We start from the raw sequence: 230,686 nt of genomic DNA, 5'->3' as shown, positions 1-230,686 counted from the left end.
GAACGGCCAGCAGGGCTGCTACGATAACCACTGCGATCAGCATATTCTTTTGCTTCATCTTGGAAACGCTCTCCAGGAGCGCCATTTGCTGCTGCGTCAGTTGTTTGTCTTTCTCCGCCGCCTTGAATTGCTGTTCTAAAAGCGCTACCTTTTCCGAGTTCTCTTTGCCGATAAGACTATCTCTTACACTGGTGAGCAGGCTCTGGTAGGCGTAGGCTTTGTCATATTGTTTAAGACCGGCATAGGTGATCGCCAGTGCTTCGTAGGCATTGGTAATATTGTAAACCATATTGTTCTCCCTGGCCGTCGCAATAGCGTCCACCAACAGTTCCTCCGCCTTATGATACGCGCCGGTCTTTGCATAATTGAATCCCAGCAAATAAGCGGCCCCCAGCTTTACCGACGCAAAACCTGCCGTGCGGTAAGCCTCCTCGTTATAGGGCAATGCGGCGCCGGCAGCACCCTTGTTGATATATGCCAACCCGACACAGGATGCACAACTCGACAGGGTTTCCAGGTCGTCTTGTGTACGGGCGAGCGCTAAACCCTGGAGACAGACCGCGAGGGACCGGTCGTAATCTTTTTCATCACTGTACAAAGCGCCCATATACTGCAATGCAGTAGCTATTAATACGGTGTCTTTCTGTTCCCTGGCAAGCGATTGGGCCGCTGTATAATATTTTTCCGCATCGGCCTTTATTTTAAGCGTGAAATAAACGGAACCCAGGCCGACATTAAGATCAAAAAGCGTACGGTAATCCTGCAGCTTATTGTTGGTCCACAATTGAATGCCCTTACGATACAGGGTTATGGCGGAGTCCAGGTAGCCCGACTGGAAATAAACATTAGCAACTATATTACAGAGCAGGGCCTGCTTCCCGGGCATCGCCTTTGTAAAGTAAGATTCGCCCTGGTGATACTGTGTTATTGCGGCATCGTACCTGCCCGACCTGAGCAGGGAATAAGTAAGCGCCAGCAGATGATCCTGCACGAGCGAGTCCTGGCCCATTATTTTTTCCTGTTTCAGCGCCTGTTCCAGGTACATTTCATACAGATCTGTATGCTCCTGTTTCCGGTGTGCTGCCGCGAGATTTTTATAGGATTTTGCCAGGCCGGGCGTATAGTCAAACTGTTTGCTGAGCAAAGCTGCCCGCTCAAAATAATAAATGGCGGTATCCGTTTGCGTTGAGGCAGCGCCCAGCTTCAGGTATTGTTCGATCAGGAATATTTCTGAGGTAGGCCGCTTGGGTGGTTGTAGAAAATGCAGGCTTCTTACCTGGTCGGGCGCGCCAGGCTGAGCCCATGCCCGCAGGCTACACAAAGCAAAACAGAAAGCCAGGCAGACCGGTATAGTGATATTTAAAATAGATCGTGCATTCATGAATACGGGCTTTCCGGGATAAAAATAACAAATGTAATCCTGACCGGCCCCGGAAAAAATAGTATTTATACTATCACGGGTCTAAGAATACGGATGTAATCTTGTGATGTTGAATCAAAGCGCATTTCCGCTCCGCCATTTTGCCCCCGGCCGGGCAAGAATGGCCCCTGTAGCGCGGAAAGCAGTGATGAATTCAATCCAAAAAAGATATTAAAACTAAAATTTGAGTGTATGAACAAAAGATTATCCTTTAGTATTATTTGTTGCCTCGTTGCCTGTTGCCTTTTGTGGAGCAAGGGCGTATCCGGTAAAAATTTCGAGTGGGCTACGATGACGACCGACGATATGGCGGCCGCTGTTAAAGTATCGCAATCCGGTTTTGTCTATACTGCCGGTAAGCAATTGAAAAAATATGATAGCGCGGGAAATATAGTCTGGTCCAGGGATCTCGCCAATGCCCAAACCAATGCCAACGACATAACGATCAAAGACGGTTTTATTTACGTTACGGGTACCTTTACGGACACAGCGCATTTTAACCCGGGCAATGCCGCATTCACCGTGATACCCAAGGGCTCCCTCTCCATGCCGGATGTATTTGTGGCCAAGTTCGATACCCTTTCCAACCCGGTCTGGGTAAGATCTTTTGGCGGCAACAGGGGCGACTATGGCAACGGCGTGGAAGTAAACGCAGGCGGCGATGTATTCCTTACCGGCTCTGTTTTGAGCCGGACGGATTTCAGGATCGATTTCAATCCCTCAACTGCTGCGGCCGATACCTTTTTCTACAATACAACGGTGAACAATGCCATTGTGGGTTATGTGCTCAAACTAAACAGCAGCGGTGTTTTTCAATGGGTAAAAACCTTTGGCGGCAATATGAATGTGCTGTCCCAATCTGTGGCCCTGGAACAAAATACGGGCAATGTATTGCTGGCCGGGAGGTATACGGGCACAGCCGATTTTGACCCTTCGCCGACCGTGACCAACAATTTTACGTCCAACGGCAGTTTTGATATATTTATCGTAAAGCTGACCCCCGCCGGCGATTTGATGTGGGCCAAAACAATCGGTGGAGGCGTGGAAGAACGCGTGAACGACCTGGTATTGGATAGCCTGAACAACCTCTATATCACAGGCGCTTACAGGAACACGGTAGATTTCGATCCCGGCACCGGCCCGGCGGAAGTATTCCAGATGACTGCCGGCACCACCGGATCCTACGACATCTATATTCTAAAATTATCGGCCGCGGGTACATTTGTATATGCTAAAAGTATCGGGTCTGAATTTTATGACGACGAAGGTTTTAATATGGCCGTCGGCAAACAAGGCAGTATATATATCACGGGTACTTTCAGGGGCACAAATGTTGATTTTGACCCGGGGCCGGGTACCTTTTTATTGTCTACCAATGTAGGACAAGATCCGTTTATACTCGAGCTGACCCTGGGCGGCGCCTTCGTATGGGCGGGGGATCTCAGGGGCGGCGCCATATATAACTTTGGCAAAGCCATAGCTACAGATGGATACAGGAATATATACAACATCGGCAACTTCAATAATACGGTTGATTTTGACCCGAGCGATGCGATTTATAATATGACGGCTACCAACAGCAATCAGGGTTACCTGTTGAAGCTGACTTGTAATACCAGGGCCTACGATACCCTTGTTGCCTGCGACAGCATCAGCATTAACGGCGCTACGTTTACTACCTCAGGTAATTATGTACAGACCTTACCCGCCACTAATGGCTGCGATAGCCTGCTGCACCTGAACATTACCATTAACCACAGTGTGACGAACAACCTGAGTGTAACCTCCTGTGAAAGCTATACCGTAGACGGCACGGTTTATTACGAAACATCGGGTCATTATAACGTAGTACTAAGCGCCGCATCGGGTTGCGACAGTGTAGTATCGCTCGACCTGACCATCGGTAAGTCTACCGACACCCTTGTACTGGATCACTGCGGCCCGTATACCTATAACAATGAAAGCTATACCACATCCGGCGTTTATACCATCGACCTGGGCACTACCGTTCATGGCTGCGACAGTATCCGGGTATTGGATCTCACGGTCAACCCCACACCCGACGTTACGGTGACCAGGTCCGGCAATACGCTGATCGCCCAGGCGCCGGCCGCCACCTATCAATGGATTACCTGCCCCGGCAACGATGTGCTAACCGGCGCTACGGGACAATCCTACTCGCCCGCAGCAAATGGCAGTTATGCCGTAGTGGTTACCAAAGATGGCTGCTCCGATACCTCAGCCTGTTACGAGGTTTCCGGCCTGACGTCTATCGGCAACCTGAATATAAACAATAGCCTGAAACTGTACCCTAACCCCGCTACCCATAACCTGTCGATCCGTTCGACCTATAGTAAAACAATCGACCGGCTGACCGTATTCAACGCACTGGGTCAGCAAGTGGTGACTTATGCCGATGTTAAAAGCAACGAGTACCACATCAATACGGCCAACCTTGCCCCCGGCGTGTATTTTGTGGAGTTGAATTTTGCAGACGGCATACGGGCGAAACTGCCCTTTTCTAAAAAGTAAATTTTATTAGCCATTATGTGTTTAGTTAGCAATTGGTGTAAAAAAGTAATGGTATTACTGGCATGTTTCATGTCCGGTAATACCATTGTCTTTGCCCAACAGTACTACCAGATCACGGGTAATGCAGGCACCCAGAATATCGGCGGGAACAGCGTTACCATTAGTTCTTCTGGTTCTACCATGTGGGGCTCTTATGGTTGTACCGGGGTAGGCCCCTATACCATAGGCAGCAGTTGGCCTTTCCCGTCTACGGGCCAGTCCTCGTTCACATTCCAGTTTGCCGTACCGGTAACGCATGTTAAGGTGCAGGGTATTTATATTAACCCGGGAGAACTGCTCTTCCTGAAGATCAACGGCCAGCCTTACAGCATTACCAATAGCAACCTGTCTACCTCTTCTGTCTGTAATGGGCCGCAAGCCATTATTACACCGGGAGGCGCCCTGGCTACCGGTACCGGGGTATTGTCGGCAGAGGCCGAAATTATCGTAACGGGTTGCATCCAGACGCTCGAGGTGCTTACAGACGGCCTGCTTGATGGCATTATATTCGGTGCACATTTTGCCACACAGGTTATTGCGTCCAACAACGGGCCTGTGTGCGAGGGTGGTAACCTGCAACTGACCGGTACTGCTACCGGTAATAATGCACAATATAACTGGACCGGCCCCGGTGGTTTTAGCTCGGCACTGCAACACCCGGTACTGAACCAGGTAACGCTTGCCCGGGAAGGCATTTATACCCTGTCGGTGCATATGTGTGATGCCGATTATACGGATACAACCTATGTTGCTATCCGTCCTGCACCAAAAATCGAGGCTGCCTACGATAACCCTTTATGTACGGGCAGCAGCTTACAGCTAAGGTCAAACACGGCACAGGACAGCGTTACCTGCCAGTGGAACGGTCCCGGCCAATTCGCATCCACCGCTGCCGATGCACTTGTAACGGGCAGTGCTGCGGCCGTCCATGAAGGTTGGTACCGGCTACGGGCCACGCGGGGTAGCTGTACCGCCAGGGATTCCGTACTGGTCCGGGTAGCGAAACCCGTGCAACATTCCTTTACGGAGGTGGTCTGCGCCAATGAAGGCTACCGGTTTGACGGTCAGTCTCTCGTTCAGAGCGGGGTATACCGTGCTACTTATGCCGCAGCCAACGGATGCGACTCGGTAGCTACCCTATCCCTGGTCGTGGTACCATCGCCGGAACTACAGCTGGATTTTGCCCGGGAAAAAGAGTTCTGCATCGGCGACACCTTACTGGTAAAGGCTTCGGGCGCCGAAGCGTTCCACTGGGGCAATACGGCGGCCGAAGCGGGCGATGAATGGCGATGGCCTTTACTTGAGCGGGTCAATACCATTACCGTGACCGGCATATCGGGTAACAAATGTACCGATACCGCAACACTTGCCGTCACAGCGGCAGCCTGCTGCCACATCAATATGCCCAATGCCTTCAGCCCTAATGGCGATGGTATCAATGACAAGTTCGGACCCGTTACCAACGGGCATTTCAGGAATTACACCCTGTCGGTGTACGACCGTTGGGGCAGAAGGATATTTACCGGTCATACCGAAAGTAAACAATGGGACGGTATGTCGGGCGGAGCGCCCGCCGAGACCGGTACGTATCACTATATCGTAACCGGCAACTGTGCCGACGATACGCCGATCAGGCGTAAGGGAGACATCATGCTGATACGTTAATAGCGCCAGCCCGGTTTACAAAAAACATAAAAACCGGCATCACCATCAGGGCAAAATAGAGGCGGCTTAGTAAAGCCGCCTCTTCATTTTTTGTGTTTTTCTATAGAAAACTATTTCCTAATTTATGCTTTTAAAAAAGATAGGCTATGGGATAGCGCACCTTTAACGACCGGCGCTCAGGCCCGTAAGTACCCCTGTTATTGACACATTTTAGCTATCTTTAAATCTTATAAACAACATTAATGTGGACCTGCATCTCCGACCATCTACCGATACCGACTTAGCGCACTTTTTCCTGTTCCAACTCGACCCGGAAGGCAGGCATTTAGCCGCTTTTACGGCGCCGGATACGACCGATAAAACTGCCTACATGGCCAAGTACACCAAATTACTGCAAGACCCCTCCATAAACAATCAAACCATTCTTGTGGATGGCATGATCGTTGGGAGCATCGCAAAATTCATCATGGAGGGCGAAGCCGAAATTACGTATTGGTTGGCGAAAGATTGTTGGGGAAAAGGTAACGCAACAAAAGCCCTGCACAAGTTTCTCGAAGTGGAAGCTACCCGGCCAATTTATGGCCGTGTTGCCTTTGATAATTTCGGATCACAAAAAGTACTGGAAAAATGTGGCTTCGCCAGGATTGGCGCTGCAAAAGGTTTTGCCCATGCCAGACAAGCAGAAATAGAAGAGTTTATTTACAAACTTGAAAAGTAATACGAAGCTCTTAAGGTGAAAGGCTGTGGAAAGGATCGTTTCCCTTTCTGTAGGGATTGTATTAAATTTGCCCGATCACCATGACAATCAACCACAATACAGCACATGAAAAATAAACGTCTTATTTATATCCTGCTCCCGTTTTTATTGTTGTCCTTTTCCTTTTGCAGCCAGAGCCCGGGCAGTCGCCGGGCAGCCGGTAAAAACCAGGCCCAGGAGGCTTTATTGCGAACCACTAAAGACTTTAACAGCCAGGCTCAATTAAACAGCCAGGATGAGGAAAAAATCAAAGCACTCAAAACAGCATACGCGCAGCAGGTAAGATCGATCGATACGATTAAGCAATGGACCGGCACGCTTACGTTACTGGACTTGGATGAGGTCGAATCCTATTCCGCAGATACGGTTATGATGCGGATCGGTATCGACAATACTTTCGATACCGGGTACCAGGATTTCTTCTCTTTTGTAGACTGGAAGCCCATTCCAAAGAACAGTGCTATTTACAAAAAACTCAGTAGCCTGGAGAAAGGGTCGAAAGTAGTTTTCTCCGGTAAACCTATTTTGGTGGAACACAACAACGGCAGCCTGTTGGGTTATACATTCAACGCCTTCTTTATCCGGACAGAAATTTCTGAAATTGAAACCGATTAGCTCATTTTATCCCGGTACTTGTTCACCCCGCGGTATTCCCGGCAGGTTTTAAATCAGTCCGTAAAAGGTGAGAGATTATACCCATAACATCACAAAGCCACTCCAACAGGGTGGCTTTTCGCTTTAGGGATGGCACTTTAGATCAGCCCCTTCGCCATTGGATTGCTTCAACCTTGGGGATACCTATAAAACAGTGTGTGAAACCGACATCTATCGCCCCTTACAAATTATACCCCTGCTTTCCTCAACAGAAAACAGCACTTTATAAAAAGCAGTGTTGTTAACCTGGCAAAATAACTGATTTTTATATGCAAGGAAAAAACAGGATTAGGATCCGGGTTTTCCTTGAGAAGTACTTCGGGAATATAGTTTAAGCCCAAACGTCAGGGCGAGATGACGGACATTATCAACCCATTTAATTGCTAAACATGAAAAAATTGCAGGGAATGCAGCAGAACGTATCTGCTATGGAAAACCAGGAATTGGAAGCAACAGCATTGCAGATGATCCAGGGCGGCCGTCGCCCGGAATACTCTGCCGTGCGTTCCAACTTTACCGATGAATTCGGCCACCAGGACATCGACGTATATGACCAAAACGGTCAATGGCTCTGGAGAGATTATGTATAGTAGCGCAAGGCTCAAAATTTAAATGCATACGGCAAAGGTTACTTAAGCATGGTTTAAGTAACCTTTGTTATATAATTTCATACTGCAAATCGCATCGCTTAATATGATTTTAATCCTGTCATCCAATGCAGAGATTACCACAGATGCCGTGATCATGTGGTTAAACGACCTGAAGAAGGCGTATATAAGGGTACATGAGGACGAATTTTTCGAGATAAAAATCATCAATAAAAAATTCTTCCTGGAAAGTTACCGGAACCGTTTCTTTATTGACGACATATCCAGTGTCTGGTACCGGAGAGGCGGCGGATTGAAGTTTAAACGCGGGCAGTATCACCACGAAGCGGTTAACCAGAATATGAACGAAGCCCACTATTGGCTGGAAGACTATGTGATTAAAAAACTGGAAGCTAAAAAGCATATCAACAAACAAAGCAACAGCCGTTTAAACAAATTGTGGGTACTGGAAGAAGCGCAAAAGGCAGGGCTAAAGGTACCCCGGTATTTTTTAGCAGAGAACACCGACGATGTTATCCCGGGTAAAATGATCACGAAATCGTTTACGGAAAATGTAATCCTGAAATCGGCTTATGAACACCAGGACGGCATGTTGTATACCGCTGTGGTTACGCAACAGGAACAAGGATCTTTTTTTCCGACCTTCTTCCAGGATAAGATCGAAAAAGAATATGAAATAAGAAGCTTCTACCTCGATGGTAAAATATGGTCTACCGCTATCATGTCCCAGAAGGATAAACAAACGGAAACAGATCACAGGAAATACAACACAGCAGTGCCTAACCGCAATGTACCTTACGATTTACCCCTTGAGACCGGGCAAAAATTAAATGAGCTGTTCCTGGCGCTGGATATCAATTGCGGCTCCGCGGATTTCATCAAAGGAAAAGACGGCCAGTTCTATTTTCTCGAGATCAATCCCCTGGGCCAGTTCTTAGGCCTGTCGGCCGTTTGCAACTACGCACTGGACAAAGAAATCGCATTGTATTTATGAAAATAATTTTCAACGAAGAACAAAAACTGCCGTTAACGTATAAGTATATCGAGCCGCATGGCGCAGTAAAGTTAAAAAGCCTGAAACCGACAACAGACGTTATAAAAATCGAAAAAATCCAATCCGATATGCATACGCCATCCCTTCCTTTCAAAAAGCTGGTAAGAATGTTATGAGGTATTTCAATTTATACAGCAATATCTTAATTACGAAGGGAGCAAACAGGATACTGATCAGCGATCTGCAGCGCAATAATTCCGAGCTCCAGTCCCTAGAATTGTACGATATCATTGAAGCATTAAAGAGCCATGCTATCGAGACATTGATGGGATTTTATGATGAAGATTCCAAACCCATAGTCGGGCAATATCTCGACTTCCTGGTCGATAAAGAGTATGGTTTTATCAGCACCGGTGACCGGGATCACAGCTTCCCTCCCCTATCGCTTGAATATAAAGACGCCGGCCTGGTTTCCGATATATTTATAGCGTGCCGGGATTTGGCGCGGCCGCGGCAACTGGCGCCATCGATCGGCAACTTAGCCATTAAACACATGGTCATCTACTGCGAGCAAGAACTCGCAGTGGCCGATTTTTTAGATTTAGAAATTAGCTTCAGCGATTCCAGCGTGGAGAGTATCGAAATTTTTGCGCCCTGCCATGCGGGCATAAACGAAAATTATCTTCAGCAGCTGAGCGAGGGCGCCCGTAGAATTTATAGCCTGGTATTCTACAAATGCACTACAATACAGCCAGAGACCGGAGACCGCTATAAATTTAAAGTTGTTTTTACCAGCCGGCACCTGAAGATCAATGCCTGCGGGAAAGTGGATCTGAAATACTTCAATACCCACCTACCCAAAGTACTGGAAGCCATCAATCACAATTCCTGTCTGCACAAAAAGATAGGCATCGATATCAACGGCGATATCCGGAATTGCCCGGCAATGCCGCAGCGCTTCGGTAATATCAGGGATTGCTCTTTGGAAGAAGCATTGAACCATAAGGCATTCAAAAACTACTGGAATCTTACTAAAGACCACATAGCGGTATGCAAAGACTGTGAATTCAGAAATATCTGTACCGATTGCAGGGCTTATACAGAGCGGACACACATTAATGAAGCGGGGCTTGATAACTCCAAACCTTTAAAATGTGGCTACAGCCCTTATACGAACCAGTGGGAAAAATGGAGCGAAAATCCCCTCAAACAGAAGGCCATCCGGCATTACGGTTTACAGGAGCTGATCAAAAACGAAGAAGCATAATGCGCTCAAATCGCCGGGAACCCTTACCCGGCATAGCATAGGGCTTTAGTTCAATTCATCGACATGATACAGGTGCTCTTCGAGCAGGCCAACCAGCGCCGGGATGACAAGAGCAACCCAACCAGGCGGAAAATTACCTTTCCTGTAGGCAAATTCGTTGTCGAGTACCAATTCATACCCTTCTGTTTTTATGCTTGCGAACCGGCCGGTAATGGTATTGTAGCCTACCTCGAACGTGAAAGACCGCAGTTTTCCCGCGGCTATAACCAGGTAAACAGGTGCGAATATAACGGAATGGTTCATCAGCAAATCATTTTAGCAATTACCACCAAAAACGGCACTGCCCTAATCAGCAGCAACCTGCATCTAACAAGCGTATAGTTTCTTTTGTTTGCGTCAGGAGGCGTTTTTATTTTTATTGCTCACAATCTTCCTTACGCTCACCGTACCACTTGTTTTTAACACTCCCCAGGTAATGCCGGATCAGCTCGATCGTCTCCTGGGAGATATAGCCCAGGTAGTACTGCTGAAATCCCAGCTTTATAATATCCTGGAGATACCGGCCCGCGCCTGTAAGCCATATCATGCCTTTACGAACGAAGCCCCGCCCCACCCCTTCGGGCACTGCGGAAGCTGTATTACCGGTCCCGTTATGGTTGGGATACGGGTTACCGGGCGGTATCTTTTCCGGGTAGTTGGCCGTATGTATATTGTACATGATTTCTTGTATCCAGTCCTGTACCTGTATCGCCTCATTATAACTTTCCCTGTTGGCAACCGCTCTGAAGAAGGCCTCCCGCAGCAGGTTTTCTGCTTCTTCCCGGCTACCTGTAAAAGAAAGTGCCATAGGCTCCAGGCGCCTGGACGCGCTCAGGGCTTGCTCTTTAAAAATTTCTTCAGTCATAACCACGAACTTTAAAAGGGTCAACAAAATTGATAAACGACAGGTAAATCCCGGCGTTTCCGTTCCCGCCGGCATGCGGTATCGCTTATGTGAACGCCGAGTGAAACAGGATCATAAGCCCGCCGGCTATATAAGCCAGAATCAGGATAGCGGCTTTTGCCATATCCCATATGCGTTTATCTCCTGCCGGACGACCTTCCGCGTTTGCTCCTTTAATATCCCGTATTTCTTTCCGGTAATGGGTTAACGCGACATAAGCTGCGAAACGTGTAGTAAGCGACAGCTGGCTTATTCCTTTTTTTGCGTGGCTAAGCTTTTCCCATACCTGCTGCTGTATCGCCAGACGCGCTTCCGGTTTCAATACCCCTTGCTCAGACGGGGTAGCATCACCGGGCCCGCTTTGCAGCTCATCGGCATCTATCCGGCGCAGCAGGTCTATTTTATGAAACACAATACCCAAGCTTACCGCATAAGGTTTCAACCGGCCATAAAGCTCCTGGTCGCCATCGGTAAGCACCCGCAGGCACATTAGTGTAACGGTAGTGTACAATGCACTCCCAAGGCGGTAAGCCTGCAGTTCAGCGCCGCTACGGATTTCCTGCTCCAGTTCCATATTTTCGAAAAGAGCGTCTATCAGTTCCCTTTCAATCCCATACCTGTTCACCACTCCGCTAAGCTCCTGCAATACGGGATTCAGGCTTACGCCATGTTCCAGCGCCCAATAGGTATCTTCCCATAGTTGTGCGGAAAGGGTTGTGCCGATGTAGCCGTCACCGGGCTCCGTAGTCAACAGGGCCATCTTATAGAACTCCAGCAGGGTACGCAGGGGCGCCCGGAGCCTTGGCGGCAGCGCTTTAAGGCCTGCTGTAAGGGCCGGGCTGCCGGGAAGATTTGACTGCTCGGTTTGACCGCGGCCCGCAAGGTCAATAACAAACTTCATCATGATGCTATCCAGGTTTATTGTTATAATTCAGACCGGCAACAAAAATACTTTGTTTAACCTTTTCAGTAAAAAGTTAAACAAAACTAGTGTTTAACCTTCAATAAAAAAAATTAAACAAGAATAAATAATCTTAAATTTGCGGTTCAGGGGCCCTTCGAGGCAAAGGCGCCCGGAATTAAACAAGGGAATGGAAACAGAACATTCATCAGCCTATTCGATCAGCGACCTGGAAAGCCTTTCCGGGGTAAAGGCACATACGATAAGGATATGGGAGAAACGCTACAAGGTTTTCACACCACGCAGGACAGACACCAATATCCGCTACTACAGCAACGAAGACCTGAAGAAGCTGCTTAATATCAGCTTACTGATCAAAACCGGCCATAAGATCTCGGAATTAAGTGCCCTGCCCGCTACAGCACTTTCGGAAAAGGTAAGTTCGATACTGCTTCCCGAAACGGATAGCCGGAATGAACGGTTGCTGATGAGCCTGCTGGAGATGGATGAGATACTGTTTAATAAAGTATTCGAAAACCTGGTGAAGAAGGAAGGTTTCGAGCAGGCTATCATCGATACGGTATTCCCCTTCTTTCAACGCGTCGGCCTGATGTGGCAGTGCGGCACTATAAATCCTGCACAGGAACATTTTTTCTCCAACCTGGTAAAATCAAAGATCATTTACGCAACAGAAAAGATGCGTTACGATCCGCTGCCGGGTGTACAGACTATCGTGCTGTTCCTCCCGGAAGGCGAGCTTCATGAGATCGCCCTGCTTTTTTATAACTATGCCTTCCGCAAAAGAGGATACAGGACCATATACCTGGGACAATCGGTGCCCTTCGAAAGCCTGGAAAGAATCTTTTCGATAAGCAGTCCCGATGCCATTGTAACCGGTGTAACTACGGCTGCCCTGCAGGAAGGCTTTACAGGATTCTGCAAGATGACCTGCCGCCAGGCTGGTAAAGCCCTGGTTTATTTTACCGGCCCGGTGCCCGACATATCCCGTAAAGGCCTGCCCCGGAACGCACGCTTTACCGGCGACCTGATTGACACGCTGAACCTGACCCCGCCGGAAAGCCGGCTGGCGGCGCACTAGGTTCATAACCGAACGCTACGAACAGGGAAGTATCAGAATTTATACATAGCCGTCAGTTTCACAAAAAAAGGTGTTCCGGGGGTAAAATGAATTTCGGAAACCGGCATTACTTCATCGCGTAAACGTGATTGGGTATCAAACTGGGCTTCGTTCCATGCAGTGTTGAAAACATTCTGCGCCTGGAGGCCGAACTCAAACGACCGCAGGGAATAATTAAGGGCAGCATCAAATACGGTATAACCTTTAGCAACAACGCTATTATCTTCGTTTGCCGGGCGATTGCCCAAATGGCGATAACGCAGGCTCGCCCCCCATGCGCCTTTGCGGTATGTAAGGCCACCAATAGAGGTAAGCCTTGCCGCCAATGGGATATAATTGCTGCCTTCGGCTTCATCCCTGGCACGGGCATGCGCATAGTTAATATCTGCATCAAGAAAGAGATATTTCAAAAATTCATAACGCAGGGAAATATCCATACCCAACCGGCGCGTTCTGCCACTGGGCTCTACGATAGCTTCATCGCCGACATAAACAAACTCCTGCTGCAGATCGAGCATCCACAGGGCAGCAGAGAGCAATAGCCTCGGGTGAGGCTTGACTACCGTGCCAAGATCGAATGAATGCGCCATGGGCAGCACATCTTTACCCTGCTGTGCAACAACTACCCGGGTATCATTACTGTGAAAACCGGTACCGTAGTTGATATAGAGCCGGGCAGAATTACTGAAGTTATAATACAGGCCAGCCTTGGGACTAAGCCCCCGGGTCGTATAGCTGCTGCGCATGGCCTCCGATGGCAGCTTGTTGTTGTAAGCATTCACAAAATAGTCCATACGCAACCCGGCATTGAATACCAGCTGGGGCAGCAGGTATAGGGTCTGACCTGCATAACCATAAAAATTGGCTTCGCTGATATCGCCAAAGGCCAGTCGTTCGAGCACAATATCGCTGTTCAGGGTATGACTCAATTCTGAATTGCGGGTATTGTCCAGGCGGAAGCCCAAACCCGCTTCGGTAGTGGTTTTGAACGGTCCGAGATGATAATCGTTTACATACCGTGCATTGTATCCTGCCAGCAGGCGCTTTTCGCGCTGCCTGATCTGATCGCCGTTTAGCGGGTCCTTCAGAAAAAAAGTAAAATTGGAACTCAGGTCGAAATCATAGTAACACACATAGACATTGCTTTTAAACAGGCTATGCTCATTTATCGATTGCAGGTATTGCACATTCATGTTATAACGGCTCGTATTGCCTCCTTCGCGGTCCAATTCGCCAAACCGCCCGATGATCCCCTCCCTGACAGCCCGCTCCGGTATCTGGCCGGAAGCCTCCCAGCCACTGCGAAACGCAGACAGGGTAATACTCAGCTGTTTGCCGGCCGACAGCAAGGTTGTGAATTTACCGGTAAGATTAAGCCGGTTAAAATTTTGGGGAGCATCGAAATAGCCCCGGTTATAGCTGTATTCGCCGGCAAGGTAAGCGCTGGTTTTCCCATCCCCATGGCTGCTATTGAGCAGGTTAATGCCGGCTACCGTGCGGCAATAACCATACATACCCCCTTCCAGCTTTACAAAACTGTTATCAAGTTCATCGAAGGTTTTAAAAGCCGCAAACCCTGCGGTAGCAAAATTACCTTTATCCAATTGGTAAGGCCCTTTACCGAAGTCAATGCGTTTTACCAATTCCGGGATCAGGAAATGAAGATCGGCGTAGCCCTGGCCATGCGCATGCGAAACCATATTGACCGGCATATCGTCTACCGATACATTGATATCCGTACCATGGTCGATATCGAAACCTCTCAGGAACATCTGCTCCGCCTTGCCGCCGCCCTGGTGCTGGGCGGTAAATAAGCCGGGAATAAGCCGCATAAAGTCCTGCGACGTATTGAGCGGGCGCAGCTTCAGATCTACATCGCTTATACTGCTGAAAGGCTGGGCCTTTACCGAATTAATCGTAACCTCGTTCAACCTGATATCTGATGCGATCAATGTTATGGATATATCGACGGATATGCCGTCTTCTACGACTACGGATTGCGTGGCCGTTTCATAGCCGATATGCCCCACAGACACGGTATACGGTCCCGGCGATACATTACGCAGCAGGAACTGCCCGAAGGTATTGCTTACCGAGCTGCTTTGATCGGGTAACAGGTATATATTGGCGCCATCAAGAGGCTTACCGGTCTTGCCATCCAGGACAATACCCCTTACGCTACCGGTATGCGCCGCGAGGCTATAGGACACAAGAAAAGCTATAGCAAGGGCTGCGAGCCTTGCAGTGTAGTGTTGTATCATGATTGTTCAGATTTTCCGGGATCAGGTTATCCCATGTAAAAAATACGTTCGATCGTCCAGTAACCGGCTACCACTGCAATAAGCAGGGAAGCGGGGATGACAATGACTTTACGATACCAGTCTTTATGAGCAAAGCCGCGCGCTACCAGGAAATACATCAAAAGAATAATGGTTAATTGTCCCAGCTCCACACCGATATTAAAACTGATCAATGCCGTTAGAAAAGCGGAGGAAGGCATACCCAGCTCTGTAAGTGCACCGGCAAAACCCATACCATGTACCAGGCCGAACAGGAACACCAGGACCAGTCGCCAGGGTTTTACTTTACGGGACCAGATATTTTCAAGCGCCAGCAGTACAATGGATAAGGCAATCAGCGGTTCGACAAGGGAAGCCCTGGGTTGTATTACGCCGTACATAGCCAGGCCCAGCGTAATCGAGTGCGCCAGGGTAAACATGGAGGCCTGCAGCACGATTTGTTTCAGGTTGTTATTCAGGAAAAATACACAAAGGATAAACAGGATATGATCCAGGCCAAGAGGGATAATGTGCAGGTAGCCCAGTTTAAGATACTGGAGCAATACCTGGCCGCCCGGTATGGGGTCCAGCTCATACGAGATCACATGCGCCCGGGCGGCGAACGCTATGCTCAGGAGCAATGTAATACAACATAACCTTTTCATCTTACGGTATATTAGTTGAAGCCTATGAAGACAACATGTATTATAATTTAACCGGCGTAATAATCCGCGGATCGATATAAGCAGATATGGCAGCTGCTTCTTTATGATATTGGTCTGCCTTCTGCATGTCGCCGGCAGCAGCATATACCAGGCCTGCCTTATAACTCAGCGCCGCATTCTTCTCTTTGGTCCGGAATACTTTATCGGTATAAGCAACGGCCTGTTTGTAGGCTCCTTTTTTAAAGAGCACCCATGCCATCAGGTCGTTGGCATCTATATTGTCCGGGCGCATGGCATAATCGGCTTGCGCATGCTCCAGCGCCTTATCATAGTCACCCAGGTTAAGATAAGCCAGGGCCAGTTCGCGGTGGCCATTATGCTGCACTTTGTTTCGGGACTGCTCTTTTTCGCCCAGTTCCAGTTGTTGCACGAGGTCCTTATATACCTGCATGGCCTTTTCTTTATTGCCCTGCAACTGGTACATATCTCCCAGGTAAGACACAAAAGCGCCTTCGGCAAGCACTTTGATCGCATTGCGCGTATGTGTAATGGCTAAATCATATTGCTTGCGGGCTGCGGCTACATGGGCCAGTCCCATCTCGGCATAAGGATAACCCGGCCGGAAAGACAATGCCGTTTCATAAATCATTTGCGCGGTATCGGGTTGGCCGGTATTCAGATAAAGGTCGCCCCATTGCACCCTGGCCCACTCCGTGCTTTCCAAACCCGGCACCCCTGCCTCGACGGCCATACGCATGGCCGCTTTTGCACCGTTATTATCGCCATAGAGCTGACGCAGGTAAGCAGCCCTCGAATAAGAACGCAGATCCGGGCGGATACTCAGCATTTTGTCACACTTTGTCACCGCGGCATCATAGTTGCCCATTTCCACATTTGCGTCCACTAAAGCACCGTAGATACCCGCGTTGTAGCCATTGATCTGTTCGCCTTGTTCAGCCACCTGTAATGCCGCCTTGAACTGGTGCATGTTCAACAGCACGGCCGACTTAAGACTCAGGGCTTCGAAGCGTATATTTTCATCCGATGGGTTGCTTGTCGTTACTTTATCCAGCATACCTAAGGCCGCATTGCTGTAATACCCGCTGTTGCCGGTTACCCGGCCTTCGGTTATAAAAACAGTAGCCAGGTTCAAAAATTGCTTCGGGTCGCGGGGATTGTTTTTCAGCGCAGTAACCGCATCGGCATAGGTCTTTTTGATCTGGGCCAGCTCTTCGGGCGGGCCCACATTGGTTTTACGAGCCAGCAACTGTGGTACGGTTACCCCCTCACTTATGGTCACTTCTGCGGCCTCCGTATCCTGCCTGCAGGAGCCCAGGCTTATGATAACTATGGCTACCCATACACAGGCCAGCAGGCCGGCTTTAAGTTTTATAACAATTGAGGCGTTCATAAGATAATTTTTTGTGTGTGATGCAGAAGGATAAAATAGCAGGGCCGGGCAGGCGCCCGGCCCTGCCGGATATTATTTCACTTTAACGAGTTTTATGCTCTGGAAAGATTTACCATTCACACTAATCTGTGCATAATAAGTGCCGGCAGTAAATGCAGCGCTGTTCCAGCGGGTACTATATTCCCCGGCTTGTTTGTTGCCCTCTTCGATGGTAGCGCATATGCGGCCATTAAGATCAACGATACGGATACTTACGGCGCCTTTGGCGGCTAACCTGTATTTCAGGCCAACAGAACTGCTGAAGGGGTTAGGATAAGCTACCAGTATCGCTTCGGGACTTGCCATACCGATGCCGGGAATCCCAGTGCCGCCCCCGGTATAGCTATCGCCTACAAAACCGCGCCAGGGTTGCTGTACATAGGGAAAGCAGGCCTGGAAAGTGGTATCGTTATGAGTAACGCCGGCATTAAAGTTCAGTACATTGCCCAATTGCGTGGTTACCGGGCTACCGGATCCGGGGTAATCGTCATACCATAAACCGATGGCTGCGAGTGCAACACCCGACACAGCCTGCAGTTCGATAGTGGTTACATCGTCCTCCAGCCGGCGGCCGTTAGGAAAGCCATCCATATTCGGAATAAATTGCAGGCTGGCGTTAGCATTATAAGCGGGATCGGTTAACCCCAGCACTGCTGCTTTTACAATACCAAGCGAGCTAAAATTCGGATCGTTTCTCGGTGTGGCAGGTACCGCCATATTCAGGCGCAGCGCATCGCTCAGCGAAGGCAGAAAATTATTGATAAAAGGTTTACCGGCAGCCAGCGGATCGCCATTCTTCCCGGTAGCCAGCTGGTAGGGACGCATATTGGGTACACCGGTATAGAAGATAGGGAGTATGTCCACGGCACGCGGACTTGCATTGTTCGGCAACAGTATGGTACCAAAAGCAGCATCAGCAAGCGCAGTACCGGTTACAGCCGGTGTATTCTTCAGGGGAAATAAACCGGCATGGCCGTTGCGGAAATCGAATGCCCCCAGGGAGTTTGCCTGGATCCTTAAGGCAGCCAGCCCGGGAACAGCGCCGCCAAACTGCGAATCGTCCATGTATAAGGCCAGTTCGGGATTAGAGAAATTGCCAGCGAAGGCGAGGTCCCCGGTATAAGGATTGGCACTGTTCCATTGATCCTTACTGCCTATAGGGATTACGGCCTCATTGGTGAGCGGCATACCAAGACGGGATATCTGCACCCAGTTACCGCTTACACTTTCCGGATCGCCGTTATTGCTGAGCGTTGTGATCTGCCTGCGACTCGCGGAAGCCCATACCCCGATCACAAAATCAGGATCCAGGATATTACTGGCCTGGGCTACGGTCTTGCCATCTTTCTGCAGGGTAGCAACAGGCACCTCGATAACAATGGAATGGCAGTTAAACTTCGCAAGGCCGTCCCTGGCCTGCGCTGCAGGGCGGAAGCCGCCGGCGTCGAAAGCACCGCCAAGATCAACAAAGAAAGGATCGTCTACCGGTCCGCAGAAAATCTTTTCGCCTGTTGCGGGATTCTGTATCGCAGCATTCATAAGACTGCCATAATCGCTGCCCAGGCCCACGGTTGCATTATCGATAGAGCGCGGACCTATATTGGGCGGCGGCACAACACCGGCTGTAATAATCGTAGCGAAAGTGTTACCGCCATCTATACTGCGTTCGCAGGTATAGGTTGTTTTGATATTCTGCCGGCCCAGCCTGATATTGAAAAAAGTAGTACCGTCCTGGTTTTCCCGGTGAAAAGTAAACCGGTATATAATATCGTCGCCCGGTGTGGCAGCGTTATTATCGATATGGATCTCATACCGGATATTTTCGCCAAAGGTATACCAGTTGGGTCCTCCGGCCGGATGCTCAAAGGGAATGTAATTGGCGATCAGTACAATTTTATTGGGATCGCAGGGGCTTTTAAAAGCATACAAGTCTGTATTGTCCGCGAGGGGATCGTTGGCGATCAGCGGCGCCTCTCTATGCGAAGAAGCATGCAGCCCGGTATGCGACAGGAGGCCAATAGCAAGTCCTGCCACGATTTTATGGATATAGCTTTTCATTTTTTGCTTTTTTAATCAGGGAAGAGATGAATTAAAACCGGGCCTGCAGCGTATAGTCATAACCGCGCCAGGGTTCCTGCACATAAGGAAAAACGGTCTTGAAGGTGGTGTCGTTATGTGTAACACCGGCGGTAAAGCTCAGTACTTTCAGGAGTTGCGGGGTTACCGGGGAAGCTGAGGCGGAAGTATAATCATCGTACCAGAGCCCTATTGCGGCAAGGGCCACACCCGATACGGCCTGCAGTTCGATCGTGGTTACATCATCTTCCAGGCGGCGCCCGTTGGGAAAGCCATCCATATTGGGTATAAATTCCAGATTGGTAGTCGCACTGTATGCAGGATCGGTAAGCCCCAGTACAGCGGCTTTTACAATGCCTAAAGAACTGAAGTTCGGATCGTTTCTCGGAGTGACCGGTACAGCCATATTGAGGCGCAGCATATCGCCGAGCGTAGGCAGAAAATTGTTGATAAACGGCTTGCCGGCAGCCAGCGGGTTACCGGACTTGCCGGTAGCCAGTTGGTAAGGCGCCAGGTTGGGCACACCGGTATAAAAGATCGGCAGGATATCGACTGCACGCGGACTCATATTATCGGGCAGGAGTACCGGTCCGAAAAGCGTTTCGTCAAAAGCGGTGTTCTGTACTGCCGGCGTATTGCGCAGCGCGAACAAACCGGGTTTTCCGTTACGGAAATCAAAGGCCTGCAAAGCGCTTTTCTGGATACGCAGGGCATTAAGCGAAGGCACGGCGCCGCCAAATTGGGAGTCGTCCATATACAAAGCCAGTTCCGGGTTTTTGAAGAATGCTGCAAACTGCAGATCGTTATAGGGGGTAGTTGCATTCCATTTGTCTTTGCTTCCCACCGGTATAACGGCTTCGTTCGTGAGGGGCATGCCCAGCCGGGATACCTGTACCCAATCGCCGGAGCTGGCCGTAGTACCATCGGCATTGAGCGTTTTGATCTGCCTGCGGCTGGCAGATGCCCATACGCCGATAACAAAATCAGGATCGAGTATATTGGCTGCCTGGCCCACATCTTTGCCGTCTTTCTGCAGCATGCTTATGGGTACTTTAATGGCAATGGTGTTTACATTATAACGTGCCAGGCCGTCTTTGGGCGGGTTAACAGTATTGCCTTCCGGGCGAAAGTTGCCGGCATCGAAAGCGCCGGCAAGATCTACGAAGAACGGATCGTCGGCGGGACCACAGAATAAGGACTCCCCGGTACTGGCAGTGCCGATCGCATTCTGGATCAATGCTCCGTAAGCACTTGCGCCCAGGCCTACCGGGCTGCTTGTAATAGAGCGCGGACCGATATTGGGAGGCGGCACCACGCCATTGCTCAGGATGGTAGTAAATGTAACGCCGCCATCCATGCTTTTTTCACAGGTATAAGTCGTTTTCAGGTTTTGCTGCCCCAGCCTGATGTTAAAGAAAGTCGTGTTGTCCTGGTTGACCTGGCTGAAGGTAAATCGATAAGTAATATCGTCGCCCGCTGTTGTGGTTTTGTTTTTAATGTGAATCTCGTAACGCACGTTCGTACCGAAAGTGTAGTAATTGGGGCCGCCTTCCGGCAGCTGGAAAGGAATGTAATTGGCGATAATCGTAATACTACCCGGATCGTCGGGGCTTCTGAAGGCATACAAGTCGGTATTGTCGGCCTGTGGATCGCTGGCAATGAGCGGCGCCTCTCTATGACTGGATGCAAAAGCCGGCAGACTTGCTGTAGCCATGCATAGCAGCAGGGCAATTTTGCCCGCCTGCCTGAGGAGTAAGTGACTTTTTTTCATAAGAGATCGTTTTTTAAGCATAAGTGCTTTTGTTCATATACGAGGCTCTTCTGCATGCGGTTTTATTGTAAAAGAAGATAATTTATGTTGTAGCCGGATAGCCATAGCAAATCGGCTACAACCTTACCAAAAATCCAGACTGCGCTCCATGCCTGCATTTTAAGCCATTCGACCTGCACAGATAGCGCTACCAGGATCTAACCAGGCGCTTCCGGGCTTTAATGGGCACATCAAAGACGCGCAGACCAACATCATGAATATAAACATTAGCTATGCAGCACTTCCCGAAGTATAGAGCATTTCTATTGATTGTACACGAAACAAAATCCGGAAAGCGAACCGGCCGGATGTGTACCCACGTTTTTTCCAACCCGATATACCAGGCCCGCTGCTATACCCGCGACAGAAGCCTGCGTGCACTTAACCATCCACTATACCCGAATACCTATCGATATAACGCAATTACTGGTTAGCCGTTTTTAAGGCAAGCTACTTTACCGCCTGTTTACAGTAAAAAATGCGGATACCCGGACAGCGCTGCTATCCGGGTATCCGCGGGAAGTATTATACACTGTGGACCTAAAGGGCCGTTTAGAATTTAGGGCAGGAGAAATTGTATTTTTTGCGGGTTACTTTTTGCATCAGACCATTGTAGATCACGGAGAGTTCATAACCACCCTGTCCGCCAGTCATATGCTGCCCGGTAGACATCGTAACGTCGTAGCTGAAGCCGATCTTCATTTTCGACCATTCGAAACCGACATAAGGTGCAATGGCATCGCCATAACGGTACCAGCCGCCCAGGTAGAAGATGGTATTGCGCCTCAGTTCGTGATGACCGGGGTTCATTATAAAACCCACGGCGCCGCCTACGACCAGCTCAGAGGCAGGTCCCTGTTGCTGGTACATAGCGCTCAGGTACAGTACGGTGTGCTCGTTCATATCGATGGAGCCCCCCAGGTGGGCCGAATAACGTGCGTTGATCTTTAAAGAGGCGGAGCCATCCATGAATTTTTCTTCGGGACGGCTAAGGTGGTAATAAGCGAAGCCACCATACAGGGTTGCTCTTTCCGAAATACGGCCCGAGTACATAAGGCCTGCATTAAAATCGGGGTAAGTAAGGTCGGCACTACCCAGTCGCTCCGTAGTACCGGCTGTAATGCCTTGCAATACGGGGTTATATTGATCGCCAAAAACCAGCCTGTCGAACCGGATACTTTTCTGCACCATATAGCCCTGTACACCGAGCGAAAGCGTATGTTGCTTGTCCATGCCAAAAGCCTTGTGGTAGGCCAGGGACAGGCCTATGGTCGTATTCTGTAAGCCTCCGGGGCCAGAGCGGTCGTACAGCCCCAGCACCCCGATACCCAGTGCATCTCCCTCGGGTAGCCTGCCCCGCAGTAAAGGCATATCGAAAGCAACGGCGCTGCTGATATAAGGGGTTTTAGACACCGATTGCCATTGGGTCCGGAAATTAGCCGAGGCCCGCCAATCGTTTTGCGTGAGCCCCGTTTGGGCCGGGTTGAGGGTTAGCGGTGAACTGAAGTATTGTGTAAAATGTACATCCTGTGCTCCGGCGCTACCGAAAACACCGATGAATGCCATACTCAGTAATACTTTTTTCATAGTCGTAGGCTTTAAAGGGTAAAGAGTTTTGTTAGATTTGCAATAGGAAAAACATGCTTCTTTTTTATATAGACAGGTGAATTCTTTTTTGTGTTGGCTCTTTATCGGAAATTTCCTGCAGAAAATGAAGCTACTGATATCCTAATACATAATTTTCTTATACATACTTAATAATTCCGGCAATACATGCTGCTTCCCGGCCAGGAGGAGATATATGGAAAAGGCCATGTTGCCGCAAGAAGTATGCAACACCGCAACGATGATGATGATCATAAAAAAGCTATTGGTATTACCGTTCCTGCTCAGCCTGACGGTCGCATATGCTGCGCCCCAAAATGACGATCCGCAAACGCTAAATAAAGAACAGCCCGCCGCCGGTTTTCCCGACTCGGTAAAGGCAGCCGTACCCCAGCTCCGGTTTAAGGATGGGAAGGGCAAAAGCCTTACGCTGCCTGACCTTAAAGGCAAGGTTGTAGTATTAAACTATTGGGCGCCCTGGTGCCCTCCCTGTGTGAAGGAAATGCCCTCTTTCCATAAATTAAGAACACGGTTCCGGGACCGGGACGACCTGGTATTCGTGATGGTTGCCGTAGATCATGAGTACGCTAAAGCAAAGGCCTTTATGGACCGCCGCGGGTACAAACTACCGGTCTATACATCGGACGGACAGATCCTGAATGCGCTGTTCTCGGGCGCTATACCCACTACCGCAATATTCAACAGGGCAAACGAATTGATAGACATTTACATCGAGACGAACGACTTTTCGGTTCCCGACTTTGTAGAAAAGTTACAGCAACTGCTGGACCAGTAAGAAGAGTAAGTATTGATTCCATAAAATAGCCCGGACGTATACTCCGGGCTATTTTTACAGGATGCTTTTTATCGCCTGTATAAAAAGCGATGCGCTATTGCCTGTCTTTCCGATACGGGACCACCAGGTAGAGAAAAAGAACCCGGGATAACCGCATCAGCCAGGGTTGCAAAAAGATAACCATGAGCACGGACAAGGCTACATAGTAGTAAATGCTGTTGTCCTTAAAGGATAAGCCGATAAGAAGATGGTACCCGATAGCGGTTAAAATAAAAATGACAACGATAAACACAAAGTTCATTCCCTGTCCGTAATTATTTTCCACTTTTATTTTCTGACCGCAGACGGGGCAATGCTCCCGGGTTTTTAAACAATCCCTGAGCGGTAATATACCGCTGTTTATAAAAATGCTTCCGCGCCTGCATCCCGGGCATTTTTCCCGGAGCAGGGCCGGCAGTAACAGCGGTGTAGCGGTACGACGTGACATGCAATTTGACTTTCCGGCAAAAGTAACGGGAATGACCGTCGAAAAAATTGCATCTTATCAACTTTTGCTGTCCGGTTTATTGATAGTTGGAGATGGCGATCATTTTTCTAATATCGGTAATCCATATTTTGCGTCCTTTTGTTTCGATGATATGATCATCCTTGAATTCGCGCAAGAGCCTTACCACATTCTCGCGGGTTGTGCCCGTCATGTTGGCCACGTCTTCCCGGCTCATATTGATCACGATGGGAGCGCCTTCGGGCGTACTCTTTTTAAACTTTTCCCGTAAAACGATCAGCGATATGGCCAGGCGTTCGCGCACGGATCGCTGGGCAAAAATGGCGATGCTATTGGTAAAAACGGTAAACTCATGGCTCAGCATCCGGAGCAGCCGCGTCGACAGCAGCGAAGAGCGTTCCAGTGTAGCTAAAAAATCCTCCCTGGGAATGAATAACAAACGGCTCTCTTCCAGTACCGTGGCCGAATCCGGGTAGCGCTCGTCGGACAGTATCGCATGATACCCGATCAACTCGCCTTTGTTAGCCACATAGATAATCTGTTCCTTGCCACTGCCATCCATCTTGTATTTCTTCACCGTTCCTTCTATGATATAATAGAGACCGGTAGGCACACCGCCTTCGCGGAATATGGTCTGCCCCTTTTTATATTTCTCTTCCCGGGCATGGCGTACCATTTCCTCGTAATCTCCCGCCGGGAAATTCGTAAATATCGTATCTGATTTAAAATCCCACTTATCGATTGGGAAGATCCCCTTAAGACTCATCGTGAAATTTTTAATGATAAAAATTGATTGTTGTCACTTTTTATTGTGCGAAATTATAAATTATACCATCCATACCCCGCTTAATTTTGCTGCCGCAACTTACAATAAGTTTTTCAGCTATCATGCATTATACCGAAGATCATGAATGGATCGACTTCCTCGGCGTCTCGGCCCTGGTTGGCATTCACAAAAATAAACTATCCGGGATCAACACCATACTACAGGCTACTTTCTGCCAGGTTCCGGCTGCGCTGGGCAAAGGGGAAACCATCGCTGAGTTCCAATCAGGAAAGGGCCATTTTGCAGTCCGGATGCCGGTGGACGGAAGCGTGATCGCCATCAATCCCAAACTACTCAATAACCCCTCGCTGATCATCAATGGAGATCTTCACAGCATATGGATCGCCAAGATAAGCCCGGCAGCGCCTTACTCAAGAGCAGGGCTGCTGCGGGAATTTCAATACCAGGTATTTGCAGACAAAGCAGCAACACTCCTTTATGAATAGCCCCCTGCTCACCAGGGACGAAATCCTGAAGCAGGATCAGTCCTTTGATAAGCTCTACCCCAGAACCCTGGAGATGATGTCGGGCCAGCACTGGACGCCGCTCCGGGTGGCCCGGCTCGCCGCAGATTTTCTATCTTCAGGGCCTCCTTCCCGGATACTGGATATTGGCAGCGGAGCCGGGAAGTTTTGCCTGGCAGGCGCTTTGCGTGCACCGGGACACCATTTTTATGGCATCGAGCAAAGGGCTTACCTCACCGATGCCGCCCTTACACTGCAACGGAAGCTGGCGATTACCAATGTTCATTTCCTCCATGGAAATTTTACGAAACTGGACCTTCAGCAGTTCGACCACTTTTATTTTTTTAACTCCTTTTATGAGAACCTGAACGAAGAGGGGCGCATTGACGATACAATGGAGTATTCAGACTCGCTATACCGTTATTACGTACGGTTTCTGCACAAAGGGCTTAGCGCTATGCCAAAGGGTACGAGGATTGCTACCTACCATTCCCTGTACGAGGAAATCCCGCTCAGCTACCGGCTTGCAGACACGCTGGAAGGCGGGAATCTCAACTTCTGGATCAAAAGCGATAACGGCTAAGATAAGCCGGGAACGATGACTTCCCAATGCATCTGTAAAACATAAAAAAAATTCAATCCGGGTTATGGTGTTCCAACCAGAAGACTTGCTTTACTCACCGGAGCACGACTGGGTCTGCATCCGGGGCAATATGGCCTACTGCGGGGTAGCTCCGTTTAAACTGACCGGCATTCGCCGCATCGAACGTATCTGTATGCCTGCCATCAGGGTGGGCGACCTGGTAAGAAAAGGCGAAAAAATCCTTGATCTTTTTTACCGGGACTATCGCATACCTGTTTACGCATCGCTTACCGGCGTCCTAAAGGAGATCAACCCCGTGCTCGAAACCGGGCAATGGCAACAGATCATCAACTGCCCGATGGGCGCCGGGTGGATTATCCGTATAGCGCCTATCGGTATCAACACCAGGCATCTTTTACAGCATACCCTTTACAAAGGGCGGTTCCTGTAAGCACGGCATACAAACGTAACTATGTATATAATTCCATACAGGAGCCAATTCCAGCCTGCCGGAGATCATGCCTGCAGCATAACGAAATGACCGGTGACCATAAGAGCGTAAAACCCCGCTACCGGATCAAAAAATTGCAATACCGAACATGACCATAGGCAACAGGATAAAAGCGATCCGGATGGATCGTAATTTTACACAGAAATATATAGCTGCAGCGCTCGGGATGAGCCACGCCAACTATGGAAAATTCGAGAATGGTAAAATCAATATGAGTCGTGGCAGGATCGACCTGATCGCAGATCTGCTGGATGTTGACGTAGCCGAAATATTAGCGCCGGAACAGGAAACGTTGCAGGAATGTTGAGTTTTGAATTTTGAGTTGTAAGTATTGGGAAGTGCGTATTGGGTAGTGAGATATCAGGGATTAGATTTCAGACAGGAAGGATGTGAATAATTTTGAGTTTTGAATTTTGAGTTTTGAGTTATAAGTATTGAGTATTGGGTAAGGAGTTTTGAATTTTGAGTGTTGAACTGTTGAAGGGTTAGCTGTCATCCTGAGCACAGCGAAGGATCTCATCGGTTAGCTGGCTTTAACGAGGTGCTATATAGCACAACGAAGGATCTCATTTTTAGCAATATCAGGAGTCAAGTTGCAGGAGTTTTGAGTTTTGAATTTTGAGTTTTGAGTTGTAAGTATTGGGTATGGAGTATTGAGTATTGAGTGATGGGTGGTGGGTGAAGGTGGTGGATAAAAGAGAAAGTGTAAAAAATAAAAAACAAAAACTGGCTATAAAACAGTAGCATTGCACCGCCAAAAGCCTTGCCCCTGCTGCTTTAGCTATAAACAAGGTGCGAATGCCTTAACAACAACGGTGTTGACCGTTCCGTTTCAACAACAAAAAAAAGAATTTGAATATGAATGAACTTGCACCATGCCCGGCATGTAAATCAACCTTTACCTACGAATTAAACCAGCTTTTAGCCTGCCCGGAATGCGGTCATGAATGGGATCCTGCAGCCAGCCAGGAGATATCTGATACGCTGATCGTAAAAGACAGCAACGGCAACCTGCTTCAGAACGGGGACACAGTAGTAACGATAAAGAACTTACCTGTGCGGGGAATAGCACAAAGCATAAAGGCAGGCACGAAAGTAAAGAACATCCGCCTGGTAGACAGTGACCATAATATCGATTGTAAAATCGACGGCTTCGGCGCCATGGCTTTGAAATCGGAGTTCGTAAAAAAAGTATAAGCTCGCTATCCTCTTTTTCCATATTACTTAAAAGCAAAGATACCCTGCTCTTTATTCGCCTGACGGCCCGGGGTATCTTTGTCTGTAGCACAGGATACCTACCCCATCTATAAAGAAAAATAATTGTTCAGACACCAGGGAAAAACACGGACCTTAAGTCATAATTTAAAGATCGCATCTCTGCTATCCTTTGTGGCCGGAATCGTAAACGTAGCAGGCTTCCTAGCCGTTCAAAGGCTGACTACGAATATAACCGGGCATTTCACCCTATTTGTAGACGAAGTATTCAAGCTGCATTTCTGGCAAGGCTTTCTTTATTTCCTGTACATCCTGTCTTTCTTTCTCGGCGCTTTTGTATCGGGTGTGCTTACCGAACTGGTGGCCAGGAAAAACGAACGGCTTATCTATGTCGCACCGGTGGTTTTGGAAAGCCTGGTATTATTGCTGGTTGGCATTTTATTCCCCCGGCTGGTAACGGAGCATCCCGATGTTATTGCGTTTTCTTTACTGTTTGCGATGGGATTGCAGAACTCCCTGGTTACGGCCCTGTCGAATGCTGCGGTCAGGACGACGCACTTAACCGGCCTGTTTACAGACTTGGGCATCGAATTATCGCAATTGTTTTTTTACCGCTCTGCAGAACAGAAGCAAAAATTGGGTTCATCGATCCGGTTACGGCTCAGGGTCATCAGTTTCTTTTTTACCGGTGGTATTACCGGCGGCCTGCTCTACGCGAGGATCAACCTGCATGCCCTGCTTATCGGAAGCGCGCTGCTGGTGTTGGGGTTGGTATACGACCATGTTAAATTCAGGGTGATCCAGCTAAAACGTAAACGCAAAACAACAAGTAAAACCCGGACCGCCGATTAGCAGGTAAGACGGTAAGCAATAGAAAAGGAAGAAGGGCTGATTGCCTTCTTCCTTCCGGCACCGGAACGTATATTTACAAACAGGTGTAGCCTACTTTTATTTTTATCCACCTGCAAGTTTATCAGCGTTTTTTCGCAGGGACACATTGCGAACGGAACCCGGTTTAACGGACAAGCACCAGGTCGCCTTTACGGTTCACTTGTTTCCGGCCCCACGCACATACATAGGTAAGGTCATAGTAATAGGTACCTGTATCTACGATACTACCGTTCATCGTGCCATCCCACCCCTGTGTTGTTTTCGTGCTGTAAAACACACGCTGCCCCCAACGGTTAAAGACCGACAGCATGTAACCGGATACCGGGCTGCTAAACACCGGTACGAATTGATCGTTAGTACCATCGCCATTCGGGGAGAAAGCATTGGGAATACCGGCATAACAGCAGGGCTGCTCTGCTACGGTAGCGGAAATAGTACCGGCGCAACCATATTGATCCGTCACGGTAACGGTATAGGTACCCGCTGCCAGGTTGCGGATCTCCCGCTCCTTTACCGCGGGAAATTCCTTCCAGTCATAGTTAAAAGGCGCGGTACCGGTCCTCAGTTCCAGGGTTACCTGTCCCGCACGTCCGCCGGCATCACACCAGGCATCGCGGACCTCGGCTGCGATATGGGGAATATAATCGATTTTTTCCAGGGTTACCGTAGTATCAGCAGTGCAGCCATATTGATCTCTTACTGCAACCCGGTAGGTGCCGGGAGCAAGGCCGCCAAACCGGGTCACTGTATCATAAGGCGCGTTATCGATCCGGTATGTCCAGGGCGCGGAGCCACCTATACCTTTAGCTATGATCAGGCCGTTGCTGCTCGCGCAGATAGGATCGTCTATGGCGGCAATGCCCGCCCAAACCGGCGGATTGGCTTTAACAATAATCGTACTATCGAACGTACATCCATTACCATGGGTTACCCTTACCGTATAGGCGCCGGGAACAACACCGGCGAGGTTTTGCGTAAGCTGTGGCGGGTTACTGTTCCAGCTATAGCTTATGGGTGTTGCACCGCCCTGGGGATGAAGCGTCACCGTACCATCGCTTTGGCCATCACATACGGGATTGCCGGGTATACCATTCAGCACCAGGGGCGCAGTGCCGAAGGTAAAGTACAGCCCATTGGTAAAGGGGTAGCTGGCATAAAACACGGTACCGTTATCCTGCAGCGGGATAACCGTGACCCCGGAGACAAAAGCGGGGTCTGCGGATACCAGCAACGACCCTGCCTGTGCCGGGGCATTGGCTGCAGGCAAGGCAATAGTTGCAAGGCCCGCCGCGCCGCTAACCTGCACCTTCCAGGTGCGCGGCATCCGTGCCAGCCTGCCGTCGGGACTACACAGGCTGAACAAGGTATCGCCATTGTTATCGCCGATAGCCAGGAACGACCGGTTCGAGGAAAAGGCGGTCGTGTTGCCGGCATTCATACCGGGAAAAACGCCGCCATAGGCATTCCCGTTATATACCGTAACCATAGCGCCAGTATGTACCGACCGGGATTGTTTTTGGTAGAAGGCAGATGAATCGTCGCGACCGGTAACCGTTACGCGGTTCTGATAGGTATTGCTGGCATTCCAGAACAGGCTGCCATCGGTAGCCCTATAGTCGACAGGCATAGCAGTATTGCCCAGGGTTACGCCATATTTAGCTGCCAGGTAGCTTTCCAGCCTCGAGAACTCTTGCGGATTAAGCTGCCGGTTATAAGTCACTATTTCGGCAATCCGGCCTGTACCATAATAATATCCGGTAAAAGATCCGATAGCAAACCGGTAGGCGCCACTGCGGCGAACACCGCAACTGCCGGCATTTTTGAGTCCGTTAAACGTGTTCTCCTGCTGAACGGTGGCCGCAGTACTGGCCCTGAAACCCCATAGGTTCGCACGGCCCGCGTTGGCAACGCCCATAGCCCAGTTGGGACCGGTGTTCCCGAATTCGGACCCGCTATAGCCGGTACCCGCATTACACCTGTTTGCACCACAGGGCTGGTTGGTAAAGTTGGACGTTACCGTTGCCAGGCAACTGGCTCCCGTTCCCACCCCGGCTATGGTACCTGCATCTGCTTTAACAACGGCTTCGAAGTTGGCAAGCGCCTCCTTACTGAAGCAACCGTTATTAAATTGCAGGTAAGCGTTGAAATTGAAAGGTAACGGCGTATTATCGGCCAGGGTTGAGGGACCGCCGTTCTGCGTAACATTAACCAGGTCCGGGTTTACGGCCTGGTTGATCCAGGTGGTAACCGTTCCACCGGCAACGACAATGCCGGCGTCTGCTTTGAACCAGGCGGTTAGCCCGGCCTGGACGCCACCGGGGCTTTGTGCAAATAGGCTCAGCGCCGATGTTGTAAAAACAACGAGTACAATAAGGGTCCGGCGAAGTAAAAAACTGTTCATTGGATGTATCATTTAGTTATTGGTAGGAATAGTTCCGGCGTATATAATTTCCCGGGTATACGATCCGGCCGGAAGATCTTTAAAAGATTTCCCGGAAGTGTCCGCTGGCTTACATTGTGCTTGCTCCGGTAACCGGTCTTGCTTACGCATGTGGTATACTTCCCGGCCTGGGGGTGGCGGGTATTGATCGATGAATAACAGGCAGTCTTCGATAGCGCGATTCCAATCAGTACCCTGATCTGTTACCGGGAGTGTTTTATGCAGCGTTGCCAGGGAAGTGCAGAGTGTATGGCGAAGATCGGGCGCTGCCGGTATGAGCGCGCAGCAGGCAACAGGAACGGCGCAGGGGAGTTTGTGTTTAAAGGCAGGCGACACAGTTAAGGTCACAAGACTGATCAGCGTGAGGACTAAGCGGGAAAAGGAATAATTCATTGCAGGTTATTTAAAATAATGGGACAACTACGCCGGCCGGGGTTTCAACGTTGATAAAACCGGTAGCGCAGTTTGGTCCTTATCATTTCCCCACCAACAATAGTTCCTGCTAATTCGAGATTATATGCCACTTCCCCCGGTTCCTCTTCCGAAAAATGATAACGATAGAGCTGCAGCAAACAATAATCAACAGCCCGGGCAAATTGTGCCTCGCAGTTTGCCGACCCGGTTGCCTGGCAATGCTTTGCCAGGGTTGTGCCAATAATGTTCCGGTAGCCGATCGGTGCTGCCAGAGCGGACGAAAGACAAGCGATCACCATACGCTTGTTCCCGTCCGGGAGCAATGCCAATTGGCACAGCAACGGTTCTTTTTTGAGTAAGCTCCGTTGTAAAAAATGAGGTAAAGAGTGGATCATCGTCGTGTATGCAGGATAATTACTGTACTACAAAGAGAAGCAATAGCCCGCACTCTTATGCACCCTAATAAGGGTGTGGAGCTACCCCCTAAATATGGGGTGTTATGCAGAATAGTCCATGTTCAAGAGCGCAAAAGAACCGGAAATCAGCGTACCTTTCGGCCCCGTCCGGACCACGATACGCCCCCCCATTTGCCGGGCCCTTCGCTTTATATTGGCCAGGCCCATACCCGCTTTACCAGCTAAGGGGTCAAAGCCACTGCCATTGTCCGATACCGAGAACCGGCATTCGCCTGCAGTAAAACCTACCTGTATAAAGATCGTATCGGCATGTGCATGTTTTAATGCATTGGCGATCGTTTCCTTCAGGATAAAATAGAGCTCATTGTTTTGCACAACCGGTAATAATTCCAGTTTGCCGGCATCCACGTCTAATAACAGCTGAACGGCTTTCCGCTTGTTAAACTGTGCAGCGAGCAACTGCAGGCTCTGATCGATATCGTACCGGATATCCGGGCTGCTTTGATTAAGTGCATGAATATAGTTCCGCGCATGTTTATAGATGCCGTTAATTTCCTCTTCGACATTACAGAATACACGCTTTGATGCTTCGTCCGCCACAGATTGCTTCATGTCCGATACATAAAATTTCAGGGCCACTAATGCACTACCCAGTTCATTATGCATATCTTCTGAAATATGGGTACGTTGCGCCTGCAAAGCCTTCAGCTGATCATCCAGCAATTTCGTTTCCTGCAATAACATCACCTTAGCGATCTCGATATTCTCCAGCTCCAGCTGCCGCTGCCGTTCCCCTTGCTTTTTTTGCTTCAGCCTGTTTATAGCAACCAGGGCTATTATAGACAAGGTAAGGGTCAATATAATTACAACCGCCGTCAGCAATATGATCTTGTTTTGTTTGGAAGCGATCTTCTTGTCATTATGCAGCCTGTCGATCAACGCTTCTCTTTTGCCGTTTTCGTACCTGGCTTCCAGGTTATAATAAACTACGCGTTGCTTCAGCAACTCTACAGAATCCTTATGCCTCGAAGACTTTACCAGGTAGCCCAATGCCGCCTCCCATTCGCTCTTGTTATACGCTTCTTTAAACAGGTCTTCATAAATGTAATAGATATCGGGTACGCCGGCCTGTCTGATCACCGAGTCATTCAGGAAGTTTTCCCGGATACGTAGCCGCTTAAGCGGCGTTTTTTCAAGCCATAACTTAGCCAGGGCGTGGTAGACAACCATTACTTCGGCCTGGCTCATATCATCTTCTTCGATATTATTTTTATCGGTTGCAGTATCCAGGTAGTTCAGGGCAAGTTTAAAATCCCCGTTCCAAAACGCAATACGTCCCAGTATGCCATATACCGTAGTCCGCCACTGCGGCGCATTGCTGCAACGCTGTCTTACCTCCTGTACCAACCTGGTAGCGGAATCCTGGTACCGGGTATTGTGGGTTTTCCGGAACAACTGGCTATAAGCTTCAGCAGCTACAAGATTGGCTATAGCCAATATATGCGTGCTGCGGCGCGGATCTGCGTCACAATACAGCCTGGCTTTCCGGGTATACCCGATAACATCATTCTGGAGTTCCAATGCCGCATAGGCATTGGCCAGGGTCAGGTAGAGATAAGGCGTTGCGAAGTTGATCTTTTTATTTGTTTCTCCGGGTAAGAGTTCCAATGCATGGTTAATGATATCGATGGCCTCGGGCATTTCGTTTCTAACCAAATGCACATTCCCCTTCATTGCAAGTAGCGACAGTTTTATGGTCCAGGTGGCAGTATCGTACACCGTGTAATCGAGCGCTTTTTGCTGGGCCGCCAATACCCGGGGATAATCTTTAGAGTTATTATACCAATAAATAGCAACCGCATAGGCGCTTTTTGCCTGCTCCCGCTTATCCTTGAGGCTGTCCATGCTATGCTCCATCCTGCTGCAGATCCGGTCCAGTTCTTCCTCAAATCCATCCGCCTCGAATGTTACACCGACGTTTGCCAATAGCAGTCTCGTCTCGAGTGCCGTAGGCCGCTGCCTGTCGGCAGGTAAGTAATCTGGTGGCAGCGCTTTGCATAGCGCATCACTGAAAGGTAACAGCGCTGCACCTGCTGCAGGACCAATACACAGAGCTATAAACAGCAGGAAAATAGGAAGAGATCTCATGCCCCATTTATTATCGCAGCATACAAAGGCGGTTGTATAGCATGCCGGTTCTTATCTTAATGAACATTCTTTGAATAAATGCCGTGCTCCATAGCGAAGGTCACCAGGTCGACAGTGCGGTTCATCTTAAACTTGCGCATAATATTTTTCTGGTAGGAAAGCACCGTGTGCAAACTCAGTTTCAACTCGTAGGCAATTTCTTTAACGGTTTTCGCATTGCATAATTGCTGCAGCACTTCCTGCTCGCGGGGTGTCAGGTAGAAATTGATCTGTTCTTCTGCAATAAAACACCTGAGGAGCTGTTTGCTTATTGCCCGGCCTATATATTGCCGGCCATCTGCAACTTCGGACATAGCCAGCAGGAATTCATCTATATCCGCCTCTTTAGTCAGGTAACCATTGGCGCCCGTACTGAGGGCGTGCCGTACCATCTGGGGATTATTGATACTGGTCATAATAATGATGCTGATGCCGTTGCCCCCACCCGCTTTCTGCCTGCATGCCTGTATCACATCAAGCCCCTGCACCCCGGGCATGAGCAGGTCCAGGAAAAGCAGGTCAATCCTCTCTCCCCCTGTGTAAGCATCGAGAAAACGCCTCGGATCGTTAAAAACAAGCGTCTTTTCTACCTGTGTTGCATTGGCATGAATACAATTACTTAATGCTTCCGTCAACAATTTATGGTCATCTAATATAGCAACTATCATAAGGCCCTTTCTAAAGAAAACGAGAAAAAAAGATGCAAATTTTGCAAAGCAAGAACATATTTGCAATGCATTTGCTTTAATTAACACTAAATATCTGTTTAGCCAGGGTAATCATCATGCAACAACCGGCCGGCAGCAAGCACGCCATACGCGGGGCAATACCAGCATTTCTATAGCGTATTAAAAATGTAACCTTTTTTTTCGAAACATACGGCAATACGTCATACCAAAGGTTTTAATAGCAAAAGCCGGGTTATACAACCCGGCTCGCTTATACCTGTATCGTCCTTACCGCTAAGGTTGATACAAGACTTTGCATGTTTCTATGGTGTTACTTGCTATTCTTACTACATACAATCCGGATCCAGACATTGGCAGCGCTATATACAAGGCCCCCTGGTTATAGTTGGGTATAGCTGTTTGTTATTGGTAGCTCAAAGGTCGGTAAATCCCCCGGCAGCATTTGTACGCTTTCTTATGAAAATCCTGTACTATTTATTACTACATGCCAGCAGGATTATGAGTATGAGTTTATTGGCAGCATAAGCAGGGGCTCCAACCCGGCGACAGGTACACCGGAGCCCGCACACAACTGCGACTCAGCAGTGAAGCCCGGGTACCATCTCAAAACCGGCAGGGTTCCGCTAAAAACGAATGTTGCCGGAAAAGATTCCGGCAACATTCAGATTAATCAATAAAGTATGTTATTGCTGCTGCATTATTTTACAACAGAGACTTTCCGGATAATGGTTCCTTTGTCTGACTGCAGGTGCAGCAGGTACATGCCCTGGGCTACCTGGCTTACCGGCATTACTGCCTGTGCGCCTTTTACTTCCTGGCTCAGTACTTTCTGGCCCTGGATATTGTACAGCTGGATAGCGGTAACTTTACCTTCGAAACGGCTCAGATCGATGTTCAGTTTATCGGAAGCAGGCACAGGATAGGCATTGATCTTATCCGCACCTTCTACGTTTACGATTTTGGTAACGTTGTTTGGGAAGATTTTGGTAAGTGCCTGCTGGCCGCTGTTGAAGTTACCGGCGCCACCGCCTGTACCTAAAACGCTCGGAGAAAGATTGTTCACGATAAAGTAACCGTCTGAAGAACCACCCCAGCCCCAGTTGATGTGGAACCTGTTGATGCCGTCATAACCGTCGAATACGAATGCGTGACCACCACCGGAACCGCGACCGGTATACAGGATAGGCCTGCCAGCGTCAAGCTCTGTTTTCAGCAAGGCGATCCATTCTGCATCTTTATCGGCATACTGGCTACGGGCAAGTCCTTTGATGTCGGTGCTGTATTTAAAATAAGTTTTCAGCGCATATTCAGAACAGTGCTGTATAGGGCTGCCTGAAGAGATAACGAAAGAACCGCTACCGCCGGCACTTGCATAGTTATAACTCATATCCACACTTACACCACAATGGAACATAAGCGTAGCTATTGCGCCACGCTGGGCACTGTTTGAATTGGTGGTGAGCTCGTTCGGCATATTGGCCCACATATAAGTGGTATTGGCGAAATCGGCTGTTTGTACGGCATTGATCGGAGCCGGTGCGGTATAGCTGTGGTTACCCACACCAACCTCAGGATAATTCCAGAATTTCATAATCTGTGCCATAGCCGTAGCTACGCAACCGGTTGGTGTGTTGGACGGGCAAAGATCTTCGAAACCGTTTCCGTCCTGGTTCCATTTGGTACGCAGCAAGGGCGACACATCGGTACCTCTTGCCAGGTCGTCTTTACCGGTATTGGTGATCAGTTTGTTCCAGTCGGATGCAATCGCTGTTGTAGCAGCAACCTGGTGGTCGATCACGGCAGATATCTGTTCGTTGTAACCATCCATCCAGTAATTCACTTCGTTATTGGTAACTGCAACCGGGAATTTATTTTCTGCAGAATAACCCAGGACCGGGGTAACGGCATCATCTCCCGACACGATCACAAAGCCTGAACCGTTATTTACATCGAAAATATAAAGAGAAGCCTGGCCTGAAGTACCTAAAGCAGTGTAGGTTTTGGATAACTGGAGATTTAAACCCGCAGCCGCCGCTACTTTTTTAGACATGAAATTTTCTGCTACCTTCTGAGCCGTCTGAACACTAACAGGGTTTGCAAAAGCGCCAAGACCGCAAGACAGAAGTGCTGTAATACTGAGTAATTTCCTTTTCATTTTTATCTTTTTAATTATTAATTGTTCCCGGGCGCCTACAGCCCGGCATGGTTTTAAGGTAAGACAGGGTTTATCGGGGCGGTAACGGTCGCTTATTTGTTTATTGCGTCAGCCTGACCCGGGCATAATTTGCACCCTATCTCCCTATTGTTAAAAAAGACAATTAACAGAGCTAAGCATACCAGGGCATTTATGTTAATTAGTGTAAAAAAAACGGAATCTTACGGTATGTTCCTTTTTAATTACGTAAAGCACACCGTCGACCGGGTAGCCGGGTTCATGGCCGTATAATGCTGATGAACGGCTTGCGCCCCCACACCGCTTTTTTTATTAACAGGATGCAAAAGGCATTAAGGAACGCCGGAAGCTACCCGGTTTTACCTACTTTTATCCGGGAGGGTTACGGGTTACTTGCCACAGGGCAACCCTTCCTAAACCACCTGAAAAAATGACTAAAAACCTGCTTACACTTTGCTGCGTAGTCAATGCTTTATGCACCTTTGGACAAACATCCAAAGACCTGCTTGCCGATAAAAGAACGGGATGCACGATATGGGCGCCCGGATATACGCCGGACGATAGTATAAGCTGGACCGGCGGCTGCAAAAACGGGTTGGCAACCGGCAAAGGAACCCTGGCTTATTACACCGGCAAAGAAAAGGTATTGACTTACCTGGGCATGATGCAGGAAGGAAAGATAGAGGGGGAAGGCCAGGTCAGGCTGGCATCGGGTATTGTAAAAGAAGGTCATTTTTCAAATGGAACACTGAACGGCCATGGCCGTATTATCTACGACAACGGCCGCCGGAAGACCGAAGGCAATTTTGAAAACGGCCTGCTTACCCTCGACCCGCCCTATCTCAGGCGGCTTTCGAATAATGAGATCGCTATCGCGGATACGGCCAGGATGTATGTAGGCGACGGCGATGGTAAAACGCTATTCTATAAGGCGCTGGTACCCAAAAAAAATATTAAAGGCGTGCTGGTACTGATCCCGGGCACCTGGGAAACGGTACCCCATTTGATCGGGAGCAATAAGGCGCTGTGCCAGCTGGCTTTTGACCATAACATTGCCGTGATCGTGCCCTCGCTCAACCAGCGTTTTATTATGGACGACCAGGTAGTAACGCTACTCAACACTTTTATCGGTGAGGCGATCCGCAAATATGGCCTGCCGAAAGACCGTTTCATTTTAGGAGGCTGGTCTATGGGCGGATTGTTCAGTGTGCGATACGGTGAGCTTGCTGTCGCTGATCCCGGCAGGACCCTGATCGTTCCGAGGGCCATCATCAATGTAGACGGGCCCATGGACCTAGAAACCCTGTATCATAACTCCGAAAGAAGTTTCAAAAAGAACCCGGCGTTACCCGAACCGAAATACGCCATGAACGAGTTTAAAAAATACATAGGCGGAACGCCGGAATCGGTACCGGAAAAGTACCGCGCATATTCAGGATTTTCAAGATCGGCCGAGGATGGCGGTAATGCCCGCTACCTGGATAAAATGCCCATCAGGACCTATAACGACGTAGACGTAAACTGGTGGATAGATAACCGGGGCCGCGATCTTTACGATATGAATGCCTTAGACCAATCGGCGATGATCAACCTCTTGCGGCAGAACGGGAACGGCAATGCCGAGTTTATCAACGCTTATGGTAAAGGATTCCGTATGGAGGGCGACCGGCATCCGCATTCCTGGTCGATAGTAGATGCCGGGGAATGCATACCATGGATATTGAAATGGCTGCAATAACACGGCCGGGGCAATAACCCTGGCCACGAAACATTTTTACCGGAAGATCACTTCTTGTAAAACAGGGCCCCTTCAATACCCCTGGCCGTCTGCAACCACTGATCGTCGAGCAGCATGATATCCAGCGGCAGTTCCAGGGCTTCGTCGCTTAAGGCGTCGTTCAAGGCATGATGCAATGCGGCAGTTGCATCGGCGGATTGCACGGACATGCGTATCCCCAATACAATACTCATCTCTCCCTTCATCGATTGCGCATACTGGTACGCCTCGTCAATGGTATGCACCTGCCTGAAGTTGGCCGCCAGCCTGTCGATAACATGCGAAGGAAGCGGCCTGGCCGGCGTGCCCACCAGCACTTCGGTCTCCTCCCCGATAACGGTTGTGGTAATATTGCGCCGTTCCCGATCCAACACAAAACTATTTTTCCGGCCACTGTTAATCACGATGCGATCGATACCCTGCTCGCGGCAAAAGCCTACGAGGTCGCGCATGGCCATGGCCGTATATTCAGCAGGTTGTTTACACCATTCCCAAAGCGATGGTTCATCGCTAAAAGCGCCCAGCACCTTAAGTCCGTCGCTGTCGAACACACTCGACAAGACCAGCTTCGAACCGGTTTCGAGCGTATGCCATACATTAGATACCCTGCCATCATTAACAGAAGGCAGTAACAGGAAACAGTTACCGGCTACGATCTCGTTCATCACCGCGCGGTAATTATCTTCGGATGGATTGTCGCCCCAGGCATCGAGCAGGTAGATCAGCTTTGTATTTTCAGGATGCTTCGGCGCTGCAGTGGCCGGCATGTCACCCGCCTGTTTCTGTTTGCCAAACAATTTCTTGAGTAGATTCATAATTTTTCGGGGCAATAGATATCCTGGTAAAACTGCTAATTTACCATAAACCTGACGTACAACAAATATCCCAAACTCCAATCCTGGCGCAATCTTTGAAATTTCATCCGGCACAGATCGCCTGTAATTGCCCTTTGGCAGGCAGGCAAATTGCGAACCAGTACAGGAACGGCGATAAGCCGCCGGGTATTAAAAGAAGCGGTGATGCTGCCGTACCACGAGGTTATCCTTTACCCGGTAATAAACATAGTTATTGTCCTTCGGGTCAATAACCGGCTTTTGAGTTCCCGAAGGAATAATCTGGTCAAAGAGGATCAGCCCTTTTTTAAGATCGTAGCGGAGCAAATGATACTGGCGTTGCGCCGTAACATAATAAATAAGCGTTACCTGGTCGGCCCCGGTCCTGAACTCGGCAATATACTTATCGGGCGGCGCCGGAAGGTCCGGGCCGGCGTTGAAGGTCAAGCCCCTTATATCGACAGGCGCCTGCCCTTCCAGGCTATACATCTTACTGGCCAGTGGCAACATACAATAGGCCTTATCGAACAGGGGTAATGCATGATCATCATTCCTGTAAATATCGGGCATCGGGTAGTCAAATATCTCCAGGAACCGCAAGCGTCCCTGTTCCGGGCTGAGCTTCGCCAGGAAACGGTTACCATGCAGGCTTTTTACCGTATCAGCTTTCCTGATGCCTGCAAAACAGGCGCCTTTATAATAGTGAACAGCCGGCACACAGCGGATCTGTTCTCCCGGGTCCTGTAAAAACGTTTTATGCAGCAAAGGCATACCGGGGAAGACCATCGTACCCACGGCGCTGTCGCCGAAGGTATGCACTGCATAGAAGCGCGTCACGGCGGTATCGGCCCCACCGGCAGCCGCAAGGCAGGCATAGGCGGCAACCGCTACCAGCCCGTTGCCGGATAAAGAACAGTACTGCAACACCTCCTGGTCCGGGGTATTTAAACTGGCCAACGCTTTTTTATGCAACGCATAGGCGCCCTTACCCAGCGCCAGGTCAAAAGCTGCCTCCACATCCTGCCGGCCAACTGTAAACGTCTTTTGGTATTTGCCATCCGGCAGGCTGACCACGTCTATTTTCTTTTTTTGGGCATCGCAGAAATAAAGCCGGCTGCCGTCGGTCAGCATCGTTTCGTAAGCATTATGCGCTACCTGCTCCGGCAGCAATAAGGTATCGGATACCGGCGCCCGGTGGCGCTGCAGGTTTATGACATCTTCCTGTGTGAATAGCTTCAATTGCTTCCGGAACCGGGTATCACCATTGCTGCTCACCAGGTTCAGGGCAGAGTGTCCCTGCATACTGCGGAGATGGAATAAAGAATCGGACCAGGTATAGGTAGCATCGTAGTCGCGGAGCGACAGGGACCGGATGATCTCGGCAGAGTCCTTCCGGTATTGCGCCGCGAATACAAAGGTAATGGGCGGGATATTTGCGTTTGCATGCAGCAATTCCATGTTTTTAATACAGGATACGCCTTCTGCGGGATCAAGTGCAATGACTAGCCGGTCGGAGCCGGCCGGGGTACGGGAACAGGCAATCAGGGTAAACAGTAAAACGGCAAGAACAAGCCTTTGCATGGTTATGGATTTATAGCGGGCCGCTAAACTCCGGGGGTGGATGTATTACCGGATCGACCCCGGCAAAGCTAATAAAAAGGGGCAGATAACCGCAACCACAGGACGGGAATCCTTAAACTGACTTATAAACGGGGCATATCGGGACATGAACGGTACATATGGAAGCATAAGCGTACTATGCCCCACGCTAAACTACTCCAAATGAGCAATAAATATCCCGCTCAAAAAACAGGACGAAGGCCGGGTAAGCTCCCGGCAGAGGAACAATTTTACCGTCCCTTCCGGCCCTCTTTAAAACTGCTTCGGCTTTTGCTGCCGCCCGGCCAGGACCGCTATTTCATCGATCCGTTTTTGGCGGGTCTCCGATCTTTTGGCCAGTACGATCCATTGCAGCATCATTTTCTTTATCGTCCTGCTTAAACCGAGGAAATAATCTTTTGCACCAGGATGCTCAGCCAGCGCCGTTTCCAGGTCGGCAGGCAGGATCAGCGCCTCCACGGTATCCAGTATCGTCCAGGAACCATTTTGCTTTGCTTTTTCGATGCTATCAAGGCCCGGCTTTGCCATCAGCCCTTTTGCAGTAAGCTGCTGTACCTTTTCCTTATTGATCTTCGACCAGGTACTATTGGGTTTCCGCCTGCTGAAGAACTGGTGCGCCGTTTCTTCATCGATCTTAACTTTCTTGCTGTCTATCCAGCCAAAACACAAAGCCACATCGACGGCTTCGCTCCAGGTGATCGTCGGTTTGCCCGATGCTTTGGTATAAAAAACAAGCCATACAGCTTGTTTCGAATCATGGTTTTTGATCAACCACGTTCTCCACGCTGTAAGGCTTGCCGGGTAAAAGATTGTTGTTTCGTTCATGGCTATTTGACTACGGTAGCTTCCAGCTCTACGCTCAAAGTGGCAAAGAGGCCTTTTACTTCGAGCAGCGTCATCGCTTGCCGGATACCATATTTTTGAATAAAGGGTACATAAACATCCATACAGGTGGTGAAGAACGTTTGCGTGGATGTGGTGTACACATTCAACCTGACGATATTTTTACAGTCGTAGCCGGCTTCGCTGATCAGCTGTTCCAGGTTTTGAATGGTCTGGATAAGCTGTGTGCGCATATCTGCATCACTGGGCGCGCCATGAGCATCTACAGCCGCCTGGCCCGAACAATAAAGCGTACCCGTTACGTTTTTTACTTCAACGGCCTGAACCGAATTCGTGTGTTTGCCCCATTCCCAGGGATCGAAAGTCTGTTTTTCCATTTGTCTGACTATTAATTTTTAATTGATAGTGCAAAGCTAGAACGGGGTCGCGACAGCCTTATGTCAGGGGTAAAAAAACTCAGTGGTATTTATCAAAATACTCCTGCAGGGTCATGGTATGCGGTTCAAATTTGCCGGTAAGTATTTCCATTTGCCGGATCCTGTCGAGGCGAAAAAAACGGAATTCCATACGTAACCGGCACCAGGCGATCAGGAGCCAGTTTTCAGTGGTACTGACCAGGGCAAAGGGCTCGATAATCCTAACGGAAGTTTTGTGCTGCTCATTGGTATATTCTATTTTAACCGGGCGGAAATTGGTCAGGGCATTTTGTAGCTGCGATATATTATTGCTGTTTCTTTCCCGGTTCAGGTTTTGCTCGAAACGGGTACGGTCGGCCAGCAGGTTGGCCTTATCCTTTTCTGACTGTCTTAAAACAGCCTTTATTTTATCTACCGCTTCCGTATAGTCCCTGATAAAAGAAGTGTCTTTATTCTTCAACACCAATTGTTCGGCAAGGATAAGCGCATTGGCCTGGCTTTCGGAAAACATGACCGGCGGGATCCGGTATCCATCCATGAGGGTATACCCCCTGCCCTCTTCGGTAAGTATGGGTACGCCGGCCTGCTCCAGCGCCCTGATGTCGCGGTAGATGGTCCTTACGCTTACCCCGAATTTATCGGCAAGACCCGGGGCCGTCAGTAAACGCTTCGTCTGCAATTGCGTCAGGATCGCAACCAGCCGCGAAAGTCTTTTAGTATCGTTGTCATTCATAGGCGTTCCTTTTGTGGCCAAAAGCGACATCCGCACACCGGTCCCGGGGCGGATAGCAGTCTTTACGTTCAGGGTCAAATGTACAACATGTCTTATTGGTTTTGCAAATGGTTGCCCCTGCGGGATGAACGTCATGCTGCTGCTGCGGATCCGCAAAAGCTGCCCGGGTACTATCTTATTGCATAAATAGTTTATGATTGACAAAAAAAAACTATTTTTCCGCCAAACCAGTGGTTCATGCGCAACCTATTATTGACTGTTCTGTGGTATACACTTTTCTTATCCCCTGCCTTTACCCAGGAATTCAGTTATACCCGTTATGATACCAAAGACGGGCTTGCCAACTCGACGGTATACAATATGTGCCAGTCCAGGGACGGATTTATCTGGTTCGGTACCGAAACAGGGTTAAACCGCTTCGACGGTTGCCGGTTTAAAACGTTTACCACAGCCGACGGCCTGCCCAGCAACCAGGTGTTGAACATCTGGGAGGATAGCCGCGGCAGGTTATGGCTCATGACCTTCAAACCGGCAATATGTTATTATGCCGGTGGCAAAATCCATAACCGGGACAACGACAGTATTTTAAAAAAGATCGACATCCATAGCGGCTGGAATTCGATAGCAGAAAGCCCGGATGGCGATATCATCATACAGGAGCCCTATATCACTCATGTAATTCAACGGACAGGCAATGTGATTACCTATCCCTGGGGTGCGCTTAATTCACAAAAGTCCGTGCCTGTACTTTTTAACATTAAAAATTTTTCGGGTCAGCTCCCGCTTAATTTTGTGAACCTGCCCGGCAAAATCCGCAATGCAGTTCGACCTGACTGGATTCTCCTGTACCAATCCGCACCGGCAGACACCCCTTATTATGCCTTTGCCGGCTGGGATAGCGTTATCTTCATGTCAGCCTCCGGGACCCAAAATATACATGCTCCCTATGCGCAACAGAGACAGGTTTTTTTAAACCGCAACCAATACATCATTTACAACCGGCACAAGGGCCTACGCATCTTTGATCGGGATAAAAATACCGTCTCCGCCAGCTATCTTTCCGACTATATTATTAACGCGGTGATCAAAGACCGGGAACAAAATCTCTGGTTTTCCACCCAGGGTTCGGGCGTATTTAAAATCAGTCCCAACAGGTTCAAAAACCTGTTTATAAACAGGATAAAAGGAGACACCTATATTTGCGATATTCATAAAGTTGGCTCTTCCGTTTGCATAGGGACCAAGAATAACGAATACTGGAAGTTTGATCCGGTCAACGACCTGTTTTTTCAACAAGAGGCCAGTAATACAACCAGACCCGTTATTACAAACGATCAATTTTTAGAACAATTACCGGGGCGAACCCTATTCCAGCTCGCCAACTCCGACTTTCTGAACATCGCCCGCATGGATACCATCCCCTCCTTCTGGGGCAAAACCATACAAGTACTCCGGGACACCTTGCTTTCTGCCAATTGCTTTGGCGTATTCGAGATGAATGCCAGACATAAAAAACTGATCAGAACCCTATACCCGTATCGGGCAACCTGTGCCTATAAACAAGGGGCAATCTACTATATCGGTACCCTTCAAGGCCTGTATGCGACTACCGGCGGCAATACGATTACAGACATGGGGCGGCAGTTTCCTGCATTCAAAAATAATATCAGCACCTTCGCCGAAAGTGACGACGGCACGCTTTGGATCGGGACGAACGGCGGCGGTGTATACGGTTACAGGGCCGGCAAAATTATCGCCCGGCTCGACCATTCATCGGGGCTCAACAGCGATATGTGCAGCAGTCTTTTTGCATCCGGCAACAAACTCTGGGTAGGCTCGGAAAAAGGCCTCAACCAGGTTGATATTACACCCGGCGTTTATAAAGTGGTTTCGAATATAACAGCAAGCGATGGGCTAAATTCGAACATTGTAAATACGATTTACGTGGACGGGCATTTTGTCTATATAGGTACTCCGGTTGGCATCACCGTGTTTGACGAAAGAACGGTACGGACGCATGGCACCTGTTACCTGAACATGACGGGCATTATCGTTTCAGGACAGCCTGAAGATACCCGGCAACACCATCTCCTGTTGAAACACAAAGACAACAACATCTCCTTCGAATATTCGGGTATCTCTTTCCTCTCGGGCGGTGATATCACGTATAAATACCGGGTGCTGGGTCTGGACGACACCTGGAAGTACACCAGGGAGGCCGTACTCACCTACCCCGCCCTGCCATCGGGAAACTATACGCTCGAGCTGATCGCGATCAATAAATTCCGGGACGAGAGCAAGCCGCTGCGGTACCATTTTGAAATTGAACAATCCCTATGGGAAACCACATGGTTTAAAATCGTGCTGGCGCTGGCAGGCGTGCTTATCATCACCCTGGTGGTACGTTATATCATCCTGCTGTCGCACCGGAAAGAGAAGAAGCAACTCCTGATGGACCACAAAATAAAATCGCTCGAGCAAATGGCGCTGCGGGCCCAAATGAACCCGCACTTTATTTTTAATTGCCTTAACTCGATGCAGCGTTATATTATCGACGGAGATATTAAGCGCGCCAACTTTTACCTGTCCCGCTTTGCCGAGCTTGTCCGGGAAACGCTTGATAATGCCGCACGGATCTTTATCTCCGTAGAAGAGGAGGTCCGGTACCTGTCCCGTTACATAGAGCTGGAACGTTTACAGACCAGGGATGCATTTGACTATACGATCGATATTGATCCGCGTATCAACCCCGCACAGCTTATGATCCCGAATATGGTATTACAGCCCTTTGTTGAAAACGCGATAAAACATGGCCTGGACCATCCTGGCATAAAAGGCAAACTCACCGTTTCGTTTAAGCTCCTGGACGAGGAGGAGGTATTGCAATGCATCGTAGCCGACAACGGTCCCGGCATAAAAGCCGGCACAGCATTAAAACAACAGCATGGCCGGCAGTTCGCGGCGAAAGGCATATCGATAACCGACAAACGGATACGAACACTCAACCAGCTGGCGCCGGGTGCGCCGCCCATACAAATACAGGTAATCGATATCGGGCAGCAGGAAAGCAGTATAGGTACCGGTACCAGGATTATTATTAACCTTCCTATTAAATACTATGATCAAGAGCGTAATTATTGATGACAAATCGGCCAATACAGATACCCTGGAAAAGCTGCTGGCTCTGTACTGCCCGCAGGTTCAGATTTGCAGCACTGCCGGCAATATCGAAGAGGGTTATAGAGTCATCCGGGAATACAAACCATCCCTTATCTTCCTGGATATTGAAATGCCCAATGGCAACGGGTTTGACCTGCTGAAGAAATTCGATACCCTTACTTTCGAAGTCATCTTTACAACGGCTTACAACCAGTATGCCGTCCAGGCTTTCCGCGAAAACGTATTGGACTACCTCCTGAAGCCTATCGACATCGAAGCGCTGCAACAGGCTGTAACCAAGGCCGAGCAACGCATAAGCCAGAAGCAAACTAACGACTACCTGGTCAAATACCTGCAAAACCTGCAGCCGGCAAACAATACCAAGATCAGCATCCCGGTGCAGGATGGTTATCTTTTTCTCAACTACCAGGATATTATCCGTTGCGAGGCCTCCGACAGCTATTCTTTTTTCTACACCACCGATGGTAAAAAGATACTGACAAGCATGCGGCTCAAAGAATGTGAAATGCTGTTGCCGCCTGGCCAGTTTTTCAGGGTACACCACTCGCATATCATTAACCTGCAGTACCTGGTCCGGTATATCCGCGGCAGAGGGGGCAGCGTGGTGATGCAGGATAGGAGCACCGTAGAAGTGTCGGCCGGTAAAAAAGACGCTTTCCTGGAACGGCTGCGCAACGGCATCTGAACAAAACATACAAAAGAGGATATTCTGCAGGACTACGAACCCAGCTTACACAATGGCGTATTTCGTTTTTAAGGTTTTTTATTTAGCGCTATCATTGTACCGGTAAGCTTTTCAACGATCCGGCTACGGTAAGCATCCAAGCCGGGTTGGCCGGGTTTAGATCTAAGCTCAATGTAAAACCTTTCAAAAAAAATCTTATGAAAAAGAAAAAAATCGAATTAAATGCCAAGCTGTTTTTACGCAAAACGACGGTGAGTTTGCTGAATGACCTGGAAACCGTTACCGGTGGCGCTGGCAATTCCCTGCCGCCAACGAACTGTCCGTCTACGCCAACTTCTCCCTGTGCCATTTGCACCGTATCACAAAGACCGACCTGCACGCAGGCTTCGGCATGCGCCTCGGTAGTGGGACCCCTCGGTGTTTGTTGTGTAGTGACCCTGATGAATTGCGGTTAAGACAAATAATAAACCTGGTAAAAACAGGACATTCCTCCAGGACCACTGTTTTTACCAGGTTATACCAATACCGTTTTCCAGTACCCCGGATTGCCTGTCGCAGGCTGGTGGCCTCAAGTTGTTATACCACATGCCCCATGTTCTATTACCTATGAAATACGATGACAAACATCGGGGACAAACAATTCCCGGCCCCTTAGCCCTTCCGTAAAGACAACAGGAATGAACAACGGCGCAGCCCCGGGCCCTGCGCACAGCAACCGCATAATACCAAGCCAGGAACCAACTCCAAAGCCCTAAAAAACAACCAACTACCAGCTCCGCCCCTACCAGTCTCCATGAGCCAATAATAATAACCTAAACAACAAAACCATGATCCAATCAGTTACTACAGGATTAAGAAAGCGTGCTGCACTTGTTTTATTCGCAGCCTTAACTTCGGGCATTATCCATGCGCAGCAGTGCTTCACCAATTCGCTGGACATCTCGACGGGGTATAGCGGCACCACCACCACGTCGATTACCACTGCCGGCAACGCCGCTCCCGGCTGGACCGTTTCGGCTATGACGCCCGCAATGGCTGCCGCGGTTACACCGGTGTATTCGGCACCGGTACCGGCAATGGTCGTTAATAAATTTCCCGGCTGGGGCAACCTGCCCAACAGTGTGCAGTGGGTCAGCTATACACAGAATATGGCTTCCAATGGCTTTACGACTCCCGCAGCCAGCAACAATCCCAGCAATGCAAATAATTACATCATCGACTTTTCGCGTAGCTTCCGGACCTGTGGCGGAAAAATCAATTTCAGTATCGACATTCTTGCCGACAACTGGGTGTACCAGGTACTGGTAGATGGTTCGCCGGTAGCCTATCCCGCACAGGTAACCAATGGCGCCAATTATACCAACGCCCTCAGCATCACTCCATTTTCCCAAACGCTCAGCGCGGGTATCCATACCTTAACGATCCGGATCGGCGCTTACGTAGACCCGGTTATCACCACCAATAACTTCACCGGTATGAGCGCGCGCGTACAGCTTAGCGCAGCTACGCCAGTCCTGGTTTTCGGAGATGCCAGTTGTAAAGATGTTGCCTGTTCCGGCTGTTCGGATGAGTGTTACTGGAAAGTGCAGGGCAACAATATCATGAATGGCAATAACATTTTTGGCACGCTTACGCCCAATGCTATCAGGATCCAATCCAGCGCCACAGATCGCGGGATCATTACCAGTTCCGGTAACCTGGGCTGGAATACAACAACGCCCACGGCATTATTGCATGTAAATTGTTCCGGCTTCAACCCGGATGAGGGCTTCACCAGCTCCGATGTCCGGTTTGAGCGGCTTGAACCCGGCAAGGGCAATATCCTAGTGATCGACAAACAGGGTTATGTCTATGATAGCCGGATCGACCTGGATGCCCTGGCTAAGACCAACGGCCTTATTAACACATTACAGGAGGAAGTTGCCGCTTTGAAAAATGAAATGGCCGCTTTACGCAAAAAAATGGACATGCCTGCGCCGCCGGCAGGCAGTGACAACGAGTTGTACCAGAATACGCCTAATCCCTTTAACGGCGAAACCCGTATCGGGTACCGGATCACGGAGATGAACCAATCCGGTTTTATCCTGGTTTTCGATATGAACGGCAAAGAAGTCCTCCGCAGACAGCTCAACGAAAAAGGTACCGGCAGCATCCTGGTAAAAGGCAGCGACCTGGTTCCCGGCACCTATCTCTATACTTTGTATGTCGACGGACAGGAAATAGCAAGCCGGCGTATGGTAATAACCCGGTAGTACGGCGCTACTACTCTTGAAGCTGAAAATATCCTGCATACCTTCTACGATGCCCCTCCGGCCTGCAGCCGGGAAGCGTAACGAAGCAGGACAACAGCCCTTTGCACACGCCAACTATTACTGATAACATCTGTAGCAACCTCTCGCCAATCCTGGCAACTGGGGTTAAAAATGTCATCGGCCTGTTGCTGTAAGCGCTTCCTGCTGTATACCCGAAGCGCAGGGCAAATGCCCCGAAAGGCCACTCCCCGGAGTGGCCTTTTTTTGTTTGGTAATGCAGTCTGCCTTTATGAGCACCCAGTTGTCCTTACCTGCGTTCCTCTTTCAAAAGGGCTTTCGGCAGTCTCTTTTATCTTCCTGGCCGGGGCACAGTACTGCAGACAATACCACTGCAGATAAACAACAAAGCCACCTCAAGGGTGGCTTTGTCCGTCTGTTTGCTGCTGCTACTGCTTCATATCTCAATACATAATCACCGGGCAGCGCACAGTGCTTATACTTTACCTGGATATCGATACTTTACCCACGCTGCGTTGCTTATCCGTGATCAATTCTACATAATACATACCATTGGTCAGGCCGGAAACATCCAATGAAATCTCGCGCTCACCGGATTGTTTGCCGAAATCTTTATCTAGGACCACACGACCCGCAATATCGGTAACGCGAACGGTAGCGCCGGTATTCGCAAAGTTGTATTTGAAAGCAATCGTCCTGCTGGCAGGATTGGGGTATATCGCCAGGCCGGGCGCAGTACGGCCTGTAAACAGGTCGTCGATACCCGTCTTGCAGTCTATTTTAATGCCGGCGGCGGCAGCACGCGGCGCAATGTCCGCATCGAGCTGCAAATACCCGGCCGGGGGCGTTGCGGCGTTATAAAAGCTCACCCCAGCACAATATATCGCGTAGGTACCATCGGAGAAAGGCTTGAATACATCATTATAGTCATCACCAGGATCAGCCAGCCGTTCTATCTGCGAAAGCTTGGCTTTGTACTTGTAGTGTGCTATGGTATCGCCTGCGGGTACAGGCGCCGTAAAGTACTCCCCCATAATCCTACCGTCCGGAGTTAAAGGATCGAAGAAGAAGAAGGTATCCGTTACCCTTACGGTATCCGGCCCTGCATTGATAAACAAAAACTCCAGGTCGAAAGAGTCATTACAGGGCACAACGGTAAGCTCTGCGGTATCTGGTGTGATCCAGTATGCTCTTACTCCTGTTTTTCTTTGCTGGGCAAAGGCGCTGCAAATCATGGTTGTCAATAGTACTGCTGTTGTAATAAGTTGTTTCATCGTTCTACTTTGAGTTTAAAAAGTGATTCAAAAAGTAAAAATAGCCCTGATGAACAACGAACACTGAATACGCTAACACTATTTCGCCATTAATAACAGTCGTTCGCACTGACCCATACAATTTATACTATTTCACATTATTTAGCTTTTCATTCTCCGCTACAACATCCAATTTGGTAGTATAGTTATAATCCGTTTACTTAAATTGTTTTTTTGTTTTTACCCCGGCGGTTTCATCCTAAAGATGGACCGCTTTTTTTATAAAACCGGCGTAATAGGACCTGCTCTGCGTTGCCACCAAACAAAACAGCCTGCAGTAGCTGCAGGCTGTTTCACCGATCCCGGTTAGATATCCGTTTTTACTGCCTGGTAAATTTAGTATGGATTACGGCCCCATCCGCTCTTACCACAGATAGTATATATATACCAGGCAGCAGTTGCCTTACATCAAGCCTGTTACCTGCCGGCTTATGCAGCACACCGGACATCACCACATGCCCGCATATATCCCGCACCAGCAGCTTATCGTTTTCGGCCGCGCCGCCAACAACAAGTATATCGGTTACAGGGTTGGGACTAAGTATTATCCCATCGCCCGGCTTGCTGCCTGTCAACGACACGATCTTCGAGTATTTATAGGAGTTGTCCCGGTCCACCATCTTGATACGATAGTATACGCTTGCTCCATAGTTCACCCCGTCAATATCAGTAAACCCATATTGGTGGATACCGGTACGGTTATAGGCAGCAACGATACCGGCCTGTTCAAAATCGATACTATTAAAGCTCCGTTCAATTTCATAGTGGCGTACGCCCACCTCATCCGTTGTGGTCCAGGACACCAGGTTGCCCTGCTCTGTCCTGGCGGCATTAATGCGCAGCAGGTGCAGCGGTAAAGGCATGATGTCGCTATACTGCGCAAAATAGGCATGACGCGCTAACCCGTCGAGCGCAGGCAGATCCTGCGTACCACTACCCGGGTCAAAATCACAGCCGTTGCCACAGTAGTTATAGGAGCCGGTTACCAGGAAGCCGCCACCAGGAAGGATGCGCAACTGGGTGATATCGATCAAGCTCGTACCCTCGATAAAGCCGGCATTTAAAAACTGTCCGTCAGCATCTGCACTGATAAAATAAACATTACCGGCGCCGTTACAGGAGTGCGTAAAATTAGAATTGCCCGGATCAAAATTCACATTGGCACTCGAATACCGGCCGCTGATAATTAATCCGCCCCCCGGGGTTAGGTTCACCTGGTAACCCCAGTCATTACTTGAGCCACCAATCGACTTACCCCACAGCACATTGCCGGATGGATTTAACTTGAAGTAAAAGATATCATCCGATCCGTTCGAAGTAACGAGGTTTTGCCCGGCCGTAGGGTCCAGGTCGAGGTTTATGGTATAATAACCTACACCGTAGATGTTGTTACCGTTGTCTGTAGCCAGGCCATTGACTATGGAGTTGCCTGCACCTATAAAGCCATCCGCCCATTGAAAGTTGCCATTGGTATCCAGCTGTACCACGAATGCTTCATCCACATTTAAAGAAGTAAGATTATATACGCCGGGACCGGGGTCAAAATCAACAGTATTGCGGTAGGTGCCGCCCACCACTATTTTACCATCGCTCGTTGTTGTTAAACAAAATGCCCGGTCGTCGTCGACACCCCCGATCTGTTTCAGCCATTTGATCTGGCCGCTGGTGTCGGCCTTCATAATGAAGATATCGCGCTGCCCATTCGAGATGGCGGTCTGCGTGCCGTTTGCCGTAGTGTAGGTTAAAGTACCGGCGAGTCCGCCAACGAAATACAAATTGTTATCCAGGATTTTGATCGCCCTGGTTTCGGCGTTTCCGGGTATCGTCTTCGACCAGATCAGGGTACCATCTGCCGCATATTTTTTAGCGAGACCATTGGCGCCCGTTACGTATAAATGATCGGCAGCATCGATTTCCAGGCCACTTACTTCTATATCTGCCCAGCTTCTTACCCACAGGAAATTCCCGTTGGCATCCACCTTCAATAAATAAGCGCTGCTGAAGGGGTTGGCCGTAACTTCAAATACACCGGGACCGGGATCAAAATCTACGGTGCCCCGGAATGATCCCCCGATATAAATATTACCTGCAGGATCGCGGGTTATTTTCTGGGCATTTGCCTGTATGGTCGTATTCGGACCAAATGATTTTATCCATTGAAGGTTTTGAGCGGGCAAGGAACTGCAGCAACAGGCAAACAGCATTGCAAAAAGTAAAAGTTTCAGGTTCACGGTTTAAAGGGTTAAGGGTACAAGGTCAAAAAACCTGTAAAAATAAGCAAAGCCTTGCATGTAAAACCGCAGCTAACGATAAGGTAACAGGAGCCCGGTTACCCCGGGCCGGATCCGTTCTGTTTCAGCATTTATACGGGGTTTAATCATCAGCGCACACAAAGGCAGGGCCGGATACCCAGCCCTGCCTTTGTGTGGTTAGTCTCAAAGCTTTTTATCGCTGCAGGCTGAACTGCAACTTCAATATCTTAGTTTACAGGCTCTTTACCACCCGGATCACTTCGGCATTATGATCGACATCCGTTAGTTGTACAAAGTACATACCGGTTGCCAGCGCACGCAGATCCAGGCCCGCATTGGCCTGCGCCAGTCGTCCCTCCATCAGCAATGCCCCTACGGTGTTGTAGACGGCATAGCGATACCCGGCTGCAGGAAGCTCCAGGGTCAGCATACCGGTGGTCGGGTTGGGATAGTACCTGGCCACAGTTTGGCTGTTGCCGTTAATGCCTGTTGTACCCAGGTTTACCGTTTGACAGGTAACTGAAGTATCGCAGGCATTATACACCTTCAGGCATACCGTATAGGTTCCCTGCTGCGCGTAGGTATGGTTAACATCGGCGGTAGTACCTTTTGCGCCCGCATCTCCGAAGTCCCATTCGTATGTAACACCTGCTACGGTTGGTGCATGAAAGGCGACATCGTTGTTATGCTTCGTATACGAAAAGGCCGACAACGGTTCCGGGGAATGCCTTTTCCAATAGGCCAGGCTATCATATACGATCGCTTTGGCCGCCTGTTTGATGATATTGGCATCGGCTACCGGCAACCCGCCGGTAAAGGCATTCAGGCTGGGATCCTTGCCGAAAAACATCGTATAAAAACCGGAAGCGGCGATAAAGGATCCCGCCGGCGAAGGATGACTTCCATCGGGAATATAAAGCGTGATACCGGGATGATTCGTCCGGATGTTGCGCCATACGCGGCCTACCGGGCATAACTGTGCGGCGTTATCCTCCGCCATCTTACTGTAGCGAAGCTGCAGCAGATCGTCCATACCGGCATAAGTACAGACCTCGGGGTGGTTGGCACAATTCTGTGTATCCCCGATCTGCCTGCCCCAGGTCATATAAAAAACGGTCTTGGTGCATTTGTTGTATTTATGTACCAGGCTGTCCAGTTTTTTGGCATAGGGATATACATCGCGTATCACCTGGTATTCCTGGAAAGCAGGCGCCTGGCTTTGCTCCTGTAGTACGACGTAGTCCCAATTGCCCTCGGCAATTAAATTAAGCGTAGCCGGATCGGTGGCATGCTGCCGGAACCATCTCCCACCATCTATACTCTTTTTATACACGAGGCTGTCGCCACCGGCTGCAGCCATTTTAGCAATGATCAGCGGCAGGTCGTTGGTCGACGTATAACTATTGCCGATGAATAATACTTTTTTGATTTTGCCCTGAGCGTACAGGGAGCTGAAACTTAAAACGAGTACGGTCACGATGCCCTTCAATCTGTTCATAATAATGGTCTTTTTTTGACCATAGACGGCGCATAAAGGATGAAGGTTGGTTACGCAAACCGGGAGCAAAACAGCAATTACACCCGGAACAGAACCCTCCATCTGTACCAATCACGCGGCGTTTATGCCCACCTGTAATTACAATTTTAGCTATGCTGAAACCTTGTCCCGGAAGGCCTTTCAGCACAGAAACAAAACGACACAAATACTTTTTAAACAAAGTTTTACAGGACATTAAAAAACAAAATACCAGGAACCAAACCGGCTTTTCCTGGAGATCATTGTACCGCTTTTTACACCTGTATCCCCGGGGCTTCATCATTACGTTTACGCCTTGCAGATGGCAACTTTTAACGACGAAAACACGCCTGTTTAAAAACGTGCATAAATGATGTTTTTACATACAAATTGTAAGGTCAGAAAACTCAAAGTCCTTGCGCTATTGCTGTATCGCAGGCCAGGCGCAGGTTTCCAGCCCATCTATCACTAACGCGTATCATTATGAGACTTACAGTCTTTCTGTTTGTACTAAGGTCAAAAACTATTCGCGGCCGGCAAGACAAAGTATACCGGGTCCCGGCCGCGACGATCGCACCAGTGCCGACAACGGTAAGCTATAACGCTTTTCCCCCCGGCAACGGACCAGCAATACGAAGCAAAGGGCAATGTACCGATATGGCAAACACCTTCATCGTAACTATTACCGGTGTAACTTTGACCTTCATCATCCAATACCGAAAGCATGCACCCAGAAGATTTGCTGAAGCAGGTAGCCTTCATTAAAGAGATCGATAAACTAAAATACATCCGGCGCAGGACCAGGTTATTCAACAGCGACCGGCACGAAAATGACGCGGAACACAGCTGGCACCTCGCCATGATGACACTGGTACTGGTCCAACATGCCAACCAGCCGGTCGATGTGCTGCGGGTATTGAAAATGGTACTGATCCACGACCTGGTTGAAATCGATGCCGGCGACACGTTTATTTATGATACCACGAAAAACCATACCAATACCGATGAAGAGCGCCTGGCAGCAGCGCGCATTTTCGGCATGCTGCCCGAACCGCAGGCCCGGGAATTTATAGACATCTGGGAAGAATTTGAAGCCGGCATTACAGCCGATGCAAAGTTTGCCCGGGCTATGGACCGCTTCGAGCCGCTGTTGCAGAACACCAGCAATAAGGGGGGCACCTGGGCGGAGTACGACGTACCCTTCCAAACGGTTTATAATAAGAAAAAAGCGATCGGGGAAGGCTCGGCCGCGCTCTGGCAGTACGCAGAAAACCTGTTGCAGGAAAGCGTAGCAACGGGCATACTGAGAAAAGATCCGTCATCGCTAAACCCATAATAAGTTCCGGTTGCTTGCAACACGCACCTAGTCCTTCGTACCTGCTGTATGCATTTTGGTTATGGATATCCCTGATCCGGTTAGGTCCGGCAACGGGTTAATCTTGAATTTTGTATCCTTAAAAATTCAGGAATATTATCTTATGGAACATCAATCAGCATCCGCTCAACAACCCGTAGCCCTGGTAACAGGTGCCAACCAGGGCGTAGGCCTCCAGATCGCAAAAGAACTGGCCGCCCATGGCTACACCGTATACCTAGGGGCACGCAATATGGACCGCGGCCTTGCCGCTGCCGCACAGCTCGGCGACCATGCGCATGCCATCGAGCTCGACGTAACCCAAAAGACTACGATCGACGCCGCCATGGCACGCATCGAAGCCACAGCAGGCCGGCTGGACCTCCTGGTCAACAATGCAGGTATCTCTCATGCCGGCAAACCGGGCCGTGCACTGGAAGAAATTATGGAAGCGGGCCGGGCCGTTACCGCCGACCTGGACGAAGTCCGTACCGTTTGGGAAACCAATGTTTTCGGTGTTATTGCCGTTACACAGGCTGCCCTGCCCCTGTTACGTAAATCGAAAGCAGCAAGGATCGTCAACGTATCCAGCGGCCTGGGTTCGCTTACCTGGGTCGCCGATCCCGACTGTTGGGCAAGAGATCATTTCGGCGTGGTTTATGCCGCCTCTAAAACAGCACTGAATGCCGTTACGATGGCCTTTGCCCTGGAACTGGAAAAAGAAAACATCAAGGTCAACGCGACCAGTCCCGGTTATACCGCCACTGCCCTCAACAACTTCCAGGGCACCGACAGTATTGAAGTGGGTTCGCGCGAACCGGTACGTGTAGCGCTGGAGACCGATGGTCCCACTGCAGGCTTCACCGGGCCGGATGGCATCCTGCCCTGGTAACAGGCGCCGGGAACTCTTGTAAAACGTACCATCATTCTAACCAGGACCGGTAACCCGATTTTACCGGTCCTGGTTGTTATCCTCTAAAAATAAAGTGCCATGTCTAAAGTAACCAAGATGGAATCGATTGCCCAGATACACCGCACCCTGGGCCTTCCCGGTCCGCAGCATCCGCTGGTCACCATGATAGCCACGCAGACGATACAGGCCAGGCGATCCCGGCTACCGGAGAGCTACGTAACCAACCTGTATAAGGTCACCTTTATTACCAAACTATCCGGCAAATTCAGGTACGGCCAGGGATATTATGATTTCGACGAAGGCAGCATTTTATTTACGGCGCCAAACCAGGTCGTGGGCGGGGCAGCCAGCTACGAAGACAATGAAGGCTACTCGCTGATCTTCCACCCCGACCTGCTGCAGGGTTACCCCCTGGCCGCAAAAATTAATCAATACGGCTTCTTCTCTTACGCCTCTAACGAAGCACTGCACCTTTCGGAAGAGGAAAGAACCAGCATTCATGCGATCTATACCAATATCCGGCAGGAACTGAACAGCCGGATCGACGACTTCAGCCGCGAAGTATTGATTGCGCATATCGAACTGTTATTGAGTTATGCCAAACGTTTTTACAAACGGCAGTTCTGCACCCGCCAGGTCGCAACCAGCGAGTTGCTGCAACAGTTGGAATCTTTGCTGCATCAATATTTCGCCGGGGAGCAAGCCATTACCCATGGCATACCTACCGTACAATACCTGGCCGGGCACCTGCATTACTCCCCCAATTACCTAAGCGATATGCTGCGCTCCCTCACCGGTCTCAACGCCCAGCAGCATATTCACCAGAAGCTGATTGAACGGTCCAAGGAATTGCTCTCTGGCACCACCCTGTCGGTTAGCGAGGTGGCTTACCAGCTGGGCTTCGAACACCCGCAATCCTTCAGCAGGCTGTTCAAGATGAAGACCCTGTTATCCCCGGTTCAATTCAGGTCCGGATTTAATTGATAGCGGCGCTGCAGGATCAATAGTCGGTCGACTTCGCCAGGGCTTCGTATTGCCGGTAAGCAACGGCGAGCAGGTCCAGCTTCTGAAAAGCCCGGGCATACGCATCGCTTCCGAGGAGCAGGTATAAAGGCGGCTCAGGCATATCAGCCAGGCCGATCATTACCCGGGCGGCTTGCTGCGGATCTCCGGTCTGGGTGCCACTCGCAGCGGCAAAACGCTCCTGTGCAGTACGTATGCTATCGTATGCCGCTATTTTTCTTTCCGATAATACCAGGGAGTCCGGATTATTAAAATTGGTGCGGAAAGCGCCGGGAGCAATAAGCGTAACTTTTATACCGAAATCTTTTACATCATCGGCCAATACTTCGGTAAGGCCGACCACGGCATGTTTCGCGGCTCCGTATATGGCCCAGCCACGGGTTGGCGCTATGCCTGCAATCGACGATATATTGATGATATGCCCTGTACCCTGTTCCCGCATCAGGGGCAATACATGGCGGATCACATTGACCGTACCGAATACATTAATATCGAAACTATCGCGGGTTTCTTTATCACTCAACTCTTCGATACTACCGCCGATACCATAACCGGCGTTGTTCACTACCACATCGATCCTTCCGAAATATTGCTGTACCTGCTGTACTGCGGCGGCTACGCTTGCATCATCGCCCAAAGCGACCGCCAGCGGCAAAAAGCCGGCGCCCTTGTGATCAACGGCCTGCCTGAGCGTGTCCGTATCACGCGAGGTAGCCGCCACGCGGTGCCCTGCGGCTAATAATTGTTGTACCAGGGCCAGCCCCAGGCCTTTGGAAGCGCCGGTAACCAACCATACTTTACTGTTCTGCATATACTTTGTTTTAACCGAACAAAGGTAAAAGGCAGGAACAGCGCAGTGTTTACCTGGTTCCAACAGATGCTATCGATATTCAAACAAAACGGATGGCACTGGGGGTAAGCCCGGTTTGCTTCTTGAAGAAATAGGAAAAATGTGCCGGTTGTGCAAAACCCAGGCTGTCGCTTATTTCGGATATATTCCAGTCGGTATGCTTCAGCAAGGCAGTAGCTTCGGCGGCTATGCGTTCGGCAATATGCGCGGTGGTCGTCTTGCCGGTACTTAACCTTACAGCGCGGTTAAGATGATTGACGTGTACGGCCATTTTACCGGCAAAATCGCCGGCAGTGCGTAAGCCAGGGCTTTGTCCTATGGCCGTTACCGGGAACTGGCGTTCCAGCATATCGAGGAACAGGGCGGTGATGCGGGCATTGGCATCCGGGTGATCGTACAATTGTTCGTCCGGCTCCATCTTCAGGGCCAGGTGGATCAGCTCCGACACCAGGTTGCGCAACAGGTCGTAGCGAAACCGGTAACCGGATTGCACTTCCTCCAGCATTTTTTCGAACAAGGCAACCACCTCCTGTTCCTGCTTTTCGTTTAAAGCATATACCGGCTGCCCTGTCCTTTTGAACATGGGCAGGTCATGTATACCGTTACGCATGCTTTCGGTATAAAACGATTCGCGGAAAAGACAGAAAAAACCGGTCGTGTCTTCGTCCAGGCGCTCGAAGCGGTAAGGCACCACAGGGTTGAAGAAGAGCAGCGTATTGCCCCGGATGGCAATACTCTTATCGGCATAATGACAGCGATGTTCGCCCCGGATAAACATGATCTTGTAAAAGTCGTAGCGGGCATAAGGCGCGCCGCCATTACTTTCCGCCAGGTGGAACACATTAAAATCGCCGGCGCCGGCCGGTGGCAGCGGCGGTGTGGCCGCAAACTTATGCGCGTAAAATGTCTCGAGGCTCTTATTGTCCGGCATAATACAAAGAGAAGATTAAGGCAAAAGTATTAAATAGTACACATTTGGCTGCGCTAAAAAATCGCCGGCCCTAAGGAACACAAGTTGGCTGTATTTATTGAAATGTATAAATTTGAACCATGAAAGCAACGAAGGGAAAAACAAAACCGGGCCAGTTCCGGGTGGCAGCCATCGGTGAGAACAAATGCACGCTCGAATCGTATAACCGGCGCGACTTTTATAAGATCAGCCTGGTAACTGCCGGCGGACCGCCTTGCCAGCTGCGTTACGGCTCGCTGGAGCCGATCGTCGTCGACCGGCCTGCCCTGGTATTGCTCAACCCACTCGTACCGCACTCCTGGACCGTACCGGAACGTACAGAGCCTACAGAAGGTTATTTCTGTGTATTCGACGAAGCCTTTACCAATGCCGGCGCACCATTAAAGGCACTGACCAACCGCTTGTTTACCGCACAGCGATCGCCCGTCTATTTCCCGGACGAGGTACAACTGCATTTCCTCCATGCGCTGTTCGTGCGCATGCGCGCCCTGGCAGATACCGACTACACCGGCAAAGACGACCTCTTCCGCAGCCAGCTGAACCTGGTCTTCCACGAAACGATCGGCATGAGCCCGGCGGAAGAAACAAGCCAGGACCGGCCATCCGCTATCGCCGCTGCGTTTGCAGGCTTACTCCGCGGACAGTTTCCCGTAGACCTGCCCCTGCAGCCCATACAACTTAAAAAGGCTTCCGATTTTGCAGACCGTCTCGCCATCCATGTCAACCACCTCAATACAGCGGTACACAAGGCTACCGGCCAGTCCACGACCTGGCATATCAACGAACAATTAATTACCGAGGCAAAGTCGCTGTTGGGTTATACCGGTTACAATATTGCAGAGATCGCCTATGGACTGGGATTCGAATACCAGAGTTACTTTAACCGCTTTTTTAAAAAACATGCCGGCCTTACACCATCGGATTTCAGAAAAAACTTTGAAAAGTATAAATAGTGCTTTGAAAAGTCTTCAGATCATAAAGCCTTACCGCGCTAATTTTGTCTTTACAAAAGCAACTTATGAAGACATCGTCAGCCACTCCGTCTACTTTCCTCTTAGGAGGCGACCTGGAGCTTAACCGTATGGGCTATGGCGCTATGCGCATTGTCGGCCCGAAAATATTCGGCATGCCCGAAAACCCGCAAAACTCGCTCGACGTATTACGACGCGCGGTGGAGTTGGGTGTAAATTTCATAGATACCGCCGACCAGTACGGACCATTCACTTCGGAGCAACTGATCGCTGAGGCCCTGCATCCTTACCGGGACCAGCTGGTTATCGGCACCAAAGGCGGCCTCGTACGCTTTGGACCCTGGGCAGATATCAATAACGATGCCAGTCCGCAACACCTGCAGGAGGCCCTGGACGGGAGTTTGCGCCGCCTGAAGCTGGAACGTATCGACCTTTACCAGCTGCACCGCATCGACCCTAAAGTACCGGCTGACATCAGCTTTGCTTATTTAGCCCAGGCCCAGCAACAAGGCAAGATCAGGCACCTGGGCCTGTCGGAAGTTTCGGTGGATGAGATCAAAGAAGCCCAGCAGTTTTTCAAAGTCGTTTCGGTACAGAACCGCTACAGCGTGCTGGACCGCCAATGGGAGCCCGTACTCGAATACTGCCAATCGGAAGGGATCGCATTTATTCCCTGGTTCCCTATCGGCGGCGGCATGACCCCGATGACCGAAAAGCTGCAGACCCTGGCAGACCGTAAACAGGTGACCATGCATCAATTGGCGCTAAGCTGGTTATTGCACCGCAGCGACAATATCCTGCTGATACCCGGCACCTCCGATATCGGCCACCTGGAAGAAAATATGCGCGCCACGACTATCGAGCTTACCGCACAGGAGATGGCCGAACTGGACGGGATAGCCGGTAGTGTCTAAGTAAACTATAACAACACCATCCTAAAGCCTGTGGCCGCCCATCCGGGCAACCACAGGCTTTATCAATTACCGCCGTTTTATTGATCGTGCTGCTGCGACCGGTAACGCGTTGGCGTCATTTTATATTTTTCGTGAAAGCTTTTAGTAAAACCGGCGAGGTCGTTAAAACCGCAGTCGTAGGCAATATCGGTAATACGGCTGTCCGAAGACAGGAGCATGCCCGCAGCCCGCTCCAGGCGCTGGTTCCTGATATATGCGGCCGGCGTATCCTGGTATAACTTTTTGAACTCCCTTTTGAAGGAAGACAAACTAAGGTTCGTTTTACGCGCCAGCTCTTCGATGCTTACCGGTAAAAACAGATGCGCTTCAACTACCTGTTTGAAGGTATACGTGACGGGCGAAAAAAGCTGCGATAAAATAACCCGTATCGCTTCCGCGTCTTTTGTTTGCGCCAGCAACAGGACAATCTCCTTCAATTTCAGGATCAGGATATCCTCGTTGACCAGCGCCGGGTTTTCGAAATAAAACAGCAGCCCTTCTATATATTTCCGTATCAGGAAGTCGTTATTGATCTTTTCGCTGGAACGGTTATCCACAGCATGTTCCGGCCTTTGCAACAAAGCCGGCAGTTCCTTTTCATAAATCTTCTTTAAGATATCGGGATGAAAAGTAACGATCACCAGCTCGCCTTTGCGGTTGGTCTGGGTTTGTTGTATTTGCTTCCCGGAATGCATACAATTCAGGAACAGGGAATAATTGGCCGGGATAACAAGAGGATCGTTGCCGGAAGTATAGACCATCTCCCCTTCCAGCATATACAGGAAGCAAGCCTGTTCCGCAACCGGGAAGACAAATTCGAATGGCGTCTTCAACACCACCTTCTGGATAAAGGACTTCCCGTACAGGTCCATTTTCTTATAATCGATTACCATCCGCTATTCATTTTTACAAGGAGGATTACGGGAAACCGGCCCTGCGCCGGCATGGTTCCATTACGCCTGTTATTGCCCGCGTCTTCCCTGCCACCATCTGTACCGTAAAATAAAATCTTTTTTTGCTTTAAGCGCCGTACATTTTTCGCACGGTATATATATGCCTGTACCCGGCAAAATACAGGTAGCAACAATTTGGACCAAATTGACAAAAGACTGAGCCGATCGACCAAAGCCGCCGCTACAGGGCATCCTAATTTTGCCATGTCAATGATGACAATATAAAAGCTTTTCAACAATGGGACTATCTAACCTGGGTATCTTTCATACGGCCATCGGCCTTATTGCGATCGGGGCCGCGCTTACGGCATTCGTACGGTATGGTAAAATCGATGTGGGCCGCATTAGCGGCAAAGTATATTTTTACAGCACCCTGGTAACCTCGGTAACCGCACTGGGCATATCCAAACATGGCGGTTTTAATGCTGGGCATGTATTTTCGCTGCTGATCATGATCCTGGTGCTGGGCGCTTACCTGCTGCATACCCGCAAAGCGGGACTGAGCCGGGCACGTTATTTCGAGAATTTCCTGATGTCATTCAGCTTCTTTCTTTCCCTGCTGCCTACCATCAACGAGACGTTTACGCGCGTCCCGGTAGGCCATCCGCTCGCCAAGGATATAAACGCCCCCGTGATCGGCAGGACTTTGCTCTTTATTCTTATCCTGTTTGTTACAGGATCGGTGTACCAGTTCAGAAAGCAAAGAACGATAAACCGTACGGCCAGGGCGTAACAGCTGCAACAAGCACGGGTAAAGGATTGCAAGCCCCCTGTTTTCGCTACGCGATTACACCCTTAATTTCGGCCAGCATCTCCTGCTCCCATGCGTTCAATGCTTTATAGGTAGGAAAGCCTTTTCCATCGGTCCGGGCATATATACTTTGCAATACCTGTTCGGTATAGTGCAGGCCAAAATAATGCCCGATATAAATAATATCGGCATCCGGTATTTCATATTCCCACCAGCGTAAAATTTCGCTGACGAATACTCCGTCCCAGGTGAGGCACCCGGCAGCAACATCGGGCTCCGATTCGATATCATAGGTCACATAACCTTTCTTCAGGGTATCGTAGGCAAAAATAGTGGCATGCGCATAAGCCAGTATTGGCTTAAAGCGATCTATGGCATAGACCTCCTGCTCCCGCTTTGTAAGATCCGTAATTGCATAAGGGCAGGCATAGTCCTTATGCAGCCGGTGTTGCTGCAGTACAGGATCGTCGCAGCGTGCCCCGAGCAACCGGATAATACCATCGGGCAGACCGGCTGCAACAGCGCATTCCAGCACGTCCACTTCGGTCCATTTACCGGCATGCGCCTCGGGCGGAATAGGTGGCAGTTGTGGCCTGGTGCTCAAGCTCCCTTTTTTTTGCGCCGCTTTTTGCCTGCGTCTTCCAAACACGAGCAGGAAGAGGCAGGCCGTAATGAGTAAAAAGGCGAGCGGCAGGTAATCAGTCGTCTGTTTCATATAGCCTATTGGTTTAAACCAGCGTGTCTTTTCTTTTACGCCGTTAAAAATGTGCAGCAACGCCGGCTATTGCAGCGGATGCCGTAAATTCGAAAATAATTATAAATCCCTGTTACGCGTGAACCTTACCGCTCTGACTGCTCTTTTCCAACATTATTTAAACGAAGAAATGCAAATGCGTAGTGTACGCCTGCCCTACGCCTGTTGTCTTTCCACCATAGGCCTGGACGGGTTTCCCAACGCCCGCTTCGTATCGCTTAAAGAGATCCGGGACGACCGGTTCGTAATAGCCGGCTGTATGTCGTCGCGCAAAGGCGCAGAGATCAACGCAAGCAACAAAGTCGCAATAAGTTTCTGGTGGCCCGAAACGCAGCGCCAGGTAAGGATCCAGGGCATTGCCCACCTTATGCCCGGCGATATAGCCGACCGTTACTTTGACGAACGCAACCTAGACAGCCGCATTGTGTCTGCAGTAAGCAACCAGGGCGCAGCGCTCGATGACCCCCAAGCGCTGCACCAGGCCTATGATCAGCTGGTACAAAACATCGGAGAAACCGGCTATGTAGCCCGCCCGGAAAACTGGGGCGCCTTCGCGATCGAACCGGTCCGTATAGAGTTTCTCACCTTCAGCGACAGCCGGTTCCACGACAGGATCCTGTTCCGGAAAGAGGGTGATCAATGGACCGAAATAAAACTACAGCCTTAACCCTTGCTATTTCCTGCCCTACGACATCTTAGCCCCGTTTGTTATAAAACCGGGGCCTGAACTTTATGTACCCAGCCCTGGCATCCGCACCCCGGGACATAAAATATACTTGCCAACCGCAACATCTGTCATTAAAAAATAAAATAATTAATTGTTTATAAATAAAAAGTACCCTTTCCTGAAAAAGTGATCTCCCGAATCAACCCGAAACAGCATCTTTGACCTGCAAGCGCCGGCATAGCGGGTGCTGCAACAGCCCCTTTAGTAAAAAACGGCCATAAGCCGTACTCCCTTTCCCGCAGAGGAATACATGAAACGGATCCTAACCCTGTAGCCCAACAACAGGAAGACGCACCCACAACCTGGATAAAACCGGTGCACGCCGAATAATAAGCCCACAGCGACAAGAGAGGGCAGGTTAAATCTTTGACGATGAAAACGACAAACTTTAAAGTACTGTCTGAAAACGAACAACAACTGGTAACCGGCGGTTCTGAAGGAACCATAGTCGGCTGGCGCTACCACAACGGTATGTATTATGCCGATATCAGCTATGAAAGCGGCGAAACCTCCTGCGACGTACCCTGGGGCTCTTCTATGCCGCAAATGGGAAGCTCTGTAGGCTAAGCGGGATCACCCGCCTCATCGATTTCCTGTACCGCCTGTACCTCGTGTACGGGCGGTACCTCATTTGAACCGGGCGTAGCGGCATTATTGCAGCAACTGCCCGATCATCTTTGCCTGCAGCGCATCGATATCGGTTGTTTGCGCATTACTCAGGAGAATAATGGTAAGATCCTTATCGAAAATATGCAGCAGCCTTGTCCGCGTGCCCCATATGGCGCCTTGCCGTTCTGCCATCCGCAACTTCCCGTTCTTCACTTTCAGATCATAGACCCAAATACCCAGACCGTAATTTTCGAGATAGGGTTGCATGATCGCTTCCAGGCTTTGGGCATTTACCAGTTTCCCGCCATAAAGCGCGTTGGCAAACCGCAACAGGTCGTCGGCGGTTGCATACAAACCACCTGCGGCATAGTAATTTTCGGTATAAATAGGCGGCGTAACTTCGATCGTCCTGGCGCTGTCATTCACCTCGTAAACCGTAGCCAGGTTACGGATCAGTTTCGTTGTCCCGAACATACCGGTATGCGTCATTTGCAGAGGATTAAGTATACGCTCTTGCAGGACGGCTTCATAAGACCGGCCACACACGGCTTCTATTATTTTACCGAGGATCACATAATCCGCATTATTATAGTTCCATACCTTCCCGGGTTCCGTTTCCAGTTTGCCGCTGCAGAACAGGTCCAGCAGCTCATCCGTGGTATAGGGTTTCGCATACATGGCAGGGATTTCGTCGCCCTGCACATCCCGCTCGTTGCTCTCAATACCCGAAGTCGCGGTCAATAAATGAAACAGGCTGACTTTTGCGCCACCCGCTCCTTTATAGCCCGGCAGATAGGTCCTGATGGGTTGCTGCAGATCGACTTTGCCCTGCTCAACCAGTTGCATCACCAGGACTGCCGTAAACAATTTGGTGATAGAAGCAATCTTATACTTCGTATCGTTGGTATTCGGAACATCAAATTGAAAGTTGGCATAACCAAAGCTGCGGTTATAGATCTTCTTCCCGTTTTGCTGCACCAGTATCGTGCCGTTAAAAGGATGACTGCGGGTATAGTCACTTATGAAGCGATCAAAAGCCGGGGTTAGCGGATGTGTCTTATCGAGACCAGCCCGAGGGCTTGCCAGCCGGGTGTTCCGCTGTGCCTGGCAGCCAAGGGCCGCACCAACAAAACAGATCAGCAACAGGTGTTTCATGGAAAGGTGGGTTTATACTTACGCCCGGTCCGGACGGCATTTCGTGCTATGCAACCGGCAGGTAAAGCCACCCGAAGATATAAGAATTTCCAGATTACAAAAACCGCATTTACCGGGCTTACCGGGCCTTGTTACGGAAAGCCCCGGGCGTTAGCTGCGTACAACGTTTGAAGTAGCGGCAGAACAGCGAAACGTCTGCGAAATTCAATTCCTGGCAGATCTCCTTTACGGACAAAGTAGTGGATTTAAGCAACGATTTCGCATGCATAATAACGACATGCTCGATCCATAACGAAACAGGTTTCCCGGTTTGCTCTTTGACGAGACTGGTCAGGTATTGCTGCGACAAATTCAGTTGACGGGCATAATAAGCAACCGTCCGTTCGCGGTGGGCATGCTGGGAGATCAGCGAATAAAAGGCATCGATCACCTCGCTCTTCCGGCTGCCCTCCGCTACAGGTTGTCGCGGCAGTATAGCATAGGTATCGGCAATAGCGCTGATCAGTGCAAAGACCAGGTACTGCAATACCTTCTTTTTATTGCCGGTCTCCTTCATCCTGTCCCGGTAATGCTTTTGCAACAGCGATACCAGGGCTTCAAACAATCCGTGCTGCTGCTCTTCCGCGTTGATTACCGGCCGCCTGCGGAGTTCGTCGTTGGTGATAAAATCACGCAACACCGGGAAGCTGCTGATAAAGTCCAGGGACATGACTAAAGACACCAGGCGCAGGTCTTCGGAAACATGAACCGGGTCTATTATCAGCTGCGGCAATACCACGACCATAGCGCCGGAGCTGATCTCATAGTTATTGAAGTTGATCTTAAGCCCCATACTACCCGCGATACAAAAGGATAAGATGAGGCCGTCGAACTGGTGCTCAAAATCCGTATAACCGTCTTCTATTTTATGAACGTCCTCTACGATAGCGATATCGTACACCCGGAGATCTTCATCCATCCGGATCCGCTCCTGTATAGATTTTATGCTGAGAAACTGGACCATTTTTGGGAACTATAGCGTCAATAAAAAAACAAGCCCTGCCGGACCAGGCAACCGGGAACAAATTTGCACATTTTTCCGCATTTTGCCGGATAACAGACCGGCACACTATCCGGGCCACACCAGGCTTTGGCCAAAGCTATATCGCGGGCGGCACGATTACCTTAAAAAATAAAATGTACGCAAGCGCATACATTTTATTTTTGTTGCATAGTGAGGATATTGAAAGCCCATGGGCAGGTTAATGCAATACCTGTATTTTACGCGTGAGCACTTTACCGGCTTGTTCAATCCACAAAAAGTACAGCCCGTTTACGACAGGGCTAATGTCAATGCCCGCAGCAGTAAGGTTTTTGTATTGCGTCACACGCCGGCCGCTGATATCGAACAGGGAAACATCGGCGCCATAACAGGCCGCATTAAAGTATACACGGTCTTTGGCGGGAAAAGGAAAACAGACCAAGGCGGCCTGGCTGCCCAGGTCTTCGATGCCCGTACCACCGCCTGCTGTAATGTTGACATTGTAATCTTCCGTTTCTCCCCAGTCAAATTTACCGCCTGCATCATCGGTACAGGGCGTAGGGCTTGTATGAACCGTGTTTCCGTAAGTGTACCGGTCATCTTCAAACACCATGACCCGCATACGGGTAACACCCGCTACAGCCGTTGCCGGAACGATAACATTTGCCGTTGCAGGCGAGGTAATACCCTGCGTATATTGCTGCAGTACCAGTTCGCCTGCATCGGCAAAACTATTGTTCTTATTAAAGTCGATATACACTGCCACGAAATGCGTGGAAACAGCATTATCGTGGGTAATACTAAGCGGGTAGGTATTGCCTTTAACTAAAGCGGGCGCCTGTACATTGTTGTAGAACACATAATGCGGCGCGGCATATTGTGTTGTGCCCGAACTATTGTTCAGCGTACCGATTTTCACATTGGATATATAGTGCGCGACGGGCATAGCGCCCTCGTCGTAACCGGCTGCACAATAAGGCGCGGGATTGGTAATCTGGGCCGATACGGGTGTTACGGAAGCGGCGGTAAGTAGCAGGGCTAAAGTCGGGATCCTGGTCATTTTGTTTCGCATTTAATCTTCGTTTTTGTTATACCTTATAAGACCGGGCAGTGTTAAAGCAGGTTGGTAAATTTTATAGAATTTAATTAATTTTTTATTTTATTATTTATTGTAAATCAAATAATTAAATCACAAAAAACACCTCTACCGGCAGCTACTGCAATGCTGCCGGCAATTCATTGATGGCCCTGCCTGGTCATATCAGGCCTGTGCTTACAGATCATCCTGTACGTATGGAACGGGTATCATTTTTTGGCGGGAAATACCCGGAGGAAACGGGTAACGGAACCACACCTGTTGTATGTGGCGATTAACGAAGCTTATACCCAATTATATTATGTATAATACAATCCTGCTTTCCAACCTTGAATACCAACGCCTGCCGCTACGTCCTGCGGCCATTTTTTAATCCATAACCTTGCTGTAAACCTGGGTGCAAAATTACCAGCGCTTTGTCATGCAGCCGTTAACACCTACGCGGTTTCTAGGTGCATTTTGTAATATGGTGGTGCTGCCGCCATTGCCGGAGGAAGACCGGGGCAGTATATGCGCTACAGGACGTCGATACCTGTAGCGGAAAAACGTTAGGTTTGTGTTTTTAATCCACAAAGGGCTAGGAATATGCATTTGACCATAAGAGCCGCAGCGGTAGCAGATCATCCAATAGTACCCGCGATCCTGCTCGCAGCAATGGAAGACGTTATCTTTAAATTTATCGGGAAAGAAGACGAGGAGGAAGCAATCGCTTTCCTGGCACAGCTTTTCAAAGAAACAGGCAACCTCTATAGTTATGAAAACACCTTTGTGGCTGTCGATGAAACAGGAAATATTGCCGGCGCAATGACCGGCTACGATGGCGACCGGTTTACAGCACTGCGGCAACCGGTATTGGACCTGATGCGGCAACAATACGGGAACAACCTCGTGCCGGAACCCGAAACCGAAGGGAAAGAATTTTACCTGGATGCAATTGCCGTAACGCCCGCAGCAAGGGGTAAAGGAGCGGGCAGCCTGCTGCTGCAACATGCCATCAACTATGCGCAGGAAAAGGGGTTTAAACAGGCAGGCCTGTTGGTCGATCTCGAAAACCCCGGTGCACAAAAACTATACGAACGCATGGGGTTCCGGCTTGGAGCAGCAATAAATTTTGCCGGCGGCCGCTATTACCATATGTTTATAAGCCTCCCCTGATCTTGTTGAAAGAACAGGAGCAAGCCCCGCCCCACGTTTTCCGGAAACCGCTACAGCACTACATTTGAAGCAGAAGTATCAAGCCGTCCCATCCGGAACGGCTTGATACGGGAGCCTTACCAGGGACAAGCCGCCGGTTCGGGAAAATACTCCTCGCTGATAAACTTTGCCGTTGGCCCATCCTCTGCGATCAGGGCATATTTGGCAATACGTTGCCCGGCCTCCTCCGGGGTACTGGTACCCTGGTGACCGGTAAAGTCGGTTTGCGTATAACCCGGGCAAACGGCATTGACCTTAAAAGGCGTGCCGCGCAGCTCGTAAGCAAGGTTCAGGGTATACATATTCAAAGCGGCTTTGGACGACTGGTAGACCACGAACCTCCGGGGATATTGTTCGTTATGGATATCGCCCGCCAGGGTAAGCGAGGCCATAGCCGTGCTCACATTGACGATACGGGGTTGCGGCGCTTTACGGAGCAGGTCCATAAAGGCTTGTGTAACCCTTACCACGCCCAATACATTGGTATCATACACCTTGCTGTATTCATCAGCCCCGGTCGTTAATGCATCCTGCTCAAACACACCGGCGATACCGGCATTATTGATCAGCACATCCAGCACCCCGCTTTTTTCAGCGATCATGCGCCGGGCCGCATCGACCGATGCCTGGTCGGTAACATCCAGCGGGATAGCCGCCACCGAACCGATGTCTTCGGCTTGCAGCCTTGCAACTGCATCCTGGCCGTTTTCCGCGTTGCGGCAACCTAAATAGACAAAGAAACCCTGCCGGGCGAGTATTTTCGCCGTCTCGAAGCCAATCCCTTTATTGGCCCCGGTAATTAATGCTGTCTTCATTTGTTTTATTGATTTGACCCCGCGAAGGTAACAGGCCGCTTACGCCGCGGCAGGGACAAATCCTCTTAATTACGGGACAAATCCCTGAGATCGGATAAATAACGGCTTACACTCTTACCCGTGTTCTTTTTGAAGAGACGGGAAAAATACCCGGGATCGCTGAAACCCAGGTCGTAGGCCAGTTCCTTTACCGACATGTTGCCGTATTGCAGTTTACGCTGCGCCTCCAGCATAAGGCGGTTAGTGATCCACTCCTTGGGCGATACACCGGCATATTCTTTAACGATGCCATAGAGTGTGCCCGATGTAAGGGCCAGTTTGCCGGCGATGCTTTGTACATCGTGCTGTTCGGCAAGTTCCTCTTCTACCGCCAGTTTAAAGGCAATATATTTCGACAGCCTTGGATTTACCTGCGGTTCATGGCTATGGTACTGTTCAAAATAAGCGGTATTGAATTCGGTAAGCAAGGTATGTAAGTGTGCCAGGATCACTTCTGATTTTTTCTGCTTGCCTTTGCTGTGCAGGAGTTGAAACAGGCCTGCAAAGAGGTTTTTAACCCGCTGCCGTGCAGCCTCGTCAAAAGATATCGTGTGTGCGCCGAAGGGGTTGAGCAGGAAGGCATACGTGCCAGGCAAGAGCCGCAGTGTGTTGTCATCGAAGGAGAGTGCATATTGCTGCATGTCCTTATCGTAAGGCAATTTGGTAAATACCTGGTTGGGCAGGCCAAAGGCCAGTTCGCCGTCATGAATGGTAAAGTCTTCGAGGTCAGTTTTAAAAGTAGCATTACCCTTTTCCAGGTATTGGAAATAGTAAAACGAAAGCCGGTGCGGCTGGCGCAGGATCCGCATAACATCGTCGGGAAGCGGTATGGCACAATTCTCGTTCAGCGCAATCGCAACCTGGTCATGATGTCTTATTTTTTCCAGCAACCCCGTTGTTTCTTCCATGAGCACCTCCTGTTTTTTTTGCAAAATTACCATAATAAATAAACCCCGGCAGGGTCTATGCCATAGCCAGTTGCAATACAGCTATAGGCACCGCCAAAAAAGGCCATCTCCGGGGAGATGGCCTTCAATCGTACAAGCAAGGACGCTTAGTGCACCTTTACCATTTTTTCTTTGACCTGGATACCCGGCCCTTTTATTTCCAGGTAGTAAATACCGGCAGGATAAGCACTGGCATCCTGGTAAAGGGTATTACTACCGGGCTCCACCGTCTTTTGCATCTGGTCCATCACCCTTCCGGTAATGTCGTACACCCGGAACGCAACACTGCCTTTGGCCGGGGCATTGAGACCTATCTTCCAACCGGTGCTGGTAGGATTTGGCGTTATCGTGACATGGTTGATTAAACCCGGGTCGTCGCCTCGGAGTACCGTACCGGTACCTGCCACGCCGTCATCGCTTCCCGGTTCCTCTCCGCGCCCGGGTTTGGGATACGGGTTATTGGGTATACAAAAGACGATGCAGCGTGTACATTCCAGGTTGTTGTTCATACCCTTCAGGCAGAATTGCGGGTAATAACCGCTGGTGATGGGAAAGGTATAACTAATACTTGCGGTATTGCCGAGATAAACACCGTTAAAGTTCCAGTCGTATGACTGTTGCCCGGGCATGGCGTTAAAAGTATAAGCATAAGGGTTGTCGGTATTGGAACAGTAGGCAAAGTCGCCGGGACAAGGTGTAAGCCCGGTGGGATTATCGCCCGGGCATATAGTCAGGCATTTCGTACAGGACGCCGTACCGGTAGCGTTTACGGCATTCAGGCAAACCGTGCTGGTTGCAGCAATATTTACATTTACCGAAGGCGTATTGCCTGCAGGTACTCCGTTTACCGTCCAGTTATAGGCACTTTGCGGGTAATTTGCCCTTAAAGTATACATATAAGGATTAGCCGTGCTGGAGCAGAAGCGGAAACCGGCTTTGCATACATCGTAAGTCACGATAAGCTCGGGCCAGGACGCGGCATCAGCATGATCGCTGGAAGCAAAAATCTGCCCTCGGTAGTACGTCGATTCATCCTGCATGGAGATCTGGAAACCGTTATTGGCATAGGGATCGCTGGCCAGGCCGGTTACGATCTGCTGTACCATATTCGTCACGTTCATCGAAGCGGTATAACTCCAGCGGGAAGTCGTCAGCGGCAGGGTCACCCAGTTGGCGGTAACAGGATCCGTGGCCGGTTGCAGGTTCCAGGTAACACCCGATTCAGTCCAATTATTAGCGGCGCCGGGCTGCACCCGTTTTACCCAACCGAGATTGGACAAGGGATAGGGACTGCCGGTAAAGTAGCTATTGCCCCAGGATCCGGTCGTGCTTGGGGTACGCAGTACCAATGTGGCACTAATGATCTGCGCACCGGCCGGTAGCGTACTAAGACCCGCAAACCGGATCAAACCTCTTATGGTTCCCGGGTTACCATCCCAGGTCCAGCGCATGGCGTCCAATTCGGTACTGGTACCGAAATTGAGCGTAGCGGGTGTGCCGGGAAGCCCGGTAGGCACCGAACCATTATCCAGTTTCCATACGTGGGTATCCTGGCCGGCGGCTGCATTGGGCTTAAAGGATACCGTGGTTTGCGCCGTCGCCGCAAAAGCGAGCAGGCATACCGCGAGACTTGTCATTGTCTTTTTCATAAAAGAGGCGTTTTAATGATGAAAACAAATTGTAAGCAGATCCGGATTTCTCGTCATGCCAGGCAGCCGGAAGCGAACTGGCGGATGTGTGGATACGCATGTGCACCCGTTTTCGCTGCATAAGCAAGCATGCAACGGGAGCCGGTCCGGTATATTACCATCCCGGTCATGCCTATCCTTTCTTAATTGATTTCGAGGGTAATTTTTGAATGTACCGGCTGGTACCGGGATCTTAAACAGGTTAATTCCGTATCGGTGGAAATAAGCGCTGCTAAAACGCCCGATGAACCGGGTACAATAGTAAGCTGCTCCGGGGAAAAAAGCAGAAGGTCCGCCCGGTTCTTATCTTAAAAATTCATAAGTGTGCCGATTGGCGCATAGCTGCGTAAACGGCCATAACGATAGTCACCTGCAAGCTTCATACCTGCGGTAACGCACACTATTGTATAGACAAAGGATTCAGGCCGGCTATGCGGCTTGCAGACTAGCCCTTCCGGCCCAGCAGTCTCGATTTATTAAATGCCCAGTTCATACGTGCTATATGCAGCACTGATATCTGTTGGGGGCATTCTACTTCGCAGGCCTCGGTATTGGAACAAGGACCGAATTGTTCGGCGTTCATTTGTGCGATCATAGCGTTTACCCGCTGAGGCGCTTCCAGCTTGCCTTGTGGCAATAAGGACAGGTGCACGGTTTTCGCCGACACAAACAAGGCAGCGCTCGAATTTTTACAGGTAGCTACACAGGCGCCGCAACCGATACAGGCCGCGGCATCAAAAGCCGCCTCGGCAGTATCATGCGCAACCAGGATACTGTTTGCTTCCGGCGCCGAACCGGTGCCCGCGGCAATATACCCGCCGGACTGGATGATCCGGTCGAATGCCGACCGGTCTATTTTAAGATCGCGCAGCACCGGGAAAGCCGCGGCCCTGAAGGGTTCTATATAAATGGTATCGCCATCGCGGAAGGAACGCATATGCAGCTGGCAGGTGGTTACATGCGGTAAGGGGCCATGCGCCCTGCCATTGATCATCAACCCGCATTGCCCGCAAATGCCCTCCCGGCAATCATGATCAAACTCGATAACCCGTTCGCCTTTGCCGATCAGCACACCGTTTAAGGCATCGAGCATCTCCAGGAAAGACATATCTTCTGTCACATCATCCAACGTATAACTGACCATGCCGCCGGGACCGTCCCGTTCATCCTGTCTCCATATTTTCAGATGTATTTTCATAACCTTGTTTTTTTAAGAGATGATCGCTGTATCCTGTCCCGCAGAACAGTCTACTTATAACTCCTGGTGCTCAGCGCTACCTGTTCAAAAACGAGCGGTTCGGGATGTAAGACATGAGGCTGGTCTGCCCCCTGCCATTCCCAGGCCGATACATAACAAAAGTCCCGGTCGTTACGCATCGCTTCGCCATCCTCAGTCTGGTACTCTTCACGGAAATGCGCCCCGCAGGACTCTTCCCGCGCCAGGGCATCCCGGCACATCAGTGCGCCGAGTTCGAGATAATCGGCTACACGACCGGCTTTTTCCAGTTCGGTATTCACTTTATCATCGCCCGTAACTTTCAGGCGGCGGTAAAACTCCTGCCGCAATTCCCCAATCTCGCGTATGGCCCGCTCCAGGCCTTCTTTAGAACGGGAAAGGCCACAGGTATCGTAGAGCAAGCGCCCCAGGTTCTTGTGAAAATAGTCGGCAGGCAGATCGCCCTGTATAGACAGTAACTCGTCGATCTTTGTTTGCGCCAGTGCTTCGGCCAGGTCAAAAGCAGGATGAGCGGTCGTTACCTTTTCGGCCTTCAGTTCGCCGGCCAGGTAGTCGGGAATCGTATAGGGCGCCACGAAATAACCGTCCACACAGGCTTGCAACAGGGAGTTGGCGCCTAAGCGGTTAGCGCCATGATCCGAAAAATTGGCCTCGCCCAACACAAACAAACCGGCTATGGTGCTCATCAGCGTATAATCGACCCAGAGCCCGCCCATGGTAAAATGCGCGGCAGGCGATATCAGCATAGGTTGTGCATAGGCATTGATGCCGGTTATCTTCTGGTACATAGTAAACAGGTTGCCGTATTTTTCGGCGATCTTGTCTTTACCCTGTTCACCGATCGCTTTGGAAAAATCGAGGTAGACTGCGTTTTTCATAGCGCCTACGCCATGTCCTGCATCTATCCGTTCTTTTGCGGCCCTGGAAGAAATATCCCTGGGCGCCAGGTTACCGAAGGAAGGATATCGCCGTTCGAGGTAGTAATCCCTTTCCGGCTCGGGGATATCGTTGGGATGACGCGTATCTCCGGCCTTCAATGGCACCCATATCCTCCCGTCATTACGCAGCGATTCAGACATGAGGGTCAGCTTAGACTGGTGCTGCCCCGATTGCGGCAGCGAGGTCGGATGCACCTGCACCCAGCTTACGCCGGCCATATAGGCGCCTTTTTTATGAGCCCGCCATATTGCGGATGCATTGCAGCCCATCGCAAGCGTAGACAGGTAATAGATCTTACCATATCCGCCACTGGCCAGCACTACGGCATCTGCAGCATAACGCTCCAGCTTACCGGTTTCCAGGTCTCTAACAATAATGCCTTTGGCCTTTCCTTCCACGACCACGAGGTCTAGCATCTCGTGGCGGGTATGCAGCGCCACTTTACCGGTATGTACCTGCCGCATCAGGGCCTGGTAAGCGCCCAGCAGCAATTGTTGCCCGGTTTGTCCTCTTGCGTAAAAGGTACGGGATACCTGCACACCGCCGAAAGAACGGTTATCCAGGTAACCGCTGTATTCACGGGCAAATGGCACGCCCTGTGCTACAGCCTGGTCGATCAATGCGGCCGAACATTCTGCGAGCCGGTATACATTGGCCTCACGCGAACGGAAATCGCCGCCTTTAATCGTGTCGTAAAACATCCGGTATACACTATCGCCGTCATTCTTATAATTCTTGCAGGCATTTACCCCACCCTGCGCCGCCACAGAATGCGCCCTGCGCGACGAGTCCTGGAAACAAAAGCAATCGACGGCATAACCCTGTTCGGCCAGGGATGCGGCGCAGGAGGCGCCCGCAAGACCCGTCCCTACCACGATCACCTTCATTTTTTTCCGGTTGGCCGGGTTTACCAGCCGCGCATGCGCTTTATAATAGTTCCATTTATCTGCCAGGGGGCCCGGGGGAATTTTTGCATCCATAGGATCAGGCTTTATTGAAGTAAATATAAACAGGGATGATCATGAAGCCCGCAGTAATCGCCAGGGTGTACAGCTTACCCGCTACACGCACCACTTTGCTGTACAGGGGATGGTATAAACCCAGGGTACGGGCCGCACTGCTGAAGCCATGTAACAAATGAAAACCCAGCGCCGCAATACCCGCCAGGTAAAGCAATACATACCAGAACTCTTCGTAAGCCGCGACCACTATGGCATAGAGATCGGTATACCCTTGCTCGTCAAGTGGCAGGTTCCCGAACTTGTACCGGTACCAGAAGTCTTTGAGATGCAGCACCAGGAACAGCAGGATGATCATACCCAGGAAGCCCATATTCCGGCTGTTCCAGGTACTCGAGGCTTTTCGCTTATCATATACATAACCGCGGCCACTGGCCTTACGCGCGCGCAGGGTGAGCAATAAGGCATAGACGATATGTGCCAGGATGCTCACAAACAGGAGCCATTCTATAAGCTTGATGAGGACATTGCCCGACAGCAGATGGGAATACCAGTTAAAAGAAGCCCTGGCGCGGTCTGCAGGCAATAGAAGCTGCAGGTTGCCCAGCAAATGTATAACCAGGAACAGGCAAAGAAAAGTGCCGGTTAACGCCATCCAGATTTTGGATATCTGAGTTGATCGCATACGCTTGTGTTTTAAGTTACCAAAGTCCCAGCACCTTCCACCAGAGGCCGCCGGCCGCAAACCATACGGCCAGGAAGAGCACACTGATAAAGAAGCCGTGTTTCCACCAGTCACGCATATCCACATAAGTACTGCCGAAAAAGATAGGGGCAGGCCCGTGGCCATAATGGGTAAGCCCGCCCATAAGCGTTGCAGCAGCACCGAGGAAAATGGCCAGCATGGTGCCCGGTACGCCGACAGAGATACCAACGGTAAGAAATACGGAATACATGGCCGCCGCCTGTGCCGTAGCGCTGGCAAACAGGTAATGGCAATACGAATAGACCAGTACGATAAGCGGGAAAGCCCACTGCCAGCTCAGCATACTGAGCTTGCCCCCCACCAGGTTGCCGAACCAGCCGATAAAACCAAGCGAATTCAGGAAGGAGCCCATCATCACCAGGGAAGAAAACCATACGATCGTGTCCCAGGCGCCTTTTTCGGCCTTTACATCTTCCCAGGTAAGGACGCCTGTAAGCAGGAGGATACACAACCCGATCAATGCACCGGTAGTCGCGTCTATCGAGAACAGGTTGCCAAATATCCACAACACCAGCAGGATAATGAAAGTGGCTACCATCAGCCACTCCTGTTTACTCACCGGGCCCATCTCTTTCAGTTTGGCCGCAGCCATAGCCGGCGCCTCTTTGGTATTCTTCAGCTGCGGCGGAAAGAACCGGTACAGAAATAAAGGCAGCAGCAGGAAACAGATAATACCGGGAACAAAAGCCGCTACGGCCCAGCTGGTCCAGGTGATATGAATGCCCAGGTCTTTGGCGAACTTCTGCGCCATGGGATTGCTGGCCGTAGCCGTAAGAAACATGACCGAGGTGATCATGTTGGCGTTATAACTGCTCAGGGTCAGGAAGGCCCCGATCTTTTTATGCGTGTCTGCCTGTTCCGGCACGGATCCCATATTTACGGCGATCGATTTCATGATCGGGAAAATAACACCACCGGCCCTTGCCGTATTGCTGGGTATAGCCGGCGCCAGGATCAGGTCGGCGGTATTGAGGCCATAAGCCAGCCCCAGCGGCCCTTTACCAAACAGGCGGATAAAATAATAGGCCATACGGGTACCCAGGCCTGTTTTAATAAAACCGCGGGCAATGAAGAAAGCCAGGCCGATCAGCCAGATGGTGGCATTACCAAAACCACTGAGCGCATCGGTAACCGATTTGACCGGATTGCCGGGGGCCAGCACCTGGGTAACGGCGCACATGGTTATACCCAGCATCGCCATCGTACCCATCGATGCGGCTTTGAGAATAATACCGGCAATGGTACCGACAAAAATAGCCAGCAGGTGCCAGGCATTGGGCTTAAGTCCTTCAGGTACCGGTATAAACCAGATTACCACGGCAATGATTACAGTGACCAGCAGGGCTTTTAGATTTATTTCTTTCATAGTACCGGGATTTAGAAGCGACATTGTAATTGAACATACAACAGGCTATGGTTATAAGTGGCAGTGAGCGGTATTTCGGTTTTATACAGGTCTATGGCCGTACCGACCTGGAGCGTGGCAAAAAAATCGTCGGCAAAGATCAGGCTCAGGTTGGGAATAAGGGTCTGGCGCGGGTTGTCGGCCTTTTTAAACGATTCATTAAAATGTTCGTAGCGGGTCGAAAATTCGATAGCGCGTACTCTTGGCGCTTTGTATTCGAAGCGCAGGATGGGGAAAAAATAAAAACCGCGCATGCGGTAATCGCCCAATCTCGGGTCGGGCTCCTTGGCCGCATGGAAGGCCGTAAAGTTGGTACCGGACTTATATTCTGCCATCAGCAACAGCTTCCACTTCTTCGACAAATCGATACGGGCCGACACATCGCCGCCCCAGGCATTGCCCGTGGCGCTGGCGCTGCTGCCGGTACCCGCATTGAGCCCGACGGTAATGCTTTTCAAAAATTTCTTTTCCAGACGGGCATAAAAATTTTTGGTATCATCATTATCGGAAGCCTGGTTGCGGTTATTGCCGTTATAACCGCCAACATAGTAACGCATGGGGTTTTCGTCATCGGCGGTAATATCGCCGAATACGGTTACGCCGATCTGGAAGCTTTGCCAGCCATTGGCGCCAAACGTATAATACTGGTTGGAATAATCCATGGTCCGGATCAGGTCCACGGGCACGGCATCCTCGATACCGAAGAAGGGCCGGAACTGTCCCGCCTGTACATTCAAATGCCGGTTGAGCGTATACTTGATATACGCGTTCTCCAGCACCTTGTTTATAGGATTGGAACTGAACTCGGCAAAATTAACCATGAAGTTGGCGGAGAAGTGATCGTTGACATTAGCCTTGATCATAACCCGCGCCCGTTTTACGAAAAAGGCATTGGTTACAGGATCTTTGGTGTCCTGGTTGAAGTTAACCCCATTGACATCGACATTCCGGCTGAGCGAAGCTACATACCGCGTCTGCAACAGGCCGCTGAAAGAAACGGAACGTTTAAAGGCAGAAAAATTCCTGGGGGTATCGGCGGCAACAGTTGCTTCCTGCGCGTAAAGTTGGGGGCGGGCAATGCCCGCGGCTGCAAACAGGATGGCAATGAACAGACGGTAGTGTTTCCTCATAGCTTCTGGCTTTGGCCCGCATAAATATACAATCTTTTAATAAATATCAAAATGACATATATTATGCAAATAAAGGTAACAGTAAGCGCCAGGGCCCACCGGGCGCAGCTATTACAAAGCCGGTGTCAAAAAGCAGGAGGAATAACAACACTCGTAACGCCTCATTTTTTACAAAAGAATAATGATCGACCCGCTGACGATGAGCAAACCACCTATAATGGTTTTGACATCCAGCGGCTCTTTGAGGATCAGGAAGGCAAGCCCCATGGTTATGGCCACGCTCAGTTTATCGATAGGCGCCACTTTGGAGGCATTACCGGTTTCCAGGGCCTTGAAATAACAGATCCAGGAAAGACCGGTGCTCAGCCCCGACAAGACCAGGAACAAAAGATTGTTTTTGCTGAGTGTTTTAAGCTCGCGCAACTCGCCGCTGAACACGATAATGCCCCAGGCCACAAACAGGATAACCACCGTACGGATCGCAGTTGCCAGGTTACCACTGATCCCTTTGATCCCCATTTTGGCCAGTATGGCCGTAAGCGCGGCGAATACCGCCGAAAGGATTGCATAAAGTTTCCACATATTCCCTGGTTTTGAAAGAAGAGTTGGATGACGACTTGTTGGTATTAACAATAAACAAGCCATCGTCCCCTTGTCCGTTACGGCAAAGCTAAGACCCGATCCTGTAGTAATCCTGAACAGGACTTAGCGTAACATGCCTTAGACGAAGTTAACGTATTCTCTATAACCTCCGGGGTATAAAACCACAATCCTCAGCGTATCCAGCATACCGATGCAAGCGGCAGCTCATCCGGCACAACGGTATCCGGCTGCCGTACAAAGCCATGGCGCTCCAGCAGGCTGTTCAGCGGGCTGCCGGTATATTCCTGCAGCCAGGTATGATCATAAGGCTGGCAAACAGACAGGCATTTATCAAACAAGGCGGCAGCCACAGCAGGATCCGTGTATTGGCGCAGTATGCCAAAGTCCGCGATCCGTATGGCACGTTTACCTTCCAGTATACCGGGTCTTGCACCCTTGCCTGTAATGCGGGCATAACCCGCAGCATTATTATCTGCATATACCACCAGCCATTGGTTGGCCAGGCTATTGATTTCGGCGGTAAGTGTTTTTATATTAAAACGGCGGGAGATGTAATGATCCAGGTCGGCCGGGTCCAGCAATGCAGCATATTGCTCCCTGGCCAGTGCATGGGTAAGCGACAACAGGGTATCTATGCCCTGTTCGGTAGCCACGGTAAATTTTGTAATAATATTCATAAAGGTATCTGTCTATACCGGCAAAATTAGGTGGCTCGCGGGCCGCAAACCGGTACAGCTGCTAAAAACAGGACTGGTACAGTTATAATTTGCTGCCTGCCGCCTTAAGGGCACGGATCCTTTTGGGCGAAAATTTATCGGCAAAAACCAGGCGGAAATAATGGTCAAAAGCGTTGGAAAACGAAAACGTATACCCCGGTGTAAACCTTACCCCGGCCTTTTCACAATGGTTATAGAAATGTGCCATATCCGTATGCCCCGGCATCTTTACCCAGATGTTATACCCTCCCGCAGGCGTTAAGGCAAGGGTCTTTTCCGGGAAGTGCTCCGACAGCAGATTAAGCGCCAGGTAAGCATTCCGGGCCAGCTGGAGCCGGAAGGCGCGTACATGCCGCTCGTAGCTGCTGGCCGTCAGCAAACGGTTTACCATTTCCTGGTACAAAGGCGCCACCGTGCTGCCAAGTGCAAACCGTACCTGCTCTGCCCGTTGCATAAACTTACCGGCTGCCAGCCAGCCCAATCGTATACCCGGCGCCAGGGTCTTTGCATAGGAAGTATAAGACAATACCAGGCCGCTGTCGTCCAGGCCTTTTATAGTTGACGGACGCGGACCATGAAAGTTGAGATCGCCATAGATATCATTTTCGATCAGCGCTACATGATGCTGTAGGGCGATAGCCAGCAGCTCCTGCTTTTGCGCAGGACTTAATAGTATACCGGTAGGGTTATGAAAATTAGGCGTAACCACCACCGCCCTGACCGGGTTACGGGCGCAGGCTTTTTTAAAGAAACTAAGATCGAAGCCCGTTTGCGGGTCCACCGGCACCTCGATCACCTTAAGCTGTAATACCCGGATCACCTCCAGCACGGAAAAAACACAGGGGCTTTCTACCGCTACCACATCGCCGGTCTGGCATACCGCAGCCAGGGCAATGTATAAGGCCTGCAGCGCGCCGTCGGTAATAAGCAGTTCTTCCGGGTCGATAGCCGTTTGGTAAGCCGCAGCCCGTTTAACGATATTATTACGGAGCGCAGCCGAACCATTGGCCGGGTAATAACGCAACAAACCCGCGCCTTGTTCCCTGATCACCTGCTGCATGGTACGCAGCAATAACTTTTGCGGCATTAAAAGGTCGCCCGGCGCAGCGACATTGAACTCAGAAAAACTACGGCCCAATCCCTGCGAAGTCGTAAGACCGAGGTGCCGTTTAAAAACAGCATCGCGTACTACGGGTTCCCGCCGTACCCTGCCCTGCTTTTCCGGTTCCGGTATCCGGTTGCTTACATAATAACCCGACTTGGGTACACTTTCCACCAGTCCGCAGATGATCAGGTACTCGTAGCCGTTCTGGACCGTACTGGCACTGGTGCCATACTGTTCCTTCAGATCCCGCACCGAGGGCAGTTTGTGGCCGGGTTTAAAAATGCCCTCGCGGATATTCTTTTCTATAGCAGCCGTAAACAGTTCGAATTTGTATCGTTTCATCTGTACTGGTTATTTTTTCATTTTCTATACCTGTACTACAAAGCTAAGCCATTTAATTTTGAAGAAAAAAGCCGCATGACCGACCCCTGTTTTATGGATACGCCAGATGATCTACGCCGTTATACCCTCTCGGAGTTAACCGGGCTTTGCTCGGCGTTGAGAACCTACCTCATCGATCACGTATCGGCACATGGCGGGCATTTCAGCTCGAGCCTGGGCGTGGTCGAATTGACGGTGGCGCTCCACTATGTATTCGATACCCCGGAAGATAAAATCGTATGGGATGTGGGCCACCAGGCTTATGCACATAAGCTGCTTACCGGGCGCGGACCGCTTTTCCACACCAACAGGTTGCTGGATGGCATCAGCGGCTTTCCCTGCAGGAGCGAAAGCGATTTCGATGCCTTCGGTACCGGCCATTCTTCCACATCGCTGTCCGCCGTACTGGGTATGGCTTGTGCCGCACGCCTGCAGGGCAACAACACACGCAAGCACATTGCCGTGATCGGCGATGGCGCCATGACCGCAGGCCAGGCCTTCGAAGCCTTAAACAATGCAGGTTACGAAAATGCCGATATGCTGGTGATCCTCAACGATAACAACATGTCGATAGACGCCAATACCGGCGCGCTGCAACATTATCTTTCCGAACTCACTACGGGCAAACAGTATAACAACCTGAAATCGCGTATCAAAAAAATGCTGTCCCCGGACGATGCCACTGGCCCCGCAGTGATGTTATACAAACTGGAAAAGATCCTTAAAGGCGGTTTGCTCCGCTACAGTAACCTCTTCGAAGCCCTGAGCATCCGGTACTTCGGCCCCATAGACGGGCATGACCTGAAGAAACTTACCCGGATACTGGAAAAACTGAAACATATACCGGGTCCCAAACTGCTGCATTGCGTCACCGAAAAGGGAAGAGGTTTTGCACCGGCCATGGAGCACAAGGCGCAATGGCATGCCACAAGCGCATTCGATAAGCATACCGGCATCAGGACCGGCACAGGCAACGCCACCACCTTCCAGGAAGTATTCGGTAACACCTTAATAGAGCTGGCCGGCAACAACCCGCGTATCGTAGCGATATCGCCGGCTATGTTATCGGGAAGTGCATTGAGCCGCATGAAGCGGGAAATGCCTGACCGTGTTTTCGATACCGGCATTACCGAGCAGCATGCCGTAACCTTCGCCGCCGGGCTGGCCACCGACGGCCTCTTACCCTTCTGCACCATTTACTCCACCTTCCTGCAACGGGCTTATGACCAGGTGATCCATGATGTGGCCCTGCAACAACTCGATGTGGTGTTCTGCATCGACCGGGCAGGCGTTGTTGGTCCTGATGGTCCTACTCATCATGGGGCATTCGATATCGCCTACCTGCGCTGTATACCGGGCATTACCGGTGCGGCGCCTATGGACCTCGAAGACCTGCGTAACCTGCTGTTCACCGTACAGGCCGGGAAAAGCATGGGGCCTTTCGCCATCCGTTATCCCAAAGCTGCGGGCAATGGCAATACCCTGCCTCCCGGTTTCCGGGAACTGGAGTGCGGTAAAGGCCGCAGGATCAGGTCCGGCAAGGATATCGCCATCCTGTCGCTGGGCGCTGTGGGCCAGTATGTACAGGAAGCCTGTGCCGTATTGGAAAAAGAGCATTTGGATATAGCCCATTACGACCTGCGTTTTTTTAAACCGCTGGACGACGTCCTGCTGCACGGGGTAAGCCGGCAATTCAGTACCCTGGTTACGATAGAAGACGGCTGTATCAACGGTGGCGTGGGCAGCGCTGTGCTTGAATTTATCGCCGAACACGGTTATCAGGTCCGGGTAAAACGCCTGGGGCTGCCCGACACCTTTGCCACACAAGGCACGCAACAACAACTTCATGCCTTGTATGGTTATGATCAGCAGGCCATCATTACCCTGGTACGCAGCCTGGCAAACGACATACACCGGCATAAACCGGCTGATGAGCACCAGGCCCCCGGCTTCACCGGCAATATAACCCTGGTATAATCAACACCTGAACCCGGTATCGAAAAAGTCTATGAAAAAATTTGGTTCACTATTTGCTGAACTAACAAAACTTACTATCTTTGCATCCGTATCCACCAGGATCACGCATACCATATGGTCTTAACTGAAAAACAGAAAGAGCTTATCGAGCAATTTGGCGTACTGAATGAAAAGTACGGATTGCCGCCCGCAGAATGCCGGGTGTGGGGGCTTTTCCTGGTGGCCGATAAAGTAGAACTCACCTTCGACGAAATCAGGGAAACGCTGAACCTGAGTAAGAGCGGCACCAGTAATGCGCTCCATACCCTGCAGATGACCAACCATATCGAGTACATCACCAAACTCGGGGACCGCAAACGTTATTTCCGGTGCCGGATGAGTAACTGGACCCAAATGACCCAGGAGAATTTCGCAAAATTCGACGACCTGAATGTGATCCTGAAAGAGATTTTAAAAACCCGGAGCCCCAAAACAGAAGCCTTTAACAAGGACCTGAAAAAGGTGACCGAATTCCTGGACTTTATCTATAAGGAGATTACCGTTGCCATTCAAAAATGGGAAAAGAGAAAATAATTTTTTTTGCTTTAATTGGTTCAGTATTTACTGAACAAACTAATAAATACTGAATAAATAAAACAAATGAAAACGAAAGTCATCCGCTACGGGCTATTGTTCCTTTTACTGGTCCTGGAGTATTACTCCCGGGCGCAGGCGGCGACCTCCTTCAGCCTGGAGCAGGCGGTACAATACGGCGTACAGCATCACCCCAATATCCGCAAGTCGGATTATGAACTGGACAAGTACAACCAGAAATTCAGGGAAGCGTTATCCGGTTACCTGCCACAGGTCAAAGCCGATGCGGCTTATACCCGCAACCTGCAGCTGATCACACAGATCATACCAGGCGAGTTTATGGGTAAGCCCGGGCAGGACGCCGCCGTACAATTCGGCACGAAATATAACGGCTCCGCCAATATCGACGTATCGCAAACCCTGCTCGATTTCGAAAAGATCAGCGATCAGCAAATAGCGAAACAACAGGCGCGTATCGGCTTGCTCGATAAGCAAAAGACGACAGAGCAAATCATCTACGATATCGGCACGGCATACAATGTAAGCCAGGTGGCCTTCCTGCAGCAACAGGACATCAATGGCAACCTGTACAAAACAGATTCGCTCATAGCCGGCACGCAGTCGCGGCTCGACAACGGCTTTGCCCAGGTCCTGGACCTGAAACGCCTGCAACTGGAGCGCAGCAACCTGCAAACACAGCTACAGAACGCCCGCCTGGCCTATGAACAAGGCATCACATTGCTCAAATACACCATGGCCTTTCCCCTGGAACAGGCGCTTTACATCGATACCCTGGCCCGCCCCGCCCTTACACAGGAAAGGATCAGCGGGGAACTGCCGGCAAATCCGGTGGCACTGCAATTGCTCACCGCCCGGGACCAGGTAACGGAGCTGAGCAGGATACAAATGCAACGGGCCTACCTGCCCAAACTGTCGGTCAATTTCAAATATGGTTTACTGGCCCAGCAAAACGATCCGAACCTGTTCCGGGCTAATACGACCTGGTATCCCAATTCGCTGGTCAGCATTAAACTGTCCCTGCCCGTTTTCGATGGCAACTATACCGATGCCAGGATAAAACAATTGCGGCTGGAACACCGTCAAAACCAATTGGACATTGTGATACAGCAAAACACCGTTGCCAAAGAACTGCGGTTGGCCAAAGACAAACTGATCATCAATACGGCCAACAGGAGCAGTACCGCGGCAAGCAGGACGCTGGCAGAAGAAGTGTATGCCCTGTCCTATATCCAATACAAAAATGGCTATACGACCTTAAAGGAATTACTCGATAATCAAACGGCGGTACGCAATGCCCAGAAGGCTTACCTGGAGGCTATCCTGGAAGAGCAATCGGCCCGGCTGGAACTGCTGAAGGCTTCCGGCAACCTGCAGTCGCTTTTACCATAAAACGGAAAAGGCCCGTTGCACGGGCACTGGAGCGTATTACGCCCGATTGTCCCTTAAAACATAACAGATGAAAAAAATTAAAAAGAATTTCGCAGCCCTGCTCACCGGCGCTGTACTACTACTGGCGGTAGCTTTCACGCTGGGTAACAACAAAAAGAAACTGGATGCCAAAGCGGCGACAGGCAGTACCAAAACGATTGTATTTCCAGTAACCATAGCCACCCCGCAATACCGGGACCTGGGTAGCACTTATACGGCATCGGGCTTTTTTGTCCCGGTGAACTCGATGGCACTGACTTCCGACATCACCGGGCGTATTACCAGCACCTCTTTAAAAGACGGGGTAAGCATTACAAAAGGCCAGGTGCTGGTTTCGGTATACAACGAAGCAGCGCATATCGAAAAACGGCAAAACGAAATCGACCGGCAGCTGGCGGCACAAACGCTACAAAAAGCCAAAACCGACCTCGCAAAAATGGAAGATATGCTACAGGCAAATGCCATAACCGGCCGGGAGGTCGAAGAGCAACGTTTAAGCGTGGAATCGGCCCTGTCGAAGCTCCGGAACCTGAATACCCTCAACCGCGCTACCACCATTACGGCGCCGATGTCGGGCACCGTTCACAAAGCCTATGTACAGGCCGGCAGTTACCTCAGCCCGGGGACAGTGGTCGCCGACCTGGTCGACAACTCCTCGCTGAAACTACAGGTATTGCTGCTGGATAAAGAGGTGAGCGCGCTGGGCATCGGTAAAAAAATAGCGGTGAGCCCCGATCTCTACCCCGGCTACACCGTAACCGGTACAGTGGTCTATATCGCAGCCCAGGCCGATGCCAACCGGAATTTTCCCGTAGAGATACAAATACCCAACAGCAACACTTACCCCCTGAAAGCCGGTATGAGCGGCGTGGCGCAGATCAGCAACACCCATCCGCAACAGGCGCTGATGATACCGGTACAAAGCATAGTGGGCAGTTTCCAACAGCCGCAGGTTTATGTACTGCAAGGTAATACGGCCGTGCTCCGTAAAATCACGACCGGGGTGGTACAGGGCGAAAACATCGTGGTACTGGCGGGACTTACAACTACCGACCAGGTAATCCGTACCGGGCAGTTGAATATCAGTAACGGATCTGCGGTGCAGGTAATCCCATAACAAATTGTAACAGTCATGTCGATAACAACATTATCCATAAAACGGCCATCGTTTATCATGGTCATTTTCATAGCGCTTACCTTCCTGGGCATTATCAGTTATTCCTGGTTGAACTACGAGCTGACACCCGACATGTCGATGTCTTTGTTCAGCGTGACCACGGCCTATCCCGGCGCTTCGCCCGGCGAGGTGGAGACCGGTATTACCAAAAAGATCGAAGACGCGGTTTCCGGTATCGACAATATAGATGCGATTAAATCGACATCACTCGAAGGCCTGTCCCAGGTAACGATACAGCTCAAAACAGACGCAGATGTGGAACAGGCCATGCAGGATGCGCAGCGCAAACTGAACGCAGTAACCAAAGACCTGCCCGCGGCAGCGAAACCACCAGCCATCGGCAAGTTCTCCATGACCGATATGCCGATCATGCGTTTTGGCGTTACGGCCCGTATGAATCCTACCGAGCTGTATGCGCTGATCAAAGATGAGATCAAACCGGACCTGACGAAAGTAAAAGGTGTAGCCCGGGTCGACCTCGCCGGCGGCGAGGAACGGGTTATCAAAGTGAACATCAACCGGGCCAGGGCCGAACAGTACCAGGTATCGCTGCTCCAGGTAAACCAGGCCATCGGTAACGGCAACCTCGAATTCCCCGCAGGCAAACTGTCCAACGATCAATCCGAGACCAGTATCAAACTGAAGGGCAAGTATCAATCCATAGCAGACATCAGGAACCTTGTGATCCGTACCGATCCGGCCACGGGCTCCAGGATACGCCTGTCGGACATTGCATCCGTGGAAGACGGCGTTAAAGACATCAGTACCTATAACCGTATCGACGGTAAAAACTCGATCGGCCTGCAACTGATCAAACAAAGAGATGCCAATACCGTAGCCGTAGCGAAAGCTGTAAAAGAAATACTCCAAGCCGTCGAACAGCGATATGCCAACCGGCAACTGAAATTCGATATCGCCAACGACAGCTCTGAATTTACCATAGCAGCCGCCGACCTGGTGATGGTCGATTTCTTCCTGGCCATCGTGATCGTAGCAGCCGTGATGTTATTGTTCCTGCACAGCCTGCGCAATTCCCTGATCGTAATGATATCGATCCCCGCCTCGCTGTTATCGGTATTTATCGCCATGAACCTGTTGGGCTATACCATCAACCTGCTGACCCTGATGGCCATCTCGCTGGTGATCGGCATATTGGTAGACGATAGCATCGTGGTGCTGGAAAACATTTACCGGCATCTCGAAAAAGGCAAGGACAGGGTACAGGCCGCTATCGACGGCAGGCAGGAAATAGGGTTTACTGCGGTGGCCATTACCCTGGTGGATGTTATCGTGTTTTTGCCCCTTACCCTGGTGGGCGGAATCATCTCTAATATGCTGGGCCAGTATGCCATGGTGATCGTTATCGCCACGCTGATGAGCCTGTTCGTATCCTTTACCCTTACGCCTTTACTGGCTTCCCGCCTGGCCCGGATCAGTCATCCTGCGCCGGGTTCCCTGCCCGGCAGGATACGCAACGCGTTTGAAAGCCGGCTGGATAAGATCACCCATAGCTATGGCCGCATGCTGGCAAAGGCGTTGGTAAAAAAGAGATGGGTGCTGGGCAGCGCCCTGGTATTGATCTTCGCCTCCTTTCTATTGGTCGGCGGCGGGTTTATCGGAGGAGAATTTGCCGCCAACGGCGACAAAGGCGAAGTGCTGATCAACCTGGAACTACCGCAGAGCGCTACGCTCCAACAAACCAACGAGATGGTAAAAAAGGTAGAGACCATCCTGTTCCAAAAGCAGGAAGTACAAAAAGTATATGCCAGCGTGGGCACCAGTTCGGGTACGATGGGTGGCAGCCGGAACACCCAAAACAAAGCGGAGATCAATGTAAAGCTGGTGCCCAGGGAGCAACGCCGGGAATCCTCCGACCTGTTTGCCCATTATACCAAACTGCAACTGGAAAAGGTATTGCCCGGCGTAAAGGTAAATTCGGCCATTATGAATATGATGGGTACCTCCAACGAGGCGCCGGTATCGCTGGTGGTATCCGGTAACGATCCCGATAAGATTTATGCGGCAGCCCTGGCGATCGCCGGTAAACTGAAAACCATCAAAGGCACCTCAGATGTAAAGTTATCGGTAGAAAAAGGCAGCACAGAGTTACAGGTGCTGATCGACCGGGATAAAATGGCCGGCCTGGGATTGAGTATGGATGCGGTAGGCATGGCGATGAATATCGCGTTCAGCGGCAATACCGATGTCAAATACAGCGAACAGCAGAAAGAATATGATATCGATATTGCCTACGACAAATTCGACCGGGGCAATGAAGAAAGCCTGCGCAACCTGTCCTTTATCAATGCAGCCGGGCAATCGGTAAAACTGGCGCAGTTTGCGCAGTTCCAATACGGCATGGCCGCCAAACAGCTGGACCGGAAAGACAGGATGCCCTCCGTAACCATTACCGCCCAGGTACTGGGCGTAACACCGGGCGCGATCACCGGCGAGCTGGACCCGTTTATCCGGCAGGCCCGGTTCGACAAGGATGTCCATATCGATGCGGAAGGCGAGATGAAGTATATGAAAGAAACCTTCTCCAACCTGGGCATGGCGCTCATTGCCTCCATATTGCTGGTCTACCTGGTTATGGTCATGCTCTACAATTCCTTTGTATATCCTTTCGTCGTATTCTTTTCGATACCCGTAGCCATTATCGGCGCCTTGCTGGCATTGGCCCTGACGATGCAGACCCTCAACTTCTTTTCCCTGCTGGGTATGATCATGCTGATCGGCCTGGTGGCCAAAAACGGTATCCTGATCGTCGACTTTACCAACCAGTTGAAAGCAAAGGGTAAAAACACCGTAGAGGCCCTGATTATAAGCGGTAAGGCCAGGCTGCGCCCGATACTGATGACGACACTGGCCATGATATTCGGCATGTTGCCCATTGCCCTGGCATCGGGCGCGGGTTCGGAATGGAAGAACGGGCTCGCCTGGGTATTGATCGGCGGCTTGACCAGTTCGATGCTGCTCACGTTGTTTGTCGTACCCTCGATCTACCTGCTCGTCGACCTTATGAAAGGCGATATCAAAAGAAAAGAGATCAGGCCGTTCATCGACGCTACAGATCCGGACGCGCCCATCCTGGATACGTTGTAAATCACCTTGTTTTTTCAACGAAAAATCTTCATAAAATAAAAACTGAAATCATGTATCCCTTAACCACGGAAGATAAAAAGCCGGATATACAGGCCAACACGGCGACACCGGCTGCGCTCAAAAAAATACTGGCGGCCGTATGTATTGCGCTGATGGCCGTAATCGCTTCGGTAAGCGGCCTGAATGTGGCCCAGCCGATGCTTGCCATGACCTTCGATGTATCGCAGAATACGGTATTATGGATCATCAATATATACACCCTTACCCTTGCGGCCTTACTGTTGCCGCTCGGGGCGGCCGGCGACCGTATAGGCCGCAGGAAAACGTTAGTAGCAGGGCTTATCGTATTCGGCGTGGCCAATGTACTTTCGGCCCTGGCCACCAGTGCCGCCCTGATGCTGGCGGCACGCCTGCTGACCGGTATCGGCGCGGCCCTGATCATGCCCGTTACCCTGGCCGTTATTACCGCAACTTTTCCCAGGGAAGAACGCTCCAAAGCCATCGGCATCTGGACCGGGGTGGCCGGTGGCGGCGGCATACTGGGCATGTACCTGTCGGCGCTGCTGGTCGATGTGGCGAGCTGGCGCTGGTTATTCCTGTTGCCCGTTGTACTGGCCCTGATAGCGCTGGTCCTGGCCATCCGCTTTGTACCGGACTCGGCGGAGCGGCCCGTTCACAGCTTCGATCGCAGCGGGGCGCTACTGTCGGTACTTGCGGCCACCGGCATTATCTATGGCCTGCACGAAGCCCCGGGGCAAGGCTGGGGCTCGCCTATGGTCCTCTTCAGCCTGGCTGGCGGTATCATCAGCGCCGCTGCCTTTGTGTATTGGGAGCTGCGTCATAAAGCGCCCCTGCTGGATATACGCCTGTTCCGCGAACGGGGCCTGTCGGGTGGCTCCGTGGCGCTGCTTACCCTCTTCGGTGTGCAGGCTGGTATCCTTATCGTGCTGTTTCCATTCTTCCAGGGCGTGCTGGGCTGGTCGGGCCTGCAGGCTACCCTGGCCATGCTGCCCATGGCCCTGTTGATGATGGCCGGTTCGGGCATTGCCCCAAGACTTGCCAAACACCTGGGCAGCCGGTATACTATGGCCTCGGGTATTGCCCTGGTAACGCTGGGTGTATTGCTGATGGCCGGTTTCGTATCCCTTACAGGCGGCTACCTGTCTGTGCTGCCGGGCCTGATCCTGATGGGACTGGGTATGGGTTTTGCGATGACGCCATCAACGGAGGCCATTACCACATCCCTGCCCCCGGAACGCCAGGGCGTAGCCTCTGCGCTGAATGATATTACCCGTGAGCTGGGTACGGCCCTGGGAGTAGCATTGCTTGGCCCTTTGGTTACCGCCGGTTACCGGGATGCTATAGGATCTGGCCTGGCCGGGCTTCCGGGCAAGATCGTGGCCACCGCACAGGAGGGACTGGCCCATGCCCAGGCCATAGCGCCGGCCACAGGCAGCCAGGCGGACGCCCTGATGCGGGTTGCAAGGGCCGCCTTTGTAACCGGCTGGCAACAGGCCATGTGGGTAGGCGCCGCCATCCTGGTCCTGCTCTTGTGTTATATCCTGTTCAGAGGCCCCGTAAAAACGACGGTATTCGTCGGCCAAAGCGATCTGCCTGCCGATGACTCGGCGACCACAATTCTCTAAAAGCGCTGACAGGAGCGGGATACCGGCTACCTGCACCGAATCACAACTTAAACGAATGACCCTAAAACAGCCCTATAAGTTAACCGCAGCGGCAGGCACAGCCATCGTAATCGCCAATATGGTAGGCACCGGCGCCTTTACCAGCCTGGGATTCCAGTTGAAAGACCTGCAAAGCCCGCTGGCCATACTGAGCCTGTGGATACTGGGCGGCCTGCTGGCCCTGGCCGGTGCATTCAGTTATGCAGAGGTCGGCACTTCCATCAAAAAATCGGGTGGCGAATATGCTTTTCTTTCTGAAATCTACCATCCGTTAGTGGGTTACCTGTCGGGCTGGATCTCGCTCACGGTGGGCTTTGCAGCTCCCATAGCGCTTTCGGCCATTGCCTTTAGCCGGTATTTCCCCGTTACAGGCATCGACACAAAATGGATAGCCATCGTAATGATTGCCGGCATTACCTTCCTGCATACCCTTACCCTGCGCACGAGTTCGCGGCTCCAGGTGATCACAACTTTATTTAAGATTGCCGTGATGGCCGCACTGATCCTACCGGGATTGATCATGAAAGGACATGCTGCAGTTGAGTTCTCCCCGGACGCGGCGTATTACCGCGACCTGCAATCCGGGGCCTTCGCCATTGCCCTGGTTTATGTCAGTTATTCTTATTCGGGCTGGAATGCCGCTGCCTATATCTCCGAGGAGTTCCGCAACCCGCGCAAAGCGCTGCCCCTGGCACTTATTGGCGGCACGCTTATCGTGACGCTGCTGTATACCCTGCTACAGTTCGTTTTCCTGAAACATACGCCGGTAGCGGCACTCGCAGGACAATTGGAGGTTGGTGCAATCGCTACAAAGAATATGTTCGGCGCAACAGCAGCGCAATGCTTTGGCCTGGCGATATCGCTATTGCTGGTATCGGGCATCAGCGCCATGGTTTGGGTAGGCCCAAGGGTTACTTCGGGTATGGCCGCCCAACACCGCTTATGGCAATACTTCAGACCCGACGCCAGCGGTATTCCCCGCAGGGCATTATGGCTGCAATTTGCCATCAGCCTGCTGCTGATCCTTACCGGCACCTTCGAACAGATCATGGTCTACTGCGGCGTATTGCTTACCCTATCTACTATGATGGTGGTTGGCGCCGTATTTATATTACGTTTAAAGAAGCAGTCCGAAACGGCAGGTACCTATCGCAGCCCCTTATTCCCCTTATTCCAGGTGTTATACCTGCTGCTTTGCGCCTGGATGATTTGCTATACGATAAATAACCATCCCCTGGAAACCCTGACCGGGCTGGGCAGCCTGCTGGCCGGTATCATCACCTATGGGATCAGCAAAGCCCTGGAGCCTGCAAAGCATAACAAGCGCGCCCCGGAACTATAAACCCTACACCATTTTTTTACCGCCTAAAATAAGACACAATGAAAACTTCAAAAACAATCTTTCCCGCCGCAGCGATCAGCCTGCTGCTCTCCTTATCGCCGGCAGGAGTTAAGGCCCAGCACGCGGCACAGGCCTTTTCCGACAAAGAAGCAGTCGCCAAAATGGCAAAAAATTTCGAGTCCCCTGCGCGGGACTCCATGCAGCAACCGGGCAAAGTACTTCTATACCTGGGCGATATCCGGGATAAAACGATCATGGACCTGGGTGCGGCAACGGGTTACTTTTCCCTGAAGTTCGCCGCTGCGGGCGCCCGGGTTATCGCGGCAGATGTAAGCGATGCATTCCAGGAATACCTGCAGGAGCGCATTACAAAGGATAAGATCCGGAATATAACGACGCGTAAAATCCCCTATGATAACCCGCAGTTACAAGACCAGGAAGCGGACCTGGTATTCGTAGCCAATACCTATCACCATATTGAGGACAGGATTGTGTATTTTGCCAAAGTAAAGCGGGGGCTGAAAAATGGCGGTTGTCTTGTGATCCTGGATTTCTTCAAAGCCAGGTTTACGGAAACGGTACAAGCCCCGGCAATGGCCATGCGTGCTTCCGTAGACGAAGTCGTGCTGGAACTCAGGCAGGCAGGTTTTCAATCGTTCGATGTGGAAGTAAACCTCCTGCCCTATCAATACATCATCAAAGCCAGGTAAGCAAATGACAGAATTTTGGGAACAAAGTTTCCGGGACAAACAGGCCATGTGGGGCCAGGAGCCTACACAGGCCGCCCGTGTGGCTGCAGCAACCTTCGCCGCCAAAGGATTTAAAAATATACTGGTACCCGGTATCGGTTATGGCAGGAACGCGCAGGCTTTCCTGGCACTGGGCATGCAGGTAACCGGCATCGAAATTTCGGCTACAGCCCTCGGGTTGGCTACACAACAATACGGCACTGCCCTGCAGCTCTATCACGGTTCCGTAACGGATATGCCTTTCGACGATAAACAGTACGACGGTATTTTCTGTCATGCGTTAATCCACCTGTTGGATGCGCCGGAACGCGCAAAACTAATCGCCGCCTGTTATAACCAGCTTGTGCCCAGGGGGCTCATGATCTTTACAACCATTACCAAAGCCTCGCCGACCTATGGCCAGGGCACGCTGATCGGCAAGGACCGTTATGAACAATTTGGTGGCGTCCACATGTTCTTTTACGACCGGGAAACAATAGCGGAAGCCTTTGGCCCCTATGGCCTGACCGGCGTTGAAGAGATCACCGAAAACCTTCCTTTTTACCAGGTTACCTGTTGTAAAACATCCGCCTGAGGGAATCTCTCCTCAGCCAACGTAGCGTAACCCGGCCGGTCTCTGAACTGTGCCGGGTTACGGCAATCTGGCGCGTATTACCGGGAAGGTCAGGCCAGGCCATCGGCTCCGGGGTATTTTTACGAAACGAGTACAGCCGGCCGCCTGCAGTCCTGCACCTTTGATGAAAACAGGTTATAATACCGCTGCTTTCTTCTGGACCGGTTGTCCTGTTCCTTAACGGAAATGCTCCAGCAGTTCCCGCCTGTAGGTGTTGCCTACCGGCAGGCTCAGACCGCTGTCCAGTACCACCAGGCCGCCCGATATTTTACTGATCCTGTGCAATGCCACGATGTAAGACTTGTGTATACGTTTAAAATACTGTTTATCGAGTTTTTGCTCCAGCTCGGTAGTGGTAATCGGGCTCAGGTAAACCTGGTCACCGGCAAAAACTTTTACATAATTGCCCAGGCTCTGGATATGGCTGATGCTGCTGTAGGGCAGCCGGATAAAATCGCCTTCCACTTTAAGCACAATACCGTCAGGAGCAGACACTGTCTTTTCCGCTTCCGGCGCCGGCGCCCGGCGTAACCTGGAAAAAACATTATCGATCGCCGCCATAAACCGGGGCATATCAAAGGGCTTGACCAGGTAATCGACTACCCGGTATTCATAACTCTCCAGGGCATACTCGCGATAAGCGGTGGTCAGGATCACAAAAGGCGGATGCGCCAGGGCCTGTAACATTTGCAAACCCGAGAGGCCGGGCATATTGATATCCAGGAAAATAAGATCGACCGGGTTACGGTACATATAATCCATGGCCGCGACAGGATTATAAAACGAGGCTTTAAGTTCCAGCTGTTTCAGATCCTTGATATAATGACGCAACACCAGGTGTGCGCCTTCTTCATCATCTACGATGATACACCTAAGTATATTATGCATACTAAGCAATGTTTAAATGGAGTACGAGCCGGGTACGGTAGTCCCCATCTTTTTTTGTGATCAGTAACTGGTAACGGCCGGGATAAAGCAGTTCCAGGCGCTGCCGGGTATTGACCAGGCCTATCCCCGTAGAGCCGGGTTTAAATGTTTCGTCGGGCAAAGAATTATGCACATCCATCGTTAAAACATCATCCTCTACCGTTAAGATGATATGCACAAACCATGCGCGGGAAGTGGTGATGCTATGCTTAAAAGCGTTTTCAACGAAGGTGATCAATACCAACGGCGCTATACGATACGATGACAAAGATGGCCCGGCCGGAGGCTGTACATAACTAATAGCACAGCGGTTGCCGATACGCTCATTTTCCATAGCGATATAATTACCGATAAAATCCAATTCTTCTTTTAAACTAACAGTCGATTGGCTGGCTTGCTCCAGCTGGTAGCGCATCAGCGCCGACAATTTCAGGATCAGGTCCGGCGTGCGGGCGGGATCGGTAAGGCTTACCCCGTACAGGTTATGAAACATATTAAAGAAGAAGTGCGGGTTGAGCTGGGCATGCAGGTACCGGATATTCATCTCGCTCAACATCAGCTGCGCCTCGTTGCGCTGCTGCAACTCGCGGGAATAACGGCGCACCAGGAACAGCGACAATATCGTAAACGTACTGATCACGCACAACACAACCTGGTAGATAAAGTCGTACCACAACGGTATCTGCCCGCTCCTGTAAAAAGCCGGATCGATCCAGAAATAATTGAGCGTCTGTGAAAGCGTTGCACCGGCAAGGATTGCGGCGATAGCGGCCAGCGTATACAGCAGGTAACGCCGCGCAAGCAATAAGGGGAATATAAAAAAACGATGAAACTGGGCCTGGCCATAAAGCAGGACGAAGAAAACAAGCCCCTTGATAAAATCGATGACCGTATCGATTTTCATCCATTCGTGCAGCATCGTCAGCAGGAACATGGCAATGAAGAAAATCACTTCCTGTAAATACCGCTTCAGATACCATTTCCCTGTTTCCGCCATGCGTACAATCATTAGAACCTTACAAAAATCCGGCATTTGCCCGCAATACACAAAAAAACATGACGAATGCAATTCATCAGTTTCCCGGCCCTGTTCCTCATTTAGATTTTCCCGGGCAAGGACAACCGCTTTCTTTTGCATTTTTCCCTTCAATGGCTCCCCATGTTGCAACCCATAATCCTCAAACCGGCACTACTCCTTGGTTTCCTGCTTTTATTTACCAGACTGGCACAGGCACAGGCGCTCCAACCCGCGGACACGGGCAGGTATACGCTCAGCGGCCGGGTAGCTGATGCAGCAGACCATAGCCCCATAGAACTGGCTACGGTATCCCTGTTATCCGGCGGCAGGATCATCGGTGCGGCAACCACCGGCCTCGATGGTCGTTTTGTGCTGCACTTTCCGCGAACCGAAAACGCGGTACTGACCGTATCGTACCTCGGTTATGAACCCTATAGCGCTAGCCTGCCGGCGGGTAGCGACACGATCAGCATCCGGTTAAAAAGTAGTGCCCGCACGCTGAACCAGGTCGAGATCAGCGCCAGGAAGAAAACCGTACATTACAAAAGCGACCGGCTGGTCTACGATGCCACCGCCGATATCGGCAACAAGGCGGGTTCGGCAGCTGATGTGCTGCGTAAGGTACCGATGCTGACCGTAGGCAGCGACGGCGACCTGCGCATGCGCGGCAATACGAATATCAAGGTGTTGCTTAACGGCGCACCGTCGGGCATTATAGCCAAAAATATAAAAGACGCGCTTAAAATGATACCGGCCAGTTCGATCCGGTCGGTAGAGGTGATAACCAGCCCATCGGCAAAGTATGAGGCAGAAGGCGCGGCAGGCATTATCAATATCATTACCAAAAAGCCGGTAGCAGGCAGGAACGGCAGTATCGACCTGGGTGGAGGCAACCTGGAACAATCGGTCAACGCGATGTACAGCCAAAGCGGCGAGCACTTCGATTTCAGCCTGAATACCACGGCCAATGCAGCGCGGCAGCGACAGGTATCCTCCCTGCACAGGACCACCCTGCTGGAAGGCATACCGGTAGGCAAACTGGTACAGGATAATGAGACCACGGAAAAAGACCGCGGCCTGTATGCCAATATGGGTCTTACCTTCCGGCCGGACACCAGCCATAAGCTGAGCACGGAACTTAGCTATTGGTATGGCGATTGGCCTGCACAAAATGCACTATACAACGATTATACCGACAGGTACAGCCGCTCTGCTTACAGGCAGTCCGGCAAGCAAACTAACGCCGTGCACTATTACGAGCTATCGCTCCGTTATGAACAGCAATTTAAACGCAAAAAACAGGCGCTGCAAATGCTGGGCCAGGGCTCGTATACCGCAGAAAGATCCGGCTATAATACCGTACAGACTGACCTTTCCGGGGCCGGTCTGTTACAGGAACAAAGTCCGAACCAGGGCAAGACCCTGGAGTTTAACCTGCAGGCAGACTATACCCAGCCCCTGGATAAAAACGGCAAAAGCATACTCGAAACCGGGTTAAAGATCAAGACCACCGATGCGAACAGCCGTTATACCGTATTCAACAACCAGGGCGCACCGGGAAGCGACCAACTGGCAGAAGTGCCGTCGCGGGCAAATGAAATGCATTATTACAGTCATATCCTGGCGGGCTACCTGGGCCTGGGCTGGGAACCGGGCGCCAACTGGAGTTTCAGACCGGGCATACGGCTGGAACAAACCTTGCTGGGCGGCGATTTCAAAAGCACGACGCCTTCATTCCGCTCGCGGTTTACCGATTGGGTGCCGGGTATACTGATCGCAAAAAAAATCAACGATCACCACGATCTCAAACTGGGTTATACCGAACGGATAAGAAGGCCCTGGATCTGGGATCTCAACCCTTATACCAATGCAACGGACCCGCGCAACCTGTCGTCCGGCAACCCGCAGTTACAACCGGAGCGGATAAGGACCCTGGAGTTCGGTCATAATTACGCGGCGGAATCGGGCTTTAACCTGAACAGCAGTATTTACTTCAGCGCTACCGGCAATGCCATCGAGTCGCTGACCACTACCGACAGCTCGGGCGTATCGCGCACCAGGCCGGGCAATATCGCATCCAACAAGCGGCTGGGTGGCAATGTAAATACATCGCTGGACCTTACCCGCAACTGGACCGCCAACGGCGGGCTGGAGTTGTATTATGCCTGGTTTAAAAGCGAAGCCCTGAGGCTCGGCAACCGCAATGTGTTTTATGCCTTTAACCTCAATACCTCCTACAGCCTGCCTGCCCAGTATAGTATCCAGGTTTCCGGCGATTATGGGAACGGTTTCCTGACGCTGCAGGGCAGGTACACCGCAGCATGGTCGTACCGTTTTTCCATTCAAAAAGAATTCGCGGATCACAAGGCCAGCCTGGTGCTTACGGTCAGTAACCCTTTCCGGACAAGTATGCCGCAGCAGTACACCGCTGCCGATCCTTCTTTTAACAGCATTACCTATAATCATTACTATAACCGGTCCGTCCATCTTTCCTTTAGCTGGAAGTTCGGCGCAGGCAAACAAGCGGAAGAGCGGGAAGACAAGGCCGCTCCCGAAATGGAAAGCCGCTCCCACAAACGCAGGTAGCGCATAACGATCTGCATCCGTCTGCAGGTGTGCAGATGGCAAAAGCGGTTGGCTGTTTCCTCATGAGGGAGCAGCCAACCGCTTTTTATCGACAGGTATACCAAGTCCGGTGATCCGGATACGCAAAGCATCGTTGATTATGGTTTTCAGCCCGCCCGGCATCAGCGGCTCCTAACCGGCTTTATGGATTACCGGTTTAATCATTCCATACAAAACGAAAGGACTTAAGCCCGGAACCCGTACCACAAAAACCCACCCCATCATGTAGGTAAGTAGTTTATTAACAGCACGGTACAAGCCACACTCCATATGCAACATTTCCTGATAGCTAAAAAATATACATGAGTTTATAAAGAATTTATCTCCATTTACAAAAAGCGATCCGGGGCCATGCGGCTTCTTCACTACTTTCATCGCCTTATCTATAAAAGAAAAAAAGCAGTGTAATCATAATCTCAATTAAGCATTAAAACATTTCATTAAACAGCATACCGAAATACACTCCAAGTTCAAACCAATCTATATCTAAAAAAGAAAAATGAAAAAGTTCCTTTACCTGACATTTTTGTGCGGCCTGTCCTACGGGCCCGGCTTTGCCCAGCTGGCGCGTAATTCAGCCAGCCAGTTGCCGCCCAACTTCCAATCCGACAGGCAGGCGGCGTATAACAATATGCCCAACCCGGATGTCACCTTTCAACAGTATTACCAGAATGAACAGGCCAGGTTCTACCATGAAGATGCCCTGCGGCTCAACCCCGGCCTGCGTTACCGGCCGTGGCCCAGCAGGCCGTCGATGTGTGGCAACGGCGACTTCGAAGCAGGCCTGGATCCTAATGAATGGCAGGGCGGTTACGGTTATGTAGATGGCTCCGGCAATGTATTGTACGGCAGCTTCGCCAGTGGTATTTCCAGCGGTATGATCGGCGACTTCAATGCCCATCATACCCCTACCGATATCGGTACGGATCCTTATGTACCTATCAATACCACCGCGCCAACAGGCTCTAACCATGCAGTAAGGCTCGGCAATGCGGCCAGCCAGAACGGTTCAGAATTGATATCGAAGACCTTTATCGTACCGGCCGACAAATCCATCGTAAGTTTCTGGTATGCCCTGGTGCTGGAGAATCCTAACGATCACATCCCCATCGCACAACCGGCATTCCGGGTAAGGGTGCTGGATGCAGCAGGCAATGTGCTGCCCGGCCTGGTAGACCTGGGTAATGGCAGTGATATTGCTATCTCTGACGCCACTAACCCATTCTTCATGAGCGCCAACGGCCCCAGTGGTATCATTGCTTACCGCGACTGGTCCTGCGCTTCGATCAACCTGACCCGCTTTATCGGCCAGGAAGTAACCGTGCAGTTTGTAACCAACGACTGCGCTATGGGCGCACACTTTGGTTATGCCTATATCGACGACTTCTGCGGCAGCTGTTCCTCCAATCCTTACAATATGTCGCTGGCCAGTTCTATCTGCGGTAGCAGATCGCAGGTTTGTATCAACTACCAGCTACCGGCACAGGGCAGCCTGACCGGGTCGGTAAACATAGACCTGAACATTTACCAGAACGGCAACCTGCTTACTACGCTTAACAGCGGCACACTCAGCAACGGTACCAATTACTGCTTCGACTTCACGGCATCCGCTATCCCGGGCATGGACCCATCCCTGGGTGGATTTGATTATACGGCGGTTGGCAATTTCACTATAGGCTCCACCGCCCTTTCTCCCTTCTACCTGTTTGCACCACCCGATGGCGCTATACCCGGTCAGAACAACGACTGTTCTTTCTCCCAACAATGCTGCCCCGGTAAGAACCTGATCGAAAACGGCGACTTCGAAGCGGGCAATACCGGTTTTGATGCCGACTTCACCTACCAGTCCACTGTTGCGGCCAACTCGGTTTGGATAAGTGAGTATGCCGTGCTTACCGACCCTGAAGCACAGACCGTAGCCAGCACCTGGAGCCCGATATGCCCTGCTAACGGCCGTCACCTGGTGGTCAACGGCGCTACCGGGCAGATTAGCGGCGGCTACCGCAAAGCCTGGCAACAGAAGATCGAAGTAAAACCCGGCACCTATAAATTCTGTGGCGACTTCAAAGCGCTGCAAGCCTGTGCCTTTAATGTACGCGGTCCAAGGATCCTGTTCACCGCCGCCAGCGGCAGTATTACCGAGAGCACCCGTGTCACCATTCAACCAACTGCCGGCGCCTGCAACTGGAAACGCGTAGAACGCATCATTACCGTACCGGACGACGCCAACTCGCTTGTGATTACCATATCCCTGTCGGAAGCACTCGAAGGCGACGGCAACGACCTGGCCATGGATAACTTCAGCCTGGTTAAAATGGAGCCCGTTCCGGATACAGATGTAACCTTCGGAATTACGCCCTTTAATTTCAACGGAGGTTATTATAACCTGGCCGCAACACCGGACCAGGCACTTACTGGCGGTTGCAGTCACTACTGGGAAGTGCATGAAGTGGATCCGGCCAACAACTACGCCCTCATCCCGGGCACCGGGGCGATTAACCCCTTCTCCTGGATGTCGCAGAGCCCGAACAGCTTTACCGGTTATGTCGGCAGCTCCGTACTCTCCGGTACAGCCCCCGGCTTATTCGATATGCGCAAGACTTATATGATCGTTTATGGTCGCAGCTGCTCCTGCGCCTCCCGCACCCTGCGTTATGTGATCTACGGTCCTGTCAATAGCATCAATGCAGGCACGCGCGACGATACGCCACAGATTATCAGGAGCGGCGTACTGGATGCAACAGGGCAAAGACCCGCAGCAAGCACCGAACGTGCAGAACGTCCGGCAAGTCCGAACAGCGCACTGATCAGGATTTTCCCGAACCCGACCACCGGCAGGGTTACGATCCGGAAAACGGCCGCAGACGGCGATTACATGGTAAAAGTATCGAACAGCCTGGGACAGGTGGTAAAAACAGTATCCCTGAAAAAGGCCGATATGGAAGCCGAATTTTCCCTGGCCGGCGTTAGCCCGGGCAATTACATCGTGCACGTGGTATCGGCCGATGGTACGATTATCCAAAGCGAGAAGATCGCTAAGTTATAATAACGGCGCCGCTATCGACTTGTTTTTTACTAAAACGCCATCGATATCCGAAGCCAGGTAACAGGAAGCAGCAAACCCAGGTTTGCTGCTTTTTTTATGGGAGATATGAGATGTTAGATATGAGATGTTAGATATGAGATGTTAGATGTTAGATATGAGATGTTAGATGTGAGATGTTAGATATGAGATGTTAGATGTGAGATGTTAGATGTTAGATGTGAGATGTGAGATATTAGATGGGAGATGTTAGATATTGGGGGATAGATGTTTGGGGATAGAAGGTAGCGGTTGCGCAGGATCGGCACGGGATCCGGAGATAAGACATAGCGCATCATTGGGCTGTACAACCTTTGGGTAGCGGGCCTGAAATAGCGACACGGATAGAGTATAGCTCTTAACCGGAGTATTGCATCTATACAAACGATACGCATTGCTTATTTGCGTTCAAGCTTTATAGTCTTAATGGCGCCGGTACGGGCATCCTTCAGTTTCAGCTCCACGGCGTCGGGCCCGGTGTTGCGCTCGGAAGTAACGCGTTCGCAAAAGCTCATCCGGCTATAATCCATATCGCCGAAAGAAAGGATCTCATCGCCGGCATGTACCTCTTCGCTCAGCGCCTTATCCCATACAATACCAACCACGATCTTATCTTTTTCCATTACGGGCTGCACCGGCCAGAGCTTACGATACAGGTCGCGGCTATTGTTGTTGTCATACGGTTCGAAATAGAATAATTTGTCCTTATAGTTCAGTGTTACTTTGCCATAGTCGAAAAGTTCGCTGCCGATGCGCGATTCGTCGCTATAGGTCGTCGTAACCCGGGTGTTCAGGAAGGTCATCTTACCCAGTACCAGTTCGGGTATCCCCAGCGTAAAATTTTGTTGCGGTGCGGCAATACCATGCAAACCACCGGCATAAGTTCCGTAACCTTCGGCCTGCAGATCAATGATGGCGGCACGTCCCGAAAAATATTTATAAGCGCCGATCGACATTTCATAAAAGCCGTCTGCACCGGAATCAAGCAGGATGTTATCAGACACGGCTGTTTTGCCCTTCTTGAGCAGGATCTTTACAAAGGGATTGCTTTGTACCGGCGTAAGTTGCATTGGGAGCGCGTTTTTCTTACTTAAGGTAAGTTTCCGGGCATCGCTGGCCAGGATAATCTGTTTATTACGGCTATCAAACTGTACGACGGTATTCCGTAAGAGATTACTGCCGATCATCCCTTCTACGCCAAAACACCGGAAGATCATCTCCGTTTCCTTAGGCGCCAAAGCAGGCACACCGGCAAAGCTTACCCCACCGATACTGATCTCCGGTACTTTTACGATACGGATACTGTCTTTAGCACCCGACTGGTCGGCCACATTGATATTGGCGAACGTTGCCAGGCCCAGGGCATTGCTCAGGCTGTCGGAGAGGGACAACGGAGCGCCGGTATCCCAGATAAATTTACACTTGCGGCCCTGGAGCACTACGTCGACGATGATCTTGCCTTTGACCTGGCTATAGGGAATAACGGTATAATATTGATCCTGCACCGCCGCACCCTGGTTCAGGTCGGGCTGCTGGGCCGACAGCCGGGAAAGGGGCGCCAGGGTAATACCGGCAAACAGGCATAAAACAATGTAAAAACGCATAAGGTATTGGTTGAGGGTTTAATGGTTAAAGTCTTTATTATCCAGTTCATTGAAAGTCCTATTGCTGCTGTACCCGGCTTGGCGTATCCTTACCGGAGATGACAGAGCCGGCGCTGAGTGCAATGGCCCGGATTACCCCGGTCATATTGGCGATATCGAGCGTAGCGATTTCATCACCCGGTTTATGATAATACGGCTCATTATCCATTTTAGAAGTGGATATGGAATGTGCCGGAACACCCAGGCGGGCCAGGGTTGCATTATCGGAACGGTAAAACAACTGCTGCTCCGGATAAGGGTCAGGGTAAAACGAAAAACCGGTACCGGCCAGGTTTTGCTGTAGTATCTTACCCAGCGAAGATGCCTCGTAACCGGTAATATAAGCCGAGTTCCTGCCCCATTTACTTTCGGTGCCGATCATCTCTATGTTGAACATCGCGATGGCCCGGTCCGGATCGAGCTGCTTACTGAAGTACTGCGACCCATAACCACCCGATTCCTCAGCCGTAAAGGCAACAAACAGGATAGTACGTTCATTGTTCTTTAATCCCGCATAATAGTCTGCCAGCATCATGATCGCCGTGGTACCCGAGGCATCGTCGTTAGCGCCATTATAAATAGAGTCGCCGTTAACGGGCTTACCGATACCCAGGTGGTCATAGTGCGCGGAGAAGATTACGTATTCGTTTTTTTTCGACTTACCCGGCAACATCCCTACGACATTGGCCAATTGCTGTTCTTTGATCGTATGGGTTGCCTTTATATGATAGGAGGACAAACCGGGTTTACCCAGCAGGAATACCGTAGACCCGTTCCGTTCGAGAAACTCCCCGCCAAAGGCGGCGAGCCGTTTGAATTGTGCGGCATAGCTCTCATCGACCAGCACGATATTATTCTTACCGTTATGAATAATCTTGTACGCCTCGTGAAACAGGGACACGCCCGCATCGATGGTCGCAACGTTATAACCCGATTGTTCGGTAAGGTCGAGTTGTTGCAAACCCGTAATCACCACCACGCTTTCGGCCGGGAATACCTGCTGACCGATCGTGGCGGAAAGGTCTTTGAGCTCCGTATTGTATACCGCGAAGGACTGCAGCATACTGTTGCCCTTAAAGGGCCTCAAGCCGCTCTTTTTAAAAGCGGCAGCAATATACGCCGCAGACTGGTCCAGTCCGGGTGTGTAGAGCGCACGGCCTTCGCGTTCGTCGGCTGCCAGGAAACGAAGCCGCTCTTCCGCTAAGCGAACCGGGAAGGCCGCGGGGCTGGCGGTCTGGGCATGAAGGGCACTCGCCGTCATCAACGCCGCACATAAAATGGTAATAGTTTTGTACCGTATAGTCATAAGCATAATATTAAAAATGTTGTGCCCGTTTCCGGTAAAAATAACGGAGATACAGGAATACCAATACCGGCAATGCAAAAACCTGGAATAGGAAAATAAACAGGGATACACCGCCCGTTGGTTTCAGCGTGTTTGCCTTAACGAACAGTTGCCGCCCCAGCGGGCCATTGGAAAACACGACGATATTGACAAGGTTCCAGCCCGTATGTAAGGCCAGGGGCAGGTAAAGCGACCGGGTCCGCGCAAAGGCCGCAGCCAGCATCAGTCCAAAAATCGCAGTCATAAAAAAGACCAGGACCATATACAAGGGGTTACCCCAGGCCTGGTAGGCAAACCAATGATACACACCAAAGCATACCGCAGACAACAGGCAGGCCACTTTCGCTCCAAAGCGTTGTATAGCCAGGTACAGCAGGGCGCCCCGGAAAACCAGCTCTTCAAATACGACCGACTTAAAGGTCCACCAGGTAGCCGACAGGATCGTGCGGGTACCAGCTTCCGGGTTACGCAGCCAGCGATTACCAGCAGCGGCTGTCGTCATCAGTTGCCAGGCGCTGCAAACGGCCGCAGCAAGCAGCAGACCAACCGTCCATTCCTGCACTCTTCCTGCAACAGGCTTCCAGCCCAGGGCATCCGGGCTCCGGCCGGCAAACCACCAGAGTAAAAACCAGGAGCAAAGCAGGGCTACAATAATTCCAAGCATAGACAGGGGGCAGCATTTAAAGGGATGCTAAAATAAGATTTTTTGAATTTGGCCGCTAGAAAAATGACCAACATGCCCCGGTACTCTGCATGGCGAACCCACGGTTATGCCTCCTGGTTACCCGGCTGCGCCCCGGCATTGCACGGCTATGAATTACCGGCTGGCAGCCTTACGGGCCGGTTTCGATTTGTATTATATTTACATTATAAAACAACGGGAAGCCCAATTGTAAAGCCTTATCAGGCAGACGGCCTGCAGGAATAAACATTTCCACTATCATGATCACCGTCTAAAGAGAACTGCAAAGAAGGCCCATACAGGAAAGAGAGAGCGAGCTTCAACAAACCATACTATATACTAAAAAAGACCAGGGCGCTTCAAAAGCAACCTGGTCCAGGCAATATCGGTAGCGCACCCCTTATCGATGTAACAGCACTACCAATTTTCTATAACAACATTTTCAAGATCTCACCAAAACAACCACTTATGAAAAGCATCTTTTTATTTGCTGCCCTGCTCTTACTGGGACATGCACTTTATGCACAGAACTCGAGCCGGCTCACGGTACGTAACACAACACCCTGTACGATGTATTACCGGGTGGTAGTAAGTCCGCCGGTAACACCCGGCGCCACGTCCTGCAGTACAGGCGGCGTTTCGGCACTGCTCAGCATCGCCCCGGGCACCTTTATCAGCTACACAGCCACAAGCCTTCCCGGTATTTCAACCCCACCGGGAGCCGACCGTGTTATCCTTGGGGGCATTGTATGCTCCGGTCCTTCCGGCTGCGATACACCGGCCCTGAATGTATCCAGTTACGGCTGCCTGGGATGGCCCAACGGTGTCATAGCGAATGTGAATGGCGCCGGCTGCACCATTTGTACCCAAACGATCGCTACCTGGAATTTTAGCGGACAGAATACCCTGCTGTTTAATTAAGCCGGCCAGGGGTAACCATGTACTACCTTAAAGCCGGACCTAAAAAATGCTACCTCAGGCCGCTTCCGGGTGGCTTAAGGTAGCATCTGTATTGGGTTGTAAAAGTTGACATCAACAAGCCGGCTGATATGTTTTATAGTAATAGAACAACCACAGATCGCTTGCAGCGGGTGCACAACCACCAGCGCAAGGGGCCTGATACGACGGTGTAGCAAGGTACTTTCTTAAGCAGGCTCTTACAAATGCAGACCAACAAAAAGCGCTTATACATCGCGATAGGTTTTACCATATAGAAATAGACCGGGCTTCGCGCCGGCAGTCCTCCATCGTCTTGTCATGCAGTACGGTATCAACTTTACGCGCCACACCGCCGTGATGGGAACAGCTTCCGCGCCCCTGCCTTTCGCTAAAGGCGCCGTCCCCGCATACGGAACCCTCAACCCGCCGCGTATTCCGTTCGTAAATTCTTTGCGTCAATATATCTACAGGGGTAAGGGTATCCCTGAACAGGAACAAGCCGCCACCGGCCAGGAGGGCAATCGTGGTGTTGCGCCGCAGCCGGTGGGCAAACCAGGCCAAAAACAACAGGACAAATCTCCTGACCGGTTGCTGGTTTAATTTTTCAACGATGGCATCCGCCAGGCCGTGTTCATCGCGGTTTTTACGGGTAAGGCAGCCAATGTCCATCAGCGCACGGGCGTATTCGCTTTCGTCCATCAGGTAAGGCAAAAAATAAACGCGCCTTCTTTGAAATAAAGCACGCGCCCTGATCCGGAACATTTCGAAACTGGTCCAGTATTTCCGGCCATAAGCTTCAGATACGAACACGACACAGAGCCTGGCCTGCAGGCGATACACCTTATCCAGATCATGCCGCAGATCCCGGCCCCAGGTCATTACCCGCTTGTCGTCGTCATAGAAGATCCGGACATCGCGCTCCTTCAGCAATCGCGCCACAATGTCTACGAAGGCCCGGTCTTCTTCAGCAAAAGACAACGCGACGTCGTACTTCTTGAATAAGTTACAATTGATCACTACCATAAGTGCATTAGTTGGCATAAAAAGGAAAACACACTGCGCTACAGGGCAAAGCAGTAGCTATAAGAGCGGGTAAACCTGCCCCTCCCAATACCTTTTGATTTCCGGGAACGTTAAAACTTGATCTGGTGCTGCAGCAGGAACTTGCTCAGCCCGAGCGGTGTATTCGTACCGGATTTCCGGTTGATGTTTTTCCGGTGTGTTTCTATAGTTGTCCGGCTCAGATGCAGGCGCAACGCGATATCGGCCGAGGTGTATTCATCGAGCACGAGTTTAATAATTTCTATTTCGCGGGGTGTAAAAAGCTGCTTTTCCGATTCGGCAGCTATCGTTTTAACATCGGGGAAATAAGTACCGCCGGCCAGTACCGCCCTGAGGCAATGCATCAGGGTGGCGCGGTCCGCATTCTTCCGGATATACCCCTTAGCCCCACCATTCTGCGCCTCCCTGATATCGCGGATATTCTCGGACATGGATAAAATAACGAATTTGGTATCAGGCAGCATTTTTCTCAGGCTAAATATCACCTCCAGCCCGTTCATTTTCGGCATGCTAAAATCGATAAGCGCCAGGTCCGGCTTGCGTTCTCGGATGCCCGCATGGGCCGCTTCGCCATCATTGGCATAACCGACTATTTTTATATCCTCTTCACTGCCGATTAATAATTTAAGCCCGTCAATTACAATCTGGTGATCATCGGCGAGATACAGGGTAGCATATGTTTTCATTCAGTGTTGTTTAAGGGGAGCTCAATAATTACAGTTGTTCCCTGGTCCGAAGACTCGATATCGATATTACCTTTGCAGACCTTGACGCGGTTGCGGATATTCTTCAGACCTATACTGTCTAAACGATGTTGATCGTCGGCCATACCGATACCATTATCCTCCACAACGATGGTCATGGCGCCGGATTCAATATTGATCTGCACCGAAGCTTGGTCGGCCTGTGCGTGTTTGCGTATATTATTGAGCAATTCGGAAATGATGCGGTAAATATGCAGCTTCAAATGCTCTTCCTGCAAGCTTTCCATAGGATCCATGGAAAGCGAGAAACTACACTTGCCGGTGGTATTGTGCTGCTTGCCGGTGGTATTATGCTGTTCTACAAGATCGGCCAGCAAGCGCTCTATGCTGTTATTAAAAAAATAGGGCTGCAGGTTATGGGATATCTCTCTTACCTCGTCCAGGCTTTCCGTGACCCCGGTAAATATCTTGGCGATGAGCTCGTGGTGTTCCCTGGCATTCAGGTTCAGGTATTCCAGGGCCATTTTAAGGCCTGATAGCTTGGCTGCCACGCCATCATGAATTTCCTGGGATAACCTTGCCCGTTCCTGTTCCTGGCCTTCCTGCAATGCATCGAATATGTCCTGTTGTTTCAGCAGCGCCTCTTCACTCAATCTTATGCGCAACAAAACAAGTTTTTTTTGGTGTAAAAATGCGTAAAGCACTATAGCCACAACCAGCAATAGAATTACCACGACCATGGCCATGAAATAGATCATGAAGCTGTCTTCCATTTGCGTAGGGATGTGAATGCCTGGGCGTATAAACAATGTGCAATAATATTCAACACAGAATGCAGTAAATGGCCCACCCATTCCACATCCAGATGTTTTGCAATCAGGTATTGTTTTGTCATGATGTACATGAAATTAACGGTGAAGTACATCAGGATGCCGATACAGATCCAGAACATCGGGTACTGCCAGACGTACCGGGTACTATCTATTGCAAACAGGTAATACAGGTAAATAAGCGCATAAACGGTCAGAGATGCGGCTGCATATCCCCTGGCCAGGCTGTTCGGGTCTTTTATGCTGGTGATCGCGTTAAACAGGGCAAAGCCGAAAAGCACCAGCATATTCGCCACAAGCAGTACCCGCAGGCTCTTGCGCTGGGTATGCAATAAGAATAAAAGGGTAAAGGCAATAAATTGCACAACGGTAAATAAATGTTGCCCGGGCATATTATTCTGCCATAACACGATTGCAATGCGGGATTGTATTTCAAACAGGCCCGACAGGACGAAGAAATAAAACAATATTTTGAAGGGCAGTGTAAGTACCGGGTAGCTCCTGATCCCTGCGATTACAGGGATCAGGACACTGACCTCGGAGCAATTAACCAGTAATTTTTCTAGTTTCATAGGAATGGGTTTGGTCTTGGTAAGATAGCAAAAATATATAATTTTTACTTTCCTATTTAACACCAACTTCAACCATTGCAGCCAGGCCGTTCTGCACTTTAAGATTACCGCGGTTACTGCAGTCGGTCGGACAGGGTTTTGCGTAATCATAGTAAGGATAGGATTCAGCGTAGGTAAGATCGTCGCTGCAGCCATCGCCTGCCTTAGTGGTAACAGCCACCAGGGTCAATTGCCTGTCGTCGTTAATCCCTGCATAAAAACGTACGCCGTTTACTTCGTCAAAACCTTCGTGGGCAGTAATACCCAACAGGTTGATCAGCGCCGCCTTGGTCATCGACCAGGAAACAGGAATAAAGAACGATTGCGAAGGTGTGCGGAAACTGCGGGTAAAGTCTTCGGCGATCTGGTGATCGATGATCTTCGAGTCGCGTGATCGCTTATAGCTATCCAGCACCGGGTTGTCATAATTCGCGGGAAGTGATTTGAGGTACGCAAAAGCACTACTGGGCGCTGTGTCATCCATGCAATCATCCTGGTTGGTTACTGTGTGTTCTTGTCTCATAATTTTTGATTTTGAATTGTGATTTGATACTGCAAAAATGAGGCGGAACGTTAGCCGTTCCTATACCTAGCCTTAGGTATTTAAACAAACAGCAAATGATTCGGCGTGTCCAAATACCCATCATTAGGTATTGTAGAAAATGCCCGAAGTGGAAAATTTTGCAGTAAAATTCAAACTATTATAAAAATGAAAAAAGCACTTATCGTAGGCATCAATGCCTACCCCTCCGCTCCCCTTACCGGTTGCATACAGGACGCCTCGGATTTCAGCGAGCTGCTAAGCACCCATGCCGATGGTTCGCTCAATTTCCACGTCCTGTTAAAACCTAATGTAGCCAGCAGAGAAAACTTACGCCAACTGATCATCGAACTTTTTAAGGAGTCGTATAATACGGTACTCTTTTACTTTTCAGGCCACGGCGCGCTTACTGAAACCGGCGGCTACCTGGTAACACCCGACCACCGGCCGCACGACCAGGGTATCTCCATGAACGAGATCGTGGCACTGGCCAATAAATGCCCGAGTACAAACAAGATCATCATTTTGGATTGTTGCCACAGTGCAGCGATCACCGCACCGGACCTCAACTTCGAAGCCATAGGGCATATCAATGAAGGCGTAACGATCCTGACGGCCAGTAAAAAAAATGAAGTCGCGATGGAGGTAAAAGGCAAGGGTATATTTACCAACCTGCTGATACAGGCATTAAAAGGTGGCGCAGCAGATATCAACGGCCATATTACACCAGCGAGCATTTATGCTTATATCGACCAGGCACTGGGTCCCTGGGATCAACGCCCGGTGTTTAAAACAAATGTCTGCAACTTTATGGTGTTGCGCAAAGCCAACCCGAAGCTGCCTTTGCAAATCCTGAAAAAGTTAACCGAGTACTTCCCGGATCCGGATGCAACTTACGAGCTCAGCCCGGCTTACGAATACACCAACGACCCGGCTGTAGTCCACGTTTACACAGAGCCCTACGCCACGCCGGAAAAGGTGGCCATATTTAAATCGCTGCAAAAAATGCAGGCGGCAGGTCTGGTCGAACCCTTGCCCGATGAGCATATGTACTGGGCTGCCATGAACGGCAACGGATGCCGGCTGACACCACTGGGCGCACACTACTGGCGCCTGGTACAGGGCAAAAAGATCTGATGTAACACCGCTCTTCCATTAAAACAAAAACGATAAAAAAACAATGAGAAAACTCACCCTGCTTTTACTGACGACAACACTATTTTGCTCCTGCTATAAGGACGACGGCACAAGCTCCAAACACAAATCCAGCAGCTATTGCGGATACATTGGCAAAAAAGGTACCGCCTGTACCCGTAAGGTCGCAGGCGGTGGTTACTGCTGGCAACACAAATAAAGCAGGCGCCGGTGCTCTTATAAACAATCATCATCAAAAACTAAAAAAAATGGGGAAATTCGTAATCACTACCGCTACGAACGGTCAGTACTATTTCAACCTTAAAGCCGACAACGGGCAAACCATACTGACCAGTGAACACTACACCAACAGGGCTTCCTGCAACAACGGGATCGAATCCGTTAAAACGAATGCTACAGATGATAGCCGATACGATAGGCTGACATCCAGGAACAACAAATATTACTTCAACCTGAAGGCGGGCAACGGCCAGGTTATCGGCACCAGCGAAATGTACGAAACAGCCTCCGGCCGCGACAATGGTATAACCTCCGTTAAGGCCAATGCCCCGAGCGCACCTGTAGCGGATGCATAAGCAGCTGTGCATAGCTACCCGATAGTATTAGAACGAAACAGGCCCCGGGCGGTTTGTGCTGCCCGGAGCCTGTTTATACAGCTGTCCTCATTCAAGAAAAAAGAAAGAACCAACCTATGAAATATGTGCCTGACCTGATCCCGGAGCAAGCAAGGGTACTACCGGATTATTTTAAAAGCCAACCTGTTTTGGCAAAAGCAAAAAGCAAATTCTATAACGTCCTGTTGTGGATACTGGGTGTTTACTTTTATTGCCTGGCGCTTGCCTGCCTGTTGCAACCCCTGTTATTATTGCTGTTCGCCGCAATCGGCACCCTGTTGCTGCCCCCTGGCCAACGGTATCTCGAACGCAGGCTACGCTTGCGGTTTACGCCCTGGGCCAAAACGATTGTTTGTTTGCTACTACTATTCTGTGCACTACCCTTATTAAAAAAACACCTTGCCGATGATGTCCTACCCACCGATAAACCCCAGGCGCTATCCGCGGCAGGAACGCAGCCTACACAACCGGAAAAACCGCAGCCCATACAACCTGCAAAGCCCGGGCATGCAGACAAGCAGGATAGCCTGCAATATTATATCCGGCGCAGCAATGAGTTATCTAAACAGCACAAAACCGCTGCGGCCATTAAACTCCTGGAACAGGCGGCTCCTTTTGCGGAAAACGCAGCAGCCCAAAGCCTGCTGCAAAAAGAACTTACCGGGCTACGAACGCGTCATGCCGGGGCACTCGTACAGTCGGGACAATACAAGGCTGCCCTGCCCCTGATCAGTCAACTGCTGGATGCCGATCCTGACAACAAGCAATTGCTTGTTCAACGGGCGATGTGTTATAGCAAAACGGGAAAAATAGAGGAAGCGGTAAACGAGCTCAAGCCCTTACTCCAGTCGGGGAATGAAGACGCCGAAAAATTACACAACAAAATAAACCCGGTCCGGAAGCGGGTGGTAGGCTACGAAACGCTCTGCTGTGACGGCAGTACCTCGAATGCCCGGGGCCGCGGCGCCTGTTCGCATCATGGCGGCGTCTGCGACTGGAATCAACCTATTTACGAAGAATACAGAAAATACGAATAAGCTATGAACCATAACCTTTACCAGGTAAGACCTTTATCAGCACCGGGATGGCTGCAACGCCTGCTGCAACAGGCGCCCCGCGATAATGCAGTGATCGAAGTGAATAACTTACTGGCGACAAGAGATATCCTGCATATTCAACGCAGCGACATACAACAAATCGAAAGCAGGTACCGGCTCCGGCTAAACAAAGAATACCTGCGCAATATGGAAGAGTTTTATGCCGTATACCTCAACCGCTGTATCAACGACAAGATGCCGGGGCCGTTGGAATCCCGGCCACTGCAGCACCTGCAATCGATACTTGCCCTCGATGAAGCAAGCGCCAGGCAGCTGCAGCTTAAACTCGGCGAAGAGGCCTACAGGAGCGCCTTCCATAAAACTATAGAAGACGGCAGGCTGACCGCCGACAAGGAGCGCTTCCTTGCCGGGCTTGCCGGGAGCCTCCGGCTGCCGCAGGAACTAACCGAAAACATCTCTTCAGCGCTAAGAAGATCGTTCGTCGAAACCTATATCCGCAAGATGATCGCCGACCAAAGGGTATCCCCGCAGGAAGAACGGGAACTCGAAAGCATATCGCAAAGTCTTCGTGTCCATATCACCCTCAATGAGCAAACCCGGGAGCAGATCCGTAAACTTAAAAGCTACTGGGCTATTGAACACCAGGCCCTCCCGGTCATTCAACCCGGCATCGTGTTGTCGCTAACGGAGACCTGTCACATGCATATCCCCAATGTACGCTGGCACGAGCTCCGGCAGGAAAGGGTGCGTACCAGCTATACCGGCTTCTCCGGCCGCATTAAAATTGCCAAAGGCTTTTATTTAAATTCCGGCACGCGCAGTACCCAACATTATACCGTCGACACCATGAAACATATAGATACCGGCACCCTGTACCTGACCAATAAACGGATCCTCTTTACCGGGCAGAAAAAGAACAGCCATATACGCCTGGACAAAATACTGGCCATTAATCCCTATACCGACGGGGTTGAAATAGGAAAAGATGCCGGCAAATCGCCTGTACTCCAAATAGGCCGGGACGCCGACTTATTCTGTATGATGCTGGAACGCCTGCTCCACGAGCGCCGGTAAGGACAGACACACATCTCGAATCCTGTGCATTGCTTTTTGTGCATTTTTATACCGGGCCGGATAAAATTTTAGTTTTTCGACTGCAACCATCTGCTCCCGCTGTTGTTCTCCGGTAAAAGTTTTTGTTATGAACAGGTCAATCGTAAAAAACGGGAGCCGCATCCTGTTGGGCGCAGGATTAGTGTTTGCAGGCATCAGCCACCTCAGTTTCGCCCGGAAAGCCTTTAAGGCACAGGTTCCGGATTGGGTACCCTTAAAGGAAGAGGATACCGTACTGTATTCGGGCATTGCAGAGATTGCGCTGGGTACGGCGCTGGTCGTGGCGCCCAAACGGCACCGGGGCCTGACTGGCAAGATTGCGGCCTTATTTTTCGCCGCGGTTTTCCCGGGTAATATAGCACAGTATACCCACCACCGCGATGCCTTTGGCCTGGATACTGACGCCAAACGCTTTACCAGGCTATGGTTTCAACCCCTGCTTATCGCATGGGCCTTAAAGAGTACCGCACAGAAACGTTGCCCGTAATCGGGCGCATGGGTACAGGTCCTGAAGCGCAAGGCCCGCGTTACCGGGGCAAGCGATAAGCTACCCGGACTATTTCGCCCATCAACAGAACAGGGTATATAAAAAAAGGCCATCCATAACTAAGTTATGGATGGCCTTGTCTTTTGATCCTTTATCTTATTCTGCGACCATTTGCTGATGGTAGGGGCATTTCTGCGCCGCGCTGGCTTTGGGCTCCAGCACTTCAGGAGTCGATACCGGTCTTCTGCGGTGCTGGTCCTGCGAAAGCGGGAATACCGATGTAAAGAAGTTGGACCAGCCCCCGGTACGCACCCTCAGGAGGTTGTACTGTTCGGGCGAGTTCACGGCACTGCTGTACGTGTCGGGACTGGCTACGGTAATCGTTAAGATGTTGGAGGACTGTCCTTCGGCAAATTGCTGCATCACGCGGATAATCCTTTCTGCCGGGAAGTTTTCGTTGATGTTATAATCCGTAGGCGCGCCGTCCGACATCATTTCAGCGCCCTTACCGGCAAAACCGGCCAGCGAGGCTTCAAAGCCGGCGTATTGATGTTCCACAGGCAAATCCATCGGGCTTGGCGCAGCACTCAGATCGGAAGCTACGGCGGTGCCCAGCCTGCGGCCGTCGGCACTGGCCCCGTTCCAGGCGCCCATTTCCACATGGTTTTCGAAGGTGCCTACACCCGGTTGTATCTGGATACCGAAAGGATGTTCTTCCGTGCCATAGCGGGCGGCGAGGTTTTGCAAGGTGCTGTACATCTGCGGCAGCGGCTGGGTAAAGGTCTCTACCGAGATCTTGGCGATGCCTGCAATGATCTGGTCGCCGAAATGATCTATTTCGTGGTGTCCACGACCATAACGCGGCAATCCCAGGGCTATTTCCCTCAGGCGTTTAAAGCGGTCGGAGCGCCCGGCAATGCGGGACTCGCCCGAAAGCGTGCTGATAAAGGGCTCGGTCATCTTATACCCCCAGTCGCAACACAGGCATTCCAGCAGTTCGGGTAGGGTCGTTACCGCATTGCGGGTATCGAACACCATGGTATTGATGGCATACAGGGAATTGATGGTCGAGCTTAAAGAGATATAACAAGGGCCGTAGATATTATACCGGGTACCGCCGCTGTAGAAATCAAGTCCGCGGGCCAGGCAATCATCCATCAGCACATTCAGTATAGGCGAAGGACAGAATTTGGTATTGGCGCCGAAGCCCATCAGCTGGCCGTTAAAGGCTTTGCGGTTCAGCAATTCGAAATGCTGGAAATAAATATCGAGCAGCTCTTTAAAACTTTTGATCTGGTCGGCCGGTTTGGAATTCAGCGATACGGTTTGTCCGAACAGGTAGGACTGACCGGCGGAAGAATAGGTGCGACCCTGGTTTAATGCGCATTCCAGCGGTTGCAAGGTAGAGAAACCACCTAAAGAGAACCAGTTTTCGCCGGGAAACTGCGGTTCATAACAACCATCGCAGGCATAGTTCTGCGCAGACTTCATGGTTACCGCCGAGTTCCATTTTTTATCCTTGTCACCGAGGTCGGCGCCTACATGATCGCCGCTGTGGTACAGGCCTTTGATTATCTTTTCATCATTGAGCAATATGGGATGCGCACCACCCGAAAGTAAGGCATGCGCTGCATCTTCCAGTATTTCGTAAGGAATGTCCTTACGTGTGCGCAGCGAGAGACAAGGCGCATTTAAAGGCAGCCTGCCGGAAGCGCGTATAAACAAACGGGTAAGGACGTTGTACGCAGGACGGGAAGATTCAAAATCGGGTGCACCATCGGCAACGGTACCGCCTACCGTGATCTGCTGGATCCATTGCCCCAGGGAAGCGCCCTGCGGGTAAGGACCGGAACTGCCGCCCATGGCCAGGTTACCGAAAGGTTGGTGATCTTCCATAAAGATCCTGTTCTGCTGTACCTTTTCGTCCAGCTTGATATAAAAGGCATCGATAATTTCCTGTGCCTCATCTTCCGTAATACCGCCCTTGTCGTAATAAGGCTGCAACAACTGGTCCATCCTGCCGATAGCCGTAGGTTCGCCGTTCAGGTGCAGGCAGGTATGCAGGGTAAAAATAAACTGTACCGCTTCCACGAAGGTATCGGGTTTGTCATGAGCCAGTTTCTGCATACGGTCTGCAATCGCCAGCAGGTTTTCTTTTTCCCATTGCTGGCCTTCCGCCATCTGCGCCGCGGTTTCGCGGGCCAGGGTTTCATAACTCAGCATGTATTCGGTAATCCCTTCGAGTGCCAGGTAAGACGAACGGTAAAAGTCTTTCAACTCCTTACTGGTTGCCTTTTGTTCGTAAGCCAGCACGTCGGCCTTCATCTCCTTCAGGCCTTTTTCCAATGCCTTTTCATAATTGGGGATTACGTGTCCTACGCCGGAAGCTTCGCTCAGGTTGCTTAAGAAGCCATCCATACGTTCGGTATCCGACAGGTACTTCATAACATAACGGCCTTCGCCCAGGGAGAGATTGGGCATTGCACCCACGATGATCTCTTCGGGTGCGATACGATAGGTATCCGAACCATAAACACATACGCCTTTGGGCTCGAGGAATGCGGAATAAGGATGTAAGGAGCCATCGGCGAACCTGATCTTACGTCCCCTGAAGCCGTACTCCGGGGAGCTGAATAAACGCAGGCTCAGGCGGATGGCCCAGCCTTTACGGACCATGATCGATTCCTGCATGATGTCTGCAGGCTTGTCGTCGCCCGGGTACGCATCCATATAATGCCGGATGTCTTCTTTGATCTCTTCCTGTTTGCGGTTAAAATACCAGTTGTCCTGCCATAAAGAGAAGATGTTCTCCAACAGGCTCAGGATACGGTTTGTAGGCGTTTTAAAAAAGAAGTTGCGCCGGTTGATACCGGTGGACATGGTAAATAAATAGTTCTGGTGGCTGTAATACATCAGCCCGTTTTCGGAGGCATCCTGGTAGTGCCGGTCCAGGCGCGTCCAGTCCACGCCCGGAAACTTCGACCAGTCGCCCTCTTCCATAAACGTAAAGTTATTGGTATACCCCGGTTGTGCATCAAGGCCGAGATCGTCCACACTGGGGATGTAGAATAAACCGCCCAGGTCCGACTTCAGGTGATTGAACAGGCGATCGTTCATAAAGCCGCTATCGGCGCCGATCTGGTTGCTCATAATATTTTCGAGGATACCGGCTTCTTTGGCAAAACCGGCAAAATAGATGCCTTCTTCATCGGATGCCGTAACCGATTTAGGCGCACGGAAACCGGTACCCGATTGTTTGGCACGGCCAAAGGGTAAGCCCAGGCGCAGTACCGGCGTGGTGTTCCCGTTCTGATCCTGTACCCTTGCCGATTTGATATGGCTACGGGAATCGCGGTCGGGAATAATGGTATCATCTGTTTTACGGCCGATCAGGTCTTCGATCTGGTCCTCGGTCATCATATTGATCTGGTTCCAGTTGATCAGGAAACGCTGGGCCAGTACAAAAGAGCCGCCCAGGTGCCGGATATCGTCGCCGCCGATCAGGGTATGCTTGGCAATGGTGATCGGATCGGAAGGATTGTTCAGGTTTTCGGAGAAACGGCAACCCAGTACTTTACCGTTATGCCCGTCCTTCTTATCCGATTTGGACGCAGCTTCCTGCGCGAAATGTCCTTTGGTATTGTCTTTCAGGGCATCTACCACCATATCGAGTACCAGCTTGCAGGCAGTTTCATCATCACTTTTAATATGGAACCAGAGGTCGCCTTTCGAATCTTCAAAAACACCTTTCGAAGCGCCGAATACATCCGAAGTAAGCGGATCTTTGTCGGTAGGAAAATTCAATTGCATCCCTTTGGGTACCGGCAATCCTTCTGCGGTACAGATGTCCTTCCAGTTTTTAAACGAAACACCCAATACCACCGTGGTATTGCGGTTGGCCAGCCGTTCATTGCTATTGATCTCTTCGCGGAAACCGGCCAGGAGTTCGGCCAGCCGTAACCGGCTTTCCGGTTGCTTCAGCCAGAAGGTGGCGAAAACCGCAAAGGGCGAAGGATAGACCAGGCCGCGCTGGCAATGCTTCCAGACTTCATCGAGTCTTTCTTCTAATTTAAGTGTGTTCATTTTCGAGCGTTTTATGTTAGCGATGTGTTTGGTGTTTGGTGTACCCGGGAATACCGGAAAGGATTCCCAGGCTAAGTACCCATAATTCCGCCTAACAAAACCCCGTACAAACACCTGTTTTATAAACCAGGTATCCATACGGGGTTATTATATGTATAAAGGCGTAACACCAGCCATAACGGCATCATACAGCATCGAAAAAGAAGCTCATCTTTCCTTAACCCATGACCTGTAAAGCATGCTGCAAAAGGATTGACATCGAACGGGCTTCTGATCAGGACAGCATCTTCTTCATCATGATATCGGTCTGCTCGTCCTTACCCAAACGGAAAATATGTTTATCGAAGGCGACGAAACCCTGCTTATCATAAAAACGGATGGCCCTGAGGTTATGTTCCCATACCCCCAACCAGATATAGGCGACCTTTTGATCCCTGGCAACCGCTACTGCTTTTTCATACAATACCTGCCCTACCCCTTTGCCATAACAGGCCTGTAATACATAGATCCGTTCTATTTCAAGACTATGCTCCTGCTGCAATTCCGTTTGTGCCTTGCCCGTATTGAGTTTCAGGTAACCGATAACGGTATCGCCGGACAGGGCGAAGTAAAAAAAAGAATGCGGATCGGCGAGTTCTCCGGTCAACCGCGCTGCGGAAAGGTCTTGCTGCAGGTATTGTTCCATATCTGCTTCCGTATTGCTACCGGCAAAGGTTTCGATAAATGTTTGCCGGCTGATCTGCTGCAGGCTTTCCAGGTCAGCAGGGCCAACCTCTTTAATGATGATGGTATCCATGTTGTACTTTTTTAATAACCAGGTGTAACAGCAGGTCAGACCTGCCATTCGTATTGCAACCAGCTGGTATCCTCCCTGGCCCCCAGGCGTTCGTAAAACCTTTTTCCGGATTCGTTCCAGGGCGCTACCAGCCATTTAATACCACTGCAATGCTGTAAGCGGGCTTCTTCCCGCAAAGCATGCATCAGCGATTCGCCAATGCCTTGTCCCCGGCAGGCTTCCGATACATACAATTCCTTAAGGAAGAGGGCCGGCTGGTTACGCGCGGTATAAGGCAGGATGTAATACACCAGCATGCCCACAACCTGGTCCCGGTCGGCCGCCACAAGGCAATAAAAATCCGGGGGATCCTTATGGAAGCCGCTTTGCCTTACGATCTCCGGTGTAATGGCAAAAATATCGATGTATTTTTCAAAAAGGGCAAGTTGTTGCATCAATGCCCAAACCTGTTCGCTGTCGGCTTCAACAGCTTTCCTGATCACGATTCCCGGGTTCATTTTATAGTACGGTTTATTATTGCGTTGATTTATGCGGTTTTCCAATTCAAAAGTAGCTGGTAATTGGCTTACCTTTATAGGCCAATTCTAACAAAATGGATAGTCCAATTTTAAACGGCCTGTTTAGCCGGATCAAAGTAGATACGGGCGCCGGACGCCCCGTTTACCTGCAACTGTCTGACCGTATCCTGGCCCTGATCCGGCAAGGTAAATTAAAACCCGGCCAGCGATTGCCCTCCTCGAGGACGGTGGCGGCGCTACTGTCGCTCAACAGGCTTACCGTGTCCAGGGCTTATGAAGAGCTGCAGCTGCAAGGCTGGCTGGAAGGTTTCGTAGGGCGCGGCACCTTTGTACCGGCCCATATACCGGAGCCGGAACCCAAAAAGCTGAACGGTCCTACGACAGGCCAGGCACGAAAAACAGCCGGGTTTACGATCGACGAACAGTTTTATGTACCCAATCCCTATTTTATACCCAAAGCGCCGCTTCACCTGGACGACGGTTACCCGGACCCCAGCCTGGCGCCGCTGAAAGAAATTTACCGGGCTTACCGCAACCAGCTTACCCGGAGCGGGCTGTACCGGAAATTTGGCGGCTATAGTTTCCCGGATGGGCCCGAGCAGTATAAAAGCGCTTTATCCCGCTACCTGGGCGAAACCCGCGGCTTAAAGACCAGCACACGGAATATACTTTCGGTACGGGGTACGCTGATGGGGTTGAACCTGGTCTGCAATGCGCTGATCCGGCCCGGCGATATCGTCGTATCGGGTATACCGGGCTGGCAACGCGCCGAACATAATTTTGTGCATGCCGGGGCCAGGCATATCGGTATACCCGTTGATGCGCAGGGCCTGGCAGTAACGGCACTGGAGCAGATCTGTAAAAGGAAAAAGGTGCGGATGGTTTATGTTACCCCGCACCATCATTACCCGACAACCGTAGCCCTGCGTATCGACCGGCGGCTGGAATTGTTGCGCCTGGCGGAGCGTTACGGCTTTATCATTTTTGAGGACGACTATGATTTCGATTTTCACTACAGCCACCGCCCGCTGCTACCCTTGGCCAGCGCCGATGAAAACGGCATGGTGATTTACTGCGGCTCTTTCAGCAAAAGCTTCTCGCCCGCCTTCCGGGCAGGCTACCTGGTAGCCCCGGAAAATGTAATCCGCCACCTGGCCAATGTGCGCATATTGCTCGACCGCCAGGGCGACCATATCCTGGATAACGCGATGGCGGCATTGCTGGACGATGGTACCCTGCAGCGTTATGCCCGCAAAGCATTAACCATTTACCAGGAAAGGCGGGATCACTTTTGTAACCTGCTGCAACAGGAGCTGGGCGGGCATGTCAGCTTCTCGGTTCCAGAAGGAGGTATGACCGTGTGGACAAAGTTTACCCGTAACACCAACCTGGAATTGCTTGCGAAGAAGGCCTATGCACAGGGGCTATACCTGTCTGATGGCAGTATACACCGTTATCCGGGCTTTAACGAAAACGCGGTCCGGCTGGGCTTTGCCTCTTCTACGAAACCGGCGCTGACGCAAAGTGTGCGCATTTTAAAAACGCTCCTGCATAAGGGCGCAGGAACCCGGTCGTAGCACAACCCAAACAGTGCCGCTATCACCGTAAGAGGGTAACATTGCCTGTAAATTGTTCCGGCACACGCTCCCTTATTTTTACATCGATCATATATACATACACACCTGCCGGCTGTTCCTGGTTTTTAAACTTACCATCCCAGCCCGGGCCGTCGGTGCCGTTTACCGCAAACACCAATTGCCCCCAACGGTTAAAGATCTTCATGGCAAACGATTCCACACCACCCGAAAGATCCTTTAAGGGGAAGAAATAATCGTTTACCAGGTCGCCATTGGGCGTAAAGGCATTGGGTATATCCATATGACAATTGTTACCGACTACGATCGCATCGGTAGCCGAGCAACCGTTGCTGTCTGTAACCTTAAGTTCGTAACTACCCGGAGCAGATATGCCGATGCGCGGCAGGTGTAAACCATTGCTCCAATCGTAACGCAGCCCTGCAGCAATACCGCTAACCAGGCCGCATACCCATACTTCCCGGCCGGGGCAGATTGCGGTATCCGGGCCCAGGTCGGCAACAGGCAAGGTATGCACCACGATCGAGTCGCGCAGGCTAACAGGCGGACAGGCCCTGGCCGTAACCGTAAAGACAACGGCTATCGTTCCGCTTTCCCCGGCACGATAGGTAAGAGGCCCGGGATCTGCACTTTGCAGTTCTTCCCTGCCTATACGCCATTGGTAACCGCTGATACCATCGCCTGCCGCAAGGTTGGGCGTAAACACAACTTCTGCTCCCGCACATACCGTGGACCTGCTTTTATCCAGGCCCAGTATACGGGCCGGTGCATCGACCCGGATATAACGCATCACCGTATCGCGGCACTGCCCCTGCTCTGAAACCAGCAACACACGGGCCTCCCCGGCGGCGGCAAAACTGTGCCGGAAGGAAGCCGTGTTATACTGTACACCGTCGCTTAACAACCAGCTCAACCGTATACCCGGCCCGGTAATGCCGGCGGACACCAACAGGGTATCGGCCAGGCAGACCAGGGTATCCGAAACGATGTTGTTATTAACGCCCATATCAGGAATAGCAACAGGGAGCAGGGTATCGCAGGCATTGCCAAAACGGAGCGATAGCCCATAAACGCCGGGACTAAGCCCGCGAACCGTATCGCCGGTAGCAAGCAGGTTATTCCCCCTAAACCATTGTACTGTGGACAGACCGGCCCGGCCTTGTCTTTCGATCCAGGCCATGCCCCGCCCCGGCGTCTTGCAGGAGCCCTGCGTTCTTACAAGCGGGAGCACAGCGCCGGTAGGTGCACTTACCCTGAAGACCTCGCGGTAATACGTACAACCTTTTTGATAGCTGGCGGTATACGTGCCCCCCTGCCCGATGGTGATGGCACGGGTAGTGGCGCCGGTATTCCAGTACACCTCGCGCTCCCCCGCATTACACAACAACTGCATGCTGTCCTTCCAACACGGGAACACTGTATCCCGCGTGGTGGTCACCGTATCCGTCAGCCATCGCGGCGTTACATTAGGAAGCCCCAGGCTCATGCCCGTACCCGGCAGCAGCGACAAAGCTCCCGACCGGAAGTCGCAGGCCGGCGAAAGCAGGTCTGGTTTTGTAATAACGCCCAGTGCCGCCAGTGTGCCATTATTCAATTCATGAAAATAGATCTTGTTGTCCGGGCCGGCCGCCAGGCTGGTATAACTGGCCGTCGTACAGATCAACCGGCCTGCTGCTGTGGTATTAGTGGTTTCATACTGGAGGATCTTCCTGGCTGCGGTATTGATATAAATCTTGCTGCCATCGGGCGAAAAGCAGACCCCATAAGCCCCTTCGGTATTCAGCAGATCGATCCGGCCGGATACAATACCGCTGAGCGGATCAAAATTAAACAATGCCGCCCCGGTATAATTACCATCGGCCTGGGAGCCGAGGTTGGTTGCCGCTAGTTGCCTGCCACCCGGTGCAGCACAAAGCTTACCGATCGGCAACCCCATACCGGTAGCGGAAACCACGGGAGTAGTGGCTATACCCGCGGCGGTAATTTTATAACTTCTGAAGCCGCCATCCCTGCTGCAGGTAATGAGCCATATCGCGCAATCTGCTGTGGCTACGGCCGTCATTTTTTCCGTCAGCCCGGCGTCCAGGGCGATGGCCCGGTTGGCCACGACCACATCGCCTTTCCCGTTTTGGAGCTTCATATCCACCAGGCTATAATACAGTTTACCCGCATTAACGCCGTTCTCCTGCGAGCTGAGCGAAAAAATATAATACCGGGACGGCGACCCCAAAACGGGAACGATCAATGCGCCCTGCGCCGTACTGAAGGAAGAGCTGGTATTATTAAGTTTGAATGGGATAAGGCTGTCGCCGTGCAGCATCCTGTTATGGGTCTTATCCCATACATAATACCCGTCGGTATAAAATAATAAAGCCCCGTTACCATCGCACACAGAAGCTGCACTCTCCGTGGTGGCCATATCGGTATAAAGCGCTACCGGGCTGCCGGAGTTAAAGTCGATCCCGGCATGGCTGCCAAATACCCATACCCTGTCGGACTGCGCACTACAGGTTGTACTTAGTGCAAAACACAAACAGCAATACAGGAAAGATGCCAATACCGGCAGGGCGAAAATTTTTCTACTGAACCTGGTCTGCATAACATAGCATTTGTAAAAAAGACGGGGTTATCTCCCACAAATACCAGGTTTTTATCTGTTAATTTCTGTAAACCAATTAGTTAATACACTATATATAATTTTTGCAATTATAAAAACGAACCAAACTGAACTGCTTTACCGGATTGTAGCTTCAGGTGTGTATCGTACCGGCTTTATGATCCGCTCCGGAATTATAGCCCTGCTGGCGCATAGCTAAGCGCCAATACGCCTTTGTCCAGCTGCGTCACCGCCTTCAGTTCCAGGCCTTGCGTACCGGCACCTTCCCACAAACGAGCGCCTGCGCCCATAATATGCGGCTGTACCAATAACTTCAGTTCATCTACCAAACCGGCCTCCAGTAAAGTATGCACCAGCCGGCCACTACCCTGCACCAGTATAGGACCGCCATCCTGCTGTTTTAAAGCGGCTACCCGGGTTATTAGGTCCCCCTCGATAATCGTAGTGTTTGACCAGCCGGCTGTTTGCAGGGTAGCCGATACTACAAATTTCTGCACGCTGTTCATTTTCTCCGCTACGCCCATTTCGTTGTTACGCAACTGCGACCAGTAGGGATACAGCATTTCGTAAGTCGTGCGTCCATACAACATGGCACTGCAGTTATCGATGACCTGTTGCAGGTAGGCTGCGCGGCTTTCGCTGTGATAAGGATTAAACCATTGCTCCATGGAGCCGGCATCAAATACGCCGTCCAGCGACGTCCATTCGGATACGATAATTGGTCTCATAGTATTTGTTTTATTTGTTGCATACAAAGCTAGGAGCAAATAAAACAGCGACATAGAACAGACCCGACAGGCCTTAAAATTCGGGGTTAAAAGGTTTACTGAGCCGGATATATTCCTGGGGCGTAATACCGGTAAATTCGCGAAACACGCGGTTGTAGTGGCTTTGATCGGCAAAATCATGCCCGTAAGCGATATCGGTCAGAATCCTGAAATCGTTCCGGTTCAATTGCTGAAAGGCCTTATCGAACTGGCAAATCCGTTTATACATTTTGGGTGAGACCCCGATATGGTTTTCAAACAAGCGTTGCAGCGAACGTTCGGATATCTTCATGAGTTGTTGCAGGTCGGCCAGTGCCGCGGCATGCACATGCGTATCGAAGTAGCTTGCGGCCATAAGCGCCGCAGCGTTAAGGCTACCGGCATCCTGCACCAGCGAAGTCACAAAAGCATTCAAGAAGTCCAGGCGCCGGTTAAGGGAGGGGGCATGCAGCAGCTGATCCACAAGACCGCGGGTCTTTGCTGGCATCACGTATTCCAGGTCGGCATAGGTATCGCTCAACGCTGCCGGTCCTATACCGAACAAAGGTTGCAGGGTATGGGGACGCATGAAATAGGCAATGAAGGTAAATGGCCCGGATAGAGCGAGTTGCGCCGGCTTTACGGTTTGTCCGAAAAGGGAGAGATAGCCCGTGCGGCCGCCCGAACAAAAACCGGTAACGGTCTGGAACACGATCGTAGGCGATCCGTTGGCGTAAAGCGGCAATACAAACGGGTCGTTTACCGCATGCAGTTCGATGACCAGTATACCGCTTACATAAGCGGCAAGGGCAGCAGGCGGCGATAGTCTGTAGGTATTCATCCGGTTACCGGGCTTTATGCACAGGGTTAGGGTACAGCATTAAAGGTAAGCATAAACCGGGTTTATAGCGATACACCGCGCTACCCGATCGCCGGTTTTTATCCGCTTTCATTTGCATTTTCAAAACATATGCCTACCTTCGCCCCTATGCGTAACGCTTTCCAGTTATCCTATTTCAGCTATCCAATGTATGCGGGTGTACAACCGGCCAGGGATTGCTATTACGCTTATTGAAGCTTATAAATACTTCTATAAATAACAGCCCGGGCCCTGCAGCCCGGGCTTTTTCATACCCATCTTTTTTAAAAAACAGGCGCATGGCGCGCCCATAAATTTTAACCTTATGCACCTACAGGATACCCTGGCAGTATTACAGGAAAATGTAGCACAAACGCTACCCGAAAACGCGATCGGTACGCAACTGCGCCTTGCGGCGGCAGCACAACGTCCGCTGGTCATTAAACTCGGCTTCGACCCTACTGCCCCGGACCTCCATCTCGGTCATGCGGTCGTGCTCCGGAAACTCAGGCAGTTCCAGGACCTGGGCCATACCATCGTGATCATTATCGGCGACTTTACGGCGCGCATCGGCGACCCTACCGGTAAAAACAAATCGCGGCCACCGCTTAGCGCAGCGCAGGTAGCCGCTAATGCACAAACCTACATCGGCCAGTTGGGCAAGATCCTGGATACGGACAAATGCCACATACGCTTCAATTCCGAATGGCTGGAACCTATGGATATGGCTGCAGTTATAGGCCTGCTGTCGCAGGTAACCCTGGCGCAGATCCTGCAACGTACGGACTTCCATAACCGGTTTTCGAAAAACATCCCGATAACGATGCACGAGCTCATCTACCCGTTATTGCAGGGCCATGATTCGCTGCAGGTAAACGCCGACATCGAAATGGGCGGTACCGACCAGTTATTCAACTGTTCGATGGGCCGTCATATGCAGGAAGCTGCCGGGCAAGCCGGGCAGGCTGTACTCTGTATGCCTTTACTGCGCGGCATAGACGGATCGGCCAAGATGAGCAAATCGGAAGGCAATACCATAGGCCTGACCGACGCACCGGAAGCCATGTTCGGCAAGGTGATGTCGATACCCGACGCCCTGCTGCCCGAATACATAACCCTGGCTACCCATGCTACAAGTACCGAAAAGCAGGCTATGATAAAGGCGCTCGAAGAGGGCCTCAACCCGATGCAGGTAAAAAAACAAGTAGCCTTTCATATCGTGCAACTGTACCATAACCCCGAAGCGGCGCTGGCTGCGCAACGCTTTTTTGAACAACAGTTCCAGCAGCGCAACCCGGAGCACAAACAATATAAACCGGTATTGCGTAACAGCCTGGCGCTGAACGAAAGGCCGGGCCTCGTGACCCTGTGCAAGGCGCTCAAACCCGACCTGAGCAAAGCGCAGCTCCGCCGCCTGATCGGCGCGGCGAGTGTTACCGTAAATAATGTGAAAGTGACCGACCCGGAACAACCGGTAGACCTTAGCTTATTGCCGGTAAAAATAAAGCTGGGCAAAAGGGATTACTTCGAGATCAGCTAAAGCGCAACGATGCCCGGGAACAGTTGGTAGCCCGGGCATTGTTGCACGTAATAAAAAATAACACCGGACCGCCGGTCCCTATTGGCCTATGCTAACCGGGCAAACTGGTCCAGGTGCTTTTCGATGTACTGTCTGAAAAGACTTGTTTCTTCGTCCATGATCCCGTAGAAGGCATCATCCAACGGCTCGAAAGCAGTGAATGCTTTATACAAAGCGGAAAACTCCTCCAGGTCGCGGTCCTGTTCGAGGTATTCCCGGTGTTCCATATAAATGGTCTCCGCTTGTTGCAGCAGCTGCACGGTACGGTTCAGCGACCAGCGCTGTAAGTCTTCGATAAAGGGTGTTCCGAAAACAAACTGCCCGTAACCATTATGGATCAATTGCAGGAAGCCGCCATTCGTTACCTGTCCGTATAAGGCGTCGTATACCAGTAATACATGTTGATCGTCTGTAAGCTGGTCCAGGATCTCCTCTTCGTCTTCCGCCTCGTCGATCGCCTCCTGGTAAGGGTCGAGTATGGTATAGATAAAATCCCAATCGTCTGCTTTGTTTTCTTCCAGTGTAACCCTGGATATGGTCGGTAAAAATGCCATAGTTTTTTAGGAATAGGTGTTGATACTTTTGTAAAGTAAAGGAAAATGGGGAAATCTTATCTGTCCTGTTTTACGATACCAGGGGCGCTTTTCGAACCCATATTCCAGGTAAGCAACAAAACGCCAAACAGGGCCAGGCAAACCAGGGCAGCGATATTGGTCTGGAGGATAAAAGCATGTACGCAAGCGGCTACCCATAACGAGCGGGTGCGCTGTACGGCGAAGTTGAGGATAAAAGAAAATACCACACAAAAAAGCAGGAAGATGGGAAAGCCGCCGTAGGGATCAAAATTATTAAAGACCAAAAGATGCCAGCAACCCCACAACAGGCCCGACACTATACTTTTAAGCCAATAGGGCAAAGGACCCAGGCTATCGGCCAGGTAGCCGCGCCAGGCAAACTCTTCCATGATGTTATAACCCAGCGCCAGGCAACAAAGCAAAGGCGCCCATACATGCCGGTTTATCCCGTAACTATTATCGATACCATACGCCGTATAACAAACCAACAGTACTAAAGGGAACAAAAGACTCCTGCGCTTATCCGTACCCAGCAGGCTGACCGTACGCCTTGTACGACTGAAACGGTAAAACAACAACGACAATAACAGGACAGCAATACCATGATTATAATTGAACGAAAAGGGAATATCCGTAAACTGTGCCAGGAGCAGGTTTAACAGGTTCGGCAGCTTCCTGGCCAGGTAAGTACCTGCCAGCACTGTCCCGTAAAAGAAAAATAGGTTACGCCAGTTGGTTGATCTGATCTGTACGGCTAAGGACATATACTCGTGCTGTAATCGCTTTATAAAGGGTATGGGTTGAACCGCTTCGTAAGGGCTGCGTTGCGAAGCGGTTAAAAATAAAGGATTTACTTTAATAAGCGGAACAACAAGCAGATAATATCAACAGGCAGAGATAAGCGGGAGACTTTCGCCAAGTTATAGATACACCTCAGGCCTTGGGGGCCGGCAGGGACAGCTTGCGGTAACGTTTTATCTTGACGCTTAAGGCCACCAGGCTCAGCACAAAGAAGACTACCATCATAATGGCCAGGGCCCAAAGCGGCGGCCCTATCCGGGAAAAACCACCCTGCTCAATAAACAGGATCCGGAATATTTTCAGATAATGTGTAAGGGGAATAACATCGGCGATACGCTGCACCCATAAAGGCATCTGGCTCAGCGGCCAGGTAAAGCCACTCAGGATAAAGCTGGGCGTGGCCACCACCATAAGCACTTCGGTAGCTTTAAGCTGTGTAGGAAAACAGATACTCCCCAATACACCCAGGAAACAGACAGCGAACAGGAACAGTACACTACCCAGCAAAAAGGGCAGCAACGCGGCATGCAGCGGCATGCGGTACCACCATCCAAAACCATAATACAGGGCAAAAATACCCAGGGACATAACCAGGTAAGGGAAGATCTTGACCAGCAGCAACAATAAGGGATTGGGCATTTTACGCACCAGGTCGGCAAAGGAACCCGATTCGAATTCAGAAGAGAAAGAAAGGGCCAGGCCGAGCAGCAATACCTGCTGCAATACGGTGAGCAACACACCCGGCAACATAAAGTAGAGATAGTTATTACTGCGTATATGCTCTTTGATCAATGTAGTCTTAAAGGGCTCGTACTGCGTCTGGGCAATACTTTCGGGCATACCCTGCTTTTTGAGCGCTTCGATCTGGATACCGGCTTTCAGGGTTGCGGCCGCCACATTAACCGAGGTGCCCGCAAAGTTGGCGGTAAGCGTATTCGAGGCATCTATAAATACGGTCAATTCGGGGTAACGTTTCAGCAGGATATTGGCTTCGAACCGTGGCGGGATCACCACCACACAGGGCGCATCGAGCGATAAGGCCGTGGCCCGGGATTGCGTGGTATTGTCCAGTATACGTACAACATTGGTCACTTCGCTTTCGTCGATCATCTGGATCAGCTTGCGGCTCATCACGGAGCGGTCCTGGTCGACCACGACAACATTCAGGTCGGTTACTTTACCTTTTTTATACACGTTACCGATCAGTACGCCATACAGTACCGGTGCGCCGCAAAACAGCACCAGGAGCACTTTATTGGCAAAGAATAAACGAAACTCCCTCCCGATCAATTCAAAAAATAGCTTCATGGATAAATTACTTGGTGGCGAGATCGAGCTGCACAGCGCTCTTGATGATCAATCCGTCGGCATCGGCTGCCTGCAGCGGCGTTACCTTGATTTCATAAAGGGTTTGTCCCTGTTCGTAATCGGGATACGCCGAAGTGATATTGGCATAAGCGCTCAGGGCCTTGATCCAGGTTACTTTCCCGGCAATGCTTTTCTTCAGGTAGGGAATATACACCTTGACCTCTTTGCCCTTTTGAACGGCAGCCAAACGGGCCTCGGGCAGCGTAAACCGGAAATAAGTGGTTTGCTTCAGGAAACCGGATACCAGGGTATAACCGGGAAGCGCCAGTTCGCCCTGCTTCAGGGTGATCGTCTCTACCGACATGGCCTGTGGCGCCCTGATGTATTTTTCCTGTTCGGCTACATTAACTTCGTCGATAGCCCCCAGGGCACGCTCCTGCTGGCCCAGGGCCATTTGCTGCTGCTCTGCCCTGGCGCCGTTACCGGCATCATCCAGTTCGGCTACCGCGGCTATATACTGATTCCGGGCGCCCTGGTATTTTGCATATACCTCGTCGTACTTCTGCTGTGATACCAGGCTGTCGGCAAGCAGGCGCTTCAGCCGCCCCGCCGATTTTTCGGCAAAGTCGAGCTGTTCCTTAAGACCGGCTACTTTCGCTTTCAGCTGCACCAATTGATTAGCCGTAGCGCCTTTGCGGGCCATATCGTATTGGGCCTGCGCAGAGGTATAGGCGCCACGGGCCTGCGTTTTACGGGCATCGACTTCGGGCAGCTCCAGCACCACCAGGGTATCGCCGGCCCTGGCTTCATCGCCTTCAGCCACGCGCAGCTCCGCTATCTTACCGGGCAGTTTGCTTACCACCGATAGCTGTTCGCGTTCCACCCTGCCTTCCAGCACCAGGCCGCTGTCCTTTTTACCGTGACAGGCCGCGAGCAGGAGCGCCATTGCTAAGATCGTTTGTTGCTTCATGTATATTGCAGTATTCGTTTAAGATCGGGTGTATCCCTGCGCCGACACGCCATGCACCGGGGACATGTTTATTTTCGGATTTCATCGAGCAGTGTACCGGAGGTATGCAGGATCTCCAGGGCCGTCCTACGCTGCTGTACCACCTGCATATAATAATTCAGCGAAGCCTTAAACAGGTCGTTCTCCGCTTCGAGTCTTTCTGTAACATCGATCAGTCCTTCTTCAAACTGTTTGCCTGCCATGTGCATATTGTTTTGTGCAATCTTCAACTGCTGGCTGCCTACGGCTATAAGTTCGCCGGCCGTTTCATAGTCGGTGGTATTCTTTTGCAGCAGCAGGTTCAGCTTTTCGCGGGTGTCCTGTATTTTATTGTTATTGATGGCGATGTCGTATTTTACTTCCTGTGCCTTGTGCCGGATATGTCCGCCGGAATAGATATTCCACTTGGCGCCGACACCGACCAGTACATTAGGCATCAGGGCCATCTGGTTCAGCTTCAGGTGTACATCGCCGAGTATGCCCACATCTTTTGCCGTAACGCCTGCCCGGAAAAGGTTGAAATAAGATACAGAGCCAAAGGCGAAGAGTTGTGGTAATGCCGCACCCTTTTCTTTGCGCAACAGGAAGTCATAGGCTTGCCCCGACAGCTTCAGGGCCTGCAGTTCCTTACGTTGCTCCACATCGGGTTTGCGATCGCCCGCAAGCTGCATGCGTTCCAGTGGATAACGGATGGCGGCCAGGGTTTCTACCGGCATATGGGTGAGTTGCGCCAGCTTCTGCAGCAGCACCTTGCGGTTGCCGGCTACTTCGGTCTTTTTCGCTTTCAGTTCGAGCATGGCCAGGGTAATCTTATCCCTGTCGTAGGGAATGGCCAGGCCGTTATGAATGCCATCCGTAACGCGTAGCTGTTCCTTTTCCAGCCGGGTTTCCGAATCGGCAATCAGTTTATCCGCTTCCTGCAGCAACATTACCTGGTCGAAGGTACTGAGCACCTCTTTAGCAACGGTCTCCGCCGAGGCCTCGGCCATCAGTTGTTGTGCCTTTGCTTTTTGTTCCAGTGCTTTTTCGCCGTTGGTGATCTGCAGACCGCTAAAGATCACCTGTGTGGCATGCAGCCCTACCGTGGCTATATTGCCATAGGTACTGAACTGCCGGCTGCCTTTAAAGAGTTCGATACCCGTTATCGGCAAAGTGACGGAAGGGATATCGATAGTACCATTGCCATAAAAGTAACTGTAACCGCCGATCGCCGATACCTCGGGCAGCAGTTTTGCCTTAACGCCTTCGGCCATGGTTTGGGTCTTGGCCGCTTCCAGCGACTGGTTCATCAACCCGTAGTCGGTACGGATCGCCTGTTGTACGGGGTCTTTTAATTGCGGGGGTATCAGCTGCTGGGCGCCTGTGCGGTAATAAGGGAGCAAAAGGAGCAGCATGGCCATATGCCGCATCAATGGACGGGAGTTTACTGGTTTCAGCACCATAATTTCTTTTGTTGATTTCCGGTGATTCCTGGGGTAAAAATATGCAAAAAATAAAGAAAATGAATATTGTTTATTTCAAAATAACAGGATCATATAAGCACTACATCGTGAACAACCCGGGACATTACAGCGCATATAGCAGTTACCGGAACAAAGAAAGATATAATAATTCAGTGGCATTTTTTGCCCCGGGCTTCCTGGTATTTATGAAAACCGTGCCTCCTGCTGCCCCCGGCCATAAAGAAGAATGTGTAGACCATGCAAGGGTAACAAGATGGATAAATGGATGTATACCGGAAGCACTTGTCCCGGGCAACAAGCCTCCCGTTTACCTTTTCCCTAACCATATATTACACCACTGAATTTACCCTACCTTACTCCAAAAGGCCTGCTCCGCTTGTTTTTCCGGGCTATGGGCACAACACATACCGGTAAATTCCATGCATATAAATTAAATGCAACTTTCTTAAGACGAACAACTATTTTGGGCCCCTACAACCAAAAAATCTTATGAAAAGTTACATTGCAGCTACGCTGCTGTTGTCCTCGGCATTAGTGCTGGGCACGAAACACGTACATGCCCAGGCCGGTCTGGGCACCACGACACCCGATCCCTCCGCCATGCTGGACATTACCGCCACCGGTAAAGGCATACTGATACCCCGTATGGCTATGGCCAGCAGACCGGCCACACCCGCTACCGGCCTGCTGATCTACCAGACCGACAATACACCGGGCTTCTACGTTTATAACGGCAGTGCCTGGACAGCGGTAACACCGGCTTCCCCGGGTGTAGTACGAGACTCCGTAACCATTATCACGCCGGCCATTACCCCCTTCGACCAAAACTCGCCGCGGGTAGGCCCCTACTTCTTTAGCCCGGTACCCCTCCAGACCAATGCCTCAAGCATCAACCCTTCCTTAGACCCTGTAGAAGCGGCACAAGGCACCCGGCAATCGGTCGCTTATGTGGTACCCACTGCAACAACCTTTACCCGCCTGCGTGTTGCTACGCGCGTAGTCCCCAACAGTCCGGCGAGTGGTAACCCCAATACGATCAATATTACCTTATACAAAAACGGCGTGGCCACCGGTATGAACCTGGATATCGTAGCTCCCGGATCACTGGGCGCAACGGCAGTCGCAGAAAATAACAGCACCGTTACTGTCGCCGCTGGAGATATACTTTCTTACCGGTTTACCCAAACCAACCAGAATCCGAATATATTGCTGACCGTTATGTTAAAAGGATACTAGCCCTCGGTGCTACCTATTATCCTTTATCTTACACCTAACCAAGCAAACCATAATCATGAAGCGATTCTTACTTTTATACGGTTTAGTGGGCTGTGCTGCTATAGCAAGGGCTCAGCTTACGACCGGGGTCAATGGTCTTACTGTGAAAGCCGGCACTGCGTTCAACTGCATGGGCCTTGTGCTTATACCCACGGCAGACCTGGCCATACAGAACGATACCATCCGGCTATCGGGCACAGCGGTTACGATTGCCGGCAATGCCAGCATCGCCCGGGTGTATAACATTTCACCCTCCCTTACCTTTTCGGGAGCCATGGGTATCCGCTACCAGGCATCGGAACTGAACGGCAATACCGAAAGCAACCTGTCGGTAGCCTACGCCACGCCTGCCGGCAGCTTTGTAACGCAGGCCGGCAGCACAGGCGCTGCAGGTAGTTACTATGTAAACAGTACAGGGTTCAGTAATACCCTGCTGGGCCGGGTAACAGCCAGCCCGGCGACCGCGCTGGCCATCCGTTATTATGACTTAAAAGCAACGCCCGCTGCCGCTTGTGGCATAAGGCTAAGCTGGCAGGCAGAGGAGGCCCGGGCCGGCGATTTCCATATCGAACGCAGTACAGATGGCAGGACCTTTACGGTCTTAGCCGGAACAGTAGCACAAACCGGCAGCCAGTTTTCGCTTACCGATGCTGCCCCCCAACCGGGCCGTAACATTTACAGGCTGGGCATCAGCGAGCCCGGCCATGCCGTGGTTTATAGCACCACCGTTATCTCGGAGCATGCCTGCAACCCGCAACAGCAGGTGCAAGTTTATCCTAACCCAGCCGGTACATCGGTTACAGTAAGCCTGTACCAATTACCCGGCGGTTATGCTACTATCAGCCTGCTGGATATAACCGGCAAAATGATTAGGACATACCGGGCAACAAACCTGGCAAGCACGCTGGACCTGCAGGGCCTTGCAGCAGGCAGTTACCTGTTGCAGGTACAGAACGGCCCGGAACAACAATACATCAGGATCGTAAAACAGTAATCACCTGTCTTTACCGACCTTTACCAGCCGTAACCCTTGTTCATCGCGACAAACGGGTTACGGCTTTTTTATGAAAGCCCAGCCAACGGACTTAGCGCCTATCATAGCCACAGGGACTTAGGGCCTTTCACAGCTGGCATAACTTTCGCTTTTCATATAGACAATACTTGCCGCTGCACTGCTACAACTATTCCTTTCCGGTTCCTGACCATAACACCCTTCCGCGACCACGCTCCCCTTATTACCCGGCAATCCCACAAGCTTCGCGAAGGAATAGCCGGCTCCCTTCTATGGAGGATCACTGTCGCCGCTACAGGCTAAAGCCCATAACAGGCATTGATTAGCATTAATTAACCCTATGCGTCAAACGGACGACTGTTACTTTATCATCGTTCGAGCTTACACGAGCTAACCGGCAATGATGCACAAAAACAGCAACTTTTAGATGATAAAAAACTACACATCAATAACCTCCTGCTGCAACAATTCACCAACAACGTCCCGATTCCAGCAATACACATACAACAAAGGTTAATTGCAATATTTAACGCTTTTATATAGACCTCAAAACAAATACATTTAGCATAAAAAATGTCCCCCCTAAAGCATGCATCCTTTACTCACCTTTTAATCTTTCGTTTATGCAGTTAAATTTCTATCAAAAAGCATGCAGCAGCCTGAAGCTTTTCCTGGTCTCCCTTGCCGTGGCCTCGGCGGGCATCGCTGCGGCACAACCCGCTAACGACAACTGTAGCGGCGCCACGCTTATTACTCCGGGGGGTATAGGCACCCCCTGTACACTGGTGAGCGGTACCTCTGTGGGCGCTACACCCTCCAGTACTTTTCCATCTTGCGAGGATCAGGTGAATGTCGAACGAGACGTATGGTACCGCTTCGTTGCCACTGCCCCCGACTATACCGTTTCGATCCAGAATTTGACCAATACGAATCCCCTGGCGAATTATCTATCCCTGTATGGGCTTACTGTCTACTCCGGCAATTGTAGCGCCCTCAGCGAAATTGGTTGCGATGGCGGTGTGAGCGGGGTACTATCGGACCCCGCAACAATAACGGTAAACGGTCTTATACCGGGAAACACGTATTACGTGCAAATCTGGAAATCATTAAGTTTGGACCCATCGGGTAACACCCTGACCAATAACAATATCAATTTCGGTGTGTGCCTGACCGCGACCCTCCCACCGCCCCCCCCTCCGGTAAATGACCTCTGCAGCGGGGCCTTACCGATATTCGGTACTACCCCTATAACCGGCAGCACCAACTCCGCCACGAACGACGTCGTCAGCAACCTGGTATTCTGCGGCTCTTCCTCCGTCGGTATTACAAAAGGGCTTTGGTATAAACTAAGCCCCGCGGTAACAGGCGAACTGACGGTAGCCTCGTGTGGGTCAGCCTTCGATACGTATCTAAGGGTATACTCCGGATCCTGCGGCGCTTTTACCAGCTGCGAGGGATACAACGATGAAAGTACAGGCTGCGGTGGCGGCTTCTCCTCATCATCGATGGTTACTTTTGATGCGGTTGCAGGTATAGAGTATTACGTGCTGCTGGGCGGCTACGGGAATGCGACAGGCTTTGGCAATTTCACCTTATCCGTTACCGGCGTACCGCTTGAGGTCAAGATGAGCGCCTTAAGCGGTAAAATAAGCAGCGGTAACCAGGCACAGCTGAGCTGGAGTACCTATAACGAGCGCAACAATAAGGGCTTCGAGATACAGCGCTCTACAGACGGTAAAAATTTCGCTTATGCAGGCTTTGTACCCAGCCTGGGTACAAAAGGCAACAGCAATACCGAACAGGCCTACGGCTTTACCGATCCCGCAGCCGCAACGGGCAGGTTGTATTACCGGCTTAAACAAACCGATTACGACAACCGTTCCAGCTATTCGAATACGATAAGCCTGGCTACAGGCACTACCGCCTTCAGCCTGATCGCAACGCCCAACCCCGTTCATGACAGGCTGAATATCCAGATCCCGGGAAAAGCCCCTATGGCCATGATACAGATCACCGACCTTAGCGGTAAAGTGTGCCGGAGCATGCAGCTCAGCGACGACCATACCACGATAGACGTGAGCTCGCTGGCAAACGGCATTTACCTGCTCAAATATACCGATGCCCTGCAGACACAGACCATTAAGGTTCAGAAACAATGATTGTTCTCTCTCCTGCAGAAAAACCTGCGGACCGGCTATACAGCCGGTCCGCTTTTGTTTAAAGGACTACTGTACCACGTCACTTTGTAACAGCCGCCCCTGTAATCCCAGATAGCCTGCCGGATCAACCGTCATAAACGGTATCTATAAACGCGCGGATTATACCGGCAGTTATTTGTGACATAGGGCTATGCGGCACTTTCGTTAAAGCTTCGCCTATAAACGAGCCATGTGTACCGGGAAGAACAGCGAGACGCCCTCCCGGGATAAGACCTGCCATGGCATGCATGTGCGCCACGGTAATCACATCGCGGTCGCCGACAATCAGCAAGGCCGGAGCGGAGATGGATACCAGGTTTTCATCGGTCCAATCGCTAAAGGCCAGGCGTCTTGCCTTATCTTTATGGAACATATTCAACAGGCCCTCCTCGCTGGGATTGACCTGCAGGTAGGCCTCTTTCAAAACCTGCGGCATACCGGCAAAAGAGACCTGCTCCAGTTCTTCGAAAAAACCCGGTACCATACCCGTTCTCTTATAATTACCCGAGATCACGACAATCTTATCTACCCGGGCGGGATGATGTATAGCAAGCTCCAGCGTGGTACAGGCGCCATCGCTAAAGCCAATAAAGATGGCCTTGTCTATAGCAAGATGATCCAGCAAGGCCAATACATCTGCGGCATCCTGCGCAAAGGATTCCGGTGCGTCGCGGTCGCCGCTGCGGCCATGCGCCTGCAGTTCCATGGCAATTACCGGGTAATGCGGGGTAAACAGGGGTAGTAAATCAGACCAATTGGAAGGAATAGTAGAGCCCCCGCCATGTATGAATACAAGGGGTATACCACCGGTATCGCCGTACCGTTCATAATACATGGATATCCCATTTACGGTTGCATACCCACAATAGGGTTGCTGCTGCTGTATTCCGGAAGAAATCATATTTAACCGTCGTGTTTGTTTGCTGTAAAGGTAAGCGCAAGCCTGTTGATACAGCGGGGCAGCAGGGTCAATTAAAGGGGCAAACCTGACAGGTTCGCCCTACAGTCTCCATACCTGCAGGCGACAATTTAACCAGTTTATAACGTATAACGGGGAACCGCCTACCGGTTTTAATATTACACCGTTAGGTTGTACCGAGCCGCCTGCAAGGCCCCGGCCCTTACCAGGAAAGACTTACAGGCCAGCATAAATACCTATATATGTTATGTAATAGTCCTTACAGGATATGTACTAAAATATAATTATGTTTGATCTTTAACCAAAACCAAATCTCTTCTTATGAAAAAACTTTTAGCACTGGGCCTCGGGCTTTTCGCAGCAGGTTATGTGAACGCACAAAACATCAAGATCACGAACAACAGCTGCGATGCAGTAGAAGTAATTATCTATGGTGATGATGAGCCCTGCGACAACTGGCTGTATTTTTCCTCCACCTACACGATCCCGTCGATGTCTTCGCTTAACCTGAGTATGCACCCTGGTGGACCCTATGCCCAGGTAAATTGGGTATTCGGCAACCTGCCTCCCGTAATGGGCGACTATTTCTCATCGATCAAAGTGTTTGGTCTCGCCGGCAGCTGGTCCGACTATATGAGCAATGAGTGTATGGGTAAAACGACATTTGCCCAAAAGGCGAAATGCGGCACCGTACAAGGCGTATGGACAGATGATCCGACCACCCCGGGCGGCGCATCGGTACTGATCTACTAACCATTTGCAACAGCATCCGGAAGCCCGCTTTTAAAGCGGGCTTCGTTGTATCCGGAGCTTTCTTAATCGCGTAGCAGAGCCACCTGCACTACAAAAAAAAATTACAGATCCGCTTGTCCAGCGATGGTGTTATACCGCCCGGCTCTTAGCCCGGCTAACTTAAGCGGCTCGCCTCCATCGTTCTCCCGAGGGTATAAAAAACACCTGCACATTAATAAGCCAGGCTAAACCGTCCTTTTAAACACCTCATTCTTTTCATTTCCCGGGATTAAAGTATCAGCCGACGACGCAGGCCGGCACCTATCCTGCACACTTATGAACCTGGATAACACGACTATGAACAGGCAGTAATTATACATTTTATTTACGCTAATTTTATAAACAACCCGTTAAAACACCTTTATAGCCGGGTATCACAACAGGCGCGACCGCCTTTGCACCAACCAATTTCATCCTCATCAACAAACCAACACATATGAACACCACATCCACCTTAGCCCGTTGCTCCGCTATAGCAGCCCTATTGGCGCTCGGGAGCGCCGGCGCTTATGCCCAGCCCGCCAACTTTACCAATACGGTAACCTATAAGCACAACCGCTACATAGGCCAGGACGCCAGCGTATGGGAGCTGCACAACGGCCCCAACTACTGTATACCCACGGGACAAACGGTATCGCCCGCCTACCAGAACTTCGGCAATGACAAAGTAGGCAGCTTTATGGCCTGGACCTGGGCCGCCGCCGGTTGCCCCACCGGTACAACGCGTTTTTTTATCCGCTTCCCGCAACTGAGCCTGCTGGCTGCACATCCTGTGACCACCCATAGCATCACCATTACCTCGGCAATACTGAAACTGCATGGCGTTAATGCCGCAGACCTTATGGGCAGCTTCGGCAACAGCACTTATCCCGGCAGCCCCTACCCCGGCGATAACAGGGGCAAACTGTATAAAGTAGCCGCAGGCAGCGCCAATGCATGGCGCGAGGACAATATTACCTGGGTTAACTCCCTGGGCCTGGTTATGGATCCCAATATTGCGGCAGTACCGATACCCCCGACCACCAGCCGCTACAACTTTACCCAGTCCTTTAATGTGACCGCCATGGTAGGCAGGATCATCAGGGATGCTTCCGGCTACTTCAACGGCACAACCTGGGTACCGCCATCCACCTATGCCAATAACGGGTTTATGCTGCTGATCGATGACGAGACCGCCTACAGATCGCAGTTTTATGCAACGAGCGACCATAACAACCCAGCCATGTGGCCGGAGCTAAGCGTGACCTATAGTGTAGAATCGCGCTGTAAAACGCTGTCCGACCCGAGCTTTAACTATACGACCTCGAATACCGACCCGCTTACCTTTACCTTTAATGCCAACAGCCCTACTTTCCCTACCGGCTACAAATGGTATGCGGTACCCGCACCCGGCCTGATTGATTTCAGTATGCCAATAGGCACCGGTACGCCTTTCACCTATACCTTTCCCGCACCCGGCGTTTACAACATCGCAATGGGTACCATGTGCGAGGATGATCAATTAGCCAACATGGCTACCGTGACCATTTCGCTGGCCAATGGCGTAACCCAGTCGCCACAAAATGCGGCGGCAATACCGGACAGGACCATGCAGATCGGAACTCCTGATAACGACAACAGGATACTGCCTGGCGACGAGCCTGCCTCCCTGCTCCTAAACGGGCCATCGGTTACCGCTACTCCCAATCCCACCGACGACAACTGGGCCATAAGCCTGGATGCTCCGGCCGCGGTATCCACACAGGTAACGCTGTACAATGCTTCCGGTAAAAAGATAAGCGAAACGACCAGGCAGTTACATACCGGCCGCAACAGATTCGAGCTCGCAGCCAAAGCATTGCCTCCAGGTCTTTACCTGTTAACTATCCGGGGCGGATCGCTGAACCTGCAACATAAACTGATCAAAAGATAGGACTAACCACCCGAGTAAAGCAAAGTATAAGCCCGTCCCTGCAGGACGGGCTTTTTTAATACGAACCCGGGAAGCCCCCATGCCAGAGACATACTGACATATATCACCAAATGGTGAGTTCACTCCGGCTTAAGAAAGAAAAACAAAGCGAAAAGCCTTGACATAAGTCACCACCAAGTGAACATAATTCATAAATACCCCCCACGAAAGCACCCCCGTTAATCACTGGTATTCAACACTAAAGAACATTTTGTCAGGCAAATATTAAAGACATATTTTATTCAAGTCACAAAGTGTTCCGTGTTTTTATGCAGCGATGTCATACTTGTCAGGCTGTTAAACAAGCTAATTTATCTGCGCTCCTGCTAAGCCATCACCAGACTTTTTAAGATAACGATTCTGCGCATTGAACTTAACCGTTTGATAATAAGTGGAACAGTTATTGCCTTATGACAGGTGTCGCGGAGCAAGCGGAAGAAGTGCAACAGCTACACCACATCCCTTATGCGCCGCAGACCCTAAACCCTTATTAAATCGCATACTCATGAATTTACCGGCATAAACAAGCAAGGACCTATTGCACGCCAGCACTACATTCCAGGATCCTGACCAACCCTGAAGATGTGCTGCAAGACCTAAACTGCCTGTACCAGGCGGTAACAGTTTACGCATGCCGTATCAAAACCAAAAACTTCTTTTAAAAACCCATATAAACGAGTATTTATGTACCGTACACAAAAAACACTTATCGCATCATTATTACTAACTACTGCGGCTTTTTACACACAGGCGCAAACCCCTTGTACCTTCCAGGTACCTACTACACAAAGCAATTTACAGGTACCCAGCGGCGCTACCTGGTGCATTACAGCAGACATGTCAGCCAATGCGGAAATCGCAAGCGGTGGCGTATTACGTATTGCTAAAGGTGTAACTGTTACACTCTGGAGCCTTAATAATTTTAACGGAACGATCGAGAACTATGGTACCCTGACCACAGGCGGCATCAATGCCGGCAACAGCAGCACTACCATTCGCAACCTGGGTACGCTTACCATTAACAGCGGTATCAATGCCAACTCCGGCATACAGCTGATCAATGAGACCAACAGCACTTTCCAGCTTAACGGCGGCGCTAACCTCAACGCAGGAAGCGTACTGACCAATAGCGGCGTTATCGACATCAACGGCAGCCTGAACATGAACGGCACAGTTACCATTACCAATAATACAGATGCCAAAATTACTTTCAGCAACGGCGTGAACTTAAGCGGCAATGGCAGCGTACTGACCAATAACGGTATGCTTACGATCAACAGCGGCGACTTCAACACCCATAGCGGAACCACACTGAACAACTCAGGCAGGCTGACCATCGTCGGCGGTAACTTTAACCCGTCCAGCACCGTAACCAATAAAGGCTGGTTCGATGCCCGTCACTTTATCAATATCAACAGCGGCGCTGTTATTACCAATAAATGCCGTTTCGTGGCACGTGAAGGTTTCAATAACAACGCTACCTTTACCAATGACGGCCTGGTATGGGTAAGCAACTCCGGAAATCCAAAGATCACCATCAATGGCGGCGCTACCTTCACCAATACCGTTAACGGTAAAGTAAGGGGTGCAGACTTCGACAACAATGGTACTGTAGTAGGATCCGGCGAATTTTACTTCACCGGTATTACCCGCCAGCAGGGCAACTTCAATGGTAACGATGCCGGCAACCCGATCAAATTTTTCGCAGCAAACCTGGCACCGAATGCCAACTACCCTAACAGCTACTTTAACGTAGGCGTACAGGGCATCAATGTAATGAGGCCTGCATCGCTGACCCCAGCCGATACCAACTCGTTCTATACCTTCTGTGGTGAGCAAACCTTTACCACCGGCGGCACACCCCTTCCTGTTACCCTGACCGGTTTCAGCGCTTATGCCGAAAACTGCTCCGTTATCCTCAATTGGGCAACCGCTGAAGAAACCAAATTCGATCATTTCGAAATCGAAGGCAGCGCCAACGCAAGCCAGTTCAAATCGCTGGCACAGGTAGCAAGCCAGGGTCCCAAAGGCGGCAACTATAACTATACGCTTGCCCAGACACCCGACACCCGTTACTACCGCCTGAAAATTACCGACCTGGGTAACAAAGTAACCTACAGCAAAACCCTGAACGTTACGAATACCTGCACCGGCCTGGAAACCAGCTGGAAAGTATACCCCAACCCTGCAAGCCAGGATAATATGATCCAGGTAAGCGATATCGCTGTAACAGAAGGACGGGTAGTGATTACCAACCTGATGGGCGTAACTGTTAAAACTGTTCCTGTAGCTGCTGCACGCCAGGGATTCCGTATCTCCGGTGTATATGCAGGCACCTACCTGGTGAGCGTTTACAACCAGGATGGCAAACGCATGACCAGCACACAAAAACTGGTGATACGCTAAGACATAACATCTTATAGCATCAAATTAAAAGAAGTAAGGGCTCTCCGGTATCCGGGGAGCCCTTACTTTTATGTTGTCTTCTATGATGATCAGGGTTTTATTATCACGCCTGACAAGACAATATTAAAAATTAATACCATAATGCGTAACCAACAATTTACAGTCGTGTGGCTTGCGTTCATAAGTGTGCAGAAAAGACATGCAGGTACTGTAACGATGCTGCCGGGCGAAGACCAACCTAAAGCAGTCTGTCGCCCGGCAGCTGTATCATGAACTGTAAAGTATATTAACGGACAAGCATAAATTTAACCGCAGGCATACCCGCCGCTGTTACATAGTACATACCCGCCGGGTAAGCGGTAAGCGGCAAGGTGATGACGTTGTTTTTGCCGAACGAAAATTGTTGCAGGCGTTTGCCGAATACATCGGTTAGGCAGAACACAGCGTCACGCAGGGCCGGCTCGTCCAGCCGTATGCTGATGCCCGTAGCAGCAGGATTGGGATATAACGTAAACGTTGCCACCTGTGGGCTTACCGGGGTTTCGAGTCTTACCGTACGGCTATAGGTAACACCAGCACCGGCGCTTGTCATCTTAAGCCGGTAATAGGTGCTGGCCGCCCGGGCCTGCTCTTCATAGTTATAAACAGAAGGACTTTCGCCACGCGCATCCCTTAACGTGAGTGCATTGAAATCCTTACCGTCGTTACTGTATTCGAGGATGTAATAATCACCGGGCTCTTCGTTAACCGCCGTCCAGCTTACTTTATTTACGGCATTTTCATAAACGGCGCGTATGCTCTGCAGCTTCAGGGCAAGCGGCTGGGCTGTACCGATGGTAATATCATCAAGATTAATGTTACAGGAACCACTTCCATAATTACTTGTGGCCACAAACCGGATCAGAACCGCCTGGCCCGCATAGGCGCCCAGCGACATCGTGTAGTCCTTCCAGGCATTCGTATTAGCTGTGTTATTATGGGTATAGATCGTCGTAAATACATTACCGCCATCAGCAGATACCTGCACGGTAAGGGGCGCCGCAGCACCACCGCTGCCAATCCAGGCCCAGTAGCTTAACTGCGTGGTAGCCTCGGCAGGAATAAGCACCGGCAATTGCAGCACCACCGGGTTATTGGCTGTAGAAGCATTATACACGTCGACGCGTGCCATACCCGTACCACCATGCGGGGTAGCTGCGCCATGCGCCGCATCGGCGTTTACGAACTCCCACTTTTTAGTCCCCGCAGTCGTATTGGCCCAGCAGGAGGGCAGGCTGAAATTTTCGAACGTGCCCGTCCATGGAAAAATGGTAACCGGCGCACAGGTGGTGGTAAAAGAGAGGGCGCCGGACCAGAGGCTGTTTTCCGTAGCCGTACAATGCGACCGCACATAAACGGCGTATGTGGTCTCGGGCGACAGGGAAGAAAGCGGCACCGAAGTACCTGTTGCGGAGCTGCTGCTTACTAAGCCCGTCGCGCCGCTACCGGGTTGACCCGAGCTTCGCAGCTCCCAGTCATACGACAATGGCGCCGTGGCCAGGGGCGACCAGCTCAGCGTAGCCGTAGTGGCCGCAACATTGCTTACCGCAATATCCAGCGGGCTGATACAGGAAGCAAGCGAACCAAAGGTAAACCGTGTATTGGGACGCTCCCAATGCGGAGCCAGGCTCTGGCTACCGTTCCAGGCACTGCTACCGGCATAACCGGCCTCGCGTTTTACGGAAGAAGTAGAGGTATACCGGAACTGTGGCCGGCCCGAAGCGATAGTCGTACCACTGGCATTGACCACCAGTACCGATAACTGCTGGCTTGCCGCAGGAAAAGGGAAAGGCGTGGTAAGCACGACCTCCTGCCAACCACTGGCCGAGTTGGGGAAAGCACCGTTCCAGACGGGGGTATATCCATTCAATGAGGTCGTATAGGCATTCGTGCCCACTGTTGTTGCACTGCTGAGCTTCATGTAAATAGTAACATTGGGTACCGCAGCCGTACTGGAGCCCGAAGCCTTATCGTAAGCGATTGCGGTAATATTACCCGTAACGCCGCCAAACTCAGACCCGAGATAGATGGCTTCGCTCACGGAATACTCGTTGAATGTAGAAAGCGGGGTCGAAGTACCGCTACCGGTACCCGTACCAACGGTGACCTGGGTTTGCGCCCCGGCCGGGGTTGTGGCCAGCAGGCCTGCTACGATAAGAAAAGCATTTATTAGTTGACGCATTATTGCTGTTTTATAAGTTGAAGAGGAAGGAGGCTATTGCCTGGATATTTTGGACTGGTACAGGATATCCTTGCCGGTTATCGTAAGGAAGTAGACACCGGGCGCGGCGCCGGTCATGGTTACGGGCAACAGGGTGTTGACACCGCTTTTTACAGCAAACCCGGCGTATACGCTGCCGCGGCTATCGGTAATGCGCAGCACCAGATCGGGATGCTGCTTTTCCAGGTGCAACATCAGCCGTTCCTGTACTGGGTTCGGGAAAATACGGAGTCCCAACTGCGCGGCGACCAGCTCCATGCCCAGGCCCTGCCCGCTTATGGCGATCTTTATGGAATCGCGTTTCGCCATATTGCCTTGCGCTATAGCCTTGGCCCAAACAATGCCATTGGCCGTTGCCCTTACCAGGCCCGAAGCATTGATGGTAGCCGAACCGCTTACCGGAACGATGCTCCAGGTTACTGACTGGTTGGCCGTTGCAGGGTATACGAATGCATTGAGCTGCAAGCTGCCGCCATTGCTGCTGATCACCGCCGGGGCATTCGCCACTGTTTTTACTTTAACGCTATCGATCATAATGGTTTGACCGGAGATGGTGACCAACAGCGAATCTTTTTTAGACCCATTGACAGCAGATACCGCTTTAGCCCATACCGTACCGTTAGCCGATGCGGTGACCAAACCCGAAGCATTGATGGTAGCCGAACCGCTTACCGGTACGATGCTCCAGGTTACCGACTGGTTGGCCGTTGCAGGATATACGAATGCATTGAGCTGCAAGCTGCCGCCATTGCTGCTGATCACCGCAGGGGCATTCGCCACTGTTTTTACTTTAACGCTATCGATCGTAACCGTTTGACCGGAGATGGTGACCAATAAGGAATCTTTCTTCAAAACATCTATGGTAGATATCGCTTTGGCCCATACCGTACCGTTAGCCGATGCGGTGACCAAACCCGAAGCATTGATGGTAGCCGAACCGCTTACCGGTACGATGCTCCAGGTTACCGACTGGTTGGCCGTTGCAGGATATACGAATGCATTGAGCTGTAAAGTGCCCCCATTGCTGCTGATCACCGCAGGGGCATTCGCCACTGTTTTTACTTTAACGCTATCGATCGTAACCGTTTGACCGGAGATGGTGACCAATAAGGAATCTTTCTTCAAAACATCTATAGTAGATACCGCTTTGGCCCATACCGTACCACTGGCCGATGCGGTGACCAAACCCGAAGCATTGATGGTAGCCGAACCGCTTACCGGTACGATGCTCCAGGTTACCGACTGGTTGGCCGTTGCAGGATATACGAATGCATTGAGCTGCAAGCTGCCGCCATTGCTGCTGATCACCGCAGGGGCATTGGCTACTGTTTTTACTTTAACGCTATCAATCGTAACCGGCGCCGTAGTAGCAGCCTGTACGGCAATATCATCCAGGCCCAGGTTACAGGAACCGGTGCCATAATTACTTACTGCTGTAAAACGGACCAAGATAGTCTGACCGGCATAGGCCGCCAGGGACTGGGTATAACTTTGCCATTGGTTGACACCTGCCGTATTGTTGTGCGTATAGAGCGTGTTATAGCTACTGCCGCCATTTGCCGATACCTCTACAGAAAGGGGCGCAGCCGCTCCTTCATTACCGATCCAGGCCCAGTATTTAAGTTCCATGCCGCTGCCGATGGTCATCGGCGGCAGGACCAGGCGCATCGGGTTATTGGCGGTAATCGCATTGTACACATCCACCCGGGCCATACCCGTGCCGCTATGCGGGGCTGCAGCGCCATGACCGGCATCAGCCGTTACAAACTCCCAGTTGCGGTTGGCATTGCTCGTATTAAACCAGCAATCCGGCAACAACAGGGTTTCGAAACCGGCGGTCCAGGGGAAAACGGTAACCGGTGCACAGGGCGTTACAACGGCGGCACCACCGGACCAGAGACTATACTGGCCCGTACCGCATTGCGAACGGATATAAAAATAAGCGGTAGTAGCAGCGGGTAAGCCTGAAGCATTCAGCGTAGTACCCGGGGTAGTACCGCTATTGACCAGGCCTGTAGCGCCGCTGCCGGGCAAGCCTGCAGTCCGGAGCTCCCATTCGTAACCTGCAGGGGCAGGAGCCGGGGCCGTCCAGCTGAACTGGGCCGTGGTAGCCGTTACCGTACCCACAGCAATAGCCGTGGACGACAGGCAGGAGGATAAAGCGCCGAGTGTAAACCGCACATTCGGTCTTTCCCAATGCGGGATCAAGGTCTTGGTGGCATCCCAGGCTGAAGTGCCGGTATAATCGGCCTCCTGGCGCACATTGGTCGTGGTATATCGGTATTGGGGCCGGCCCGAAGGGATAATGGCGCCGCAGTTGTTGAGCACGAGTACAGAGAGATTCTGCGTTGCAGCAGGGAAAGGGAAAGGCGCATCCAGCGTCACTTGCTGCCAGCCCGGAGCACCATTGGGAAAGCTGCCGCTCCAAACCAGGGTATAACCGTTTAAGCTGACCGGGTAAATACTGGTACCCACCGTACTATTGGTGGTTAGTTTCATATAGATGCTTACCGACGGCGTTACCGCCGTGCTGGAACCCGAAGCCTTATCATAGGCAATGGCCGTGATATTACCCGTATTACCCCCGAATTCGGAGCCCAGGTATATCGATTCGCTAAGCGAGTATTCGTAAAAACGGGATATCGGTGTTGAGGTACCGCTACCCGTACCGGTACCGATAATGACTTGTGTCTGCGCGCCGGCAATGGCCGTACAGGATATCGATACGATCAGCCATAAGGCAAACCGGAATAGGTGTTTGTTCATAAAAAATGGGTATTGATGAAAAAGATCCGTCGCGGCGGGGCATAAGCTGCCCCGTACCACGGAATGGTTTTATTTTTTGCATTAAAAAGCCTGCTGTTTAAAAATTCAGGTTCAGCTCCAGCGATACCGAATGCGCCCTGAGCCCATCGCTGCGCATGTAATACGCATAGCGTAACCCGACAGAAGCCAGGCTGAACAGGTAAGACGTACCTTCTTCGTTCCGGATACCAGCCACGGGGTTTAAAGGTGACAAACGGATAGCGCCGCCTACCTTATGCGCCGTAAAGGATGCGAGATCATAATCGCTGGTATAGAAACTTTCAGGGGTGTAGACATGTTCGGCATAACCGGCGAAATATTTACTGCCCTGCTGCAACGCGATCCGGTAAAAAGGATTGATCGAAACGGCGGAGCCTATTTTGACCGGCATTTCGATGCTGGCCGTAAGCCCTTGTATGCCCCAGTTGTCCGCATAATAACGGACCATCGTACGCAAGCCCAGGTAGGCAACAGGCTGGTAGTCGTAGCGTGCATACAGCGCAGCACGGTACCGCAACCTCGGCAGTTTTTCGATCCGCACTTCTTTATCGAGTTCGTTGATCACACCATCGTTGAAATATACCCGGTAAAAAGGCGTGGATAACAACCCGGACTGGAAGGTAAGATCGATACCTACTGCCCCGTTCATCCATTGATTAATAACATAACTCAGTTTATTGCTGAGGTTAACGGAATAACGCCAGTCTACCGGGAAGGTCTTGCCGTTCTTGGTCGCCGTCTTACCGTTAACCGGTATGGGCGTTGCATAACCGACCGGTATCTGCCCGTTACCGGAAGAGTCTACCTGGCTGGCGCCGCTATGGCCATCGGTACCGCTATCGTCATCATCATCATCGCTATGGCCGCCGCGGTGCCCGTCGTCGTCGTCATCATCGTGACCGGAATGCCCGGAACCACCAGAACCTCCCGATCCTCCGGAACCACCGGAATGGCCGCCTTCGTCGGCATAGCCGGTAACCTGCGACCGGAACTCACCGGGATAGATCACCAGCCAGCGATCGGCAACCAGGCTAAGCCCGAACTGGTAATTGAGGTTACGGGCAGGCATATCCTTATTCCAGCCAAAATTGAAACTGTAAGAGTTGACATCGTATTCTTTGGAGTAACCGATACCCAAGGAAGTTATGGTATGCGCTGCTTTATTGCCAAAGTCATAACCGATACTGCCGAATACGCGGGTTTCATCGCCGCTGACATCGCCCTGGGCAGCGCTTGCCGATGTCTTATATTTATCGATCAGTCTTAACGAAGCAGAAGTAAAGTGATCGGCCCCGCCATTCACCCGCAGCCCCGAAAGTTCTTTTACGGGGACATAAATATGCGCTTCCTGCGTATAACTTTCGAGTTTTTGCGAACCGGTACCGCCATTTACCGCGCCGTGTTCACCATCCTGGTCATAGTAATTGCTCAACAGGCTCACCGTTACCGGCCGCTTAACCGGCTCTTCGGGCGGTGTAACGTCAGGCCGCGCCTGGCCAAAGCTGAAGCATACACAACAGACCAATACCAGTGTAAGTATAATACCCATAGTTTTATTTAAGTTTTAATAAAATAACCGGATCAAGCCGGTCTTTTGTTTTATGCCCGGTCAGTTGCAACCACAGCCCCCACCCGATTTACCATCCATACCACCGATCATGCCTTCGCGATAGCTATCCGCCTCGCTCTCCAGCTTCTCTACCGGCAGGGCATTGGTTTGCATATAATGATCGTTGAGGTATTGCTTCTGGTAAGGCTTTACCGATTGGCAGGAAGTATATAAAATACTACTGGTAGCCAGGCCGGCAAGCAATATCAATTTCGTCCTGCCTTTAAACACAGGAACCGTCATGCGTTTATGCAGCATACGTAACTTTTTTAAGATTATCGGAATAGTGGAATTGGTTATCGTTATCCACGATAAAACATTGCAGATCGTTGAAGCGATTGACGAAAGCCAGGCCTTCCTCTTTCCCCAACAGGAATATGGATGTAGCGATGGCATCGCAAAGCTCCACATCAGGACTGATTACGGTAACACTCTGCAATCCCTTTACCGGCATACCGCTCTTGGGATGAATAATATGGGCATACTTTTCACCATCGATCAGGGCGTATCGTTCATAACTGCCCGAAGTAGCGATACCACCTTCGGACAGCGGCACCCAGGCAATTAGCTTTTCTTTTCTTTCCGGATCGGCAATGGCAATACGCCAGGTCTTTCCCTGTTCGTTATGGCCCCATACGGTAAGATCGCCGCCTGCATTTACCATACCGTCGCTAAGACCACGATTTTGCAACAGGACCTTCATCTTATTGGCGATAAATCCCTTGCCGATGGCGCCCAATTCTATCTTCGTACCCTTATTGGTGATGAATACCGTTTTGTCCTGTTCATTAAGTTGCACATACCGGTAATCAATATGCCGTACAGAAGCCGCTATTGCCGCAGCATCCGGCTTTTGTACCATAGGACGGTCGAAAAACCAGACCTTATCTATGGAGGCGAACGTGATATCGAACAGGCCTTCTGTAAGCGCCGATATACGCAGGCTCCGTTTCAGCAGGTAAAAGAGTTCGTCGCAAACAGCCACGGGGGCGATACCGGCCATGGCATTCACCTGGTAGAGTTCGGTACCTTCCTGCCAGGCCGAGATTATACCGATAAGCCGGTCGGCTTCGGCATAACCCGCTGCCATATGGGCTTCCATCTCTGCCTCGCTTCCGGGCTCCCCTACCAGCGTGATGTCAAGATGGGAAGTCATGGAGGATATACTTTTATGGTAAGTTTTACGCTTCATATCCTATTGCGCAGTTGCATTGCTTTTAAGTTTATGCATAATAGTCTCCAAAGCGTTGCCGTTATAGATCCTGGCTTTTATGTTCCAGTCGCTGTCGGTCAATACCAATACGGGGAATACCCCATCGGGATTCAACTTTTCGGCAAGCGCCTCGTTGAGGCTTACGGTTTCTTTATCCAGTTTTTTGCGTTGCGGAAAATCGGCGACATAATAAACGTAACCGTTATCCAATAAGGATTTTATTGTGTCCTGCTCCAATACGTTACGCCGGAACCGGTGACAATTGGTGCACCAGTCGGAGCCGGAAAAGTACACGGCGATATTTTTCTCGTGCTGTCTTGCATCGTTGCGTAATCCTTCGAGGCTTTCTACACCGGGCAGGCTTGCACCCATCAGCAGCAGGACAAACAATAGCGTTTTCATAAGCATTAATTTAGGTGCCCGGCCGCGCTATATGCAGCGCCGGGTTTCAGGAATCAGGGTTTTATAATTTTTCCGTTCGCGATACGATCGCCGGCAATCACTTTTACGAAATAGGCACCGGCAGCCCAGTGTTGTGCGGGAATAACGAGGTCCTTTCCGGAAGCTTTACAAGCCACAGATGCTACGGTACGGCCGTATACATCGGCAACGATAACCTGCACTGCGACACCGGGTGTCAATGCTGCTGCGGACAGGGAGATGATCAACCTTTCGTTGACGGGGTTGGGATAAAAAGCAATACCATTAAGGGTTTCCAGTTCTGAGATTGCCGTGGTACCGTTACTGTTGCCGTTGGATTTAAGGATCGTTCCATTTTTGCCTACAGCATAACCTGCTGTAGCTGCCGGAAAATGCAGGGCTTTCAATTCGGCAGTTACCCCGCTTACGTTCTGGCTTACCCAGGAATTGCCGCCATTGGTAGTATGTTGTATACGGCCATCGTCGCCTACAGCCCATCCTTTTTCCGCAGTGATAAAATAAAGCGCATTCAGGTCTTTGGACGTAGCAGCGGTAACGGCGGTAAAAGAGCCTGTACCGTTGGTCTTTCTTACGCCACCGGATTTATAACAAACATAACCGCTTTGCTCCGTTACGAAATGCATGCCCTCCAGGTCGGCCGTAGTGCCCGCCGGCTGCACTGTCCAGGAACTGCCCCCATTATTGCTAACGGCAAAATAACCGTCATCCCCGCAGACGAAAGCTTTCTGCGCGCTCAGCATCTGCACTTTATTCAGGCTGTGCCCGTCTTTATCATCATCATCGTCATCGTCGCTATCCGTAGGGCGTCCCGCCGTCCTGGACCATACTGCGCCACCGTTTGCCGTTTTCAACACCAGGTTCTCTTCGCCTACGGCAATACCATTGTTCGCATCAAAAAAATGAATGCTGTTTATTTTTTTCGAAGTACCGGTAGCCTGTGCTGTCCAGGTACCACCGCCATCGTTTGTTTTACGGATGATGCCGTTCTTGCCGCCTACCCAGCCGGTTTGTTCACTGACAAAGAAAACAGTGTTCAGGTCTTTACTGGCTCCGGCATTCTGTACGGCCCATGCAGCGCCGCCATTGGTGGTTTTAATCACGATACCATCTTTACCCGCAGCCCAGCCGGTCTGCCCGGATACGAAACATACGGCATTAAGATCTTTGGTAGTCGGCGAGCTGAGTTTGGTCCATTGGGCCATCAGCGAAAAGGGCAAGAGGAAGCCTATTGCCAGCAGGGCAATTTTTGTTTTTTTCATTAAGAGGGATTGTTGTGTGTAAGAATTAAGGTTTAAAGAACCGGAGCAACCTTTGTTTTCCTTCACCATACAGGCTCAGGAAATAGATGCCACCGGGCAACTGGTGTATATCGATGGTAGCCTTACCGGCTTCCAGTTTCAGGTTATGTTGACTGAGGGTACTGCCCCCTGCTGTGATAACCCGGGCTTGTAAAGTGGTTACCTCATCTTCCACATACAGGTGGAGTACCGTACGAACCGGGTTGGGGTAAATCAACGCTGTAAGGCCCTGGTGCTGTGCTTCAGCCGCTTTATCACAATCACAGCCCATGGCTGCGAGGGTCTTGCGCATATCGGTACGGCGTTTTGCAAAATAGCTGGTAATACCGGGCAGCGCCACATCTTTAGGCTTACTATCGCGCAACATATTTACGGTTACCATTTCGGTACGGTTAAGGCGGAAAGCCTCGTTGCTATAGAATTTCAGCGTATCGCTTTCTACTGCATCACGGATCAGGTTAAAGGCCCCGAGCGTCAGCTGTTCTACCGGGTATGTTGCGGCCTCCTGGTCGATCAGCCTGCACAGCGTAGCCAGGTATTGCTGTTTCAGGTAAGGATGGTCCAGTATGCGCCAGATCAGCGGCCGGTATTTCCCTTTACTGTTTGCGGGAAAGGGCGGCAGGTTTTTATACCAGAAAGCAAGGTTATAGTCCCAGGGTATCCAATGTATCCTGCCGTCTTCCGGTGTTTCGTACAGGTAAAAATTACGGCCGTTGGCGGCATAGGAATCCCAGTTGTCGAGCAACATATCGGCAGCGAGTACCTTCAGGTAATCCGTTGTTGCAAAACGATCCGACAGCTTTTGCAGGAAGTCGAAGCGGTAATATTTATTGACGAGGTATAACCAATCCAGCAGGCCATTCCAGGCGCCTTCCCGGTCTTTGCTTTGCAATTGCAGTTCGGGGTAGGAAGCGGGCAGGCTGTCTACCCAGGCCAGGTCGGTTGTTTCGGCAGCATCAAAAAGATTGCCTTTATCGGTACCGAAATGTTGTTTTAAAAACAATTTATCTTCCGGCTCCTCCACGACCAGGTAACAACCGTAATAGGCGCCGTTGATAAACAATCGGGTAAAAGCCGTACGGGAAGCGGGTATCCCGATAGCCCGCATAAAACCATAGGCAATATACTCGCGCATAAACGAGGGATCGCCGGCAAGATTATGGAGGTTCAGTTTGCGGATACCCTGGTAGTCCTGTTGCTCGTCGAACTTACCAAAGTGAAGCCGGAAGGGCTTTTTGGGCCCCGGGAAACCGTAGTTTGAATAATGTCCTTTAAACCGGATCGCAACCGGCGCTGCCAGGGTATCGCCATCGATAACCATAGCCGATCGTAATACTTTTTTTTCTTCGCCTTTTAAACCGGCATTGTAGAAAGCCTGTAAACTATCATACCAACCGGGCTCGGCAATCGTGACCCGGATATCGTGCAACCGGCCGGGATTAAAAAGCTCCTGTGCCTGTAATCCGCTACCCGAGCCCATTCCCGACAGCAGTACCCCCAACAGCAGGGATAACCAAACAGGAACAAAACGATAGTGGATACAGGAAGACATAAACTTTTGTTAAGCGGCGCAAAAGTAATTTAGAGTTTTGTCATTTTCCCGGATATGCACCCTGGCACACAATATTTTACCAAGTCATGACGAAGCGCATAACCCTTGCCACAAGGCGAAAGACAACGGGATCCCCGCTCCTGAAACAGCCGGGAAACATGCACCCGGCCAACAATGCCGTAGCCATAAACGGGAAAAGCAGCATAAGGATGAATACCTGGGATCTCTCAACAGGTAAGGATTGTAGCGCTACAGAACGACAAGCGACAAACGTTATTGCGTCATCCTGTTCCTTAAAAAGAAGAGCGATGTTATAAATGACCGGAAAATTTAGTTATTTGCCGCAGAATAATGGAAAGCATAACCAGTAAAACACAGATCAGGGCGCTGATCCCTGTACTACTCGAGGCCTACACGAGCGGCGGCACAGCGGCATTAGCAGATGCGGTGCATAGCCACCTGCTGCAATATAAAGTACGGTTCCCGCTATTGGAATACGCGGCGCAGGAACTTGCTGCGATCCTGCCGGAGCAGGCGCAGGTTGCCTTTACCGATAGCCTGATGGAACTCGATACCATAGGCGGCAATACCATAGCAGGCATGATCCTGCAATTACGGCTGCACCGTCATTTCGACGAGTCGCTGACAAAGGCCGCGGCCTATATTATCCGGGGTAACCAATGGTATGTATGCGATATTATCGGGGAACGGGTAATGGGCTTTGCCCTGCTTCACTACCCGGGGCGAACGCTACCCGTTTTGCAGGGACTGGCCGCACATCCCGACAAATGGCTGGTACGCTCGGTAGGCGTGGCCACGCATTATGCGGTAAAAAAAGGACTACAGAAAAAAGATGCCGCAACGATGTTCGGCCTGTTGCTCAGCCTGGCCGGCGCCACGGAATTCCATACGAAAAAGGGTATTGGCTGGGCAGCGAAAACAATAGCCAAGTTCCACCCGGATATTATTGCAACATATAGCGAACGCTTGCGTACCGACGCAGACATCAAACAATGGTTCAGGACTAAAATCAATATCGGACTCAGCAGATCCTCCAAATATGCCACAAAGTATCCAGGCTAAAACAATCCTTAATAAAACCCGGCGCCGCGACCCCTGGTTCCTGGACGACTATACCCTTAACCCGTATAGCGGATGCTCCTTTAACTGCCTGTATTGTTATATACGGGGTAGTAAGTACGGCGAGCATATGGAAGATAAACTGGCGGTTAAGGAAAATGCAGCCGAACTGCTGGACCGGCAGCTGGCCTTGCGTGCCCGCAAAAACCAATACGGCATTATTGTCCTGTCCTCAGCTACGGACCCTTACCTGCAGGTGGAGAAAGACCGGATGCTGACCCGGAGCCTGCTGGAGGTTATCTTAAAACACCGCTTCCCGGTGCATGTCATTACCAAATCCGACCTGGTGCTGCGCGACCTGGACCTGCTCCGCGCTATAGAAGCCGTGGCACAATTACCTGCCGACCTGCAGGACAAACTGCAACGCAAGGTATTTATTACCTTTTCATTTTCGACTATCGACGACCAGGTAGGTAAACAATTCGAACCCGGCGCAACGCCGCCGCAGCAACGCTTACAGGCCCTCCGCCAGGTACTGGATGCCGGTTTCCACAGCGGCGTAAGTCTTATGCCCCTGTTGCCGTACATTACCGATACCGCCGATAACCTGGAAAAAATGTTTGCCACCTTCCGGGAGCTGGGCGTGCGCTACCTGTTCCCCGCATCGCTTACGCTGTTTGGCAACGGCCCCGCCGATAGCCGCAGCCTGGTACAACGCGCAGTAGAACGCCACTACCCACAGCTGGCTGATAAGTACCGGGCTTTCTTTGCCGGCAATACCGCTATGCCTGCCTATTACCAGGAAGCATTCCGCAATAAAATGAAGGAGCTCTTAAACCGCTACCAATTGGAAAGCAGCCTGATCCCATCACGGCAGCTCTAAAGAGAACGCCCGCCCACTGCGGATTGCAGGGGCGGGCGCCTGTTTGTTGCAAGGAGAAATATGCGGCTGATGTCAGCGTAGCAGCGTTACATTCCCATCGTAATGCTCAGATCTGCCATTCTTAAAGATGACCTTGATCTGGTAAATGTATACCCCTGCGGGTTGTTCCTTATCATTGAACTTACCATCCCAGCCACGACCGTCGGCAACTGCAGTCTGGAACACACTTTGTCCCCAACGGTTAAATACATTCATGGTAAAAGAGGATACGCCCTGTGCAAGCAACTGCCTGGGGTAGAAATAATCGTTTACACCATCGCCATTAGGCGTAAAGGAGTTGGGCACATCGGTATAACAGTCTTTACGGACGATCATCTCGTCGGTACCGGTACAATCGAATTCATTACGCACGGTAAGGCTATAAGTACCGTCGTGGGTAACTTTCAGGATCCGTGTAGTATCGCCGGTACTCCACAGGTATTGTCCCGCGGCGCCGGTCTGGTTGCTCAGGAATAACGGGCTGCCCTGCAGGCAAAGCGTGGTATCCGGCCCGATATATACATCCGGCGGCGTATGCACGACTACGGAGTCCTGTTTTATAACCTCCGGACAAACCCTGTACACAACGCCGGCCGAAATATAATAAACACCTTGCCGGTCATAGGAATGGGAGGTAGCCGCAATATTACGGGTGCCGCTCTGGTCACCGAAGTCCCAGTTGAGTGCAACCAGGCCCTGGCGGGTATACCGGGCTTTTACATTTACCTGGTCGCCGATACACAACGCATGACGGTCGAGCTCGATATCCAGTGCCGGCACGCTGTCTACCGTAATGACGCGGTAGGCCGTGTCGCGACAGGAGATACTGTCGGCAATAACCAGTTGTACGTTATAAACACCCGGTGTGGTAAAGGTATGTGAGGGGTTACAATTGGCCGAGGTATTGCCATCGCCGAAATTCCAGGAGCAGGTAGCCGGTTTTAAGAATACCGTAGAGGTACCGGTAAACTGTACCGCTGTGCCCAGGCATATGGTATCGGCACTTACGGTAAATGTGGCATCCAGCGGATGGCTCGTACTGATGGGTTTCTGGATGCTATCGGCACAATAGGGATTCGAAGCAAAAAGACGTACGGTATAGCTGTTTTGCTGGTCGTAGCGGTGCACGGGGCTCTCCAGCGTCGATGTTTGTCCATCGCCGAAATCCCATTCCCAGTTATCGGCAAGCGGCGTTGTACTATGGAAGGCTACGCTGTCGAAATCACAGCCGTAGATCATGCGATAAGTAAAGTCGGGGTTGATCGTCTTATTGGAAATAGGTACGAATACGGAATCGGTATACTGGCAATTGCCCTGGGTCGCACTGGTGGTCATCTTCAGATGATACATCGTGTTGGCTGTCGGGTTGATTACCGGGTTAAGCGTTGTGGCCCCCGAAGAGATGGATGTGGCCGGGCTCCAGGCGTATTGGTACGTAACCCAGGGCTGGCCGTTGGTCAGTATGCCATGCAGGGTGTCGGCATATAAGCCGCATCCGAACAGGGTATCGCTGACACCGGCGTCGATAGCCGGCGGCGGCACCATCAGGAAGGTATCTGTAGTAATGGGCCCGCTGCCGCAACCCGATGAGGTAGAACTCAGCACCACGCGGGTAAGACCGGTAGGCGTTACGGTAAAATTAGGACCGGTGCCGGTTATGGCAGCGCTACCGTTCAATATGGCTGCGGAGTAAGGCGGTTTGCCACCGGCCGTTACGGTAAAAGACTGCGTTGCAGAACATTGGTATAAGGTATCGGTTACCTGGGGTGAGTACATGAACGGGCAACCGCCAAAGTCGATCGCAACCGGGATATTACCCAATGCAGTCAATGCAATGGTCGTAGAAGCCGGATCCACCACACCGGAATATACCGGTGTACTGCCTACCAGCAATTGATTGCCGGAGAGCGAAAAACAGATCGCACCCGCCGGGCCTCCGGTAACGGTCCAGGTATACATCAGGGTACCCGTAGGACTGTATTTCCGTAAAACGGCCGTGCCGGCCAGATCGAGCACATAGAAATTGCCTTCGCAATCCGCGGCGATATCGTAAACGTTTACGGCCGATGGCAAGGTAGCGATAATCGTCGCATTACCCGTACCGTCGTAACGGTAGATATCTGCGCCGGTTTTGCCATAAATATAACCGCCACCCGCACCGATATCTACCGAACCGGATGTATGACCGGTGTTGACCCAGGTAGTACCGTCATAATAATAATAATTGGCGCCGATCACCGCGTAAAAGGTGGGCGAAGGCCCCGTAGACGAATTAAGATTGGTGCTTACGGCCAGCGATATACCACCGGGAGGCGGAAAGGTGTTTAAAACCGGGTTAGTGGCCGAAATAGGCAGGTAAGTATTGAGATTGTAGATCGAGCCGCCGCTGATAAAGTAAACCATGCTGTCGCAAACAGGGTATTGGGCAAAGGCTTTTTCCCCGAAGCTCCCCAGGAAAGCACAGCAGATTAAGGTTCGTAAAAAGAAAGATAAAGAGGTAAGGTTTCTGCTCATGTAGCTCATTTAATCATTTAAAAGGAACGGATAATTGATCAGTACAATGTGTTTATAAGGTCTGGTAAATAACAAGACCGGTAAAATAAACAGATGGTTAGGTCGTCAGCTAAAATAATAGTTAAAAAACATATTTAAGTCCGTTAACCAAAAAAAATATTTCAGATCGGGGTTTTTCTTTACGAAAAGGCCCTGCCGCAATAACAAAGATTATTTTCGCCAGTACATCCCCGGCCGCTGTATCCGCCAGCCTACCCCACTCTGTTTCAATTTGTTTTGTTCGAAATCCAAATGGACAAGCGGTTTGCATCCGCTCATTTACGCCCTGGTCCGGTAAAAAAATTTGGTCCGCACACTATTCAATCGTAATATTGCGATTAAATAAAGCGCCAAGGGACTAACCCTAAGTGAAATATTTACCCCGGAGCAGAACCAACTGCCCACGATCCTGAAACTACCAGGTCCTGGTATCGACGAAAAGGTATGGTCGAATTATGGAGGGAGCTCCGGCTTTTTTTACCGAAGATGTGCGCACCGGGAAATGCTGTCCCGCATTTTTTTAGCTTAGTTAATCGTAATATTGCAATATATAAATAAAACAAAAAACATGCTGTTATCAGCCATTAAAACACTGCTGCCCCAACTCAGCACCGTAGCATTCCGGTTAGAAAACGGGGATACCGTACCCGAACACTTCCATGTAACGGAAGTAGGCCTGATCGAAAAACGGTTTATCGACTGCGGCGGTACCTTAAGAACCGAAAAGGTGGTCAACTTCCAGCTTTGGGATGCAGACGACTATGAACACCGGCTGAAGCCGGGCAAACTGCTGCACATCATAACCCTGTCGGAAGCGCAACTGGGTATCAGCGACGACCTGCCCGTAGAAGTGGAATACCAGCAGGCCACCATCGGCAGGTACGACCTGGCCTGCGAGGGCGACCACTTTGTGCTGCGCAACAAAGCTACGGCATGCCTGGCCCGGGATCGCTGCGGCATACCCGCCCCAACCGCCGGTACCGGCCCCAATAGTTGTACACCCGGTAGTAGTTGCTGCTCATGAGCAGGCTATGCCGGCACCGGGTACCGGAAACGATTCCTGATTATCGTTTCGGCCCCAAGTTTTACTTTATCCATTTAATCTGGCTTATCAATTAAACCTTATGAAAAAAATACTCGTACTCTGTACCGGCAACAGTTGCCGCAGCCAGATGGCTGAAGCTTATCTACGCTATTTTGCCCCGGAGCGCATCCTGGTATACAGCGCCGGCATCGAAGCCCATGGCCTTAATCCACGGGCTGTAACCGTTATGCAGGAAGACGGGATCGACATCAGCCGGCACAGTTCCGATACGGTCGATACCTACGCTCAGCATGACTTCGACTTCGTGATCACGGTATGCGATCATGCGCAGGAACATTGTCCCATTTTCCCCGGGAAGGCACAGAAGTTTCATCATAACTTCCCGGACCCGGCCCGGGCCACCGGTACGGAACCAGCTATTCTCCAGCAGTTCCGCCAGGTCAGGGATCAGGTTAAAGAATATTGCCGGCAATTTATAAAGGATCAGCTACACGCTTAAGAGGAAAAGCCTGCCGGTACCGGCAGGCTTTTCCTCTTATTACTTTTATACCAACCCGGTCAACGGCCTGCTGTACCGGATACCGTTACCTGCCCGCGGTAACGGATGCTTTGTCGCCGGTTGAAGATAAGACTGACATCGGCATAAGCACTGCCGGGGAAATAAGTCATTTCGATCCGGCGCACATCGCCCTTGTCGCGGGGAGTAATACGAATGATCGTAGCGCCTTTTTTACCCGGCTCTTCTGAATAGTCGAATTGAAGCAAAGTAAAATCACCGGGACCATTATTGTTCCCATAGGCAGGCGCATCGGCGCTACCGAAATAAGGCAGGTAACTCGTTACCTTATCGCGCGTGATAACAAGCTGGAATGTAGCCGTAACGCGCATAGGCCTGCTCCCCATGGGAAAGACCGTTTCGGGTACGAAAGTATAGGTCCGGGCGGGCCGTACAGCCGCCTGCCGGGCAGGGGAAGGCGTATACGACACAAGCAGCAGCAGGCATAACAGCCAATAACGTTTCATAAAAAAACATTTGCTATTGCATACAGTCGCGACCCGCTAAAGTTCTTCAAAACTTGTTAACAACAAATATTTAGTGTTGCTGTTATATCAGCTCAACAGACCAACAGGTTATGAAAACCCTGATTCTACTGGCTGCAACGCTGGCCCTGCTGCGTACCGCACCCGCCGCAGCACAGGCGACACCCTCGCCCAATACACCGGAATATATAAAGGTACCCACGGGTTACCTGGTAGTACTGCGCCAGGGCGCATCGGTGCTGGAGCGGCTTAAAGCGCTGGCCCAACAAGAGCAATTGCCCTCGGCCTCCTTCAGCGCTATCGGCTTCGTGGATATTACGTTTGGCTTTTTTAACTTCAAGACCAAACAATATACGCCCAGAACCTTTAAAAATGTAGAACTGGCCAGCATGAACGGCTCTATAGCCTGGCAGGGCAACGAGGTAAGCATCCATGCGCATGGCGTGGCTACGGACGAAACCTTCCGGGCCAGCGGCGGCCATATCCTGGAAGCTATTGTAAGTACAGGATCTGTAGAAATTTTGGTTACGGTCCATGATAAGCTCCTGCAGCGCCATATAGAAAATCCGCCGGGGGCCAATGTACTGCAGTTGGGCGCCGATTAAGCAGATGATCACATCAAACCTGCTCCCGGGTTACCGTACCCGTACAAACAGGCACAGGCAAAGCCTGCAGTCGCAGTCTTTGCCTGTGCTTAACCCTGATTTTATTTTAAGGTCTTATAATGGCGACGATATCGCCGCATTCCAGCATATCGCTGCCATAATAGGGATTGCGGATAACGGCCCGGTCGCTCAGCCAACTGCCGCCCAGGTCGTCGAAGGCCATGGGACAATGGACCTGGTATACCGGTTTATCACTGCCAAAAAATTTTACCAGTTCGAACATATCGCCCGATAAGGCGCCAAAGGCTATGCGTTGTTGTTTTAGATCGCCTTTTGCGATATCCGCTGCGGCTTTTCCTATAGCCCGTACATAACTGTTATACAACTGCACCTGGGTGGCGGTTGCCGTATCGGTAGCGCTCAATGCAGGCAGGGCCAGCAATTGGTCCGCAGCACCGGCTGCCGCCTCCTGGTTATCACGCACCAGCGCATCACCGATCTTAAGGTATACAGCATAGGCCTGCCCGGTAACGCGGGTAATTTGCGCCTGGGGCTTCACGGCCAGCGGATGTAACAACCTGGCTGCACTGGTATCGGCCCAGGTCGCGGTTTGCGGACCGGAGGGGACACCATTGCCGGCATTACAGCTCCACAAGAGCAGTGCCGCTGCCAGCAGGGGCAAGATGCGCAAAACAGTATTTTGTTCCTTCGGGTGGGTCATAGTTCCTATTTCAGATTATTCCAGCGTACTGATCTTAAATCCTGCCTTTTCGACAACTGCCGTTATGGTAGCGGCATCCGGGCCATCGGCCGGGCTTACTACCGTCAGTATTTTATCGGCATGCGCAGTATCGACCTGCCAGCTGGCCAGTTTTTCTACTTTATCGAGGTGCGGGGTAACTGCGTTGATACAACCATTACAATTGATATTGGTCTTAAACTTCAGCGTATTCATTGTTATTGGTTTGTGCAAAGTTCCGGTAAGCCGGTAGCCCTGCTGTTATACAATTAGAGAAAAAAATTACAAGATTTTAAAGCCGGGCGTATTTAAGGCGCAGGCTGTTCGTCACTACCGATACGGAGCTCAGCGCCATAGCCGCGCCCGCGATCATCGGGTTGAGCAGGAAACCGGTAAAGGGATACAGGATACCGGCGGCAAGCGGTATACCCACCAGGTTATAAATAAAGGCCCAGAACAGGTTTTGGCGGATTACGCGCACCGTGCGGCGCGACAGCGATACCGCTTTGGGAATACTGCCCAGGTCGGAAGAGATCAGGGTCATTTTAGCCACATCCATGGCGATATCCGTGCCTTTGCCCATGGCAATACTCACATCGGCCTGCGCCAGGGCATGGCTATCGTTAATACCATCGCCCACCATGCCTACGATATGACCTTGTTGCTGCAATGCTTTGATAAAGTCGGCTTTATCGGAAGGCAGGGTCTCTGCCCGGAACTCCTTAATTCCGGTCTGGGCGGCTACCGCAGCGGCGGTATGCGCATTATCGCCGGTAAGCATATAGGGCGTGATGCCCATAGCCTGCAGTCTTTGTATCGCGTCTGCAGAGCTGTCCTTCACCTTGTCGGCGATCGCAACCGCGGCCAGCGCTTTGCCCTTGCTACCCAGCCAGATCACGGTATGCGCACGTTCCAGCCATTCGGTGGCTTGCTGCTGCAGGTCGGCAGGTAGGGTGATCTGCCGTTCCGTCATCAGCTTTTGGCTGCCCGCATAGTATACCTGCCCATTGTAACTCGCAGAGACGCCTTTACCGGTAATACTTTCGAACTGGCTCAGGCTGGCTTCGCTCACCTGCTGTTCCTGCAGGTAACGGCTTACCGCTTCGGCCAGGGGATGTTCCGATTGCCGCTCCAGGCCATACAGAATACCGGCCAATACATCGCGATCAGCATCCTGCGCCCAGCGTATACCGGTTACGGCAGGTTTGCCTTCGGTAATGGTACCGGTTTTATCGAGGATAATGCTGTCCATTTTATAAGCCAGTTCCAGGCTTTCCGCATCTTTGATCAGGATACCGTTTTCTGCGCCTTTACCCACACCCACCATAATGGCGGTGGGCGTAGCCAGGCCCAGCGCACAGGGACAGGCAATCACCAATACCGTAATAAATGCCAGCAAGCCTTGTGTAAGACCGTTATCGCCGCCCAGCACAACCCAGGACAAGAGGCTCAGTAAGGCGATACCGATCACCACCGGTACAAATACAGCGGCAATCTTATCGACCAGTTTCTGTACCGGCGCCTTGCTGCCCTGTGCATCCCGTACGGCCTGTATGATCCGGGCCAGTACAGTGTCGCCACCTACCTTTTCGGCCACGAAGCGGAAACTGCTCTTCTGGTTGATCGTGCCGGAAAATACGGGAGCGCCTGCAGCTTTGAGTACGGCTACGGGTTCGCCGGTAATCATGCTTTCATCTACATAAGAACTGCCTTCGGTAACCTTGCCGTCGACCGCAATCTTTTCGCCGGGTTTAACCAACAGGGTGTCGCCGGGTTTCACTTTCGCCACCGGGATCTCCATCTGGTGCCCGCCTTCATGGATAATGGTTACCGTAGCAGGCTGCAGACCCATCAGTTTTTTTATGGCGGAGGAAGTATTGCTCTTTGCTTTTTCTTCCAGCATTTTACCCAACAGGATAAAGGCGATCACCACGGCAGCCGCTTCGAAGTACACGTGGGCATGTAAACCGCGGTTGTGCCAGAATTGCGGGTATACCGTATTGAAAACACTGAAGATATAAGCGATACCGGTACTCATGGCCACCAGGGTATCCATATTGGCCGAACGGTGTTTCAGTTGCTTCCAGGCGTTGACAAAGAACTGGCGGCCAAACAGGAGCACTACCGGCGTGGCCAGTGCCCACATGATGTAATTAGCATAGGGCATATTCATAAAGAACATACCGATCACGACGAGGGGCAGGGAAAACAGGATAGCGGCCAGGGTACGCCGGTGCAACTGCCGGGCATGCTCCTGCTGCAGGGCTTCCAGGTTGCCGGCGGCCTCTTCGCTTTCGTCGATCACCAGGTCGTAACCCACAGATTGTACGGCGGTCCTCAGGCTTGCGGCATCTGTAATGCCCGGCACGAACTCTACACGGGTTGTGCTGTCGGCAAAGTTGACAGTGGCCTTAAGCACGCCGGGTTGCGCGCCCAGCATGCTTTCTACGCTGCCTGCACAGGAGGCGCAGCTCATACCCGTTACCGGGAAAGTTTTCTTAAGTGTATCTACGCCATACCCCAGGTCGCGTATGGCAGCAACTGCCTCAGGCAATACGCGCTCAGGATCGTCGGTCCCGATCACTGCCCGTCTGTTGTTCAGTTCTACTTTATGGCTTTTTATGCCTTTTACCTTATCCAGGCCTTTATCGACGATAAGGGCACAATGTTCGCTTTCGACATCGGTAAGGGGCAGTGAGAATGTATCGGGCATGGCTGATGTATTTTTTTAGAATACAAAGCTACGCCGCCGGGCCAGGGAGCGGTTACAGGATTATGGATTTGATTTATAAAATTCCTGTTCCCGGTTTATTCACTTTATCGAGGGTTTTGCGCCCGTTGCGCCCGCAATCGCGGTAAGCGCTCGGTGTCATACCGGTCACTTTTTTAAACTGGCTGCTCAAAGCCGCGGTGCTGCTGTAGTTGAGCCGCCAGGCAATCTCGCTCAGGCTCCATTCTCCATAGGAGATCCATTCTTTTACCTTTTCTATTTTTTGCTGGATCGTATACTGTTCGATGGTGATGCCTTCGTGTTCCGAAAAAACTTTGCTCAGGTAGGGATAGTCGAGCTGCAGGAGCCGGGTCAGGTACTCGCTGTACTTTACTTTTCCTTCGTCGTTGCGGTGATGGATAAGCCCGATGAGGCCTACCTTGATCGCTTCGATGATCTGGGCCTTGCGATCGGCGATCAGTGCAAACCCCAGTGCTTCCAGGCTCCCGGCAAGCTCCTGCATCCGGGGCGGCTCCAGGTTATCTTCGTAGAGCTGTACCGTTCCCAGGTCAATATGCCGCACCTGCAGCCCCATCTCCTGCAATACCGCCTGCACTGCCATAATACAGCGGTCGCAGACCATATTCTTTATCATCAGCTTAGTACCCATATATTTTCTTCCCGTTTTTACTGTATAAAACCGGGCGGTTAGCCGCAATGCAGCCACCCGCCCGGGTATTTGGTTACCAAATGGTCATTTTACGCGTGGTCTTGCCCTGCTTCCCGGTTACGTTCAGGAAGTAAACGCCTTTCGGCCAGCCCGACACATCGATACGCAGTTCACTGCGATCGCTGCCGGTGGTATATACCTGGCGGCCGGCCAGGTCGGTAATCGTAATCTGCCTGTTTTCGTGTAGGTCCTGCTCCAGATAAAGGGTCACCTGGTTATGAGCCGGGTTGGGCGCGATACGGAATGCAGGACCGGCCGGGACCCGGTCGCGGATTCCCGTTTTCGTAGAATCTACCACGAGGAAGGTACCCATCATACCGTCATCTTCATGATGCAGCAAATGGCAGTGGTACATATAAGGTACATCGGGATCGGCAAAGGTTTCAAATTTGGTCAGCACCTTTACGCTATCGCCCGGCCTGACCACCACCACATCTTTCCAGCCCATTTTGCCCGGCGGCAGGTTGATACCGCCCTCCTGGATAATATTGAACTGGATATCATGTATATGAAAGGGGTGTGCCACCAGGGTATGGTTCTTTATGGTCCATATCTCGGTAGTGTTCAGCTGCACGGTTTCGTTGATCACATCCATATCGAAAGTCTTGTTATTGATGCCAAACGGCCCGTCGGCACGATTGGGCACATCGGCGGGCAACAGGCGTATAGTATCCAGCACGATGCTGCGGAAATGGGTAGCCTGCGCAGGATCGAAGGGTATCAACGGCACAAGCGTAGCCGGTATCGCGGTAACAGGCGATGCCGTAGGCGCGGTAACATTGATCCGCAACAGGTCGAAATCCGCACCATTCCGCATGTTGTGTTCATATTCATGAATGGTATCGGCGCCAGCGCCTACCACTGCGGCGCCGTAAACACCTTCCGGTATTTCCGAACCAAAGCTGCGGAGGTAAAGCGTATTACCCGTCATACCCGACAGGTTGATCAGTACTTCGGCTCTTTCACCGGGCGACAGCAATAACCGGGTAAGGGTCCTCGGCGTATCCAGCAGGCCACCATCGGTAGCGATCTGGTATAGCGATTGCCCGCCCGATAAGCCGAAATTATAACTCCGCAGGCTGCTCGCATTCAGCAAACGCAGCCTGATCACCTGGGCAGGCGCATCGAGATAAGGATGAAGCGTACCGTTGACGAACAACGCGGTATCCATATTGGATGCGATCATGATCTGCCCGAGCTCGTCGAACGCTTTGCTCTGCACCACCAGGGGTATATCGTCCTGTCCGTAGTTATGGGGTATGGCCAGGGCCTGTTCCAACGGATCGTGTATAATAAAGAAACCGGCAAGCCCCCTCGATATCTGGGGATCGGTTTGCCCGGCGCCATGCGGGTGGTACCAGAAGGTGCCGGCATTGTTCCGCACCTTGAACGAAGGGCTCCAGGTGGCGCCCGCATTGATGGACTGGTGCGGTCCGCCGTCGTTTTTGGGCGATACATGCAGGCCATGCCAGTGCATGGTCGTTTTCTGGTTCAGGTTATTGATCACGTTAAGGGTAATGCTATCGCCCTTATTGACCACGATGGTAGGCGCCATCCAGCCCGCATTGATACCGAGTGTAGGCGTGCTGACCGAAGGATAAAAACTCCGGCTGCCGGTTTGCACCGTCAGGTTAAAAGTGGTGCCGGTAAGCACCGGCGGGATCGACAAAGCGTTCTGCGCCGCAGCGCCGTACGACAGGCACAGCAGGGCTAATAGGGTTCTATAGGCATACATCATTCTGTTAATAGTTTAAGACGCTCTTAATAAAATTTCTTTTTCCATATAATTTCAACAACAACACACCCGGACTATAAGCCGCCAGCGACAAGCGCCAGGAGTCGCCGGCAAGGGGTACGAACGCGAGCAAACGGCCATCGGCACTGTAGAGGGCCGCTGCCCTGTAGCGCCCGTCAAGCCGGAGCGCAACCAGTTGCCGGTCTGTTACATAAACCAGGGGATCGGGCAGGACCGGGTCCTGTACAGCGGTGCCGGTACCCGCACTGATGATCCAGGTAAGGGTATCGGAGCGTCCGCTGTTTTCCTCTTCGAGGATATACCGGATCACGCCTGTTCCGGGTGTCGATCCCGGATCGAGATGCAGGCTCATCAGGCCATTATCTCCGGGTACGATAGGCGCCATCCGACCGCTGTCGCGCAGTTCGGTATAACAGTTGCCGTTATCGCAGATACTGGCCGTCCAGCCCGGCGGCATCGCAACGCTATGCCGCTGCCAGCGGAAGTGCAGGGTATCCTGGCCGGGATGCACCTGGATGATATTGAATACGCTGATATCATTGAATGCGGCCTGCCCCCGGAGCGTATCGCCCGGTTGGTGCTCATAACTTTGCGCGGCGGCATACCGTACGGTAAACAGCAGGAGGATCGCCCATAGGACGCTCCTCCTGTTGCTGCTAATGTACCACATGGAGTTTGCGGTTGAGGATCCTGCCATCGGCATTGATCCTTACGGTATAACTGCCACTGGCCAGCCTGCTGGTATTGAAGGTGTGCTTAATGATACCTGTAGCGGTTTTGTCTTCGCTGATCAGCGCCACCCTGCGGCCTGCCATATCTACCACATCGATTACCAGGCTACCCTGTGCTTTCAGGGCCACATTGATGGTAGTCGACTCCGATGCCGGGTTAGGGTACAGTTTTATACTGCTTACGTTGCCCGCTACCTCCTGCAAACCGGTGGGCGCACCGATCAGGGCCAGGATACTGTCGCGCATAATCGTGGTATCGCTGGTATTGAAACTGAGTGTGGAGAACATAACGCGGTGGTTGCTGCCACCCACCAGTACGACAGTAGGCATACCGAAGCCGCCATAATGCGCAACGGCGCTGGCGCCGCTGTCTACGGGCGCATACAACGACAGATTATTGGAGGTTACCCAGGTTTTGGTATAGGTACAACCGGTGGTATTGTTGAACGGGAAGGCATAGGCTTTTACTTTGCCGGGATAGGTGGCATTGATACGGTTGGCCATGGCCTGTATCTTCTGCGCCGGTGGCGGGCAGCTGCCGCAATTAGGCATAAAATAAAAGAGCACGACGGCTTTACCGGCATCGAGGTCGGCAAAAAGATTGGCGGCATTACCGTTACAATCGGTCGTATTGAAATTAAGGGCAGTGGTCTGCGCGGTGGCAGACAAGGTGCTTACCGCCAGCAATGCTGCAGCGGCTATCCTGATAAGAGTAGACATTTTGAATATTTTTTGGGGATGATTTTGATTAGTATAAGTCTGCAAACGATTTTGCATGCTGCTCAGCGCCGGTAACCGGATGGGTACAAGGAGCTATACCCGGAGATACGGGCATAAACAGTAAAGCCCCCAGGCTAAGGCCTGCGGGATGACAATAAAGCGCTAAATCAAATCAGGAATTGCTGGTAGAGAATGTGCAAAGGCACCGGGCTCCCCGAAGGCGGGGCATGTGCGGGAGGCACCCTGTAGCGGGGCTCCGGCAGGGGTACCTGCTGTACCACTACCTGTACCGGCGCTGTAAGCACAGCATCGGCCATAAAGGTTTTGGAGAAAGATAATTGTTTGGCCAGTGATTTGCTTTCGTCGACCGTAACCTTGCAATGTTTGGTCTTGCAACAACGTTTTTCTTTTTTCTGCTCCATTTTACTGCAGCAGCAACCCGTTTGCTGCTTCTGCAGATCCAGGGCAAAACGCTGCAGGATCTTACCGCAGAAATGGTAAGAAAGCGTGGCGCCGCTTACATTGGCAGCCAGCAAAACGATCAATATGACGGCAACGAACTTTTTCAAAACGGGACAAAAGTTATTGCAAGATATAATTTTATTTGATTCGTCGTAGCGCGCCAGCGGAGCATAACCCTATCCCCTCCAACACCATAGGCTGAAAAAACTACCGGCACCTGTCCCTCAAAAAGCGGCCCAAATCCGCAACAGGAAAAGCATACAGCCCTTAATACAAAAATTAAAGATTCAGGACATTGTCTTATATTTTCACATTAATTAACGATTTACCCAAAGCGGGGCCCTGGTATTTTTTACCGTTGCGACCCGCCTGTATACGACAAGGGGTAGCCCTGCGGACTACCCCTCATCGATAAAAGCAGTTTTACTACGGTATTAACGTACTACAATTTTGCGGGTCTCTGTTCGTCCCTGGTTTTGTGCCGTCAGGAAGTAAACCCCTTTGGCCAGGGTTGGCAGGAAGCGTACCGGCTTGCTGCTCAGCTGGAGTTCGCCATACCATACCGTTTTACCTGCTACATCAGAAAGTTGCAAGGCATAGAGGCCTTCCGTACCGTCTTTCAGGCTGATGGTCATCAGCTCGCTCGCACCGGGGTTAGGCGCCAGCCCGATATTGAACTGTTCCTGCTCCTTGCGGGATACCCGCACCACGGGCGAATACGAGAAGCGGCCGTCGATATCCGTCTGGCGGACCCGGTAATAGTAAGCGGGTACCGAAGTACGGATCGCCGCATCGACATAACTGTAAGCAAGGGGCTTGCCGCTGTTACCGGCTGCTGCCACCTGGCCTACCAGGCTGAAGTCGCGGCCGTTCTCCGCACGTTCGATCTCGAATTGTTTTACCTGTTGTTCCTGCAGGGTTTGCCATTCTACGATATTAGAAGCGGCATCGCGTACCGCGGCACGCACATAGCCCCAGGTAAGCGGCAATACAATACCGTCTTCGCTCTGCCAGCCCAGGGTATACAAACCATAACCGATATTGATGCCGGGGAAGCTTACCTTATCATTGGCTTCGGTACCTACCGCTTCGATCACCATATCATTCGTGGCATTTTTCTTTAACAGGTAGAATTCCAGTGCATCGTCCTTAACATCGGGCCAGGAGGCGCCGAATACCGAAGGACCATCGAATGTAAAGGCGCCGGCAGCCACCTTAAGCGGATCGAGCTGCCAGAGCTTACGGAGTTTAATACCGGCAGGCACGGCAAACAAAGTATCGTTACCGCTTGTACTGTCTTTACCCACAATCAGGTTGGCATCGTAATCCGGGATAGATACGGCGATGTACAGGCCGCCATTGGCCGAATCCCGCACGCTCCAGCTACCGTTTACGGCAAACTGCTGCGGCTGGTCGATACGGCCCACCGGCGATGTAGCCGGTATAATACGGGCATTCAGCATCGGGATACTGTCCTGCACCGTGGCAAAGTTGATCGCTTTACCATTATCGGCCTGGTTAAAGGTATAGTTGAATTTCAGACCGGTGTCCGGTGTTGCGGACAAGTGCATCTGGTTGCGGATTTCTGCTTCTGTTTTTTCCTTGTTCCAGATCCGCAGCTCATCGATCATGGCAATGGTCGGGTTCTGGTTGGCGATGTTCTTACCCAGGGCCAGTGCATTGGTATTGGGATAAAAAGCGGTAAACGGTTTAGACCCCACGAGGTTACCATTCAGGTATAACTTCAGCGTGCCGCCGGCATTGCCGGTAATGGCTACGTGGTTCCATTCGCCGATATTCCAGGGTTTGTCCGATGCTATGGAATTCCAGCCGCCGGTATTGTTACCGAAGGTGGCCTGTATCGCATTATTGCTAAGGAACTCGAGCTCGAAACCGCTGGAGCCGCCGGTATTGGCCGATTTGCCGATCAGTTTGGCATTATTCGGCGGATCCTGCATCAGCCTGCCCCAGAGCTCTACAGTAAAGCCTGCAGCCATAGCACTGTTCACGGCTGCCGAAGGTACATACACCTCCTGGGCGCCCTGCATCGACAATACCCCGCCGCGGTCGAACAGTACAGCGGCCGTATCGGGCTTCCAGCCTATATAGTATACACCGGTATCTACAAATACATTCATAAAGGACAGGTTATTACCGTCGAAATAACCGGTTGCGGCCACTTCCATCCCGGGACCATCTTCCTTGAGCAGGTAATACTCCGAAGCGATATGACTGATGGAATCATAAGCCGGCAGGCATTCGTTCAAAGCCAGCTTCAGGTTGACCACCGGCATATTAAGCGCATCGATCTGCCAGCCGCCTTGCAGGTAATGTACTCCCGTGCTGCCGGGTACCGTGGCGATCGTACTCGCATTTTTATGCCCGGCTACCAGGTTGCTGTTGAGGATCGTAATGGGATCGCTTACCGTTAAACCTGCGCTACCCTTCCTGCGGATACTCCAGCTACCGGCTGCGGGACTGCGGTATTCGGGGCGGATATCGACAACGGGTGCAGAGGACTCCAGGAGCTGTGCACCATTTAACTGCAATACCGTGGCAGTGCTGCCTTTGCTGATGATCGAAGTATCGGTATGCGGGCTGAAGTCGTAATAAAAGGCGAGATTATTTTCCGTACCGCTGAGTTTATAGTGCATCCGTTTATTGATGCTGTCTTTGTTTTGCGGTACATTCCAGATACGCAGTTCATCCATCTCCACCTGGGCTACACTATTGTAGTAGGAGCTCTTGCCCAGGCCGAAGTTGAAGGTATTGGCGTAATAGCTGGTATATTTCACGCTACCTACCTTATCGCCGTTTACATAAAGGTACAGCGAGTCGCCGGGTACGGCCGTCATCGCAATATGGTTCCATTCGTTCACCTGCCAGGGGAAGCCAGCTTCGTTGATCTTGAGCCAGCCCGATGTGCTGTTGTTACCAAATACCACATTGGGTTTGTTGTTGGTAAACTCGATATCCCAACCCGTGGTCTGGTTATTGATACGGCCATGAGTAGATACTACCGGGCCTGCTACGCTGCCCGTAAAGCGGGACCAGAACTCAACGGTAAAGGCGCCTGCAAAAACCGGGTTGATCGTAGCCGAAGGAATATACATGCTTTGCGAACCGGTAAGTTTGATGGCTTCGCCACGGTGCGGCACATATTCGCCCAGTTCCTGGACCAGTTTATCCTGGATCAGTTTACCATAGATCTTTACTTCGTCCAGGGCGCCCTTATAACCTTTATCCTGGATATTGTTACCCAGCAAAATAGCTCCTGTAGCTGCTTCCGGGGTAGCCACACCGGTCCAGCGCTGTACCTGCTGCCCGTTTACATACAGCGTCAGCTGCATTTTTACGTTATCATATTTCCACACCATATGGCTCCAATGCCCGGCATTTACTTTGAGAGGTGCGGCATAGGTATTGCCGTTGGCATGGTTTACAAATACAGGGTGACCCGCATCGTCGAAGCCCAGGCTGAAACCGTTGCTGCCGGTACTGTTGGAAAGTACGGCACTATAACCGGTCGCTGCAAACTGTGCCGGCCTGGCCCAGTAAGCAATACTGAAGGTACGGTCCTTCATATCGAGTTCGGCTGCATAAGGTACCGACACGGAAGCCGTACCGTTAAACGATGCAGCAGCTGCCGCCGTTTCTTTACGGTCGTTTACATAAGTGATGCCTGTAGCTACAGGTACGCGGCCATAGGCCGAAGAGTCGGTAAGAGCAGCGCTGAAAGACAAAGCCAGTTTCTTCGTACTGTCATCGATACTCTTCAGCATATCCTCGTGGATGATAGAACTGAAAAAGATAACACCCTGCGGCGATACATATTCGATCTTGTACCGCCTGTTGCCGGGTGCCCCGTAAATGTTCGTGCGCATATAGGTCTGCATGTTGGAAGAGAACATGGCGTCGTTGTTGCGGTTGATACTGGTCGAGTTACCGATATCGGAAGCCAGGTTGCCGGAGATCACATCAAAGAAAGGATAAGTATGATCGTTGTATTTGCCATAAAACTCCTGGGCGTGGATATCGGCGCTGTAACACAACACACCGTTGATATTGTTGGTCTTGATAAAGCGGAGCAGCGTATCGCATTCTGCGGTGATGCTAAAGTTCCTGCCACCCCAGGCCTTGTTAAACGAAGGCGTGCCGGATATCAATACTTTAAAAGTAGCGGTAGAGTTGAGCAGGGCTTGTTTCAGCCAGGCCAGCTGTTCGGTACCCAGGTGTTTGGTCGTGCTCTCGCGGTAACTGCGGTTATCGAGCAGGAAAAACTCCACATCCTTATAACGATAAGAGGAGTAAAGCCCCGAACCCTGTGTATTGGTCAGGTATTGCGGGTTGGGCCACCAGTTGCGGAAGTTATCTTTGGCAATGCCCAGTGTCGGCATGTTCTTATTGAACTCATTGCCGCCGAGATCGTGGTTATCCGGGATCGCCAGCTGGGGCATTGCGCGCAACAGCGAATCATGGAAGCCGCGATAGAAATAGTAACGTGCAAAAAGCGCATCCATATTATCCCAATCGTTTACTGCACCCGGGCAAACTACGCCCATCGTGTGTTCGAGCCCAAGCAGGTAAGTGGCATCGCCCAACCAGACCATCATATCGCTGTTCTCGCCGGCCATGTACTTATAGATATTCGGCGTACCATTGGTATGTGTCATCGATTCGGGCCGGTCGATACACCTGCTCGTATCATAGATACGGCCACAGCCTCCCGCCAGGAATTCGAAATCGCTCACTGTTGCTGCGCCGTTACGTACCAGGGAAGTACGCAATACGGTAGTACCATTCTTTTTAACGCGGGCATAGTAGTCCTGCCCTGGTGTAAGACCGGTATAGAGATAAGAACGGAGGTTGTACCCGATACGGGTATCCGAGTTGTAGGCTGTGCCGGTAAGCGGTATACCGCCACCGGCTGCTGTGAGCTCGAGGCTGAGCACGTCGCCCGACCCTGTTCCATTTTTGGTAAGTACCCATACCCGCACCGAGTCGTGGTATACCGCGCTGAACATGGGGCCGAAAGCGAGCGAGTCGCCCGGCAGGCTTTGCGCCCTGCTCACCGTTTGCTTTGCGAAAAGCAGGAACACCAGGAAAATCAGTGTTGTAAAGCGTTGATTCATCTGTTTTGTTTTAGGTTAAAAAAAGAGGTATTTATTTATTGATCCGAAAGGGCATGGATAAAGGCAACCAGGGCCCGCTGCTCTGTTGCATCGAGCTGCAGGGCATCGGCCGGCAGGGTTTGGTTACGCAGCGTAATACCGATACCGGCGCCGCCGCCACGGTTATAAAAATCGATCACCTCCTCAAGGCTATCATATACGCCGTTGTGCATATAAGGTGCGGTAAGGGCGGCATTCCTGACGGTCGGCGTTTTAAAAGCATATTTTTTGATCGCATTCTTAAAATGGTTGTAAGCGCCCAAATCTTTATCCACAAAGGCATTCAGGGTATCCTTAGCTCCGGGCACGCCCAGAATCTCCGAATCGATACGGTCGTAAAAGGGCGGCACCGCACCGTTGAACAAAGGCATAAAATGACAGGTGCCGCATTTGGCTTTACCCATAAACAGATTGAAACCCGCCACCTGCTGTTTGCTCATGGCCAGGCTATCGCCGGCCATATACCGGTCGAAAGGCGCACTAAACCGAGGCAGGGAACGCTGGTAAGCAGCCAGCGCCTGTATAATATGCTCTTGCCGGAACGGATCGGGATGCCGTGGAAATGCGGCTGCAAAAGCCTTACGCATGGTCTTATTTTTTTTAAACCCGGTTATGGCCTGTTCCAGGGCGGCATCCATTTCAGCCTTATTGAACAGCACATCATGCGCCTGCTGTTCGAGGAAGTCGACCCGCACATCGTAAAAGAGCGCGGGTTGCAGGGCTGCATAACTGAGCGATGGCGTATTGCGCATCAAGCCTTCGTCGCGCTGCAGGGAGCGGTTTACTTTTAAGCCATCGGTAAAAGCCTTGCCGGGTGCATGACAACTTTTGCAGGAACGGCCGCCACGCGACATCGTATTGTCGGCAAACAGGGCATTTCCCAGGGCTACCAGGGCCGGGGTAGCAGGTCTTGTACCCGGCGGGGCAAAGAAAACAGGGTCGTATGCAGCAGGGGCCAGGAAGCTCTCTGCATCGGTCTTTACAGCCCGCAATACCTGTGGGGAAGCGATATGCTGTTGTTGTTGCTGCCGGTATAAGGCGCTAAGCAGGGGCTGGTATACCCTGCGAAAAAACGAAGCCCGGTCGAAGTTGTCGAATGTTACGCCCGGCGCCAGCAACAGCGAACGGCCGTATTGCAGCTGTACGCGGAACGCAGCATCTACCGGTCCCAGGGCGTTGAGCACCGCTTCGGTAGTCTCAAGCGTAGTTACCGCTTCTTCCAGCGACTGGAACGCTACCGGGCTGTCGAAACCGGAAAGCCCCTTGGCCGCCAGGGTGTAAAGATTAAGCCGCAAAGCATCGTAGATAAGCGGAGCGGTAAAAGGGAAAGTACCCTGCTGTTGTTTAAGGATACGGGTATAAGCGATAAGATGTTTGATTTCTTTTTGTAAAGCAGGCGCCCGTCGCAGTACGCCGGGACTGAAAAGATCTTCTTCGAGCACCTGAAAACCGGTAGGCTGGCCGGTTTCATGAAAATCGGCGGCTTCTACCTCGGGTAAGGCAGGGCCATTTATCCGTTGGGCGATCAAGGGGAACTGGTACCCCACCAGGTATTCGATACGTTTGTAAGCTGTACGGCAGGCCCGGAAGTCCATAAACCAACTCAGGGTATCGGTAGTGCCGAGATCAGCCTCGAAGTGCAACAAGGCCTGTTCCAGCGCCTGCAGGTCGCGGTCGTACAACAGGAGTACCCGGTCGGCGCCTTCACGGTCATCCGGCGCCAGCGAACGGAAGGCAATCAGCACAACAGGTAACCATATCAACAGGAAAGTCCTTACAGATTTTCGGATCATCGGGGCAATAGCAGGTCCCGCCCGGGCAGATCCGGGCAACACATTTTGAATTAAACAATAAATACAACGGAAAAGGAAGACTGGAAAACTATAACCTCAGTACCCGGTTGCTATCATAACAGGCTGAACTGCGACAGGCCCCCGGAAGTTTACAGGTATATTGGTTTAACGGTTTCATTTTGAGGGGGCAAAAGTCAGGAGTTCATGTAAACAGAAGGTGAAGCGCATTTTACCAGTTCGTTATCTTTAAGTTAAGCACTACTTCCTTAACACGATAAAGCAGGCCAGGCAAGGCTTTGCGCAGGTGGCCGCGGCAACATCGGGTATCCGAAAAAAAAGGATTTATGACAACATTTTTCGCTTTTTCCGAAGAAAAAAACCGGGATTATACCTGGAACCTTACCATAATTCATGCAAAACGTAATATAAAAAACAACTGACGGTCAGTTCACATAAAATAAAACGTTAAACATTTTTCATGCAAAATTACATTTGATCAGAAAAGCAGACCAAAAGGGCGCAACAATTTAAAAGCGCCGGTTGTTTTATAACAAACCGATAAACTATGACAGATGATCAAAGAATAAATGAACTGCTCAAACGTAACGGTATACAACCTGGCTCTGAAAGAGAACTGGCTTATCTGGAAGAAGAGCTTGGCGTAAGCAGGGAAGAAGTGCAGGCGGCCACTACGGCCGTAGGACACGATCCCGAAAAAGTAGAACGTTACCTGAGAGACAGGACCGGCCAGCACGGACCGGCGTAAATGAGTAGAAACAACTAAACCGCCGTACAAGCGCTACGACGGATAATCAACAGGACAATACACTGCAGGTTACCCAAACGATATGCAATAACATCGGAACAACCATCCAACCTGCAGTATATTGCCCTTATTTTTTTATAAATACGAACGCCCTTCAGCTACATCGCGGCCCATCAATACCTTATCCGAGTAAATACCATCACGTTTGAAAAAGCCAGGGGAACGCCCCATTTCCTCGAAACCGCAACGCCGGTACAGCTGCAACCCGGCTTCATTTTCCGCATATACTTCAAGCCAGAGTTTTTCCAATACAGGATTTCCGACAGCCCAGTTGATTACCTCCCGCAACAGCAGGGTCCCCAAACCACAGCCGCGCCAGGCCCGGAGCATGCCCATGCCTACCATCGCCGTATGCCGCATCATCAAACGCGGACTACCCGTAAGTTCGATATTACCCACGATTTGTCCCTCATGCCTGGCAACCAGGGCCAGGGAATTTTCCTGGGCCGCAAAACGCCGGATCAGGGCCTGTTGCTCTTCTATGCTATGAGCAAACTCCTCGGGCAGCATCGGGATACAGGGACTGTCGGACAAATAGGTCTTTACCATAGCGATAAAGCCCGGGGCATCTTCTTCCCGGCACCTACTTACCGTTACGTCCAGCCCGTTTTTCAAAGTCGCCTGTATGGAGGGGTATTTCATGATGATAGCTTATTAAATAAAAAAGGACTGGTTACTGTAACATAGTTAAGTCGCTGCCGCGGCCGAAATTATCTTATCTTTGGCTATCCGCCAACAAACAAGATCATCTTGGACCCACTCCCCTGTATCAGGCAGTTATACCAACCCGTACAACTGGCGACAGGCCCGGGTACGCCAGGTGTGCAGTACCGGGAAACACAACCCCACCCTGCCCTTCGCGACCTGGTATATTGCTATTGGGAGCTTAAAACAACCACACCCTTATCCGCACCGTTTTCGTACCGCGTGGTGGCCGATGGTTGTACCGATATTTTTACCGACCTGTATTACCCGGAGCAGAGCAGCATTATGGGCTTCTGCGACCGGTATACGGCATTCCCGTTGGACAATACCTTTCACTACAACGGCATCCGCTTTTTGCCGGGCATGTTTACCCTCTTAACCGGCATCAGTGCCGACACATTAAGTAACCGTTCCGAAGCACTGGAAGCCGTATGGCCCGCTACCGCCGCTTTTATAAGCAACCGCCTGCATCATGACCTCGATGCCGCAAGCCGGACCGCATTACAGGATGGGCACCTGCTACAATTATTGGCAGCTATGCCACCGCGTAATTACGACCACAGGTTCTACGAAGCCATGACTCTGCTCTTACAGCATTCGGGCAATATCAGCATGGGCAGCGACCTGGCCATTGGTATCAGTCCGCGCCAGCTCCGCCGCCTGTTTCACCACTATATCGGCGATAGCGCCAAAGCATTCGGTAATGTGGTGCGCTTCCAGCGTTTACTGCAAACCTGTACACCGGCAAACATAACCAAGCAGAAGACCTATTTCGACCTGGGTTATTATGACCAGGCGCATTTCACCAGGTCGTTCCGGCAGTTTTACGGCCTTACACCCGGACAGGCCGCCGGTACCTGATTTTGTCCGATTTTTACAAGGAAACCCGCTTATCCTGCCGCATCTTTGCCTTACCAAACGGCAATCATGAAACACTTACTGATCAACAGCCTGCTCGTCCTGCTGCAGTACTGCGCATTTGCACAACCCCCTACTTCTAAAAACAAAGCCATGAAACTGAACGCAGGCATCGTAACGCCCCATCTCGCGGCGACAAAAGCATTCTACACCACCCATCTCGGTTTCGGGGTTACTTTCGAAAACGATTTCTACCTGTTATTGCATACCCCGGATCATACGGCGGAGATCAGCTTCCTGCTACCCGACCACCCATCGCAGCAACCGCTGTTCCACAAGGCCTTTCAGGGCCAAGGCATGTACCTTACGCTTGAAGTAAATGATGTAGATGAACTGTATGCAAGACTGAAAGACCATGTGCCGATCCGGATCGACATCCGCGATGAACCCTGGGGCGACCGGCATTTCGCCATTGAAGATATCAACGGGATTGCCATCGACATTGTACGTTACCAGCCACCGGAGACTGGTACACAGGATTAAAAAAGCGGCGTATACTTCCCGGTATCCGGGAAGTATACGCCGCCTGTACAAACCTTATTGCTATCAGCGCGATAAATGCAAAATAGGATAAGGTTTACCGGAAGCATCCAGCTCCGAGCGTCCTGTAATATGAAAACCCTCGTGTTCATAAAAACCAAGCGCCTGTCCATTTTGCTCGTTCACATCTACTTTTGTCATTTGCTGTTCCATAACGGCGTAGCGCAATAACGCTTTTCCTATGCCGGCGCCACGCAGGTCGGGACGTATAAAAAGCATTTCGATAGCATCGTTGCTCAAGCCCGTAAAGCCGGCCATATCCCCATTGTCTTCCCGGATACAGAACAGGCGGAGCATGCCCGAAGGCAGATAAGTGTCCCGGATAGCCGCTTTATAAAAGAGCAGGTCTTCCTCTGCCAGGAAATGATGCGTAGCCCTTACGGAAGCTTCCCATACGGTTAAAATTTCGGGATAGTCCTTTTCGGATACAAGGATAATCTTATGTGCCATATACCTTTCGTTAAGGCTGCGAATATCCGGAATTTCTTTCGAACCCGCTACAGGTACTAGCTTGCATCAAACACTATTAGCCATTAATGATCTCGCCACCGTTCGGATGTAATACCTGCCCGGTCATGTAACTGGCATCCTCCGAGGCCAGGAACACATAACAGGTTGCGATTTCGTTGGGCTGACCGGCGCGCTTCATCGGCACATCGGCGCCGAACTCCGCCACATGCTTTTCCGGGAAACTTGCGGGGATCAATGGTGTCCATACCGGGCCTGGCGCTACGGCATTAACCCGGATGCCCCGGCCGGCGAGCGCAGCCGATAAAGAGCGTGTAAAGCCGACCAGTGCGCCTTTCGTCGCCGAGTAGTCGATCAGATGATAACTGCCCCGGTAAGCGGTTACCGAAGTCGTATTGATGATACTGCTTTTTTCAGGCATAAAGGGCAATGCAGCGAGCGTGAGGTAAAAGGCGCCGAATACATTCACCCCAAAGGTTTTTAGCAGCTGTTCGCTGCTGATCTCCTCGGGGCGTTCGCGGGGATATTGTACGGCGGCATTATTAACCAGGATATCGATCTGCCCGAAGGTGGCTATAACCTGCTCTACCACTGATTTACAAAAAGACTCCGAAGCAATGTCACCCGGTAGTAACAGCGCTTGTACGCCCAGCGCCTTGATTGTTGCCGCCGTATCATGGGCATCGCGATGTTCGTTGTAGTAAACGATCACGATATCCGCACCTTCTGCGGCAAATGCCAGCGCTACCGCTTTACCGATGCCACTGTCCCCACCGGTTATAACTGCCACTTTGCCCCGAAGCTTACCAGCGGCCGGTTCCGGCCTGGGTGCGGTTTCCGGCACAGGCACCATTTCTGTTTCGAGACCGGGTTGTTGCTCCTGTTCCTGTGGCGGAAAGGTTTGGGGCTGTTTACTTTCCATAATCATCTGTGTTGTTTGTATAGAGAAAACAGCAGGCGCCTGTTAAATGTTTATCATAATCGTAGCGCAACCCAGGCCGGCGCGGCAACATTTTCCTGTTTTATCTGTATTTGTAGCATATCGGCAGCTGGGGCTTGTTTTATCCGGGGATAAAGAGGGCCCGTACAAGAGTGGCCGCTGCATTTATACCAGGATTGTAAACCATCACAACCAGCATACTATGCCTAAATACGGAAAGAAAGCAAGCGAGAAGGTAGAAAAGGTTATGCATGAACTGCATGAAGGCACGTTGAAAAGCGGGTCCGGCCAAAAAGTGACCAGCAAGAAACAGGCGATTGCTATTGGCCTGTCCGAAGCAAGGGAAGCAGGCGGCAAAGTGCCCAAGGCGCCGGTGAAGAAGAAAGCGGCGGTTAAGAAAAAGGCATCCATGAAGAAGAAAGCAGCAGCTAAGAAAAAAGCGCCCGTGAAAAAGAAAGCAGCAGCCAAAAAGAAGGCGCCCATGAAGAAGAAAGCAGCGGCGAAGAAGAAGGCGCCCATGAAGAAGAAGGCAGCCGCGAAGAAGAAGTGAGCGAAGGGCTTATTGATGGCAGGCAACCCGTATGCAAAGCCAGCTAACTGATGAGATCCTTCGCTGCGCTCAGGATGACAATCGTCCTTTGATACTTGATACTTTACTCGCTAGTAAAGCCGGCTAACTGATGAGATCCTTCGCGATGCTCAGGATGACAGGCTCCTGTTAAGTAGTTATGCTTTATACGCCAGTGAAGCCAGCTAACTGGTGAGTTCCTTCGCGATGCTCAGGATGACAGGCTCCTTTTGGTGGTTATGCTTTTACACGCCAGTGCGCTCAGGATGACAATCGTCCTTTGATACAGACACGCTATTGAAGCCGGCTAACTAATGAGATCCTTCGCTGCGCTCAGGATGACAGCGAACACTTCAATAGTTCAAAATTCAAAACTCAAAATTTAAAATTACCCTGCTGTGCTCAGGATGACAATACGCCCTCTAATATCTAACATCTCATATCTAATATCTAACATCTCATATCTAATATCTCACATCTAACTATGAAATCGAAAAAGAACAGCTGGTTTGAAAAGGCAGCCAACAAAGCGACCCAGTGGACCGGAACCTCGTTTGCCTTTGGCATCGCCTTCGGCCTGATCATTGCCTGGCTGGTATCAGGCCCCGTATTCCATTATTCGGATACCTGGCAACTGGTTATTAATACCGGCACCACGATCATCACGTTCCTTATGGTTTTCCTGATCCAGAAAACACAGAATAAGGATTCCAAGGCCATACAACTAAAGTTGAATGAACTGATCGCTGCAAGCCGTTTTGCCAGCAACCGTATGGTAGATATCGAAGACCTCGAAGAATCGGAGCTCGATGTGCTGCATAAGTTTTATCAACGCCTGTCCGACCAGGCTGAGCAGGAGGAGAATATTCACCGTTCGCATTCTATCGATGCTGCCGATGCTATCGAAGCAGAAAAGAAAAGTGCCCGCGATTCGAAAGGCACGAAGGACGCTGACGACTAACGATACTTTTCATAGGCCTTGGCCAGTTTTTCATCATACTTATTCTCTTTATATCCCGGGCCATTATAGCGAAGGGCGAAGCTGGCCCATTGCTTATTCTTGAGGAATTTCTGCAGGTTATTCACTTCGATATAACGGGCAAAGATATCCAGCTGACTGCCTTCGCTTTCTTTCATATCGCTGACAAAACTGACGATATCCTGGTAGCCCAGCGACTTAAAATGATACCCCATAATCTGGAACAAGCCCCAGGAAGCCGAAGCATAAGCAGCCTCTACACCTGCTGCCGCTACGGCCGATGGCGCATTACTAAAGATATTGATGGCCTGGTTCAACCGGTTATACTCCGCCTTGCCGCCTAGGTAGTACTTCCTGGTCCACTTCGGGTACAATACCGATTCATTTCCTTTTACATATTTATTGGGATCGATGTTGCGTTTTTTGAGCTGATCCCAGAAAACATGGCCTTCGAACAGGATCTTGACACTGCCATCTACATTGAAACCCCGGCCACGGCTTTCCACCTCGTTCACCGCTTTGACTACAGCTACTTCGATGTCGAGTCGCTTTGCGGTGGCTATGATATCCTGTTCTTTCAGGAAGCGGGCTTCCATCTGCGCCAGGTCGGCAGGCGCATTGTTGAGCAGCCGGGTCCATGTTTTGGTATAGACCACACCATCGCTTACGAGCCCATTCCTGGCCTGGAAGTCGCGCACAGCCTTATCGGTGGCCGCATTGAAAATACCATTCACGACCAGTTCGTAATTGAATTCGTTCAGCAGCTCCTGCAACATAGTTACTGCGTCGCCCTTTGCATTCAGTTTGAGTAAAATCATGGTTATGTTTTTGTTTGGGTGATGTGTATAGAAATTACCGGTTTTCATTTAAACGGGATGCCGGTCTCCGAAATTGCCCCGCAACAGTACACAGGCAGATAAAGCCCGAAAAATAATTTCCTGCAAAGATCAGAAGGGATACCGCCATGCTTCGGCGGACAGTAAACTATCCGCTTGGGTGACCTGTATACCGGGTAGGGAATCCTTGCCATCGCCGGTAGTCCCGGTCTTGATACGGATACCATTTTCAGCGCCCAACAGCAGCCAATACTGCTGAGTTGCCGGGTCGAATACCGTATGCGGCTCGCCTTCTCCGAAATCAGGTCCGCCGTTTACCATACGGCATGCCAGTAACGGTTCTTCCATACCGGGCATGCCTTTAAGCAGGAAGGGAAAACAACGCAACTGCCATTTGGCTGCATGCCGCGGTACCAGGTTGCTGTATTCCCCGATGCTGTCGCAGACCCGGTCGTCCAGGCTCAGATCGATATCCACCCAGCCATCGTCGGGATTACGGTGCCAGAATCCCCGGTAGCCGAGTTGTTCGCGGATCCGTTCGGACTGATTGACTTCCGGGCCACTGTTAAAGCCCAGGTATTGCCAACCCCGGCATACGGTCGCGGTACCGTCGGCATTCAGCGCCAGGACAAAAGATGAAGTCGTTGTTTCCTGTATTACCTGCAGGGCATGTTTACTTTTATCCTCCCTTTGCAAAGCATTGGCAAAGCGGCCGGCATTGAATGCCCTGTCTTCGAAGGCAGCGGCGATCTCCTGTTTTACGGCGGCTGTAAGCCCCTGTGCAGGCCCTTTATAACCCGGCCCACCTAGTGTAGCCATCAGGAAAGAAAACAGCTGCAGCACTTTTTCATCGATACTAAACATAGTTTTTCAAATTATCCGGTTATGGTTATGATATTTAAGGGAAGGCGCTGACCGGGCGAACCGCCAGGATATCCGACCATAGATTGGCCGTGGAGCCCATTCGCGCCACCAACTGTTCATCCCGGTGTTCATTGCCGGCGATACCACCGCCCAGGCGGGCACGGATCACCAGCCTGATCAGCAGATCGCGTTCGGCAGCCACACTTGCAGTCGCCGCAGCCTGCTCCGCTACTGTACCGTAGGTGGTTTCCAGCAATACAGCGTCTATCTCGGAGGTAGGAACGGCATCCATACCCTGCGCCAGTTTGCGGATCATGCCTTCGGACAAGGCGATATCGATCAGGGAAACCGGCCGCGTGGCGGCATTGACACCGGAAGGATTAATTTCCGCTAAACGCTGATGCAGGGTCAATCCCTGTACATTGGACCAGAAAGGCAGCGTATCGGAAAAATGCGAGCCGGCAGCAGCGCCACCGAATTGGGTAGACAAATCCAGCGTATTCCATTCTGCCGGTGTACGGAAGAGCCGTACATACAGGTTATGCAGGTTGAGGCCGATGGTCCATGCCTGGCGGAAGTGCTCCGAGGCATCGCGGATGGCCTGCTGGCGATTGGTGAGTGGCGGCGCGGTAGTACCGCCTACCGTAGTGCCTGCAGGGATAAAGGTCTGGCCGGTGAAGGCGAACGACGCGCCCAGCATCCGCCGGGGCACGACCTCGAAATGGGCTGCATTCGTGAGTTTTACGGCCGCGGACAATTCCCGGAAAGAAGCCTGGTGGATATACCCGAAATCGCGGACATCGGCATTACCGGCATGCATACACTCATGCACAAAGGTAATTACAGACTCATTATCTCCCGGGTTATCGATCACATCGGGAGATACGGAGATCTGGCTTGAATTGGTAAGTCCGCCGAGACTTACTTCCGCATTATAGCCTGAGCGGTCGGTTACGATCTGGTTGGCCGCATGCAGCACATTCATCTGCAGGCGGGCATTGTTGTATTTTGTTTTTGCTGCCGCTACATTTGCCGCGCCGAATACCTGCCTCAGGTCTGCGTTCCTGCTGTTACCGGCCAGCGTGGTAAAGATAGCCGTGGCATTGGCAACCAGGGTAGCAATATTGGCGGCATCGGCCGTAGCCGGCCTGGGGCCGGTATTAATCAGCAAAGGATCGCCCAGCGTAGCAGAGGGCGCCGCTGTCCTTATCGCCTGTGCAAAACTGATCAGTACGGCCCGGTTTACCGGTATCAGCGCCATACGCAGGCTTTCTTCATCCGACCATGTCAATCCCAATCCTGCCGTAGCGGTCTGCACGGCAGACTGCTGTGCAGGGGTTAGCCCTGCCCAGGCGCGGCTCAATACGCGCGCCATACCGATTTCGGCCTGGACGCTACTTACAGAACTGGTGGTAGGCAAGCCCGAATTCAGGCTTGCCGCATCCGGCACCCGGCGGCGTTGTACCAGGGCCGGCGTAGCGCCCTGTTGCAGGGTATGCGTGAGCTCATGTGCCAGCAGATGCCGTCCATCGGCGGCAGCCGGGTTATATTTGCCTTCATTAAAATAAATGTCGTTGCCTACGGTAAAGGCCTGTGCACCCAGGGCGCCCGACAACTGAACCGCATCGCTGCCGGTATGGATCTTTACGCCCGAAAAATCGCTGCCAAAGCGATCTTCCATAAAACTGCGGGTACCGCTATCGATAGCGGCGCCATTGCCCCGCGTAGCGGCAATACCGGCATCGACCGATGCACCGGCCACAGCGTCGCTCCCGGTTGCGGAACGCTGGATAAAAGGCGTAACCGTTTTTCGCTGCACCGTCTCCTCTTCTTCGCAATGTGCACATTTACGTTGTACGAAGGAGGCCAGCGGCTTCCGTTGCACCGTTTCTTCTTCACAGTCGCTGCATTTGCGTTGTACAGCCGTTTCGGGCATACGCATGACCCGGTCGGCCATATCGTCGGCTTCGCGTTCCATCGGATCGTCGGGAGCGCCTACCGTAAGCCTGCACTGGATCGTATAGGCAAGCCCGGGGGCCTCCTGTTGTGCCTGTTCCTGGGCAGCAGGCTGCGCCTGATCGGCGGCCGCAGCCACCGCTGTTGGGTTAGGGGTTAAGGACAAGGACATGAGCTTATAGTTTTTTGCATGATTGTCATTATTATTTTTCTACATATTCAAGAGCAGCCGTAAACGGGTGCGCTGGCTGACACTGGTAAGCGAAGTGGGGTTTACGCTGGCCCTGATGGCTTCTACCTGTGCCGTACCTGCATTTTGCACGATGGCCTGTACCGCATCGAGGTCGGCATCCGTTACCCAGTAGCTCAACAGGATGCCTACCAGCCGTACCTTTTCGGCCGTATCGATCGACTGTATAATCTCCGGTCTTTGCATACGGACAAAGTCGCGTATATCATCATCATTATCCAACCCTGTAGTACCGTGCGTATATGCTTCACCGGTAATCGTTCTTTGCTCATCGGGATCGACCGTGAAAGGGAAGGAGCGATGCCTGCCGTTACAAGCCGAGATACTCAGCACCGCGGGCGTGGCCACTTCACTCTGGTTGGCCGGCACACCGGCGCCGTCGCGTTGCGCATAAAAATTAACGATATTGTTTTGCTCCGGAGCCGGCAGGGCACTGAAATCGACCGGCGAACAGCGCGACAGGAAGGTATTTAACCGTTGCATCAATGTATCCGTAGAAGTATAGAATAGGTCGAAACTATTGGCGCCGAAAAATGCGCCCAGGGCATTGGAAGTCGTGTCTTCCGCTGCAAAACGCGAGGTAGCCTCGGCTTCCAGCTCATGATCACGCCCCATAGCCGTGGCCCTGCGGTTCGTAAATTTGGATGCGATATACATCAGCTGGTAAAAATGCCGCATATCGATCATACCGCAGCGGCAGGTAACCAGGTAACGGTTATGCATGCCACTTTCCATAACACTATCGGCAGTACCCAGCACCGTAACCATTGACGAGCCGCCCGCCTGTTCCACAAAACCCTCCACAGACAATGCGTTATCGGCAAAACTCCTGGCCTCGGCCATAATACCGGCCAGGTTCGAAATATTAGGCCGTTCGCTGGCCTCGAACCGTTGGATCATTTTACGATTGATGCCGCTGCCGCCCTGTTGTATCGTATGGGTAAGCTCGTGCGCCAGGAGGTGACGGCCCGCGGCAGAACCGGGATTGTATTTTCCTTCATTAAAGTAAATATCATTGCCTACGGTAAAAGCCTGCGCATTCAATTCGCCCGAGAGTTGCACCGCATCTGCACCCGTATGAACCCGGATACCCGAAAAATCGGCGCCAAAGCGGCTTTCCATAAAACTCATCGTCGGCATATCCATACTGTTGCCCGATCCGCGCGTGGCATCGATGCGGCCGCTGACGGTATCGCCGGTAACACCGGCTGTACCCTTTTCCATACGTTGAATAAAAGCAGCCAGGGGTTTCCGTTGCACCTGCTCTTCTTCTTCGCAATGCGCGCATTTGCGTTGTACCGCCACGGGGCCGGGCATACGCATCACCCGATCGGCCATGGTTTCGGCTTCGTGCTCCATCGGATCGTCGGCCGCACCGATAGCCAGTTTACACTGGATCCTGCTTACACCGGCAGGAGCCGGTGCAGCAGGCATAACCGCTTCCGGAACAGGAACGGTACTTTCAACGACGGGAGACTGCAGGGTAGCATTCATAAAAATCAGTGTTTAGCGCCAGGGCATTAAGGAACGCCGTACAGGCGGCGGATGTTGCGTTCGAGATAGCCGCCAAGGTCCATAAGCGGGCTTAAGATCGGGTACTTGATACTTTCCAGCAGTGCGGGGCCGCCGGCCTGTACCACGCCGCCCGGGTCGTTGGCAAAATGGTTATAACTATCGGTCTGGGAATCGTAATAATCCGGTGTACCCCTGCAACCGGCAAAAGGATGGCTCTCGGTAACGAGGGTACCCGAATGATCGTAGAAACATTCGTTCATCGGGTCGCCGGGTGTAGGCCGCCGGTCTTCGAGTATGCCGCGGAAGCCGCAATGAAACACATGCGCGTTACCGAAATAAGGCTTAAAGCCCGCCGGTACGGGATCGGAGTCGTTCAGGCGCAGCGGGCAGACCAGCATCCGTTGTACCATAGTACCCGAGGTTCCGGATTGCTGCAGCGTATGGGTGAGCTCATGGGCCAGCAGGTGTTTGCCTTCAGCAGAAGCAGGATTGTATTTACCGCTGTTAAAGTAAATATCATTGCCTACCGTAAAGGCCTGCGCATTTAACTGCCGGGAGAACCCTTCCGCTTCCCCGCCGGTATGTATCTTAACCGAAGAAAAATCAGTAGCAAAACGACTTTCCATAAAACCCAGCGTAGTGGTATCCATGGTAAAGCCATTGCCCTGTGCGGCATGGATCGAGGCGCTTAATGCACCACCGGCATGGGCATTGCCTTGGGCCTGCCGTTGTACGAAAGGGGTAAGCGGTTGGCGTTGTACCTTTTCTTCTTCACATTGTGCACATTTCCGCTGCACAAAGGCCGCCTGCGGGGCGGTGTTCTTCCCTGCGCTATCTGCCCGGCTATGTACCGGGGTATCGGGCATACGCATCACGCGATCCGCCATAGCTTCCGCTTCCAGCTCCATAGGATCGTTTACTGCGCCGATGGCCAGTTTGCACTGTACCGGCAAAGCTCCGCCGGCACTGTAATCCGGGCGACCTGCCGATGCTGCGGGCATCATGCCCTCAGGGGCGGCCGTGGCTATTTTTCTTCCTGTAGTCGTTTCAAACATGTTTATCGTTTGACCTGATTAGTAATTTGATGCCTGCAATCGTATCTTCTTTAAAAAGTAATACCTGCTCCCAGTAAATGCGATACCTGTCCGGGTGTCAATACACTGAATACCGGGGTATACCCAACGCCCAGTTCGAAGGACGAGGTACGGATGCCCGCGGTTATACTTAAAGGAATACCCAGGGACGCACCGGGATTGGCGGGGTTAAACACGATACCCGTTCTCAGGTTAAATACGAGGGGATGTGCGATCTGTCCCAGCCGCAGACCTGCGGTAGCCCCGATCTGTGTCTGGCTTGTGGCGGGGTTGGCAAAGCGGATCATACCGGCTTGCGGATACAGGATACCCATTACCCGTTCGTTGGAAGTACGGAAGTCGAAATTGGCGCCCGGATCCAACGCTGAAGTTACGGAGGGATAGGTCAATCCGTCCTGCGAGGCTGTAAGCCCCGACAGGGTTGATGTCCGGAATACCGGGTTTTCCCATTCGGGCATCCTTATCCCGTTGGGATTATAACGGCAGCCCAGTATGTCGCGGGAGATGAGGTCGGCAAAGTACTGGTAATGCCGCGGCCGTACATCGTTCCCGGAGTTCATCATCGAAGGCGTATCGGCCTGGGTAGAAGGCGAAAAGAAACCGGTCCACCCCGCATACTCGTCGGTGATATCGATCGTATGCCCAAACTCGTGTGCCACCGTGTATTGCAGCCCTGTCGGATATTGCGTGCCCCTGATATCGCTGGTGCTGCTATTATGTTCCAGCTCCATATTACCGTTAACGGGGTTTACATTTGCCCGTAAAGAAGGGCGCACCGTTACGCGGATACCCCGGCCCTGCTTCTCCCCTTCTCTGGGGATGACATTCACCGAAAGGGCTACCCCGTCTACGCTACAGGGACAAGTAGTACGGGCTCCGAAGGGTGTAGGCTTCAAAGGGTACTTATTGGACCATAACTGGTGTACCTGGCTTGCCGCCTGGTTCATAAGGTTTGTCTTTTCGGCCGTACTGAGCGGTACCTGGAAATCGAAATACCAATGCTGGTTATAGGAGAGTTCACAGCTTGCATCATCAAAGGCATAACCGGCATAGTTATCGTGCCCGTTGTGCACCTGCCGTTGTATTTTACGGCTTACCGTGCCAGCCGATTGCTGCAGCGTGTGCGTCAGTTCATGAGCCAGCAGGTGCTTGCCTTCAGCAGAAGCAGGATTGTATTTACCACTGTTAAAGTAAATATCATTGCCTACCGTAAAGGCCTGCGCATTTAACTGCCGGGAGAACCCTTCCGCTTCCCTGCCGGTATGTATCTTAACCGAAGAGAAATCAGTAGCAAAACGGCTTTCCATAAAACCCAGCGTAGTGGTATCCATGGTAAAGCCATTGCCCTGTGCGGCCTGGATCGAGGCGCTTAATGCACCACCGGCATGGGCATTGCCTTCAGCCTGCCGTTGTACAAAAGGGGTAAGCGGTTGGCGTTGTACCTTTTCTTCCTCACATTGTGCGCATTTCCGCTGCACAAAGGTGGTCTGCGGCGCAGTGCTGTTCCCGTCGCTATCTGCCTGGCTATGTACCGGAGTATCAGGCATACGCATCACGCGATCTGCCATAGCTTCCGCTTCCAGCTCCATAGGATCGTCAACGGCGCCGATGGCCAGTTTGCACTGTACCGGCAAAGCCTCACCGGTACTGTATTCCAGGCTGCCTGCCGATGCTGCGGGCATCATACCATCAGGGGCGGCCATGGCTATTTTTGTTCCTGTTGTCGTTTCAAACATGTTTATCGTTTGATAGGGTTTAGGAATTGTTCATACCGTTGTTTTAAACGGTTTATGCGGTCGTAGCCGGTACTTCAAAAGCCTGGCTATCTATCTATGCTACTCCAGGAAATGCGGCAGATCGAAGGAGAACTGGTTGATGAGCGGTGGCGGCAAACCTTGCTGCTCATTAAAACTGCGTTGCCATTCCAATTGATTTTGCAATCCCGGATCGCCCAGTGCGTTCAGGTTAGCCCTTACCAATGGCGCCATCAGGCTGCCTACGGCAAGTGCGGAGGCATCGCGGTTCCTGTAGATCAGGTTTTCGACCTGGGTAGCGGCTATAGGGATATAATCGATCGCTTGCTGGGTAGCCTGTTCGAGCGTGGCCGCATTCGGTAAGAGGTCGAGCACTTCTTTATTGTTTACGGCTGCTCCTTTTTTTGCACGGAACAATTGCTGTCTCGAGGTAAATACCGCCAAGGCAGCGATATGCCGCGTTTCTTCTGATTTGGAAAGGTTATCATCGCCATAGGTCTTCCAGGTCATACCCTTATCGTTTGCCGTATCGAAACCGATGCGATTGAAATGATCATGAATCAGTTTAAGGATGAATTGCTCCTGTTTACTGGCGGTAATCAATAGATAAGGCTGCAGCAAAGGGTTTTGTGCCCTTACCTCGTGCTGTGCCGTGTACACATGAATACTGTTTAAAACTTTAGTGCGGTTAAGCAGGTGCCCTGCCGCAAACGCGTCGGTGAGGAAATGGCCTGCCGCGGCATCGGTAAAAAGCGCCTGGTCAAACGCCTCGCTTTCCGCTCCCTTGCTTTGCCGGGCCATATCCAGCGCAGCGTTATGCAACCGCTCCCATTCACCGGCATTCACCGGCGAAAAGTGTTCTTCATTTTTTTCGGCCAGGGCGGTATACCGCCCGCCGGTAACCTTATTGTAAGCAACAGCGGCGCCGCCGGCAGAGATCTGGTGCCTGCGTTCCTTATTGATGATCGCGAGCACGCCTTCAATTTCGGCCCCGGGCGCCTGGTACAATTGCATGGGTGTCTTATAGAAATCGCCCATCAGGGAAATAATCTCCCCGATACTCAGCATACTGCCATTGGCCATGCGCAGCTTTTTACCCCTATAAAAAGCATCGTTTTCTATGCCTGCGCGTACCTCGGCGCCGTTGATCTTATACCTGTCCGCCCAGTCATTACCCGGTCCGGTACCCAGGAAATCCAGCAGTTCGCCCAGGGCGCTATCGCCGAGGTCCTGGTGCTCAGGGCTTTCGAAACGCCGCACCTGGTCTGTGCCCTGTTGCAGCGTGTGCGCCAGTTCGTGCGCCAGCAGGTGCTTACCCGTTTCCGAACCCGGATCGTAGGCGCCTTCATTAAAATAAACATCACTTCCCAGGGTAAACGCCAAAGCACCCAATTGCCGCGACATCTGCGCTGCATCGCTACCGGTATGGATCCTGACCTGCGAAAAGTCGGCCTGCATACGGTTCTCCATAAACGTACGCGTTGTATCGTCCATCGTATTGCCTGTACCTTGCGTGCCGGCAATACGGTCCGACAACACCGGCCCCGCCTCTGTTGCAGCCGGGCTTACTTTACGCTGCACCCTACCCCTCGTGGGTTGCGGCACGGCGCCAGTACCTGCGGCTGCAGACGTAACCGTTGCGCCCGGTTTGTGTACACTATATTGCTTCATAAAAATTCCATTAATCATCCACAGGTCAATCCTTTTGCTCACCCGGGCCACGCGGCTCCGGTTAGCGTGCTCTAAGCATAAAGCGTCCTATAAAAAGCTCTAGCGTAGCGTTATACCCTGGCATAGCCCAATATCTTGTCCATACTGGTTTTCACATAATCGAAACCGGCCACATTAGCGGCTTTATTGCCTTCGATGGTATATAAAAAGCCATCTTCAAAATGATGTACAATAGCGATATGACCCAGGCCCGAAGCCAGGCTTACCCGCCACCAGGCAACGATATCGCCGGGCTGGGGCACGTAAGCAGGACCAGAATCCTTAATGGCCAGGCCTTTATTTTTAAGCTGGTTAAACAGGTCGCGGGCGCCGGCTGTATACCGGAAGGGCATTTTTGACTTATCGCCACCCGCAGCCTGCAAGAAGCACCAGCTCAGGAAAGCCGCGCACCAGGCATTACCTTCTTTAAGTCCTGTAGGGTCCAGGTATTTCTTTACCCATTTACCGCGGTTGTTGCCACCAATCTCCCCGGCGCCGGCTTTCAGTTCGCCGATAGCAGCCATCAGCGCGGCACGACCCATGGTACTGCCGCCCATGGCCGCATCGGGCATTTTGGTAAAATCGATAACGCCATGCGATACGGCGGTACGCGGATTACTCAGTGCCCACCAGGTGATATCGCCCACTTTGCCATCAACCTTAAGCGGCATACCATGTTTGTCGAGGTGACTGCCCTGGAAATTGCGCACGGCGGCATAGGTAACGTTGTCGAATACACTGGTAACAGGTACATCATAGTCGAGTTCGCGTAATAAAAGCTGCAGGTTTTTTACTGCTGTACCCTGGCTTCCTTTTTGTAAGAGTTCCATGATCTTTGTTTTAAGGTGATGATTGGGCGGATATGGGTTTAAACGGTTTTACCGTCTTTATGATATTCTCTTTTGACGCCTTTCATGATATCGGCAAATGTTACGGTACGTTCGCCACGGCTCAGCACCTGCAGCGACGCATATTGTACGATATTCATAATGGCCGCGCCGGAAAGCTCGTATTGCCGCGCCAGGCGTTCCAGTTCCTGGTCCGAAGGCGGCGTACACCTGGCACTGAAGCTGTTTTTCCAGAGCCGTAGTCTTTCGTTCTGCTGCGGTTTTGCGAAATAAATGATCGACTGCAGCCTGCGCGTAAAGGCTTCGTCTACATTGTTACGCATATTGGAAGCCAGGATAACCAGGCCTGGATAGTCTTCCAGTCTTTGCAGCAGGTAAGCGATCTCCTGGTTGGCATATTTATCATGGGCATCGGTAATACCGGTCCGTTTTCCGAATAAGGCATCGGCTTCATCAAAAAACAGGATCCAGTTTTTGTTTTCGGCCTTGGCGAATACCTTTTCCAGGTTCTTTTCGGTTTCCCCGATGTATTTGGAGATGACCATGGAAAGATCTACCCGGTATACATCGAGGTTGAAAGCCTTGCCCAGCAACGAAGCGGTAAGCGTTTTACCCGTACCCGGCGGACCATGGAACAAGACTTTATAACCCGGCTTTACTCTTTTAGCCATACCCCAGTCGCCCAGCAGCGCCGGGCTATGTTGCAGCCATATCGTCAACTCTTCCAGTTGCGCCATGGTCGCTTCATCGACCACGAGATCCTGCCAGTCCATGGTGGTCTGCAATTGTTTGGCCGGGAACTCGGTGCTGAAATGTGGCTTGCGGATCTTACCCGTGGTAAAAAAATCGATATACTCTTCGGAAATAGCCAGGGTAGCGCTGTAATAAGGTTCCTGGCCGGAGCTACCGCGGTCCAGTACCAGGATACCATGCGCAGAGAATACATGATCGGGTTCGAAAAGCCGCGCCAGGTAAAACCTGCGGGCCAGGTCGTTACCCGACAGGATAAACATAGCCGTTTCGATGGTGGGCAGGAAACCGCCGTGCCTGCTGCCTTTCACCCCACCAAATTCGGTATACCCGCGACCCAGGCTTTTGTTGCTTGTAAAGAACACATCGAGCAATTGCGGTTGCAGGTGCGGTACCAGGGCCAGCATCAATAACAGGCGTTCATCGGTTGTAAGACCATAGTACTGTACAAAACCGGCATACACCGAGCCGTCCTGTTGCAGGTCGGGCGGTGGTGGCGGCGCAGGCGCATCTGCCGCGGCCCCTGTATTGTCGGCGGGTCCGGTAGTACTGTTAAAATAAGCGTCCAGCCTTGCGTTGACCACATGTGCAAACCAGGTCAACTCGCGCGCTAGACTCTCTGCATTATATTGCAAGGGACTTAAAGACTGCGCCGGGGGGCTGTTCTGTCCTTCAGGATTATCTTCTTTATGTGCGGTTTCCATTACCATTCTGTAAAAATTAAATAAGTGTTCCAGGATAGCGCCAGGGTGCCATATCCCCAGGGGATGCTTTCCAGCAATACGTCCAGCGTTTTACGCTCCACCACCAGCTGCCAGTCGCGCTCCCTGGGAAAGAGCATGGCTTCCCGTTGCAGGAAGGCGCTGCGGAAGCCTTCTACCGAAGTATTCTTCAGGGCTGTCCAATGCGCGATCACGGCTTCGAGCAATGTTTCCGCTTCTTTGATTTCGTTATCATCAAAAGTATAACCGGTATACAAGGGCTCCTGCAGCGGCATACCGCAAAGCAGTTTGCCCAATACGAGATCGTATTCCTTACATGTGGTGTTACCGGTAACTATAAAATGAAGCAGGCAAACGGCTTTCTCGCGCGCTTCTGGACTATGCCATGCACCGTCCTGCCAGTAACCCAGGCTGGTAAAGAGCGGCTTCAGGTAAGGGCCAAGCAATACCAGGCCCGCATCGCGGATCATGATCCTTTCTGGCCCGGGAAGGGTTTCCGGCAAGTCAACTGCCGGCTCCCCTATCGGTTCCGTTAGCGGCGGCTGTTGCAGTTGCCCGGATGGCAGATGCAGGTTATCTTTCAGCTGCGCTTTCAATATCCCGCTCTCTTTATCCTGTTCGGGAAAGAGGTCTTGCAGGATCAGCAGGCTCAGCAGTTCGTTGATGTTATCCTGTTTTGCATGGGCAAAAAGTTGGGGCGCATGTTCCAGCAGGTATACCTGGTAGCCGGGGGCATATTGTGCCAACCGGGCCAGCACCCGGGCCATAAGACCGCTGCCGGCCGGACCGGTTACGGTCGTACCGCCACCCACCGGCTGATCGGACACCAACGCTGCCGGCTGCAGCTGCGGTATACTTTGTGCCGAGGGCAAAGCAGTGTGGAGCAAGGCCAGCCTTATGTCCTCGATCACGACGGGCCAGGCGGCCTGCGCCTGCCGCAGCAGGTCTATCTGCGTAAACAGGAACTGCCGGAAACCGGAATCCAGTTGTTTAACTACCCTGCGCCATACGCGGATGTTGCCGGTATGTTGTTTAAAGAAAGCCAGTAATGCCGCGGGCATACGCTGTATAAGATCATTGCAGACCGAGGTCAAATCGTATTCATCCGGGTCGGCCCACCAGGGCAGACGGCCGGTTTGCATAAAACAGGTAAACACCTGCAATACCGTATCTATGGCCGTTACCGGGCCACCGTTATGTTGCTGCCGTTGTAACTGGTCGACCAAGCGGGCTTCGAACAGGGCGCTGAACTGCAGGGCAAACGCTTCGTCCAGGGTGGCGGACGGCAGGTTGCCCAGATCCAGGTCCAGCCTGCCGATCCGTACCGTTTCGTTTGCCGGTATATGCCGGGCGCACACGCGATCGATGATCTCCGCCATCATTGCCTGTAACCCTCCCGCGATTGCCTGGCGCAAAGCAAAGGCTTGCTGCTCGTCACGACAATGCAGGTCAAATTTCAGGCTATGGACCAGGTTATGCATCAGGACGGTAATTTTTCGGGTTCTGTACCGGGTTCCGAACAGTCGCAGTCCTCCTCGCATACGCCACAGGGACGCAGGGTATTGAGCACCGTTACCAGCGGGTTCACTTTTTCATAGGCCGGAATTTCGGTCATCGACATTTCTTCCAGCCAGTTGTAATAGGCCTCTTCAAAACGTTTCATCTCGGTAAGCCCCAGCCATACGATACGGGGCTGTACATGTGCCGGGCTCTCCGACACGATCGTTTGCTCCACATGATTCCGGAACGTGGCATCCCGGAAGCGTTTGGGCCAGCAGGGCAATACCACGGTGGTACGGAACGAATAAGGATCTTCGTTGCTGTCGCAGGGATTGGCCTGGCAATACCAGTCCATTTCCGCACCCAGCCAGGCCATCAGGGTATTGATCGCTACTTCGATATCATCCTTGATCGCAGCGCCCTGCTCTACCTGCGCTTTGGTCTTTTTGTTATAGGCAAAAAGACTCTGGGCCAGCACTTCATTGTTATCCCCGGTAAGGATAAACCCGTACTTTATTTTGGATGCTTCTTCTTCCTGGTTAGAAACGATACGGTAGTTCACCCGTTCGGAACCATATTCTCGTATATCTTTTACCCGGGCGGACAAGGCCGTATAACGCCGGAACTTAAGCGGTACGGTAACCGAGCGGTCGTCGCTCCAGGTTACTTCCTGGAAGAGCAGCGATTGTTTTTTCTCGTTGATATACTCCAGTATCCAGGGCATTTTATCATAACACTTGTCGGCAGGCACGCGCGATACTTTTTTACGGTACAAGGGCACAGCGCCTTCATCCAGGCCAATACCCAGGTCGCAGAAATCGAGGCAGATGTCGAGGAAGGAGACGGGCACAGATTCATTGTTTTCGTCCAATACCTCGTCCAGCCGGGGGCGCAGCAACAAATGCTCCACCAGGTGCAGGCCTTCGTTATCGTTGATGCCTTTCATGACCTGCAACAGCGTAGCCAGCGCTTCATCCCGTAATTCCTTTTTATCAAAACGGGGACTCTCGGCCAGTAACACGGCCGTTTCTTCGGCCGGGCCATCCCATATTTCGAACCAGAAGCTGCCTACGGGTCCTGCGGTCTTGCGCGCCCGGCGGTTCAGGTCGTCGTACAGTTTGATATGCGCCGTATTATCGGCATGCTCCAGGATATCGCTGATCAGTTGTTCGGTACAGCAGCCTTCTACACTTTCCACGCTCGTCAGCAATACCTGTTCATTGTTATCGGGATGCAGGAGTTTCACCACATTCAGGGGTTTGCCTTTCTTGCTGAGCTTTTGTTCCTGCTGCTTTTTCTTGTTCAGGATCATAACCGGCTCTGTAGTTATGAACCGGGGCGACAGGTCGTGCCGCCGGATGCTGCCAAAGCCCAGCAGGCGGCCGATGCGCCGTTCGGCGCCGGATACATTATCGGTATCCCAGAAGTCGGGACTGGTATAGTTGTACCCCCTGCCGCGGCCCGAGCTGATGGGCGTATATTCACCGTCTTTCAGCATACGGATCTTATCGTCTACCAGGCGTTCGTCTGCCGTAGCCGGGTCCAGCCAGCGGTTAATGGCATCGTAAGCGCTCCGGTCTTCGGAGAAACGGCCCAGGAAGTGCTCCAGGAAACGGTTACGGCGCACCAGGAATTGTTCGCGGCTTTCCATAAGCTCCTGTAATACGATAGAGAAGTCCTGCATTACCTGGTCGAAATGGCCCGCGCCGCGGCCTTTTTCGTCGATCAGCAGGTCCTGCAGACCGGCTATCTCCTGCAGTACCCGGTTGAAATAGGTATGTTCGGTACTCTCATCCATAGTAAAAAGATCGCGCAGGTGATTGAGTTGTACCAGGTGACCGGCCAGCAATTGTTCGAAGAACAGCAGGTACCCTTTAAGTTGTAAAGCCTGTACCTTGCGCTTATCGTCGGCACTGCCCGGCAGGCCCGCCCTGTCGCTTACCCCATAGGTCATCGGCAGCGAATAGGTAACCGGGTAGTAATCTTCCAGCTCCATATTTTCGCCCACAGGCACGGCGATATCGAGGCTTATGCCTTCCAGTTTGTATGTACGTTCTGCGATCTTAAAGTCGCGGAACAGCTTCAGCATCCTGTTCGACCGGCGGTCTTTGACATTGCCGGTATTATAGGTGATCATTTCTTTTTGTTTGCAGAAGATCACCTGGCTCCGTTCGGGACTGATACGGGCTACTTTCCTTTCGCGCTGCAGGAACCTGACCCATTGATCGAAATAAGCCTTACCCGCTTCTTCGTTTTCAAAACCATCGAAAGGCAGGTGCAAATAGGTAATAGCGATCACCCCTTCAATATCGGCAATCTCGTTGATGATGTCGGACATACGGATATCGCGGTACAGGCTGGTCTTTTCAATATCCCTGTCTTCGATAAACCCATGTTCCAGCGCCGGTCCTTCGAAGATCTCATCGGTATCGTACCCTTTTTCCAGCATTTGCTGCAGAGTATAAAAAGGTACGGAAGGCGTAAAGTATTTATAGATGATAAAGAAGATGCGGGCCAGCACCAGGTCAGGATCGGCATACTCCTGCAGCGTGACCGATGCGCCGATGCCGATATCTTCATATTCGACAGCATTAACGGTCAGGAAATCTTCGCAAAGGCTACGGTTGGCCGACAGGCGTTGTACCACCTGCTGCCGTACCTCTTCGCGCTGATCTTCTTCCAGTACATTTTCTTCGTATTCCACCATTACGTTATAGATGCCCTCGAACTCCACGATCTTGGAAGGTATATATTTCATGGAAGCGATCAGGTCGAGCTCTTTGGTTATGCCATTGAGCCCGTTCCTGTTGTCCCGGAGCTGTTCCGCAAATTTTTCGCGGTTCTTTTTCAACTCTTCCAGGGCAATGGGGTCGCTCTCCCTGGCGATCTGATCCTCGATCTTTTTCAGGGCTTCGTTCAGCTCATCCTGCTTTTTGGTCAGCGCCTGCTGCCGTTGCAGGGCATCGTCTTTTTGTTTGGACAGGAAAGCGGCTGCAGCCTCGGGCGTAGCGGCTTCGATACCCAGGCGGCCCATACAAACTTCCTGCTCCTTGTCCTCGCAATGACAGTCTTCATGCGCTTTCAGTTCATAGGTATTATAGTCCACCCATACCGGCACTTCGTACTCTTTCGAGGGTTCGATCCAGGCATTGCGCACCCCTTTTACATCGATCATCAGCTTACGGTAATCGGTAATGGTCAATGCGCTGTTGTGCAGGATCTGCCTGGCGGTATAAAATACCTGCTTCCAGGTATCGCCGGTAAGCTGTTCGGGCGCCAGCAGGTCTTTGATGTCGAAGCCGGTACGGTAAGACAGGTCGGTAATGGCGTATAATACAGCTTCCAGGATGGTGATACCGGGGTCTGAATTATTATAATCCGTCCAATGGTCGCTGCCCAGCTTCTCGATCTGCTTAAAGCCTTCTTTACGCATCGCGGCGTAGTCTTCGGCAGGCAACAGCGGGTTTTCTTTTACTAAGGAAATGATATCGGGCATGGCATATAAGGTTTATAGATGAGCAGCAGGACTACTTATCCGTCTTTTTAATAGTGATTATTTTGGTACGCTTGGCAGGGCTTGTTTTTTTAGCGGCTACTTTCTTCGTTGCAGCCGCGTCTTCAGCTGCAGGAGCAGGTTCCGGCGAGGCGGGTGTAGCAGCAGCACCGGCAGGCGCTGCCGGAACAGCAGGGATTTCCTCCGCGGTTTTCTTCGCCACCGTGGCCTTAACCTCACGCAGTGATGCGCTAGTAGCTTTAGCAGCCGTCAACGTATCCTTCAGCGCTTCTGTTTTTGCTTTGACCCCGGTAGCGGTTTCTTTTTCCACAGCCGCATGGTCTGTAGCCACCACATCCTTAACCCTGTCCTTTACGTCCACAGGATCGATACGGGTATCCGTAACCGGCGCTGGTTTTGCTTTCTTCATTTTCTGGCGCTGCTCGCAAGGTGTTTCCAGTATGGGCGCCACATAAGGCCGGATCTGGTGCCGCGGTGCAGAAACGAGGATGGAACGAGGACCCGAAGGGCGTGCCACAATCGCACCGCTGTCTTTCAATGCGTCGCCGATCAGGTTTTCGATAGCATCGCAACCGGAAAGATCGGCAGGGCTGAACTTATCATCCCGCTTGCGTTTGCCGGCAGGTTCGGGGCAGCAGGTTTCCATACATACCCGCATTTCGAAGTCGGTGATAAAGTCTACATAAGGCCGTTCTTCGATAAAATTGATGATCGAAGAGGCATAAACCTTTTGCCCGAATCGGAAGGTTGCCTGTTCGTCGAAGGCCCAGGGCGTCAGGAAGCGCACCAGTTCGTCGTTAAGTACTTTCAGGAAATAACCCTGGTCGGTACCGGTATAAAACTTCACGGCGAAGGAGGTCAGTATCTCTTCATATACCGGGTTGCGGGCATGGATCTTTACAAAAGGCGAGCTCAGGCCCTGCAGGTAACGTTCTATATCGAGCAAGACCCTGCGGCCGGTCTTAGGCTGTAAAGGGTTAATGGAATTCCTGTTTTTCAGGTCGGCTACCGGTACAATCAGTACATGCCCCGGCGCTACCTGCGGACCACAGCAATGCGCCTGGCTGCCGGTTACCGGGTAACCCGAAACAATTACTTCGAACCGGGTATTATCCGTACCGTTCAATGCTTCCGTAGACAGGCGACCTGCGGCAATACCATATTTTACCAGCAGCTGCATAATCTTATCAGCCCTGCGTTTGGCCAGCATCAGGCCTTCGGGCCCGTCGCCGTAACCGCGTACCTTACCGGTAAGCTGTGTATTACCCAGCAGTTCTTTCGCAATATCGTCGAGCAGGATACCGCCATTGGGATCTTCCTGGGGCACCATAAAAGTCTTGCTATCGCTGCCGGAAACGGTTACCGTATCGCGGCACAGGCATTCCGGGTCGGTATGACTGATACATTTTACTTTATAAACCGTAGCAAAACGGTCCAGCACCAGGTGTTCATAATCCCAGGGTGTAATGGCGCGGTGTTTATGCCGGAGCCTTTCGCTTACACGCTGGTAGTATTCCCGGCCGGCTTCTTTGTGTTTACCATCGAAACTGGCAAAAGGTTGCTCTACTTTACTCACCTCGGGCACAGCGCTAGCCAGTTTGGCTATGGTACCCGCAGGCAACGCTTTGTCATAATGCGTGGCGTCATTGTTGTTGTCGCGGAAGGTTACCGTAACAGCTTGTGTACGGATATCGATCAACATAGGGATGCGGTTGGCATCTTGGGTAACGCTGGCGCAAAGCCAGTGCAGCCCGGCGGTAATGATGGTATTGTTATCGGTGGCATCGCCGGGGATATTGACCTTAACTATACCCGTGGTCTGGAAACCGTAAGTGCCATCGCTCACGATATCTTCGCCCCGCATGGGTTTCCATTCGTTGTTGCTGAGATAGGACCAGTTGATTGCAGGCGGCTCGTTGTCTTCATCTTCGGCGCTGCCTTCGGCAAACTGGAACAACATCGAAAGCGTCTGTAGCGGCTTTGCATTTTCCAGGCCGATAAAGAGCATACCTTCTTCCTGTATTTTGCCAGCGTACTGGTTGCTGATCACGGCCCGCTTGCTGCCCGTTACGATCACTTCCTGCAGGCTACCGTCTTTGAGCCTGCGCATATTGGGTTTCGTATGTTTAACCGGCGGCGATGCTACAGGCGCTTCCGGTAATGCATACACGCTCTTGTAGGTAAAATGCGGCAACAACCGTTCATCGGCATCCACCAGCAGCCAACCCCGCTGCCGGTCCATCTCTTCAAACGTAGCCGGCTGTGTGCCGGGCAGTGCCTGTAAAGCGGCCTTCCGGGCGTAGTTCGGCGTATCGTAGAAATAGTTGTAGGGCGGCGATCCCTGGGGCTGCTCCACATAGGGTATGGTATAAGTCTCTATAGCGCCAAAAGGATATACATGAAAAAACTGGTCGATCTCCTGGTCCAGGTTACGCAACTCGGAAGCATAACTCACCGAGATCTCCTTTACCTGGAATTTCATAGCCAGGGCCTGCCAGGTGCTGTTGTCGGTATCCGACAGCTTATTATCCTTCAGGAAGCTATTATTGTTATAGTCGCGCGTACTGAATTTAAGCTGTACAAAACCCCTGGTCGTTTTATCATCCACTTTATCGTAAAAGGCAATGGGCTTGCGGTCGGTTTGTGTATAACCGTAAGGGAAATAACGGTCGCGGAACAAGTCCTTGGACAGTGTTGCTTCCGAAAAGAGCTGTTTGTCATACTTCAGCTCGTTCCAGGACTTCTGCTCCAGGATACTGGTGCGGTAAAAGGCGTTCTGATCGGCGGCCTCTTCGTCGGAAGGCGGGCTGGAAGGCGGACTGGTAGGCGCATTGCGCTCCATAGTATGTTTGATGTGGATGGAGAGTTCGGTCAGGGGTTTATTAAACACTTCGCTGCTGCCCACATAAAGCGACTTGCCCGGTAAGGGATAAGCCGTAAAAGGATCGAAAGGCTTACCTGGTGTAATCAGGCCGTCGTCGTTCTGCAGCACCAGTTTTTTAAGCCCGTCGAAATGCGCGGCCATCAGGCTGTCTTCGTGCAGGTTGTGCGACCCTACACGTACCGACAGGGAAAGATCATTAAAACGCAGGGCATTAAAGCGGCCTTCGTCGATCTTTACATCCGGCCCCAGCAGCACCTGCATTACCGGCCATTGGGTCATAAAGGTTTTGCCGGCATGCAGTTTGGTATTATAAGGCACGATGGCCTTTTCCGCTACCGGCAGGTATACATGCAGCGTATTACCGCCCCGGTCGTGGTAATAAAAGGAAGTATCGATATTACGCGGAAATGCACCGCTGCGCAACTCGTTGTTGAAATTGTCGTATTCCCAGGTCATCAGCCTGCGTGCCACCGGCAGCCAGCCTTCTTCACCGCTGAGCACGATCAGCAGGTCTTTTTCGGCGGTATCGCCATTGTTGCTATCCAATTCCTTTTCACGGAATATTTCGCTGAAACCATCGAGTTTCCAGCTGATCAGGCGGTTGCCACCCTGCAATACCAGTTGGGGCGAGGCGATGGCAAAGCCGATCTGCGTTTGATTCAGTACCGTACCGGCATCTTCCATATCGCGGATCACCGCACAGGTATCGGATTTTTGTTTATCGTTCAGCACACCTTTACCAAAGGTGTACCACTTGGGATTGGGCGCCAGGAAAGGCGCGCCGTAACCATCGGCCGAGTTGGCCACGGGCCGGGCATAGATGGTTTGCAGGGTCTTATCTTCCGGACCGGCCTGCAGCGGCGTCTTTTCGATAAAGATGGTTTTCAGTTCTTTTACTTTAGCCTGGTTGATCACCAGGCCGGTATCGGTTGCATACACCTGTTCTATACCGCCGCCGTCCTTGCCGGCTTTGAGCGCCGTACCGGGATCCAGGCTGTATTCGGTTACTTCCTTGGCCAGTTCAAACACGACATGGGCCCTGTCAGGCAACGCATCCTTGGCCTGCAGCTGCAGCACTTCTTTATAGTAGAAGTCGAGCATACGGCCGGTAAGACCGTTCATCTGCTCCTGGGCCAGCCGGAACAGCTTCAGGAAGGCGATAAACAGCGCCATATGCGGCTGATGCCCGGGGTATTGTTCCAGTGCGAATTGCAGGTAGCGGTCCGACTGTTCGACCAGGTTATTGATAAAGCTGTAAAAACTATTAAAAAGCTCATCCGCATATAAAGCTGCGTTCCTGAGTTTATCTTCAAAGTTGTCGGCATCATAAATAGTCGCATCAGGATCTATGGCATCGTCCAGGCCCCATAATGCGTCATTACTGATGATGGTATAATCGAGTTGTAAAGGATGTTTGGCATCGATAAGCCGGTATCCTTCCTCGTAGGCGATCACACGCTGCATCTGCCCGCGCAGGTGTGCATCGATGGCCAGGTCCAGGTCGGTGCGTAAGGGGTTGCCGGGTATGGCAACACGGTACCACTGATCGATCTGCGCTGCCATTTCGAGTACGATATGGTAGAGAGATACGTATTTATCCCGGTCGGGAGCCTGTTCGAGGGCTTCACGCTGCGCATCGTAGCGCAGTTTAAACCGGCCGGCATCAAGCGTTGCAACCGACGATGCCAGTACGGCCATATCTCTCCTGAAGAACTCGCTCCAGCTCAGTTTCCCGGGATCGGTGTCGTCGTTGATCTTGCTTTCAGGTATATCGTAAAATCTGATCCGGGCGGCATAACGTTTCGCGAAAACCAGCAGATCTTCCAGGCTGCGCCCGTCCACGGGCGCATAAGCGGGATCCAGTGCCTGTAGGTATCGATCCAGTTGGCTGGAGCCGTCGCGGATGATTTCAGTATTGCAGTTACAATTGCTCATTGGGCAGGGTTTATAGATAAAAAAATAAGGAAGGGATACTATGCCGGGTTACGTTCGATATTGGTAGCCTCTTCGATATAGAATGGATAGGTGTAGTTGTAACGGGTGTTGGTGGTAATGATGGTATAGGGAATATCGAGTTCCAGTACACCGGCGGCTTCATCCAGCTTATAGGTAATATCGCCTACGATAATACGGGGCTCATGGATGGATAACGCTTCGAAAACGATCTTCTGGATCAGGGTGATGGTAGCCGGCGTCATGGGTTCGAAAATATAAGGCTGCAGGTTACAACCGAAATTGGGCAGCATGACCCGCTCGCCCGTAATGGTCTCGAGGATGATGCGGATACTGCTGCGCACATCCTCCTCCCCACTCAGCATTTCGGGACCATACCACTCCCGGCGAAAGGTAGGCGGAAAGTTCCAGCCGGTACCTAAAAATGAACGGTTACTATTTTCTTGCATGGTAAAAATTTTAGGGGTTAGTCTTTTATCCGCCGATGAGCACAGTAGCGCAGCCGGCGGTAATGCTGCCGCCATGAGCCGTGCTGTCGCCCTGGCGGGCTGCGGGTTTGCCGCCGATCAGTACCGTGGCAGATCCTTTAATGATGCTGTCCGGCGGTCCTGAGCACGTACACATATCGCCCACCACGGCAGCCGGCTGACCGCCGATGAGTACGGTAGGTACGCCGGGCGGCAGGATGGGGCCACCGGTATGCGGGCTGTTCGTGCCCGGGTTAACCATAGGACAGGTATGATTGTCGTTGATGCGGGCTGCTGCTGGCATGGCTTTTCTCTTTTAGCGGTCAGGAATAAAAATCAGTTGATCAACACCTGGGCGCCTTTAATGGTTACATTGGCGCTGGCCTCGATGGTAATACCCGACTGTTCCATTTTGATGCTGTTGCCGTATTCATCCTTCAGCTCCATAGCGCCGGAGTCGTTCAGGATAATGGTCTTATCGCCCGAGCTGGTTGTTACACTCAGGGTGAGCTTTTTATTGGTATCGTCGAGCAACACTTTTACTTTTTCCTTGGTAATCACGCCAAACTCTTCGTTCTCGCGGAAGGGCAGGGCTTTCTTATCCTTACTGTGCATACAGCCCAGCACAACAGGCTCCCTGGGATCGTCGTTGAGAAAACCCAGGATCACCTCGTCGCCGGTCTGCGGCCGGAAGTAAAGCCCGCGGTCCTGGCCGGCATCGGGACTTACAACCCGCGCCCAGAAGCCATCTCCGCCACCGGTAATGGTGGGCACATGTACTTTGAGCCGGTAGTTGCCCTCGGGATCGGCGGTATCGACTACGGTACCTACCTGCAACCCGTTTATACCGGGCAGCAGGCCTGCGGCAGGCTTGTTCATCACCTCTTCTTTTTTATAGAACCAGCCTTCGGCCCAGCCGAATTGTACATCGCTGGTCCAGTTGCCGTCGAAGTGATGCAGCACACCGGTTACCCATACATCGCCGTTAAAGCGGTCGCCTACGCCGGAAAGCGTGATCATCACGCCGGGTTTGGCATCGGCGCTGCCCTGGACGCGTACACGGCCCACGGCTTTCGACAGTTTGCTGCGTAAGGCATAGGCATCGGCCCAGTCCTGCAATTGCTGCTGGCCCAGGTTTCCGGTATGCGTCAATTGCAGGTCGGCAGCCAGGATATCGGCCAGCTCAGAAGCCGTAATATTGCCAGGTTCCGTAAAGGTGGCCGTGCCTTCCGACGACTCATCGAGCTCCAGGTTGGTCGGGCTCCAGCTGTCGGCCTTTACGCTTTTCAGTTGCCGGCGGGCGTCCATTTCCGCTTCAAACTCCATGATATTGCTGCCAAATAAGGCAGTAAGTACCGCAGGGCCTGCGGCTACAGGTTTGCCGATTACGATCTTGCCATCGTCGGTCAGTACCAGCATACTATTGGCTTCGGCACGGGTAAGCATAAAGTCCCAGTCGGTAGTATCGAACTGTACCATTTGTTTATGCGAGAAGGCGGTTGTCGCGATCTCGGTCTGTAAACCGGCGCCACCGGCCAGTTCGGAGAGGATATCGCTATCGGTCTTTTCGCTGAAGTAAGCGCTTTTACGGGCGCCGGTCAGCTTTATGGCTTTATCCTTAGCTTCGACCATCAGCAGCGATCTTCCGCCCTGCCCTATTTTAATACTGTGTTTTACAATAATGCCTTCAAACACGGTGGTCACATCGCCATCGTAGCCCAGGCCTATCCGGATCTCGTTGCCCGGTTTGAAGAGGTCGCCGCTGCTCAGTGCAAAATCGCGTTCGGCAGCAGAGCCGTCTACAAACACCAGCCGGGCAGAGGCTATTTTATTGAACGTCTTTTGCACGGTAAGCTGGCTCAGCAATACTTCGTTGCTGAGTACGGCGCCATTGATCCAGACTTTCTGGCTTACGACATCGGTGGGCGCTGCGCTGCCCGGCGGGAAACTGGTTAAGCTCATGACGGTAACTGGGTTTTATGCTTTATTGTTTTTTTGCGGATAACAGCGGGTAAAAGTTCAGCTTCGTGCCGGGCTTCAGCTTCCGGAAATTCTTGATCCGGTTGGCTTTGGCCACCTGCAGGTAGTAGTGCTGGTTCTGGTATATGTTATAGGTAAGCAGGGGCAACAGGTCGTATTGCTTTACCTCTACCTCGTGCGTAAGATCCGGCGAAGACAACATACCCAGTACATCGCTGAGACCGGAGATGATGCGTTCGGTAAAGGTGGCCGAGATCTTGGCCCTGATCGGCAAACCGGCCAGGTCGAACATGGTATAGGTAACCGTCGAGGTGGTCAGTACGCATACATTTACAAAAGTGCCGTATTGTACCATCAGGTAGGAGGGGCGGTGTATGGTACCACGGATATTGGTGGTTACCCCCCTGAAAAGCGCTACCTGTGCGGTAACCGGGATCTTAACCCCGTTGGTATTCACGCCGGTTCCGTCGAGTATGAAATCGATGGTAAAGGTGCGCGGGCGAACAGCCAGGAAGGTAGGATCGGTCCCGTTCTTGCCGGGTATGGGCTTTTCATACCAGACTACATCTTCCTTTACCGAAAAGTTTTCGGGGTTAAGCATAGCCAGGAAGGGCACGCCCATCGGTATACCGTCGCGGTTGGTAGGGATGATCTTCAGATTAAAAGGCAGCTTGGCTGCGGATTGCGCGTCCATTATCTTTCATTTTTTTCTTTGATGATTTGTAAGACCAACGCTGCAATGGCTGCATCGTCGTTACCGGTATCGGACAGACCGGCTGAAGCTGCCGGTGCAGGAGCTCCGGCAGGGTCAGCATCGACCGATATTTTTATGACTACTTCATTGATCTGGACAGGCATGGCGTTATAGTTTTCGTTCGAAATATTGATAGGCCAGTTCTATGGTTTCCACAACCACAGCATTCTCCGTCGACCGGAAATCGGATACCGACCATTTTACGGGATAAGCCTGTACCACGCTCCATACAGCCAGCGGGTTGCCTGCCTCGTCCAGGAGGGAGATCAGGATATCCGCAGGTTTGAAGTCATAGATCACTACGGTATAAAAGGTATTCATGGCGGCATTCATCCAGTCCAGCAAAGCGGTATTGGTAAGCAGGCCCCGCTTCAGCACCAGGTTGGGATACTTGGTCCGTTTCGGGAACTTATGACTAAACCGGTTTTCGCCGCCTTCATTCACGGTTTCGGTTTCGATCTCGAACGAGAGTCCGCCTACATCCTGGAAACGTTGCTCGGTATCGCTATCCATACCGCTGATGCCCTGGAATTCGACCCGGAAATGGAAGCCCGTGGGTGGATAATAGCTGGCCATGTGTTATACGGTTTTAACTTTAATACCCTCGTGTACGAGTTCTATGGTTTCGATGGCGATCTCGTTGCCGGTAGCTTTGAGCCCCGGTCCTTCGCACTTCACAGGCCAGGCCTGCGATACCGACCATACCATTACCGGGTTGCCTTCGTCGTTGAGCAGGGAGATGGTAATGTCTCGGCGCTCCACATTGGGGGAGCCGTTATTGTTGAACCAGTTGAACAGGTCGTTGTTCTTTTCGGTAATACCGCGCTTCAGGCTGATATTGTTTACCTTGATCAGGCCCGGCCTTTTCAGCGGCACCGTGGTTGCCGACATCAGGCCGTCGCGGTACTCGATCGGCGATATTTCCTGGGTCAGTCCGGATACGTCCGAAAAGCCGATGTCTTCGTTATTCCAGGATACTTTATAATGAAAAACCGGGATGGGATACGTTGCCATAATATTTTGTTTTATTGATTTTTAGAAATGGTTTTGATGCAGGAATTAAGATTGTTGCATTAACTGGGTAAAGCTTAATACGATAAACTCAGCCGGACGGGCAACAGCCATACCGATCTCTACGTTCATACGGCCTTCCAGTACATCGATGGCATTCATGGTTGTGCCCAGGCCCACCCGTACATAATAAGCCTGCTCCGGTTTTACGCCGGCAAGCGCGCCTTCTTTCCATTTCAGGAACAGGTAGTTTTCGATCATGGCCTGCATCTTTACCCAGGTATTGATCGTATTGGGTTCGAATACCGCCCACTGGCTCGATTTCTTGATCGACTCTTCTACCATATTGAAGAAGCGGCGCACACTGATATAACGCCATTCGTTATCGTTACCGTTGAGGGTACGTGCGCCCCATACCAGGGTGCCATAACCCGGGAAGCTACGCACCACGTTGATGGATTTACCAGTAGACGAATCGACGTTGAGGTTTTCCTGTTCGCGGTTGGAGATCGCGATATCCGGACCGATCACCGACATCAGCGATTCATTGGCCGGCGCTTTCCACACCCCTTTGGTACTGTCCACACGGGCATACAGACCGGCAATGGCGGGTGTAGGCGGCAGGGTTACATATTGCTTTTTCAGTTCGTCCTTTACCTTGTTGTAGAGCACGGAACCCGCGCCGGCGGCAGAAAGGACCATGCCTGCTGCATGACCGGCCACCGATGGCGCCGCTACCCCTACCAGGGTATACGTATCGATCTGCAGGTTGGGCAGGTCATACTGGAAATCATAAGTAGTGACTACATTGGGATAATAAGCCGCTGCATAACGGTTCTCGGCTACCGACAGGCTCGCATCGCGGATCAGTTTAACATCGGCATCGATATCGCCGTTAGGATCGCTCGAGTTTTTCGGTGTCACCTGGAAGGGATCGATCAGCGCAAAACGGTCTTTAAGGGCAGCGGCCTGGGCGATCATTTTATTCACTACGTCCGTATAAGCTGCAGCATCGTTCTTAGCGGCTTCGGGCACCACCAGCAGGGTTACCTCGTCTACCTCGTACACCACGTCCAGTCCTTTTTTCAGGAGGTCTTTATCCACGCTGGCTTTGTAGGTATCTACCGCTACAATGTAACAGGTACCGCCGCCGTTGTCGTAAAAGTGTTTTACGGAATAGTACAGGTTGTTTTTGGAGCGCTGGGTGGCATCGTAACCAAAGCCCACTTCGTAGCGGCTGTTGCCATAATCCTTAACGGCAACGGTGATACTGTTGTTGGACTCGAGGGGAGCTCCGCCGTAAAAGTGCTCGAAGTCGCTCATGTTATTGATTTTGTTGGCCACCATGACCAGGTCACCCGGAGCCAGTCGGTCGGCCTTGGCCGTATAACCGATAAAAGCCGGTATTGCCGTTTCTACTTCGGCAACAGAAGGCGGCAGGGAAGATACTTCCTGCACATACACACCCGGGGTGGAGAGTTTTAAAACAGACATGTTTGTTAGAGTTTAAATGGTTAGGAATATTTCAGATAAAACAGCGTTGGGATTAAGGGCATTGATCATATCCGTGGAGGGATAAGGCAGGCTGGCGCGGAGTACCGTAGGCGTACCCGGTCCGGGGTAACGGTTGAAGTTGATATGGAGCGGGTCGTTGACCGCTGAAGCCAGGTACCGCTCCTGCAGGGCAATAGGCTGGGTGGATTCAAATACGATACTGAAGTCGGTTGCCGCCGAGCGGGTAAAAACCACGTTAGGATCGTTGCTTTCTATTTTGAGTGTATTGAGGAACTGTATCTTATCGGCCGGGTTCAGGTCTTTCATTTGCAGGTACAGCGGGCTGCTGCTTTGCATTTGTACCACGTACCGCCATATGGTCTTGCGGTTGGGAAAGGAGATGGTGAATGCAGGGCGGGCGGGCGCCAGTTGTTTGGCAGGCTCTACGATCCGGTAATTGGCCGGCAGCACATCGGCCAGGCTCAGGTCGATAACACCGGCCACTTTCAACCCATCCAGCGGACCGGTATAATAAAACGCTTCGATGGTGACACCGTCGACCAGCAGGCTGCAGCGGCCTTCCGGCAGCGACAGCAGGTTAAAGACCAGGGCGGCTTTGCCGTTTTCATTGATCAGCGATTCGGGCAGTAATACCGCACCGGAACGGTGCACCACCCTGGCCTTACCGGGAACGATGGTGGTATTGTGGTTGTACCGGTATACCGGCCCGGCGCTTTTTATCAGATCCACACTGCCATCCACCCCGTTTGCCGATGTGCTGAGGTGCAGGTTGGCACGCGGTGCAGCGCCGTCGCCCACTTCGTTACTGAAGTACAACAGGCTGTTGGCCGGCATGGGCATAGGCAACAGGTTATAATGATAGGAAGCAGCCTTTTTAAACAGGATAAAAAAGCTGAGCCGGTCGCCTTTGCCCGGCGCCACACGCAACACATCGTTGGGTCCCGATTTACCGATGGTATTGGCCAGCAGGGTAAAGCCGGCATTCCGGTCGGTTCTTTTAAAGATCATATCGAGCCTGCGCAGGGTATTTACGGTGGCTTCGGTAGGCAGGATGTCCATATCCGTTTCCGGGCTGATGCGGTAGCCCGGGCCTATGCCGTTGGCATAGTACAGCTGCCGGATGCCCAGGCTGAACAGGGTGCTGTATTTTACATGTATTGCATTCATGATTAGGGCTCTTGAATATTGAATTCGGAAACAGGGATTGCTTTTTCTTTAGGTTGCGTATCGAATACGGTAAGCACATTGACCTTGTACATAACATTCGGCAGGTATTTGGTACCGATCATAGCCCAGAGGTTATTCTGCTGTTCAAAGCCCAAGTTCATCATCCGGAAGGAGAGGCGATCTACAAGCTGCCAGGGCGTAGCCTCGGGGTCGGTAACCGTACCATTCATCGCCGGGTAGCGCTGCCGGTCGAATACGGGGTTGGCCTGGAAGAAGCTGATCACATGGGTAAGATCGCGCAGGGCCATCGGGTAGCTGCTCCTGTGTGCGGCAAAGAGCACGCTCAGCTCCAGTTCTACCGGGGGATTGAGCTTATACAGGTCGTTATTATCCGCCGCCATAAACAAGGGCCTTTTGCCTTCGCGGCGGCCTTCTTCGATACCGGCAAGCATCATGTACACATGCAGGTTATCGTTAAGGTCGATGGCGCCTCCGGGAGCGGCCAGCGCCTGCAGTTCTATATTACTTCCGGGAGCATATAAGGCAGGATCATTTTCGCGGGCCACGAAATAGGCATCCAGTTCATTTTTTATAAATGTCAGGGCAGTACGTATCATGTATTAAATTTGAAAGATTTAATAATGGGGATTCCGGTCCGCGCAGCTAAGAGGCCAGGGAGCATTTGCCGGTATAATGCGGCAACAGTAGTAACGGACACGGAAGGGAACCTCCGGCAGTCCTGTTGTAAAAAAAATTTGCGAAGCTATCCTGAACAGCGGGTAAATAAACTTACCGGCCCGTTCAAAAGAGGGCGTATAAAAAACAGTGTTTTTTTTCGAAGAAGGTCGGGTCTGTCTGTCAGGAAAACTAAATTCCGGGAGCCGCCGATAAAGAAGTGAAGAAAATGCTTTTCATGGTCGTTGATAGGTTTGGTAATTTCCCGGTTCTTGCCGGGCCGTCTGTTTGGTTCAGGGTAGGTAAAGGCAGCGGGTTTAACTGTCTTCCCGGGACAAAATTATAATTTAAAAATCGAAAAAAAATCCATTTATAGCTGCGGCGTGGATTTATTAGAAAAATTAAAATAAAAATATCCATATTTAATTTAAAATCAAAAAATTAAAAAGATGCCCAAAATGCAAGCCGGCAAAAAATACGTGAAAACACCTAAAATTAAGATAATCAATATACATACAAATAATTAACACCCGCAATCCGGGCTTGGCCAACAGGATTTAAAAACGGCAAAAGCTTAACCACAATACGTTACGTTTAACCGTTGCTGCCGGCAACTTAATTACTTAATCAAGAGGTAACACCGGGATAACATTAATTAAATATTATCATTATTTGTAGCGCTGAAAAATACAAAATGAATCATTCATTTTTGTATTATGAACCCTGCTGCATTTATATCCGAGACCTCCGCTATGATAGACGGGGCGCTGTATTTCAGCGAATCAGAACATCCCTTTACGGTAAGCGACTGGGGAGCCGTAGCTCCCGGGGAACGCAACGACAAAATTGCGGCTATGCTACAGGCCGATCCCGGCAGCCTGAAACAAGTCGATCCGGCTGGCTTCTTCGAACGCCTGGGCCGCAGCAGCGATCCCGGCGATGAGGTACTGGTGCAGAATGCCGCAAAGCTCAACAAATTATTTACCTACCTGCAGGAGCAATTGTCCGATATAACCGTTACCCGGGCCGAAGGCAGCAGCCGTATTCCCATCGTTATTACCGGCTACCTGCCGGGGCAATCCTGTATAGCCATCCAAACCACTGCCATAGAGACCTGAGCCGAAGGATGCAGTCCTGATCCAGTTCACCCCAAAAACCCCTAAATAAAGATGAACGCAATGAAACACTTCAGCGTAGTGGCACTCCTGTGCCTGCTCTTCGCCTCCTGTACCAAAGACAAGCTGCCTGTACCCGGCCAGAACCCGACCAGTCTGCCGGCTACCGTGGAGACCCTGATCTCCGGCTTTCCTGAAGGATTTGAATCGGGCAGCAAAGCAGCTTATGCTATCGGTAATGTATCGCTGCCCAGCGGTACCTGGAGCTTCGACGAGGCCCTGATCGGCAACCTGGCCACTGATGCCAAAAACGGCGGCAAATCGGTAAGGATCCGCAACAGCGGCAGCATTACCATGTTATTCGATGTAAACAATGCAGTACAGGTAAGCATCGCACATGCCAAGTTCGGTTCCGATGTAGCCAGCACCTGGCAGCTGTGGTACTCTACCGACGGCGGCGCAAACTGGGCGCAGACCGGCAGCAATGTCGTAACCGTTACCACCACCCTGCAGACTGTTGTATTCAATACCAACCTCAGCGGTCCTGCCCGTTTCCAGATCAGGAAGCTTGCGGGTAGCGGCCGGGTAAACATCGATGACTTCAGCATCGAATCCGATACTACCACAACCAATCCTCCCGATACTACGGTTATTACCCCGGGCGACAACAGTAACCTGCTGATGGGCAACCCAAGCAACGCGGCTACCGACATTGCTATGCCGGCCAATTACCTGATGGATAAAACCTATTACAGCTTGTCCTACAACAGGGACCGCGGCACGCCCAACTGGGTATCCTGGCACATGAACGCCAGCGACCTCGGCAGCACGCCACGCCAGGACGACTATCGTGCCGACAACAGCCTGCCTTCCGGCTGGTATCGCGTACCCAGCAGCGGTTACAGCGGCAGCGGCTTCGACCGTGGTCATAACTGTCCTTCGGCCGACCGTACCTCTTCGGTAGCCGCCAACTCTGCTACCTTCCTGATGTCGAATATGATTCCCCAGGCGCCCAACAATAACCAGCAAACCTGGAACAACCTGGAAGACTATACCCGCGGGCTCGTAACTGCAGGCAACGAAGTATACGTAATCAGCGGTGTATACGGCACCGGCGGCACCGGCAGCAATGGCGGTGTTACCAATACCATTAACGGCGGTAATGTAACGGTACCTTCCAATATCTGGAAGGTGATCGTGGTGATCCCTAACGGTAATAACGACCTGGGCCGCGTTACGACCAGCACCCGCGTGATCGCTGTCAATACACCCAATACCAACAGCATCAACAGCAACTGGAAAGTATACCGCACCTCGGTAGACGCCATCGAAGCGGCTACCGGTTACGACCTGCTCTCCTCCCTGCCCGTATCGGTGCAGAACAGCATCGAAGCCGTAGTGGATAACCTGTAGTTATAACGGAAAGGACAGGACTTATACGCCTATTAAAGCATCCTGAAACAGCAACAGGCAGCCGGTAGCGGCTGCCTGTATTGCTTTTAGCGGATCACGTCGGTATCGACGGGCGTATAACCCAGGTCCCGGCTCAGCGACAGGATCTGTCCTTTATGATGAAATTCGTGGGTAATAACATGGGTAAACAGCGTTAACGGGCTGAGCATGTCTATTCCCTGCTGCCGTTGTACAGGCAGGGGATTGGTGTACTGGCCCGCGAAGCGTTCTAAGAATAAGGTCATGAGCTGATCCGTTTTTTCGAAATAATCCCGGCATTGGTCCAGGGTATCATAAGCATCGAAAGGCGGGAAAGCAGGCTCCAGCTGCAAAACGCGGTCTGCAATCCAGTAGTGATAGGTATCGCAGATATGCACGAGCAGATTGCGTACCGAGCCCCTGCCGAATGCAGGGCTGCTGCGGGTAAAGTGCTGCTGCTGCATGGTAGCGGTGTATTGCAGCAATACCGCCCGGGAAGCCTGTACCAGGCCGTATTGTAGTTGTAAAAAGTCCTGCATATTGCTGGTTTCAGATATTAGTTTGCATAACCGTGCTCTAAGCCCGGCGCCGCAATTACGCGCCATTCAAGGCATCGCCGGCATACCGGTTTCTAATTTTGTTTTTGCGGGCATACATGTTTACTTTAGCTGTGGCAAAACAGTTTGCCTTTTACCTGTGAAATAACAAAAATTATGGAAGAAAGTCCGAGCATGCGACTCCCCTTTTACCTGAGACTTACCTGTATCCTGATATCTGTGACACTGATTATCCTGCTGATGCACGAGGGACGGACGATTTTTATTCCACTTTTCTTTTCCGTACTGATCAGCTTTATGCTGTTGCCGCTCACCCAATGGCTCGAACGGCGCAGGCTGCCCCGTGGCGCTGCTGCCTTTATTTCCCTGCTGTTGTTCCTCCTGGTGATTGCGGGTTTCCTCTCGTTTATGGGACAGCAGATCACCGACTTTTCCAAAGACATGCCCGAACTGGGCAACAGGATGCAGGTATGGATCCAGGAGCTGCAACAATGGATCAGCAAGCGCTACCATGTCAATTACAGCACCCAGATCTCGTACCTGAGCCGTGCCGGCGCCAGCATCGTCAACTATATCAGCGTAGTAGCCCAGTCGTTCCTGCTCGCGCTCAGCGGTTTCCTGATCTGGACCGTGTTCGTTTTTATCTTTACCTTTTTTATCCTTACCCACAGGGGCCTGTTGCGCCGCTTTATGATCGCGCTGTTTAAAGAACGGCACCATACCCGGGTCAACGAAGTGATGCTCCAGACCCGCCTACTGGCCAAAGGTTATATTGCCGGCCTGCTGATCGAAATGATCCTGGTAGCGCTGATCAACTGTACCGCCCTATTGATATTCGGTGTCAAATATGCGATCCTGCTGGGTATCCTGGCGGCGGTGCTCAATATTATACCCTATATCGGCATTTACAGCGCGGCGGCCCTGGCGGCCATTATCACGCTGAGCAACAGTACACCGGGCGATGCCCTGCAGGTGATCATCATCCTGCTGATCATCCACTTTATCGATGCCAATATCCTGATGCCCCGTATCGTTGGCGGCAGGGTTAAAATGAACCCGCTCATCACCATCGTAGCCGTGCTTACGGGCTCTATGCTCTGGGGCATATCGGGCACCTTCCTGTTTATCCCGCTGGCCGCCATATTAAAGATCATTTTCGAAAGGGTGAACGGGCTGGAACCCTGGGCCATACTGATGGGCACGGACGAAGACAAGAAAGCACTGAAACTGAAAAGCAAGTCACGCAAGCCACCGGGGACGGATAAGCCTGAAGAATAGACCCGGTTTTGTCGCAACCGGCGCCTAAGCATGGCCCGGACGCCCCGGCACGAAAACAACACAGCATTTATCTTTGTCCTGTAATATGATAAGTCATTGCCGGCGCTGTTTACGCTTAAACAGCCCGTTATCCTAAATAAAACAGCACCCAATGAGAAAGCTTGTATTGTGTATGCATACCTCGCTCGACAACTTTGTTGCCGGCCCCGGCGGCGCCATGGACTGGATCCATGTAGACGAAGAGATTTTTAAATATACAGGTAAACTGACCGAAGCCGCAGATACCGCGTTATACGGCCGCGTCACCTACCAGATGATGGAAGGCTACTGGCCTACAGCCGGCGATCAGCCTAATGCCAGCGACCACGACAAAGACCACTCGCGCTGGTATAATCATGTAAAGAAAGTGGTCTTGTCGCATACGCTGCAAAGCCAGGATCCGAACCTGCAGATCGTTAGCGATAACCTTGCGGCGCAGATCAGGCAATTGAAACAGGAAAGCGGTAAAAACATCCTGATCTTCGGCAGTGCAAGCGCATCGCATGCCCTTATGGAAGCACAGCTTATCGATGAGTTCTGGCTGTTTGTCAACCCGGTTATCCTGGGTACGGGCATCCCGTTATTCAAAGATACAACCGGTAAAGTGCCGCTCGACCTGCTGAGTGTCGTGCCCTTTGCATCGGGCGTTGTAGGACTTCATTATCAAAAACGCGCTTAAAAAGCAGATCACGAAAAGAGGTCTTCCCGTTTATGAAAAGACCTCTTTTTATTTTTAACGGTACCGGGTTGCTTATTGTTTCACCACTTTAACGGATTCAACATGCTGCCCGTCTTCATAACGGACAAAGTAAATACCGGGTACATATGCGCCCAGGTCGATTACCGTTTCGCTTGCTGTAACCGGTGCGGTAAGCAGGATACGGCCGGTGATATCGGCCAGTTGTATACGTGCCTGAGCAACAGCCCCTGCAACAGACAGCACCGCTTTATCGCGGGTGGGGTTGGGCGTTACGAACAGGCTGCCTTCCACGTTATTCCTTTCCAGCCGTACTACAGCAGAATAAGTATAAGCCCCGTCGCGGTCTGCCTGCTTTAAGCGGTAGTAATTTACCGGCGCCGTCATAGCACGGTCGGTATAGGTATACAACAGCTCTGTGGTGCTGTACCCACCGCTTGCTTTGCTGTATACAGTAGCTACAGGTGTAAAGTCAACACCGTCCGCACTGCGTTCCAGTACGAAGCGATCGTTGTTTTTTTCAAAAGCCGTATGCCAGGTCAGGAAGTTGTAGTCCTTTTTAGCGGTACCGGTAAAGCCCAGCAGCTGCACCCCCAGCGGGCTGCCGCTGGTAGAAGGTTGCTGAAAGCCTTGTGTAGCCTGGGGGCTGGAGCCTACGGTAGCGATAAAGGTTTCGCCCACCGTAAAGTCGACCACATTGCCACCGGCGACGGCCGCAGTACCGCCACCACTGGCAAATACATAAGGCAATGCAGACTGGCTGTACGCCGGCAGGATATACCCGCCCAGCAATATACCAGGCAACAGGTATCTGAATAGCTTGTTTTTCATAATCATATTTTGACACTCCGGTTATGCATACAACCGGAACGGGTTAGTTAATATTGATACCTGCACTTGCATACCCGCTTATATTGCTGACTACAGGCAAGCCGTTCATAGTGGCAGCATAAACCAATACATAACGGGAACCTGCAGTAACCGGGATATTCAGACCGGTGGTAATGCCCGTAGCCGTAGTGCCGATGGGAATGAGGGCAGTAAATGCAGGCGTAAGCGCAACAGTAGCGCCGGCTACGGCCGTAAAGACATTGCTGCCAGCGGGTGCGCTATACAACTGTGCTGTGATATTAACATCAGAGCCAAGCAGGGCAAGCGCTACAGCGGCGCTGAAATGGGCGGCAACAGAAGTTATCGCGCCACTCCTGGGGGCTACAAAGGCACAGTTGATCAATGCAGCGCCACCGCCACTGATATCGAAGCTACTCGTAGTCAGGTTGATACCTGATGCCGCATTACCGAAACCTACCAGGGCGCCAGTACCGGAGAAACCGCCGATCAGCGTGGTAAGCGTAACCGGTATACCGGAAGCAAACGGGATGATCGTACCGGCAGGAGCGGCGATATCAGTATTGTTTACCACCCGCTTCCAACTGCCGCCGCCGTAGTAATAAAACCCGGGCGTATTATCGGTCTGGTAGATCATCAGGCCCTCTGCAGGCGCTGCCGGCCGGTTGGCCTGTGTAATGCGGGGAATTAGGATACCTTTATTGGTAGCGGAGATATCGAGTTTGGCACTGGCATTGGGCGTACCGCCAATACCTACGCTACCGGTATTGTTGCTGGTAATGTCGTTGGTAGCCAGGTTCCAGCGGTTATCGTTGCTGGTTTGCGCATTCATGGCATAGGGTACGCTTACCATTTCAACCGTTGCCAGTTGTGCATAGGTAGTGCCACCATTGATATCGGCTTCTACTTTCAGGAACTTAGCGGCATTGCCCCAATTGATGGTGGTAAAGTTGCCGCTTACAGGTGTGCCGCCGCCGATCTGTACATTGGTCAGGCCAAAGGCATTGGTAGTTGCCGCCTGTGTTTCTGAGTACACGGAAGTACCCGACGCAGAGCCGGTCAGGATGCTGAAACGCAGCGATACATTCTGGTTGATAACCGGCGCCCCCGCAGCATTGCGGATTACGGCCTGGTAATTGATCTTCTGGTTTACCTGGGCAATAACGCTTGTTGCCATAGCGCTTAAAGCCAGTAAAAGACTGGTAATTTTTCTCATAATTGGTTAGTGTGTTGGTTTAAAAATGCGGGCGCGAAGGTAATCTGCACACCATGCATAATCGCAACATAAATACCAATAGGATATGTACCAGATTTGTTAAGGAAGATATAAATAATTCTATAGTACTTTAAAATAAAGCGTTTCAAACAGCATCATAGCAGGAATAGTCCACTGATACACATTTAATTTTATTACAAAATAAAAATAACCTGGCATTGCTATTGTGGAAAAGCGAGGTCGTAGCGGGAGCTACAACCTCGCCGGTATAAAACAGCGTAACAGGGCATATCTTTATGGCTCTGTGGGAGGATTCTGTTCGATCAGCACCAGGCGGCCTACCACGGTACGGGGCTCAAGCAGGGTACCCGGCGACAGCACAGCATTGGCGCCGATCTTACACTGATCGCCGACCAGGGCGCCGAATTTATCCATACCGGTATGGATGCGTTTACCAGCTACGTTTACATACACCTGTTTTACCGCACGTTCGTTGTAATGATTGGCGATCACGGCGCCGGCCTCCAGGTTGACCTGCCTGCCGATAATGCTGTTGCCTGCAAAGTTGAAATGCGCGAGTGCACTGGAAGCAAAAATAAGGCTGGCCTTTACTTCACAGCCCGGCCCGATGCTGACATCCTCTTCCAGGAAAACGCCATCGCGCAGGTAAGCATGTGCCCCTATAAAACAGCCAGGACCGATAATTACCGGGGCTTTCAGCACCACGCCGGTTTCGATGATTGCCGAGCGGTGCACTGCCACACCATTACGGATATCATACGCTTCTTCAGGCAGCGCCGCCATTTTATCACGGAGCAAAGTCATCCGGTTATCCAGGATCATCCAGGGTGCAAGCGCACCGAAACCCGGGAATACCGCGGCGAAAGCAGGCACGTAATGACTCAACGAAATCATAACCAACAGTTTTTATACGATATAAAAATAAGGAAATACAACCATGCATTTCCGGGTAAAATTGCCCTAACGCAAAAAAGCGCTGCTTATTGCAGCGCCTTCAGCTATTTTGACACCGACGAACGTCAGAGCATTTTCTGCTGCATAGCCATCCGGATCAGTTCCGCCACGTTCTTGGCTTCGAACTTCTGCATCAGGTTACGCCGGTGCGTTTCGATGGTAAGCGGGCTCAGCGAAAGCTGCTCTGCAATGACCACTGTGGTTTTACCATCGGCAATCTGTTTCAGTATCTCTTTTTCTCTTTTGGTCAGCTGCGGTATGCCTTTTAATTCATTAAGCGCAGGCCGCGCAATAATTTCTTTTACTTCCCTGCTAAAGGTAACCTGGTCGCTCAGGGCCTCGTCGATACAATCCGAGAGTTCGCGTCCCGAGGCATTCTTCAGCAGATAACCGCTGGCCCCGTTATGCAGCATCTGCATAATCATGCTGCGTTCGTTATGGTTGCTGAGCGCCAGCACATAGGTATCAGGCGATACCCGCTTGATGTCGCGGCACAGGTCCATACCGTTTACATCGGGCAGCGTAATATCGAGCAGTACGATATGCACGGTATTGGCCTTGAGAAAGGTCATGAAGTCGGCGCCCGTGGTAAAGCTGCCGGTTATGGCTATGTCCGCTTTATCCTGCAGCAGGGTTTGCAACCCCTGTATGATAAGCGGATGATCGTCGACGATCGCCAGTTGTATTTTATCCTGCGACATTAAGTTCGATATTTATGGTAGTACCCTCTCCCGGCGCCGATATGATCTCCAGCGATCCTTTAAGATAGTCTACCCTGTTCTGAATATTATTAAAACCCATACCCTGCTTCTGCGCCAGTGTAGCGGTATCGAATCCTTTGCCGTTATCTTCGGCGGTAATAAAAAACACCGATTCGTTCTGGCTGCATTGCAATACGATACGGCTGGCCTGCGCATGGCGCACCGCATTGGACAGCACTTCCTGTATGATACGGTAAATGGTGATCTGTTTTTCCAGGCTGATGTCCGGCTGTATACCGAAACACTGGAAGTCGATATGTACCTGGTCCGACATCACCGATTCGCAGAGATCCTTCAAAGCCGTTTCCAGTCCAAATTTCATCAGGGTCTCCGGCATCATGTTACGGGCTATGCGCCGCAATTCGCTTACCGAATTATCCAGCTGCCCGATTACTTTATTGAGCCCGGGATCGATGTCGCCATCGGTTGTATGCTGAGCCAGGCCCGACAGGTTGATCTTTACACCGGCCAGCATGCCACCCAGGCCGTCGTGCAGGTCGCGGGCAATACGGTTACGTTCCTGCTCTTCTCCTTTCAGCATCGCCGTGGTAATCGTAAGCTGTTGCTGCTGCTCGATCTCTTTCAATTGTTGCCGGTGATTAAGCTCCTGCTGCACTGCCAGCTTTTTATTGTTGCGGTAATACAACAGCGCGAGCAGGGCTACGATAAGCAGGAACACGCAAACCGACCCCAGCAGCCAGCTCAGTAAACGGTTGGTCTTCGCCGCCATCACGGCTTTCTGGTTCTTGTTGTTCAGTTCTGCAATCTTCTTCTGGTTTTCGACACGATCATACCGCATCTCCATCATATTGATATCGTTCTTGAACTTGGTATCATATAAACTATCGTTCAGTATATAGGCCTTGTGCAACCAGGTATAGGCTTCTTTCATATTGCCCATACCGGCATAGACTGCCGCATAATGCTCGTATACCTCCAGGCGGTCTTCTCCCCAGGACATCAACTCGTCGTCCCGGGTCAGTTCGTCGAGTTGCCTTTTGGCCGCCTCGTACCTGCCCGTACCGATCAGCGCCTCGATCCGTGCATTTTTCAGCTCCAGTATCTTCGAAAACTTATTGGGTCCTTTGGCCGACATAATCCCTTTATCAAAGCTCTCCAATGCCCTTGCATAAGCGCCCATTTCGTTATAAAAAAGACCTTCGGAAAGATAAAATCCCGCATACTGATCGGACTGGGGATAAGGGGCCAGGATCTCCCTTGCCTTATCGAGCAGGTCCTTGGCTTTACCCAGGTCCTTCAGCTTGATATAGTTTTCGATAGCCCTGTTGTAAGCAGAGACAAGCCTTACCGGTTCGCCTTCCGATTCCAGGTTTTCGATGGCCTTATCGAAATACAGGCTAGCCTCCTTGTATTGTTCCAGCTCCATAAAAGCAAGCCCAACATTGACATATTGCGAACCGACCAATGCCTTGCGTCCGCTTAGCTTGGCCAGGGGCAGGGCCTTGTTCAGCATAATGTCTACAAACCCCCGGTCATCGTCCCTGCGTTGCAGGATGCTGGCGCAGTTGCCCCAGATATTGGCTCTCACAAAATACGTTTGCTTATCGTCGAATTTGCTGAGCAGCGCATCGGCTTTATGATAGGCCAGCTCGCTGCGGTCGAGGTCTACGGCATAATAAAAAGCGCCCTCCATCGCATAGGAGATGCCTTCGAGGTAAGGATACTTACGGCTCAGCTCGCGACCTTTATTGAGGTTGGCATGGGCTTTTGCCGTATCCCGGAACATCCAGGCATCGGTAAGCAGGAAATGTATACGGGCACTGATGCTATCGGACCGTTCGGTACGCAGCCGGGTTTCGAGGCTGTCGATAAAATGATCCATGTCGATGGGGATCTGCGCCTTACAGCAGAAAACGCCATAAAACATCAGGAAAAACAGGCAGATCGGTTTAAGCATAGGACAAAATAAAGAAGATTTAAGGAGCAAATTTACTGGTAACAAAAAATACCGGAATACCAGTAGAAAAAAACCATGGGTTTCCGGTATTGCCCGTCAAAACACAGGGGTCTATTTTTGCGCTTCCAAAGTATAAATGTATACTACCGGCACGCGAAACACAAGCCAGGCCTGCATCAGGGGCAGCAGCGCAGGATACGCTAACAGCCTGCTAACCTGGCAATAAGCACCACATAAAGAGTTGTACAATACCAGTCCGGGCCACCTTCCCGGGCTTACTTAAACACTAAAACAAAACAAATCATGAAGTTACCGTTCCGTAACAAACACATCCTGAATGGCGCGGCGGTGCTGCTTACCGCGGCCCTGCTCTCCTCCTGCTCCAAAGACAACAATAACCCGCTGGTACCTCCCGGTATCACATTGAAGAATGCCAAGTTCACGATCTCGGTTAAAGACCTTAACCTCAGTGAAAACGACGACGTGAGTATTACTATAAACGGCGCCGATGGTTCTGGCGCCAATACTTATTGGAAAGTGAACGGCGCTACCCGCAGCAACGAACCGCTGATCTCTATCGAAACAGAAGATGTAGCTTCCGGCAATGATGTCGTTGTAGAAAGCATTCGCCCGATGGCAAGCATCTCGGTATCTATCGTGGTGTCGAATGCAGGCGCTCCCATGACGCTCCACTACACCCCCGTAGTAGAAGGCTCTACCCAATCCCCAGTTACAGAAACCGTTTCCGGTTCCTATACCAAGATCTTTACGTACTAGCCCTGTCCCCTATACACCTCAGTAATAGTAGTTTTCGCATTGTAGCAGGCCACAGCTTTACCGCTGTGGTTTTGTTTTATCCCTTAAGTCCCAGCTGCAGGCTGAACAGGAAATAGCGGCCGGGCATGGGTCTTGCCGATACCACCTCGTAGGCCGTGTTCCAGAGGTTCTGTACCTGGGCTGCGGCCTTCAGCGTATAAGCGGCCCTGGTAAAGGTATACATCACCTGCAGGTTGCCGGTATTGTAAGGTTCGAGAAACTGCGATTCATCGATAGTGGTAAAGCGGTAACCGGTATAGGTATGGTTGTAATTCACAAAGCAACCGGCCCAGGTAAAGCCCAGGTTGAACTGCCCGTTATAACGCGGCACATACGGCACCTGCTTGCCTTTACTGCCATCGTTGGGCAAGTAAGAAGCTTCGGAAGTTGAAATCACATAGGCCGACCGTAAACCGAAATGCAGTTTACAGCTGCCGGCCAGGTATTCTATTTTATTATCAGTTTCAAGACCGCGGCTGTGCACTTCCGCAATATTATAGGGCGTCCATATAGCGCCGCCCAGCCAATAGATCCAGTCTTTAATATTGCGGTTAAAGGCAGCAAGGTCATGACTGAACAAGAGACGGCTCCGGGTAGCATCGGCGGCCCCGGCCAGCCGGAACGTAAAGGTATAACCGGCATCCTGGTTCCAGCCCTGTTCGGGCTTCAGGTCTTTATTGCCGCCAGGGAAGTAATACAATTCGTTTAAAGTAGGAAAGCGGTAAGTACGTTGTACATTGGCGCGCAACTGCCAGCTTACCGACGATAGCTGCCGTGTCTTTTCGAAAAACCGCCAGGCGGCGCCGATACCCGGCAATAAGGGAGCGGCATCGCCATTGATCCACTCCTGCCGCAGGGCAGCATTAGCCTTCAGCTTATCGTTGGGCGTACGTATGCTGTATGTGGCCACCAGTGCGGGCCGCAGCTGGGTTTCACTTTTACTGATATTCTCTCCTTCGGCCACTGCAAACTGCAGCGGACTGAACACCAGTAGCTCATGCAGGAAGGCAGGGTTGCCGGAAGCTTTGTTCAGGCTGTACTTCCAGCCCAGCTCCTGGTAATACTGGGTCATATTGTTTTTATTATCGGGCAGCACGACCCCATCCTGGTAACGCAGGAATTCGCGGTTATACGAAGCCCGCACGTAAAAATGGCTCCGGTCCAAGGTCTTCTGCCATTCGGCAAAACTCCGGAAAGAGGCGTCGGTCTGGCGTTTTACAGAGCCCGACTCGAACAGGGCCGGCGGGATCTCGCGCCGGTACTGCTGGAACCAGAGATCCAGCGAGAGCAGCTCGGTTTTATCGCCGGGTCGCCGGCTCAGGTCGTAATCGACAGAAGCCAGTACCCCACCCGCTTTCAGTCGGGCGTTGGGCAGCCGTTCCTCCTGGCCCAGGTTATTGATATAATTAAAATCGTTGGCAGCCTGCTGGTAAAAAGTTTTAAGGCCTACGCTCCACCGGCGTTGCTGCCACTGCCCGGCGAGCTGCAGGTCGCGCCGGCCAAAGCTGCCGCCGCCTATAGTAGCCCGCAGGGACCGGCCCGGGCTGAAATCGGGCACATTACGTTCGAGCATCAATGCCCCGCCCACATTACCACTGCCATACAAAGCGGCGGCACTGCCGTATTGCAGGCTGATGCGGTCGAACAAGCCGGTATTGAGCAGGGAAATATCGGCCACGCCGAGGGCCGGGTTAAGGATGGGAACACCGTTCCACAGTACCGCAGACTGCGCTGCCGAGGCGCCGCGGAAAGAGAGCGTAGCCATACTGTTGACGCCATAGGATTTGATAAAAACAGGGGTTTGCTGCGAGAGCAGGCCGGCCAGCGATTGTACCTGGTATACCTCTTTATAAACGCTGCTTATGGTCTGTACCTGCTGCCCGGCCGTAAAGCCGGCCCGGGCGTCCTGTACCTGTGCCCGGTCGCTTACCTGCACTTCGTGTAGCGTGTCCTGCAGGGACTGGGCATACGTTTCAGAAGTCAGGGAGCCATAACAGGCAAGCAGTAATAACAGCGGGGCGTAGCGGGTAAGGTAATTCACGGTTGCAAAAATAGGCAATCCGGGTCTTCGGTGTTGTGCCGGGCAAGAAACATGCAGGCTGCGGCTTACATATACTTCCAGTGGCGCTGCCGGCCTTCGGCCAGCCATTCGATGGCCTGGGCCAGTCGTTTGTTGCGGGTCTCTTCCCATTTGGCTTCCGTAATCCATTCGAGGTACTCGCGCCGGTGCGAAGCGCTGAATCCTTCGAAGGTGGCCAGGGCTTTTTTATTTTTCCTGAGTTCGGCCAGGATAAAGTCCGGCACTACTTCGGGTGGCGCAGCCTTCTTTTCGGCCTTAGGCAATTGCGCACCCGCTTCGGTAAGCTTCATCGCCTCTTTAAGATAAGCCACGAATACCTTGTCTGCGGGCAGGTCCTCCAGGCGGGTAATGCGGCCCAGGTGGCCCATAGCTTCCCGATCGTCCACCTGCAACAGGCCGTGCGTATCCTGCATAACAGGCGCCAGGCGGAAGTTGCAGGCGCAATGCTGCTTGAAGGAAGCCATACTGAACAGGTTCTTGCCTTTATACACGAAATGCGGGAAGCCCCATTTTATGGTCTCTTCCACACCCGGGCAATGTTTGTGGATCAAAGCCCTGAGGTGTTGCAATAAAGGCCGGGCAAAGGGCGCAGCCTGGTCGATATAAGCGTCGATACGGGGATCTGTAGCTATCATAGTTCAAATATAATTCATAAAAAAAGCCCCGGTAACGAACCGGGGCATTTATTTTCTTAAACCGCCATTTCATCAGGCTCGTTGACCTTCTGATCGGGTTGTTTCTTTTTGCCGAAGAACATTTTGAACAACACAGGCCCGGTAGTAACCAGTACCAGTGCGATAATGATCAGTTCCAGGTTGCGCTCTACCCATTCGTTTTCGCCGAGTACGAACCCGAGCGAAACCAGGCTCGCGATCCAGAGGATGGCGCCTACGATGTTGTATAAGGCGAATTTCTTGAAGTCCATTTTTACCACACCGGCAACGATCGGTGCAAACGTACGTACGATAGGCAGGAACCTGGCGAAGATCACCGCTACGCCGCCTTTCTTATCATAAAACTCATGCGCCTGCTGGATATGTTTTTTCTTGATCAGCCAGGTATCTTTCCGTTCGAAGAGCAGGGGGCCGGTTTTTTTACCGAACCAGTAACCGACGAAGTTGCCGATAACACCGGCGACGGTAAGCAGGATGATCCAGAATATGAGGTTAACGATGTGGTTGTCGAAAGGTACGGGGGTGTTTTTGCTACCGGCAATCACGATACCGGTAATGAAGAGCAGGGAATCTCCGGGCAGGAAAAAGCCTACGAGCAGGCCTGTTTCTGCGAAAATGATAAAAGCGACAAGATACAATCCTCCATGAGCCATGATCCAGTCGGGGTTCATCAATGTCGTCTTGATAGGGTCGTACAACTGATGAAAAAATGCGATGATAGAATCCATATAGTAAAAGCTTTAAGCGGCTGCAAGATACTTTAAAAAATGTTAAGCACCTGTTTATACGCCAATAAAAGCCTGTTTTTAAGTCTATCTTTGCAGCCTTCTTCCTCATACCGGATTCCGGGAACTCAAACGGCCAGCAATGAACGCAAAAACGGTAGCGCTTATAGAACAGTTTAACCTGTGGCGGAAACAACGTATTTCCAAAGCAAATTTCCTGATCATCGCAGCTTTCGTTGTGGGTATCCTCGGTGGACTGGCCGCCGCACTGCTCAAGCAACTGACCCACCTGATCGAAGAGTTCCTGCAAAACGGCCTGCAATGGAAGTACAAATATTACCTCTACCTGTTTTTTCCCCTCATCGGTATCTTTCTTACCGTTTTATACATTAAGACCTTTATCCGCAAACGCAAATTCAAACACGGCCTTACGCCGCTGATGGTCGACATATCGCGCAATTCGGGCCGTGTAGATTTTCATAATATCTATTCGCAGATCATCAGCAGCGCACTCACGACGGGGTTTGGCGGTTCGGTGGGCCTGGAGGCCCCTATCGTTACCAGCGGCTCGGCCATTGGCTCGAATATAGGCCGCTTTTTCGGGCTCAATTACCGGGAAGTAACCCTGTTGCTCGCCTGTGGCGCAGGCGCCGGTATTGCGGGCGCTTTTAACAGTCCTATAGCCGGCATGGTATTTGCCATCGAGATCCTGCTGCCGACTTTTTCCATACCGGCCTTTATCCCCTTGCTCATCGCCGTAGCCACCGCATCGGTGGTGGCCCGTGTCCTGTATGCCAAACCCCTGTTCTTCCTTGTTACGGAAGGCTGGCAGATGCAGGCCCTGGTATTTTACACCATTATGGCCCTGCTCGTAGGCGCCTTTTCAATCTATTTCTTCAAGCTGAACTTTTATGTACAGCGCCAGTTTTCAAAAATTAAGAACACCTATAACAAAGTATGGATCGGCGGTATTATGATCGGGCTGTTCATTGCCCTGTTACCCGCCCTGTACGGCGAAGGTTATATTACCATCCAGCAGCTGATGAACGGGAAATATGAATCGCTGCTGGCCAATAGCTTTTTTTCCGATTTCAAGGACAATCCCTGGATCCTGCTGGGTTTTGCCACCCTCACCCTGTTTGGCAAATCGCTGGCCTCGCTGCTTACGATCTATAGCGGTGGCAATGGCGGCACCTTTGGCCCCAGCCTGGTTATGGGCGCCTTTATCGGGTTTATCTTTGCACATACCATCAACCAGTTCGGCTGGATCCAGCTCAACACTACCAATTTTATCGTGGCGGGCATGGCCGCTGCCCTCAGTGGCATTATGCATGCTCCGCTCACCGGCATTTTCCTGATCGCGGAAATTACCGGCGGATACGAACTGATGGTACCCTTAATGATTGTCTCGGCTATTGCTTACTTTATCAACAAGGGTACCCTGCAACATTCGATCTATACCAAAAGTCTTGCAGAAAGCGGCGACCTGGCTACACCGGAGTTTAAAGACCGCGCCATCCTGCGCCGCATCAAACTCAAATACCTGATCGAGGACGATTTCATTATCCTGAAACCGGAAGATACACCCTCGGAAAGAAGCTACGATATTATCCATACCCAACGGAATATTTTCCCGGTAGTCGCGAAAGATGGCCTGTTACTCGGTGTTATCAACAGTGAAGAACTGCTCGAGATCCTCATCAATAAAGATTCGGAACAGTCGGCAACCCCGGTGGAAGAACTGATGCACCCGCTAACCGATACCGTAACTATCGATGCCAATGCCCTGGAGGTAATGCGGGATATGGAAAACCAGAATATACCGATCTACCCGGTGGTCGATGCCGATAACCGGTACAAAGGCTTTGTATCCAAAGCCGGTATCCTCAATAAGTACCGCGCCCTGCTGAAGCGCGACAGCGACTACCTGTAAGCGGCCACCACGGCTTTTATCCCCGTTTCGTATGCCGTCGGTTCCAGGAGGAAACGCTGTTCGAATTTGCTGCTGTCGAAAAAGTAATCCCGGTTGTACTGGTATACCATTTCTTTCAGTTCGCCCACCATGGGCACAAACAGGCCCAGCAGGCCCAGCATGAATTCGGAGAGGATATAATACCGGGGTTTTACGCCCATAGCTGCAGCCGTCATTGCGATGTATTGCGCACCGGTAAGGCGTTCGGCCGAGGTAGGCAGGTGCCATACTTCACCATAGGCATCGGGCGTATTGCCCAGCAGCGCCGTAGCCTTTGCCGCATCGGGAATATAGGTAAAGGAATGTATTTTGCCCGCATCGGCCATCCAGAAGGCCTTTTTACCCTGTTTGAATTTATCGGCCACGGAGATCTGTAAGGGACTGTTTTTTACGCCGGGCCCGTAGAAATCGGCACTGCGGGCGACCAGGGCTTTAAGCCCGCGGTTGTGCACCGCATCGAAAAGCTGCGCCACCAGGCCGGCCCTTACTTTGCCCTTTTCGCTGGAAGGCCCGATCGAAGCGGTTTCCCGCATATGGGGTATTTCGGTACGGGCATACATATACACATTATCGAAAAACACCAGTTTGCTGTTGGCCGCCAGGCAGGCCTCGATCACATTGGCCATAATAACCGGCCAGTCGCGGCGCCATACCTTACGGCTGTATTCCAGGCCGGCAATCAGGTACACCACTTCCGAACC

Annotated in this window: 191 protein-coding genes (2 of these 191 running past the window's edge); 71 read left to right on the top strand and 120 right to left on the bottom strand. The window is 51.4% G+C overall.

Translation table 11 applies throughout. From position 1 onward, the window contains the following. Positions 1 to 1,381, bottom strand: partial view of a tetratricopeptide repeat-containing sensor histidine kinase gene (locus B0I18_RS10210; protein ID WP_106522578.1) — the 5' portion only. The gene continues 698 nt to the left of window position 1, outside the view; the window shows 1,381 of its 2,079 coding nt (coding positions 1–1,381); its start codon is at positions 1,379 to 1,381; the stop codon falls past the left edge of the window. Between the two features lie 231 nt (positions 1,382 to 1,612). Here B0I18_RS10210 and B0I18_RS10205 point away from each other — a divergent pair, with 231 nt between their 5' ends. The 7 genes from B0I18_RS10205 to gwsS all read left to right on the top strand — a co-directional run bounded on the left by B0I18_RS10205 (position 1,613) and on the right by gwsS (position 9,936). After that, positions 1,613 to 3,952, top strand: coding sequence for a T9SS type A sorting domain-containing protein (locus B0I18_RS10205; protein ID WP_106522577.1), 2,340 nt, complete (start codon positions 1,613 to 1,615; stop codon positions 3,950 to 3,952). Between the two features lie 48 nt (positions 3,953 to 4,000). Then, positions 4,001 to 5,656: a T9SS type B sorting domain-containing protein gene (locus tag B0I18_RS10200; protein WP_181358416.1), complete on the top strand. Its 1,656-nt coding sequence runs from the start codon at positions 4,001 to 4,003 to the stop codon at positions 5,654 to 5,656. Between the two features lie 244 nt (positions 5,657 to 5,900). Beyond that, positions 5,901 to 6,374: a GNAT family N-acetyltransferase gene (locus tag B0I18_RS10195; RefSeq protein ID WP_245882081.1), complete on the top strand. Its 474-nt coding sequence runs from the start codon at positions 5,901 to 5,903 to the stop codon at positions 6,372 to 6,374. Between the two features lie 105 nt (positions 6,375 to 6,479). Beyond that, positions 6,480 to 7,028, top strand: a complete 549-nt coding sequence (locus B0I18_RS10190) for a hypothetical protein (protein WP_106522574.1) — start codon at positions 6,480 to 6,482, stop codon at positions 7,026 to 7,028. A 428-nt stretch (positions 7,029 to 7,456) separates the two neighbouring features. After that, a complete protein-coding gene (locus B0I18_RS10185) occupies positions 7,457 to 7,657 on the top strand; it encodes a TIGR04139 family peptide modification target (protein WP_106522573.1) in 201 nt (66 codons plus the stop codon). Between the two features lie 103 nt (positions 7,658 to 7,760). Then, positions 7,761 to 8,669 (top strand): grasp-with-spasm system ATP-grasp peptide maturase, encoded by a 909-nt coding sequence (gene gwsG / locus B0I18_RS10180; protein ID WP_106522617.1) that lies wholly within the window; start codon positions 7,761 to 7,763, stop codon positions 8,667 to 8,669. A gap of 172 nt (positions 8,670 to 8,841) precedes the next feature. After that, positions 8,842 to 9,936, top strand: coding sequence for a grasp-with-spasm system SPASM domain peptide maturase (gene gwsS / locus B0I18_RS10170; RefSeq protein WP_106522571.1), 1,095 nt, complete (start codon positions 8,842 to 8,844; stop codon positions 9,934 to 9,936). 45 nt (positions 9,937 to 9,981) lie between these two features. Here gwsS and B0I18_RS10165 read toward each other — a convergent pair whose 3' ends face one another. From B0I18_RS10165 to B0I18_RS10155, 3 genes are all read right to left on the bottom strand, one after another. Continuing rightward, positions 9,982 to 10,239, bottom strand: coding sequence for a hypothetical protein (locus tag B0I18_RS10165; RefSeq protein ID WP_106522570.1), 258 nt, complete (start codon positions 10,237 to 10,239; stop codon positions 9,982 to 9,984). Positions 10,240 to 10,351: 112 nt separating this feature from the next. Next, complete coding sequence (locus tag B0I18_RS10160) at positions 10,352 to 10,840, bottom strand: hypothetical protein (protein ID WP_106522569.1); 489 nt, start codon at positions 10,838 to 10,840, stop codon at positions 10,352 to 10,354. 85 nt (positions 10,841 to 10,925) lie between these two features. Continuing rightward, positions 10,926 to 11,783: a squalene/phytoene synthase family protein gene (locus B0I18_RS10155; RefSeq protein WP_106522568.1), complete on the bottom strand. Its 858-nt coding sequence runs from the start codon at positions 11,781 to 11,783 to the stop codon at positions 10,926 to 10,928. Between the two features lie 187 nt (positions 11,784 to 11,970). On the opposite strand from B0I18_RS10155, the gene B0I18_RS10150 reads away from it, so the two are divergent. Further along, positions 11,971 to 12,879 (top strand): MerR family transcriptional regulator, encoded by a 909-nt coding sequence (locus B0I18_RS10150; RefSeq protein ID WP_106522567.1) that lies wholly within the window; start codon positions 11,971 to 11,973, stop codon positions 12,877 to 12,879. A gap of 32 nt (positions 12,880 to 12,911) precedes the next feature. Here B0I18_RS10150 and B0I18_RS10145 read toward each other — a convergent pair whose 3' ends face one another. The 6 genes from B0I18_RS10145 to B0I18_RS10120 all read right to left on the bottom strand — a co-directional run bounded on the left by B0I18_RS10145 (position 12,912) and on the right by B0I18_RS10120 (position 22,785). Continuing rightward, positions 12,912 to 15,179: a TonB-dependent receptor gene (locus B0I18_RS10145; RefSeq protein WP_106522566.1), complete on the bottom strand. Its 2,268-nt coding sequence runs from the start codon at positions 15,177 to 15,179 to the stop codon at positions 12,912 to 12,914. 26 nt (positions 15,180 to 15,205) lie between these two features. Then, the gene (locus B0I18_RS10140; RefSeq protein WP_106522565.1) at positions 15,206 to 15,862 is read right to left on the bottom strand and encodes a HupE/UreJ family protein; all 657 of its coding nucleotides are present in this window, start codon (positions 15,860 to 15,862) and stop codon (positions 15,206 to 15,208) included. A gap of 40 nt (positions 15,863 to 15,902) precedes the next feature. After that, the gene (locus tag B0I18_RS10135) at positions 15,903 to 17,273 is read right to left on the bottom strand and encodes a tetratricopeptide repeat protein (protein ID WP_106522564.1); all 1,371 of its coding nucleotides are present in this window, start codon (positions 17,271 to 17,273) and stop codon (positions 15,903 to 15,905) included. A gap of 72 nt (positions 17,274 to 17,345) precedes the next feature. Next, a complete protein-coding gene (locus tag B0I18_RS10130) occupies positions 17,346 to 19,370 on the bottom strand; it encodes a DUF4331 family protein (protein WP_106522563.1) in 2,025 nt (674 codons plus the stop codon). Between the two features lie 31 nt (positions 19,371 to 19,401). Further along, positions 19,402 to 21,159, bottom strand: a complete 1,758-nt coding sequence (locus tag B0I18_RS10125; protein ID WP_219905956.1) for a DUF4331 domain-containing protein — start codon at positions 21,157 to 21,159, stop codon at positions 19,402 to 19,404. A 591-nt stretch (positions 21,160 to 21,750) separates the two neighbouring features. Next, complete coding sequence (locus B0I18_RS10120) at positions 21,751 to 22,785, bottom strand: PorP/SprF family type IX secretion system membrane protein (protein WP_106522562.1); 1,035 nt, start codon at positions 22,783 to 22,785, stop codon at positions 21,751 to 21,753. A gap of 259 nt (positions 22,786 to 23,044) precedes the next feature. Between B0I18_RS10120 and B0I18_RS10115 the strand changes: the two genes are divergently transcribed. After that, positions 23,045 to 23,599, top strand: a complete 555-nt coding sequence (locus B0I18_RS10115; protein ID WP_181358415.1) for a TlpA family protein disulfide reductase — start codon at positions 23,045 to 23,047, stop codon at positions 23,597 to 23,599. A gap of 94 nt (positions 23,600 to 23,693) precedes the next feature. Here the strand turns inward: B0I18_RS10115 and B0I18_RS25490 are convergent, their stop codons facing one another. Then, positions 23,694 to 24,086, bottom strand: coding sequence for a DUF983 domain-containing protein (locus B0I18_RS25490; protein WP_106522560.1), 393 nt, complete (start codon positions 24,084 to 24,086; stop codon positions 23,694 to 23,696). Between the two features lie 76 nt (positions 24,087 to 24,162). Next, entirely contained in the window at positions 24,163 to 24,870 is a 708-nt protein-coding gene (locus B0I18_RS10105) for a Crp/Fnr family transcriptional regulator (protein ID WP_106522559.1), read from the bottom strand. Positions 24,871 to 24,992: 122 nt separating this feature from the next. Here B0I18_RS10105 and B0I18_RS10100 point away from each other — a divergent pair, with 122 nt between their 5' ends. From B0I18_RS10100 to B0I18_RS10075, 6 genes are all read left to right on the top strand, one after another. Beyond that, positions 24,993 to 25,376 carry a glycine cleavage system protein H gene (locus tag B0I18_RS10100; protein ID WP_146146711.1) on the top strand — a complete coding sequence of 128 codons (384 nt, stop codon included), beginning with the start codon at positions 24,993 to 24,995 and terminating at the stop codon, positions 25,374 to 25,376. Further along, positions 25,369 to 25,977, top strand: coding sequence for a class I SAM-dependent methyltransferase (locus B0I18_RS10095; RefSeq protein ID WP_106522557.1), 609 nt, complete (start codon positions 25,369 to 25,371; stop codon positions 25,975 to 25,977). Before B0I18_RS10100 ends, B0I18_RS10095 begins: the two co-directional genes overlap by 8 nt. A gap of 64 nt (positions 25,978 to 26,041) precedes the next feature. Continuing rightward, positions 26,042 to 26,428, top strand: coding sequence for a glycine cleavage system protein H (locus B0I18_RS10090; RefSeq protein WP_106522556.1), 387 nt, complete (start codon positions 26,042 to 26,044; stop codon positions 26,426 to 26,428). Between the two features lie 148 nt (positions 26,429 to 26,576). Beyond that, complete coding sequence (locus tag B0I18_RS10085) at positions 26,577 to 26,795, top strand: helix-turn-helix domain-containing protein (protein ID WP_106522555.1); 219 nt, start codon at positions 26,577 to 26,579, stop codon at positions 26,793 to 26,795. A 551-nt stretch (positions 26,796 to 27,346) separates the two neighbouring features. Further along, positions 27,347 to 27,685 (top strand): zinc ribbon domain-containing protein YjdM, encoded by a 339-nt coding sequence (locus tag B0I18_RS10080; protein WP_106522554.1) that lies wholly within the window; start codon positions 27,347 to 27,349, stop codon positions 27,683 to 27,685. A gap of 123 nt (positions 27,686 to 27,808) precedes the next feature. Then, entirely contained in the window at positions 27,809 to 28,555 is a 747-nt protein-coding gene (locus B0I18_RS10075; RefSeq protein WP_106522553.1) for a YoaK family protein, read from the top strand. Between the two features lie 163 nt (positions 28,556 to 28,718). On the opposite strand, the gene B0I18_RS10070 is transcribed toward B0I18_RS10075, so the two are convergent. The 5 genes from B0I18_RS10070 to B0I18_RS10045 all read right to left on the bottom strand — a co-directional run bounded on the left by B0I18_RS10070 (position 28,719) and on the right by B0I18_RS10045 (position 36,895). After that, on the bottom strand, positions 28,719 to 30,995 hold the full coding sequence (locus B0I18_RS10070; RefSeq protein ID WP_181358414.1) for a DUF8202 domain-containing protein: 2,277 nt from the start codon (positions 30,993 to 30,995) through the stop codon (positions 28,719 to 28,721). A 476-nt stretch (positions 30,996 to 31,471) separates the two neighbouring features. Next, the gene (locus B0I18_RS10060; protein WP_146146710.1) at positions 31,472 to 31,843 is read right to left on the bottom strand and encodes a hypothetical protein; all 372 of its coding nucleotides are present in this window, start codon (positions 31,841 to 31,843) and stop codon (positions 31,472 to 31,474) included. A gap of 102 nt (positions 31,844 to 31,945) precedes the next feature. After that, positions 31,946 to 34,012 (bottom strand): sensor histidine kinase, encoded by a 2,067-nt coding sequence (locus B0I18_RS10055; protein ID WP_106522549.1) that lies wholly within the window; start codon positions 34,010 to 34,012, stop codon positions 31,946 to 31,948. A 56-nt stretch (positions 34,013 to 34,068) separates the two neighbouring features. Continuing rightward, positions 34,069 to 34,719, bottom strand: a complete 651-nt coding sequence (locus tag B0I18_RS10050; RefSeq protein WP_106522548.1) for a response regulator — start codon at positions 34,717 to 34,719, stop codon at positions 34,069 to 34,071. 718 nt (positions 34,720 to 35,437) lie between these two features. Then, entirely contained in the window at positions 35,438 to 36,895 is a 1,458-nt protein-coding gene (locus B0I18_RS10045; protein WP_106522547.1) for a T9SS type A sorting domain-containing protein, read from the bottom strand. A gap of 448 nt (positions 36,896 to 37,343) precedes the next feature. Here B0I18_RS10045 and B0I18_RS10040 point away from each other — a divergent pair, with 448 nt between their 5' ends. Continuing rightward, positions 37,344 to 38,651, top strand: coding sequence for a hypothetical protein (locus B0I18_RS10040; protein WP_106522546.1), 1,308 nt, complete (start codon positions 37,344 to 37,346; stop codon positions 38,649 to 38,651). 47 nt (positions 38,652 to 38,698) lie between these two features. Here the strand turns inward: B0I18_RS10040 and B0I18_RS10035 are convergent, their stop codons facing one another. The 5 genes from B0I18_RS10035 to B0I18_RS10015 all read right to left on the bottom strand — a co-directional run bounded on the left by B0I18_RS10035 (position 38,699) and on the right by B0I18_RS10015 (position 43,135). After that, on the bottom strand, positions 38,699 to 39,505 hold the full coding sequence (locus tag B0I18_RS10035) for an SseB family protein (protein ID WP_106522545.1): 807 nt from the start codon (positions 39,503 to 39,505) through the stop codon (positions 38,699 to 38,701). 189 nt (positions 39,506 to 39,694) lie between these two features. After that, positions 39,695 to 41,104 (bottom strand): hypothetical protein, encoded by a 1,410-nt coding sequence (locus B0I18_RS10030; RefSeq protein ID WP_106522544.1) that lies wholly within the window; start codon positions 41,102 to 41,104, stop codon positions 39,695 to 39,697. 291 nt (positions 41,105 to 41,395) lie between these two features. Next, entirely contained in the window at positions 41,396 to 41,968 is a 573-nt protein-coding gene (locus tag B0I18_RS10025; RefSeq protein ID WP_106522543.1) for a YdeI/OmpD-associated family protein, read from the bottom strand. Between the two features lie 2 nt (positions 41,969 to 41,970). After that, positions 41,971 to 42,363: a RidA family protein gene (locus B0I18_RS10020; protein WP_106522542.1), complete on the bottom strand. Its 393-nt coding sequence runs from the start codon at positions 42,361 to 42,363 to the stop codon at positions 41,971 to 41,973. A gap of 79 nt (positions 42,364 to 42,442) precedes the next feature. Beyond that, positions 42,443 to 43,135, bottom strand: a complete 693-nt coding sequence (locus tag B0I18_RS10015) for a helix-turn-helix transcriptional regulator (RefSeq protein ID WP_106522541.1) — start codon at positions 43,133 to 43,135, stop codon at positions 42,443 to 42,445. Positions 43,136 to 43,372: 237 nt separating this feature from the next. Between B0I18_RS10015 and B0I18_RS10010 the strand changes: the two genes are divergently transcribed. The 4 genes from B0I18_RS10010 (at position 43,373) to B0I18_RS09995 (ending at position 49,252) form a co-directional block, all read left to right on the top strand. Beyond that, the gene (locus B0I18_RS10010; RefSeq protein ID WP_106522540.1) at positions 43,373 to 46,276 is read left to right on the top strand and encodes a sensor histidine kinase; all 2,904 of its coding nucleotides are present in this window, start codon (positions 43,373 to 43,375) and stop codon (positions 46,274 to 46,276) included. Next, positions 46,254 to 47,000, top strand: coding sequence for a LytR/AlgR family response regulator transcription factor (locus B0I18_RS10005; protein WP_106522539.1), 747 nt, complete (start codon positions 46,254 to 46,256; stop codon positions 46,998 to 47,000). The genes B0I18_RS10010 and B0I18_RS10005 overlap by 23 nt, the downstream gene beginning before the upstream one ends. A gap of 197 nt (positions 47,001 to 47,197) precedes the next feature. Continuing rightward, positions 47,198 to 47,455 (top strand): class I lanthipeptide, encoded by a 258-nt coding sequence (locus B0I18_RS10000; RefSeq protein WP_106522538.1) that lies wholly within the window; start codon positions 47,198 to 47,200, stop codon positions 47,453 to 47,455. Positions 47,456 to 47,827: 372 nt separating this feature from the next. Next, entirely contained in the window at positions 47,828 to 49,252 is a 1,425-nt protein-coding gene (locus B0I18_RS09995; protein WP_106522537.1) for a T9SS type A sorting domain-containing protein, read from the top strand. 500 nt (positions 49,253 to 49,752) lie between these two features. On the opposite strand, the gene B0I18_RS09990 is transcribed toward B0I18_RS09995, so the two are convergent. The 3 genes from B0I18_RS09990 to B0I18_RS09980 all read right to left on the bottom strand — a co-directional run bounded on the left by B0I18_RS09990 (position 49,753) and on the right by B0I18_RS09980 (position 54,333). Next, positions 49,753 to 50,544, bottom strand: coding sequence for a T9SS type A sorting domain-containing protein (locus tag B0I18_RS09990; RefSeq protein ID WP_106522536.1), 792 nt, complete (start codon positions 50,542 to 50,544; stop codon positions 49,753 to 49,755). Between the two features lie 359 nt (positions 50,545 to 50,903). Then, on the bottom strand, positions 50,904 to 52,814 hold the full coding sequence (locus B0I18_RS09985; RefSeq protein ID WP_146146709.1) for a T9SS type A sorting domain-containing protein: 1,911 nt from the start codon (positions 52,812 to 52,814) through the stop codon (positions 50,904 to 50,906). A gap of 253 nt (positions 52,815 to 53,067) precedes the next feature. Continuing rightward, positions 53,068 to 54,333: a PKD domain-containing protein gene (locus B0I18_RS09980; RefSeq protein ID WP_181358413.1), complete on the bottom strand. Its 1,266-nt coding sequence runs from the start codon at positions 54,331 to 54,333 to the stop codon at positions 53,068 to 53,070. A gap of 742 nt (positions 54,334 to 55,075) precedes the next feature. Here B0I18_RS09980 and B0I18_RS09970 point away from each other — a divergent pair. The 3 genes from B0I18_RS09970 (at position 55,076) to B0I18_RS09960 (ending at position 57,602) form a co-directional block, all read left to right on the top strand. Then, on the top strand, positions 55,076 to 55,687 hold the full coding sequence (locus tag B0I18_RS09970; protein WP_106522532.1) for an HD domain-containing protein: 612 nt from the start codon (positions 55,076 to 55,078) through the stop codon (positions 55,685 to 55,687). A gap of 142 nt (positions 55,688 to 55,829) precedes the next feature. Then, a complete protein-coding gene (locus tag B0I18_RS09965; RefSeq protein WP_106522531.1) occupies positions 55,830 to 56,597 on the top strand; it encodes an SDR family NAD(P)-dependent oxidoreductase in 768 nt (255 codons plus the stop codon). A gap of 99 nt (positions 56,598 to 56,696) precedes the next feature. Continuing rightward, a complete protein-coding gene (locus B0I18_RS09960) occupies positions 56,697 to 57,602 on the top strand; it encodes a helix-turn-helix domain-containing protein (RefSeq protein ID WP_106522530.1) in 906 nt (301 codons plus the stop codon). Between the two features lie 16 nt (positions 57,603 to 57,618). Here B0I18_RS09960 and B0I18_RS09955 read toward each other — a convergent pair whose 3' ends face one another. Together B0I18_RS09955 and B0I18_RS09950 are read right to left on the bottom strand one after the other, a co-directional pair. Then, the gene (locus B0I18_RS09955) at positions 57,619 to 58,452 is read right to left on the bottom strand and encodes an SDR family NAD(P)-dependent oxidoreductase (protein ID WP_106522529.1); all 834 of its coding nucleotides are present in this window, start codon (positions 58,450 to 58,452) and stop codon (positions 57,619 to 57,621) included. A 79-nt stretch (positions 58,453 to 58,531) separates the two neighbouring features. Further along, positions 58,532 to 59,422, bottom strand: a complete 891-nt coding sequence (locus B0I18_RS09950) for a helix-turn-helix domain-containing protein (protein WP_106522528.1) — start codon at positions 59,420 to 59,422, stop codon at positions 58,532 to 58,534. Positions 59,423 to 59,541: 119 nt separating this feature from the next. Between B0I18_RS09950 and B0I18_RS09945 the strand changes: the two genes are divergently transcribed. Both B0I18_RS09945 and B0I18_RS09940 read left to right on the top strand, forming a co-directional pair. Then, on the top strand, positions 59,542 to 60,414 hold the full coding sequence (locus B0I18_RS09945) for a helix-turn-helix domain-containing protein (RefSeq protein ID WP_106522527.1): 873 nt from the start codon (positions 59,542 to 59,544) through the stop codon (positions 60,412 to 60,414). Between the two features lie 65 nt (positions 60,415 to 60,479). Continuing rightward, on the top strand, positions 60,480 to 61,346 hold the full coding sequence (locus B0I18_RS09940; protein WP_106522526.1) for an aldo/keto reductase: 867 nt from the start codon (positions 60,480 to 60,482) through the stop codon (positions 61,344 to 61,346). A 77-nt stretch (positions 61,347 to 61,423) separates the two neighbouring features. Here the strand turns inward: B0I18_RS09940 and B0I18_RS09935 are convergent, their stop codons facing one another. Then, positions 61,424 to 62,278: a helix-turn-helix domain-containing protein gene (locus tag B0I18_RS09935; RefSeq protein ID WP_106522525.1), complete on the bottom strand. Its 855-nt coding sequence runs from the start codon at positions 62,276 to 62,278 to the stop codon at positions 61,424 to 61,426. Between the two features lie 298 nt (positions 62,279 to 62,576). Between B0I18_RS09935 and B0I18_RS09925 the strand changes: the two genes are divergently transcribed. Next, positions 62,577 to 63,071, top strand: coding sequence for a hypothetical protein (locus B0I18_RS09925; protein WP_106522523.1), 495 nt, complete (start codon positions 62,577 to 62,579; stop codon positions 63,069 to 63,071). Positions 63,072 to 63,117: 46 nt separating this feature from the next. Here B0I18_RS09925 and B0I18_RS09920 read toward each other — a convergent pair whose 3' ends face one another. Next, positions 63,118 to 63,804, bottom strand: coding sequence for a hypothetical protein (locus tag B0I18_RS09920; protein ID WP_146146708.1), 687 nt, complete (start codon positions 63,802 to 63,804; stop codon positions 63,118 to 63,120). A gap of 118 nt (positions 63,805 to 63,922) precedes the next feature. Between B0I18_RS09920 and B0I18_RS09915 the strand changes: the two genes are divergently transcribed. Then, positions 63,923 to 64,510, top strand: a complete 588-nt coding sequence (locus B0I18_RS09915) for a pyridoxine/pyridoxamine 5'-phosphate oxidase (RefSeq protein ID WP_219905955.1) — start codon at positions 63,923 to 63,925, stop codon at positions 64,508 to 64,510. A 432-nt stretch (positions 64,511 to 64,942) separates the two neighbouring features. Continuing rightward, positions 64,943 to 65,137, top strand: coding sequence for a hypothetical protein (locus B0I18_RS09910; RefSeq protein WP_106522520.1), 195 nt, complete (start codon positions 64,943 to 64,945; stop codon positions 65,135 to 65,137). 84 nt (positions 65,138 to 65,221) lie between these two features. Here the strand turns inward: B0I18_RS09910 and B0I18_RS09905 are convergent, their stop codons facing one another. From B0I18_RS09905 to B0I18_RS09890, 3 genes are all read right to left on the bottom strand, one after another. Then, positions 65,222 to 66,334, bottom strand: a complete 1,113-nt coding sequence (locus B0I18_RS09905; RefSeq protein ID WP_106522519.1) for a serine hydrolase domain-containing protein — start codon at positions 66,332 to 66,334, stop codon at positions 65,222 to 65,224. A 118-nt stretch (positions 66,335 to 66,452) separates the two neighbouring features. Next, positions 66,453 to 67,337, bottom strand: a complete 885-nt coding sequence (locus B0I18_RS09900) for a helix-turn-helix domain-containing protein (RefSeq protein WP_106522518.1) — start codon at positions 67,335 to 67,337, stop codon at positions 66,453 to 66,455. 238 nt (positions 67,338 to 67,575) lie between these two features. Then, positions 67,576 to 68,427, bottom strand: coding sequence for a T9SS type A sorting domain-containing protein (locus tag B0I18_RS09890; RefSeq protein ID WP_106522516.1), 852 nt, complete (start codon positions 68,425 to 68,427; stop codon positions 67,576 to 67,578). A gap of 609 nt (positions 68,428 to 69,036) precedes the next feature. On the opposite strand from B0I18_RS09890, the gene B0I18_RS09885 reads away from it, so the two are divergent. Next, positions 69,037 to 69,606: a GNAT family N-acetyltransferase gene (locus B0I18_RS09885; RefSeq protein ID WP_106522515.1), complete on the top strand. Its 570-nt coding sequence runs from the start codon at positions 69,037 to 69,039 to the stop codon at positions 69,604 to 69,606. A 116-nt stretch (positions 69,607 to 69,722) separates the two neighbouring features. Here the strand turns inward: B0I18_RS09885 and B0I18_RS09880 are convergent, their stop codons facing one another. The 11 genes from B0I18_RS09880 to B0I18_RS09830 form a co-directional block, all read right to left on the bottom strand. Then, positions 69,723 to 70,460, bottom strand: a complete 738-nt coding sequence (locus B0I18_RS09880) for an SDR family oxidoreductase (protein WP_106522514.1) — start codon at positions 70,458 to 70,460, stop codon at positions 69,723 to 69,725. 65 nt (positions 70,461 to 70,525) lie between these two features. Then, on the bottom strand, positions 70,526 to 71,407 hold the full coding sequence (locus tag B0I18_RS09875) for a helix-turn-helix domain-containing protein (RefSeq protein WP_106522513.1): 882 nt from the start codon (positions 71,405 to 71,407) through the stop codon (positions 70,526 to 70,528). 146 nt (positions 71,408 to 71,553) lie between these two features. After that, positions 71,554 to 73,095, bottom strand: a complete 1,542-nt coding sequence (locus tag B0I18_RS09870) for a DNRLRE domain-containing protein (protein WP_106522512.1) — start codon at positions 73,093 to 73,095, stop codon at positions 71,554 to 71,556. Positions 73,096 to 73,579: 484 nt separating this feature from the next. Further along, the gene (locus tag B0I18_RS09865) at positions 73,580 to 74,332 is read right to left on the bottom strand and encodes a succinate dehydrogenase/fumarate reductase iron-sulfur subunit (protein WP_106522511.1); all 753 of its coding nucleotides are present in this window, start codon (positions 74,330 to 74,332) and stop codon (positions 73,580 to 73,582) included. A gap of 50 nt (positions 74,333 to 74,382) precedes the next feature. Beyond that, the gene (locus tag B0I18_RS09860) at positions 74,383 to 76,290 is read right to left on the bottom strand and encodes a fumarate reductase/succinate dehydrogenase flavoprotein subunit (protein ID WP_106522510.1); all 1,908 of its coding nucleotides are present in this window, start codon (positions 76,288 to 76,290) and stop codon (positions 74,383 to 74,385) included. A 4-nt stretch (positions 76,291 to 76,294) separates the two neighbouring features. Beyond that, entirely contained in the window at positions 76,295 to 76,954 is a 660-nt protein-coding gene (locus B0I18_RS09855; protein WP_106522509.1) for a succinate dehydrogenase cytochrome b subunit, read from the bottom strand. Between the two features lie 16 nt (positions 76,955 to 76,970). Then, positions 76,971 to 78,401 carry an anion permease gene (locus B0I18_RS09850; protein WP_106522508.1) on the bottom strand — a complete coding sequence of 477 codons (1,431 nt, stop codon included), beginning with the start codon at positions 78,399 to 78,401 and terminating at the stop codon, positions 76,971 to 76,973. Positions 78,402 to 78,412: 11 nt separating this feature from the next. Continuing rightward, positions 78,413 to 79,570, bottom strand: coding sequence for a porin (locus tag B0I18_RS09845; protein ID WP_106522507.1), 1,158 nt, complete (start codon positions 79,568 to 79,570; stop codon positions 78,413 to 78,415). Positions 79,571 to 79,738: 168 nt separating this feature from the next. Further along, a complete protein-coding gene (locus B0I18_RS09840) occupies positions 79,739 to 80,152 on the bottom strand; it encodes an EamA family transporter (protein WP_106522506.1) in 414 nt (137 codons plus the stop codon). A 191-nt stretch (positions 80,153 to 80,343) separates the two neighbouring features. Next, complete coding sequence (locus B0I18_RS09835; RefSeq protein ID WP_106522505.1) at positions 80,344 to 80,850, bottom strand: dynamitin family protein; 507 nt, start codon at positions 80,848 to 80,850, stop codon at positions 80,344 to 80,346. A gap of 82 nt (positions 80,851 to 80,932) precedes the next feature. Continuing rightward, complete coding sequence (locus tag B0I18_RS09830) at positions 80,933 to 82,336, bottom strand: aminotransferase-like domain-containing protein (RefSeq protein WP_181358412.1); 1,404 nt, start codon at positions 82,334 to 82,336, stop codon at positions 80,933 to 80,935. A gap of 75 nt (positions 82,337 to 82,411) precedes the next feature. On the opposite strand from B0I18_RS09830, the gene dxs reads away from it, so the two are divergent. The 9 genes from dxs to B0I18_RS09785 all read left to right on the top strand — a co-directional run bounded on the left by dxs (position 82,412) and on the right by B0I18_RS09785 (position 95,006). Beyond that, complete coding sequence (dxs, locus tag B0I18_RS09825; RefSeq protein ID WP_106522504.1) at positions 82,412 to 84,352, top strand: 1-deoxy-D-xylulose-5-phosphate synthase; 1,941 nt, start codon at positions 82,412 to 82,414, stop codon at positions 84,350 to 84,352. A gap of 114 nt (positions 84,353 to 84,466) precedes the next feature. Next, a complete protein-coding gene (locus tag B0I18_RS09820; RefSeq protein ID WP_106522503.1) occupies positions 84,467 to 84,925 on the top strand; it encodes a GbsR/MarR family transcriptional regulator in 459 nt (152 codons plus the stop codon). A 66-nt stretch (positions 84,926 to 84,991) separates the two neighbouring features. Continuing rightward, complete coding sequence (locus B0I18_RS09815) at positions 84,992 to 86,335, top strand: TolC family protein (protein WP_106522502.1); 1,344 nt, start codon at positions 84,992 to 84,994, stop codon at positions 86,333 to 86,335. Between the two features lie 67 nt (positions 86,336 to 86,402). Then, positions 86,403 to 87,491, top strand: coding sequence for an efflux RND transporter periplasmic adaptor subunit (locus B0I18_RS09810; RefSeq protein WP_106522501.1), 1,089 nt, complete (start codon positions 86,403 to 86,405; stop codon positions 87,489 to 87,491). Between the two features lie 15 nt (positions 87,492 to 87,506). After that, on the top strand, positions 87,507 to 90,656 hold the full coding sequence (locus B0I18_RS09805) for an efflux RND transporter permease subunit (protein ID WP_106522500.1): 3,150 nt from the start codon (positions 87,507 to 87,509) through the stop codon (positions 90,654 to 90,656). A 50-nt stretch (positions 90,657 to 90,706) separates the two neighbouring features. After that, positions 90,707 to 92,302, top strand: a complete 1,596-nt coding sequence (locus B0I18_RS09800; RefSeq protein WP_106522499.1) for an MFS transporter — start codon at positions 90,707 to 90,709, stop codon at positions 92,300 to 92,302. 55 nt (positions 92,303 to 92,357) lie between these two features. Then, entirely contained in the window at positions 92,358 to 93,683 is a 1,326-nt protein-coding gene (locus B0I18_RS09795) for an APC family permease (RefSeq protein ID WP_106522498.1), read from the top strand. Positions 93,684 to 93,721: 38 nt separating this feature from the next. Further along, complete coding sequence (locus B0I18_RS09790; RefSeq protein ID WP_106522497.1) at positions 93,722 to 94,393, top strand: class I SAM-dependent methyltransferase; 672 nt, start codon at positions 93,722 to 93,724, stop codon at positions 94,391 to 94,393. A 4-nt stretch (positions 94,394 to 94,397) separates the two neighbouring features. After that, a complete protein-coding gene (locus B0I18_RS09785) occupies positions 94,398 to 95,006 on the top strand; it encodes a class I SAM-dependent methyltransferase (protein WP_106522496.1) in 609 nt (202 codons plus the stop codon). 216 nt (positions 95,007 to 95,222) lie between these two features. Here the strand turns inward: B0I18_RS09785 and B0I18_RS09780 are convergent, their stop codons facing one another. Together B0I18_RS09780 and B0I18_RS09775 are read right to left on the bottom strand one after the other, a co-directional pair. Beyond that, complete coding sequence (locus B0I18_RS09780; protein WP_106522495.1) at positions 95,223 to 95,933, bottom strand: LytR/AlgR family response regulator transcription factor; 711 nt, start codon at positions 95,931 to 95,933, stop codon at positions 95,223 to 95,225. 1 nt (position 95,934) lies between these two features. Continuing rightward, the gene (locus tag B0I18_RS09775) at positions 95,935 to 96,969 is read right to left on the bottom strand and encodes a sensor histidine kinase (protein ID WP_106522614.1); all 1,035 of its coding nucleotides are present in this window, start codon (positions 96,967 to 96,969) and stop codon (positions 95,935 to 95,937) included. Between the two features lie 162 nt (positions 96,970 to 97,131). Between B0I18_RS09775 and B0I18_RS09770 the strand changes: the two genes are divergently transcribed. Then, positions 97,132 to 99,576, top strand: coding sequence for a TonB-dependent receptor (locus tag B0I18_RS09770; RefSeq protein ID WP_106522494.1), 2,445 nt, complete (start codon positions 97,132 to 97,134; stop codon positions 99,574 to 99,576). Between the two features lie 538 nt (positions 99,577 to 100,114). After that, complete coding sequence (locus tag B0I18_RS09760) at positions 100,115 to 102,661, top strand: T9SS type A sorting domain-containing protein (protein WP_106522492.1); 2,547 nt, start codon at positions 100,115 to 100,117, stop codon at positions 102,659 to 102,661. 434 nt (positions 102,662 to 103,095) lie between these two features. Here B0I18_RS09760 and B0I18_RS09755 read toward each other — a convergent pair whose 3' ends face one another. From B0I18_RS09755 to B0I18_RS09745, 3 genes are read right to left on the bottom strand one after another with little or no spacing between them, the layout of a single operon-like run. Continuing rightward, on the bottom strand, positions 103,096 to 104,301 hold the full coding sequence (locus tag B0I18_RS09755; RefSeq protein WP_106522491.1) for a retropepsin-like aspartic protease: 1,206 nt from the start codon (positions 104,299 to 104,301) through the stop codon (positions 103,096 to 103,098). A gap of 58 nt (positions 104,302 to 104,359) precedes the next feature. Continuing rightward, positions 104,360 to 105,646 carry a M28 family peptidase gene (locus B0I18_RS09750; RefSeq protein ID WP_245882079.1) on the bottom strand — a complete coding sequence of 429 codons (1,287 nt, stop codon included), beginning with the start codon at positions 105,644 to 105,646 and terminating at the stop codon, positions 104,360 to 104,362. A gap of 10 nt (positions 105,647 to 105,656) precedes the next feature. Then, positions 105,657 to 106,349, bottom strand: a complete 693-nt coding sequence (locus B0I18_RS09745) for a CPBP family intramembrane glutamic endopeptidase (RefSeq protein ID WP_106522489.1) — start codon at positions 106,347 to 106,349, stop codon at positions 105,657 to 105,659. Between the two features lie 486 nt (positions 106,350 to 106,835). Here B0I18_RS09745 and B0I18_RS09740 point away from each other — a divergent pair, with 486 nt between their 5' ends. Continuing rightward, positions 106,836 to 107,288, top strand: a complete 453-nt coding sequence (locus tag B0I18_RS09740; protein ID WP_106522488.1) for a hypothetical protein — start codon at positions 106,836 to 106,838, stop codon at positions 107,286 to 107,288. Between the two features lie 282 nt (positions 107,289 to 107,570). On the opposite strand, the gene B0I18_RS09735 is transcribed toward B0I18_RS09740, so the two are convergent. From B0I18_RS09735 to B0I18_RS09715, 5 genes are all read right to left on the bottom strand, one after another. Beyond that, entirely contained in the window at positions 107,571 to 108,347 is a 777-nt protein-coding gene (locus tag B0I18_RS09735; protein ID WP_106522487.1) for a TIR domain-containing protein, read from the bottom strand. A 92-nt stretch (positions 108,348 to 108,439) separates the two neighbouring features. Continuing rightward, positions 108,440 to 109,054: a response regulator gene (locus tag B0I18_RS09730; RefSeq protein ID WP_106522486.1), complete on the bottom strand. Its 615-nt coding sequence runs from the start codon at positions 109,052 to 109,054 to the stop codon at positions 108,440 to 108,442. Then, positions 109,051 to 109,845, bottom strand: a complete 795-nt coding sequence (locus B0I18_RS09725) for a sensor histidine kinase (RefSeq protein WP_181358411.1) — start codon at positions 109,843 to 109,845, stop codon at positions 109,051 to 109,053. The genes B0I18_RS09730 and B0I18_RS09725 overlap by 4 nt, the downstream gene beginning before the upstream one ends. Then, positions 109,827 to 110,474, bottom strand: coding sequence for a hypothetical protein (locus tag B0I18_RS09720; protein WP_106522484.1), 648 nt, complete (start codon positions 110,472 to 110,474; stop codon positions 109,827 to 109,829). The genes B0I18_RS09725 and B0I18_RS09720 overlap by 19 nt, the downstream gene beginning before the upstream one ends. A 52-nt stretch (positions 110,475 to 110,526) precedes the next feature. Beyond that, positions 110,527 to 111,036: a hypothetical protein gene (locus B0I18_RS09715; protein WP_106522483.1), complete on the bottom strand. Its 510-nt coding sequence runs from the start codon at positions 111,034 to 111,036 to the stop codon at positions 110,527 to 110,529. A gap of 186 nt (positions 111,037 to 111,222) precedes the next feature. On the opposite strand from B0I18_RS09715, the gene B0I18_RS09710 reads away from it, so the two are divergent. The 5 genes from B0I18_RS09710 to B0I18_RS09690 all read left to right on the top strand — a co-directional run bounded on the left by B0I18_RS09710 (position 111,223) and on the right by B0I18_RS09690 (position 115,481). Continuing rightward, positions 111,223 to 112,191 carry a caspase family protein gene (locus tag B0I18_RS09710; RefSeq protein WP_219905954.1) on the top strand — a complete coding sequence of 323 codons (969 nt, stop codon included), beginning with the start codon at positions 111,223 to 111,225 and terminating at the stop codon, positions 112,189 to 112,191. A gap of 266 nt (positions 112,192 to 112,457) precedes the next feature. Next, on the top strand, positions 112,458 to 112,784 hold the full coding sequence (locus B0I18_RS09705) for a YegP family protein (protein WP_106522612.1): 327 nt from the start codon (positions 112,458 to 112,460) through the stop codon (positions 112,782 to 112,784). A gap of 188 nt (positions 112,785 to 112,972) precedes the next feature. Then, on the top strand, positions 112,973 to 113,860 hold the full coding sequence (locus tag B0I18_RS09700; protein ID WP_181358410.1) for a tetratricopeptide repeat protein: 888 nt from the start codon (positions 112,973 to 112,975) through the stop codon (positions 113,858 to 113,860). Positions 113,861 to 113,863: 3 nt separating this feature from the next. Further along, positions 113,864 to 114,955, top strand: a complete 1,092-nt coding sequence (locus B0I18_RS09695) for a hypothetical protein (RefSeq protein ID WP_106522481.1) — start codon at positions 113,864 to 113,866, stop codon at positions 114,953 to 114,955. 127 nt (positions 114,956 to 115,082) lie between these two features. Further along, positions 115,083 to 115,481, top strand: a complete 399-nt coding sequence (locus B0I18_RS09690) for a DoxX family protein (RefSeq protein WP_106522480.1) — start codon at positions 115,083 to 115,085, stop codon at positions 115,479 to 115,481. Positions 115,482 to 115,637: 156 nt separating this feature from the next. Here the strand turns inward: B0I18_RS09690 and B0I18_RS09685 are convergent, their stop codons facing one another. The 3 genes from B0I18_RS09685 to B0I18_RS09675 form a co-directional block, all read right to left on the bottom strand. After that, complete coding sequence (locus B0I18_RS09685; RefSeq protein WP_106522611.1) at positions 115,638 to 119,564, bottom strand: Dyp-type peroxidase; 3,927 nt, start codon at positions 119,562 to 119,564, stop codon at positions 115,638 to 115,640. Positions 119,565 to 119,838: 274 nt separating this feature from the next. Further along, positions 119,839 to 120,360 (bottom strand): GNAT family N-acetyltransferase, encoded by a 522-nt coding sequence (locus B0I18_RS09680; protein WP_106522479.1) that lies wholly within the window; start codon positions 120,358 to 120,360, stop codon positions 119,839 to 119,841. A 35-nt stretch (positions 120,361 to 120,395) separates the two neighbouring features. Next, on the bottom strand, positions 120,396 to 120,857 hold the full coding sequence (locus tag B0I18_RS09675) for a GNAT family N-acetyltransferase (protein ID WP_106522610.1): 462 nt from the start codon (positions 120,855 to 120,857) through the stop codon (positions 120,396 to 120,398). Between the two features lie 95 nt (positions 120,858 to 120,952). Between B0I18_RS09675 and B0I18_RS09670 the strand changes: the two genes are divergently transcribed. Beyond that, a complete protein-coding gene (locus B0I18_RS09670) occupies positions 120,953 to 122,455 on the top strand; it encodes an aminotransferase-like domain-containing protein (protein ID WP_106522478.1) in 1,503 nt (500 codons plus the stop codon). A 22-nt stretch (positions 122,456 to 122,477) separates the two neighbouring features. On the opposite strand, the gene B0I18_RS09665 is transcribed toward B0I18_RS09670, so the two are convergent. The 3 genes from B0I18_RS09665 to B0I18_RS09655 form a co-directional block, all read right to left on the bottom strand. After that, positions 122,478 to 125,072, bottom strand: a complete 2,595-nt coding sequence (locus B0I18_RS09665) for a T9SS type B sorting domain-containing protein (RefSeq protein ID WP_106522477.1) — start codon at positions 125,070 to 125,072, stop codon at positions 122,478 to 122,480. A 191-nt stretch (positions 125,073 to 125,263) separates the two neighbouring features. Further along, positions 125,264 to 125,818 (bottom strand): dihydrofolate reductase family protein, encoded by a 555-nt coding sequence (locus B0I18_RS09660; RefSeq protein ID WP_181358409.1) that lies wholly within the window; start codon positions 125,816 to 125,818, stop codon positions 125,264 to 125,266. Between the two features lie 73 nt (positions 125,819 to 125,891). Further along, positions 125,892 to 126,677 (bottom strand): helix-turn-helix domain-containing protein, encoded by a 786-nt coding sequence (locus tag B0I18_RS09655; protein WP_106522475.1) that lies wholly within the window; start codon positions 126,675 to 126,677, stop codon positions 125,892 to 125,894. A gap of 343 nt (positions 126,678 to 127,020) precedes the next feature. On the opposite strand from B0I18_RS09655, the gene tyrS reads away from it, so the two are divergent. Then, on the top strand, positions 127,021 to 128,235 hold the full coding sequence (gene tyrS / locus B0I18_RS09650; protein WP_106522474.1) for a tyrosine--tRNA ligase: 1,215 nt from the start codon (positions 127,021 to 127,023) through the stop codon (positions 128,233 to 128,235). 86 nt (positions 128,236 to 128,321) lie between these two features. Here the strand turns inward: tyrS and B0I18_RS09645 are convergent, their stop codons facing one another. From B0I18_RS09645 to B0I18_RS09625, 5 genes are all read right to left on the bottom strand, one after another. After that, positions 128,322 to 128,828 (bottom strand): DMP19 family protein, encoded by a 507-nt coding sequence (locus tag B0I18_RS09645; protein ID WP_106522473.1) that lies wholly within the window; start codon positions 128,826 to 128,828, stop codon positions 128,322 to 128,324. A 56-nt stretch (positions 128,829 to 128,884) separates the two neighbouring features. Further along, positions 128,885 to 129,613: a CPBP family intramembrane glutamic endopeptidase gene (locus B0I18_RS09640; RefSeq protein WP_106522472.1), complete on the bottom strand. Its 729-nt coding sequence runs from the start codon at positions 129,611 to 129,613 to the stop codon at positions 128,885 to 128,887. Positions 129,614 to 129,782: 169 nt separating this feature from the next. Next, positions 129,783 to 130,958 carry an ABC transporter permease gene (locus tag B0I18_RS09635; protein ID WP_106522471.1) on the bottom strand — a complete coding sequence of 392 codons (1,176 nt, stop codon included), beginning with the start codon at positions 130,956 to 130,958 and terminating at the stop codon, positions 129,783 to 129,785. A 7-nt stretch (positions 130,959 to 130,965) separates the two neighbouring features. Further along, positions 130,966 to 131,928: an HlyD family secretion protein gene (locus tag B0I18_RS09630; RefSeq protein ID WP_106522470.1), complete on the bottom strand. Its 963-nt coding sequence runs from the start codon at positions 131,926 to 131,928 to the stop codon at positions 130,966 to 130,968. A 68-nt stretch (positions 131,929 to 131,996) separates the two neighbouring features. Beyond that, positions 131,997 to 133,409, bottom strand: coding sequence for a TolC family protein (locus tag B0I18_RS09625; protein ID WP_219905953.1), 1,413 nt, complete (start codon positions 133,407 to 133,409; stop codon positions 131,997 to 131,999). Positions 133,410 to 133,450: 41 nt separating this feature from the next. Here B0I18_RS09625 and B0I18_RS09620 point away from each other — a divergent pair, with 41 nt between their 5' ends. The 4 genes from B0I18_RS09620 (at position 133,451) to B0I18_RS09605 (ending at position 137,876) form a co-directional block, all read left to right on the top strand. Further along, positions 133,451 to 133,771: a hypothetical protein gene (locus tag B0I18_RS09620; protein ID WP_106522469.1), complete on the top strand. Its 321-nt coding sequence runs from the start codon at positions 133,451 to 133,453 to the stop codon at positions 133,769 to 133,771. Between the two features lie 148 nt (positions 133,772 to 133,919). Next, a complete protein-coding gene (locus B0I18_RS09615; RefSeq protein ID WP_106522468.1) occupies positions 133,920 to 134,666 on the top strand; it encodes a hypothetical protein in 747 nt (248 codons plus the stop codon). 55 nt (positions 134,667 to 134,721) lie between these two features. After that, a complete protein-coding gene (locus B0I18_RS09610; protein WP_106522467.1) occupies positions 134,722 to 135,699 on the top strand; it encodes a T9SS type A sorting domain-containing protein in 978 nt (325 codons plus the stop codon). A gap of 641 nt (positions 135,700 to 136,340) precedes the next feature. After that, positions 136,341 to 137,876: a T9SS type A sorting domain-containing protein gene (locus B0I18_RS09605; protein WP_106522466.1), complete on the top strand. Its 1,536-nt coding sequence runs from the start codon at positions 136,341 to 136,343 to the stop codon at positions 137,874 to 137,876. A 124-nt stretch (positions 137,877 to 138,000) separates the two neighbouring features. Here the strand turns inward: B0I18_RS09605 and B0I18_RS09600 are convergent, their stop codons facing one another. Next, positions 138,001 to 138,816, bottom strand: coding sequence for an alpha/beta fold hydrolase (locus tag B0I18_RS09600; protein ID WP_106522465.1), 816 nt, complete (start codon positions 138,814 to 138,816; stop codon positions 138,001 to 138,003). Positions 138,817 to 139,155: 339 nt separating this feature from the next. On the opposite strand from B0I18_RS09600, the gene B0I18_RS09595 reads away from it, so the two are divergent. From B0I18_RS09595 to B0I18_RS09585, 3 genes are all read left to right on the top strand, one after another. After that, on the top strand, positions 139,156 to 139,587 hold the full coding sequence (locus B0I18_RS09595; RefSeq protein WP_106522464.1) for a hypothetical protein: 432 nt from the start codon (positions 139,156 to 139,158) through the stop codon (positions 139,585 to 139,587). A 475-nt stretch (positions 139,588 to 140,062) separates the two neighbouring features. After that, positions 140,063 to 141,538, top strand: coding sequence for a T9SS type A sorting domain-containing protein (locus tag B0I18_RS09590; protein ID WP_106522463.1), 1,476 nt, complete (start codon positions 140,063 to 140,065; stop codon positions 141,536 to 141,538). Between the two features lie 723 nt (positions 141,539 to 142,261). Next, positions 142,262 to 143,983 (top strand): T9SS type A sorting domain-containing protein, encoded by a 1,722-nt coding sequence (locus tag B0I18_RS09585; protein WP_106522462.1) that lies wholly within the window; start codon positions 142,262 to 142,264, stop codon positions 143,981 to 143,983. A gap of 286 nt (positions 143,984 to 144,269) precedes the next feature. Here B0I18_RS09585 and B0I18_RS09580 read toward each other — a convergent pair whose 3' ends face one another. From B0I18_RS09580 to B0I18_RS09545, 8 genes are all read right to left on the bottom strand, one after another. Then, positions 144,270 to 146,204, bottom strand: coding sequence for a choice-of-anchor J domain-containing protein (locus tag B0I18_RS09580; RefSeq protein WP_106522461.1), 1,935 nt, complete (start codon positions 146,202 to 146,204; stop codon positions 144,270 to 144,272). Between the two features lie 33 nt (positions 146,205 to 146,237). Beyond that, on the bottom strand, positions 146,238 to 149,009 hold the full coding sequence (locus tag B0I18_RS09575) for an Ig-like domain-containing protein (protein ID WP_106522460.1): 2,772 nt from the start codon (positions 149,007 to 149,009) through the stop codon (positions 146,238 to 146,240). 97 nt (positions 149,010 to 149,106) lie between these two features. After that, positions 149,107 to 150,597 (bottom strand): DUF3570 domain-containing protein, encoded by a 1,491-nt coding sequence (locus B0I18_RS09570; protein WP_106522459.1) that lies wholly within the window; start codon positions 150,595 to 150,597, stop codon positions 149,107 to 149,109. 60 nt (positions 150,598 to 150,657) lie between these two features. After that, on the bottom strand, positions 150,658 to 150,915 hold the full coding sequence (locus B0I18_RS09565; RefSeq protein WP_245882078.1) for a DUF4266 domain-containing protein: 258 nt from the start codon (positions 150,913 to 150,915) through the stop codon (positions 150,658 to 150,660). Then, positions 150,905 to 151,813: an FAD:protein FMN transferase gene (locus B0I18_RS09560; protein WP_181358408.1), complete on the bottom strand. Its 909-nt coding sequence runs from the start codon at positions 151,811 to 151,813 to the stop codon at positions 150,905 to 150,907. Before B0I18_RS09560 ends, B0I18_RS09565 begins: the two co-directional genes overlap by 11 nt. Positions 151,814 to 151,852: 39 nt before the next feature. After that, entirely contained in the window at positions 151,853 to 152,272 is a 420-nt protein-coding gene (locus tag B0I18_RS09555; RefSeq protein WP_181358407.1) for a thioredoxin family protein, read from the bottom strand. Between the two features lie 53 nt (positions 152,273 to 152,325). Continuing rightward, positions 152,326 to 153,570 carry a YCF48-related protein gene (locus B0I18_RS09550; protein WP_181358406.1) on the bottom strand — a complete coding sequence of 415 codons (1,245 nt, stop codon included), beginning with the start codon at positions 153,568 to 153,570 and terminating at the stop codon, positions 152,326 to 152,328. 25 nt (positions 153,571 to 153,595) lie between these two features. After that, the gene (locus B0I18_RS09545) at positions 153,596 to 155,161 is read right to left on the bottom strand and encodes a CotH kinase family protein (protein WP_106522455.1); all 1,566 of its coding nucleotides are present in this window, start codon (positions 155,159 to 155,161) and stop codon (positions 153,596 to 153,598) included. Positions 155,162 to 155,512: 351 nt separating this feature from the next. On the opposite strand from B0I18_RS09545, the gene B0I18_RS09540 reads away from it, so the two are divergent. Both B0I18_RS09540 and B0I18_RS09535 read left to right on the top strand, forming a co-directional pair. Continuing rightward, positions 155,513 to 156,244: a DNA alkylation repair protein gene (locus B0I18_RS09540; protein ID WP_106522454.1), complete on the top strand. Its 732-nt coding sequence runs from the start codon at positions 155,513 to 155,515 to the stop codon at positions 156,242 to 156,244. Further along, a complete protein-coding gene (locus tag B0I18_RS09535; protein ID WP_106522453.1) occupies positions 156,222 to 157,124 on the top strand; it encodes an SPL family radical SAM protein in 903 nt (300 codons plus the stop codon). The genes B0I18_RS09540 and B0I18_RS09535 overlap by 23 nt, the downstream gene beginning before the upstream one ends. A gap of 72 nt (positions 157,125 to 157,196) precedes the next feature. Here B0I18_RS09535 and B0I18_RS09530 read toward each other — a convergent pair whose 3' ends face one another. Further along, positions 157,197 to 159,677, bottom strand: coding sequence for a PKD domain-containing protein (locus tag B0I18_RS09530; RefSeq protein WP_181358405.1), 2,481 nt, complete (start codon positions 159,675 to 159,677; stop codon positions 157,197 to 157,199). Between the two features lie 607 nt (positions 159,678 to 160,284). Here B0I18_RS09530 and B0I18_RS09520 point away from each other — a divergent pair. Together B0I18_RS09520 and B0I18_RS09515 are read left to right on the top strand one after the other, a co-directional pair. After that, a complete protein-coding gene (locus tag B0I18_RS09520) occupies positions 160,285 to 160,740 on the top strand; it encodes a DUF6428 family protein (protein ID WP_106522450.1) in 456 nt (151 codons plus the stop codon). 100 nt (positions 160,741 to 160,840) lie between these two features. Beyond that, positions 160,841 to 161,260, top strand: a complete 420-nt coding sequence (locus tag B0I18_RS09515; protein WP_106522449.1) for an arsenate reductase ArsC — start codon at positions 160,841 to 160,843, stop codon at positions 161,258 to 161,260. A 59-nt stretch (positions 161,261 to 161,319) separates the two neighbouring features. Here B0I18_RS09515 and B0I18_RS09510 read toward each other — a convergent pair whose 3' ends face one another. Then, positions 161,320 to 161,784: a DUF4251 domain-containing protein gene (locus B0I18_RS09510; RefSeq protein ID WP_106522448.1), complete on the bottom strand. Its 465-nt coding sequence runs from the start codon at positions 161,782 to 161,784 to the stop codon at positions 161,320 to 161,322. 110 nt (positions 161,785 to 161,894) lie between these two features. On the opposite strand from B0I18_RS09510, the gene B0I18_RS09505 reads away from it, so the two are divergent. Further along, on the top strand, positions 161,895 to 162,407 hold the full coding sequence (locus B0I18_RS09505) for a PPC domain-containing DNA-binding protein (RefSeq protein WP_106522447.1): 513 nt from the start codon (positions 161,895 to 161,897) through the stop codon (positions 162,405 to 162,407). Positions 162,408 to 162,513: 106 nt separating this feature from the next. Here B0I18_RS09505 and B0I18_RS09500 read toward each other — a convergent pair whose 3' ends face one another. From B0I18_RS09500 to B0I18_RS09455, 10 genes are all read right to left on the bottom strand, one after another. Next, on the bottom strand, positions 162,514 to 163,128 hold the full coding sequence (locus tag B0I18_RS09500) for a DUF3347 domain-containing protein (RefSeq protein ID WP_106522446.1): 615 nt from the start codon (positions 163,126 to 163,128) through the stop codon (positions 162,514 to 162,516). A 15-nt stretch (positions 163,129 to 163,143) separates the two neighbouring features. Further along, the gene (locus tag B0I18_RS09495) at positions 163,144 to 163,362 is read right to left on the bottom strand and encodes a heavy-metal-associated domain-containing protein (protein WP_106522445.1); all 219 of its coding nucleotides are present in this window, start codon (positions 163,360 to 163,362) and stop codon (positions 163,144 to 163,146) included. Positions 163,363 to 163,438: 76 nt separating this feature from the next. Next, positions 163,439 to 165,859: a heavy metal translocating P-type ATPase gene (locus B0I18_RS09490; RefSeq protein WP_106522444.1), complete on the bottom strand. Its 2,421-nt coding sequence runs from the start codon at positions 165,857 to 165,859 to the stop codon at positions 163,439 to 163,441. Between the two features lie 73 nt (positions 165,860 to 165,932). After that, a complete protein-coding gene (locus B0I18_RS09485; protein WP_106522443.1) occupies positions 165,933 to 166,526 on the bottom strand; it encodes a helix-turn-helix domain-containing protein in 594 nt (197 codons plus the stop codon). Between the two features lie 73 nt (positions 166,527 to 166,599). Next, positions 166,600 to 168,324 (bottom strand): multicopper oxidase domain-containing protein, encoded by a 1,725-nt coding sequence (locus B0I18_RS09480; protein WP_106522442.1) that lies wholly within the window; start codon positions 168,322 to 168,324, stop codon positions 166,600 to 166,602. Positions 168,325 to 168,328: 4 nt separating this feature from the next. After that, on the bottom strand, positions 168,329 to 169,012 hold the full coding sequence (locus B0I18_RS09475) for a hypothetical protein (protein WP_106522441.1): 684 nt from the start codon (positions 169,010 to 169,012) through the stop codon (positions 168,329 to 168,331). Continuing rightward, positions 168,999 to 169,793 (bottom strand): T9SS type A sorting domain-containing protein, encoded by a 795-nt coding sequence (locus B0I18_RS09470; protein WP_181358404.1) that lies wholly within the window; start codon positions 169,791 to 169,793, stop codon positions 168,999 to 169,001. The genes B0I18_RS09475 and B0I18_RS09470 overlap by 14 nt, the downstream gene beginning before the upstream one ends. 167 nt (positions 169,794 to 169,960) lie before the next feature. After that, positions 169,961 to 170,362, bottom strand: a complete 402-nt coding sequence (locus tag B0I18_RS09465; RefSeq protein ID WP_106522439.1) for an HYC_CC_PP family protein — start codon at positions 170,360 to 170,362, stop codon at positions 169,961 to 169,963. A 327-nt stretch (positions 170,363 to 170,689) separates the two neighbouring features. Then, positions 170,690 to 175,387, bottom strand: coding sequence for a LamG-like jellyroll fold domain-containing protein (locus B0I18_RS09460; protein ID WP_106522438.1), 4,698 nt, complete (start codon positions 175,385 to 175,387; stop codon positions 170,690 to 170,692). A 35-nt stretch (positions 175,388 to 175,422) separates the two neighbouring features. Then, positions 175,423 to 177,219, bottom strand: a complete 1,797-nt coding sequence (locus B0I18_RS09455; RefSeq protein WP_146146707.1) for a cytochrome c peroxidase — start codon at positions 177,217 to 177,219, stop codon at positions 175,423 to 175,425. A gap of 565 nt (positions 177,220 to 177,784) precedes the next feature. Between B0I18_RS09455 and B0I18_RS09450 the strand changes: the two genes are divergently transcribed. After that, a complete protein-coding gene (locus tag B0I18_RS09450; protein WP_106522436.1) occupies positions 177,785 to 177,985 on the top strand; it encodes a DUF3606 domain-containing protein in 201 nt (66 codons plus the stop codon). Positions 177,986 to 178,120: 135 nt separating this feature from the next. Here B0I18_RS09450 and B0I18_RS09445 read toward each other — a convergent pair whose 3' ends face one another. Then, complete coding sequence (locus B0I18_RS09445) at positions 178,121 to 178,687, bottom strand: GNAT family N-acetyltransferase (RefSeq protein WP_106522435.1); 567 nt, start codon at positions 178,685 to 178,687, stop codon at positions 178,121 to 178,123. A gap of 108 nt (positions 178,688 to 178,795) precedes the next feature. On the opposite strand from B0I18_RS09445, the gene B0I18_RS09440 reads away from it, so the two are divergent. Then, complete coding sequence (locus tag B0I18_RS09440; RefSeq protein ID WP_106522434.1) at positions 178,796 to 179,611, top strand: AraC family transcriptional regulator; 816 nt, start codon at positions 178,796 to 178,798, stop codon at positions 179,609 to 179,611. A 66-nt stretch (positions 179,612 to 179,677) separates the two neighbouring features. After that, positions 179,678 to 180,151 (top strand): VOC family protein, encoded by a 474-nt coding sequence (locus B0I18_RS09435; protein ID WP_219905952.1) that lies wholly within the window; start codon positions 179,678 to 179,680, stop codon positions 180,149 to 180,151. A 63-nt stretch (positions 180,152 to 180,214) separates the two neighbouring features. Here the strand turns inward: B0I18_RS09435 and B0I18_RS09430 are convergent, their stop codons facing one another. Continuing rightward, positions 180,215 to 180,658, bottom strand: coding sequence for a GNAT family N-acetyltransferase (locus tag B0I18_RS09430; RefSeq protein ID WP_106522433.1), 444 nt, complete (start codon positions 180,656 to 180,658; stop codon positions 180,215 to 180,217). 76 nt (positions 180,659 to 180,734) lie between these two features. Next, complete coding sequence (locus B0I18_RS09425) at positions 180,735 to 181,598, bottom strand: SDR family oxidoreductase (protein ID WP_106522606.1); 864 nt, start codon at positions 181,596 to 181,598, stop codon at positions 180,735 to 180,737. Between the two features lie 46 nt (positions 181,599 to 181,644). Here B0I18_RS09425 and B0I18_RS25065 point away from each other — a divergent pair, with 46 nt between their 5' ends. Beyond that, entirely contained in the window at positions 181,645 to 182,166 is a 522-nt protein-coding gene (locus B0I18_RS25065) for a DUF6496 domain-containing protein (protein WP_342749499.1), read from the top strand. A 502-nt stretch (positions 182,167 to 182,668) separates the two neighbouring features. Continuing rightward, entirely contained in the window at positions 182,669 to 183,145 is a 477-nt protein-coding gene (locus B0I18_RS09415) for a low affinity iron permease family protein (protein ID WP_106522432.1), read from the top strand. On the opposite strand, the gene B0I18_RS09410 is transcribed toward B0I18_RS09415, so the two are convergent. From B0I18_RS09410 to B0I18_RS09310, 22 genes are all read right to left on the bottom strand, one after another. After that, on the bottom strand, positions 183,142 to 183,981 hold the full coding sequence (locus tag B0I18_RS09410) for an N-acetylmuramidase domain-containing protein (protein ID WP_106522431.1): 840 nt from the start codon (positions 183,979 to 183,981) through the stop codon (positions 183,142 to 183,144). The two genes, B0I18_RS09415 and B0I18_RS09410, sit on opposite strands and share 4 nt — an antisense overlap. A 129-nt stretch (positions 183,982 to 184,110) precedes the next feature. Then, complete coding sequence (locus B0I18_RS09405; protein ID WP_106522430.1) at positions 184,111 to 184,863, bottom strand: hypothetical protein; 753 nt, start codon at positions 184,861 to 184,863, stop codon at positions 184,111 to 184,113. Between the two features lie 34 nt (positions 184,864 to 184,897). After that, entirely contained in the window at positions 184,898 to 186,991 is a 2,094-nt protein-coding gene (locus tag B0I18_RS09400) for an eCIS core domain-containing protein (protein ID WP_106522429.1), read from the bottom strand. 39 nt (positions 186,992 to 187,030) lie between these two features. Beyond that, positions 187,031 to 188,563, bottom strand: coding sequence for an eCIS core domain-containing protein (locus B0I18_RS09395; protein WP_106522428.1), 1,533 nt, complete (start codon positions 188,561 to 188,563; stop codon positions 187,031 to 187,033). 26 nt (positions 188,564 to 188,589) lie between these two features. Next, complete coding sequence (locus B0I18_RS09390) at positions 188,590 to 189,639, bottom strand: eCIS core domain-containing protein (RefSeq protein ID WP_106522427.1); 1,050 nt, start codon at positions 189,637 to 189,639, stop codon at positions 188,590 to 188,592. A gap of 50 nt (positions 189,640 to 189,689) precedes the next feature. Beyond that, positions 189,690 to 191,414, bottom strand: coding sequence for an eCIS core domain-containing protein (locus B0I18_RS09385; RefSeq protein WP_219905951.1), 1,725 nt, complete (start codon positions 191,412 to 191,414; stop codon positions 189,690 to 189,692). A 99-nt stretch (positions 191,415 to 191,513) separates the two neighbouring features. Next, complete coding sequence (locus B0I18_RS09380) at positions 191,514 to 193,103, bottom strand: eCIS core domain-containing protein (protein ID WP_219905950.1); 1,590 nt, start codon at positions 193,101 to 193,103, stop codon at positions 191,514 to 191,516. 110 nt (positions 193,104 to 193,213) lie between these two features. Next, positions 193,214 to 193,972: a CHAP domain-containing protein gene (locus B0I18_RS09375; protein WP_106522425.1), complete on the bottom strand. Its 759-nt coding sequence runs from the start codon at positions 193,970 to 193,972 to the stop codon at positions 193,214 to 193,216. Between the two features lie 38 nt (positions 193,973 to 194,010). Beyond that, a complete protein-coding gene (locus tag B0I18_RS09370) occupies positions 194,011 to 195,444 on the bottom strand; it encodes an ATP-binding protein (protein ID WP_106522424.1) in 1,434 nt (477 codons plus the stop codon). Beyond that, positions 195,444 to 196,943, bottom strand: a complete 1,500-nt coding sequence (locus B0I18_RS09365) for a contractile injection system tape measure protein (RefSeq protein ID WP_106522423.1) — start codon at positions 196,941 to 196,943, stop codon at positions 195,444 to 195,446. Before B0I18_RS09365 ends, B0I18_RS09370 begins: the two co-directional genes overlap by 1 nt. Continuing rightward, positions 196,943 to 200,458, bottom strand: a complete 3,516-nt coding sequence (locus tag B0I18_RS09360) for a hypothetical protein (RefSeq protein WP_106522422.1) — start codon at positions 200,456 to 200,458, stop codon at positions 196,943 to 196,945. Before B0I18_RS09360 ends, B0I18_RS09365 begins: the two co-directional genes overlap by 1 nt. 31 nt (positions 200,459 to 200,489) lie before the next feature. Then, positions 200,490 to 205,295: an OmpA family protein gene (locus B0I18_RS09355; RefSeq protein ID WP_106522421.1), complete on the bottom strand. Its 4,806-nt coding sequence runs from the start codon at positions 205,293 to 205,295 to the stop codon at positions 200,490 to 200,492. Between the two features lie 38 nt (positions 205,296 to 205,333). Continuing rightward, positions 205,334 to 205,762 carry a GPW/gp25 family protein gene (locus B0I18_RS09350; protein WP_106522420.1) on the bottom strand — a complete coding sequence of 143 codons (429 nt, stop codon included), beginning with the start codon at positions 205,760 to 205,762 and terminating at the stop codon, positions 205,334 to 205,336. A 25-nt stretch (positions 205,763 to 205,787) separates the two neighbouring features. Beyond that, on the bottom strand, positions 205,788 to 206,084 hold the full coding sequence (locus B0I18_RS09345) for a PAAR domain-containing protein (protein WP_106522419.1): 297 nt from the start codon (positions 206,082 to 206,084) through the stop codon (positions 205,788 to 205,790). A gap of 32 nt (positions 206,085 to 206,116) precedes the next feature. Next, positions 206,117 to 207,742 carry a type VI secretion system tip protein VgrG gene (gene vgrG, locus B0I18_RS09340; RefSeq protein WP_106522418.1) on the bottom strand — a complete coding sequence of 542 codons (1,626 nt, stop codon included), beginning with the start codon at positions 207,740 to 207,742 and terminating at the stop codon, positions 206,117 to 206,119. 22 nt (positions 207,743 to 207,764) lie between these two features. Beyond that, positions 207,765 to 208,454 (bottom strand): CIS tube protein, encoded by a 690-nt coding sequence (locus B0I18_RS09335; protein WP_106522417.1) that lies wholly within the window; start codon positions 208,452 to 208,454, stop codon positions 207,765 to 207,767. Next, entirely contained in the window at positions 208,454 to 208,618 is a 165-nt protein-coding gene (locus B0I18_RS25060; protein ID WP_181358402.1) for a DUF5908 family protein, read from the bottom strand. Before B0I18_RS25060 ends, B0I18_RS09335 begins: the two co-directional genes overlap by 1 nt. A gap of 4 nt (positions 208,619 to 208,622) precedes the next feature. After that, the gene (locus tag B0I18_RS09330; RefSeq protein ID WP_106522416.1) at positions 208,623 to 209,090 is read right to left on the bottom strand and encodes a phage tail protein; all 468 of its coding nucleotides are present in this window, start codon (positions 209,088 to 209,090) and stop codon (positions 208,623 to 208,625) included. 3 nt (positions 209,091 to 209,093) lie between these two features. After that, positions 209,094 to 209,528, bottom strand: coding sequence for a phage tail protein (locus B0I18_RS09325; RefSeq protein WP_106522415.1), 435 nt, complete (start codon positions 209,526 to 209,528; stop codon positions 209,094 to 209,096). Positions 209,529 to 209,573: 45 nt separating this feature from the next. Then, positions 209,574 to 211,019 carry a phage tail sheath family protein gene (locus B0I18_RS09320; RefSeq protein WP_106522414.1) on the bottom strand — a complete coding sequence of 482 codons (1,446 nt, stop codon included), beginning with the start codon at positions 211,017 to 211,019 and terminating at the stop codon, positions 209,574 to 209,576. Positions 211,020 to 211,031: 12 nt separating this feature from the next. Next, positions 211,032 to 212,207: a hypothetical protein gene (locus B0I18_RS09315; RefSeq protein ID WP_106522413.1), complete on the bottom strand. Its 1,176-nt coding sequence runs from the start codon at positions 212,205 to 212,207 to the stop codon at positions 211,032 to 211,034. Between the two features lie 2 nt (positions 212,208 to 212,209). Beyond that, positions 212,210 to 212,824, bottom strand: a complete 615-nt coding sequence (locus B0I18_RS09310; RefSeq protein ID WP_106522412.1) for a Pvc16 family protein — start codon at positions 212,822 to 212,824, stop codon at positions 212,210 to 212,212. Positions 212,825 to 213,598: 774 nt separating this feature from the next. On the opposite strand from B0I18_RS09310, the gene B0I18_RS09305 reads away from it, so the two are divergent. Both B0I18_RS09305 and B0I18_RS09300 read left to right on the top strand, forming a co-directional pair. Next, complete coding sequence (locus B0I18_RS09305) at positions 213,599 to 214,000, top strand: nuclease A inhibitor family protein (RefSeq protein WP_106522411.1); 402 nt, start codon at positions 213,599 to 213,601, stop codon at positions 213,998 to 214,000. A gap of 51 nt (positions 214,001 to 214,051) precedes the next feature. Then, entirely contained in the window at positions 214,052 to 215,410 is a 1,359-nt protein-coding gene (locus B0I18_RS09300; RefSeq protein ID WP_106522410.1) for a DNA/RNA non-specific endonuclease, read from the top strand. 86 nt (positions 215,411 to 215,496) lie between these two features. Here the strand turns inward: B0I18_RS09300 and B0I18_RS09295 are convergent, their stop codons facing one another. Then, positions 215,497 to 215,967, bottom strand: coding sequence for a DinB family protein (locus B0I18_RS09295; RefSeq protein WP_181358401.1), 471 nt, complete (start codon positions 215,965 to 215,967; stop codon positions 215,497 to 215,499). 174 nt (positions 215,968 to 216,141) lie between these two features. Here B0I18_RS09295 and B0I18_RS09290 point away from each other — a divergent pair, with 174 nt between their 5' ends. Further along, positions 216,142 to 217,263 carry an AI-2E family transporter gene (locus tag B0I18_RS09290; RefSeq protein ID WP_106522408.1) on the top strand — a complete coding sequence of 374 codons (1,122 nt, stop codon included), beginning with the start codon at positions 216,142 to 216,144 and terminating at the stop codon, positions 217,261 to 217,263. Between the two features lie 151 nt (positions 217,264 to 217,414). Next, positions 217,415 to 217,981, top strand: coding sequence for a dihydrofolate reductase family protein (locus B0I18_RS09285; protein WP_106522407.1), 567 nt, complete (start codon positions 217,415 to 217,417; stop codon positions 217,979 to 217,981). A 72-nt stretch (positions 217,982 to 218,053) separates the two neighbouring features. On the opposite strand, the gene B0I18_RS09280 is transcribed toward B0I18_RS09285, so the two are convergent. From B0I18_RS09280 to B0I18_RS09260, 5 genes are all read right to left on the bottom strand, one after another. Then, complete coding sequence (locus tag B0I18_RS09280; protein WP_181358400.1) at positions 218,054 to 218,830, bottom strand: T9SS type A sorting domain-containing protein; 777 nt, start codon at positions 218,828 to 218,830, stop codon at positions 218,054 to 218,056. 43 nt (positions 218,831 to 218,873) lie between these two features. Beyond that, positions 218,874 to 220,064, bottom strand: coding sequence for an exosporium glycoprotein BclB-related protein (locus tag B0I18_RS09275; protein ID WP_106522405.1), 1,191 nt, complete (start codon positions 220,062 to 220,064; stop codon positions 218,874 to 218,876). Positions 220,065 to 220,358: 294 nt separating this feature from the next. After that, complete coding sequence (locus B0I18_RS09270) at positions 220,359 to 220,979, bottom strand: DapH/DapD/GlmU-related protein (RefSeq protein ID WP_106522404.1); 621 nt, start codon at positions 220,977 to 220,979, stop codon at positions 220,359 to 220,361. A gap of 125 nt (positions 220,980 to 221,104) precedes the next feature. Further along, a complete protein-coding gene (locus tag B0I18_RS09265; protein WP_106522403.1) occupies positions 221,105 to 221,740 on the bottom strand; it encodes a response regulator transcription factor in 636 nt (211 codons plus the stop codon). Then, positions 221,727 to 223,718 carry a tetratricopeptide repeat-containing sensor histidine kinase gene (locus B0I18_RS09260; RefSeq protein WP_106522402.1) on the bottom strand — a complete coding sequence of 664 codons (1,992 nt, stop codon included), beginning with the start codon at positions 223,716 to 223,718 and terminating at the stop codon, positions 221,727 to 221,729. The genes B0I18_RS09265 and B0I18_RS09260 overlap by 14 nt, the downstream gene beginning before the upstream one ends. Before the next feature lie 303 nt (positions 223,719 to 224,021). Between B0I18_RS09260 and B0I18_RS09255 the strand changes: the two genes are divergently transcribed. Next, positions 224,022 to 224,495: a hypothetical protein gene (locus B0I18_RS09255; protein WP_106522401.1), complete on the top strand. Its 474-nt coding sequence runs from the start codon at positions 224,022 to 224,024 to the stop codon at positions 224,493 to 224,495. A 76-nt stretch (positions 224,496 to 224,571) separates the two neighbouring features. On the opposite strand, the gene B0I18_RS09250 is transcribed toward B0I18_RS09255, so the two are convergent. The 3 genes from B0I18_RS09250 to B0I18_RS09240 all read right to left on the bottom strand — a co-directional run bounded on the left by B0I18_RS09250 (position 224,572) and on the right by B0I18_RS09240 (position 228,016). Then, complete coding sequence (locus B0I18_RS09250; RefSeq protein WP_181358399.1) at positions 224,572 to 226,575, bottom strand: TonB-dependent receptor; 2,004 nt, start codon at positions 226,573 to 226,575, stop codon at positions 224,572 to 224,574. A gap of 65 nt (positions 226,576 to 226,640) precedes the next feature. Then, a complete protein-coding gene (locus B0I18_RS09245; RefSeq protein WP_106522399.1) occupies positions 226,641 to 227,249 on the bottom strand; it encodes a YdeI/OmpD-associated family protein in 609 nt (202 codons plus the stop codon). A 56-nt stretch (positions 227,250 to 227,305) separates the two neighbouring features. Further along, positions 227,306 to 228,016 (bottom strand): DedA family protein, encoded by a 711-nt coding sequence (locus B0I18_RS09240; protein WP_106522398.1) that lies wholly within the window; start codon positions 228,014 to 228,016, stop codon positions 227,306 to 227,308. 139 nt (positions 228,017 to 228,155) lie between these two features. On the opposite strand from B0I18_RS09240, the gene B0I18_RS09235 reads away from it, so the two are divergent. Next, positions 228,156 to 229,946 carry a chloride channel protein gene (locus tag B0I18_RS09235; RefSeq protein WP_106522397.1) on the top strand — a complete coding sequence of 597 codons (1,791 nt, stop codon included), beginning with the start codon at positions 228,156 to 228,158 and terminating at the stop codon, positions 229,944 to 229,946. Here B0I18_RS09235 and B0I18_RS09230 read toward each other — a convergent pair. Beyond that, a protein-coding gene (locus B0I18_RS09230) for an NAD-dependent epimerase/dehydratase family protein (RefSeq protein WP_106522396.1) crosses the window boundary here: on the bottom strand, positions 229,937 to 230,686 show its 3' portion. The gene runs 174 nt beyond the window's last position; only the last 750 of its 924 coding nucleotides appear in the window; the start codon falls outside the window, past its right edge; its stop codon occupies positions 229,937 to 229,939. The two genes, B0I18_RS09235 and B0I18_RS09230, sit on opposite strands and share 10 nt — an antisense overlap.

The organism is Taibaiella chishuiensis (assembly GCF_003014535.1).
Taxonomy (GTDB): domain Bacteria; phylum Bacteroidota; class Bacteroidia; order Chitinophagales; family Chitinophagaceae; genus Taibaiella; species Taibaiella chishuiensis.
The sequence above is the reverse complement of the archived record's forward strand: the minus strand, read 5'-3'. Positions and strand labels throughout refer to the sequence as shown.

Excerpts from the sequence above, each read along its gene's own strand:
- B0I18_RS10205 (WP_106522577.1), top strand. The coding sequence starts at position 1,613 with ATGAACAAAAGATTATCCTTTAGTATTATTTGTTGCCTCGTTGCCTGT.
- B0I18_RS10200 (WP_181358416.1), top strand. The coding sequence starts at position 4,001 with ATGGTATTACTGGCATGTTTCATGTCCGGTAATACCATTGTCTTTGCC.
- B0I18_RS10190 (WP_106522574.1), top strand. The coding sequence starts at position 6,480 with ATGAAAAATAAACGTCTTATTTATATCCTGCTCCCGTTTTTATTGTTG.
- B0I18_RS10185 (WP_106522573.1), top strand. The coding sequence starts at position 7,457 with ATGAAAAAATTGCAGGGAATGCAGCAGAACGTATCTGCTATGGAAAAC.
- gwsG (WP_106522617.1), top strand. The coding sequence starts at position 7,761 with ATGATTTTAATCCTGTCATCCAATGCAGAGATTACCACAGATGCCGTG.
- gwsS (WP_106522571.1), top strand. The coding sequence starts at position 8,842 with ATGAGGTATTTCAATTTATACAGCAATATCTTAATTACGAAGGGAGCA.
- B0I18_RS10165 (WP_106522570.1), bottom strand. The coding sequence starts at position 10,239 with ATGAACCATTCCGTTATATTCGCACCTGTTTACCTGGTTATAGCCGCG.
- B0I18_RS10160 (WP_106522569.1), bottom strand. The coding sequence starts at position 10,840 with ATGACTGAAGAAATTTTTAAAGAGCAAGCCCTGAGCGCGTCCAGGCGC.
- B0I18_RS10155 (WP_106522568.1), bottom strand. The coding sequence starts at position 11,783 with ATGATGAAGTTTGTTATTGACCTTGCGGGCCGCGGTCAAACCGAGCAG.
- B0I18_RS10150 (WP_106522567.1), top strand. The coding sequence starts at position 11,971 with ATGGAAACAGAACATTCATCAGCCTATTCGATCAGCGACCTGGAAAGC.
- B0I18_RS10145 (WP_106522566.1), bottom strand. The coding sequence starts at position 15,179 with ATGATACAACACTACACTGCAAGGCTCGCAGCCCTTGCTATAGCTTTT.
- B0I18_RS10140 (WP_106522565.1), bottom strand. The coding sequence starts at position 15,862 with ATGAAAAGGTTATGTTGTATTACATTGCTCCTGAGCATAGCGTTCGCC.
- B0I18_RS10135 (WP_106522564.1), bottom strand. The coding sequence starts at position 17,273 with ATGAACGCCTCAATTGTTATAAAACTTAAAGCCGGCCTGCTGGCCTGT.
- B0I18_RS10130 (WP_106522563.1), bottom strand. The coding sequence starts at position 19,370 with ATGAAAAGCTATATCCATAAAATCGTGGCAGGACTTGCTATTGGCCTC.
- B0I18_RS10125 (WP_219905956.1), bottom strand. The coding sequence starts at position 21,159 with ATGAAAAAAAGTCACTTACTCCTCAGGCAGGCGGGCAAAATTGCCCTG.
- B0I18_RS10120 (WP_106522562.1), bottom strand. The coding sequence starts at position 22,785 with ATGAAAAAAGTATTACTGAGTATGGCATTCATCGGTGTTTTCGGTAGC.
- B0I18_RS10115 (WP_181358415.1), top strand. The coding sequence starts at position 23,045 with ATGATGATGATCATAAAAAAGCTATTGGTATTACCGTTCCTGCTCAGC.
- B0I18_RS25490 (WP_106522560.1), bottom strand. The coding sequence starts at position 24,086 with ATGTCACGTCGTACCGCTACACCGCTGTTACTGCCGGCCCTGCTCCGG.
- B0I18_RS10105 (WP_106522559.1), bottom strand. The coding sequence starts at position 24,870 with ATGAGTCTTAAGGGGATCTTCCCAATCGATAAGTGGGATTTTAAATCA.
- B0I18_RS10100 (WP_146146711.1), top strand. The coding sequence starts at position 24,993 with ATGCATTATACCGAAGATCATGAATGGATCGACTTCCTCGGCGTCTCG.
- B0I18_RS10095 (WP_106522557.1), top strand. The coding sequence starts at position 25,369 with ATGAATAGCCCCCTGCTCACCAGGGACGAAATCCTGAAGCAGGATCAG.
- B0I18_RS10090 (WP_106522556.1), top strand. The coding sequence starts at position 26,042 with ATGGTGTTCCAACCAGAAGACTTGCTTTACTCACCGGAGCACGACTGG.
- B0I18_RS10085 (WP_106522555.1), top strand. The coding sequence starts at position 26,577 with ATGACCATAGGCAACAGGATAAAAGCGATCCGGATGGATCGTAATTTT.
- B0I18_RS10080 (WP_106522554.1), top strand. The coding sequence starts at position 27,347 with ATGAATGAACTTGCACCATGCCCGGCATGTAAATCAACCTTTACCTAC.
- B0I18_RS10070 (WP_181358414.1), bottom strand. The coding sequence starts at position 30,995 with ATGAACAGTTTTTTACTTCGCCGGACCCTTATTGTACTCGTTGTTTTT.
- B0I18_RS10060 (WP_146146710.1), bottom strand. The coding sequence starts at position 31,843 with ATGATCCACTCTTTACCTCATTTTTTACAACGGAGCTTACTCAAAAAA.
- B0I18_RS10055 (WP_106522549.1), bottom strand. The coding sequence starts at position 34,012 with ATGAGATCTCTTCCTATTTTCCTGCTGTTTATAGCTCTGTGTATTGGT.
- B0I18_RS10050 (WP_106522548.1), bottom strand. The coding sequence starts at position 34,719 with ATGATAGTTGCTATATTAGATGACCATAAATTGTTGACGGAAGCATTA.
- B0I18_RS10045 (WP_106522547.1), bottom strand. The coding sequence starts at position 36,895 with ATGAAAAGGAAATTACTCAGTATTACAGCACTTCTGTCTTGCGGTCTT.
- B0I18_RS10040 (WP_106522546.1), top strand. The coding sequence starts at position 37,344 with ATGACTAAAAACCTGCTTACACTTTGCTGCGTAGTCAATGCTTTATGC.
- B0I18_RS10035 (WP_106522545.1), bottom strand. The coding sequence starts at position 39,505 with ATGAATCTACTCAAGAAATTGTTTGGCAAACAGAAACAGGCGGGTGAC.
- B0I18_RS10030 (WP_106522544.1), bottom strand. The coding sequence starts at position 41,104 with ATGCAAAGGCTTGTTCTTGCCGTTTTACTGTTTACCCTGATTGCCTGT.
- B0I18_RS10025 (WP_106522543.1), bottom strand. The coding sequence starts at position 41,968 with ATGAACGAAACAACAATCTTTTACCCGGCAAGCCTTACAGCGTGGAGA.
- B0I18_RS10020 (WP_106522542.1), bottom strand. The coding sequence starts at position 42,363 with ATGGAAAAACAGACTTTCGATCCCTGGGAATGGGGCAAACACACGAAT.
- B0I18_RS10015 (WP_106522541.1), bottom strand. The coding sequence starts at position 43,135 with ATGAATGACAACGATACTAAAAGACTTTCGCGGCTGGTTGCGATCCTG.
- B0I18_RS10010 (WP_106522540.1), top strand. The coding sequence starts at position 43,373 with ATGCGCAACCTATTATTGACTGTTCTGTGGTATACACTTTTCTTATCC.
- B0I18_RS10005 (WP_106522539.1), top strand. The coding sequence starts at position 46,254 with ATGATCAAGAGCGTAATTATTGATGACAAATCGGCCAATACAGATACC.
- B0I18_RS10000 (WP_106522538.1), top strand. The coding sequence starts at position 47,198 with ATGAAAAAGAAAAAAATCGAATTAAATGCCAAGCTGTTTTTACGCAAA.
- B0I18_RS09995 (WP_106522537.1), top strand. The coding sequence starts at position 47,828 with ATGATCCAATCAGTTACTACAGGATTAAGAAAGCGTGCTGCACTTGTT.
- B0I18_RS09990 (WP_106522536.1), bottom strand. The coding sequence starts at position 50,544 with ATGAAACAACTTATTACAACAGCAGTACTATTGACAACCATGATTTGC.
- B0I18_RS09980 (WP_181358413.1), bottom strand. The coding sequence starts at position 54,333 with ATGAACAGATTGAAGGGCATCGTGACCGTACTCGTTTTAAGTTTCAGC.
- B0I18_RS09970 (WP_106522532.1), top strand. The coding sequence starts at position 55,076 with ATGCACCCAGAAGATTTGCTGAAGCAGGTAGCCTTCATTAAAGAGATC.
- B0I18_RS09965 (WP_106522531.1), top strand. The coding sequence starts at position 55,830 with ATGGAACATCAATCAGCATCCGCTCAACAACCCGTAGCCCTGGTAACA.
- B0I18_RS09960 (WP_106522530.1), top strand. The coding sequence starts at position 56,697 with ATGTCTAAAGTAACCAAGATGGAATCGATTGCCCAGATACACCGCACC.
- B0I18_RS09955 (WP_106522529.1), bottom strand. The coding sequence starts at position 58,452 with ATGCAGAACAGTAAAGTATGGTTGGTTACCGGCGCTTCCAAAGGCCTG.
- B0I18_RS09950 (WP_106522528.1), bottom strand. The coding sequence starts at position 59,422 with ATGCCGGACAATAAGAGCCTCGAGACATTTTACGCGCATAAGTTTGCG.
- B0I18_RS09945 (WP_106522527.1), top strand. The coding sequence starts at position 59,542 with ATGAAAGCAACGAAGGGAAAAACAAAACCGGGCCAGTTCCGGGTGGCA.
- B0I18_RS09940 (WP_106522526.1), top strand. The coding sequence starts at position 60,480 with ATGAAGACATCGTCAGCCACTCCGTCTACTTTCCTCTTAGGAGGCGAC.
- B0I18_RS09935 (WP_106522525.1), bottom strand. The coding sequence starts at position 62,278 with ATGGTAATCGATTATAAGAAAATGGACCTGTACGGGAAGTCCTTTATC.
- B0I18_RS09925 (WP_106522523.1), top strand. The coding sequence starts at position 62,577 with ATGGGACTATCTAACCTGGGTATCTTTCATACGGCCATCGGCCTTATT.
- B0I18_RS09920 (WP_146146708.1), bottom strand. The coding sequence starts at position 63,804 with ATGAAACAGACGACTGATTACCTGCCGCTCGCCTTTTTACTCATTACG.
- B0I18_RS09910 (WP_106522520.1), top strand. The coding sequence starts at position 64,943 with ATGAAAACGACAAACTTTAAAGTACTGTCTGAAAACGAACAACAACTG.
- B0I18_RS09905 (WP_106522519.1), bottom strand. The coding sequence starts at position 66,334 with ATGAAACACCTGTTGCTGATCTGTTTTGTTGGTGCGGCCCTTGGCTGC.
- B0I18_RS09900 (WP_106522518.1), bottom strand. The coding sequence starts at position 67,337 with ATGGTCCAGTTTCTCAGCATAAAATCTATACAGGAGCGGATCCGGATG.
- B0I18_RS09890 (WP_106522516.1), bottom strand. The coding sequence starts at position 68,427 with ATGCGAAACAAAATGACCAGGATCCCGACTTTAGCCCTGCTACTTACC.
- B0I18_RS09885 (WP_106522515.1), top strand. The coding sequence starts at position 69,037 with ATGCATTTGACCATAAGAGCCGCAGCGGTAGCAGATCATCCAATAGTA.
- B0I18_RS09880 (WP_106522514.1), bottom strand. The coding sequence starts at position 70,460 with ATGAAGACAGCATTAATTACCGGGGCCAATAAAGGGATTGGCTTCGAG.
- B0I18_RS09875 (WP_106522513.1), bottom strand. The coding sequence starts at position 71,407 with ATGGAAGAAACAACGGGGTTGCTGGAAAAAATAAGACATCATGACCAG.
- B0I18_RS09870 (WP_106522512.1), bottom strand. The coding sequence starts at position 73,095 with ATGAAAAAGACAATGACAAGTCTCGCGGTATGCCTGCTCGCTTTTGCG.
- B0I18_RS09865 (WP_106522511.1), bottom strand. The coding sequence starts at position 74,332 with ATGAAAATACATCTGAAAATATGGAGACAGGATGAACGGGACGGTCCC.
- B0I18_RS09860 (WP_106522510.1), bottom strand. The coding sequence starts at position 76,290 with ATGGATGCAAAAATTCCCCCGGGCCCCCTGGCAGATAAATGGAACTAT.
- B0I18_RS09855 (WP_106522509.1), bottom strand. The coding sequence starts at position 76,954 with ATGCGATCAACTCAGATATCCAAAATCTGGATGGCGTTAACCGGCACT.
- B0I18_RS09850 (WP_106522508.1), bottom strand. The coding sequence starts at position 78,401 with ATGAAAGAAATAAATCTAAAAGCCCTGCTGGTCACTGTAATCATTGCC.
- B0I18_RS09845 (WP_106522507.1), bottom strand. The coding sequence starts at position 79,570 with ATGAGGAAACACTACCGTCTGTTCATTGCCATCCTGTTTGCAGCCGCG.
- B0I18_RS09840 (WP_106522506.1), bottom strand. The coding sequence starts at position 80,152 with ATGTGGAAACTTTATGCAATCCTTTCGGCGGTATTCGCCGCGCTTACG.
- B0I18_RS09835 (WP_106522505.1), bottom strand. The coding sequence starts at position 80,850 with ATGAATATTATTACAAAATTTACCGTGGCTACCGAACAGGGCATAGAT.
- B0I18_RS09830 (WP_181358412.1), bottom strand. The coding sequence starts at position 82,336 with ATGAAACGATACAAATTCGAACTGTTTACGGCTGCTATAGAAAAGAAT.
- dxs (WP_106522504.1), top strand. The coding sequence starts at position 82,412 with ATGACCGACCCCTGTTTTATGGATACGCCAGATGATCTACGCCGTTAT.
- B0I18_RS09820 (WP_106522503.1), top strand. The coding sequence starts at position 84,467 with ATGGTCTTAACTGAAAAACAGAAAGAGCTTATCGAGCAATTTGGCGTA.
- B0I18_RS09815 (WP_106522502.1), top strand. The coding sequence starts at position 84,992 with ATGAAAACGAAAGTCATCCGCTACGGGCTATTGTTCCTTTTACTGGTC.
- B0I18_RS09810 (WP_106522501.1), top strand. The coding sequence starts at position 86,403 with ATGAAAAAAATTAAAAAGAATTTCGCAGCCCTGCTCACCGGCGCTGTA.
- B0I18_RS09805 (WP_106522500.1), top strand. The coding sequence starts at position 87,507 with ATGTCGATAACAACATTATCCATAAAACGGCCATCGTTTATCATGGTC.
- B0I18_RS09800 (WP_106522499.1), top strand. The coding sequence starts at position 90,707 with ATGTATCCCTTAACCACGGAAGATAAAAAGCCGGATATACAGGCCAAC.
- B0I18_RS09795 (WP_106522498.1), top strand. The coding sequence starts at position 92,358 with ATGACCCTAAAACAGCCCTATAAGTTAACCGCAGCGGCAGGCACAGCC.
- B0I18_RS09790 (WP_106522497.1), top strand. The coding sequence starts at position 93,722 with ATGAAAACTTCAAAAACAATCTTTCCCGCCGCAGCGATCAGCCTGCTG.
- B0I18_RS09785 (WP_106522496.1), top strand. The coding sequence starts at position 94,398 with ATGACAGAATTTTGGGAACAAAGTTTCCGGGACAAACAGGCCATGTGG.
- B0I18_RS09780 (WP_106522495.1), bottom strand. The coding sequence starts at position 95,933 with ATGCATAATATACTTAGGTGTATCATCGTAGATGATGAAGAAGGCGCA.
- B0I18_RS09775 (WP_106522614.1), bottom strand. The coding sequence starts at position 96,969 with ATGGCGGAAACAGGGAAATGGTATCTGAAGCGGTATTTACAGGAAGTG.
- B0I18_RS09770 (WP_106522494.1), top strand. The coding sequence starts at position 97,132 with ATGTTGCAACCCATAATCCTCAAACCGGCACTACTCCTTGGTTTCCTG.
- B0I18_RS09760 (WP_106522492.1), top strand. The coding sequence starts at position 100,115 with ATGAAAAAGTTCCTTTACCTGACATTTTTGTGCGGCCTGTCCTACGGG.
- B0I18_RS09755 (WP_106522491.1), bottom strand. The coding sequence starts at position 104,301 with ATGCGTTTTTACATTGTTTTATGCCTGTTTGCCGGTATTACCCTGGCG.
- B0I18_RS09750 (WP_245882079.1), bottom strand. The coding sequence starts at position 105,646 with ATGACTATACGGTACAAAACTATTACCATTTTATGTGCGGCGTTGATG.
- B0I18_RS09745 (WP_106522489.1), bottom strand. The coding sequence starts at position 106,349 with ATGCTTGGAATTATTGTAGCCCTGCTTTGCTCCTGGTTTTTACTCTGG.
- B0I18_RS09740 (WP_106522488.1), top strand. The coding sequence starts at position 106,836 with ATGAAAAGCATCTTTTTATTTGCTGCCCTGCTCTTACTGGGACATGCA.
- B0I18_RS09735 (WP_106522487.1), bottom strand. The coding sequence starts at position 108,347 with ATGCCAACTAATGCACTTATGGTAGTGATCAATTGTAACTTATTCAAG.
- B0I18_RS09730 (WP_106522486.1), bottom strand. The coding sequence starts at position 109,054 with ATGAAAACATATGCTACCCTGTATCTCGCCGATGATCACCAGATTGTA.
- B0I18_RS09725 (WP_181358411.1), bottom strand. The coding sequence starts at position 109,845 with ATGGAAGACAGCTTCATGATCTATTTCATGGCCATGGTCGTGGTAATT.
- B0I18_RS09720 (WP_106522484.1), bottom strand. The coding sequence starts at position 110,474 with ATGAAACTAGAAAAATTACTGGTTAATTGCTCCGAGGTCAGTGTCCTG.
- B0I18_RS09715 (WP_106522483.1), bottom strand. The coding sequence starts at position 111,036 with ATGAGACAAGAACACACAGTAACCAACCAGGATGATTGCATGGATGAC.
- B0I18_RS09710 (WP_219905954.1), top strand. The coding sequence starts at position 111,223 with ATGAAAAAAGCACTTATCGTAGGCATCAATGCCTACCCCTCCGCTCCC.
- B0I18_RS09705 (WP_106522612.1), top strand. The coding sequence starts at position 112,458 with ATGGGGAAATTCGTAATCACTACCGCTACGAACGGTCAGTACTATTTC.
- B0I18_RS09695 (WP_106522481.1), top strand. The coding sequence starts at position 113,864 with ATGAACCATAACCTTTACCAGGTAAGACCTTTATCAGCACCGGGATGG.
- B0I18_RS09690 (WP_106522480.1), top strand. The coding sequence starts at position 115,083 with ATGAACAGGTCAATCGTAAAAAACGGGAGCCGCATCCTGTTGGGCGCA.
- B0I18_RS09685 (WP_106522611.1), bottom strand. The coding sequence starts at position 119,564 with ATGAACACACTTAAATTAGAAGAAAGACTCGATGAAGTCTGGAAGCAT.
- B0I18_RS09680 (WP_106522479.1), bottom strand. The coding sequence starts at position 120,360 with ATGGATACCATCATCATTAAAGAGGTTGGCCCTGCTGACCTGGAAAGC.
- B0I18_RS09675 (WP_106522610.1), bottom strand. The coding sequence starts at position 120,857 with ATGAACCCGGGAATCGTGATCAGGAAAGCTGTTGAAGCCGACAGCGAA.
- B0I18_RS09670 (WP_106522478.1), top strand. The coding sequence starts at position 120,953 with ATGGATAGTCCAATTTTAAACGGCCTGTTTAGCCGGATCAAAGTAGAT.
- B0I18_RS09665 (WP_106522477.1), bottom strand. The coding sequence starts at position 125,072 with ATGCAGACCAGGTTCAGTAGAAAAATTTTCGCCCTGCCGGTATTGGCA.
- B0I18_RS09660 (WP_181358409.1), bottom strand. The coding sequence starts at position 125,818 with ATGAGACCAATTATCGTATCCGAATGGACGTCGCTGGACGGCGTATTT.
- B0I18_RS09655 (WP_106522475.1), bottom strand. The coding sequence starts at position 126,677 with ATGAATACCTACAGACTATCGCCGCCTGCTGCCCTTGCCGCTTATGTA.
- tyrS (WP_106522474.1), top strand. The coding sequence starts at position 127,021 with ATGCACCTACAGGATACCCTGGCAGTATTACAGGAAAATGTAGCACAA.
- B0I18_RS09645 (WP_106522473.1), bottom strand. The coding sequence starts at position 128,828 with ATGGCATTTTTACCGACCATATCCAGGGTTACACTGGAAGAAAACAAA.
- B0I18_RS09640 (WP_106522472.1), bottom strand. The coding sequence starts at position 129,613 with ATGTCCTTAGCCGTACAGATCAGATCAACCAACTGGCGTAACCTATTT.
- B0I18_RS09635 (WP_106522471.1), bottom strand. The coding sequence starts at position 130,958 with ATGAAGCTATTTTTTGAATTGATCGGGAGGGAGTTTCGTTTATTCTTT.
- B0I18_RS09630 (WP_106522470.1), bottom strand. The coding sequence starts at position 131,928 with ATGAAGCAACAAACGATCTTAGCAATGGCGCTCCTGCTCGCGGCCTGT.
- B0I18_RS09625 (WP_219905953.1), bottom strand. The coding sequence starts at position 133,409 with ATGGTGCTGAAACCAGTAAACTCCCGTCCATTGATGCGGCATATGGCC.
- B0I18_RS09620 (WP_106522469.1), top strand. The coding sequence starts at position 133,451 with ATGCAAAAAATAAAGAAAATGAATATTGTTTATTTCAAAATAACAGGA.
- B0I18_RS09615 (WP_106522468.1), top strand. The coding sequence starts at position 133,920 with ATGAAAAGTTACATTGCAGCTACGCTGCTGTTGTCCTCGGCATTAGTG.
- B0I18_RS09610 (WP_106522467.1), top strand. The coding sequence starts at position 134,722 with ATGAAGCGATTCTTACTTTTATACGGTTTAGTGGGCTGTGCTGCTATA.
- B0I18_RS09605 (WP_106522466.1), top strand. The coding sequence starts at position 136,341 with ATGCAGTTAAATTTCTATCAAAAAGCATGCAGCAGCCTGAAGCTTTTC.
- B0I18_RS09600 (WP_106522465.1), bottom strand. The coding sequence starts at position 138,816 with ATGATTTCTTCCGGAATACAGCAGCAGCAACCCTATTGTGGGTATGCA.
- B0I18_RS09595 (WP_106522464.1), top strand. The coding sequence starts at position 139,156 with ATGAAAAAACTTTTAGCACTGGGCCTCGGGCTTTTCGCAGCAGGTTAT.
- B0I18_RS09590 (WP_106522463.1), top strand. The coding sequence starts at position 140,063 with ATGAACACCACATCCACCTTAGCCCGTTGCTCCGCTATAGCAGCCCTA.
- B0I18_RS09585 (WP_106522462.1), top strand. The coding sequence starts at position 142,262 with ATGTACCGTACACAAAAAACACTTATCGCATCATTATTACTAACTACT.
- B0I18_RS09580 (WP_106522461.1), bottom strand. The coding sequence starts at position 146,204 with ATGCGTCAACTAATAAATGCTTTTCTTATCGTAGCAGGCCTGCTGGCC.
- B0I18_RS09575 (WP_106522460.1), bottom strand. The coding sequence starts at position 149,009 with ATGAACAAACACCTATTCCGGTTTGCCTTATGGCTGATCGTATCGATA.
- B0I18_RS09570 (WP_106522459.1), bottom strand. The coding sequence starts at position 150,597 with ATGGGTATTATACTTACACTGGTATTGGTCTGTTGTGTATGCTTCAGC.
- B0I18_RS09565 (WP_245882078.1), bottom strand. The coding sequence starts at position 150,915 with ATGCTGCATAAACGCATGACGGTTCCTGTGTTTAAAGGCAGGACGAAA.
- B0I18_RS09560 (WP_181358408.1), bottom strand. The coding sequence starts at position 151,813 with ATGACTTCCCATCTTGACATCACGCTGGTAGGGGAGCCCGGAAGCGAG.
- B0I18_RS09555 (WP_181358407.1), bottom strand. The coding sequence starts at position 152,272 with ATGAAAACGCTATTGTTTGTCCTGCTGCTGATGGGTGCAAGCCTGCCC.
- B0I18_RS09550 (WP_181358406.1), bottom strand. The coding sequence starts at position 153,570 with ATGAAAAAAACAAAAATTGCCCTGCTGGCAATAGGCTTCCTCTTGCCC.
- B0I18_RS09545 (WP_106522455.1), bottom strand. The coding sequence starts at position 155,161 with ATGTCTTCCTGTATCCACTATCGTTTTGTTCCTGTTTGGTTATCCCTG.
- B0I18_RS09540 (WP_106522454.1), top strand. The coding sequence starts at position 155,513 with ATGGAAAGCATAACCAGTAAAACACAGATCAGGGCGCTGATCCCTGTA.
- B0I18_RS09535 (WP_106522453.1), top strand. The coding sequence starts at position 156,222 with ATGCCACAAAGTATCCAGGCTAAAACAATCCTTAATAAAACCCGGCGC.
- B0I18_RS09530 (WP_181358405.1), bottom strand. The coding sequence starts at position 159,677 with ATGAGCAGAAACCTTACCTCTTTATCTTTCTTTTTACGAACCTTAATC.
- B0I18_RS09520 (WP_106522450.1), top strand. The coding sequence starts at position 160,285 with ATGCTGTTATCAGCCATTAAAACACTGCTGCCCCAACTCAGCACCGTA.
- B0I18_RS09515 (WP_106522449.1), top strand. The coding sequence starts at position 160,841 with ATGAAAAAAATACTCGTACTCTGTACCGGCAACAGTTGCCGCAGCCAG.
- B0I18_RS09510 (WP_106522448.1), bottom strand. The coding sequence starts at position 161,784 with ATGAAACGTTATTGGCTGTTATGCCTGCTGCTGCTTGTGTCGTATACG.
- B0I18_RS09505 (WP_106522447.1), top strand. The coding sequence starts at position 161,895 with ATGAAAACCCTGATTCTACTGGCTGCAACGCTGGCCCTGCTGCGTACC.
- B0I18_RS09500 (WP_106522446.1), bottom strand. The coding sequence starts at position 163,128 with ATGACCCACCCGAAGGAACAAAATACTGTTTTGCGCATCTTGCCCCTG.
- B0I18_RS09495 (WP_106522445.1), bottom strand. The coding sequence starts at position 163,362 with ATGAATACGCTGAAGTTTAAGACCAATATCAATTGTAATGGTTGTATC.
- B0I18_RS09490 (WP_106522444.1), bottom strand. The coding sequence starts at position 165,859 with ATGCCCGATACATTCTCACTGCCCCTTACCGATGTCGAAAGCGAACAT.
- B0I18_RS09485 (WP_106522443.1), bottom strand. The coding sequence starts at position 166,526 with ATGGGTACTAAGCTGATGATAAAGAATATGGTCTGCGACCGCTGTATT.
- B0I18_RS09480 (WP_106522442.1), bottom strand. The coding sequence starts at position 168,324 with ATGATGTATGCCTATAGAACCCTATTAGCCCTGCTGTGCCTGTCGTAC.
- B0I18_RS09475 (WP_106522441.1), bottom strand. The coding sequence starts at position 169,012 with ATGTGGTACATTAGCAGCAACAGGAGGAGCGTCCTATGGGCGATCCTC.
- B0I18_RS09470 (WP_181358404.1), bottom strand. The coding sequence starts at position 169,793 with ATGTCTACTCTTATCAGGATAGCCGCTGCAGCATTGCTGGCGGTAAGC.
- B0I18_RS09460 (WP_106522438.1), bottom strand. The coding sequence starts at position 175,387 with ATGAATCAACGCTTTACAACACTGATTTTCCTGGTGTTCCTGCTTTTC.
- B0I18_RS09455 (WP_146146707.1), bottom strand. The coding sequence starts at position 177,219 with ATGATCCGAAAATCTGTAAGGACTTTCCTGTTGATATGGTTACCTGTT.
- B0I18_RS09450 (WP_106522436.1), top strand. The coding sequence starts at position 177,785 with ATGACAGATGATCAAAGAATAAATGAACTGCTCAAACGTAACGGTATA.
- B0I18_RS09445 (WP_106522435.1), bottom strand. The coding sequence starts at position 178,687 with ATGAAATACCCCTCCATACAGGCGACTTTGAAAAACGGGCTGGACGTA.
- B0I18_RS09435 (WP_219905952.1), top strand. The coding sequence starts at position 179,678 with ATGAAACACTTACTGATCAACAGCCTGCTCGTCCTGCTGCAGTACTGC.
- B0I18_RS09430 (WP_106522433.1), bottom strand. The coding sequence starts at position 180,658 with ATGGCACATAAGATTATCCTTGTATCCGAAAAGGACTATCCCGAAATT.
- B0I18_RS09425 (WP_106522606.1), bottom strand. The coding sequence starts at position 181,598 with ATGGAAAGTAAACAGCCCCAAACCTTTCCGCCACAGGAACAGGAGCAA.
- B0I18_RS25065 (WP_342749499.1), top strand. The coding sequence starts at position 181,645 with ATGTTTATCATAATCGTAGCGCAACCCAGGCCGGCGCGGCAACATTTT.
- B0I18_RS09415 (WP_106522432.1), top strand. The coding sequence starts at position 182,669 with ATGAAATCGAAAAAGAACAGCTGGTTTGAAAAGGCAGCCAACAAAGCG.
- B0I18_RS09410 (WP_106522431.1), bottom strand. The coding sequence starts at position 183,981 with ATGATTTTACTCAAACTGAATGCAAAGGGCGACGCAGTAACTATGTTG.
- B0I18_RS09405 (WP_106522430.1), bottom strand. The coding sequence starts at position 184,863 with ATGTTTAGTATCGATGAAAAAGTGCTGCAGCTGTTTTCTTTCCTGATG.
- B0I18_RS09400 (WP_106522429.1), bottom strand. The coding sequence starts at position 186,991 with ATGTCCTTGTCCTTAACCCCTAACCCAACAGCGGTGGCTGCGGCCGCC.
- B0I18_RS09395 (WP_106522428.1), bottom strand. The coding sequence starts at position 188,563 with ATGAATGCTACCCTGCAGTCTCCCGTCGTTGAAAGTACCGTTCCTGTT.
- B0I18_RS09390 (WP_106522427.1), bottom strand. The coding sequence starts at position 189,639 with ATGTTTGAAACGACTACAGGAAGAAAAATAGCCACGGCCGCCCCTGAG.
- B0I18_RS09385 (WP_219905951.1), bottom strand. The coding sequence starts at position 191,414 with ATGTTTGAAACGACAACAGGAACAAAAATAGCCATGGCCGCCCCTGAT.
- B0I18_RS09380 (WP_219905950.1), bottom strand. The coding sequence starts at position 193,103 with ATGAAGCAATATAGTGTACACAAACCGGGCGCAACGGTTACGTCTGCA.
- B0I18_RS09375 (WP_106522425.1), bottom strand. The coding sequence starts at position 193,972 with ATGGAACTCTTACAAAAAGGAAGCCAGGGTACAGCAGTAAAAAACCTG.
- B0I18_RS09370 (WP_106522424.1), bottom strand. The coding sequence starts at position 195,444 with ATGGAAACCGCACATAAAGAAGATAATCCTGAAGGACAGAACAGCCCC.
- B0I18_RS09365 (WP_106522423.1), bottom strand. The coding sequence starts at position 196,943 with ATGCATAACCTGGTCCATAGCCTGAAATTTGACCTGCATTGTCGTGAC.
- B0I18_RS09360 (WP_106522422.1), bottom strand. The coding sequence starts at position 200,458 with ATGCCCGATATCATTTCCTTAGTAAAAGAAAACCCGCTGTTGCCTGCC.
- B0I18_RS09355 (WP_106522421.1), bottom strand. The coding sequence starts at position 205,295 with ATGAGCAATTGTAACTGCAATACTGAAATCATCCGCGACGGCTCCAGC.
- B0I18_RS09350 (WP_106522420.1), bottom strand. The coding sequence starts at position 205,762 with ATGCAAGAAAATAGTAACCGTTCATTTTTAGGTACCGGCTGGAACTTT.
- B0I18_RS09345 (WP_106522419.1), bottom strand. The coding sequence starts at position 206,084 with ATGCCAGCAGCAGCCCGCATCAACGACAATCATACCTGTCCTATGGTT.
- vgrG (WP_106522418.1), bottom strand. The coding sequence starts at position 207,742 with ATGAGCTTAACCAGTTTCCCGCCGGGCAGCGCAGCGCCCACCGATGTC.
- B0I18_RS09335 (WP_106522417.1), bottom strand. The coding sequence starts at position 208,454 with ATGGACGCGCAATCCGCAGCCAAGCTGCCTTTTAATCTGAAGATCATC.
- B0I18_RS25060 (WP_181358402.1), bottom strand. The coding sequence starts at position 208,618 with ATGCCTGTCCAGATCAATGAAGTAGTCATAAAAATATCGGTCGATGCT.
- B0I18_RS09330 (WP_106522416.1), bottom strand. The coding sequence starts at position 209,090 with ATGGCCAGCTATTATCCACCCACGGGCTTCCATTTCCGGGTCGAATTC.
- B0I18_RS09325 (WP_106522415.1), bottom strand. The coding sequence starts at position 209,528 with ATGGCAACGTATCCCATCCCGGTTTTTCATTATAAAGTATCCTGGAAT.
- B0I18_RS09320 (WP_106522414.1), bottom strand. The coding sequence starts at position 211,019 with ATGTCTGTTTTAAAACTCTCCACCCCGGGTGTGTATGTGCAGGAAGTA.
- B0I18_RS09315 (WP_106522413.1), bottom strand. The coding sequence starts at position 212,207 with ATGAATGCAATACATGTAAAATACAGCACCCTGTTCAGCCTGGGCATC.
- B0I18_RS09310 (WP_106522412.1), bottom strand. The coding sequence starts at position 212,824 with ATGATACGTACTGCCCTGACATTTATAAAAAATGAACTGGATGCCTAT.
- B0I18_RS09305 (WP_106522411.1), top strand. The coding sequence starts at position 213,599 with ATGAACCCTGCTGCATTTATATCCGAGACCTCCGCTATGATAGACGGG.
- B0I18_RS09300 (WP_106522410.1), top strand. The coding sequence starts at position 214,052 with ATGAACGCAATGAAACACTTCAGCGTAGTGGCACTCCTGTGCCTGCTC.
- B0I18_RS09295 (WP_181358401.1), bottom strand. The coding sequence starts at position 215,967 with ATGCAGGACTTTTTACAACTACAATACGGCCTGGTACAGGCTTCCCGG.
- B0I18_RS09290 (WP_106522408.1), top strand. The coding sequence starts at position 216,142 with ATGGAAGAAAGTCCGAGCATGCGACTCCCCTTTTACCTGAGACTTACC.
- B0I18_RS09285 (WP_106522407.1), top strand. The coding sequence starts at position 217,415 with ATGAGAAAGCTTGTATTGTGTATGCATACCTCGCTCGACAACTTTGTT.
- B0I18_RS09280 (WP_181358400.1), bottom strand. The coding sequence starts at position 218,830 with ATGAAAAACAAGCTATTCAGATACCTGTTGCCTGGTATATTGCTGGGC.
- B0I18_RS09275 (WP_106522405.1), bottom strand. The coding sequence starts at position 220,064 with ATGAGAAAAATTACCAGTCTTTTACTGGCTTTAAGCGCTATGGCAACA.
- B0I18_RS09270 (WP_106522404.1), bottom strand. The coding sequence starts at position 220,979 with ATGATTTCGTTGAGTCATTACGTGCCTGCTTTCGCCGCGGTATTCCCG.
- B0I18_RS09265 (WP_106522403.1), bottom strand. The coding sequence starts at position 221,740 with ATGTCGCAGGATAAAATACAACTGGCGATCGTCGACGATCATCCGCTT.
- B0I18_RS09260 (WP_106522402.1), bottom strand. The coding sequence starts at position 223,718 with ATGCTTAAACCGATCTGCCTGTTTTTCCTGATGTTTTATGGCGTTTTC.
- B0I18_RS09255 (WP_106522401.1), top strand. The coding sequence starts at position 224,022 with ATGAAGTTACCGTTCCGTAACAAACACATCCTGAATGGCGCGGCGGTG.
- B0I18_RS09245 (WP_106522399.1), bottom strand. The coding sequence starts at position 227,249 with ATGATAGCTACAGATCCCCGTATCGACGCTTATATCGACCAGGCTGCG.
- B0I18_RS09240 (WP_106522398.1), bottom strand. The coding sequence starts at position 228,016 with ATGGATTCTATCATCGCATTTTTTCATCAGTTGTACGACCCTATCAAG.
- B0I18_RS09235 (WP_106522397.1), top strand. The coding sequence starts at position 228,156 with ATGAACGCAAAAACGGTAGCGCTTATAGAACAGTTTAACCTGTGGCGG.